Here is a 204,480-nt window from a genome sequence, read left to right as displayed (position 1 = left end):
GCACTGCTGACAGCTTCTGTTTTAAACTGAATTTTGTCTTTCCTGCCATAAAAATGCCCCCTAAAAGTGTCCAACTTTTAGGGGGCATTTCATAGTTATTCGCTTTGATCATTCGCTATAATAGCTTTATGCTTTATGCCTTCTGCTTTCGGTGTTTATATTTTTTTTTAAACAGAGTAGGGGACAATGGTATTTACTGCGTCTTATTAGCGAAAGAGATCACCAAGCGGTGATTTCGATCATTGGACAGTTATAATTAAAAGTGTGACAGTTATAGGGATATGCCACTATGTATCTACATAATGGCATTATTTTTTTATATGAAAGAGAAAAACGAAAAAAAGGGAAAGACTTCTGTCCTTCCCTTCTTTTATGATGCAATTATCTCTTACACAATAGCGGCTACTGCTTCACGAATTACCTTCGGTTTGCCAAGTGTATAGTAATGTAATACCGGTACGCCAAATGCCTTTAACTCTTTGGATTGTGCAATTAACCATTCAGTTCCCACCTGCTCTACTTCTTTGTCTGTTTTGCATTTCATGATCTCGGAAGAGAGGTCAGTAGGAATATCTACATGGAAAATACGTGGCAGCATTGTCATTTGTTTCCTTGATGTCAGCGGTTTCAGTCCCGGAATAATAGGCACAGTGATACCCGCTTCCCGGCATTTGTTTACAAAGTCGAAGAACTTTTGGTTATCAAAAAACATCTGTGTAACAATATAATCAGCTCCATTTTCTACTTTTCTTTTCAGATGAGCCAAATCTGTTTGCATGTTCGGCGCCTCAAAATGTTTTTCAGGGTAGCCGGCAACCCCAATACAGAAGTTCGTTTTTACCCCGCTTTGCAAGTCGTCTTCCAGGTATACGCCGTTATTCATATGCGCCACCTGGTCCAGTAATTCTATCGCATAGCTGTGACCGTGAGGGTCTGGCTCAAAGAAAGTTTCGTTTTTAGGGGCATCTCCCCTTAAAACCAGGACATTGTCGATCCCCAGGAAGTTCAGGTCTATCAAGGCATTTTCCGTTTCTTCCCGGCTAAATCCGCCACAAATCAGGTGAGGAACAGCATCTACGTTGTAGTGGTTCATAATGGCAGCACAAATACCTACTGTGCCCGGACGTTTGCGGATTTCTACCTTTTCAAACGAGCCATCTGCCTTCTTCTTGAACATATGCTCGCTTCGGTGGTAAGTCACATTAATATATGCCGGCTTGAACTCCATCAGCGGGTCCAGGTGGTCATAAATAGAGTCAATGCTCTTTCCTTTCAAAGGAGGAAGGATTTCGAAAGAAATCAGGGTGTCTTTGGCCTGTGCAATATGTTCAGTTACTTTCATAAAGTTTATAAGCTTTGGAGAATGCGATGAAAACGGCGATTCCTGCTAAAATACGCCGGCAAAAATAAGATATCCCCTAATTATAATCAGATCATTTTTAATCTTATGACAACTATAACTAGGCTAACTGAATGAATTGTTTATTTTTGCTAAGTTTGATCATATGGCATTAAGAATACATACAGACCAGCTGGTAAAGCGTTACGGCAACAGAACGGTGGTAAACCATGTATCTGTGGAGGTGTCTCAGGGAGAGATAGTAGGGCTGCTGGGCCCTAATGGAGCAGGTAAAACTACCTCCTTCTACATGGTTGTAGGGCTTATTAAGCCGGATGAAGGGAATGTGTACCTGGATGGCCAGAACATTACCAAACTGCCCATGTATAAAAGAGCCCAGATGGGTATTGGCTATTTGCCACAGGAAGCTTCCGTATTCCGGAAACTGAGCGTGGAAGACAATATTGCGGCAGTACTGGAAATGACAAAGCTTAAAAAAGCAGAACAAAAAGACAAGCTCGAAAGCCTGTTAGCTGAATTTAGGCTAACCCACGTTCGTAAAAGCCCCGGAGATGTACTGAGCGGAGGCGAAAGACGCCGCACTGAAATAGCCCGGGCACTGGCTGTAGATCCCAAGTTCATCCTGCTCGACGAGCCGTTTGCTGGTATCGACCCCATTGCCGTGGAAGATATCCAGGGTATTGTAGCTAAACTCAAGTATAAGAATATAGGTATCCTCATTACTGACCATAATGTACAGGAAACACTGTCCATTACCGACCGGGCGTATTTATTGTTTGAAGGCAAAATCCTTAAATCAGGGTCAGCAGAAGAGCTGGCAGCCGACGAACAGGTAAGAAAAGTGTATCTTGGCCAGAATTTTATTTTGCGCCGGAAAGATTACCTGGACGAAGCAGCTAAACAATAAAAATAATTCTACAGCATCCTATATGAGAATTTTAAGTCCTGCAATATCACAACTGGCAAGATTACGCATGGGGCGTATTGCATATTTTATGCAGTATCCTGTGCAAGTGCAGCAGCAGGTATTCCAAAACCTTATCAGTGCCGCTCAATATACCGAATTCGGTAAGCAGTACGGCTTTTCGAAGATTTATAAGATAGACGAATATAAGCAGCGCGTTCCTATTCATACTTATGATACCATCAAGCCCTATATACAGCGCACGATGGAGGGACAGCAAAATGTACTCTGGAATACACCTATCAAATGGTTCGCTAAATCCAGCGGTACTACCGCCGATAAAAGCAAGTTTATACCGGTAACGGTAGAAAGTCTGGATGAATGCCATTACCGCTCCGGCCGCGATGTTATTTCTCTCTACTACAATAATTTCCCGGATTCAGATGTTTTTACCGGGAAGTCACTGGTCATAGGTGGTAGCCACCAGGTGAACAAACTGTCGGAAAACAGCGACTCCTACTTTGGAGACCTGAGCGCCGTAATGCTGCAGAACATGCCTTTTTATGGCAATATGATCCGCACGCCAGACCTGGAAATTGCACTCATGGACGAATGGGAGGAGAAGATAGAACGCATGGCCAACGCGGTGATCCACGAAAATGTGACCTCTATAGCTGGGGTACCTACCTGGACCATCGTACTGATCAAACGCATCTTTGAACTTACCGGTACAGACAACCTGGCTGATGTATGGCCTAATGTGGAATTATATATGCACGGCGGCGTAAGCTTCACCCCTTATCGCGAACAGTTCAGGAAATTGATCCGTAAGCCACTCATGCATTACCAGGAAACCTATAACGCTTCTGAGGGCTTCTTTGCTGCACAAGATGTGATAGGAGAAGAAGGACTGCTCCTGTTCCTGAACCATGGCATCTTCTATGAGTTCATGCCGATGGAGGAACTGGGCAAGGAAAACCCGGAAACACTGCAATTACAAGAGGTGGAACTGGGTAAAAACTATGCCCTCGTTATCAGCACCAACGGCGGATTATGGCGTTACCTGGTAGGAGATACCATACAATTTACATCCCTGCTTCCTTACCGGATTAAAGTAAGTGGCAGAACCAAATCGTTTATCAACGCCTTTGGTGAAGAAGTGATCGTAGAAAATTCTGATACCGCCATCGCCAAAGCTTCAGAGGCTACCGGCGCTGTGGTGAATGATTATACCGCTGCTCCTGTTTACTTCAGTGACCACGGAAATGGTGGACACGAATGGCTGATTGAGTTTGGGGTAGCACCAGATGATATCAATAAGTTTACTAACGTGCTCGATAGTACGTTAAAAACCATTAACTCGGACTATGAGGCGAAAAGATATAAGGATATCGCCTTACATATGCCGCAGATACATGTACTGCCGGAAGGAACTTTTTGCGAATTCCTGAAGAGTAAAGGTAAACTTGGTGGACAACATAAAGTTCCCCGATTGAATAACGACCGTAATTACCTCGAAGAAATTCTGAAATTTGCGGCCAACAACATGAACGCTTAAAACCTATCAACTATAACATGAAATTACTGGAGAACAAAGTAGCGATTGTAACTGGCGCCAGCCGTGGTATCGGCGAGGCAATTGCTTTGAAATTTGCAGCACAGGGAGCTGATGTAGCTTTTACTTATGTGAGTTCCGATGAAAAAGCCCAGGCACTGGAAGCTAAACTGACAGCGTTGGGTGTAAAAGCAAAGGCATATAAATCCAATGCCGGCGTGTATGAGGAAAGCGAAGCTCTGGTAGCTGATGTATTGAAAGAGTTCGGCAAAATTGATATCTGTGTAAATAACGCAGGTATTTCCAAAGATAACCTGTTGCTCCGCATGAGCCCAGAACAGTGGGATGACGTGATGAACGTTAACCTGAAGAGCGTATACAATATGACCAAACAGGTAATACGCCCTATGATGAAAGCAAAAAGCGGTAGCATTATCAATATGAGCTCCGTAATTGGTATTATGGGAAATGCTGGTCAAAGCAGCTATGCCGCGTCTAAAGCAGGTATTATTGGATTTACCAAATCCATTGCCCAGGAACTGGGTAGCCGCAATATCCGTTGCAACGCAGTAGCACCGGGTTTCGTAGAAACAGATATGACCAGCTACCTCAAAGAAGGAGAGGGCGCTGCTAATTATATTCAACAAATTCCTTTGGCCCGTTTCGGTTCACCGGAAGATATCGCCAACGTTTGTCTCTTCCTGGCTTCTGATATGAGCAGCTATGTAACAGGGCAAACTATCAGCACTTGTGGCGGTTTGTGTATGTAATTCAATAAGTTAAAGATGTTAAAACGCGGGCTTATAACCCGCGTTTTTTTATTGGGGCTACTTGTCGTACCTTTTGGCGAAGTGAACATAGCGCGGATGTCCGGAATATTTTGGAGGAAGTAAGTAAAAATATAGTCCAGCAACAACATCAAATGCCGACTTTTGAATCATTATTCAAAACGTATTACCCTGCGCTCTGCACCTTTGCTTATGACTTTGTGAACAGGCATGATCTCGCAGAAGAAATTGTACAGGACACCTTCATGAAGATATGGGAGAAATACGACGACCTCAATATACAGGTATCGGAAAAGGCCTACCTGTATAGAGCTGTTCAAAATAACTGCCTCAACTTTATTAAACAAAACAAGAATAGAACCCAATACAGCAGCGAGTTATTGCAACAGATGGAATCCCGCATCCAGCTTTTTAGTCTTCCTTCAGACTCACCTGCGGATATGCTGGAAACATCTGAACTCGAACAGCTGGCTGAAAAAGCTATCCGCAAACTACCTCCTCAGTGCCAGGATGTTTTCCGCCTCAGCAGGTTTGAACAACTCAGTTATCCCGAAATATCCCGCCATTTAGGGATCTCCGTTAATACCGTCAAAACACAGATGACCCGCGCCCTGCAACGGTTACGCGATGAATTACTCCCCTTGTTAAAGTAGCGTGTTAAATTAAAAAGAAATTTTTTTTCCTTCCTTGTCACCCGGTCCGATCTGAAATATTGTCTTAGTACTTGTTTTTAATATGATGGGGCCTAACTATACACAGGAGCAGGTAGATGACCTGATTGCACGCTTTTTATCCGGCAATATTACTGCCGAAGAACAGGAGATGCTGGAACAATGGATCAATGCTAACGCAGAGAACAGGTCTTATTTCCTGCAATTGCGGGATGTATGGCAGGCAACAGCAGCGGCAGGATCATATGATACCACGGCGGCCTGGGAGCATCTACAGGAGAATGCCGGTATAAGGCCACCATTAGTAGTAAACAGGTGGAAAAGTTATTTCCGCATAGCGGCATCTTATACACTGCCCTTTTTAATTGGTGGCGGCCTGGTATATGCCTGGTCATCGCTGAAGAAAGGAGATAGCAGCAACGGAATGGTAACAGTAACCAGCCCAAAAGGGGCCACCACCAAAATTGAATTGTCTGATGGTACAGAAGTATGGTTGAATGCAGGCAGTAAGCTGCAATATGCACAGTCGTATAATCTCCGCGGCCGCGAAGTAAAACTGGAAGGAGAGGCTTTCTTTAAAGTGCATACCAATGCACAGAAACCTTTCACCGTAAAGGCTTCTGACCTGAAAATACTCGCGCTGGGTACCTCTTTCAATGTAAAAGCATACCCGGAAGACAAAACGGTGGTAACTACCCTGGTGGATGGAGAAGTGAAGATAGACGGCAGCAAAACCACCACACCATTTGGTCTTATGATGAAACCACATCAGCATGTGGTATATAAGAAACCGCTGGCAAACAATAACAGTGAACACGGCACAATGCCGGTATCTGGCGGAGCCAGCACCACTGCTGCTCCGGTTGAAACCCGGGATGTGAACGATACGGAAATATATACCGCCTGGAAAGATGGTAACTGGATTGTAGCCGCTCAAACCATGGACGAACTGGCCATTACCATGGAGCGCCGGTTTAACGTAAAAGTGATCTTTAAAGAACCAGAACTGAAAGAGTATCGCTTTAGCGGCACCTTCCGACAGGAAACACTGGAGCAGGTACTGAATATTCTTAAATTAACAGCTCCGCTGAAATACTCCATAGATAAGGGAACAGTGACCCTTGAAGTGGACAATGAACTGAAAGAAAAATACATTAAAGCATTTAAAACAAAGTAATCACCAAAGTGTGTAGGAGTATCAACATTCATCACCTGTAAAACAAAACTTACATGCCCGATATGAGGAACTAAAAAAAATTGGGAGTGATGCGACTCACCCCCAATTCAACGAAAATCACTAGTTGGTGAATGGCCTTTGCGACGGGCCATATCACCGTAATTATTCGTTTAACTAAAATCTATACAAGTTTATGAAATCCACTGCAAACCTGGCGGCATTTTTTTGCCCCGGGCGAAAATTATTGCTTATGACGAAACTGACTGGTCTGCTGATTTTCGGAGGTTTTTTACAAGTATCCGCCAGCGTATCTGCCCAGGAGAAAATAAAAGAACTACATGCTGAAAACGCCAGCGTGAAAGAGGTATTCAAGCTGATCGAGAACAAAAGCAATTATCGTTTCTTCTACAACGAAAATTTTGCTGATCTCAATAAAGCGGTTACCATTGATGTGAAGGATAAGAAGATCAATGACATCATGAAGTTACTCTTCAATAGCTCCAATGTTACTTATCGTGTGCTGGAAAACAACCTGGTGGTGATTACCCCTACTGGCGTTGCGCAACAGAAAGTAACAGGCTATGTAACTGATGCCAATACCAAAGAGCCACTGCCAGGTGTAACCGTATCAGTAGAAGGCACCAGCACCGGTACCCTCACCGATGCAACCGGTAAATATACCATCCAGGTGCCTGCCGAAAGTGGTATCCTGGTATTCTCTTTTATCGGGTATACTACCCAGAAAGTGCCGGTAGGTGGCCGTCAGGAAATAAATGTAAAACTGGATCCGGACACCAAAAAACTGGAAGAAGTAGTAGTAATGGGGTATACCACCACTACCACTAAAAACCTCACCGGTGCAGCGCAGGTAGTAGGCGGCAACAAATTGAAAGATGTTACCGCCAGCAGCATGGATAAAATGTTGCAGGGTAAAGTGAGTGGTGTGTTCGTGGGTAACGCCTCCGGAGATCCGTCTGCAGCGCCGGTTATCCGTATCCGCGGTAACGGTACGCTCACCGCTGGTAACTCCCCGCTGATAGTAGTGGATGGTATCATTGGCGGTCTTCCCAATCCAAGCGACATTGAAAGCGTAACGGTATTGAAAGATGCCGCTGCTACCACCTTATATGGCGCCCGTGCCGCCAACGGTGTAATGGTTATCACTACCAAAAGAGGTAAAGCTGGTAAAACACAGGTTAATTTCCGCACCAACATCGGAACCGCTAAACTCAACACCGGACATTTTCACCTGATGAACGGCACCGATTTGTACGACCTGCAAACAGCCGCAGGAGCGAAGTTAGATCCATCTCTCCGGACTATTAATACTAACTGGCAGAAACTGGCCTTTCAGAATGCCACCAACCAGAACTACGAATTATCTACCAGTGGTGGTAATGAAAAAACAAAATTCTACCTGGGTGGCAACTATTATAAAGAAGATGGTATCCTGAAAGGTACTGGTGTAGAACGCTTCAGCGCACGCCTCAACCTGGATCATAACATTACCGATAAATTCCGTGTCAGCTTTAATGCTGCCGGTACGCAAACTACTGACCAGGATAACTCCAATGGTTCCCTGTACCAGTATTACACCAACCTGCCCTGGGATAAAGCGTATGATGCCAATGGCAACCCGGTAAATCCGCTCACCGCAGATACCTGGTATGGAAGGGATATGACCAACTTCGTGTATGACCAGCAATATAACTATATCAAGAATAAGAGACAGTCACTCGAAGCATTGGTAAAACTGGAATATGACATCACTAAATGGTTAACGTTCAGCTCTACCAACCGTGCACAATACTATCACTTCAACCAGGAAAGCAACGGAGATGTGAGAACATCATCCGGCTCCGATGATCGTGGTAACCTCTACAACTACTACCAGGATACGGCTGCGTATATTAGCTCCAACCTGTTGAAAGCAAGATATACCTTCAATAAAAAACATAACGTAGATGGATTATTAGGTGCAGAATTCCAGCAATCAAACATGAATGATATCAATGCAAAAGGTAAAGGTATTATTCAGGGTGTAGATGTACTGGATGGTACTTCGGCGCCTATGGCTATCGGAGGAACCAAGTTTGCCCGTGCGTTCAATTCTTACTTTGTACAGGCTAACTATAACTACGATTATAAGTACTACTTCACTTCTTCCTTCAGAAGAGATGGTTCTTCTAAGTTTGGTGTGAATCAACAATTCGGTAATTTCTATGCTTTTGGTGCTTCCTGGGCCATCTCTGAAGAGAGCTTTATTAAGCCCATTAAAGCCATTACCAATCTGAAGTTAAGAGCCAGTTACGGGACTACCGGTAATGCAGAAATTGGCGACTATAGCTCTATTGGTGCTTATGCCATCAATACCCAGTATAATGGATTCCCAGGCGCTTACCAAAGTATTTACAATGTGCCTAATCTTTCCTGGGAGAAAGCGTATAACACCAACATCGGTATCGATCTGGGATTGTTTAACCGGATTAACCTGACACTCGAGCTTTATCAGAAAGATAATAAAGACCTCCTGTTTAATGTGCCGCTGCCTGGAACTGCCGGCTATAGCTACATTTCACAGAACGTAGGGGCTGTACGCAATAAAGGTATTGAAATCAACCTCAGCACCGATAACCTGGTAGGTGAATTTAAGTGGAGTACCGATTTCAATATCGGCTTTAATAAAAACAGTGTAACTGATTTGTACGGTGGTAAAGATCAGATCATAGATCCGATCAGTGGGTATTTTGTATTGCGCCAGGGACAGGATATGCGCAGCTTCTATATGCGTAAATGGGCAGGTGTAGATCCGGCCAATGGTGATCCACTGTGGGAAAAACTGATTACAGATGCGAACGGTAAAGTAACCGGCAAAACCACCACCAACAATTACAACGATGCCTCTTTACAGATTGTAGGTTCTGCTACCCCAAAATTCTTTGGTGGTATGCGTAATACTTGGTCTTACAAAGGATTCCAGTTAAGCGCCTTCCTGTCTTTTGTGTCCGGCAACCAGGTGTATAACAGCACCCGTGAGTTGATGGATAATGACGGGGCTTATTATACTTACAACATGATGGAACTGGATAAGGGCTGGAACCGCTGGCAGAAACCCGGCGATAATGCTACTCATCCACTGTTCAAAATCAAGGGCAACAAAAATTCACATAAACCCTCTTCCCGTTTCCTGGAAGATGGCAGCTACCTGCGTTTAAGAAACGTGAACCTGAGCTATGCATTGCCTAAAGCCTGGCTGGACCGCGTTCATGTAGGAAATGCCAGAATTTCTATTGGCGGCGACAACCTGTGGACAGCAACCAAATTCTCTGGTCTGGATCCTGAAGTAGATGATCGTGGTATCAACTCTATTAAGTATCCATCCAGTACCAAATGGTTTGCAGGACTTGAAATTAATTTTTAACAGGAGCTAAAAGAGATTAATCATGAATCACATATCAAAATATATTGCAGGCCTGTTGTTATTATCTGTAGCCACTTCCTGCTCATTGAAGAAAGAACCGTATAGTGCACTGAAAGATGATGCCATCCTGAAAGATGAAACCAAATGGCCGGCAGCTACCGCAGGTAACTATGCATTATTAAAAGAAGAAAATTTTACACGTAACTATTTTCAGATGGGAGAATTCCCCAGTGATGATGTATCACTGAGTGGAGCTACTACTGATCCTTTATTTTACTCTTATACATACGGTCACTTGACTAACCAGGGTAACGCCCTGCAGATCTGGCGTATGGGGTATAAGGCTATCAATGGCGCCAACAAACTGCTGGCGGTAATGACGGAGGGTAAGTCTGCCGCTGTTGACCAGATGATCGGTGAAAACCTGTTTATCCGTGCATTCGTTCACTTTGGCCTGGTAAGAACATTCGGCCGTCCTTATACCCAAAGTCCCGAAACCAACCTGGGGATACCAGTTATTACCAAATTCGATATAACGGCATTGCCTAAACGTAATACCGTGAAAGAGGTATACGGACAAATTGTAGCCGATCTGAAAAAAGGGAAAGACCTGATGGACAACTCCAATAGCAACAGCTATGCTACCAAAGCAGCCGCACAGGCCCTGCTGGCAAGAGTGTACCTGTATATGGAGAGAAATGATTCTGCCCGTATTTATGCAGATTCTGTTATTAACGCCGGTAACTTTACCCTGACTTCAACTTCTGACATGCCGGGGTATTATACCAAGAGTAATGAGAACAACCGGGAAACTATTTTTGCTATTCACCACACCTTACAGGATGACCGCACCTGGAGCTCTATTGGCTCTATGTATTATATGTCTCCGGGTGGTATGGGATATGGTGAAATGTATGCTTCTCAGTCTTACCTCGATTTATTGCATAAACATCCTGAAGATATCAGGAACAAGTTTGTACAGGCGGTTTATACCACAGATGCCAATGGCAACAAGGTATTGGCTACACGTAATGGCGTGCCTAAATGGTACATCCTGAAATACTCTAACCAGGATAACGTGCCTACGCTCAGTTCTCCGGTAGTGCTGCGCCTGGCGGAAATGTACCTGATCCGTGCGGAAGCCAATGCTAAATTGGGAAATAACGATGCGGCTATTGCAGACGTGAACATCATTCGTAAACGGGCAGGCTTAAGCGGTAACGCATTATTTACGTTGCCAGATCTCCAGGGATATGCTTCCGTACTGGATATCGTGCTGGATGAACGCCGCCTGGAACTGGCATTTGAAACACACCGGGCATTTGATTTGTTCCGTAATAACAGGAACCTGTACCGGAATTATCCGGGGGTACAAACCAATCCACAAACGGTGAAGTACACGGATGCAAGTGTAGTACACTTTATTCCTCAGCAGGAAATTCTGCTGGATCCTAACCTGGTACAGAATCCACTTCAATAAAATATCCTGTAAAAGCCCCGTAAATGGGGCTTTTACTTTTATAAAATAATCCGGAAAAGACGGCACAACAATAGTAAATTTATAACCGGTGAACATTTAAAAACTTATTTTCCTTTCATGTATCAGATCAACCGTCATTCCTGCAACTTCAGGAAAGGCCTGCTGCTGGCAGGGCTTACATTTGGTGTATTGACTACGGCCGTAGCCCAGGAGCTGAAATATACCTCAGGCAATAATAGCTGGAATGCAGATTCCCTCGGTAACCACCGGGTGGTAGTGAGCTTTAATGGTGCCGCTAAAGTGGCCCGCGTAGTAATTCCATGGCGCCGCCGCGATGAACATCCGGAAGCAAAGCGCATCATTGTACAGGATGCTAAAACAAAGCAAAAAATTACCAACGTAAAAACGTTGGCGCTTACCCGTGAGCAGGGCGATATCTGCTTTGAGCCTATCTCCGGGAAAGGCGACTACTACATATATTACCTGCCGTCTAAAAATGAAGGCAGGGATAACTATCCTAAAGGCACTTACCTGGCGCCGGAGCAAACCGCTGATAATGCCTGGCTGCAGTCCATTCCTGCCGGAATGAAATCTAATGCCATCGTGAAAGAAATGGAAGCCATTGATGCTTTCAACAGCTTTTATCCGATGGAGGTAATTGCCACTGCTGCGGAAAAACAACAACTGTTGCTGAAGCATCCGGGCGCAGGATATCTCGTATTTCCGGAAGACAGGCAGTTCCCTATTAAAATGACGGAGGATCTGCCCCAGCGGTGGATAAAGAAGGGATCCTCGCAATCCTTTACTGGAGAGGCCGGCAGGGGAGAGTACTACGCTTTCCAGGTAGGTATTTATGCCCTGCATGATATGAAAGATGTGCAAATTACATTTGCTGATCTGACTGCACCAGGTGGTAAAACAATTCCCGCTTCGCAGTTAAACTGTATTAACACCACCGGTACCACCTATGATGCGCAACCATTTACCGCAAAGGTGAATATCCCCGCTAACCAGGTACAGGCGTTGTGGTGTGGTATTGATGTGCCAGAATCCACCACAGCAGGAGTTTATAAAGGAACTGCCACGCTTAGCGCTGACGGTATGCCCGCCATGCCGGTAAGAATTACGTTAACGGTAACGAATAAACCAGCCGTTAACAGTGGCTTCAATGAGCCCTGGAAACAAAGCCGGTTAAAATGGCTGAACTCCACGCTGGCACAGGACAATTCCGTGATTGCTCCCTACACACCACTGGAAGTAAAAGACAGCGTAATCAGTTTACTGGGACGTAAAGTAGGCATTAATAAAGATGGTTTCCCTGCACAGATACAAACGTTTTTCACACCAGAAATGACGGAGTTATCCACGCAGGCGAAGAATATTTTCACAGAACCGATACATTTTCACTTCATCTCTGCCGCCACCGGTAAGGATTTGACCTGGAAAAGCAATGGCTGGCAAATGACGGCCAAAGAGGCGGGTAAAGTAAGCTGGCAGGCGGTGAATACCACTACCGGCCTGCAAATGGATGTAAATGCTTCCCTGGAGTTTGATGGCTTCCTGGATTACACCGTAAAAGTGACAGCACTGGAAGACATATCTCTCAAAGAAATTACTATGCACCTGCCATTTGATAAAGGAGCTGCTAAGTATATGATGGGCCTGAATCAGAAAGGAGGAGTGCGTCCTGAAAAGATCGACTGGAAATGGGATGTAAAGAATAAAAACCAGGATGGCGCCTGGATCGGGGATGTGAATGCAGGGATACAATTCAATCTCCGCGACGAAAATTATGTACGCCCCCTTAATACCAACTTCTATCTCCAGAAGCCATTGCTGCTGCCCACTTCCTGGGGTAATGGCGATAAAGGTGGGATCACCATCGGGGAAAAAGGAAAGGCTATTTTGGTGAACAGCTATAGTGGCGAAAGAACGCTGCATAAAGGAGAGGTGTTGTATTATAATTTCCACCTGATCATTACGCCGTTTCACCCCATTAACACCGATTTCCAGTGGTCTACCCGGTTTTACCACCGGTACAACAACCTGGATAGCATCAAGGCTACCGGGGCCACAGTGGTGAATATTCATCATGGTAATGATATTAATCCCTGGATCAACTATCCGTTTATTGAGTGGAAAAAGATGAAGTCTTATATAGATGAAGCACACAGTAAGGGACTGAAGGTAAAGATCTATAACACAGTAAGAGAGTTGTCGAATCACGCCTGGGAAACCTTCCCGTTGCGTAGCCTGGGGCATGAAGTTTACAGCCCGGGTAAAGGTGGTGGCTTTTCCTGGCTACAGGAGCATATTGGGAAGGATTATATCGCTGCCTGGTTTGTACCGGAATTCAAAGACGCAGCCATCATCAACAGTGGCATGAACCGCTGGCATAACTATTACGTAGAGGGGATGAACTGGCTGGTACAGAACGTGGGTATAGATGGTATTTATCTTGATGACGTGGCCTTTGACCGGATAACGATGAAGCGTGTGAAAAGAGTGTTGACCAGGGATAACCATCCGGGTATTATTGATCTGCATTCTGCTAATCAGTATAATAAGTCAGATGGGTTCATTAACAGCGCCGTATTATATATGGAACACTTCCCATATCTGAACCGGCTTTGGTTCGGCGAATACTTCGATTACGAAAATAACAGCCCTGACTTTTTCCTCACAGAAGTGAGTGGTATTCCATTTGGCCTGATGGGCGAAATGTTGCAGGATGGCGGAAATCAGTGGCGCGGAATGGTATATGGTATGACTAACCGCATGCCATGGACGGAAAACTCAGACCCGCGTCCTATCTGGAAAGTATGGGATGATTTTGGTATGCAGGGTACAAAAATGATAGGATACTGGGTAGAAAACAACCCGGTTAAAACCGGCAATCCGTTGGTACCAGCTACTATCTATAAGAAAGACGGCGCGGTACTGGTGTCTATTGCCAGCTGGGCGGCAGAAGATACGAACGTCCAGTTAAGCATCGACTGGAAAGCACTGGGCATCAACCCTGCAAAAGCTGTAATAACGGCGCCGGACATACGTAATTTCCAGCAGGGACAGGTATTGGCAAAAGACGCCAGCATCCTGGTTCCAAAGAACAAGGGAAAAATACTGATTATAAAGAACTAAGCCCTTCTTTAAATAAAATACAACGGGGATATAAGTATGTGGCTTATATCCCCGTTGTATTTTATTTAAAAACAGTTTCTTTATTTACCTGGAATCGCCACCCTGAAGGTTTCCACACATTTTCTGTCCTGTAGGGTTACATACACGGTTTTCTTGTCTTTATCCCCAAAAACGAGGTTGCTGCATTGTTTTCCTTTCAGTGGTATTTCGCGGATCAATACGCCTTTTGGCGACATCACTGCAATCACACCTTTTCCCCAGCGGGCAATATAGAGGTTACCGGCTTTATCGCATTTCATACCATCAAATCCGAAGTCGGGGAAGCTGGCGAATAAGGTTTTATGGGAGATATTGCCCGCTTTGTCTACCGTGTATTTCCAAACTTTGCGTTGCACACTCTCGTTTACATACAGGGTTTTTTCGTCGGGGCTGAGGGTGATACCGTTGGTGGTACCCATATTGGCTTCCAGTAATACCGGAACACGGTTGGCATCAATGCGCCAGAGTTGCCCGGTATTGTTGGCCCATTTGGGATCAGATACAAAGATCTGGTCTTTGCTGTTCACGCAAAGATCATTCGGTTGATTGAACTGATCGGAATGGACATATACACTGACCTTTTTTGTTTTCATGTCTACGGCCAGTACATTGTGTTTGATGAAGTCTGGCAGGAGCATGGTGCCTTTGCTGTTGAAATGAACGCCGTTGGCTATGCTGCTATCGGGGAGGGTCACGAATACTTCGCCGGCGCCGGTATGTGTATTTATTTTACCGATGGTGCCATCCTGTTTAAAATTTACCACATAGAAATTGCCTGCTTTGTCAAAGTTGGGTCCTTCAATATTTGTAGAAAACAGGTTCTCAGCGGTGAGATCGCGGGCTTCATACAAGGGTCTGGAGGCAGAGGGTTGTTGGGCCATCATGGGCAAGCCCCAGCCAGAGAGGAAGGCCATCAGGCATATTTGTTTTCTCATGTGTGTTGTATTTTAAAACTTTAAATTAAGTAACTGTTTGGGATTTTTCTGTGTATTAAGAATAGGGAAGTCCTTATGTAATGAAATTATCAAGAATTAATTACCCGTTGGGCTGGTTCTTTTGGCTGTCAACTAATTTATTAATTTTGCGCCCATGATCCATGTTTCGGAGTTTAAAGATTTGGCGCAACTAACTATTCACAAAGTAGGGAACTCTTCGAATGACGAGGCCTTACTCTGTTCCAAAGCGCCTTTGCAGCTGGAAGATGAAACGATCAGCCAGTTATTGCTAACATATTTTATTCAGCCTTTTTCCAATGCTGCAGAGTATTTCCGGTTCCGGCACGACGCAGATATACAATTGAATGAAATTTTTCAATATTGTCGACGTATATTTACTGACCAAAGCGAATTTCAGGAGCAGTCAGTTAATATTGCCAGGCATCTGTATAAACATTCCACCCATCCCAAAATAAAAGGCGGAGAGTTATATATAGCCTACTTTAGCAAGTGTCAGGTGGATGGTGAAGAAGTGGAGGCCATTGGCATTTTTAAGTCAGAGAACCGCGATACCTATTTAAAAGTCTTTCTGGCAGACGAAAATTACCAGGTGAACTATGAAGATGGTATAAACATCAATAAGCTGGATAAAGGTTGTCTTGTTTTTAATACAGAGGAATCTGAAGGCTTTAAGGTGAGCATTATAGATAGTAACAGCAAACAATCGGAGGCTGTATACTGGAAGGATGCATTTCTGCAGGTGCAGCGGCGCGAGGATAGTTACCATCAGACAGAAACAGCAGTAGACATGTGTAAGCTGTTTATACATAATAAACTGCCAACGGAGTATGAGATGGATAGGGTGGATCAGGTGGATCTGTTAAATAAATCAGCCGCTTATTTTAAAGAAAAAGAACAATTCCAGTTAGACGATTTTGCCAAAGAAGTACTGGGGCATCCTGATGCAATAGCTTCTTTTAAAGAATATAGAAACGAGTACGCGAGTCATTTTCAACAAGATATCCCTGACGAATTTGAAATATCCGCACCTGCTGTTAAGAAACAGCAGAAAGTATTTAAGAGCATTTTGAAATTGGATAAGAACTTTCATGTGTATATTCACGGCAACCGCGAAATGATAGAGCGTGGGTTTGATGAAGCTACGAACATGAATTATTATAAGCTACTGTTTGAAAATGAAGCGTAGGTCCGTGTAAGAAACAGTAGAGGCAGCTGTGTGGTTGATTTTGTGAAGAGAGATAAACGAGTGTATTTAAAATTTTCTCATAAGCAAAAACCAATTGTTAACAAAGGCTGCCTCGTCTGGGCGGCCTTTTATTTTTAGCAGAAAGCGTAAAGCAGAAAGCAAAAAGCTATTAAAGCGAATGACCAGAGCGAGTATTTAAATTACTCATATGCTCTGGTCATTCGCTTTAATAGCTTTTTGCTTTCTGCTTTACGCTTTCTGCTCTATACTATTTGTTATCCTTTTCAGGATTGTTATGCTTATTTGGATTACCTGGGCGGTGTTTATGCCGCGGTGGGCGCCTGTCTTGTCTTGGTGCCTGTCCGGGTTGTTGTCCGCCACCTTGTTCAGGTTGTTGCCCTCCGGATGGCTTAGGACCTTGCTGCTGTCTGGGGCCTTGCTGCCGTTGTCCCTGTTCAGGACGTTCTGCACGTTCGGGGCGGGGTTGTTGATCACGCCCTTGTTTAGGCTGATTGCCAGCTTGCTGCCGTTGTTGTTGCGGACGGTTTTCCTGTTTGGGTTTACGATCCTGTTGTTGGCGATTATCTGGTCTCTGTGCACCTTTTGGAGCTTGTTCTGGTCTTTGTTGACCAGCACCCTGACCTTGTTTCTGTTCGCCGGATTTTTGTTGTTTTTGCTTGTCTTTGTCTTTCTGTTTCCGCTTCTGAGCAGTTTTTTCGAGAGATTTCAGACTGATTAACCCTACCACATCTGCGTATCCGAGGTCCGCTTCTTTTGGTTTGGCGGTAACCACTTCTACTGGTTTAAGGTCATCTGGTTTGATACCTTGCCTGTTGAGCTGGCGTATTTCCTTTGCCCGGGCAATAGTAAGCGGATATTGTTTGTTACTGCCTTCGTAGGAGTACCACATGAGGCTTTTGAAGATATCCCTTTTCTGCAGGTGAGCTACGCCGCCGGCAGTTTCAATGTTATCCGCATCTTCAGGGAAGTCTTTCAGGGCATCGAGGTAAGTGTCCAGTTCGTAGTTCAGGCAGCATTTCAAACGACCACATTGTCCGGATAACTTCGCCTGGTTGATAGACAGGTTCTGATAACGGGCAGCGGTTGTATTCACGCTTTTGAAATCAGACAACCACGTGGAGCAACATAACTCCCTGCCGCAGCTGCCGATACCTCCTACTTTTCCGGCTTCCTGGCGGGCACCTATCTGGCGCATTTCCACCTTGGCCCTGAATTCAGAGGCATATACTTTAATTAATTCTCTAAAATCAACGCGATCATCTGCGGTGTAGAAGAAGGTGGCTTTCCGGCCATCAGCCTGGATTTCCACTTCAGCGAGTTTCATTTCAAGTCCGAGATTACGGGCTAATGCTCTGGATTTAATGAGCGCCTCTTTCTCGCGTGACTTGTTGTCACTCATTCGTTGCAGGTCGTCGTTAGTTGAACGGCGTAGGACTTTTTTTACTTCGGGTGTATCTTCCGCGCGTCGCTTCTTCATTTGTAGTTTTACCAGTTCGCCTGTCAGGCTTACCGTACCAACGTCAAACCCGCTTACTCCTTCCACGGTAACCATTTCACCCTTATCAAAGAGTTGTTTGGTCACATTCCGGAAAAAGTCTTTGCGGCTGCCGTTGTTAAAACTTACTTCTATAATGTCAAATGGTGCTAAGCTATCACCAAGGGGAATATTGGACAGCCAGTCAAATACATTCAGTCTGTTACAACCTCCTGTGCTGCATCCTCCATTACTCTTGCATCCTGACGGCTTCCCATCCACACCCGTACCACATCCGGCACAAGCCATATTATTAATTAGTTTAAATTTTATAAATAAGCATTTCAGGTTATTCCAGTTCTTCAAAATACGTTTTTCCTTTCAGAAAAACAAAAGGCCGGAAGCAACAAAGATAGGGAAAAGCAGCTGATAAGCCCTTCAGGATATCCCGGTAGTTACATAACAGGTAAAGGTTTCTTTTTAAATATATATTGCAGCTTGATGGACAGGGCATGAAATAGCATCTTTCCATTCGCGTTCCGTTCAATATAGTAGCTGGCATTGTTCAGCGCCTCGGTAATTTCCTGCATTTGCTCCAGGTTGGCCAATTTAGCCAGCTTGGCAGCAAAGTCCATTTCTTCAGGGGAAAAAGCTAATTGGCTTTTATCCAGGTACTGTAAGCGGAGCGTGTGTTCCATCAGGTTTATAAAGTACCGCAGGAACTGCTTTTGATTTTCCCGCCCGGTTTTAGCGCTGGAAATACCTTCTATCCACTCCTGCAGGGCTACCCGGTTACCGGTAAATAAGTGATTAAGCCAGTTCCGGAGCAGCTCATGATAGTCATCTTCCGAGTGCTGCAGCAGGTACAACGCCTCCCGGTAATTACCCGCCGTGAGGGTAGCAATTTGTTCTGCTTTGGCCATGGGTACATTGCTCCTTTCCTGGAGCGCAGTCACCATATCCGTTTTTGCCAGCGGATTTATTTTAATAAGATGTGTTCTTGATAAGATAGTAGCTAATATTTGCTCCTGGTTTTCTGCAATAAGAATAAAAAGCGTGTTTTTAGGAGGCTCTTCAATCAGTTTTAACAGGCGGTTACCTTCATTGCCCAGGTATTCAGGCATCCACATCACGAGGATTTTATACCCACTTTCAAAACTCTTCAGGTTCAATTTATGAATAATATCCTGGCACTCGGTAGCAGTAATGTTTCCCTGCTTGTTTTCAGCTCCTATAAACTGTAACCAGTCGTACGCATTGCCATATGGCTGCGCCACCACAAATTCCCGCCACTCACTGATATAATCGGTACTGATGGGTTTATCGCCCGCTTTGCGGGGAATAACCGGGTAGGAGTAATGAATATCAGGGTGTATAAACTGGGCTGCTTTGATACAGGCCGCGCATTGACCACAGGCATCCTGTTCCTGTTTGTTTTCGCAAACAAGATACTGGGTAAATGCCAGGCCCAGTGGCAGACCACCCGCCCCTTCCGGGGCGAGTAGTATCATGGCATGACTTAGCCGGTTATGCTGAACAGATTGAATGAGCTGTTGCTTTATCTCTGCCTGTCCTATAATATCTGAAAATAGCATGGGCGCAAGATAATGAAAAGGGGGTAATCCCGGTTATTACAACGATACATAGCAGGCATTTTCAAACGTGCCCCGACCCGTAACAGTTCCACTGTTGGCCATAAAAGAGAAGCTCCCGGAAATCGTTTTTGCCCTGGTATTTACCTTATCAATAATAATCTGTGAAGTATCGGTAGTCAGTAAATCAAAGTTGCCATTGTTATTGGCAACGGATACCACCACCAGTCCTTTTCCCGGTGCTCCCCGATGAGGGAAGTAGAAAGTGTCCCGGTGAAGGCTGTCGTTCTTCATCGCACTTTCATCATACATACCGTCTGTAAGATTGAACACTATTTTAACCGAGTCCGAAGCTGTTTCTATATTCAACAGCTTCAACCCACCACTGTCTGTTCTGGAGCGAAATATAATGCCACTGGAAAAATGCATGATATTAACCTTAGTACCAATGGTAGCCGTCATTTTCAACGCGGGACAGGAAAGAGGAGGATCGTCAATAACGTTTTGACAAGCGGCAAGGGACAGGAAAATGCTGGCAAAGGCTGTCAACAGCCAGGTGTTTTTAGCAGGGGTAAATTGGTGCTTCATGAAATACAGTTGCGCAATTGTGAACAAAAAATAGCAGCCTACCTACGTTAACGTATATACGCTAACGCAGGTAGCTGTAAAAGCTCGTAATACACAAAGTTGGCAACAGAACGATAAAAGATTGCGGCTATTACTTTTCTATAGCAGCAATGACTTCTGGTGACTCTGGTTGTGTTTTAGGTGAAAAAACAGCCACAAGGTTGCCTTTTTCATCCAGCAAATATTTCTGAAAATTCCAGGTAACTTCAGCTGGTTCAAAATGTTTGGCTTTACTTTCTTCCAGCAGCCATTTATACAGTGGGTGTATATCAGTTCCCTTTACAGAAACTTTAGCGGCCATCGGAAATGTTACTGCATATTTTTTTGTGCAGAACTCTTGTATTTCCTTGTTGCTGCCGGGTTCCTGTGAACCGAAGTTGTTTGCCGGAAAACCAACAATCACCAGTTTATTCTGGTATTTCTTGTAGAGTTTTTCGAGTCCTTCATATTGCGGCGTATTTCCACAGAGAGAGGCTGTATTAACGATTAAGACTTTCTTTCCTTTGTATTTGGAGAAGTCTATTTTTCCACCATCAACAGCTTCTACTTTGAAGTCGTAGAGATGAGAAGAGGCAAAAAGCATCACCATTGATAGTATTGCTAGCTTGAACATAGAGACGTTTTTTTAAAGACTGATTAAAATTATCAGCGGTTGGCTGGTATTTGTAAAGTTAACATTCCGTTTCAAAAAAAGGGAAGTTTTTCTGAGAAGCTGAAAGCATAAGGCGGAAAGCGAAAAACTGTTGACCCGGGTAAGAGATTTAAAAATCATTATCCCGCTAATGGCTTTTTGCTTTCCACCTTATGCTTTTGGCTCATTTCCAGGCGAATGCAACACAGCACACACTCACCCGGGCACCTGCCTGTTGAAGGGTCGTACAGCAGGCTTCGGTGGTGGCCCCGGTTGTAATCACATCGTCGATAAGCAGTACATGCGTATCTGCGGCGAGATGGCCATTTACTTTAAAGGCAGATGATACATTTTGCCAGCGGTCTGTTCTTCCCTTCCTGGTTTGTGTGGAGGTAAACTGTAGCCTGGAAAGCATAGTTGGTTGTACCGGTAAAGGAATGACCTGTGCAATACCATTAGCCAGCACAGTTGCCTGGTTGTATCCCCTCATTTTTTCTTTGCGGGGAAACAACGGTACGGGTACCAGCATATCAATGTCGCCGATCCAGGAGCTTTCCCGGAGTTGATAGCCGGTTTGCCTGCCTAACCAGGCAGCAATGTCGCGGCGTTGCCGGTACTTAAAAAGATGGATGAGTTGTTGTATTCCGGACGACTGGCTGTAATAATACGTTGCGGTAGCCTGTTGTATGGCTACCCGGCCGTTGAATACCTTCGCTACCGGATTTTGGAGGTAGCGGTGAAAATGGGTGAGGGGTAATGCCTGGATACAACGCAGGCATAAAAGTTCATCTGTTTCGGGCAAATCCGTACCGCATAGTTCACAGCAATGCGGATAAAACAGGTGAACCAGTGGGGATAACAAACTGGTTAACATGAAATGGTTTTTTAAAGTAGAATATAGCTGTTGTTAAAATAATCGCTGGTATACTTCTTCCACTCTGCCTACAGCAATTACTTCAATATGGAATTTACTGAAATCAATGCCTTTCTTGTTGTACCGGGAAATAAATATTTTTTCGAAGCCTAGTTTTTCTGCTTCTGCGATCCTTTGCTCAATGCGGTTTACAGCCCTTATTTCACCGCTCAGTCCTACTTCTCCCGAAAAACAAATCTTCGGTGGAATGGCATTATCCTCATAAGAGGAGAGCAGGGCACATAACACGGCCAGGTCAATGGCCGGATCTTCTACGCGGATGCCTCCGGCAATATTGAGGAACACATCTTTTACGCCGAAATGGAATCCTCCCCGTTTTTCCAGTACGGCCAGCAGTAGTTGTAACCGGCGAAGGTCAAATCCGGTTGCGGTACGTTGCGGGGTTCCATAAACGGATTGGGTAACGAGCGCCTGTACTTCCACCAGGAGTGGGCGCATCCCTTCCATGGTGGCAGATATTGCTACGCCGCTGAGCAGATCTTCCCGTTGTGAGATAAGAATTTCAGAAGGGTTGGTCACCTGACGGAGGCCGGTGCCGGTCATTTCGTAGATGCCCAGTTCGGCAGTAGAGCCAAAGCGGTTTTTGATGGTACGCAGGATACGATAGGCATAATGTTGATCTCCTTCAAACTGCAATACTGTATCCACCATATGTTCCAGCACTTTTGGACCGGCAATGGAGCCATCTTTGGTAATGTGTCCGATCAGGAATACGGGGATATTACTTTCTTTGGCGAAGCGCTGTAATTCTGCAGTCGTTTCCCTGATTTGTGATACACTGCCGGGTGCTGATTCTATGAAAGGAGAGTGTAGCGTTTGAATAGAATCTACAATGACCAGCTGTGGCTGTAATTTTTTTATTTCCTGGAAGATTGTCTGGGTAGAAGTTTCTGTAAGCAGATAAAATTGCTCATTGGAATTTTGTATGCGGTCGGCACGCATTTTTATCTGTTGTTCACTTTCTTCACCGCTGATGTAAAGTGTTTTAACGTGCTTCAGTTGAAGTGCGTTTTGCAGGAAGAGGGTGGATTTTCCGATGCCGGGTTCTCCGCCTACCAATACAAGGGAACCGGCCACTATACCGCCTCCCAGCACACGGTTAAGTTCATTGTCGGGGGTTAATATTCTTTCTTCGTCCCTGGTAACTACTTCAGCGAGATTGATGATTTTATGTGTGCGGGCAGTGGTAATATCATTGTTTTTCCATTCTTGTTGCTTCAGTGGAATATCTTTTTGTACTCTCTCTTCAACAAACGTATTCCATTCTCCGCAACTCGGACATTTTCCATTCCATTTTGCTGATTCGTATCCACAATTCTGACAGAAAAAAGCGGTTCTTATTTTACTCATAATTTTTTTAAAACAGGATGCATACAAAGTAAATGGTTTTATACTTATTGCATCAAAATCATAAAAAGAGAAGCGATAAAAAGAGGGGAAAAAGGTATAAAAAGAGAAAAGAGCCAAACGGAAGATTCCGCTGACTCTTTCTACTTACTAACCCATTAAATTCAGGTCTAAATTACAAAATGGCTTCAGAATAAAAAAGTTTATTTAATTGATGTGAATAACTTTTGAGGGATCTGTCATATCTAACAAAGTGGCTGCCATCGCTTGTTTCAGCGCTTGTTTTTATCTAATATTACTTTCATTGGGGGCTCGTAAAATGTTGATAAATAGGGTTGATGTTGATGATTTTTGCATATGAAAAAGTAATAATAAGAGATAATTTTTTAAATGACAAACAGACGCCTTTTAGGCTAAAAAAATAATTTTTACGCCAAAATGACAGTGTTAAATTTATAATTTTTAGACAAAAGGAAGGGATGGCAGACAAGTGCTAAATAAAACTTAAAAGGGGGTATCTGGTGAGATATTTGTGCCCTTTTTTCCACCAAATTTAATCAGATATGACACCTGGAATCATGTTTTTATCACTGATTTTTGTGGGGATCAGTATGCTGGTAAGCTATGTACTCAAAAGTAAGTTCCAGGCTTACAGCCAAATACCCACTTCTTCCGGATTGACTGGTAAGCAGATTGCTGATAAGATGCTGAGAGACAATAAGATATATAATGTGCAGGTTCGGGAAACGGAAGGGTTTCTATCGGACCACTACAACCCGGCCGATAAAACGGTGAATTTGAGCCCGGACGTATATAATGGCGCCAACGTAGCTGCTGCAGCGGTAGCCGCCCATGAATGCGGGCATGCCGTTCAGCATGCGGCTGCTTATCCCTTCCTGGGCCTACGCTCCAAGCTGGTGCCTGCGGTACAGGTCAGCTCCAGTATCGTTTCATGGGTATTGCTGGGCGGTATCCTGCTCATAAACGTCTTCCCGCAGCTACTCCTTGGGGGTATTATCCTTTTTGGGATTACCACCTTATTTGCGCTCGTAACGCTGCCGGTAGAGTTTGATGCGTCCCGTCGTGCCCTGGCCTGGTTAGACAACAGCCAGGTGATGAGAACAGCTGAACATGATAAAGCAAAGAATGCACTGTGGTGGGCTGCTATGACCTATGTGGTGGCTGCACTGGCTTCTGTAGCTACTTTGTTTCAGTATATTCTTATTTACATGGGTGCCCGTAACAGAGATTAAACTTATATAATATATTTATTAATCGATAGCCTGCCCCCGCTTTTAGCGGAGGCAGGCTATCTTTTTTTATCAAGTGGAAAACTATCCGTTAACATTTTGTTAAGAGAATCAAAAAATTTTATATTTTTATTGTCTGAATGTGAGTTCAGCCAATTTTTTAGTGATCCGCTGCTTGTGTAATGCGCTTGTTGTTCACTGCCGGTGTTTTTGCTTATTGATAAGGCCCAAAGTACCCTGTCAACCAAATGTTTATTAAACCGCTGTCTTATAACTTCAAATCTAAACTAAGAGCCATGTTGCGATTCTACTCGATGGTGGGCATGTTGTTGTTCCTATGCACCTTGACATTTGCCCAGTCAAGACAAATTGCTGGAAGGGTAACCGACCAGAAAGATGGCACCGGCCTTCCCGGTGTTACTGTGAAAGTAAAAGGTACAAATACAGGAACCTTAACCTCAGGAGACGGTACCTATAAGCTGGAGGTGGCTGACAAAGGCGCCGCCCTGGTATTTTCTTTTGTGGGTTATACTGACCAGGAAATAGTGATAGGTAACCAGAAAACAATTAATGTAAGCTTATCAGCAGGCAATAAAGACCTCTCAGAAGTGGTGGTAGTGGGTTATGGTACCCAAAACAAAAAAGATCTGACAGGTGCAGTAAGTAAAATTGCGGCCAAGGAAATAGAAAATCAGCCGGTAGCCAGCCTCGAATCAGCTATCCAGGGTAAAACACCTGGTGTGGTAATTGAATCCGGAAGTGGTAAAGTTGGACAAGGTATTAAAGTACGTATCCGTGGTACCTCTTCCATTTCTGCAAACAGCCAGCCCCTCTATGTGGTAGATGGAATGCCCGTAAACTCCACCAGTAAAACAGACGTAAACAACGATCCTACCAACCCGATGGCAGATATCAATCCTAATGATATTGAGTCTATCGAGGTGTTGAAGGATGCGGCAGCTACTGCTATCTATGGTGCGCGTGGTTCCAATGGGGTAATTCTGATTACTACTAAAAAAGGTAAAACAGGTGAAAGAACCAAAGTGGAACTCAATGCCAATACTACCTGGGGAAGACCAACGACCAAAAGAGGTTTCCTGAACGCGAAAGATTATGTAATGCTGTTAGAAGAAAGAGCTGCCAATGATGCTAAAACTGCTTTTGATACACAGGACCCAAATATTACAGGTACACCGTTTCCTACAGAAGCGGCTGCACTTGCATTTATGAAAGGAAGAGTGGAGCGCAGAATGAGAGCATTAGCACTGGGTAAAGATTTTAATAACCTTGGTTATAGCACAGACTGGGAAAATGCACAGTTCAGAAATCCGGCACATTCACAGCAGTTGGATTTATCAGCATCTGGCGGTACCGAGAAAACCAAATTTTATGTTTCCGGTTTCTACACCGGCCAGGAAGCAGTAGTGATTAACAACAAATTTGTTCGCTACGGTGGCCGTTTGAACCTGGAACACGCTGTTTCCGATCAGGTATCATTTGGCATGAACCTGAATGTAAGCCGTTCACAATTGGATCGTGTAAGCAATGATAACGTATTCTCTACACCAAGCCAGTTGGTTGCACAGTCTCCACTGTCTCCATTACGTGATTCTACCGGTGCAATTAATAACGCAACACTTTATCCAAACGGTTTGTTTGACGCACAGTTCAACTCTAACAGACAAGTGACCTTCCGTACTTTAGGTAATGTGTTCCTGAACTATAAAATACTGCCAACGCTGTCGTTCCGCTCAGAATTAGGAGCAGATATTTCCAACCTTACAGAAGATCAATACATTGGTATCAGGTCATCTGATGCGCTTGGTAAGGGTGGTGCGTCTTCCAACTATATCCAGAACGTATCATTGAATACGAATAACTATTTTACATTCACGCCTAAGCTGGGAGAAGATCACAACTTGAGTGTAACAGCTGGTATGAGCTATCTGCAAAACGATTTCTCAACTACTGAAGTGAATGGAGAATTGTTCCCATCAGATATCATCAAAAAACTGGTAGCAGCAGCCTCTATTACTTATGGAAACTCTACTGCACAGCGTTATACCTTCCTTTCCTATTTTGGACGAGCTACCTATGCTTATAAAGAAAAATATCTTGCCTCTGTAAGTTTACGTTCAGATGGATCTTCCCGTTTTGGGCCTAATAGCCGTTATGGTTGGTTCCCAGCTGCATCATTGGGCTGGGTAGCTTCCCAGGAAGACTTCCTGAAAGATAACAAAACACTGAACTTCCTGAAACTGCGCGTAAGTTATGGAACAACAGGTAACGCGGAAATTGGTGAAAACAGGTATTTAACATTGTTGCAACCAACTTCTTATCCTCAGTTACCAGGGTACCGTCCATATCAAATGGGTAACCCAAATCTGAAATGGGAAAAAACAAAACAATTCGACGTAGGTGTTGAATTCGGTTTGTTTGATAATCGTCTGAGTGGTGAGATTGATTATTATAATAAACAAACTTCTGATTTGTTGCTGCAGGCTAACCTTCCATATACTTCTGGTTATGATTTCCAATACCTGAACATTGGTAATATGGAGAATAAAGGGGTGGAAATTTTACTGAACAGTATTAATATCAATAGCCGCAACTTTAAATGGAATACTTCACTGAACGTATCTTATAATAAGAACCGTGTAAAAGACATCAAAGGACAGATTATTGAATCTTCTGGCGGTGAACAAAGAGCAGTAGAAGGACAACCTATTGGTGTTTTCTACATGGCTAAGTTTGCAGGAGTAGATCCACAAACGGGTGATGCATTATATCTCGATGCAGCAGGTAAAACCACTTCAGATTTTTCAAAAGCAGAAAGAATGGTTGTTGGTAAATCTAATCCTGACTGGACTGGTGGTTTAACGAATACATTCTCTGCTTATGGATTTGACCTGAGTGCCTTCTTCTCTTTTGTACAAGGTAACAGCATTTACAATCGTGCAGGTGTATACCAGGACAACGGGTTTGCAGGTGGTTACGATAACCAGTTAACGAATGTATTGAAAAGATGGCAGAAACCTGGTGATATCACCAATGTTCCACGTCTGTCTTATTTTTATGCTGATGGTGGTGCATCTACTGCCAACAGTCGTTGGATATTTGATGGCTCATATATTCGTTTGAAATCACTCACGCTGGGCTATACATTGCCTAAGAGCGCAATTAACGCGTTAAAGATTTCAAGTTTACGTGTATATGTGGCAGGTTACAACCTGTGGACAAAAACCAAATATTTTGGTGATCCGGAAATTAACTCAGACGTACTGGGTAATATTGCTGGTGGTATCGACTATTACACTATTCCACAGGCTAAACAGATTACTCTGGGAGTGAATGTTAAATTTTAATCTTAAACGTGTGCATAATGAAATCATATAAAAAATATGTTATTCCTTTCCTGTTGGCGGTTTCCGTTGCAGGACTACCAGCTTGTAACAAAAAACTGGATGTGGAACCCGGATCGTATATCGTTCCTGGTCAGGTACAAAACGAAAGTGATGTTTCTGCGGAGTTAATGGGGGCATACGCCAATTTACAGCACTACAACCTTTATGGTGAGCGCGCTGTGTTAATTCCTGATCTGTTAGCCGCAGAAAATGAATTATCATTTGAAGGAACCTTCCTGCCTTATCGTCAATTTCAGGATAAATCGCAATTAAAAACAAGTGGCATTGCTGAAGGAATCTGGCAGCGTGGCTACAAAACAATTAATAACGTCAATATCGTTATTGCAAATATCGGCCTGGTATCTGCTGACAACAAAAAGCAGATAGAAGGGGAAGCCCGGTTTATACGTGGGTTGTTATACTTCCAACTTTGTAATTTGTATGGGCTGCCTTATTCAGCAGGAGCTGTTGCCACAAATCCTGCTGTTCCATTAATTCTTGATCCTATTATAGCACAGGAAGATCTTCCTAAAGCAAATCAGGCAAGAGCTAGTGTAGATGCAATACATAAACAAGTGTTACTGGATTTACAATTTGCTGCTGCAAATTTACCGGAGGCAGCAGATAATGGCCGGGCTACTAAATATGCTGCGTCTGCTATTCTTTCCAGGGTATATATGGCAGAAGGATTATACAAAGAGGCTGCGGAAGCCGCAAACGACGTAATCGAAAGCGGAGCGTACACATTGGCATCTTCATTTGATAAAGCGTTTAATAACGCGACTAATTCTACTGAAGATGTGTTTGCAATCCAGCAAACCAACCAAAGCAATGCAGGTACTGTTGATAATGGATTGCAGACCTTTTATGCTTCCCGTGACTTTGGCGGTAGAGGAGACATAAATGTAGACCTGAGTGTATTGCCTTATGCTGCTGGTGATGATCGTAAAACCTTCTCTTATGAAGGAGATGGGATTGCAGGTAATTCCGGTGACTATAGCGCGAAATGGAAACAACAATATAAAGTATACACTGTAGTGCGTTTGGGAGAATTGTTACTTACCCGTGCAGAATCCAACTTGCGTGCAGGTACAACAGTGGGGGCAGATCCGCTGGATGACGTAAATGCAGTAAGAAAAAGATCTCATGCCAGTGTATTGACTGCTGTAACGCCGGACATCGTCGTGCAGGAGCGCATCAGGGAATTGGCCTTTGAGGGAGATAAGCTCTGGACATATAAACGCCTGAAGAAAAGCATCGGCACTTATACATATACAGATAATATGCTGGTGCTGCCTGTTCCTCAGCGTGAAACAGATGCCAACACCAAACTCACCCAGAATCCTGGATACTAATATTTCTTAATATAATGAGTCTTTTGCGGGCTTCCCATCACCGGGAGGCCCGCTTTCATTAGTGAAATATTATAATATTAACAGCTTTTCGTTTGCTGTTAATAACTTTTATACAAATTTTTTATTGAAAATCAATTAATTACAAAGGTGCTTTGTAAAAAAGTGTCCAAATTGTATGGTTATTAAGATTGTGCAATGTACCTTTGCACTCCTCATAATGGGGAATTGTTTACAAGACGTAATTTTTTATCGTATACAACAATGAATACATTAAGTTTCAGAACTAAATCGGCTAACGACGCTTACGTAAAGCGTGACTGGCATATAGTAGATGCTACCAACCTGACACTGGGTAGAGTAGCAGCTAAAATGGCGGCTATCTTAAGAGGTAAAAACAAGCCTTATTATACGCCTCACACTGATTGTGGTGATTATATCATCGTAATCAACGCTGAAAAAATTGCTTTAACCGGCAATAAAATGGCAGAAAAAGAATACATGCACTACACTGGTTTCCCAGGTGGTCAGAGAATCGAATTGGCTAAGGACCTGGTTCGTCGCCGTCCGGAAGTACTGATCGAAAAGGCTGTTAAAGGCATGCTGCCTAAAAACCGTCTGGGTCGTGCGATGTACAAAAAATTATTTGTATATGCTGGTGCTGAACATCCGCATGCTGCGCAGAAACCACAACCTTTAACTTTCTAATTTTTCTCTGATACATGGAAAAGCAAAAAAATACAATAGGTCGTCGTAAGGAAGCTGTTGCCCGCGTTTATATCAACAAGGGTACCGGTAACATTACAGTTAACGACAAAGATTATAAAAACTACTTTTCTTTGATCTACCTGCAGAACCAGGTGGAACTGCCTTTCAAAACTATCGATGCACTCGATAAATTTGATGTAAAAATCAATGCGCAAGGTGGTGGTATCAAAGGTCAGGCAGAAGCTATTAAGCTGGGTATTGCCCGTGCACTGTGCGAAGTGAACATCGAGTTCCGTCCCGCACTGAAAGCAGCAGGCCTCCTGAAACGTGATCCACGTGGAGTTGAACGTAAGAAACCAGGTAAAGCGAAAGCAAGAAGAAGCTTCCAGTTCTCTAAACGCTAATATTTTTGAGCTATTGGCCGTTAGCTACTGGCTAATTCGCCAGCTGCTAAAAGCTAAACATTATTTGATCCTTTTAATTGAGCAATATAAACATGGAAAATAATACCTCATTGCAGCAGCAGTTACTGGAGGCAGGTGTTCACTTCGGTCACCTGAAGAAAAAGTGGAATCCCAAGATGCTGCCTTATATTTTCGCAGAAAAGAAAGGTATTCATATCATTGATCTGAACAAAACCGTAGAAGGATTACAGGAAGCAGCAGCTGCCCTGAAATCTATCGCTAAAAGCGGTAAAAAGATCATGTTCGTTGCTACTAAAAAGCAAGCGAAAGAAATCGTAGCAGATGCTGCGCGTAACATCAACATGCCTTTCGTTACTGAAAGATGGTTAGGTGGTATGCTCACCAACTTCTCTACTATCCGTAAGAGTGTTAAGAAAATGCAGAGCATTGAAAAAATGCTGCAGGACGGTACATTCGACAACATTACCAAGAAAGAACGTCTGACTTTAAGCCGCGATAAAGAGAAAATGGAGAAAGTGCTGGGTGGTATCGCTCAACTGGCACGTGTACCAGCTGCACTGTTCATGGTAGATATCAGCCACGAACACATCGCACTGGCAGAAGCTAAACGTCTGGGCATCTCTACTTTCGGTATGGTAGATACTAACTCTGACCCTACTAAAGTTGACTTCGCAATCCCTGCGAACGATGACGCTACTAAATCTATCGCTATCGTTACCAGCTACATCTGCGCAGCAATCGCTGAAGGTCTGTCTGAAAGAGCTACAGAGAAATCTGAAGAAGTAGAGGAAGAAGAAGAAGCAGACGATAAGGCACGTAAATTCGACGTTGAAGGCGGTGAAGATCGCGAAAGAGGTCGTAAACCAGGTGCTCAAGGTGGTGGACGTGGTCAAGGCGGCCCAGGTGGCGCTAACCGCGGTCAAGGCGGTCGTGGTCCAGGTGGCCAGGGCGGCGGAGCTAACCGTGGTGGTGGAGCTAACCGTGGCGGCGGTGCTGCAGGTGGACAACGTCGTCCGTCTGGCGCTGGCAACAACAACGGTCCTAGAAAACCAGGCGGCGGAAGATAATTATTACGCTTTAAGCTATTAGCCTTTAGCTTTTAGTAAATGCAACAGGAATTATTTTGCTGCATTTATTAAGACCTAAAGGCTAATAGGTAAAGGCTGATCATAAATTTTTACAACAATTAAACTATTTATAGCTCATGGCAACAATTACAGCAGCTGATGTAAATAAACTGCGTCAGCAAACTGGTGCTGGTATGATGGATTGCAGAAAGGCACTGGTAGAAAGTGATGGTGATTTTGAACAAGCAGTAGACTACCTGCGTAAAAAAGGTCAGAAAGTGGCCGCTTTACGTTCCGATCGTGAAACCAAAGAAGGCGTTATCATCGCTAAAACAGCAGCTGATGGTAAATCCGGTGTTATCGTAGGTCTGGGTTGTGAAACTGACTTCGTTGCTAAAAACGAAGATTTCGTAAAATTTGCTCAGTCTATCGTTGATCTGGCGCTGGCTAACGGTATCAAAACCGTAGAAGACCTGAACGCAGCTTCTCTGGATGGCGCTACCGTTGCTGATAAAGTAAACGATCAGGTAGCTAAAATCGGTGAAAAAATCACCCTGAATAAATTTGAATTCGTTGAAGCTGGTGCAGTAACTTCTTACATCCATGGTAACTACCGTATGGGCGTTCTGGTTGCTTTCTCTAAGCCTGTTTCTGAAGAAGTAGGTAAAGATGTAGCTATGCAAATCGCAGCGATGAATCCTATCGCCGTTGATGCTGATGGCGTTCCTGCTGACGTAATTGCACGCGAAAAAGAAATCGCTGTTGAACAAGTGAAAGCAGAAGGTAAACCTGCTGAAATGGCGGAAAAAATCGCTGCCGGTAAAGTGAACAAATTCTTCAAAGAAAGCACCCTGCTGCAACAGGCTTTCGTTAAGGACAACAACAAGTCCGTAGCGGATTACCTGAAGTCTGTAGATGCTGATCTGAAAGTGACTGGCTTTAAGCGAATCGCTTTAGGGTAATATCATCATATTGAAAAAAAGGAGAGAATTTCATTTCTCTCCTTTTTTTTGTGCATATCTAATCATACACTTCAATCCACCAAAAAACAGGAAGTCCGCAAGGCATTTTTTCCTTCCTTTCCTCCTTTCTGCATTTAAGTTGTATATTAGAATACCGTAAACCGGATTAGGAATCACAATCTTACAATATTTATAGCGTCATGTTGCCAAAGTATAAGCGTATTTTGCTCAAATTGAGCGGTGAGGCCCTCATGGGGGATGCAAATTATGGTATTGATCCGAAGGTGATAACACAGTACGCCTATGATATTAAGGCGGTTACCGACCTTGGAGTACAGGTAGCCATTGTCATAGGTGGAGGAAATATCTACCGCGGAATGAATGAAGCCGAAACAGGTATTGAAAGAGCACAGGGCGATTATATGGGAATGCTCGCCACAGTTATCAACGGCATGGCCCTGCAAAGCGGATTGGAAAAAGTAGGACTCTACACCCGCCTCCAGTCTGCTATCAAAATGGAACAAATTGCTGAACCTTATATCCGCCGCCGCGCTATCCGCCACGTGGAAAAAGGTCGTGTTGTAATATTTGGTGGAGGTACCGGTAACCCGTACTTTACTACGGATACTGCTGCTTCCCTGCGTGCTATCGAAATTCAGGCGGATGTTATCCTGAAAGGAACCCGCGTAGACGGTATCTATACCGCCGATCCTGAAAAAGATAAAACAGCTACCCGCTTCGAAACCATTACCTTCTCTGAAGTATACCAGAAATCCCTCAACGTGATGGATATGACAGCATTTACCCTTTGCCAGGAAAATAAGCTGCCTATTATCGTGTTTGATATGAACCGCCAGGGTAACCTCCTGAACGTGATCATGGGTAAAAATGTAGGTACTTTAGTGAAAGGATAATATCGCTTTTAGCAGTTAGCCATTAGCTTTTAACAAAAATGCAGCGAGAAACATATCATATGTTTCTCGCTGCATTTTTGTTAAAAGCTAATGGCTAACTGCTAAAAGCTACTTCAACACTCCCTTCAACGCCTGCATTGGAATAAACAACGTTACCTGCCCTAAAGCATAAGGCCCTATCTCATAAGGCACATAACTGAAGGCTACACCCTTATCAGTGACAATCATATTATTATTGGGCGGGATACTCTTTACTAACAGGTTCTGATCCAATGCTTCTTCTTCACTCATATGGAACCTGTCTTTGAAAGCCTTATCCAGCAACGCACTCACGGCTTCTTTATAACCAGGCTTGAAAATATCATCCGGTGTAAGCACCTTCCGCTTAGATAAATCCAGGGTTTTATAAGTAGCCCCCCAGTTGCCATGAGCCCCGCCGGTAAAATCATACGCATACTTCTCCACCACCAGCAACGGCCAGGTATTGTACACCACTTTCATATCGTTGTCTGTAGTCCAGTTCCACGACATGGCTGCGGAAGCATCGCTGAATTCACTACTATCAGCATCTTTGGCCGAGATGCGGTAACCGAGAATAAAGGAGTCGATTCCCCTTTTTAAATATTGCTGTGGTGTTTTGAAATAATTGCTGCCTGTTATCTGCTGCACAATGAAGTGAGCAATAGTAGAATCTACTGTGGAATCAGGCCATATCATACTGTTGGAAACAGTGCCTATAGGCGACTTGGGGAAGGATGGTATCAGCTTCGCGGAATCAATCAGGTAAAACACCTTCAGGGGTATGGCTTTCTGCAGATCCGTATGAAATTCAAAATGATAGGACGTGCCGTTACCATGCCATACACCTTTAAATTTACCATCATCAGAAAGATAACCGCTGAATAACCGGTCTTCCGAGCTGTTGTTGGTTTCTTCATAGATGTTTACCAGGTTGGAATCCAGGGTGCCCCATAAGGCAACAGGGCGGCCGGTGCTATCATCGCTATAGTAACCACGAAAGAGGTTAGGAGCGGTTTTTAGCAATTGCATGGTAATTTCTTTATCGCCTAATTTTCCTTTGAGTTGTGTATAAAACAGGGGAGTAGACACCAGTGGCACAATGGTGTTGGCAGTATTACCGGCGGCAGCGCCGTCTTTCTCGCTGCGCGTATGGCACGACAATAAAACCATCGCCAGCAGTAATACCAATAATGAAGCTCTTTTCATAGTATGATTTATATCAGATCCGTCAAAATTACTATTATCCTTCCATACCTTTGAGGACCCATTTGAACCAATAAAATTAACAGACCATGTTGAACCAGAAAATAGCGGATTTACGGAAAGATTATAAGCTGGCTTCCCTGGATGAAAGTGATATTGCACCTTATCCCCTGGCGCAATTCGGGAAATGGTGGCAAGAGGCAATTGATAGCGAAATAGATGAAAGCAATGCCATGACCCTGGCTACCAGTACTCCCGACGGCCGACCCTCAGCGCGCATTGTACTGCTGAAAAGCTTCGACGAAGAAGGATTTTTATTTTTCACCAACTATGAAAGCCGCAAAGGTCAGGAGTTGGCGCAGAACCCACATGTTACCCTGTTGTTTTTCTGGCGGGAGCTGGAAAGACAGGTACGTATAGAAGGTACGGTGAGTAAGGCACCAGCAAGCATCAGCAACGAATATTATAATACTCGTCCTTTAGGTAGCAGGATAGGCGCCATCGCGTCGCCTCAAAGCAAGGTGATTCCCGGCCGTTCTTTCCTGGATGAACAGGTAGATCAGGTAGCCGCAAAATATGCACATACGGCGCCTCAAAGACCTGATTACTGGGGTGGATATATAGTAAAGCCTCAGGCAATAGAATTCTGGCAGGGTAGAAGCAGCCGCCTGCACGATCGTATTTTGTATTCGCTGGCACCAGATGGTAGCTGGACAACAGCACGGCTGGCACCGTGAGAGAGCATAAAGCATAAAGCAGAAAGTATAAAGCTATTATAGCGAATGACATAAGCGAATATTGGTTACTTTATCGCTTATGTCATTCGCTATAATAGCTTTATACTTTCTGCTTTATGCTTTATGCTTATGCTTTAGGCGCTGTTGCTTTAGCGGCTGTATTTTTTCTTGTCTTAGCGGATCTTGATTTACCGAAAGATTTGCTGAAGATTTTACCTTTTTTGGTTTTAATATCTCCTCTACCCATAACGAATAATTTGAAGTTTGTTGTTTATTAAATATGATGTTATCAGGCTGCAAATTACTGTAATTCGATGAAATAGTGTAGTGCCGGCCGTTTGATATAAAAAAAAAGCAAGAAACATAATTGTTCCTTGCTTGAATAAGTTGTGCTAACTGATTAGAGCTTGTCAGATAAAGCTTTACCAGCTTTGAATTTAGCAACTTTCTTAGCTTTGATCTTGATGATCTGACCGGTTTGTGGGTTTCTACCGTTACGTGCTGCACGTTTAGAAACGGAGAAAGTACCGAAACCAACCAAAGTTACTTTACCACCTTTTTTCAGGGTATCAGCAACAGCTTTGGTGAAAGAATCCAGAGCTTCGTTAGCTTGGGTTTTGGTAATAGCTGCATCTTTAGCAAGCTTGTCGATTAATTCGGCTTTGTTCATAGTTAGTAAGATTTAACTAGTGAAAAAATGTTTGATGTGAGCAAATATAGCGCGTTTTATCAGATTACCAAATTTTTTACAACTTTTTTATAGAAAATTTTATCGGCTGAAAAACGCTACTGGTAACGGTTACAGCTGATTAGTGGTAACCATGCTAAAGTGACGACCTTTAGCAGAATTACATAAAACCCTGTGCTGTAGCATGTTTGCTAGCTTTTTTACCATTAACAAGGCCTGAAACCAAGTATTATACCAAAGTCCGGATGCCTTGAAAATAGTGGATTTCCTGTGGATAAGTTTAGTCAAGACCCCTTACTTAAATCACCTCCATAACGGTATTAAAGGCGATAAAACGGTCTCCGAAAATGGCATACGCGCGCTCCCGAAGGCCTTGTTGGTACCGCTCTGAGAAGGTATTGTACTGTTCCAGGCTATCCGCAAAATATTGTACTACATAGGTCGGCCCTTCACTATCATCCTGTTCCAATAACCGGCTCATACGGTAGTCGCTGAATAACCCGGTATCCATAACAGCCGGAATCTGTGATTCCTTCATCCACTGAAGCCATTGGAACACCGTATCTGTGGCCACTTTGGTGGTTACATTGTATATAATCATATTACTTTTTGCTTATACAGTCAGCTCTACAAATACCGGACAATGATCTGAGTGCTTCACCTGTTGGTAAATAGTAGCGTGTTTTAATTGCTCTTTTAACGGGGTTGTGACGTTGATATAGTCTATACGCCAGCCCTTGTTATTGTTTCTGGCATTAGCCCGGAAGCTCCACCAGCTGTACTGATGAGGGTCTGTATTAAAATGACGGAAGCTGTCCACAAAGCCGCTTTCAAAGAAACGGTCCATCCAGGCTCGTTCTTCAGGTAAAAAGCCGGTTGAATTTTTATTGCTCACCGGGTCATGGATATCTATCGGCTTGTGACAAATGTTATAATCCCCACATACCACCAGCTTTGGACGGGCTTTCTTTAACACATCCAGGTAGGTGAAAAACTCCTCCAGCCACTGGTATTTATAGGTTTGCCTGATATCTCCACTGGTGCCGGAAGGGAAGTAGGTATTGATCAGGGTAATATCGCCGAAATCCAGGCGGATAAAGCGCCCCTCTGTATCACTTTGTTCATGCCCATTACCGTATTGTACAAAGTCTGGTTTAATACGGGTCAGCACCGCTACGCCACTGTAGCCTTTTTTCTGGGCCGGAAACCAGTAATGTTCGTATCCCAGTTTTTCAAACTGTTGAAAGTCGATGTTTTCCTGGTGAGCTTTAATTTCCTGGAGGCAGATAACGTCTGCGGGGTCGGATTGTAACCATTCGGTGAATCCTTTGGTCATAGCAGACCTCAGGCCATTTACATTGTAAGATATGATACGCATATGTAGCTTTTAGCGGTTAGCCATCAGCTTTTAGCGAGATGAAACTAAATTGTCTTCATCCAGCTAAAAACCAATGGCCATTCTATCTGAAATATTAAGGGTTAACTTTTTAACCATCCGCTTTGGTTTAACGGCTAATGGTAAAAGCTAACTGCTAAAGATCGTATTCAAGATTGGGGCGAAGCCACTGTTCTGCTTCTTCTATAGTCCAGCCTTTACGGGTGGCATATTCCGCTACCTGATCTTTTTCAATTTTACCTAATCCGAAATACTTGCTTTCAGGATTGGCGAAATACCATCCACTCACGCTGGAAGCGGGATACATGGCCAGGGATTCTGTGAGCGTAATGCCGGTGTTTTCGGTAGCGTTCAACAAATCAAATAATTTATATTTCTCGGTATGGTCAGGGCAGGCGGGATAGCCTGGCGCCGGACGAATACCAGCATATTCTTCCTTAATCAGCTGCTCGTTGCTAAGATGCTCTTCTGTGGCGTAACCCCAGAATTCCTTCCGCACACGCTCGTGCATTAATTCCGCGAAAGCCTCCGCCAGCCTGTCGGCCAGGGCTTTCAGCATAATGCTGTTGTAGTCGTCGTGCTCCGCTTTGAATTTATCCAGCCATTTTTCAATACCGATTCCTGTAGTCACTGCAAACCCGCCAATGTAGTCGGTCTTGCCACTTTCAACAGGGGCGATGAAATCAGCCAGGGAGAAATTAGGTTGTCCCGGCGCCTTCTTCACCTGCTGACGCAGGAATTCCAATTGTACCGGGGTGATGTTGGATTGCTCCGGAGTTACCTTTACGGAGTCTGCCGCCACGCGGTTAGCAGGATAAAGGCCTATCACTGCGTTGGCGCCCAGCCATTTTTCCTCAATTATTTTTTTCAGCAATTCCTGCGCATCGTTGAACAAACGGGTGGCTTCCACCCCTACAATTTCATCGCTGAGGATTTGAGGGAATTTACCATGTAGCTCCCAGGCAATGAAAAACGGCTGCCAGTCTATATATGCTGCAATTTCCTTCAGATCGTAGTTCTCAAATTTTATCACCCCGGTTTTTTTCGGTTTTACCGGCGTAAAGCTATTCCAGTCGATGGCAGCTTTGTTCTCCTGCGCCTGTGCGATAGGAAGGAATTGTTTGGTTTGTTTTTTATTCTTAAAAGCCTCGTTCAGCTTATGATATTCTTCCTGGATACCCGCCAGGAAATCAGGCTTCAGGGCTTTGTTCAGCAGGCTGCCGGTAACGGTTACGCTACGGGAAGCGTCCAGTACGTGTACTACGCCATGGCCATATTCCTGGGCTATTTTAACCGCTGTATGGGTACGGCTGGTAGTGGCGCCACCAATGATCAGCGGAATATCAAAATCCTGCCTTTTCAGTTCACGGGCTACGTGCACCATTTCGTCGAGGCTGGGGGTAATCAAGCCGCTTAACCCGATGATATCTACCTTTTCCTGGCGTGCGGTCTGCAAAATCTTTTCTGCAGGCACCATTACGCCCAGGTCAATAATTTCATAGCCGTTACATGCCAGTACTACACCCACGATGTTTTTACCGATATCGTGTACATCTCCTTTTACGGTGGCAAGCAAAATTTTACCAGCGGCTTTAATTTCCCCTCCAAACTGCTCCTGTAAACGGAGTTTCTCTTCTTCTATATAAGGAGTCAGGATAGCCACTGATTTTTTCATCACACGGGCACTTTTTACCACCTGGGGTAAAAACATTTTGCCACTGCCAAACAGGTCACCTACGATGTTCATACCAGCCATCAGTGGACCTTCAATCACATCCAGCGGACGTGGGTATTTTACGCGGGCTTCTTCAGTATCTTCATCAATATAATCAGTAATACCGTTTACCAGGGCATGACTTAACCGTTCTTCTACTGTTCCCTGCCTCCAGGTTTCGTCTTTTTCTACAACTTTTCCTTTGGCCTTAACGGTTTCTGCAAATTGTATGAGTCTTTCGGTAGCGTCTTCCCGCCTATTTAGTATGGCATCCTCACAAAGTTCCCGCAGTTGTGGTTCAATGTCGTCATAGATCTGGAGCATACCGGCATTCACAATTCCCATATCCATGCCTGCTTTGATGGCGTGGAACAGGAATACGGAGTGCATGGCTTCACGCACAGTTTCATTACCCCGGAAGGAGAACGACACGTTACTCACCCCACCGCTTACTTTAGCCAGTGGCATCAGTTCTTTAATACGACGGGTGGCATTAATGAATTCAACTGCGTAGTTATTGTGTTCTTCAATACCAGTGGCAATCGCAAATATATTCGGATCGAAGATGATGTCTTGCGGTGCAAAACCCACTACTTCGGTTAATATTTTATAGGCGCGGTGGCTGAAGCTGACACGTTTTTCTTCGGTATCTGCCTGTCCGTGTTCATCGAAGGCCATTACTACTACGGCAGCGCCATAGCTTTTGCAGATATGTGCCTGTTCAATAAATTTGGTTTCGCCTTCTTTTAAGCTGATAGAGTTGACAATACATTTACCTTGTACGCATTTCAACCCGGCTTCAATAACAGAAAACTTACTGGAGTCAATCATCACCGGGATACGGGAGATGTCTGGTTCTGCTGCAAGGAGGTTTAGGAAGGTGGACATGGCCACTTCTCCATCGAGGAGGGCATCGTCCATGTTTACGTCCAGGATCTGGGCGCCGCTTTCTACCTGTTGACGGGCAACAGACAGCGCTTCTTCGTAATGGCCTTCCCTGATCAGGCGGGCAAATTTCTTGGATCCGGTTACGTTGGTACGTTCCCCAACGTTGATGAAATTGGTTTCAGGCCTTACTACCAGTGGTTCCAGTCCGCTCAAACGCATAAAGGGCCTGATGATCCGGCGTTCTTCATTCATGATTGGTTCACTGACAATATCTGTGTTATGTATAATAGTTTCGCTCATTGTTGCTGTTACTGGGTGTTAAATAAACCTGCTGTGATAGATTAGGCCAGTGTATCGGCTAATACTGGTTTCAGTCGTGGTTTGATATGTCTCACATGGTCTGCAATATGGCGTATATGATCTGGTGTGGTGCCACAGCAACCGCCTACTATGTTCACAAAGCCGGAGTTGGCGAAGTCTTCGATGGTGCATGCGGTATCTTCCGGTTCTTCATCATATTCACCAAAGGCATTGGGTAAGCCGGCGTTAGGGTAGCAGCTTACATAGCAACTGGCGATATTGGATAATTCTTCCACATAAGGACGCATCTGTTGTCCGCCCAGGGCGCAGTTGAGGCCAATAGAAAACGGGTTGGCGTGCATCACAGAAATATAAAACGCTTCCAGGGTTTGACCACTGAGGGTTCTGCCGGAGGCATCGGTGATGGTACCGGAAATCATGATAGGAATTTCTGGTTTGCCGGATTCACGGAAGTATTTTTTGATCGCATAAATAGCAGCTTTGCAGTTCAGCGTATCAAAAATGGTTTCTATGAGGAGTATATCCACGCCGCCATCGGAGAGGCCACGCACCTGTTCTTCATAGGCTGCGGCTACTTCATCGAAGTATACAGAGCGGAAGCCGGGATTGTTTACATCTGGTGATAATGACAATGTTTTATTCATGGGACCAATAGCACCAGCTACGAAGCGGGGCTTATCCGGTGTTAAGGCATTGTAGGCTGCTGTTGCTTTCTTGGCAATAGTAGCAGCGGCCACATTCAGCTCATAGGCCAGGTCCTGCATGTCATAGTCGGCCATGGCAATAGAGGTGCTGCTGAAAGTATTGGTTTCAATAATATCAGCACCAGCTTCCAGGTATTCCCGGTGAATGGCTTCAATGATTTGTGGCTGGGTGAGGTTCAGGAGGTCGTTATTGCCTTTAAGATCACTGTGATAGTCGGCAAAGCGGGTGCCTCTGTAGTCAGATTCCTGGAGTTGATAGCGTTGTATCATGGTGCCCATTGCACCATCAATGATAAGTATACGCTCGTTGGCGCAGTCTTGCAAAGATTTCATAATTGTCAAGGCGTTTATTAGTTACCGTTGAGAAATGAAAACAGGGTCGAACAATAAACAAATCCACCCTGAAAAATCCTCACAAATATAACCTTTTCCCAGCTAATATTTTGTTTTGTGAATTTGCGTTTACCAAGATGTGACCGGAGTTTTAGCCACCTTTTGCTTTGGTCTATATCGAATGTAGTGCATATAGATTTTGTTTATATTTAGAAAATTAATTTGGCAGTAGTCTATAAAGTCTACTATATTTGTAGGGTAATAGAAAGACACCATGCAACAAAATGATAGAAATATAGTGATTTACCCGGCCATGGCCACCCACCAGCCCTCCGCCCACACTCCCTATAATTGCTGTTGCAATTAACAGATTCATCATTCGTGTTTCTTAATATTTATTACAACAAAACTAGTGTCAGTCATGACTATATCAGAACATATCCATACCCTGCATAAACACCTGGCCAGCCTGGGGTTACAGCCAGTGCCACAGTCGACAGACGACCGGCAACCGGAAGTGTTTAAGGTATGCTTCTTAAATAAGTATGAAATGCAGCGGTGGAAAGAGCTGCAGGCTACAAAAGAATCAGAAACCAATCATACCATATTTCAGAACGATTCCTTAAAGGACGCGGTCTGACAAACTTTTCATAACGTGGAATTACAGGTTAAACGAAGACGGGTGCTATTGAGCACCCGTATTTTTTTATAGCTATTAGCCATTAGCTTTTAGCAAAAATGCAGCGAAGAACATATGATATGTTTCCGCTGCATTTTTGCTAAAAGCTAAAAGCTAATGGCTAAAAGCTAATAGCTATTTATTCTGTACATAGCTTTCCAGCGGTAACCGGTTGCTGATAGACCTTGCGAGCGTCATCTCATCAGCATACTCTAACTCGCCCCCAAAGGCAATACCACGGGCAATAGTGGTGATTTTTACCGGGAATTCTTTTAGTTTTTTAGAGAGATAATAAATGGTAGTGTCCCCCTCAATAGTAGGACTTACCGCCATAATTACTTCTTCCACACCCTGAAACTGTACTCTTTCCACCAGGGAATGCACATTCAGTTGATCCGGACCAATGCCGTCAATAGGAGAGATAATACCCCCCAACACATGGTATAAGCCATTGAATTGCTGGGTGTTTTCAATGGCCATCACATCCCGGATGCTTTCTACCACACATACTACCTGCCTTTGCCTGGAATGGCTGCTGCAAATACTACATATTTCTGCATCAGATACATTGTGACACACATTGCAAAACCGGATCTGCTGCCGCATACGGGCAATCACATCTCCAAACTGTTCCACCTGGGCCGTTTCCTGCTTCAGCAGATGCAATACCAGGCGGAGAGCGGTTTTTTTACCAATCCCCGGCAGTTTTGCAAATTCATTTACCGCGTTTTCTATCAGAGCAGACGAAAATATCATAGTGCAAAGTTAGGAATATTGCAGCGGCGGGAGCTCACCTGCTCCCGCCGCATTTTTTAAATACTTATTTTCTTAGGTAGGGTCCAGTTGGCTTTGAGGTTGATTTTTTCAATAACAATCACCCGTTCCGGCTGCTTCCTCGGCTTGGTATAATATTTACCCCGATCCCATTTGCCATTACCATTGGTATCCAGCAATAGTCTTACCTCGTACTCTCCTGGCGTAATAAAGCGCTGGCTCCATTTTCCGTTTACTACAGTACCGGAATATTTAACCGTTTTGTCCTGTACCAACTGCACTACATAATGCATGGAGCTATCGTTGATGGCGGATTTGGTGCTATCGCTGATATTCAGTTCCGTCAGGGCAAAAATGGAATAGTCGGATACTTTCTTGGTCCTGAACCGGATCGTATCTGCCCGGGCCAGGTGTTGCCCTGCGGTATCTGTAGGGCCATCGTTGGGAATAATCAGCCGGTACGGAGTGCCCTCTTTCCAGGGATAACCAATGGTCCACTGGGTTTTAGTGGAATCCATGGTATTGGTAAAGGTCACCGGGTTGTACGCGCTGTCTTCTCCCAAAATCACCCGGTTGCTGTCCAGGTTTCTGAGGGGCAGCGAAAACGTGATTTTCAATGGTTTGGGTAACTCCTGCATGCCACCTTCCAGGGAAGCGGTGGCTGTTAACTTAGGCAATTTCTTCTTTTTCTTTTCCTCGTCTTCCTGTTGAAGGTCAGTAGAATCAATTGGCTCTGGTGGCGGTTTTATGGTGCTATCTGTTTCCATAAACAGCAGCATGTTTACACCTGCCACATTGCTTTCTTTCAATACCAGCGGCGCTTCCACGAAGGCTATCTGTTCGGTAGGCTGGTTATATTGAAGGTCACGGTCTTCTTCTTTCAGGGCAAATATTTTATAGGCACCCGGCGCAATATTTTTAAAACGGAAAGATCCGTCTGCCCTGGTTTTGGCGTAGTATACCGGTTTCTCCTTGGAAACAATAGAATCTGTGAGGTCGCGATACAACATCACCGCCACGTTACTATCTACCTTACCATTCTCCGCATCTATCAGGTGGCCGGTTACCTGTAAGCTATCCAGGTAGTCGCCGGTAGACACTACGTATTGAAAGTCCTGCACAATATTCCGTTCATTAATATCCCGGATGGCATCCGCAAAGTTGAAGGTATACGTAGTATTGGCTACCAGGGTATCCTTGATTTCCAACGTAACGGTATGCAGCTTTGCAGTAACGATAGGTGGGCGTTTCAAGGTGGGAGACACAATCAGCTTGTCGTTCACATTGTCCAGTTCCACATATTCATCAAATATGAAGTATACCTTTTTACTATGAAAGTGAAGGGTAGAGTCGCGGGGCGTTACCTGGAGCAATACCGGAGGTAAACTATCCCTTGGTCCGCCACTGGGCGGTACAATGTTGGCGCATCGCGTAAATGAAATAGAAACGATAATAAACATCAGCCAGAAAACCCAGCTCCGGAAGAATTGATTCATATAACGAAGATAAAGCAGAAAGCAGAAAGCAAAAAGCTTAAAGCTACCGAAGCGAAGATAGGCGCATTTCTGCTATTTATATTTTATCCGCTTGTATCTTCGCTTCGGTAGTTTATGCTTTTAATCTTTTCTATGGCCACTATTTATTCACTACGGCACACGCAGATCATTCCCGCCTCTCCGGAAGATGTATGGAATTATTTTTCATCTCCCGCTAACCTGTCTCATATTACGCCTGCCAGCATGCGTTTTCGGGAAACCTCCGCTCCCCATACCGGCCAGGTATACCCCGGCCAGGTGATTACTTATACCGTGGCGCCCATAGCGGGTATTCCACTGGAGTGGATGACAGAGATTACCCATGTAGCCTATCTTGATTATTTTGTAGATGAACAACGGGTAGGGCCCTACCGCCTGTGGCATCATGAGCATCATTTTCAACCGACGCCGGGTGGCGTTAAAATGACAGACATCGTGCATTACAAACTCCCTTTCGGCTGGCTGGGGAGGCTTGCCCACTGGCTGTTTGTGAAAAAACAACTGGATGATCTGTTTGCCTACAGGCACCAGGTAATTGAGAAAATCTTTGGGCAGCCTACTGTTGCTCCGTAATAGTGCTGGTTAAATTATCTCCGGTAAATAATTTAAAAGTGCTTTTACCTGTTTTCGGTACTGCACCGAGCCACAAAGGCATAATAGAAGAGGAGCCTTTATCAGGGTTACTCACTGCCACAAAGTGCAGGGAAGCATTGTTGTTGGTATTATCGGAAGTGGCAGCGGCCAGCTGTATTTGGGTGCCATAATAAGTAGGTGGCATGGTAGCGGCTACCACTACCTGGGTGCCGAAGTCGGGCTGGTCAATGGTATTATTCATGGTTTTGGCCACACCGAAAAGGCTGTCGAAAGATGCCTGGTTATCAATCACCCAAAACGTAAGACTGTCTTTTACCTTGATCGTATTTTTCACGAAGTAACCAGATAATGGTTTCACATCCAGCGGGCTTTCCGCCGAAGCCTGTACATCCAGCGTTGTATCATTGTCCGTAGAATCGGTGCTTGTTTTTTTTCCGTTGTTTACGCAGGAAACAACAGCCAGGGTACAAATAGAAAGTACAAATAATTTGATGTGCATGGGAATATTATTTGGGTAAATAACGCTATTTGTCAATAATAGTTTTACGGGAGATAGGAATCAGCAGGGTAATGTTACCTACCGAATGTTTGCCCGTACCGCTCATCCACTCTGTACGTGTTTTCTGGGTATAAAGAAGACTCATACGGTTAATTACGATGCCAATGCCATAGTCCATACCGATAGACCAGCGCCGCATATGTGTTTGCCGGTTACCATCCAGTTGCTCAAAGTTAGTATCTTCCGACTTAAATATACCTCCCTGTAATAGCGCATTATAGGCCGTGAAGGTAAATTGCGGCCGCGCCATCACATATAGTTGAAACCTTCGGCGCACGGCAGTAGTCAGATCACGATTGCCGAAATAAGGATTAAAAAGACCATAACGGATATAAGACCAGGCGCCCACAGCGGTAGTCATAGTACCTGTTTTTGCGTTCAGGCCACCCAGTATTTCCAGGCTTTTTATGGGATTCCACAACATGGCTTCAAAGGTAAAATTGTAGTTGAGCAACGGCGCATTGGGTACCTGGTATTCCCAGCCACGCGGCGGCTGATATCCGATTAAATGATGAAAAAAGGTCTGTGATTCTTTGGCCAGCGCCCAGGGACCTAATACGCCAAATACCAGTTCTGAATGAAAGCTGTATTTCTTTTCGGGGTTGTAGGAGGTAAGTCCATGTGTGGCAAACAAGGCACCGGCGTAGTAAAAGTCGGCCGGAATGAAGCTACTGTCGGCGATCTGGTTAGGCGTAATCATCACCTGCATTAAATCCCATTCAAACACGTTGATGGCCTGCGGGCCGGCAGTGGGAAGTATCCATTTATCCAGGAAAGCTGATGATTTTTTTTTCATGTAAAGATAACCCACCTGGGAGCCGTTACTATAGCCTCGATCAGTACCCCGTCCCCACACATTGAAGAAGTCATCATCTTCGTATACCCTTAATTGTTTGGTAGCATCCTGGGTAATTTGCCCGGATGCTACCGCTATAGTGGCACAAAAGAATAGAAAGAGTAATAATTTCTTCACGCAGCAGATATTTAAGCATGCCGGAATCAGAAAACTTTGAATATCTCAAAAGCATCTTTTTCTAATTGTTCACGGTGATCCGGGTGTGCGATATTGATCAGGGCCTGCGCACGCTGTTTAAGATTTTTCCCCAGCAAATGAGCAATGCCATATTCAGTGACCACATAATGAACATGCGCCCGGGTAGTTACCACGCTGGCGCCGGGTTGCAGCCTGGATACAATACGGGAAATTCCTTTGCCGGTAACAGACGGGATCGCTATAATAGGTTTACCTCCTTGTGAAAGTGCTGCTCCCCGCATAAAGTCCATTTGCCCGCCTACACCACTGTATTGTCTGAACCCAATAGAGTCTGCACATACCTGCCCGAAGATATCTATTTCGATGGCACTGTTGATAGCAGTCACTTTGGGGTTTTTCCGGATAGTGGTAGGATTATTTACGTATTCCACGTCCATCAGCCGCATGATCAGGTTAGTATCCATAAAATCGTATAGCCGTTGACTGCCGATGGCAAAGCTGGAAATCAGCAATCCGGGGTGTACGGTTTTGTATTTGCCGGTAATAACGCCCCGTTCCACCAGGTCGATAATGCCATCAGAAAACATTTCGGTGTGGATGCCCAGGTCTTTATGGTCAGATAAACACTGTAATACGGCGTTGGGAATACCGCCGATGCCCATTTGCAGCGTGGCGCGGTCGTCTATCAGTGAGGCCACATGGCGGCCTATGGATAGTTCGATATGACTGGGAGGGTTAATCTGTTGGGCATAAATAGGGTAGTCCACATCTACAGCCGCGGTGATACGGGATATATGAATAACGCCATCGCCCAATACTCTTGGCATTTGTGGATTTACTTCTGCAATAATAATCCTGGCAACATCTACGGCAGCTTTGCTGATATCACAGGATACACCCAGTGTGCAGTAGCCATTTTTATCCGGGGGAGATACAGAGATAAGCGCTACATCGATGGGTTGTTCGCAGGTACGGAAATAGCGGGGTATTTCGCTGAGAAACATGGGAACGTAGTTAGCTCTTCCTTCATTCACTGCTTTCCGGATATTTTTACCAACGAAGAACGCGTCTATCTGAAAAGCATGGGCATGCTCCGGTTCGGCGTAGGGAGCCTCCCACTCGGTATGGATGCTAACGAGGCGTACCTGTTTTAGTTCGTGGCTGCGGGCGCTCATAGCGCGTACCAACTCTTTCGGCGTGGCGGCGGCAGTATGTATGAATACGGTTTGGCCTGACTGGATTAATGATACGGCTGCTTCTATTGATGTGTAGGACATGTTGGTAGTTTTCTCAAAATTATCGTGCAGTAGAAAAACTAACTATGAGCAAAGTCATATCGTAAATTTAACTTTATTATCTACCTATTGTCAACAACCGTGGGTGGGGAATTGTTGGACCTCAAAAGTAAAATAACGGTGATGAATACACTGAATTACAGGCTGGCGGAGGCTGCAGATATAGCGGCTATCCGGGAGGTTTCTATGCTGAGTTACGGACAGTTTGAAACCATGCTGGAGCCGGAGCATTGGGAAAAAATGAAACAAAATTTAAGCAATTTATCTGCATTGGAGGCGTTGATAAGTACAGCCACCACATTTGTATGTGAGGCTGGAGAGGAGTTGGTAGGCGTGGTATTCCTGGTGTATTCCGGCAAGGAAGATCCGCCATATCCGGCCGATTGGGCCAGTGTGCGCCGTTTGGGGGTACATCCTGCTTACAGGGGAAAGGGAATAGCCCGGCAGTTAACCCAAATGTGCATAGAACAGGCCACCACTAAAGGGGAGAAGATCCTTGGGCTGCATACCAGTACTATTATGCCGGATGCCCGGCATTTGTACAGTGATCTTGGATTTTCTATTGTGTGTGAGCTGGAACCCAGGCTGGGACAGCAATACTGGTTGTACCGGATGGATTTGCCCAAAAGTTGTCCATTTTAGTTTTATATGTTGATAAATTCATATTAGCTGTTGTGACGTCTACATGCTTTTATTTATTATTTTAGCATTCTTAAAACTTAGTACACAACTTCTTTGCGGCGTGATTTGGCACATATAAGTGAACAAGTGCTCATTGAGCGTTTAGTGATAGGGGATCCTGCGGCAAAAGAATTGTTGTACGATCGCTACGCAGGAGCACTCTATGCAGTAGTGCTGCAATTGGTACCAGTAAAAGAAAGAGCGGATGATGTAATGGTAAGAGTATTTACCTGGGTTTTTCAACATATCGGAACCTTTCATACATCCGGCTATAGAACCTTATTTGCATGGCTAATGCGTAAAACCAGAGAATTAGCCATTAGAGAAGCGCTCCCGGAAACTGCATTAACCGGATCTGCCCTGATGAAGCTGGAAGAGGGAGTATTACAACGATTTTATTTGATGCTGCCGGCTGATCAACAACAAGTGTTCCGGCTTAGTTACTTTAAAGGATTATCAATCACAACGATAGCACGCTTACTGGCATTGCCGGAAGAGCAAGTAAATGACATCCTGGGAGACGCTATGAAGTCTTTCAGACAATTCCTAAAAGATACGTGGAACTAAAATTCTACATAGAAAGCGGTATTATCGAGTCCTTCGTACTCGGCCTTGCTTCTGAAGCAGAAGTAGAAGAGCTGCAGCACATGAGACGACTGTATCCGGAACTGGATACCGAAGTGGAATTTGTGGAACGTCGCCTGGAAAGAGCCGCGTTCGACGAGCCAGCTATGCCTCCCATGGAAATACGCGATCGCGTATTGCAAAAGATCCGCTGGGAACAAGGACATGCCTACTCGGATCCTTCGTCCAACTATACTTTTATTAACATTCAGCCGAAAGACGGTAGCCATATCACCGTTCACCGTTGGTGGAAGATATTTTTCATTATCTTCTTTATCATGTCTAAAGTATTCCTCTTCCTGGCTATTTTTTATTATCTCAAATACCGTATGTCACAGGAGCAGCACAGCTTTAACCTCCACCAACCGGTTAAGCAGGAGCAAACATCTCCCAGCCAGGTGTAATTTTTGCAGTTGAAAAGCGTTATTTAAAAATATTTTCTCAATTTGAAATCCATGCATTCCGGATTTCACGTATCTATTGATATGGCATTTATTACTTATATTTTGTATCTGCCGATTTTGTAAAGGACTATTTTGAACATCAGTGATTATATAGAGAGTGGCATCATTGAGCGTTACCTGCTCGGCCTCACTTCACCTGAACAGGAGGAAGAATTATTCCGCTTACGGGAAATTTACCCACTGCTGGAACTGGAAGTAAACGCCGCCGAACTGCGGTTTGAAAGCAAATTGCTTGAAGAGGCAGTAATGCCGCCGTTGGTGCTGAGACATAACCTGCTACAACGCATTAAGGAAGAAAAGGGACAGCAACAGCGGAGCTGGGGTAACTATAATGAACACACGAATCCGGGCCCTACCTATATACACCTGGAACCTTTCTGGAACAGAAGAATTACCGTGAGCATGTGGTGGCGCTGTGCTTTTATTGCCATGGTGGTATTAACGATGGCCCTGGCAGCCAGTACCTGGTATTTTTTTCGCCGCACTGAACAACTGGAAAATGTACTCTTGAGGCTGACCATTCCCCAGCCAGCCCAAACACTTGCCCCTGTTACTCATTAAATACTACTTTCATTTGGTACGTTTCTTGTAAATGCTGAACTTGCCGCAGTATTCTTGCTGTTATAAAACCTTATTTGATAACTGCGTGTTGAATACTATGGCATTTAAACACACAAACTAATTTCCCATGAAAAAATTTTCATTTGCAGCATTATTGATGGCGATTGTAGCCGTTTTTGCAACTTCCTGCTCCCCGAAACAAGGCGTTACAACAGACATTAATAAGGCCGCCGTAAAAGGTAACTGGGTTTTAACCGATATTAAATACGAAGGCATTCCCGATAACGCTAAAGTAACTGTATTCGATGAAGCCAATGCAAAATGCTTTATTGGTAGCCAGTGGATATTCCCGGATAACTGGGCAGGTGCTTCTTACACCATTTCTTCTACAGAAAATGGTTGCAATGCAGTAACCCAGAATATTGCATGGACCCTCACCAAATCAGGTGGCGTTACCCAGCTGGGCTTCAAAAAGCTGTACAGCGGCGATAAAGCTAAAAATGTTACTACAGGCTACAGAGTAGACGTAGTAGGCGCTGGTAGCACCATGACCTGGAGAGCCAACGTAAACTTCGAAAATAAAAATGCAGCTATCATTTATACACTGCAGCGTAAATAAAAGACATAAACAACAAACGAATAAGGCGAATGACCAGCGCGGATATGTAATGATGCATCCGCCCTGGTCATTCGCTTTATTAGCTTTTCCTGTTGCGCTTTCTGCTTTAATTAATAGTATATTTAAACAGTTAATCATAAACTATGAGCGCGCACTCCCATTCCCAGATTCAGTTCCTGGCGCACGCCAGTTTTCAGATCACTACACCGGAAGGACATGTTATCCTGTTGGACCCCTGGTACACCAATAATCCGTTTCTTCCGGCCAATGTACAAGTGCCGGAGAAAATAGACCTGATATTGATTACACATGGGCATAGCGATCACCTGGATAGTAAGATTGTGGATATCATACGTACCAGGTCCCCTAAAGTGATTGCCAATCCTATTGTACGGTTTTACCTGTTAGAGCAGGGGATACCGGATCATGTGTTTGAGAAAATGAATGCCGGCGGAACTATCAATATCCTGGATGTAAAAATAACCATGACCAACGCTTTCCATTTTGCACATATCAATCTGCCAGATGGGAAAATCGGATATCCACATGCCACCAATGGGTTTATTGTGTGGACCAGTGATGATGTGTCTGTATACTATTCCGGCGATACCTCTGTATTTGGTGATATGGCGCTGATAGGAGAAATCTACGAACCAGATATCGCTATTCTGCCTATCGGTGACCGCTTTACCATGGGGCCACTGGAAGCCGCTTTTGCTATTCGCCTGTTGAAAGTAAAGCATGTAATCCCTTGTCATTATGGATCTATGGCTACACTCACAGGTACCCCGGAAAAGCTGGCAGCGCTGACAGAAGACATCAGTAAACTGGATATTCATGTGCTGAAACCAGGAGAGACATTGGATACCAGTATCATTAAATCACGATATCGGTAGCGAAGATTATAGTTGACGTCAAATTCCGTTTTATGTTACCCCTTAATACTGCACGCTTGTTGATGTATCCTTGCCGTTTGCCCTTGCTAACGGAAATATATTTGCGCCACCCGCATGCCGGAGAAGTGCTACAGGCTGCCATTCCGGATGAATGGCCACAGGACGATCTGAAGGAACAGTTGCCACATTTCATTGAGTTGTTGCAACATGATCCCAAATCATTTCCCTGGATGTTATGGATTATTGTATCCAAAGAAGAAAAAACCGTGATAGGACACACCGGCTTTAAAGGCCGCCCGGATAAAAATGGTGTTATCGAAATCGGCTATGCCATGTTACCTGCTTACCGCCGCAGAGGTTATATGCGGGAAGCCACTACCGCTTTGGTAGCATGGGCCTTTCAACAACCACATGTTAAAAAACTGATAGCGGAATGTGATGTTACTAATACCGCTTCCATGAAAGTATTACAGCACCTGGGGATGAAGGAAACTGCTTCGGCGGGCGAAATGCTGCACTGGCACCTGTTAAATAATTAGCGTTACCCTTACTCGGTCATATTTTGCTTCGCAAAACGGATAAATAGCTGGCAAAGCTTGTCCTGCAGCCCTTGTAAATACGTAAAATGCAGCTTTCGTACCAGTTTAAAATTCTTTATCGGTAAAATGGTAAACTCTCCCAGCTCCAATTCGCGCTGTACTGCCTGTAAAGAAATAAAAGCAGCACAGGGCGAATGGTGCAGGTATGATTTGATACTTTCCGTACTACCCATATACATGGCAATGTTCAGGTCAGTGATCTTTAGTTTGAGCCGTTTCAGTTCTTCTGTAATCACTTCCAACGTACCGGAGCCATGCTCCCGCATCAGCAGCGGAATGGTTTTCAGATCGGCAGCCGATAAGGGTTCGCCGTTACCGTAGCGGTGTTTTACATTGCCTATCAGTACAATTTCATCTTTGGCAAACTCCACATACTTCAGCAATGGATTTTTAGAACTGCCTTCTATGATACCCAGCTGAATACTTTTTTCAAACAGGGCCTGTTCTATTTGCTCGGTATTACCGTTGGTGAGCGATGTTTTTACATCGGGATACCGCTGGTTAAATTTAGCCAGCAGGGGAGGAATCAGGTATTGCGCAATGGTAGTACTGGCACCTATAGGCAATAGCCCGCCCTGCATATGTTTCAGCTGATTAACGTCGTATTCCAGGTTGCGGTAATCAGTGAAAATAATTTCCGCATGGTGCATCACCAGTGTACCGGCGCGGGTTAGTTTTATTTTGTTGCCGATTCTTTCAAACATCGCCATTCCCAGTTGCTGTTCCAGTTCATGTATATGTTTGGTAACAGCAGGTTGCGAAATATACAACTCCTCTGCAGCTTTAGTGAAGCTAAGACGTTTGGCGACGGTATGAAATACCTTGAGTCTGAAATCGAACATGCAATAAAAATACAAAATAACCTTACATCTCTGGTGGCGTAAAACCAAAGTGTTTATAAATACCTTGTCCGGATGGTCCCAGCAGGAAGTTCATGAAATCCTTTGCGGCTTCCGGATGTGGGGCACTTTTCAGCACACCAGCCCAATAAGACGCCTGTATGTTTTCCGTTGCCGGTACGCTGATCAGCTCCACCGGATGCCCGATCATTTGCTGATAATAAGCTTCTGTAAACCACACAGGGCCTGCATCTGATTGTTGATAAAGGATGCGTAAAGGTGTTTCCCGATGATGTATTTTAGTGAGATAAGTACCACCGCTGTTCACCTTTGCCTGCATAATAGCCTGTTGCAATGCGGTACCTCCCGCCTTTACATAAGCCTCTTCTATGCGCTTGCCAATGCCTTCCCAGGCGGGATTGGGCATGCTAACCCTTACATCCTTACGAGCCAGGTCAGAGAGGCGGTTTACTTTTTTGGGATTGCCTTTATGTACCATAATGGCCAGCGTGTTTCCTGCATAATTTTTCACCAGGGAGAAGCTATCTTTTAACTGATCTATACGGCTTTTGCCAGCGGTGTAGATGTCGGGTTGCACGGCTATCCGCAGGTTCCCGAGCACCAATGAACCGGTGAGGATTTGTTGAGCCAGGATGCCCGGTGGCAGCGTCTCTGCAAATACCCGCTGATATTGCGGATAAGCTTTCTTAAAGTCGTGGATCAGGGAGTCAATGACCATAAACTGGTTGCCGGCAAAAAAGATGACCAGTTGCGGATTAATAATGTCGCCGTATAAGTCTGGTACGTTATCAATGCCCGGTACCGTAAACGATACACCGGCTGCCGGCGGCGTGTTCCAGGGTGGGTCAAAGCGATGATCCTGGGCATGCAGCGCCCCCGCCAATAGCACGGTGACCATCAGCGCAATTGCAAAATATTTCATGATGTTTTCGTTTATGGGTGTACGTAAGACCAGCCTTCGGCTTGTTTCATAATTAGTTCGCCGTTACCACTGGGGGTATATTGAATGAAGGGAAACAATTCTTCTTTGCTGATATTTCTCTCCCGCATAGTGTTTTCACATTCTACCAGTAATACGCCTTTGGTCCGCAGTTCCTGTAGCAACGACTCGTAAGGATGATCCTTTTTATAAGCGGTAACGCCGCCACCATGGGCCACCAGCTCAATGGTCACTTTGCCTTGCAGGCGCGGATCTTCCACGGCGTTCTTTATGTTTCGGAGGGTGTTGCGGATGGTTTTATCATCATCGCTGTTGAGCTGGTAAATGGCTTTGTACTTCGTTTTGCGCTGGCTCATGGCGTATTGCGTGCCAAGAATACTAAAGAGACAGAGCAGGAGCATTACTTTCTTCATGGTTCTTCTATTGTTTAGCGATTAATGTGGTTGGTTTTAAAGGGTCCGTATTTATGCTGTTGTTCTGATAAGGCATCGGCGTAAGGCCCAAACGGGAAGTCGATTGGTTTTTGATCAACGTTGTGCCAGTCGGCCGACTGATCTTTATGCGGCCTTGGCTGTGAATTGATAAAGGCGGCTACATCCCAGGCCTGTTCATCCGTGAGTAGCGGGTTGTTATAGTCTACGCCGAAGGGCATATTGTATTTCACATAGCCGGCAAAGTTAGACAAACGATATAGTCCTGCTCCATCATTGTAACTATGTGGCCCCCATAATGGCGGATAGGTGTAGGAGATATCATCTGCTGCTTTTATGCCTTCCCCGTTGCCTCCATGGCAGGTCTGGCATTGCTGCTGATATACCAGGGCGCCTTTCGCCGGGTCTGCTGCACGGGCAAGATAATCGGGCTTACGGATACCGTTGCCGTCGGGTGTGGTATGAGGAGGCACTTCGCTGCCCAGCCATTCAATATAGGCTTTTATGGCCAGCATTTCTTTGCTGTTGCTGTCTGGTGCCACGCCATTCAGGCTGCGCTCAAAACAGTCGCTGATGCGCTTGTTGAGCGTTTCTGTGCTGTTGGACCTGGCCCTGAATTTCGGGTAGGAGGCGGCTGTACTGCTGTAGTTGTTACCAAAGGGTTTAGTGCCTGCCTGCAGGTGACAGTTTTGGCAATTCATGCCATTGGTCATGGGTTGTACGCTGCCTTTAGGCCCCAGGTACCGGGCGGTTTCACTGATAAGTGATCGTCCGTAAAGAATAGCAGCGCCCTTTTCCCCGGGGGGAATGGTGGAGATAGCCGGCGGACTCCATACAGGAGTTGGTGCAGCTGCAGCAGTGGCGGTTGGCGCACTTAATTTGTCAAAAGAGGTCAGGTGGCGCGTGCAAAGCATAAACGTTTCGATACCGACCAGCATCACTAACATAAGCAAACAAGCAAAAGATCCGGATAGGATCCGCTTATAACGTTGAATCGTGTTGGGTTCCATTTAAATTACAGGTTGGTGGATTACGACACAAATGTAGTCCGCCACCAGAGCGAAGTCAAATAACTAATAACTATTAGTAATAACCAGAAGTTATTGACAACAGGTTAAAAAAAGCATCCGGTTAAAAGTAGAAAAAATGCTTTTAAATAGAAATATCCGTGTTATCAGCGGTCAAATAAGGGTATAAGCAGGAAGGTATCTGCATAAAAAAGGAGGTATCCTGTGATACCTCCTTTTCAGAATGAGTTATTTAGTGCAGTTGAAGGTCAGCTTATGCTTTCTTATGTTTTCCTGCATTTTTGTTATTGGCTTTGTAGCGCATGTCAGGAGTGCCATCTTTCTTGGTAGGTCCTGCTGCTGGAGCGGCTGCGGCAGTTTTGTTTTCTTTAAAACGTCTGTCCGGAGTACCGTCTTTTTTTGTTTTAGACGCAGCGGTAGCCGGAGCGGTTTCTGCTTTCTTTTCTGCTACGGCAGCTTTCTTTTCAGCAGCAACTGTTTTTGCTTCTGCTTTCTTTTCAGCGTTAGCTTTCTTTACTTCTGCTTTCTTTTCGGCAGTAGCAGCTTTCTTCTCTGTTTTAGCCTTTACATCTTTAGTTGCAGTGGCAGGTGTTTGCGCCATTGCTACGGTTAAACCCATAAACATGGCCAACAATCCGGTGAGGAGCTTTTTCATATCAAATATGTTTTATGAAAATTTAAGCCTTTTTTCTCATTGATGTATCCGCTACCAGCCATTTTAAGCAATATTTAATAATTAATTTTTCTCTACCCACATGCCATTTTCACGGATCAGATTAATCAGTTCATTCACGGCAACGTCGCTGTTAAGGCCACGTTTCACGATTTCCTTGCCTCTGTAAAGGGTGATTTTACCCACGCCACTGCCTACATAGCCGAAGTCCGCGTCGGCCATTTCGCCGGGTCCGTTTACGATACAGCCCATGATGGCGATTTTCACGCCTTTCAGGTGATGAGTCACTGCCCGGATCCTGGCGGTAGTTTCCTGCAAATCAAATAGGGTACGGCCACAGGACGGACAGGAGATATATTCTGTTTTGGAAATACGGGTACGGGTAGCCTGCAAGATGCCGAAAGCAATGTTGTTTAACGTAAGCGGGGCAGGTGTTCCCACCGTATTGCTTAACCATAAGCCATCCCCGAAACCATCTAAGAGCAGGGCCCCGGCTTCAGTGGCATGATGGATCAGGTGTTCATCTGCCGAAGGCTGATTACTGATACTATGGATGATGACAGGAACTTTAATATCGTTTTCCAGCAACGTGATGAATAGGCGCCGGATAGCAGCCATGGCATTACTGCCGGTAGCAGTGGCTACCAGCACCGTGTTGGCGGCTACTTCGGGCCGCGACAGGTAGCGCAACAGCTCCATATGCGGCAGAGCATCCTGCTCCTGGTAATTACAGTTGTATGCTACAAAGTTTAAGGGGGCTCTTTTGTCAACCTCACATGCCTGTATATATTCCCGTGGGGTGAAATAAGGCACCAGTTCTGGTTTGTTTTCAAGACCATTCCAGTACGCGGCATCTACCACCACCCGCAGGGTACCTGGTAATCCAAAGGCAGGTACCTGTTTGCCGGTGTAGATATAATCTGCTGCAGCATCTCCGATGTTCCATTTATCACTTGGTTCGTCATATTGGTAGCCGATGGCGGTCAGGTCAGTTGGTTGCAATGCCGTTGTATGGCTGTAATCTGCCACCACCACAGGCACATGTTTTTCTCCAATATTCTCTACCGGCGTGGTTTCCCGGCGTTGATAAGAGAAAGGAGAGTAGGGGACATTTGCTACCGCCGGAATCTTCGTATAGTCGACCCGGTTAGTATAGCGCTTCACAATATCTTTACATACCGGCAGTTCAAATTCAGGATCTTCTGTGAGTGATACGCGAATAGTATCACCTACACCGTCTTCCAGCAATGTACCAATACCGATAGCTGATTTAATACGGCCATCTTCACCGTCGCCGGCTTCCGTTACGCCCAGGTGCAGCGGGTAGCAGTGGCCCAGTTCCTGTTGCATGGTTTGTACCAGCAAGCGGTAAGCCTGCACCATCACCTGTGGGTTGCTGGCTTTCATGCTCAGCACAATATTGCGGTAGTCCAGGTGTTCTGCAATACGCAGAAACTCCATGGCGCTTTCCACCATACCCATGGGCGTATCGCCATAGCGGCTCATGATACGGTCGCTCAGGGAGCCGTGGTTAGTACCAATGCGCATGGCAGTACCGTATTCCTTACAGATTTTTACCAGGGGAGAAAAGCGTTCGCGGATGCGATCAATTTCTTCCTGGTATTCGCTGTCGGTATAATCTATTTGTTCAAATTTCTTTTTATCTACATAGTTCCCAGGGTTCACACGTACCTTTTCTACGATGCGGGCCGCTATTTCGGCTGCATTAGGGGTAAAATGGATATCTGCCACCAATGGAACCTGGTAGCCTTGTTTGCGTAGTTCGTTTTTGATCACCAGCAGGTTATCCGCTTCTTTCTTACTGGGGGCAGTAATACGCACCAGTTCTGCACCAGCTTCAATACAACGGATGGTCTGCGCCACAGTGGCGGCAGTATCCATGGTGTCGGTAGTAGTCATGGTTTGAATGCGGATCGGGTTAAAATTTCCGATAATAAGATCTCCCACCTTTACTTCCAGTGTGGCCAATCGCTTGTATTCTGTCAGAGAGTCGCAATAAAGTTGCATACGTTTTTTTGTTTTCCTGCGGAAGCAAAGTTAGTAAACATGGCCAGCAAATAGGCCATATGGCATGTCATATGCCAGAAAATTTTGCTACAGCTTAAAGCTACATTAAATTCCACGAACGGCAGGTACAGGGGAGGGATAAAAACGTAAATTTGAACTCCTTATGTTACTGAATAAGCCTGTAGATATACCGTACCAGCACCTGCCATTCAAAGGGCAGTTTAATGTAGCTCCATTGGGTGCGTTCCGCAATGAACTTACCGATCAGCCGCACCGGCACGATCATTTCCAGATTCTTTGGTTTGTTAAAGGAAAAGGCAGGCATATGGTGGATTTTGTCTGGTATGATGTGGAAGATAATATGATTTTCCTGCTCAGACCCGGACAGGTACACCAGCTGGATTGTGAGCGGGAAGGGCATTTCCTCACGTTCACGGAGCAGTTTTATTTCACTAACAAACATGATAAGGAAACCCTTTACGATTTTACCACACTTTTCGATAACTGGCATGGATACAGTCCCATCAGGATCAGCGATAGCACTACTTCCTCACTGCATGGATTAGTGGAGTTGATGAGCCGGGAAAAAAGTTGTGCACCTCATTGCAGCCGGGGTATTGTAAAACATTACCTGAATGCCTTCATGCTGCTGGCTGAACGGGAAAAGAAACGCAATGCTGCTGAAACCATGATGCCGTTAACCCACGATGCCCGCGTAGTACAGCTTCGGCGCCTGCTGGAGCAGCATTATCACAGCGAACACCAGGTGACGTTTTATGCCAATGCTTTCGCCCTTACACCAAAAAGACTGAATGAAATTACCAAAGGTTCGGTAGGTCGTACCGTTACCGAATTATTACACGACCGGATTGTACTCGAGTCCAAACGCAACCTGGCGTTTAGTCACAAAAGTGTCAAGGAAATCTGCTATGAGCTTGGATTTGAGGACCCTGCCTACTTTAGCCGTTTTTTCAAAAATAATACAGGTATCTCTCCACAGGATTTCCGGGACATGATGTTCAAATAGTACAAGTCAATAGCTGAATTGTCCTAACACCTGCCCCTCACCCCGGTTTATATTTGCATACTTATTTGCCAAGGCCCATATCAAACGGCTTTTTTTAGACGCTATAGATTATTATATGAACATCTGGAAACCGCTTTGCCTGCTGGTAATGGCCGCAGGCTGCAGTTCAGCGGCTTTGATGGGACAAACCCGCCCGCTCACCTTGCAGGAAGCACTACAAACAGGACTGAAGAATTATCAATCCATTAAGGCAAAAGAAAACTATGCTAAAGCAGCTACAGAAAATATCAGTGCAGTAAAGAGAGAGTATTTACCCGACCTGAATCTTTCCGCGCAAAATAGTTACGGTACTGTAAATGGAGAAAATGGCCCCCAGTGGGGATATAAAGGCTGGAGTACCGGCGCCTCCGGTCCGGCTCTGCCCACCCAAAACTGGAACTCCGCTTTTGGAGGACTTTACCTCGCCAACATCAGCTGGGACGTGGTAACCTTTGGACGGCAACATGCCAAAGTATTGGCTGCCAAAGAACAGTTGAATACCAACCGCGCCGACCTGGAACAGGAAACATTTGAACAACAGGTACGTATTGCCGGCGCCTATCTCAACCTGCTGGCAGCACAGCGTTTGAGAGGTTCTATGGAATCCAACCTGAAACGTGCACAAGACCTGCAGCACATCATTGTAACCAGGGCATTGAACGGGCTCACCGCCGGAGTAGACAGCTCCATTGCCAATGCAGAAGTATCCAAGGCGAAATTAACCCTGGTAGATGCACTGAATTATGAAAACGCACAAAGCAATAAGCTGGCGGAAATGATGGATGTACCGCCGCAGGACTTTATACTTGACACCACCTTCGTTACCAAAATACCGAATCAATTGCTGGAAACCGTATCCGCAAAGGATTCTGTGTCGCTGAAAGAACAGCCGCTGCTGAAATTATTTGGTTCCCGCGTAACACTCAGCGAAGCTAATCAGCAATTACTCAGCAAAAATGCGATGCCCCGCCTGTCGTTTATGGGCGTGTTGCAGACCCGCGGATCCGGCTTCGATTACGACTATAATGCCGCCAACCTGAGTCATTACAGCCAGGGATATTGGACGGGTGTAAAACCGCAGGTAGGCAACTACCTCGTTGGATTGAATCTTTCATGGACGGTAACAGACCTCTGGCGCACCCATGCACAGGTAGCGCGTCAGCATTATACCACAGAAGGATTAAAAAATGAATATAATCAAACGTATAGCCGACTGCAACATCAACTGCAGTTATCTGAACAGCAAATAGATAATGCAGTGAAGAAATACCGGGAAGCACCCGTTGGCCTGAAAGCCGCCAGCGATGCCTTTCTCCAGAAAAGTACCCTATACGAAAACGGATTATCCAATATCGCTGACCTGGCGCAAGCCCTGTATAATATTAACCGGGCAGAAACAGACAGGGATATTGCTTACAACGGCGTATGGCAGGCAATACTTTATAAATCAGCTACTGTAGGGGATTTGCAGCTGTTCCTGGGCCAATTATAGCATTGAGCTATTAGTTACTAAAAGCTAGAAGCTAATAGCTAACGGCTATTTAAACTTTCATTTTCTGAACGAACTTATATGAATCTGATTAAAACCGCATTACAAAAACCAATAGCCATCATCGTAGTGGTGATGGGCCTCTTGTTTTTTGGTATCAAAGCTACGCGGGATATTAAAATAGATATCTTTCCAGACCTCAATCTGCCGGCCATATACGTATCTCAACCCTATGGCGGAATGTCGCCACAACAGATGGAAGGTTTTATTGCCACTAACTATCAGGCGCTGTTCCTTTATGTAACAGGCGTAAAAGATATTGAAGCCAAGAATATTCAGGGTCTCACCATGATCAAGATCTCTTTTTATGAAGGGACCAACATGGCGCAAGCAGCGGCGGAAGTGACAGCCATGGCCAATCGTGCATTTTCCGCGATGCCGGCCGGTACGCAACCGCCTTTTATCATTCGCTTCGATGCCAGTACACTCCCCATCGGGCAGCTGGCGCTTAGCAGTCCCACTCGTTCCAACAACGAATTGCAGGATTTGGCAATGACGGTAGTACGCCCTTCCTTCAGCCGTGTGGCCGGTTTGACTTCGCCGGCACCTTTCGGTGGAAACTCCCGTACCATCGTGATCCATGTGGATCCGGAACAAATGCGCAGTCATAACCTGACCGCCGACCAGGTAGTGGCCGCCATCAAAGACAATAACCAGATTTCTCCTGCAGGTAACGTACGTATTGGAGATGTTACTTATCTCACTCCCGCTAATACCGTCATACGCACGGTAAAGGAATTTGAAAATATTCCACTGGTAATGGGAGATGGACCTACGGTATTTGTAAAAGATGTGGCCAAAGTAGAAGATGCTGCAGATATCACCAGCAGCTACGCGGTGATCAACGGCAAACGTTCTGTTTATCTGCCTATCATCAAAACAGCAGATGCGTCTACGTGGACGGTGGTGAACAACCTGAAAGCCGCGCTCCCCAATATCCAGAAACTGTTACCGGAAGATGTAAAAATTGACTTCGTATTTGACCAGAGCGTGTATGTGATCAACGCGGTGAAAAGTTTGATCAGTGAAGGCGTAATTGGTGCAGTACTCACGGCATTGATGGTACTGCTGTTTCTTGGCGACCGGCGCAGCGCCTACATCGTGATCATCACTATTCCCGTGTCTATTATCATCGGAGTGATGTTACTGAAACTCTTTGGGCAAACGATTAATATCATGACGCTGAGTGGACTGGCACTGGCCATCGGTATCCTGGTAGATGAATCTACTGTAACCATTGAAAATATTCACCAGCACCTGGAAATGGGTAAAACCAAAGCCCAGGCGGTGTGGCATGCCTGCCAGGAAATAGCATTCCCGAAATTGCTGATCCTGTCGTGTATTCTCGCCGTATTTGCGCCTTCTTTTACCATGGCTGGTGTACCTCGTGCGATGTTCATGCCTTTGTCGCTGGCCATTGGATTCTCCATGATTGCATCTTACCTGTTATCTCAAACACTGGTGCCTATTCTGGCCAACTGGATGTTGAAAACGGAGAAGTTTCAACACCATACACGCCCACATGTTCACAGCGAGGATGTGCATAAAACAGCTGGCTATATAGAAACAGAAATTGCAGATGAAAAACAACATAAGCAAACTATTTCCCGGTTCGACCGGTTTAAACTCCGGTTTATCGGGTGGCTGGAAACATTATTAAAGAGACGGAAACTGGTGATAGGCGCTTATTTCCTGGGTGTTCTCGCCATCGTAGCCTTTAGCATTAGTATTATAGGCCGTGATATTTTACCTAAACTGAATAACGGGCAATTTCAATTACGCCTGAAAGAACCTACCGGTACCAGATTGGAACGGACGGAAACCATGCTTATTAAGTCAACGGAGATTTTGAGGGAGATGGTCGGTGCTAAAAACATCGACATCACCTCCTCCTTTGTAGGTACGCATCCGTCTTCCTATTCTACCAATCCTATTTACCTGTTCATGGCTACCCCTAATGAAGCCGTATTGCAGGTAAATCTGAAAGAAGATTACAAAGTGAATATGGACGAGTTCAAGGAGAAACTACGTAAGCGTATCCATGAGCAAATGCCGGAAGTGAAGATGAGTTTTGAGCCTATTGATCTCACCGACAAAGTGATGAGCCAGGGCGCCGCTACGCCGATTGAAATTGCAGTAATGGGTAAAAATCTGAAAGAAAGTATACCATTTGCCAACAAGGTAATGGCAGAAATGAAGAAGATCCCTTACCTGCGGGATGTGCAGATTAATCAACCGATGAATTATCCTGCCATCCGTGTTAATATAGACCGGGAAAGAGCCGGACAGTTGGGCGTAAGCATTACAGACATCGCTAAATCATTAACCGCATCTACTTCATCCAGTCGTTTTACAGAGAAAAATAACTGGCTGGATGAACGCAATGCCACTTCCTATTTCGTACAGATTGCAGTACCGGAAAATGAAATGAGTAGCCTGAATGATATGGCGGCTATCCCGGTAAGTAAAGGGAAAGCCCGTCCATCACTGGGCGATGTGGCAACATTATCTGTAGATACCGTAGTAGGTGAATATGACCGTATTGGCGCGGTAAGAATCGTTTCTATTGGTGCGAATATTTATAAGAAAGACCTGGGTAATGCCTCTGCTGCGGTAGCCGCAGCTATTAAGCGGGCAGGAGAGCCTCCACGTGGGATCACCGTTGAAAAGCGGGGGTTGATGAACCTCCTGGGCGAAACACTGGATAGTTTGCAATCCGGGTTAGCAGTAGCGATTGTAGTAATCCTGTTATTGCTGGCTGCCAACTTCCAATCGTTCAAAGTAGCGTTGGTAGTGGTGTCTACTATTCCTGCGGTATTGGCCGGTTCGCTTGTAATGTTACTGATCACCGGATCTACGTTGAACCTGCAATCATATATGGGCATTATTATGTCGGTTGGGGTATCGGTAGCGAATGCCATTCTGCTGATTACCAATGCAGAGAAATTGCGGCTCGAAAATCATGATGCTACGAGGTCTGCATTGGAAGGGACTTCCATCAGGTTACGGCCTATTCTGATGACTACTATCGCCATGGTGGCAGGTATGATACCGATGGCCTCCGGCCTGGGTGAAGCAGGGGATCAAACAGCCCCACTGGGTCGTGCCGTAATCGGGGGACTGATTGCCAGCACGTTTGCTTCCTTGTTTATTTTGCCATTGATTTTCTCCTGGGTACAACAGAAAACCAGCGTGAAATCAGTATCACTGGATCCGGAAGATGAAAACAGCCAGTTCTATGTACCAGGTGCAGAACGTGTTTAACCAATTTCAGGTGTATAACTATAATGACTAAACGACATATCAATATCATGAATATAAATAAATACAGCGGGTCGTATCGGGTTATTGCGGCAGCTGCGTTGTTACCCATAGGCTTGTTTTTTGCTTCCTGCCACATTTCCCGGGCAGATGATGAAAACACATCAGAGAACCAAAGCGTACAGGTGAAAATTATTCATCTGAAGAAAAGCTCGCTGGATGGATCTCTTCGCCTGCCGGGAGAAATAAAACCTTTCCAGTTTGCTGATCTGTATGCTAAAGTAAACAGCTATGTGAAAAGTGTGAGCGTAGACCTGGGTAGCCAGGTGGTGGCCGGCCAGGTGCTGGCTACGCTGGAAGCGCCCGAAATGAATACGCAATTGCTGGAAGCGCAATCGCGGCTTCATACCAAAGAAGCGATGTTCCGTGCCAGTCGCGCTACTTACGAACGCTTGCTCAAAACAAGTAAAGTACCGGGTACCATTTCTCCGAACGACCTGGACATGGCTTTCGAGAAAATGAGTGCAGATAGCGCAGAATTATTATCTGCCCGGTCATCTTACCATGAAGTACAACAAATGCTGGGCTACCTGGTGATCCGCGCTCCTTTTAGTGGTGTAATCAGCCAGCGTAATGTGCATCCCGGTACATATGTAGGACCGGCGGGTAAAGGTTCTGATAAGCCTTTATTCAGACTGGAAGAACAACAGAAACTTCGTTTATCCATTGCCGTACCTGAAGTATATACCGACGAAGCTGCTCATGCAGGTGATGTTCGCTTTACCGTGAAATCCTTACCAGGTGATACTTTTACCGCTAAAGTAAATCGTGTTGCCGGTAGCCTGGATGTAAAGCTGCGCTCCGAAATACTGGAAATGGATGTGGCTAACAAGAACGCCAAACTCCTGCCAGGCATGTATGCAGAAGTACATATGCCGATCCCTGGTAAGAAGGATGTATATGTGGTCCCTAAATCTGCAATCATTTCCAACTCAGAAAAAGTTTTTGTAATCAAATCCGTGAATAACAAAGCCTTATGGGTACCGGTAAAAACGGGTAACGAAGCCAACGGCCAGGTAGAAATTTTCGGCGACTTGTCTGATAATGATCAGCTGGTACAGAATGGAAGCGATGAAATCAAAGAAGGCACTGCTTTACAGGCGGCCACAAAATAATGTGTGTTTAAAAGAGGGGAATAGTTTGCGGAAGAAGAATCAACTGGCAAAGGAATCAAAAAAAGGTTAAATGAATCGAGTGATGAAGAATCAATTAATCCGGCCTATATGCAGTAGTGGAAGCAACGATCAACAGCTGGCAAATTATTCCTGATGATGAGCATTACAGCGCTTCTGTAAAAGGAGGCGCTGTTGCTTTAAAACACGAAAGAGAATTGTTGCCATCGTGTAACAGTTGTAGGTTTAGGTAAAACGGCCGGAATACTCTTATTCCGGTTTTTTTATGCCCGCTCCCGCCGGGATTGCGCGCTACTATGATCAGCATTATTTTATCAACGCAGATAAGAAGTATAAGGGCAGTGTTCCGTCTGCCGTAAAATAAAACATCCAAAAGCAAGCCGTCTTACTTTTGGATGTAAATGTATAATGAGGGATGAAATGCTTACCAGTCTTTCTCTGCAGATACCGGTTGTCCCTTCACTTTCTTCGCTTTATCCTGCAACTTCTTTTCTTCCTGGGATAGTGCCTGCAGTAAACGTTCTGCCTCTTGTTTGCTCATTTTGCTGGGCTGAGGCTGAGGCTTTTCCTGGTCTTCTTTGTCTTTATCCTTATCTTTTTGGTCTTTGTTCTGATCTTTATTCTGGTCTTGATTTTTATCTTTGTCCTTGTTCTGCTGGTCTTTGTTTTGATCTTTGTTTTTATCCTGGTCTTTGTTCTTATCGTTTTTATTCTTGTCTTTGTTTTTATCCTTGTTATCTTTTTTATCGTTACCGCCGCCGCCTTGCTGTTGCTTTTTCAGCATGGCCTGCGCATAAGCGAGGTTGTAGCGGGCATCTTCATCGGAAGGGTTTATTTTTAATGCCTGCTTGTAGGATTTAATACTTTCTTCCCACTTTTTATCTTCCATGTAAGTATTCCCAATGTTGTAGTCTGCATCAGATTTTATGCCTGATTTATCGCCCAGTTTGAGGGTGTTGGCATATTGTTTACGGGCGTCATCATAGCGTTTTTGCTGATACAGGGAGTTGCCGAGGTTGTAATTACCGATGGCCGACTGGGCATTTTGTTCCAGTGCTTTTTTATAATTGGCTTCAGCATCAGAGAACTGTTGTTTTTTGTACAGCTCATTTCCTTTGCGGATGTACTTATTGGTGCCGTTTTGTGCAAAGAGGTAGTTGCTGGTGAGCAAGGCTACCATGGTAATAAAACAATATTTTATAAAAATAATTTTCATGCGCCGTTGTGTTAAGCTGCGGGTGTTGCCTTCGGACGTTTAAAACGTACTTCAGGAATAAAAAATTCGATCAGCAGCAATGCCAGGCATATGCCCAGGAAATATTGAAAATAACTGTTGTAATCAGTGAATACATTTTCTCCGAACTCTTTCTGCTCCATGCTATCAATTTTATTCACGAGGGTATTCACTACATCATCGGTATTGTTATCGAGGTGCTGATAAATCCCTCTGCCAGCGGCAGCGATGGATTTGAGCTCGTTTTCATTCAGTTTGGAAATAACGGTATTGCCTTCCCTGTCTTTTTTATAACCACCGGTTTCGGGGTCTGGCAGGGGAGAGCCGGCTACAGAGCCGATACCAATAGTATTGGTGACAGCACCATTGTCGAATGCAGCTTTGGTGTGTTGTATCGCTGTTTCGTCGTGATCTTCTCCGTCGGAGATGATGATCAGGGCTTTATGTTTACGTTCTTTTTTATTGAAAGCATCATCAGACACCTGGATGGCCTGGCCAATAGCGGTACCCTGTGAAGGGATCATATCAGGAGATACCGTGCTGAGATACATTTTAGCGGCGGAATAATCTACTGTAAGCGGCATTTGCAGATATGCATTGCCGGCAAATACAACGAGTCCAACACGGTCATTGTCCAGCTTATCCATTAATTTGCTGATCAACTGGCGGGCACGGGTGAGACGATCTGGTTGCACATCAGTGGCCAGCATACTTTTGCTGACGTCCAGTGCTATCATAACATCCACTCCTTTGCGGGTAATTTTTTCCATGCGGCTTCCCTTTTGTAAGTTGGCCAAACCCACTACACCAAAGAAAAAGGCGAGGAAAATGAGCAGGAACTTTAATACAAACAGTTTGCGGGAATAACCGGTGAAGAGTTTTTCCACCAGCGCCTGATCTCCAATACGGCGTATAGAACGGCGTTTCCACCAGGATACACCCAGGAAGGCCACCTGCAACACCAACAGGAGCACCAGCGCCCATAAATATTCACTATGCTGAAATCGTAACATATTCGACTTTAAGATATCCGTTACCGGTAGTAAACCAGGTAAGATATCAAAAATAATTTTTTTGTTACGTATTGCAAGCCGGGGGAACGGGGTTTTATCGTTTTTTTAACGTTGGTTGGGAGCAGAAGGCGCAAAGCAGAAAGCAAAAAGCTATTATAGCGCATGATCAAAGCAAGTATAACCGCAATGATCATTCGCTATAATAGCTTTTTGCTTTCTGCTTTTTGCTTTCTGCTTACTACATTTCTCCTTTGAAATATCCTGCGTCTGTCAGGATATTGCGGAGTATTTCCATGCGTGCTTTCGGAATGTCCACTTTGGGATCTTCTGTTTCAATATTCAGTACAAAGAAGCAGGGGTGGCGGTTTTCTTCTATCCAGCCTACTATCCAGCCTATTGCATTGTTGGCACCCAATCCTGTTTTGTATGACAGCTCATACTTCGGTGTTTTTTCCATCAGCATCACATCACGAACGCTTTTCATGGTAGTTTTAGCAAAAGGGAGCTGGTCGAAATACAGTTTTTTCACAAAGCCCAGTTCTTCATCTGGTGATATCTGCAGGGAGTTATCCAGCCAGAAAGTGTCTATACGACTGATTTTCATGTTGCCATACTTGATGGAGTCGAGCCAGAGCTGCATGGTAGGTTGGCCAATACGGCGGGCCACTTCCTGGAAGTAAGGCACGGCGGATGCTCTGAAAGCCTCGCCCATGGTCAGATCTTTATTCCATGCAGGGATTTCACGGGTTACGCCGTCCCAGGGAATCACCATGCCGGTATCTTTGATAGCGCCGGTGTGCAGGCCCACCAAGGCATTGAATATTTTAAAGGTGGATGCGGGCGAAAAACGTTTTTTTGCCCTTTCCAGGTTATATACTTTGAACTCGCCCTGGCTGTTATTGAATAACATAAAAGTGCCCTCTACTTTGTATTGGGCAAAATATTTTTCCCAGCTCTTTTCTTCTTTTACATTATTCGGCGCGCAGGCAGCAAGGAACAAACCTATCGCTAATAACATCCAGCCAAATCGTTTCATCAGCATAAAGATTAAATTGTAAGATGCAAAAGTAGCTAAAAGCACAAAGCTAAAAGCAAAAAGCTATTGTGGCGGATGATTATTGCGATATTAATACGCTTTGATCATTCGTCACAATAGCTTTTTGCTTTCTGCTTTTTGCTACTAGGAAATAACGCCCAGTTCTTTACCCACCTTCGTAAAGGCTGCAATAGCCCTGTCGAGGTGTGCTTGTTCGTGGCCGGCACTTAATTGTACACGGATACGGGCCTGCCCTTTAGGAACTACGGGGAAGAAGAATCCGATTACATAAATGCCTTCCTGCAGCAATTTATCTGCAAATTGGGCCGCCAGTACTGCGTCATACAGCATTACGGGTACAATAGGGTGATCACCAGGTTTAATATCGAAACCAGCTTCCGTCATTTTGGTACGGAAGTATTTGGTATTGTATTCCAGTTTGTCGCGCAGGGCGGTTGTTTCGCTAAGCATGTCCAGTACGGCGATAGACGCACCTACAATGCTCGGAGCCACAGAGTTGGAGAACAGGTAAGGACGGCTGCGTTGACGCAGGATGTCAATCACCTCTTTAGGACCACTGGTGAAACCGCCGGAAGCACCGCCCAGGGCTTTACCCAGGGTTCCGGTGATAATGTCTACCCGGCCCATTACGCCACGGTATTCATGCGTACCGCGACCTGTTTTACCCAGGAAACCGGAAGAATGGCTCTCATCTGACATTACGATGGCGTCGTATTTATCCGCCAGATCACAGATTTTATCCAGTTGAGCAATGGTTCCATCCATGCTGAAAGAGCCATCTGTTACAATGATACGGCTGCGGCAGCCTTTCGCCTCCTGGAGCTTCGCTTCCAGGTCGGCCATGTTGTTATGCTCGTAACGGAAACGTTGTGCTTTACAAAGACGCACCCCGTCAATGATGGATGCGTGATTCAGGGCGTCGGAAATAATGGCATCCTGCTCATTGAATAATGGCTCAAATACGCCACCATTAGCGTCAAACGCCGCTACATATAAGATGGTATCTTCAGTACCCAGGAATTTGGAGATTTTTTCTTCCAGCTCACGGTGAATATCCTGTGTTCCACAAATAAAGCGAACACTGCTCATACCATATCCATGCGTATCAATAGCATCTTTGGCAGCTTTCACTACCGCAGGATGTGAAGAAAGTCCGAGGTAGTTATTAGCACAGAAATTCAGTACGGTATTGCCACCAACCTGTATTTCAGCTCCCTGCTCAGATGTAATAATGCGCTCCCTCTTATACAAGCCGGCTTTGTTAATCTCGCCTAATTCTTCCTGCAAGCGGGTGATAAACGGTTTATTCATAAAAATTGTAATATTTAGATTACATGCACCAAAGTTATAGGCAATAAATGTATTACGATTATTTATCGCCCAAATGGGTAACGACAGGATATGCAAAAAGTTTGACCCACGTGTAACATTTAACCGTTGTCCTCCGTCATAGTACTATCATGATTATAAATGCCATGAAATGAAAAGCTGGTTAATCAATCTTAAAAAAAAGATACTAAAAGAGTATACTAGGTAAAGGATTGATCATCAGTTTGAAAGAAACTGTTACTACAACTGTGGGTATGATTTGTACTGACTTTAGAGATGGTGTGGGTAACAAGAATGGAGTTTGTCAATGATGGGTATTAAAGTATTTGTCGGAACTTAGCACTAAAATCCCGCACCACCGGAATGACGGAAAAGGAGTACAATAAATGCGTGGATCTGTATTCGGACAATTTATTCCGCTTTATCGTTAAAAATCTGGAACATGCGGAAGATGCCAGAGACGTAGTACAGAATTCATTCGAAATATTGTGGAAACACTGCCAGGATGTGCCTTTTGAAAAGGCTAAGTCATACCTGTTTACAGTGGGCTACCACAATATGATCGATCATGTACGTAAGGTAAAGCGGATCACCCTGGTGGAACAGTTTAAAGAAGAAGAAAAAGTATCAGAACATAAGATTCATAACGCAAAGGAAGTCATTGAAAAAGCATTGTCGAAACTAAGTGAAGTACAACGGTCGCTGATAATGCTGAAGGATTACGAAGGATACTCCTACGAAGAAATAGGAGAGATGATGAACCTGAATCCCTCACAGGTAAAGGTTTATCTCCATCGGGCCAGGATACATCTGAAAAATTATCTGGTGAAAATGGAGAATGTTATATAGATTTTTTATACTTTTTAAGACGTTAATAATAAATTAGATTTTTGTCAGTAGAGATTAACATATCAAACTACGAATCCTATCTCCTCAGCTACATCGATGGTGAGCTGAATGAGGTAGAACAGGCTGCACTGGAGCTTTTCCTGCAAAAACACCCCCAATTCAAACAGGAACTGGAGCTGCTGGAAGGGGTAAAGATAGTGCCGGACGAAACCATCGTATTTGATAATAAAGCAGCCTTATACAAAACAACAACTGCCGACACAGTTGATTATGAGGAGCTAATGCTGGGTTATATTGACGGGGAACTATCTGTGGAAGAAGCAAGAACACTACAGGTATATCTTGCTAAACACCCTGCCGCCCAACAAGACTTATTACTCCTGCAGGCCACTAAATTAACACCGGATACCAAACTGGTATTTAAAGATAAAGCCTCCTTATACCGGAGTACCGCACGTAAAACTTCACCAATTTATCGCCGTATTGGATGGAGCGCGGCTGTAGCCGCTGCAGTGGCTGGCCTGATCATCTGGCTGTTGCCTGCTGGTCATCATACCCAACAACCTCCGGCTATGGCAGTGAACACACCCACTACCGTAAATACACCTTCGGTAACTAATACACCGTCGCCTGCTACGCATCAGGTTGCGGCCGAGCCAGTAGCAGTACCGGATGTTGCTAACAAACCTAAAGAGGCATCACAAGTTGCGAAAAGTAATAAAACGGTTATCACCCGTGAAAAAGAACCAGCTGTAGCATCAGTACCAGACAAAGACCTGGCTACAACCAATACCCCAAAAGCAGATGTACCAGTCATGTCCCAGTTACCACCACAGCGTAATGCAGTGGATGAATTGGTAGAACAACACCTGCAACAGGCAGAAAATGCCCATATCGCAGCAGTAAAGCCGGAAGCAACCAAAGAACCATTGCTGGCTTCCAACACTAAAATGAATGATAACGCAAGTCAAATAGCTGCAGCCACTACAGCAACCCCAGGTGTACAGGGTGAACTGATTATGTCAGTAAGTGGCAGCGACAGCAAAATTCTCGATAAAGTAACCAATGTAGCGAAGCTTTTTTCCCGTAAGCGGAATAAATAAATTATGGTCACAGCATATGAAGCATAAAATTTTACTCATCTTGTTATTGGTATTATGTGGCGGATGGGCTCATGCGCAAAAGGCAGATACACAAAATACACCAACCCCTCCTGATACAATTCAGATAAAGGGGCTGATCATTATAAAAGGAAAAAACGATAAAGGCCGCACCAGCTATAAGTTTTATAGCGATACAGCCTATGCCCGCCAAAAACTCAAAAAGAACCTGCAAACCAAATGGTTTGTATTTGACCTTGGGTTCAATAACTATATTGACCGGAGCGATTACAGCGGTGCCAGCTTCATCAGCTACTACCCTAATAGTACACAATATTTTAATGGCGCCATGGCGCAGCCGGTGGGAAGACAATATGACTATTCCGCTGCAGGACTGGCAACCTTTGCACCCAGGGAGGCAAGTGAGCCGTTAACACCATCCGAATTCAAGTTAATTACCGGAAAATCAATCAATTTTAATATTTGGATCTTTGAGCAACGACTTAATATAACAAAACACAAACTTAACTTGTTATATGCTCTGGGATTAGAGATGAATAACTATAGGTATGCCCGCAGTATTACATATCTGCCAGGCTATCCTACACAAATAATCAGAGATTCAATAGAATTTTCAAAGAATAAGCTGTTTGCTGAATACATCTCCGTACCAGTAATGCTTAATTTTAATTCTAACCCCGCTCGCCCGAATCGCGCATTCCAGGCGAGTATTGGTGTCTCCGGTGGTTATCTGCTCAAATCCAGAACAAAACAAGTAAGTGCCGAAAGAGGTAAGGTGAGAAAAACCGACGACTTTAACCTGAATAAGTGGCGTTTTGGGTTGACAAGTGAATTAGGCTATGGTCCTGTGAAGTTGTATGCAAATTTCGCCCTGACGGCATTACATGATTATGGGTTACAACAATATCCGTTTTCAATCGGTATCCGGTTGAATGGATTCTAACTTTATTAGCCAGTCCTAAATTGTGTTTATGCGTTCTTTAGTTGCTCTGATGACATGTATTGGTTGTATTGCATGGATTCATTCCTGTGAAAAACGTTTGTTAGGCGTTCGGATCGAGAAAAATAACATACCCCGGTATGATCAGCCACAACAGTTGCCTGTGGCTAGTTTACCCCATAATTTGCCACCTCATTATATCTCAGGGGTAGTGGGCAATGCCGTCACATCGGTTGCTTATGTATCACATAACCGGGCTAAACGACCTAAAAAACAAACCAGTAGAAAGGCAGAACCATCGCTGCTGAACCTGGCATGGGCAAAAAATCCTTATACAATTTATAATACCTATCCCTGATCCATTTTCTTTGATCTCGCTAAGATTATCACCGGTTGAACAATCGGTTGTTTCCCCTTTGCATCTACCGCTCATACAATTCTCTGTTTTTTTCGCGGTATTTATTTTTCACTTCCGGTATATTTGAATACTAATTTTCAAAAAACCAACTATTGTATGAGTCTTAAAAGAGTCGTGTTACTATGCCTGTTTGCCTGCTCATTGAAAACAGCAGGAGCACAGGGGAAATACCAATGGAAGGAAGCTACGTCAGGAGGCTATACCTACCGCTATATTTCCAATGATCCCATGAAGGCGCGTTTTTACACACTCAAAAACGGTCTGACAGTTATCCTGAGTGTTAATAAAAAAGATCCGCGTATCCAGACACTGATCGGCACCCGGGCCGGCAGCGATAACGACCCAAAAGATCACACCGGTCTGGCTCACTACCTGGAACACCTTCTCTTTAAAGGTACCCAGCAATACGGTTCCCTCGACTGGGCAAAGGAAAAACCCCTGCTGGACCAGATTTCTGACCTGTATGACAAATACAATAAAACTACTGACCCGGCTGCCCGTAAAGCCGTTTATCATGTAATCGACAGCGTTTCCGGTGTTGCTGCCAAATATGCCATCGCCAACGAATACGATAAAATGATGTCCGGTATGGGCGCACAAGGTACCAACGCCCACACCTGGGTAGAGGAAACCGTGTACGAAGAAGATATCCCTTCCAACGCTATCGATAAATACCTCACCGTACAGGCCGAACGTTTCCGTGATCCTGTTTTCCGTTTGTTCCATACAGAGCTGGAGGCAGTATATGAAGAAAAGAACCGCGGATTGGACAATGATGGTCGCAAAGTATATGAAACCATGCTGGCGGCCCTGTTTCCAACACATAACTACGGTCAGCAATCTACCATCGGTACTGTCGAGCACCTGAAAAATCCAAACCTGAAAGCCATCCGCCAATTCTATAATGAATACTATGTGCCTAATAACATGGCCGTAATTATGGCGGGCGACTTCGACCCGGATTACGTAGTGAAAGCAATTGATGAGAAATTCAGCTACATGAAGCCTAAGCCGGTAAAGGAATACAAACCAGCTCCGGAAGCTCCTATCAAAGCTCCTATCGTAAAAGAGGTGTTTGGACCTGATGCAGAAAGCGTGGATATCGTTTTCAGAATGCCTGGCGCTCTCGATACCAAATCCAATGTGGTACTGGGTGTACTGTCTTCTATCCTGGAAAATGGTAAAGCCGGCCTGCTGGATCTCAATATCAACAAACAACAGAAAGTGCTCAACGCCAGTGCAGGTGTAATGGGACTGAAAGACTATTCCATTTTCTCCATGAGTGGTAAAGCCAAGCAAGGCCAAACCCTGGAGGAAGTGAAAGCCTTGCTGCTGGGGCAACTCGATATCCTGAAGAAAGGCAACTTCGACGAATCCCTCGTTAAAGCGATTGTTAATAACAGCAAACTGAGCGAATTAGAAGGCCTGGAAAGCAATAACAACCGCGCTAAATCCCTGATGGATGGCTTTATTAAAAGTAAAGGTCAGAACTGGGCATATGATGTGGCTTATGTAGATGATATGGGCACTGTTACCAAAAAGCAACTCGTAGACTACGCCAATAAATACCTCAATGACAACTATGTTATTGTTTACAAACGTAAGGGCGAAGACAAAAACATCCAGAAAGTAGAAAAACCTGCTATCACACCGGTAGAAGTAAACAGAGAAGCACAATCTGCTTTCCTGCAGAATATTGCCGCTATGCCCGCGACTCCTGTGAAGCCACAGTGGCTGGATTACGAGAAGGATATCCAGAAAACTTCTTTAGGCAATACGGATATGATGTACGTACAGAATAAAGACAATGGTCTTTTCCGTTTGTACTACCGCTTTGATATCGGTGCATGGAGCAATAAAAAACTCCCGTTGGCAGCGCAATACCTGCAATTCCTGAGCACAGATAAATATACGTCTGAGCAAATCAGTAAAGAATTCTACAACATCGCCTGTAGCTTTAACGTAGCCACCAGCACTGAAAATACGACTGTAGCCATCAGCGGTTTACAGGAAAACTTCGACAAAGCAGTAGCTTTATTTGAACACATCATTGCTAACTGCCAACCGAACGAAGAAGCCCTGGCTGCCCTCAAAGGCCGTATCCAGAAAGCCCGTGCAGACAATAAACTGAACAAAGGCGCTATCATGAAAGGTGTGATGAACTACGCCATGTATGGTGCTAAAAATCCATTCAACAACCAGTTAAGCCAGGCAGATCTGAATAGCATTACCGCTAAAGAACTGACTGACATCCTGCATGAACTGCCAACTTATAAGCATACTGTCATCTACTGGGGACCGCAAACCTTGACTGCTGCGGCCGCTGATGTGAAGAAATTACACACTTTATCTGCTACATTGAAAGATGTACCTGCAGCTGTGAAGTTTGTAAAAACCAACCAGGACAAGAACCAGGTGCTGTTTGCAGACTACGATATGGTACAAACAGAAGTAAACTGGCTGAGAAACGATGATGTTTATGATCCTGCTCAAACAGGGTTGGTCACCTTATTCAACAGCTACTTCGGTGGCGGTATGGGTTCTGTGGTGTTCCAAACCATCCGTGAGTCTAAAGCACTGGCTTATTCTACCTATGCATTCTATGCTCCGCCAGACAAACAGGGAGAGCGCTACTCAACATATGCTTACGTAGGAAGCCAGGCTGATAAAATGAATGACGCTATCACCGGTATGAACGAGTTGCTGAATGATCTCCCCCGTGCCGACAAACTGCTGGAAACAGCGAAAGAAGGCATGAAACAGGATATTGAAACAGAACGTATCACCAATGATGGTATCATTTTCAGCTACCTCGCCGCACGGAAGCTGGGTTTGAACACAGATATCCGCAAGCAGGTGTATGAGTCGATCGACAAAATGACTTTCGATGACGTGAAGAAATTCCATGAACAGAACCTTGCTCACAAACCATATACTTATTGCATTGTAGCTTCTGAGAAGAAGATTCCTGCAGATGAGTTAAAGAAATATGGAGATGTGAAGAAGCTGTCGCTGGATGAAATTTTCGGTTACTAATTATCGTATCTGAAGTATGAAAAAAGTAAAGGCACTACGCATCTTGCGTAGTGCCTTCGCTTTTTAGAAGAAAGGGTTAAACAATAAACAGTGATTCTCCTACGTTTCTTTATCTGCATATTTATTTAATACTCCTATGAAGAAGTGCTGTCATTATTGGCTGTTGGCGATCCTGTTGCTACTGCCACTTAGTGGATTTATCAACGAATCTGATTTATACAATGTACGGTTAAGTGCAGGCAGCATTGATCCGGACAAAATTTTCCTGCTGATCGATAAAAGTGATTACCGCCTGTACGTATACGAAGATGTGACGTTGAGAAAAATCTACAAAGTGGTATTTGGGAACCGCGATCAAACAGACAAACAAGTAGAAGGGGACCGGAGAACACCGGAAGGTACTTTTCATATTTTAAGTAAAAGAGTAGATAAAAGCTGGAGCCGGTTTATGCTGCTGGACTACCCCAACGAAGCGTCCTGGGAGAAGTTCCATCAGCGGCAATCGGAGGGGCTGGTGTCGTCCGAAGCCGCTATTGGCGGGGCTATTGGTATTCATGGCGTGGAGTATGGCTCCGGTATCCGGGATAATTATGTAGAGAGCAGAATTAACTGGACCCTGGGATGTATCAGTATGAAAAACGCAGATGTGAATGAATTGTATGATGTGATCAAAGTAGGTACACCCGTAGTAATACGCCGGTAAGATTTTTGCAGATAATTCAACAGGTGACTCCCGGCGGCAGCCTGGCGTTGTAATTTAGTAACAGGAAAGGGCAACGGCATCTAGTGGCGCAGTAACACTGCACCATGACTCAAATATACAATCGGCGGGTCAGATCCTGTGAAGAGCGCGCTCCACTCGTATGGTGCGCGCTTTTTTATTGGAGAAATGTGGTGACTTCCTTCATCCATACTGCTGCATCTTTTCCACAGAACGACTGGTGCCCGGCATTAGGGAATATATGTAGTGTTTTTTGCCGCGTGTCTAAATTTGAAAATACAGCCTGTGTTTCTGCCGGCATAACACGAATATCCTGTTGACCGTAGAAATAGAGCACCGGTACTTTTATGTCTTTAGCATAACTTTCCGGCTTAAATCCAGCACCCCAGAAGCCTTGCTCCACTCCACCCCAGAATGCGAGTAGCTGCGATAGTGGCGTAACCGGCAGGTGTACAGCGCGCATCCTGCTTTTTACGGCGTCTGTAAGTGTGGCAAAAGGACATTGAAGAATTATCTTCTGAGGATGTAAACCATACTCTGGTACAGCCTTTAGGATGGCTGCGGCGCCCATACTTACACCCCATAGGATAATTGGCTGTGTAGTTTTCTGATGTACATAGTCCCAGGCCAGCTTTACATCTTCTGCTTCCTTATAGCCTACGCTGCAGGTATGTCCTTCGCTATTGCCATGTGCGCGGAAATCCAGCAGGAACGTATTATAGCCCAATGCCCTGAAACGGTCTGCTTCGGGAAAGAGGGAGCCTTTATTGCCATTGTAGCCATGGAAAAGGATGACTGTGCCCCTGGAATTTTTTACCGGAATCCACCAGCCTTCAAGTTGTAAGCCGTTTTGAGTACGCAGATGCACTATTTCAAAAGGAACAGCCGGGGATTGTGTAGTCACGGATTTAGCGATACGTACGCCAAAAAAGATAATGCCGAGCTTTTCACGGGTGGTCATTTGCTCCGGTTGCTTGTTCCGGCGGCCGTTTTCATCATAAAAGTGGGTGAATTTCCAGGCATGGAAAGCCGCAATGATATTGAGTAAGAGAAACAGCGAAAGACAGACCCAGCCTGTTCTTTTGAGGAAACGTTTCATGCCGCGTTGACATTTATAAAGAAAGGGATGCAGTGGTTCATTCCTGCATCCCTTCACGAAAAACATAAAATACTTTAGAGCTTACCGGTCTTGATTTCTTCTACTACAGAAGGATCGAGTAAGGTAGAAGTATCGCCCAGGTTATCCAGGTCGTTTTCAGCGATTTTGCGCAGGATACGACGCATAATTTTACCGGAGCGGGTTTTGGGTAAACCGCTTACAATCTGGATTTTATCTGGCTTAGCAATAGGTCCGATGATACGGGCTACTGTTTGTGCAATATCTTTTTTAGTCAGTTCCGGATCATGTGTCAGGCGTTCCATGATCACATAAGCGTAGATACCCTGACCTTTGATGTCATGAGGATAGCCTACCACAGCGCTTTCTACTACGCCGGAGTGCATGTTGATAGCATTTTCAACTTCAGCGGTACCAATACGGTGACCACTTACATTGAGTACATCATCTACACGGCCGGTAATTCTATAGTAGCCATCTTCATCCCGCAAACAGCCGTCACCGGTGAAATAGAGGTTGGCGTAAGTAGAGAAATAAGTTTTGCGGAAGCGCTCATGATCGCCGTAAGTGCTGCGCAGCATACCTGGCCATGGGAATTTGATGCAAAGGTTACCGCTAACGCCGTTGCCTTTCAGCTCGTTCCCGTTTTCATCTACCAGTATTGGTTGTACCCCCGGCAGTGGCAGGGTGGCGTAACCTGGCTTTTCTTTGGTGATACCGGCAATAGGGGTGATCATGATACCACCGGTTTCTGTTTGCCACCAGGTATCTACAATTGGGCATTTGCCTTTACCGATATTGTCTTTAAACCAATGCCAGGCCTCTTCGTTGATTGGTTCACCAACACTACCCAGTTTTTTGAGTGAGCTAAGGTCTTTATGATTAACCGGGCCCAGGCCATAGCTCATCAGGCTGCGGATGGCGGTAGGCGCAGTATATAAGGTGTTTACTCTGAATTTATCTACAATTTCCCACAGTCTGCCTGCATCAGGATAGGTAGGTACACCTTCAAACATGAGGGTAGTAGCGCCTGCACTTAGCGGTCCATAGGCAATGTAGCTATGACCGGTGATCCAGCCGATATCTGCGGTACAGAAGTATACTTCGCCGGGTTGATATTGGAAGGTATTCACGAAGGTGTAGTTGGCATATACCATGTAGCCGGCGCAGGTATGTACTACACCTTTAGGTTTGCCGGTAGAGCCGGAGGTATAGAGGATGAAGAGTAAGTCTTCTGCATCCATTTCTTCAGCCGGGCAAGGCGGGTTGCCCATTGTTTCTACCTGTTTAATTTCATCTTCCCACCAGAGGTCTCTGCCTTTCAGCATGCTAACCGGTGTGCGGGTACGGGTACAAACAATTACTTTTTTTACAGAAGGACAGGCCATCAGGGCATCATCCATTACTGATTTTAACGGAATGTCCTTGGCGCCACGATAAGCACCATCGCAGGTAATAACAAGGCTGCATTGTGCGTCCTGTATCCTGTCAGCAATCGACTGCGCACTGAAACCACCAAACACTACGGAGTGAACGGCACCGATACGGGCACAAGCCAGTATAGCGATGGCCAGTTCAGGGATCATACCCATGTATATACACACGCGATCGCCTTTCTGTACACCATTATTCTTCAGTACATTGGCAAACTGGCAAACCTTATTATAGAGGTCGCGGTAAGTGATAATGCGATGATGTTCTTCCGGATCATTGGGCTCCCAGATAATAGCGGGTCTGTTACCCAGTGTACCTAAATGACGATCCAGACAGTTTTCTGTGATGTTCAGTTTTGCACCGGTAAACCATTTGATTTCCGGATCCTTAAAATTCCAATCTAATACTTTATCCCACTTGCGGCGCCAGTAAAAATGGTCTGCAACGTTGGCCCAGAAGCCTTCCGGGTCAATCACACTTTGTTGATAAGCCTGCTGATAATCTTCAATACTCTTGATCTGGTATGGGTACGACATAGCACCGTAATTGTTTATTGGTTAAGTACAAGCATTTTCCTAACGGGGTTTAAATTTAAGAAAAACCAGATGTTTTAGTAGAGATAATCTAAAAAATCATGTTAAAAGCAGATTATTTTTCAACATATGATTGCAGGTATTTGTAAATCTCTGCATCCTGTGGGTCACGTCTGTCGGCTGTTTTCATGAAGCGTTTATAGTGGATAATGGCCTGTGGTTTATTTTTTAGTTGTACATCATAAATACGGCCAATGCCGTATTGGCGCACGGGTTTATGAAAAAGATAGAAGGCAGTATCCAGGTTGGCAACTGCTGCTTTGTATTGATGCAGTCCTTCGTAATTAGCGGATTTACCACCGTAATAGCTATCAAGACTTTTAGAAGTAGCCATGTCAATGCAGGCACTTAATAATTCATTGCTGGCCTCATAATTTTTCAAAGCAGTATATGACAGTGCGGCGTAGTACATAATGTTTTCTGACTGCGCCCTGTTGGCCTGCATGTATTCGTAAACGTTAATACATGGCTGATATTTCTTCAGTGTATACCATGCGGCTGCTACAATGCTGAAGGTGTTGGGAGAAATCACTTTCATATCCATGAGTTGTGTGCCCAGGGCGGTGCAACGGAGATAATCTTTCAGGAACCATGCAGACCTTACAGCTGTCATTACTACGGAAGCCTGCGTGGAATCTTTTTGTAAAAAAGCCCGGAGGATGCTATCTGCCAGTGCATACTGTTCTTTGGCTATCCATTCTTCTCCCAGGCGGGCAGTTACTTTAGGATCAGCAGGATTAAGTAGCCAGGCTTTCTGCAACCATGCAAAGGCGCTATCCTGCTGTTGCGCAGCGAAGCCGGCAAAGCTGAGTTGCTTATACGCCGTGGCGTTGGTGGGCTGTAACCGGATGATTTCAAGATAATGTGGAATAGCAAGTTGTGGAGCGTCCATTTGCAGGCAGATGGTGGCGAGGTATTGATGAGCGGGAATATTGTTGCTATCGAGCTGCAGCACTTTTTCATATTGCGTAACTGCATCTTTTGTTCTACCGGAGAGATAATAAGTGTATCCAAGCAGTGATAACTGGGATACGTTGTTATCTGCCACCCTGGGTTGTAAATAACTGATGGCGCTTTCATATTGTTGGTTCTGCAGGTATTCCATTAACTGGGTGCGGTCTATGCTTTGCTGGCAGAATGCGGGTGGTGTGGCTGTGACCAGGAGTAATATATAAAGAAGGCGGGTTAGGCAATGATGCATAAAAAGAGTTTTATAATCTTAAAACTAAGAATTTAGTTTTAAAAAGAAAAACTTAGTTTTCAGTTTTATTGGTAGTTATTTAAAAAAGTAAAGCCTTGTATACCTGGGGTAGGTTACAAGGCTTTACTATTGCAAGCATACTTAAGGAATGCGTTTTTACAGAACAGGGGATGAAGGACTTCCGTAGTTATCAGGAGAGTTTTTTATATTTCTCAAAGTATTCATCGCCTGCTGCATACACTTCTTCCATAATCTCAATAATTTTTTGCTTCTCGGCATTGCTGAGTGCGGGAATAATTTTCCCTTTCTCGTTAGGATTGGGCTTATCTCTTCCGCGCATTTTGCGATAGAACGTGGGGGTGCTCCAATTGCATTCTTCACATACCCTTTCCCGGAAAATAATTGGGAGTGCAGAAAGCTTGGTGTGGATGTCCAGCAGAACATTGATTGGTTCTTTACTCATAGAAGGTAATATTTACTGTATGATTGGATATGGTTAACAACAGCATTTGTGTCAGAATGAGCATGTTTAAAACGTACGATTTTAGTGTAAGCAAATATATTTATAATCATGCAATTTATAATTATAAAATTTTACTTTCAAGAAAAAAAATGATAATTCATGTAATGTAGTGTGGCAGGCTGTTTGGGAGGATTTTGTTTCTGTTATTTTGAGCTGTTTAGCAGATAATTGATGTGTATATTTTACACAACAAATGTCATGTATTTTAATACTATTCTCAATGTGGTTTTTCGGTGTTCAAATTGAGAAATATTTATCATTGCTTTTTTGCGTATACACATCACAGTTAGATAGGCCGATGGTTAGCCAGGGCTGTTTACAGACTTATATTTTTTTCGTTAAATTGATATTTTTATTTACAAAATGAAATATTAATTGTTAAATTATACGATAATACGACAGGCATAACCTGTATGTAGCATCATAATTTAAAATGAAAAGGGATGCAGTCGAGCCTGATACACATGGGACACCGGTTGAAACAGATTTTGAAGCAGAAGAAAATTAAAATAGTGGACTTCGCTGCTATGGCTGGTTTCACCAACCAGATCGCACACTATCACCTGCGTAAAAGTGACATGAAAAGAGCCACCATGGAGCGCTTTTGTGCACTTATTGGCATTACTTCCGATGAATTTATGAGATGGAGCGGGGCTATGCAGATCACCAATGGGAAAAGTATCCATCACGGGGAGCGCCTTCAGCATATCATTGCGGAAAAGGGGCTCAATAAAAGTAAACTTGCTACCCGGCTGGATATGAGCCGGCGCACTATGTACAACCTCTTTGAAAAAGAAACCTTCTCGCCTGATGAATTGGACCGCGTGGCTAAAGGGCTGGATATGAGTGTGGATGCTTTTCTGAATCCCGGCATACTCCAGGAGTCCAGGAATACAGACAGTGAAGAAATGATGTTGTTAAGAGAGAAATATTATAAACAGCTGGAAGAATATAATCAGCTGTTGAAAAGTCATGCCGCACTGCGGGATGAACTGGTACAAACAAAAAAAGAGTTAACCGCCTGTCGCAAACAAAATCATTCAAAATAGGAAATGTGTAACGGTATGCCAGCAATGTTTAGCCCATTTCTACTATTAACAGGCTTACCCGGAGAACGCAGCAGGAAGCTGCAATAAGATGCAATATTCCCCAGGTAAGCGGTTACCTCACACTGCTTCCACATTATTTACTGCAAAAAAAGCAGCCACTTCTTCCCAGTTATTTACCCGTTGGTAAGCCGTCAGAGGTAAGTTATGCGGAGCGGTAAACAGGAGAGGAGTGCCCTTAAAAGAAGCCAGGTTTTTGTCGTGGTCATCAATCATGTAATCAGCTTCCACAATAGTTTTGGAGCCGCAGAATACGATATTGCGCCAACTGATAAAAGGAAAGTGCTCATTCAGCCATTCCAGCTTTTCTGCTAATGACAATGGAAACTCCATTGCAGCAGATACTATAAATACTTCATGTTTTTCTGTCAGGGCTTTTACCACTTCCTGACTACCGGCCATTACAGGAATGTTCCGGAAAAATCCTGGTTGTCTCAATAAATAATGAGCCACCCCTTCCGGTAAGGCACTACCTTCTGGTACGTTATTCATACGTTCCGGGTCTATCACCTCACCATACTCTTTGGCATATACATCCAGCAGGTGCTGTGTAAGGTCTGCCATTACATTGTCCATATCAATTGCTATTCGTGCCATATTTTGCTGTTTCTTGCAAACTTATGCCATATTTCGCAAATTATTGCAAAATATTTCATAATATTGCAGAAAATAGCATGAGTATGTTGAAAGAGGAAAGGTTGGATTACATCCTGAAAAAGCTGCAAACAGATCATAAAGTGTTGCAGGCGGAGCTGAGCAGCGATCTGCAGGTATCTGAAGACACCGTGCGCAGAGACCTCGAATCCTTAGCGCAGAACGGGCAGCTGATCAAAGTAAGAGGGGGTGCTATCCCGCATTCGCCGAATCCTTACTCTTTTATGGAACGTATCCAGTATCATGAAGATGATAAGAAACAGATGGCGCTCAAAGCGTTGACTTTCTTGCACAATGGACAAACCATTATGCTGGATGGTGGTACTTCCACCTTAATGCTCGCTAAATTATTTCCTCCTAACCTGCATATCCGGGTGATCACGAACAGCGTACCTATTTTGGCGCAGTTGATAGAACACCCTGCCATTGAATTAATTTTTACCGGTGGATTAATTGGTAAAGAGGCCAGAACTGCCGGTGGCATGGATACCATCCGCATGCTCGAAAAATTACGGGCAGATATTTGCTTCCTCGGTATTTGCAGTTTGCACCCGGATGCGGGCGTAACCGGGCTGGATCTGGGCGAAGCAGATGTGAAAAGTGTGATGATGGCATCGTCCAACAAAAGAGTAGCGTTGGCAACCAGTGACAAAATGGGGACAGCAGAGCCTTTCAAGGTATGCGATATCACATTACTGGATACCATTATCACGGATAATCCGGACCTGCCTTCATTGAAACCTTATAGCGACCTGGGTATACAGGTAATTTAATCCGTTTAATTTTTATCTTACCGAAGATGTTACAGGATGTACCGATGGTGATGATTAATAAAAGAGCCACCCGTATTGCGGTAAGTGCTTTATTTTTTCTTACCGGTTTATGTTTTTCCAGCTGGGCTTCCCGGATCCCGGATATCCAGCAAAGTCTGCGCCTCAACGACGCAGGATTGGGTAGTTTATTACTGGCGCTGCCCGTAGGCTCTATGATTGCATTACCCTTAACAGGTGTGTTGATATCTAAATATGGCAGCCGTCAGATGTTACTGATTGCGGCAGCAGCCTACGCAGCGGTATTGCCTACATTGGGCCTGGCGCACACTGCCTGGGAATTGAGTATTCTCCTGGTGATTTTCGGTTTTTGCGGCAACATGGCTAATATTTCCGTGAACACGCAGGCGGTTGGCGTAGAAGCGATGTACGGTCGGTCTATCATGGCTTCCTTTCACGGTTTATGGAGCGTGGCAGGATTTACCGGTGCCGCCATTGGTACAGCCATGACAGGCTTCCATATGGCACCGGTGTACCATTTTTTAATCATTGCCGGCATCTCCTGGACGCTCCTGTTGTTGACTATGAATCACCTGGTATTGCGGGTACCTAACGAAAACAAGGTGCCGTCTTTGTTTGCAAAGCCGGATAATTTCCTGCTAACACTAGGCATTATTGCCATGTGTTCTATGATCTGTGAAGGAACAATGTTCGACTGGGGCGGAGTATATTTCAGAAGAGTATTATTAGTAAGAGAAGGGTTGTCTGGTGCCGGCTATGCCGCATTTATGAGTACCATGGCTTCCGGACGATTCATAGCAGATTACCTGACCACGAGATTTGGAGTTAAAAAAATGCTGTTGTTAAGTGGCTCACTTACCGCCACCGGCTTAATAGTTGCGGTTATTTTTCCTTATTTCTTCCCGGCGATGTTTGGATTTATGTTAGTAGGTGCCGGTGTTTCTGCAGTGGTGCCGCTGGTTTACAGTGCTGCCGGAAAGTCCACCACTATTGCACCTGGTATGGCACTGGCTACCGTATCTACCATTGGCTATATGGGCTTCCTGTTTGGCCCTCCATTGATCGGATTTGTGGCACAGGCTACCAGTCTCGGTGTGGCCTTTACCTTGATTGCCGTAATGGGAGCAGCTATTGCGGTCATGTCTTCCAGGATAAAAATATAATACTTACACAGCCACTGCGCCGTTTATACGGGGCAGTGTGCTGAATGATATTTCTTCTTCCCGATGATCTATCACCAGCCAGTAAGCATCTTTTTGCAGCACTATGGATGGTTGCTGCATGCTGGCGAGCGCAGTGAGCAAGACTTCCGGCGAATGATCAAAAGGTATAAATCTTACCAGCGGGTGTATGCCCTGCTCATTCAATGGTGCGTTCAGCAACGCTTCTCTTGGTAGAAAATTCAATTCATTAATGGCCAACTCCATGGCTACAATTTCCCGCAGATAAGGATTGATGAGGATTCCTGCATCTATTTGCTGTAGTAAGAATTCACCAAAGAGCGTGATTTCCCGCTTAAATTGTAAATCAGATTTTTGTTGTACCTGCCAAAATGTTTCTGCCTGCGAAACCAGCGCCGGGCCTAGCAAAAAGCAGGTATAGGGAAGCATCGTATAAATAGGTGTAATCCTGTTTACGCGATACAGCGTACAACTAACAGACATCCCAGGTTGATGTACGACTGCCTGCAGGCGGGCTTTTTCGCGATCCGTCAAATCGTATCGCGGTAGTATATCAGCCGGGTTGGTACGCATTTGCAGGCATAATTGCGGGGAAGCAATCAAATCTGTCAAAGCCTTCTGAAAAGATAAGAGTGACATATGTTTCAGGTATGATAAAGGTGCCAGGCTGCTTTCGCCCGGTTAAGTTCGCGTGTAATTCCGTCGAACTGCAACAGGTGAAAGTAAGATTCGTGAAACTCGAAAGTGATGCCGCATAAATTAGGAACTAACGGTAACGTATAATCGAGTAGGTCCCAAACTGCCGGTGGGCAAGGCCCTGCATGAGAATCAGTATACATGCCACCCAGTTCATTGCCGCCGGCAATATGAATTTCAATCACTTTGTCCAGTTGTAGTTGTGTGATAAATTCCTTTGGGTCAAAGTGATGATTCACGGCGTTGGTATATACGTTGTGAATATCAAGCAGTAGCCCGCAAGACGTATCATTTGACAGTTCATTCAGAAACGCCGTTTCGCTGAGTTCCTGGTCAGGCAGGTCAATGAAGTATACATTATTCTCCACCAGGAAAGGGGTAGGAATGGCGCGTTTAATGGCATTAATTCTGCCGCCGATCATGTCCAGTACTTCGTAATCGTAAGGTACAGGAACAGCCAGGCCAGCGTTGTGTTCTTCCTGCTGATCGTTATGTACTTTTACAAACGACAGGTGATCGCTATGCCATTTGAATCCATAGCGTTGATGCCATTCTTTCATTTTTTCCAGGTAGGCTTTATCGAAGATGCCGGCGCTGCCAAGAGAGTAGGAAATATTGTGCGATGTTAACGGGTAGTGGGCGGCTATTTTATCCAATACATTCATCCAGGATTCAATTTCTTCAAATCGTTCCGGTTGGCCATTGCCGCGGTCTGTCCAGAACATATCCGGGATGATTTCTACATAGTCGCAGCTATCCGGGCAAGCCTGCAGGTATAATTCAAGCGAAGGGTTGTAAAGCAATCCTACGCCCAGTTGTGGGATGGTTTGCTGATAAAGATGTCCTACCCTCGCAGATGATATGACTTGTGACATGGGAGAGAAGATTTAGTAACCGTCCCGGTATAAGCCGGGACGGTTGGACTACATTAATGTTGTGCTGCCACATTTTTAATGACGGCCATTTTATCCAGGTCTACTCTGATCACTTCTTCCAGTTTTTCCCGGATGTTGAAGTGTACGCCGGATAAGCAAGCCTGGCAACCACGGGGGTTAATTTGTTTGATCACCATAGATTGTAATTTGGTGATGTCTTCCAGTTTGGTGCCTTTAGGAACGGCAACATCTACGTGACCATTTTCACCGTAGTGAATTTCAGCTGTACGCATGACATGTGGTTTTTGGGGTGTGTAAAATATTTATTAAAAACAGATAGTAATACTCCCTGCATGTAGGGCTGTTGTAGTTATAGTGCCAGTCGTTTTTGGGGTGTCGTACGCAGTGCTTTACTGCGGATAATAAAGTTAAGGGAATCTGACGAGAACTAGATAAGTATTTATACGGGAAATGTGGTTAGCAGGAACTACCTGCTAACCGGTAAACTCATCAATAGGCGGCTACGGCACGCTCTATTGCTTGTTGTACAAATTGATTCAGGTTTAAATGCATTTGTTTTGAAGTGTGTATCGCTTTCCTGTGAAGCTCCGGAGATATTCTGACATTGAATGATCCTTTTGCTGGTTTAAAAGGTTCTTTATTGGCTTTTTTGCATAGCTCCAGATAGTCTTCCACTGCTTCTTCAAATGATATATGTAAGTCTTTTACGGTGCTGGCTTCAAAGCTGATCAGATCATCTATTTCTTCAATTTTCCCAAAGAAAACGTCGTCTTCTGCGCTGAAATGAACACTGCCCAGAAAGCCTTTGTATTGCAGCATGCCCTTTTTTTTCATAGTTGTTCGAGGTTTTTTAGTTCATTTATTAGTTGTGAAATCTGGTAACGTTTGAGAATGTTACCTGGGTGTGGTTTATGTAATCGTATAATCTGCTTTGTGCTGCTGTTTATAAATGCCACTCTTGACCCTGATGTTTTACCTGAAGTCTCTTCTTCAAAGCCTAAAGCTGCCATTAGTTTTATCAATTCGGCGTAAGTAAAGTCTACGGGTTTGCTTAATAGCCGTGCTATGAGTTTTTCTCTTTTAGACATGGGGCAATGGATGTTTATTGCAATTTACAGTATGCGTATTAATTTTGCAACTAAATTTTAGTTACATATTATGTAATATATTTTTCCCATATAAAACTTCGTGTATTTAATCCTTTCCCGAAAAAAACTTCGCTGCAAACAAATTTTTTTTCGCTTTATAAACTTCAAAACCCGTAACTTTGCACGATTTTTTTGTTCCCTCATACGGCAGGAAAATCAATTTGGTTTTTCATTTTCAATAGATTACACAAATGCCAAAAGACTCATCTATCAAATCTGTTCTCATTATCGGTTCTGGACCCATTATTATTGGTCAGGCTTGCGAATTTGACTATTCCGGTTCCCAGGCAGCACGTTCGCTGCGGGAAGAAGGAATTAAAGTGATATTGATTAATTCCAACCCGGCTACCATCATGACGGATCCTATGATGGCCGATAAGGTTTATTTGCTGCCACTGACCGTGGAAAGCATTGAGCAGATTCTGGAAGAAAACCAGATAGATGCCGTATTACCCACCATGGGAGGGCAAACTGCGCTGAACCTTTGTAAAGAAGTAGACGAACTGGGCATCTGGGAAAAGAATAATGTTCGCCTGATTGGGGTTGACATTAAAGCGATCGACAAAGCAGAAGACCGTGAACAGTTCCGTCAGTGGATGATCCAACTGGGTATCCCGGTGGCACCCGCCAGAACAGCTAACTCTTTCCTTGAAGGAAAAGAATTTGCGCAGGAAATAGGCTTCCCGCTGGTAATCCGTCCTTCTTTTACCCTGGGCGGTACCGGTGGTGGATTTGTACACAGCAAAGAAGACCTGGATGAAGCCCTGGACCGCGGTTTGAAAGCTTCTCCTATTCACGAAGTACTGGTTGAAAAAGCCGTACTCGGGTGGAAAGAATATGAACTTGAACTGTTGCGTGATAAAAATGATAACGTAGTTATCATCTGTACCGTAGAAAACCTGGACCCAATGGGTATTCACACCGGGGATTCTATCACTGTGGCACCTGCCATGACCCTGAGCGATACTGCTTTCCAGGACATGCGTAACAAAGCAATGATGATGATGCGCGACCTCGGTAACTTCGCCGGTGGTTGTAACGTACAGTTCTCTCTGAACCCGGAAAATGAAGAACTGATTGCGATCGAGATCAATCCTCGCGTGAGCCGCTCTTCTGCACTGGCTTCTAAAGCAACCGGTTACCCGATTGCAAAAATCGCTGCTAAACTGGCGATTGGTTATACCCTGGATGAACTGGAAAACCAGATCACCAGAACTACTTCAGCTTTCTTCGAACCAGCACTGGATTACGTTATCGTAAAAATGCCACGTTGGAACTTCGATAAATTTAAAGGAGCAGATGATACCCTGGGACTGCAAATGAAATCAGTTGGAGAGGTAATGTCTATCGGACGTACCTTCCCTGAAGCACTGCAGAAAGCCTGCCAGAGCCTTGAGAACGATGCACTCGGTCTCGGCTACTATGGTAAGTCACTCCTGAAGAGCGAGCAACTGATCGAGAAATTAAAACGTCCCACCTGGGATCGGATATTCCGTATTAAAGATGCTTTGATGGCGGGTGTATCTGTAAAACATATTCACCAGCTGACTTTCATTGATCGTTGGTTCCTGAACCAGATACAGGATATCGTGAACCTGGAAAAACAACTGCTGGAACATGACCTGCAAAGCGTACCAGTGGAAATGCTGAAAGATGCCAAGAAAATGGGCTTCTCAGATGCCCAACTGTCTGTGCTCTTCGGTGATTGTGACGAGGATGAAGTATACGCTAAACGTAAAGAACTGGGCATCACCCGTATTTTTAAAATGGTGGATACCTGCAGTGCCGAATTTGAAGCAAAAACACCTTACTTCTATTCTACCTTCGATACAGTAAACGAAAGCATCAAAACAGATAAGAAAAAAATCATTGTACTCGGTTCGGGTCCGAACAGGATTGGCCAGGGTATTGAGTTTGACTACTGCTGTACCCACGGCTTACAGGCTATCCAGGATTGTGGTTATGAAGCTATCATGGTAAACTGTAACCCTGAAACCGTATCTACTGATTTCGATATGGCAGATAAGCTGTACTTCGAGCCGGTGTACTGGGAGAACCTGTGGGAAATCATTGAGCTGGAAAAACCAGAAGGCGTGATTGTGCAACTCGGCGGACAAACAGCACTGAAACTTGCGAAAAGACTGGAAGAGAAAGGAGTGAAGATTATCGGAACTTCTTTCGATAACATGGATATCGCGGAGGATCGTGGCCGTTTCTCTGACATGTTGAAAGACCTGGGTATTCCTTATCCTAAGTATGGTACGGCATACAATACAGATGATGCCATTGATGTAGCGAAAGAAGTAGGTTATCCGGTACTGGTGCGTCCATCCTATGTATTAGGTGGTCAGCGTATGAGAATTGTGATCAACGAAGAAGAGCTGGAAGAATCTGTACTGAGCCTGCTGAGACATTTACCAGGCAACAAAATTTTGATTGATCACTTCCTGGATCGTTGCCAGGAGGCAGAAATAGATGGTATCTTTGATGGTACCGATTTCCATGTAATGGGTGTGATGGAACACATTGAACCAGCAGGTATTCACAGTGGTGATAGCCACGCGTTGCTGCCGGCTTTCAACCTGTCGCCGATCGAAGTAACCACCATGGAATACTATGCAGAGAAAATTGCACGTGCACTGAACATCAAAGGCCTGATCAACATCCAGTTTGCCATTAAAGATGGTAATGTGTTCGTGATTGAAGCCAATCCACGTGCATCCCGTACTACACCGTTTATCGCAAAAGCTTACCAGGTACCATATCTGAACATTGCTACCAAAGTGATGATTGGCGCCAATAAGCTGAAGGACTTTACCATTGAAAAGAAGCTCACCGGCTTTGCCATTAAAGAGCCAGTGTTCTCTTTCAATAAATTCCCTGGCGTAAACAAAGAACTGGGACCAGAAATGAAGTCGACCGGTGAAGCCATCCGCTTTATCAAAGACTTGCGTGATCCTTACTTCAGACAATTGTTCAAAGAAAAGAGCATGTACCTGAGCAAATAGCTTTTAGCAGTTAGCCATTAGCTTTTACCAGGAAAAATAAAAAAGCCATCGGAGCATTGCTTCGATGGCTTTCTGTTTTATGAAGATAAATACCTGCTTATTCGTGTTAATCTGACAGCTAATTGCTAAAAGCTTATAGCCATAAAAAAACAGAGCCTGATAAAAATCAGGCTCCTTCTTTTCCCTCAAAATAACCATTAAAGACACGACTATTGAATCTGGTAAGATTCAAATAGCGTGACCGGTAATGCAGTTTACAAATAATATTATATTTAAAAGAGATGTTAACTAATCAATAACAGATGAAAATTTCAATAATTCTTTATTAATTGATTATTAATATCTTAAATAGTTAGTATTAATTGCTAGTTACCTGCTGTTTTTTGCAGTGAGGAGAAAGTTTTCAAGATATCATATATACATACTATCTCATGCATTTAACATTTTTGAAACACTTTAATGCAAATTAAGGAGGAGGTTTGTGTATCATAAAAGTTAACCCCACATGCATTTTGAATCAACATTGTTTGTTACGATGTGTTGGAAACGCATTCCTTTTTTACGCATCATATTACCATTACTGGGAGGAATAAGCTGTCAGTTGTTATTGCCTTTATCACCTGTTTTCCTGTTATTATTAACTGGTATCCCTGTTTCAGGGCTACTCCTGTTTCGCTTATTGCCGCTGCAGTGGCGCTTTGCAATCGGTTGGTTGCCTGGCGTGTGGATATGCATGCTATTGTTTTGTTGTGGCAGCCTTTTATTGTATAAGGCTGATATCCGCCACCGGAAAGGGTTTTTCGGGCAATCAGCTACTGATTCTTCCTTACTTTTATTGCGGGTGAATGAAGCAGTACAGGAGAAGCCCCGTTCTTTTAAAACAACAGCCCGGGTAATTGCTGTTTATGAACATCATCAATGGATCCCTGTAAATGGTTATTTGCTGCTTTATTTTGCCCGGGATAGCTCGTTGGCTAATATTGTATACGGAGATGAAATCATTGTCAGGAAACGCCCGGAAATGATTAAAAACACGGGTAATCCCGGCGCGTTTGATTACCGGCAATACTGCGTTACCCAACAGCTTTATCATCAGTTGTACCTGCGTGCGGAAGACTGTTACCGGCTGTCCCGCAACAGGGGAAATATCATCCACCGGTTATTGCTGCAGGCCCAAGGCTATTGTCTGCATAACCTAAAGCAATATATTGGCAACGGTCCGGAAGCCGGTATGGCCGAAGCACTACTTATTGGCTATCGCCCGGACCTGGATAAAACGGTGGTACAGGCGTACAGCAACACCGGTATTGTACACGTTATCGCTATTTCGGGGATGCACCTGGCCCTGCTGTATGGCACGCTGCTATGGTGTTTGCAATGGTTGCCAGCACACAAATGGGCGAACCTCGGAAAGGCTGTAGTGATATTGGCAGTGCTATGGGGCTTTGCATTACTCACCGGTGCATCTGCCTCTGTATTGCGCTCTGCAGTGATGTTTACAGGCATTACGATCGGGCGTTTTGTGCTGGAGCGGCATAGCAGCATTTATAATACACTGGCGGCATCTGCTACCCTGTTGTTGTGTACAAATCCTTATCTGGCCATAGATGCAGGGTTCCAGTTATCGTACCTGGCGGTACTCAGCATTTTACTTTTTTATCAGCCATTGTATGAGCTTTGGGAGATGAGAAGAAGATGGGCTGATCTTATCTGGCAAATGATAGCCCTGTCTCTCGCTGCTCAATTAATGACTACACCGGTTAGCCTGTTTTATTTTCACCAGTTCCCTAATTACTTTCTTCCAGCCAACCTGGTAGCAGTTCCCTTGTCTACTGTGATTATTTATGGAGAAGCGATTTTGTTGTTCCTGGCTCCATTCCGGACACCAGCGGTATGGCTGGGAACCGCGTTGAAATATGCGATCAGGTACATGAATGTCAGTGTAAAATGGTTGGGAGAATTACCCTATGCATTGATTACAAATATTGATTGTTCTCTGCTGCAAACGGCTTGCTTGTACGGAATAATCGCCGCTTTAGCAGCCTGGTGGCTACTTCGCTGGAAAACAGGCCGCTGGTGGGCGCTCTTGGGTGTATGGGCGTTTTTGGCTGCCCAGGCTTACAGAACCACTCAAAGAAATATCCAGTGCAAAATAATTGTTTATAACGTAGCCGGCTATACGGCAATTGACTGCGTACAAGGCCGGCAGGTGCAATTTGCCGGAGATGACAGCATTTGGCAACTCCCGGCCGCCGCCTCACTTACAGCTGCCAGAAATGACTTGGGCGTGCATCCCGGCCGCCTCCCCGCTTTTCAGCAGTATAAACATTGTATCAGCTTCCAGGGTAAACGGTTACTAATGATAGATAGCGCACTGCCTGCCTATCTCCCCAAAACAAAATTAAAGGTGAACTATATACTTCTTACGCATAATGCATTACCCGATATCAAATCATTAAATGCATGGTATGAATTTGACACCCTTATTTTTGCAGCCTCCAATAGCCCGCGTCGGCTGGAAAAATGGCGGCAAGCCTGCGATACCCTGGGATGGAAATACTATTCAATTGAAAAGGAGGGAGCGTTTGTGCACAGTTTCCCGTAGTAGAAAAGAATGGCGAAATAAAAGACTATTTAATAACTGTTTACATCTTAAAAATGCTGTTTTTATTACCAAATATGGCTGATAAATGGAAAAATGATTGTTAGGTGTTAACTTTGCGCTTCTTTTCGGTTCCAGACCAGGGAGCCTATGTTATTAATTTCTAATGTTTTCCATTCATGCAAAAGCAAATTAAATCCGCTTTGATCTCCGTTTTCTATAAAGATAACCTGGAGAACATTGTTAAAAAGTTGGGTGAACAAGGTGTTACCATCTATTCTACCGGCGGTACGCAAAAATTTATCGAGGACCTGGGCGTGAAGTGTGTAGCAGTTGAAGACCTGACTGCTTACCCTTCAATTTTGGGTGGACGTGTTAAAACCCTGCATCCAAAAGTATTTGGTGGTATCCTCGCTCGTCGTGATAACCCGCAGGACCTGGAACAACTGAAAGAATACCAGATCCCTGAAATTGACCTGGTGATTGTAGACCTGTATCCATTTGAAGAAACAGTAAAGAGCACCACTGTAGAGCAAACTATCATCGAAAAAATTGATATTGGCGGTGTTTCCCTGATCCGTGCAGCCGGCAAAAACTATAAAGATGTAGTGATTGTGGCTTCTAAAAATCAGTATGCTGACCTTGAAAAAGTATTAACCGATAACAATGGTGCCACTACCATTGAAGACCGCAGAAGCTTTGCTGCTAAAGCATTTGAAATATGCGCTCACTATGATGTTGCCATTTCTCAATATTTCCTTAATAACGAACCTGGTGCTAACTTCCAGCTCTCTGTTCCACAGGGACAGGTAAACCGTTATGGAGAAAACCCTCACCAGCGTGGCGTTTTCTACGGCAACCTGGATGAAATATTCAACAAACTGCATGGTAAAGAATTATCCTTCAATAACCTGGTAGACGTAGATGCAGCCTGTCAGTTGATCCAGGAGTTTGAAGCCACTACCTTCGCTGTTATCAAGCATACCAATGTTTGCGGTATTGCCTCCCGCAATACCCTGAAAGAAGCCTGGGAAGCTGCTTTGGCTGGAGACAAGGAAAGCGCTTTCGGTGGCGTACTGGTCACTAACAAGATAATCGACAAAACTACTGCCGAGTCTATCAGCGAAATTTTCTTCGAAATCCTCATTGCACCAGGATTTGACGCTGACGCTCTCACTGTGCTGCAAGCGAAAAAGAACCGCATTTTGCTGGAACAAAAACAACCGGTGAAAAGCAAATACATGTTCAAAAACGTATTGAACGGCGTATTGCTGCAAGACAGCGACAACGGCAACTACAAAGAATGGAATGAAGTAGGCGCCCGTCCGGCTACACCAGCGGAGAAGTCTGACCTGGAGTTCGCCAATATTGTTTGCAAACACCTGAAATCTAATGCCATTGCCCTGGTAAAAGACAAACAACTGATCGGTAAAGGTTGCGGACAAACTTCCCGTATCGATGCTTTACGTCATGCTATTGAAAAAGCCGGACAGTTTAGCTTTGACCTGAAAGGCGCTGTGATGGCATCTGACGCTTTCTTCCCATTCAATGATTGCGTAAGCATTGCTCATGAAAACGGTATCAATGCTGTAATTCAGCCAGGTGGTTCTGTAAGAGACAATGACTCCGTAGAGTTCTGCAAAGAACATGATATGGTGATGGTGATGACTGGCATGAGACATTTCAGACACTAATGTTAGCTTTTAGCTGCTAGCAATAAAAACTGGAAAGCATCGGATTTTTCCGATGCTTTCCCATTTAAACTGCATAACATTCGAAAAAAAATAATAGTATTGTTGGCTTGTAAATCAATATAATTCTAAAAGCTAGCGGCAAAAAGCTAATAGCTGTTCCAGATGTCCTTTATTCAACAAAATATCATGCAGGATGCAGATGATGCAGATTTGATCCGGGAGTATAAAACCACCGGCAAACTGGATTTTCTTGCAGCACTTTACCAGCGTTATATGAACCTGGTATATGGAGTATGCCTGAAATATTTTGATGAAGAAGCCAGTAAGGACGCAGTAATGCAGATCTTTGAGGAACTGATCGGCAAACTGAAGCAGCATGAAGTCCAGAATTTTAAAAGCTGGCTCCACGTATTGACCCGCAACCACTGCTTGATGAAGCTGCGGGCCATGAAAAACAAGGAATCAAGACAAGTATCAATAGATGATCACCCTGTTGTGGAAAATGAAGAAATAGGGCATCATGAAAACGGAATGACGCTGGAAGACAACCTCCGGAGTATGGAGAAATGTCTGGAAACCTTACCGGAAGAACAAAAACGTAGCGTTGACCTGTTTTATTTACAGGAGAAAAGCTACCGGGAAGTAAGCGTCATCACCGGATATGACATGAACAAGGTTAAAAGCTACATCCAGAACGGAAAGCGGAACCTGAAAATATGTATGGAGAAACAAGATGTCTGATAAGCGACCACATATAAAACCGGAAGCCCTCGCCGGCCTCATCCGCCAGTACCTGGCCGGAGAGCTGGACGATAAGGCGATGCACGACCTGGAGCGCCAGGCCCTGGACGATCCGTTCCTGGCCGATGCGTTGGAAGGATATGCTTCGCACGCTCCGGAGCAGCAGTCACATCAGGCTGACCTGGTTTCCAGGCTGGAAGCACGTGTAGCACCGGAAAAAGGAAAGGTGCGGGCACTATACTATCGCTGGGTCGCCGCTGCCGCCATCTTGTTATTAATGTTTTCTGCTGGTTGGTTCCTGTGGGAGCAACAACAGCATGCGCCTATTGCCGGCGTAACACCTCCGGCTGCCTCCTCCGTGCCTGATTCCCAGCCACAAGGCGAAAGCAGCGCCATATCACCTGCAGTACCCGCGCCGCCAGCATTGGCCAGCGCCGATCAACCCGCTAAAAAGGTAACCCCTCCTGCTCCTGCAGCGGGAACGCTGGCAAAGGAAGATCGCGTTGCTGCTGCGGAAGAACCAGCTCCGGCTGCCATACCTGAAGCCAGAGCGTATAGCCCTGTACCGGCACCGGTTAATAAATCTGTAGAAACAGTGCCGGTAACTGCACCTGAAAAGAAACAGGAACCCGCACATGAGAATTATTTCAAGGTTCCCGCTGATGCCAAAAAGGAAAAAAATGGGTTGGATGGTAATGCAAATGCAGGCAATCTTGATACGCAGTCTAAAAATTTAAATGAGGTAGTGATTACCGGTTATGGCGTCCAGCGGAAGCGATATAGTACAGCGGCGTCTACCACTATTCGTGGAATGAGCGTCATTCAGAAAGATAGCGCCAGCAGTGTAGAAAGAGCTTTACAGGGAACAGTGGCAGGTGTAAGTGTCACCAATGAAGGTAATGCGGATGATGAAGTAGTTTATCATGCACCCGCTCCCATAGTAGGAGAAACGGCCTATGACAACTATCTCCGGACCAAAACAGTTAACCCGGATAATAAATACAATGGTACTGTACGTGTATCCTTTACCGTTATGCCGGATGGCTCTCTGCAGGACTTTAAGATCCTTCGCCACCTCAATGACGCCTGTGATGCGGAAGCGATCAGGGTTATCAAAGATGGACCTGCATGGGCACCTGCTTCAGACAGAAAGCCTGCCAAAGTAAAAGTAAGAGTGAAGTTTACAGTGGAAAAGGAGTAACGTTTACTTATTCCGTTCTTTCCATTGCTGGTTAAAGGATTTGGCGGCAAATACAGGTAATTCCCGGTTATCGCCCCAGCCCTTGGCAAAGAATCGTTTCAACAGGAAGTTTTTCATTTTACCGCTGGCCATGTTCATCATCTTGCGACTACTACAGCCCTGCTTCCATACAAACCAGGCAAATTTTTCACCACCGGAAGTATAGTTTTCTTCTACCGCTTTTTGCCGGTTATGCAATAACAGTTCATGCAGATTAATGCGTACGGGGCATACCTCGGTACAGTTGCCGCAGAGGGAAGAGGCAAAACTCAAATGCATATACGAATCCATGCCCTTCAGATGTGGCGTAATTACGGAGCCGATAGGACCACTGTAGGTGGCTGCATAAGTGTGGCCGCCTATGTTTTTGTAAACCGGGCAGGCATTGAGGCAGGAACCGCAGCGAATGCAGTACAGGCTTTCGCGGGCAGTAGTATCCTGGAGTATATTGGTACGGCCGTTGTCCATCAGGATCACATACATCTCTTCCGGACCATCTGTTTCTCCTTCCTGGCGTGGGCCGCTAAAAATGCTGTTGTAAGCAGTTACCTGCTGACCAGTACCGTAAGTAGCCAGTAATGGCCAAAACAGCCCCAGATCTGCAATAGAAGGCAATACTTTTTCTATTCCTACCAGTACAATATGCGTTTTGGGAAATGCGGTAGTTAAACGGGCATTACCTTCATTCTCCGTTACCGCTACAGATCCTGTATCGGCCAGGATGAAGTTGGCGCCGGTGATGCCTATTTCAGCTTCCAGGTATTTATGACGTAATTTCTCACGGGCTACGAGCGTGAGTTGCTCCGGTGTGAGACCCGGATCGGTGCCCAGTTTTTCCGCAAATAAGCGGGCTACATCTTCCTTGCTTTTGTGCATGGCGGGTGTAACAATATGATAGGGCGGTTCGCCATCCAGTTGTTGTATATATTCTCCCAGGTCAGTTTCCACACATTCAATGCCATTACTTTCCATAAAGGCATTGAGATGTACTTCTTCTGTGGCCATGGATTTACTTTTCACAATGCTTTTACATTGTTTGGCTTTGCAGATAGCGAGTATTTCCTGTTGTACCTGTTCTGCAGTTTCAGCCCAGATCACTTTACCACCGCGGCGGGTAAAGTTTTGTTCGAATTCTTCCAGGAGGTTATCGAGGTGCTCAATAGCTCTCCACTTAATATTTTTGGCGCGTTCTCTTGCACTGGCGAGATCGGAAAACTGCTGCTTTCCGGCTTTTACAGCCGTATTATATTTACCTATGTTGAAGTTGATGGTCTGGCGGTGTCCCAGATCAGCCGCCTTTTTTTCACTTTCTTCCAGAAAAGTAGATGCTATTTGATGCATAAGTAAGCAGTGTTCCTAATTAAAGATAGTTAAATCCAAAAACGATTTACTTGTATTCCCCTGCAATTTTATCCAGCACTTCATAAAATTCCGTGCCGTATTTTCTGATCAAAGCATCTTTGAGGAAACGATATACGGGTACTTGCAGGGTTTTACCGTTTTTACAGGCAGGCTTGCAAACGTCCCAGCGGTCGTAGTTTACCGCCTCAAATGTTTCGTACTTCTTAATCCGGATGGGGTAAAGATGACAGGAGATGGGCTTTTTGAAGTCCACAACACCATCGTTATAGGCTTTTTCTATGCCGCAGCCTACAATACCGTGGGCATCTATGGTGGCGTAGGCACAAATGCCTTTATTCACAATAGGCGTTACGTAGCCATATTCATCGTCTGTGGTATTGGTGCCGGTGCGTTCAATTTCCTGGATCCCCTCTTCCCGCAGGTATGATTTGATTTGCGGATAAATCTTTTTCAGGGTTTTTACTTCTGCTTTGTCGAGTGGAGCGCCGCAATCGCCTGCAACGCAACAGGCGCCTTTGCAGGCAGAGAGATTGCATACAAACTGCTCTTCAATTACTTCGTCACTTATGTATTTGTCGTCAATGATAATCATCGGGAAACGGTCTTATGCCTGATACAGACAATCTTGTTAAGACCACAAAGTTACAGCATTACCAGCTTATCTCCAGCGGAGGGTTTCCACCATATGCCACATATCCTGTTCCAGGAACTTGTATACGGGTGCAAGGGAGTCGGCATTGGGGGTAGCGTCAAAGTAAAGGGCGCCACGGAGGAAGTGCCGGACCGAGTCGGTAGCGAAGAATTGTTTGGAGGAGGCTGCATTACCGCCTACTTCGTAAAAAGTGCCATTTACGTTATTGGGTGTATGGATCACGTTTTCATCGATGTATTCGGCTTTATAGGTATGCTTATAGGTCATTTTGAAAGCGTCGTCCACCAGTTTACGGAAAGTATTGTTACCGGGGCCGATGATTTTATAGCTCATATAGATTTTCCCGTTCATGGTAGGGAAGTCTATGTTGATCCAGTAAGGATTTTCCGGTGCTGCACCAAAAAAAGAGGTATCCTTTACAATATTGGCATATGCCGGATATTCGAATGTATAAGGATAGTCCGGCATATCGAATTTTCGGTAAGCTCTTTCCGGGAATTTGATATTGAAATAGCCTCTGGGCTTGGGAGTAGGTACGTTTTCACAGGCTGCCAGCAACAACGTCAGCAGGGAAATGATGGCGAGGGCCTTTCCTTTTAAATGTGGCATTTTTCGGTTATTTAACAGGCGTTATACTTTGTCAGCGGCGTCCGGCCTGATGGTTACCTGTACTTTCTGGATGCGCATTTTATTGACTTCCAGTACAGTAAAATCATAGTTATTGTAGTTAATAACGCTGTTTTCTTCCGGAAATTTTCCGGCCAGCTCCAGGATGAGGCCACCGAGGGAGTCGCTTTCGCCTTTTACGGTTTCAAAGGCTTCGGGAGGGATGTTCATGATCCGGCAAACGTCATTCAGCATGGTTTTGCCTTCAAATACATAGGTGAAGTTGTCTACTTTATTATAGTTGAATTCTTCTTCATCAAATTCATCTTTGATATCGCCAATCACTTCTTCCATAATATCCTCCAGGGTAACGATACCGGAGGTACCGCCAAATTCGTCTACCACTACGGCAAAGTGCATGCGGCGGCTTTGGAATTCAGAGAGGAGGTCTTCAATGAGTTTATGGCCATGAACAAAGAAAGGTTGGCGCATTACCTCGTGCCAGTCGAAGGATTCACCTTTATCGAGGTGGGGCAGGAGGTCTTTGGTATGGATCACGCCTACGATATTATCCAGGTTGTCTTTGTATACCGGGAGGCGGGAATAGTGGAGATCGGCCACTCTTTTAACGATATCGCCAAAGGAGCTGTCGTATTCTACGCCGTTTACATCGAGGCGGCCGCGCATAATTTGTTTAACGGTGATGTTGCCAAATTTGAGGATGCCTTTGAGGATATTTTTTTCTTCCTGGGAGGCAGTAGGATCTACGCTCATTTCGATGGCTTCATCAATTTCCTGGTAGTTAACGGGGCCGGTGCCGCGGTGAAACAGGCGGGCTTCGATGCTGCCGCTGAGGCTTACGAAGAAGTCGCTCACCGGTTCCATGGTGGCGTGGATCAGGCTTACGAACCAGGCGAAATAGGTAGCAAAGCGAATATTGTTTTGTGCGGCCCATACACGGGGGAGTATCTGGCCGAAGAACAGTAAAATCAGGCAAATAGCGGAAATACGCACCACGAGGGATACTACCGGCAAGGTTTGCAGGTCTTCCATCTGGGTAACGAGGTAGTTGGTGATCATGATGAAGGCGATCGCCAACAGGATACCGGCTATTTGTAAGGAAGCCAGGAGTGATTTTGGCTTTTCCAGTAATTTGGTAATGAGTTTACCGGAGGCATTTTGCCGGGTTTTAAGCACATTCAGGTCCTTATAGTTTAAGGAAAAGAAAGCTACTTCTGCCCCGGATACGATGAAGGTAAGCAGCAGCAGCACAAATATAACAAGCAGGAACACCACCACGTTAGGGGTGCCAATGGGAGCGCTGGCTTGTAAAAAATAGGATACGTTGCTTGCCGAAAGGATGCCCAAGATGTTGAACTTTGATGTAAATAATCAAAAAATAAGGGGAAAGAAATTCATGGAATTGCTTTCCCTGCACGCAAATATAAGTAATGTCCCTATATGGGATTACGTGCGTACAAAACTTAATATTTTTTTGCAACTAGAATGGCAGATCGTCTGCTGGTTCATTCAATGAAGGAGGGATTTCCATTCCGGGGAAATTGTCTCCACTGCCTGAGCCTGTACTGCTGTGGTGAGGTATGGGGTGATCTTGGTTATTAAGGTCCATGCGTTTATCCAGCATAACCAGGTTGTCTCCTACAACTTCGGTGGCAAATTTCTTATTGCCTTCCTTGTCTTCCCAGCTGCGGGTGCGTAAACGGCCTTCAATATAAACAAGACTGCCTTTGTGCAGGTATTTCTGCGCGAGTTCGGCTAATCCCCGCCAAAGCACCACCGTATGCCACTCTGTTTGAGAAATGAGCTTGCCGGCCCTGTCTTTGAATGTTTCAGTAGTTGCCAGTGAAAATTTGGCTACTGCGATATTTCCTTCCAGAAACTGTACATCCGGATCTCTGCCCAAATTGCCTATCAGGATTACTTTATTAACACCTCTCATAGTTGTAGGTTTTTTTAGTCTATTGTTAAAAAGTTCTTCTTTTAATAAATAAACAACCTTCTTAAAGTTAATATTTTTTTCCAATCGATAGTGAAAAATTTCTTACTGGCAGCCGATTGAGACGGATTTTATCATTAGCAACTATTACTGAAGTGGGTTAGCGCTTAATGTATATTTTTTATCTCTATGCGTGTAGCCTAAAATAATTGTAAGTGATTGCTTTCCAGGAAAGTGGTAATAGTTTTCGGGAAAGCATAATTATTCAGGCTGTTTCTCGCCACCAGCGTGTATCCCGGCAGGTCAGGTTTTTTCTTTACAGTGATACTAATGAACTGGCTATGAATAGTTTGATGTGTGAGCTGTTGTTTAAAGGGAGCAGACACCCGGTCTATTTCAATAGCGATGTTGCCAAAGTGCTGCTGAAAAATTTCAGACGACTGAATTGCGGTGATATCGGATGGTGCAGGTGTTTCTATCAGCAGGAACTCGTGCAGGTTTTGCCAGATATCGCTATCGGTTCTTTTACGGATGAAGAGCTGGTCTTTGTAGTTGACCAGCAGGTAGTTGAAATACCGTTTTTTGATTTGCAGTTTTTTAGTTTTTACCGGGAGAAGAGGGATCAGTTGTTGGTGATAAGCCACGCATTTTTTCCGGAGAGGGCAGTCATCGCAGAGGGGTTGCTGTGGTTTGCAAACCACGGCGCCGAAGTCCATGATGCTCTGGTTGTATTCTGCAGAAGCGCCTGGTGGCAGGAGTTCCTGGGCGAGGGTATCGAATTGTTTCTTGCCGGCGGTGCTGTCTATTGGTGTGTCGATGCCGAAGAAGCGGGAGAGGACCCGGAATACGTTGCCATCGAGTACAGCATAGGGCAGGTTAAAGGCAAAGGAAGCGATGGCGGCGGCGGTGTAAGGGCCGATACCTTTCAGTGCTTTAATTTGTTCGTACTGGTCCGGGAACTTACCGTGATAGGCGTTGGTAATTTCGCGGGCGGCGGCCAGCATATTTTTACAGCGGGCGTAATAGCCGAGTCCCTGCCATAAGCGGAACACTTCTTCTTCGGGTGCGGCAGCCAGTTTGGTAACATCCGGGTAGTGTTGAATGAAGCGTTCGTAGTATGGCCAGCCTTGCTCCACGCGGGTTTGCTGGAGAATGATTTCTGATAGCCAGATGCGGTATGGATTTTTTTCACCCTTCCAGGGCATGTTGCGGGTATTCATCTCCCGGTTCCAGTCCAGTAATTTTTCGGTAAAAAAATGTCGGGGTGATATCATTTATATATTATTTTAATAAAATTATTTAGTATATTGATATGGCAAATGCTGTACAAAACCCTATAAGGTACAACAGATACCCATTTCCGGGTCTGCAAATAAATATAAATTATCGCCAATACCAGTTATAAGAAAAAATGATAAAATTTATTTGCTTAAAATTCAGCAATTAGAATTTTTAAATTAACTTTGAGAGTAAAGTAATCCTCTCGCTTTCATATGAGAAAAGCTGATTTAATTAACAACATTGCTGAAAAAACCGGCATCCCCAAAGTCGATGTGTTAGTCACACTCGAGGCTATGTTCAAAGAGGTGAAAGAAGCACTGGCAAACGGAGAACATATTTATATCCGTGGGTTTGGTAGTTTCATCACCAAGAAAAGGGCAGCCAAGATTGGGCGTAACATTAAGAAGAACGTAGCTGTGGAGATCCCTGAGCACTTTATTCCGGCATTTAAACCTTCGAAAGAATTTGTTGCTGAGGTAAAGAAGCTTAAAAGTTCTTAGTTTTGCAGCCTAATATTTTAGGCGATGCAAAAAACACAAGTTCTTCTGGTGGGTGCTGCGGTAGCACTATTGGTGATATTATTCGCCTTTGGCCGTACTGTGCCCCGGTCAGAAAAGAAACCTATGTCATCTGGCGCCCCAATGCAGGGCGGTCAGGAGGTGGAACCTATTGCCTTCTCTGAACTGCTCACCACAGCTAAAGGTAAAATTCCTGCTGAAAAACTTTTACAGGTTAATACAATTGAAACCAATGTTATTCGTGGAGATGTAAAGCTTCAGAAAATAGCTGCGTACCAGCAATTGTACAATACCTGGGACAGCCTCAACCAGCTGCCCGTAGCCGCATATTATCTTGGCGAAGCCGCTAAGTTGGAAAATTCCGAAAAAAGCCTCACCTTTGCAGCCAATTTATTTTTAGCCCACTTGCAACACGCAGAAGATCCGCGTATTGCGAAATGGGAAGCCCAGCAAGCAATTACCTTGTTTGACCAGGCAATACAATTGAACCCGGCTAACGACACACTGAAAATATCACAGGCCATGGTGTATATGAACACCGGCGAACCGATGACAGGTGTGGCCAAGCTGAGGGAAGTAGTGGCTGAACACCCTGATAATATAGATGCACAGGTTACTTTAGCGAACCTCGCTATTACATCAGGTCAGTACGATAAAGCTATCGAAAGACTGGAAGGCGTTGCGAAGAAGCACCCGGATAATGCGAAAGTATTATTTGTACTGGCAGAATCGTACCGGAGTAAAGGAGATAAAAAGAAAGCTATTGAACTGTTTGAAAAAAGCAAGCAACTCATGAGTGATCCGGAATTGAAGAAGGAAGTCGATAGTTACATTAAAAGTATTCAATAATATTATTTTTCAATCATTTAAAAACGTATCAGCGTATGCCTTGCGGTAAGAAAAGAAAAAGACATAAAATTGCCACTCACAAGCGTAAAAAAAGACTGAGAAAGAACCGGCATAAAAGTAAGAAGAAATAATTACTCCAGTTTCCCGCCATTTATACTAACATGGTATTCTCCCGGCGCGGTGGTCGGATAAAAATTTTCATATATCCTGCATGATTCTAGCATTTACTTCTTAAATTGCTATAGTCATGCAGGTTGTTTCCATAGATCCCGCAATAGAATTCTCCGGACATTACCTGCAGTGATCGCTGAACCCTTAAGCAATCCATTCGTCACACAACGTGAAGAAATACGCTAACTTTATGGTGAGCTATTGTTTTGGTATGCAGTAAGCTGTTCTTACTTAATAGCCGTGTGCATAGCATAAAGGTGAAGTTTTAAAGGTTAAAATTTTGGACGCTTGAATAAGGAACTTATTATAAATGCGGCTCCTACAGGGGTGGAAATTGCGTTACTGGAAGATAAGAAGCTGGTGGAATTGCATCACGAAAGTGGCAATCCTAACTTCTCAGTGGGCGATTTGTACCTGGGCAAGGTTAAAAAGCTGATACCCGGCTTAAATGCTGCATTTGTGGACGTAGGCTTCGAAAAAGATGCCTTCTTACATTACACGGATCTCAGCCCCTATATCCGCTCTATTCTTAAATTTACTGCAATGGCCATCAGCGATAAAACGCCCGAAGGCTTTGATTTCACTAAGTTTAAAAATGAACCGGAAATAGTTAAGACCGGTAAAATTACAGACGTACTCGGAGGAAAACCTAATATCCTCGTACAAATTCTCAAAGAACCTATTTCTTCTAAAGGCCCCCGCCTTAGCTGCGAAATTTCTTTACCCGGAAGGTTTATAGTGTTAACACCCTTTAATGATATTGTTGCGGTTTCTAAAAAAATCCACTCCTCCGAAGAAAGAAAAAGATTGCAGAAAATTGTGGAAGCTATCAAAACGCCCAACTTTGGCGTTATTGTTCGCACCGCCGCAGAAGGAAAGAAAACAGCAGAATTACACGAAGATCTGACTACCCTCGTTCAAACCTGGAAAAATATCCAGTCGAATCTCAGTGGAGGCGTTGCCCCTCAAAAGATCCTGAGCGAACAAACCAAAACAGCCAGCATTCTCCGCGACCTGCTCAATGAAAGCTTTAACCGTATAGTCGTTAACGATAAAAATATCTTTACAGACACCAAAACGTATATCCAAAAGATTGCTCCCGAAAAGTCTGATATCGTTAACTATTACAATAACGGATCTCCCATCTTCGATAACTTCGGCATCACCCGCCAGGTAAAGGCTTCTTTCGGTAAAACCGTGAACCTCGACAGCGGTGTATACCTCATTATTGAAGCTACTGAAGCGCTGCACGTTATTGACGTGAACAGCGGATATAAAAGCTCCAGCAACAACCAGGAACAAAATGCCCTCGCATCCAACCTGGAAGCTGCTGCTGAAATTGCCCGCCAGCTCCGCCTGCGCGATCTGGGTGGTATCATTATCATTGATTTCATTGATATGAAGCTGCCGGAAAATAAAAAGGCCATATTCGAAGCCATGGAGAAATTTATGGCCCAGGATAGAGCAAAACATACCATCTTACCAATATCGAAGTTCGGCCTCATGCAAATTACCCGTCAACGGGTAAAACCTGAGATCACCATCTCCGTTGCGGAAGATTGCCCTACCTGCCGGGGAACAGGCAAAATCGGCGCTTCCATGCTGATTCTCGAAGACATAGAAAAGAACCTGCAATACCTGCTGAATCACCAGCATAAAGGATTGACCATCCGCACACATCCTATACTGTATGCTTACCTTACCAAAGGATTCCTGGTATCCAAACAATGGAAGTGGTACTTCCAGTATAAAAAATGGATCAAATTAAGAGCTGACTCCAACTACCATCTTACTGAATATCGTTTCTTCGACGCCAATGATGAGGAAATTAAGTTATAAAAGAAAAGGTCCCCCGCTGTAAGCGAGGGACCTTTTCTTTTATAACTTAATTTCCAGCTTTTAGGCATTAGCTTTTAGCTTTTAGCAAAATGCAGCGGATGAAGACAAAATATGTTGTTATCTCCGCTGCATTTTTCTAAAAGCTAAAAGCTAATGCCTAAAAGCTGCTAAAACCGGTAGTCATCTCTCGCCGGACTGAAACTATCTATGATTTTGCAATCCGTTAGCGCCCGGCCACCATGCGGCGTATTAGGCGGAATCACCAGGGTATCAAATTGCTCCAGCACATATTTTCTTCCATCCAGGAACATTTCAAAGCGCCCCTCCGCCACATAAGTGATCTGCTCGTGCGGATGCTCATGAACAGGCGAATCCGAGCCAGCTGTAATCTCCCAGAAAGCCAGGGTACTTTTGCTGCCATGCACAAAACGACCATAAAAGCCGGCAATCGTATTTTTTACAGGAATTTCATCTAAAGAAGCAGGTTTGGTCATATGATAGCTTTTAAAGTTAAATATAGCGGATTTACCAATTGGGATGAAACTACATTTTACTAAAAGCTAATAGTTGCTAATGCTATATATTTCATACATTTACGGCCGTAAATACCCTTATAATCCCAATTGTAATTGTCATGTTTGTTTAAGCAAATAAATACCTCTATTACGCATATGACTATACGTTTTTATTCCTTACTCGCCTTATTGTCGCTGATCATCTTCGCTGCCTGCCAGCAGCAAAGTGGTTCCCGCAAGAAAACAAAGGCAAGAGATACCTCTCACTATACCAAACAGGCGTATATTGAACAGACGATCGACAGCAACTTTGTGAATCAATTCCTGCAATCTCACAAAAGTTATGATGCGTACGATGAATATATCCTCAACTTCTATCGCAAGCGTGACTTTCATTACGCCTGGATTAATAAAGATGGGCTTACCGAACAAGCCAGCAACTTTATTAACATGATGAAGAACGATGCTGCTTATGGCATTAAAGACAGCAGCCTGATGACCCCCGATCTGCAACAACTCACAGATACCCTGCTGGTAAGTGATGTAGGCCTCAAGCCAGGAGATCCCGTAATTCCCAAAGTGGAAATGCTGCTCACTTCCCAGTTCTTTGCATATGGTAACAAAGTTTGGGGTGGCTTAACCGCCGATTCCGCCAAAGACCTGGAATGGTTCATTCCCCGCAAAAAAATAGACATGGAAAGCCTGCTGGACTCCATGGTGAGTAAAAAAAGTAATGCTTTTGAAGACGACGAGCCTGTCAATCACCAGTACATCCTGCTGCGGCAACAGCTGAAAAAATTCGCCAAACTGGAAACCAGTGGCAAATGGGATTCTATCCGCACTACGCAGAAGAGCTTCAAAAAAGGGGACTCTTCTTCTGTGATCGCTGAAGTAAAATACCGCCTGGAAGCATTTGGAGATCTTCCCGGAACAGATAGCAGCAAACGCTTTACTGCCGCACTGGATACTGCTATCCGTAATTTTCAGAACAGGATGGGTATCAAAGAAGATGGGACTATCAACAAAAGTGTATTAGATGCACTCAATACCCCCCTGCAGGATCGTATCCAAAAAATATTGCTGAACATGGAACGTTTGCGCTGGGTTCCTATAGAACCTACCACAGACTATATTCTTGTGAATATCCCCCAGTTTAAAATGCACGTTTACGATAAAGGAAAGCTGGACTGGAGCTGCAATGTAGTGGTAGGAAAGCCCGGTGCCAATACGGTGATATTCACCAAGGAGCTGCGCTATATCGTATTCAGCCCTTATTGGAATGTACCTCCCGGCATATTGACAAAAGAAGTATTACCAGGTCTGAAACGTAGTGGTAGCGGCTATTTGGCCAGACAAAACATGGAAATTGTAGGCGCCAGTGGTAAGGCTATCTCTCCCGGATCTATTAATTTCAGCAAATATTCCGGCGGCAATTTCCCATATGTGGTAAGACAGAAACCTGGTGGCAAAAACTCATTGGGTAAGGTGAAATTCCTGTTCCCTAACGAGTACAATATTTATTTGCACGATACACCTGCCCGCTACCTGTTTGGCGAAAACAAACGCTCTTTCAGTCATGGCTGTATCAGGGTGGCTGAGCCGAAACATTTGGCGCAATGGCTGCTCCGCGATGATTCCAGCTGGACAGAACAGAAAATTGATGAGGCTATGAATGCCGGCAAGGAAAAGTATATCACGATAAAAGATAAAGTACCGGTATTTATCGTGTATTTCACTGCTTTTGTAGACAGCAATGGTAAGTTGAATTTCAGGGACGATGTGTATGGACACGATGCTAAACTGGCAACTTCCCTGTTTGGAAAGTAGTCGAAAGCCGAAAGCATAAAGCTATTGTAGCGGATAACATGACGGATAATACGCTCTGATCAGTTGCTACAATAGCTTTATGCTTTCGGCTTTATGCTTTCAGCTCCTTAATCAGGCGCCTACGGCAATCACGGAAATCTCCACATCTACGCCTTTTGGCAACGCTGCTACCTGAACGGTTTCCCTGGCCGGAAAATCGCTGGTAAAATAGCTACCATATACTTCATTTACCTGTGGGAATGTTTTCATATCTGTTAAAAAGATAGTGGTTTTTACAACGTTCTGAAAACCCATACCGGCTTCTTTCAAAACGGCCTGCAGGTTTTTCATGACCTGGTGTGTTTCATCCACAATACCGGATTTAATCAGTTCGCCGGAAGCGGGATCCAGCGGAATCTGACCGGACACATAGAGAGTATTGCCAGCTTTCACAGACTGGTTATAAGGCCCAATAGGAGCGGGCGCATTGGTAGTATTAATGATTTGCTTTTCCATATAAACGAAAGTAAATAATAATTAAGAACGCACCATCCTTTACAGGACCGGATGTGTTATAATTAATGATTCTTTATTAGGTTTGCCGAAATTTAACGCATGAATATCCTGGTAATAGCAGATGCGCAACGGTACGAAGAATTGCAGCAAAAGGGATTGGGAACGCATCACGATATACAGTGGAAAACAAGCCTGGAAGAGGTTTTGTCGCTTAAAGTATTTGATGTAGTGCTGGATCTTATTTTCGATGATCGGCCGGAACATGCTTTGGTATATGCAAAGAACCCTGGAATACCGGTGTTGGCGGGCATGGTGAAAACCTCCCTGTCAGACATCATGAACCAGTTTGCGTTTGAGCAGGGATTTAACATCATGGGTTGTAATTTTTTACCGGGCTTTGTGAATGTACCGGTAATGGAAGTAACGGTGATGGACGAAGGGCAGAAGGAAACATTGGACGAAGTGATGTATAAGCTCGGCTGGGAGTACGCGCTGGTAGCGGATGTGGTGGGTATGGTCACTCCGCGTGTGGTGTGCATGATTATCAATGAAGCGTATCTTACGGCAGAAGAAGGAACTGCTTCCCGGGAAGATATTGATACTTCTATGCGTTTAGGGACCAATTACCCATATGGTCCTTTTGAATGGAGTGAACGAATTGGCATTTTGCATGTATACGAAGTATTGAAGGCGGTACACGATGCAACCGGAGATGACCGTTACCAGGTAGCCGCCTCTTTGCAAACCGCCTACGAAGCAATTTAATTTTTGACATGGCATTAATACTGAATATAGATACCGCAACGACTACTGGCTCTGTGAGCCTTTCCCGCGATGGACAAGTGATTCAAACGTTGGTGAATGAAAAGCAGTCCGATCATGCTGCTACTATGACGCTGTTTGTGCAACAGATATTAAAAGAGCAGGGAATTTCGCACCAGGAGCTGGATGCTATTGCTGTGAGTGCAGGACCGGGTTCCTATACCGGGTTAAGAGTAGGAGTGGCTACGGCAAAGGGATTGTGTTATGCATGGCAAAAGCCGTTGCTGGCTATTTCCACCCTGCAGATGATGGCACAGGGATTAGTATCTGCTGTAAACGATGAAACAGCGTGGTATTGCCCAATGCTGGATGCACGCAGGCAGGAAGTGTTTATGGGTCTGTATGATGCCCGTTTAAAAGAGATAATGCCGCCACAGGCCATGATCCTGGAGCCTTCTTCCCTGGAAGCGCAGTTGGCAGAAAGGAAAATTTACTTCTTTGGTGATGGCAGTCCTAAATGGAAACTGATGCTATCTTCACCTAAAAATGCTATTTTCACAGAATATGTTATAAGTGCAGCGCATATGGCACCACTTTCAGCGCAGGCATTCGATCAAAAATTGTTTGTTGATCTGGCTTATTTCAGTCCATTTTACCTCAAGCCATTTTATTCTCCACAAAAGCCCTGATACATATCCTGTTTTTGTCATGTAATTGTCAAATTACATCTAATTTGCAAGTATCTGACGCATATATATGATAAAATAAGGTATGGAAATTTTTTTTATTGTGACAGATATTATATTTTTGTATAAATCGATTACCGCAATTGTTGTCTAACTGTTTGCGAGTACTGTCCGTTGATCCCTTTCATTTCATCATTTTTTTAAAACTATTATGCGATGGAAAAAACATTATTAACTACCTCTTCTAATACTCTTATTATTTCTAGAGGTACCAATGAAAAAGACCAGATCAAATTGGATTACATTGCCGTTAAGAAGGCTGCTATGGTTTTACGCGCTATCAACCATAAGCTGCGCCAGCAGATGATTAAGCTGTTGGAGGACCACAAAAAAATGACCGTGACAGAGATTTATGTGAAATTGCGTCTGGAACAATCGGTAGCATCGCAACACCTCGCCATTTTAAGGCGTGCAGGCATTGTAATTACAGAGCGAGATGGTAAATTTATTCATTACACCATCAACAAGCAACGTATTGCTGAAGTAGCAAAGTTTGTGGAAGAACTTGTTGGTTAAAAGTATTGATCCGTATATTACGGAAGAAATTATATAAGAAAGTAGCCTTTATGGCTACTTTTTTATTTTGGTATAGATTTTATCCATAGCTACAGCCCCTTAGAAGTTGTAAATTTGTAAAAATCAAAAACCATGTACGTAAAGCAATTGTACACCAACTGTTTGTCGGAAGCGGCTTACTTCATAGCATCTGAAGGAGTGGCAGTAGTGATAGACCCATTACGTGATATAGACGTTTATCTTGATCTGGCAAAAGAACAGAACGCGACCATTAAATACATTTTTGAAACGCACTTCCACGCGGATTTTGTTTCAGGACACCTCGAACTCGCAGCAGTTACCGGCGCCACCATCGTTTACGGCCCGGATGCTATTACCAACTTTGAAACGTATGTTGCCAAAGACAACGAAGTATTCCAGATTGGAGCAGTAACTATGAAAGTATTGCATACTCCTGGTCATACACTCGAATCGTCCTGCTACCTGCTGAATGATGAGAAGGGATTACCATATGCAGTATTTACCGGAGATACTTTATTCGTTGGAGACGTAGGCCGTCCGGATCTTTTCAGCGGTGACTTAACCAAAGAAGAGCTGGCAGGTTACCTGTTTGATTCTCTCAACAACAAAATTAAAACGCTGCCTGACCATGTGATCGTTTACCCAGCCCATGGCCCCGGATCTGCCTGCGGTAAAAACCTGGGTCCAAATACTTTCAGCACCATTGGTGATGAAAAAGCCACCAACTATGCATTGTTGGCTACTGAAAAAGAAAAATTCATCGAGGAAGTAACCAGTGGTTTGTCTACACCACCGTCTTATTTCCCGATCAACGCCAAAATAAACAAAGAAGGATATGATGCCCTCAAGGCTGTGATGGAAAAAGCCATGCAACCGCTTTCTCCGGCTGAATTTAAAGCCAAAGGAAAAGCAGGCGCGTTGATCCTGGATACCCGTCCGGCTACTGAGTTTGGCGATGGTTTCGTTCCCGGTTCCATCAGCATTGGCCTGGAAGGACGCTTTGCAGAATGGGCTGGTAGCTTGTTGCCGTTTGACCAGGATATCATCCTGGTAACACCTATCGGTAAAGAAGAAGAAACAGTAGTGAGAATGGCGCGTGTAGGATTTGATAACGTGGTCGGCTATCTGAACGGAGGCTACCCTGCATGGGAAGCTGCCGGCGAAGCCAAAGACATGATCATCACCGTAGAAGCTGATGAACTGGCCATGGATATTCCTCATGACCCCCACCTGGTGATTGTTGATGTACGCAAGCCTATTGAGTATGCAGATGGCCACATTAAAGACGCCATCAACCTGTCATTGGGCGACATGATGGATCCTGGTAAACTGGCTGACCTGGAAGAAAACTATAACCTCTACGTACACTGCCAGGGCGGTTATCGCAGCGTTATAGCCTGCTCAATTATGAAAAGAGAAGGTATTCACAACCTGCGTAATGTAGACGGTGGCTTCGCTAAAATGAAAGACCAGAAAGGATTACAGGTAGTACAAGAAAAGACAGTACTGAACTAATAAAGGTTTTAGCAGTTAGCTTTTAGCTATTAGAAGAATGCCGCGAAGATCATACACTATGATTTTCGTGGCATTCTTCTAATAGCTAAAAGCTAACTGCTAAAACCTGTTTTTTTGGCCATTCCCCCCGTATTTGTTAACTTCTTCCTACAAAATTGTAGGGCCATGACTACCAAATTAGCTTCCATAGTATCTATCAGTTTGTTGTTGATGTTCGGTTGCCAGCCATCTGATGCCTCTCTCAAAACGGAGGTAAATGAAAAATTAAGCCTGGTGCCAGGTATTACTGCAGATGTGAAAAATGGGGTAGTAATTCTCAGTGGAGAAGTAAGTGATGATGTAGCCAAATCTGCTGCGGAAGAGGCATTGAAAGGTGTAAAAGGAGTGAAGTCTGTACAGGATAATATTACCGTAAAAGCACCGTTGCCACCAGCGCCACCTAAGGTAGCTGTAGTGAATCCTGATGAGATACTAAAGAAAGCATTGGACTCTACTTATGCCGCCAACGGCTTTAGTGATATCACTGTAAATATTGCTAACGGGGAAGTAACGCTGGATGGTACCGTTAAGAAGAAGCAACTCCGGAAAGTGGTACAGTTGGCGCAGCAATCCGGTGCAAAGAAAGTGATTAACCAGGTAAAAGGTAAGTAGCCTCGGCGCATCACGCGTAGAAGGAGAAGCTGTCGTGTGCTCGCTTCTCCCTTAAATAGTCTTCCCATTTTTTTGCCCCTGGTAGGTATGTTTCCAACGGCGGTGACTCCATACCCATACTTCCGGCTGCTCATAAATATTTTGCTCGAGGTAGTGTACAAAGGCTTCGGTGATATTGCCATCCGGTTCCTGCTGCGGATGCTCAAAAGCCAGCTTTAAAGTGGCATTATAATACCCTCTTTTTACTTTACGGATATCCACAAATACTACCGGGATATCACTGCGTTTGGCGCCCATTTCAGGGCCTTTATAAAAGGGAGTCATTTTGTTGAGGAACGGGTACCAGTAGCAGCTACGGGGATTGCCCGGATTTTGATCAGCTACCAGCGCAATCAGGTATTGTTTATTGGTCCATGCTTTCATGCTGTTGCCCATGTCGTTGGCCGGAATGAGGATGGTACCAAATTTTTCCCGGAAGTGGCGGAACATACGGTCTGCCGGCTTACTGGTGAGCGGCATATATACCACGAGGAAAGGAAAATCTACGCCCTGCATGCAAAACAGGTTGGCCCATTCCCAATTGAAATTATGTCCCAGGTGCAGCTGACAGCTTTTTCCCTGTGCATATAATTCATGCAATACTGTCAGATCACAGCGGAAGCGTTTCTGGAGCTGCGCCTTGCTCATAGTGAGCAGCTTGATGGTTTCCACCATCATGTCTGTGAGGTTGCGGTAGTATTTTTTAGCAATAAGGGTAATTTCTTCTTTCGACTTATCCGGAAAGGCTTGTGTAAGGTTCTCCATCACCACCTTTCTGCGATACCCGATGATATGATACACCAGCACGTATAGCCCGTCGCTGATAAAATATAATACCGGAAATGGCAATATGGAAAGGCTATAGCAAAAAGCAAGCAGCAGATAATACATATTCCTGTTTGTTGTAAATCCAACGCAAAGGTAATGAAAGACGGCCGTTTCGCTTACAATACAATGTTTTGTATCAGCTCAGATTTAAATGGATAATCCGTATTGTAATGAAGTCCCCTGCTTTCTTTACGGAACGCGGCTCCTTTTACAATCAGGTAGCCTGCTGTGATCAGGTTGCGCAGTTCACACAATTGCGGCGATACCGTGGTTTTTTCGTAGAGAGCTTCTGTTTCTTCGTGTAAAATATCCAGCCGGCGGAGTGCACGTTGTAAACGCACATCTGTTCTTACAATTCCTACATAATCACTCATGATCTGTTTCAGCTCTTTCAGGCTTTGCGTGATCAGGATCATTTCTTTGGGAGCGGTAGTACCAGTGGCTACCCAGTCAGGTACATTTTCTTTAAACTCCAGCAGATCTATTTTGTTGGTAGCATCCATAAAACAGCGATGAGCAAATACCATGGCTTCCAACAGTGAGTTGGAGGCCAGGCGGTTAGCGCCATGAAGGCCGGTGCTGGCGCATTCGCCGCAGGCATATAAATTACGGATAGAGGTTTGTCCCCACTCATTGGTTTTGATACCACCGCAGCTATAATGTGCTGCAGGTGTTACCGGAATCATTTGTGTGGCTACGTCTATGCCCGCTGCTTTACAGGTTTCGTAGATGTTGGGGAAATGATGAATAAATTTCTCCTGGTCCATATGACGGCAATCGAGGTATACATACTCCGTACCGGTGATTTTCATTTCACTATCGATGGCACGGGCTACAATATCACGTGGTGCGAGCGACAGGCGGGGATCGTATTTATGCATGAAGTCTTCGCCATCAATATTGCGAAGAATACCACCATCACCTCTCACTGCTTCAGAGATGAGGAACGATGGGTTTACGCCCGGCTGGTACAGGGCGGTAGGATGAAACTGGATGAACTCCATGTTTTCAATCCGTCCTTTGGCACGATATACCATGGCGACACCATCGCCGGTAGCAATAACGGGATTGGTGGTACTCCGGTATACCTGTCCGTTGCCGCCGGTGGCCAGCAGCGTTATTTTGGAAAGTATTTTTTCTATTTTGTTGGTGGCCAGATTCAGCACATATACGCCGAAGCATTCAATATCCGGGGTGGATTTGGTGACCAGGTAGCCCAAATGGTGCTGGGTGATGAGGTCTACTACAAAGCAGTGTGTGACCAGCTCTATATTGGGACGGCGATGGATGGCATCCAGCAGTGCACGTTCTATTTCTTTGCCGGTAATATCTTTGTGATGAATAACCCGGAATACCGAGTGACCACCTTCACGACCGAGCGAAAAATCACCGTCAGGGTTTTTATCGAAGTTGGCACCCCATTCAATGATTTCGTTGACTCTTTCCGGACCTTCGGTGACTACTATTTTTACTATTTGCTCGTTACAGAGGCCGTCGCCGGCAATGAGCGTATCTTCAATATGTTTTTCGAAGCTATCATTTTCCAGGTCGTTTACCACGGCTACACCGCCCTGTGCGTACTTGGTATTGGTTTCATCTTCCCTGCTTTTGGTAATGATCGTAATTTTTCTATCCGGGTATTGTTGTGATACCTTGAGCGCATAGGTGAGCCCTGCAATTCCTGAACCGATGACAAGAAAATCTGTTTGCTGCATAGTACAACAAAAGTAATCATTACGGATTAAAAATTATGATTTCCATCAGCTCGTTGGGTGAGGTAAGCTGCCCGTTTACGGAAATACAAAAGGCTGCCATATACCAGCCCCCATTGCGCGATGCCGTATGTAAGCATTACCAGGATGCCATTGGCCGGAAAAGGATGGTAGAATTTGCCTATGGCAATCATGGAATCAGAGACGAGGAATAATACTGCGCCGATCATACAATACCAGGCCTCCGGCTGACGCCCGAAGTGAAAAGCATGTAACACGCTCTGTACCGTAATAGATAGCGCCAGCGAATATATCACTACGGGAACGAATAAACTGCCGAGGTAAGGTGTTAAGAATAAGATGAACAAAATAATAACGGCCGCGTTCAAAAATACAAAGGCATATTTACAGAGCGGAACCGGTGGATTACTATACCTTATTTTCAGGAAGAAAACGATATACATGACATGCGCCAGCAGGAAGCTTCCCAATCCCGGCAGAAAGAACCTGTCGAATAACAGGAGGTCATCGCCCAGGAAAGAAAAAAATAAGGCCAGCAACAGGAAGGTTCGGAAGCCGCGCGGCATTTTTGCATCAGCAGCCAGCACATATATCGCCAGTAGCACCATCAGCAACGGTTTGGTGACATACCGGTAACTATCCTTATTAAGCGCAATACACAATATGTCCGCTAATAATACCAGGAAGTATATGATAAGGATTACAGGACGTTTCATAACGAAGTGGTTGTCGTCCTAATGTAGGATTTTTTTTTAAGTATTCAACAGGATATAAAACGTAGTACCGTTCCCGTTAACACCCGGGCTGATCACTTTCAGTTGCCCGCCGTGCATTTGTATAATTTGTTGTGATAAGCTCAATCCAATACCAGAGCCTTTCTTTTTAGTAGTAAAGAAAGGAATGAATATTTTATTCATGGCGTCTGTATCAATACCAGGGCCGTTATCGGTAACTTCAACAGAGATCTGCTGTGCATTATTCAGGTATAGTTTCAGGTAAATAGTGGCATCGGTTGTTTGTTCCAGCGCATCCATCGCATTTTTAACGAGGTTAATTAACACCATTTGCAGTTGCGATACGTCGGCATGGATTTCCATATTTTCAGCATCTATTTCTACGATGAACCGGATACCTGCCTGTTTCATATCTGCCTGGAAAAGACTACTCACCGAGGTTACCAGTGTTTTAACATTTACGCTGGTAAATTGTGGCTGAGGGAGCGTAGTATAATCGCGATAGGCATTTACAAAGTTCATAATGCCTTTGCTGCGGCTTTCAACCGTCTGCAGGGCTTCGCGTAAGTCGGAAATGCCTTCCTGGTGTTGTGCGCCGGGGGCAATGTCCAGGTCTACAATTTCCTGCATGGTACCAATCAGCGATACAATAGGGGTAACAGAATTCATGATTTCATGGCGTAGAATTTTAGTCAGGTTCTGCCATGCTTCCAGCTCTTTTTTCTGTAGTTCGGAATGAATGTTTTGTATAGAGATGAGTTTGATGAGTCGCCCTTGTAAACGTACTGTAGCCGCATGTATCGACAACTGTTGTTCCTGCCGGGTGGCATACAGTGTTTTATTGCCGGAAGGCAATTCCATCAACAGCTCTGCCAGACCGGGGTGTACAGTTTTAAGTTCATGGATATTCCGCAGCCGGTAAATACCCATGAGACGGAAAGCAGCGGGGTTGATCAGTTCTATTTTTCCTTCAGTGTCAAAAGACAATACACCAATGCTGATGTGCTGTACAATGGTGTCGATATATTTCAGATTGGCTTCTTTCTCTGCCCTGGTTTGCCGGAATGCTTCCAGTACTTCGTTAAACTGGTGATTCAGCATACTAAAGCTCTTCCCAAGTTTATTATCCGCACTGAAGCGGATGGAGAAGTCTTCATACCGGATGGATTCCAGGAACAGCGTGAGTTTGCGGTTAATGCGATTCAGGTAGTGATAGATACCGTACAGTTGTACTAATACCAGTGGCGACAACAGGAATGCCAAAGGCTGCATGGTGTGCATGTACAGCCAGATGGTGGCGGTGAGTGTAAATGCCAGCAGGATTACCCGCAGACCGATATTGACGCTGAAACGGTTCATGATTAAAAAAAGCTGAAGCAAAAAGGGAAAGAAAAAACTATTGAAGCGAATGATAACAGCGGATACATGTTATAGCGATATAATCATTCCTTACTCGCTTATATGACTCGCTTCTACAGCTTTTTGCTTTCGCATTTCAGCTTTATGCTAGATATTATATTTTTCCAATCTTCTGTAAAGTGCGGCCCTGCTGAGTCCCAGCTCTTTCGCCGCTTCGGTAATGTTGCCATTACATTTTTTCATAGCCTGAGAAATGATATTTCGTTCCATTTCTTCCAGGTTATAACCGGTGTCCATAGCCTGATCAGTATTGTTGTTATTCTTTACAAACACATCTTTGGGTTGCAATGTTTTTCCTTGTGAAAGAATTACTGCCCTTTCAATAGCGTGTTGCAGTTCGCGGATGTTACCGGGCCAGTCGTACCGTTGCAGTTGCGTGATCAATGATTCATGCATACTATTGACCGGTCGTTTGTATTTATCGCGGTACAATTGCATGAAATGTTCGGCGAGTGGAATGATGTCTTCTACTCTGTCGCGCAGTGGCGGCAGTTGTATTTCGATGGTGTTGATGCGATAGAGTAAATCCTGCCTGAACAGGTGTTGTGCGGCCATGTGCTGGATATTCCTGTTGGTGGCGCAAATGAGCCTGACATCAATAGGAATGCTTTTATTGGAGCCTACTTTGGTTACTGACCTGTTTTGCAGTACGGTGAGTAGTTTGGCCTGGAAGGGGATGGAAATATTTCCTATTTCATCCAGGAAGATGGTACCGCCATTGGCTTCTTCAAAGCGACCAGCGCGGTCTTCGCGGGCATCGGTGAAGGCGCCTTTGACATGACCAAAGAGCTCACTTTCGAAGAGTGTTTCACTGATAGCGCCCAAATCTACGCTCACAAAAGGTTTATTACTACGATTTGATTGTGCATGTATTTGTCGTGCCAGCATATCTTTACCGGTACCGTTTTCACCGAGGATCAGGATATTGGCATCCGTAGCGGCTACCCGTGATACGGTATCAAATACGGCCAGCATACCGGGACTTTGACCAATAACCTGGCTGCCATGATGGGTAACGGCTGCGGGGGCTTTGTCCTGTTGAGCGGCCCGTTTGTTATAAGCCGTTTGTATGGTAGCCAGCAGTTTTTCATTTTCCCAGGGTTTGAGTACAAAGTCTACTGCACCTGCTTTGATGGCTCTTACGGCCATTTCCACATCGCCATAGGCGGTAAACAATACCACTGCGGTTTCCGGCTTAATATCGAGGATACGATCCAACCATTCAAATCCTTCTTTCCCGCTACTAAGGTCACGGGTAAAGTTCATGTCCAGCAGGATTACATCGTAATCAAAGTTGGATACGAGGTAAGGGATTTTTTGTGGATTCTTCTCAAAATCAACTTGTTCAAAATGACGCTTTAATAACAGGCGGGCTGCGCGTAAAACGTCCACATCATCATCAACAATTAAAATCTTGGCGGGTTGCATGTTAGTCATATGCGAAAGGGTGAATAGGCAACAATATTAAACAAAGATTCTTTCAATCCCACAGCTAAATTCAGGAACTTTTAAAAGTGTTCAGAATCGGACACCCCATGTCCGGCAAAGGACGTTTTTTTAGCCGTAAATTCAATGAAATCAACGCTGGTAAGGCGTTTTGCGCTTTGGCATGTGGATTGACTTTCTACCCGCAGCAAACTTTTCGCTAATACACATGGACAGAAAAATAGAAAAGAAGTTTTGGAATAAGAAACGCATCATGATGATAGGTGGTGGCGCAGCAGTTGCGATGCTGTTGCTATATACCCTGATCTTTGCGGACCACCGCGCTACCCTCAATGTAGAAAAAGATAAGATTACTATTTCTACCGTTAAGAAAGGTACATTCGATGTATACATTGCCGTTACTGCTGTTGTAATGCCCCTGAAAACAATTCGCCTGGACGCCATTGAAGGCGGTTATGTAAGCCGGAAATACCTGGAAGGCGGTAGTATGGTAAAAGCGGGCGATTCCATTCTCCGGCTGGATAACCAGCATATGATGATGGACTTCGTGAATCATGAAACAGAGATTTACCGGTTGCGCAACGAATTACAGAATACCCGCCTGAACATCCGTCAACAGGATTTCACCATGCAGCAAACCATTTCAGATATAGATGCTAAAATAGCGGCTGCGCAAGACTTGTACGATCGTAACAAGCAATTGGTAGAAGAAAAGATTGTAGCCCGCCAGGATTTTAATAAGAATAAATTTGAATTGGAAGGACTGCTACGTCAGAAAGATATCCAGTTACAATCACAGCGGTATCAACAGGAGAATGCCAAAACACAGATTACACAACTGGAGGGAACGCTGGCCCGCACCCAGCATAACCTGGAGCTGATGCGGGAAAACCTGAACAGCCTGATTGTACGGGCTCCTGTTTCCGGGCAGCTTTCATCTATAGATGTGGAAGTAGGTTCCAGCATTACCGCCGGACAAAATATTGGCCAGATCGATGACCTGAATGGATTTAAATTGCGTGCAGATATCGACGAACATTACGTTTCCCAGGTATTCGCCGGGTTGAAAGCATCTTTCGAATTTGATGGGAAAACCTATGATATGGTGGTGACCAAAGTGTACCCGGAAGTAAAAAGCGGTCGTTTTCAGGCCGACATGACCTTTGAGAAAAATACACCGGAAGGTATCCGTCGCGGACAATCTTCTCCTATCCGCCTGGTACTGGGTAAGTCGGCAGAAGCCATCCTTTTACCCCTGGGAGGCTTCTTCTCTGATACCGGTGGTAACTGGGTATATGTGGTAGACAAAAGCGGTAACCGTGCTGTAAAACGCAACATTTCGCTGGGCCGTAAAAATCCTTTATATTTTGAGGTGTTGGAAGGCTTACAGCCGGGAGACCAGGTGATTACTTCTTCCTATGAAAACTTCGGTAATAAAGATGTCTTATCCTTTTAGTATTCATCCATTTTTTTATATAAACTAGCATTAAAAATTATAAACACTTATGATACGCACCGTTAACTTACAGAAGCTGTTTACAACAGAAGAGGTGGAAACCACTGCTCTCAACGGTATTAACATGGAAGTGCAGGATGGTGAATTTGTGGCGATCATGGGACCCTCTGGTTGTGGCAAATCTACTTTGCTGAACATTTTAGGGCTGCTTGATAATCCAAGCGATGGGGAATATCACTTTTGGGATAAGGAAGTGGCGCGTATGAGTGAAAGGCAAAGAGCGCAGCTTCGTAAGGGCTCTATCGGATTTGTATTCCAGAGCTTTAACCTCATTGATGAGCTAACGGTTTTCGAAAATGTTGAATTGCCTTTGTTGTATCTGAAAGTACCGGCTGCTGAAAGAAAAGTAAAAGTGGAAGAAGTGCTGGAGCGCATGAATATCATGCACCGCCGGAATCACTTTCCTCAGCAGTTGTCCGGTGGTCAGCAACAAAGGGTGGCCATTGCCCGCGCTGTAGTAGCGAAGCCCAACCTGATACTGGCGGATGAGCCTACCGGTAACCTGGACTCTACCAATGGAGAAGAAGTAATGAAATTATTGCAGGAGCTGAACAATGCAGGTACCACGCTGATCATGGTAACGCACTCGCCATATGATGCCGGTTTCGCTCACCGCATTATTAACCTGTTCGATGGACGGGTAGTGACCGAGAATATCAAGGAGCAATTCCATGTGTGATTTTTTTTCGCCATTCTAAAACCACATCATTATGCTTCGGAATTATTTCAAGATTGCTATCCGTCATCTGCAGCGGCACAAATTTATTACGATCATCAATGTGGCTGGATTGGCAGTGGGCATGGCCTGCTGTATCCTGATTGTGCTGTATGTAAGTGATGAATTGAGTTTTGACAGATTCCACCGCAACGCAGATAATATTTATCGGATTACTACCACTTCCCGCAGACCTAACGGCGAAATAGAGTATGGTGCCAGCACACAGTTTGCCCTGGCACCCAACCTGAAGAAGGAAATCAGTGGCATCACGGACGCGGTACGTATTATGGCACCCGGCAGGACGCTGTTTAGCGCCGGGGAGAAAAGAATATGGGAAGATAATAGCGGATTTGTAGATGCGACTTTCTTCCAGTTTTTTAGTTTCCCGTTGTTAGAAGGAAATCCGGCAACGGTACTAAAAGAACCGTATTCCATTGTGCTAACGGAAAGCGCTGCCAGAAAATATTTTGGGAATGAACCGGCGATAGGGAAGCTGGTTAAAGTGGCCAATAGCTATACCTGCACTGTAACTGGTATCGCCAAAGATCTGCCCGCCAACACAGATCTGCCGATGAACATCATTGTTTCTTTTTCCACTGCAGTCAAAGAAGCCTTAAAGGTTGACTATAAGCTGGAACAGCAGTGGTTTATGTTTGATAACAATGTGACCTATGTACAGTTGGCAGATCATACCGATCCGCATAAACTTACCGGAGAGTTACAATCTTTTGTAAACACCCATATTGGAGGAATCCTAAAGAAACATAATATACAATTTGCATTATCCCTGCAGTCCATAGACAATGTACACCTGCATCCGGAAGGGGATAAAGGGGTAGACAATACGCCCATGATCTGGATGTACATTGCGATAGCAGTTTTCCTGATATTGATTGCCTGTATCAACTTCATGAACCTTACTACCGCCCGGGCGCATGAAAGAGCTAAAGAAGTAGGAATGCGTAAAGTGTTGGGAGCAGAAAGAAAGAGCCTGATACTTCAGTTCCTGACAGAATCGCTGTTGATCAGCATACTTTCGTTCGTGATGGCGTTTGTGCTGGCGATGGCATTATTGCCTTCCTTTAATTCGATTACCGGTAAAGAATTATCGTTGTTATCTACCGCCAGGTTGCCGCTATATGCCGGTTGTTTACTCCTGGTGGTGACAGTAGGAGTAATTGCAGGCAGCTATCCGGCACTATACCTGTCGGGACTGATACCAGTGAAGGTGTTAAAGGGCAATTTCATTGCATCCGGTACCCGGGTGTTGGTACGCCGCAGCCTGGTAGTGGCGCAGTTTGCAGTAGCCGTGGCGTTAATTATTGCCACAGTAGTGGTGTTTTCACAACTACGCTATTGGCAGCAAAAGAACATGGGTTTTGATAAAGAGCACCTGGTGAATATATACCTGTCGGGCATAGAGGGTAGCAATAAAGCAGCGTTGTTGAAATCATCTCTCCAGAATATATCAGGTGTGCAACAAGCCTCGCTGAATAACCTCTTAATGGGTAGCGGTGTATTAAACAACAATCCTATTGTACGGGAAGGAGAAGACGATAAAGACGGGTTTGTAGCAGGTATTATACAATCTGATTTTGATTTGCTTAAAACGACTGGCATCAGGCTGGTGGCTGGCCGCGACTTCAATCCGGCATTGTCTACCGATTCTACGGATGCATTTATCATCAATCAAACCGCCGCCAGGCAATTAGGATATAAAGACGATGCAATTGGGAAGCGTATTGAATGGCGTCCCGGATATATGAGCAGACATGGCACCATCATCGGTGTAGTAGAAGATTTTAACCTTCGTACGTTGCAGCAGCCTGTAACACCGGTAGTGTATTTTATAAAACTGGAGGATGCCGCGCTGCTTACACTGCGATTGGCCAGAGGAGATCAGAAATCCGCATTAAAGCGTGTAGAAGCGGCCTGGAACAGTATTGTGCCTGAAACACCCTTTAACTACACGTTTGTTGAAAGCGACATAAACGCGCGGTATGTTGCAGAACGTACCCTGGGCAAACTTTTTGGGATTTTTTCCGGACTGGCCATCTTTATTGCCTGTATTGGTTTGCTGGGATTATCCATGCTCATATGCCGGCAGCGGACAAAAGAAATCGGCATTAGGAAAGTGCTGGGAGCTTCTGTGGCGGGTATATCTTTGTTGTTATCCAAAGACTTCCTCAAACTGGTTTTGATAGGTATCTGCATCGCTTCACCCATAGCCTGGTATGGTATGGAGCGTTGGTTGCAGCATTTTGCATTCAGAATACACATTGAATGGTGGGTATTTGTACTTACCGCAGTGTTGGTGATATTAATTGCGTTGTGTACCATAAGTCTGCAGTCTGTAAGATCGGCATTAATGAACCCGGTTAAGTCACTTAGATCTGAATAGACATGATGAAAAATTATTTTCGCATTGCCTGGAGGAGTCTGCAAAGAAGCCGCTTCTTTGCTGCGCTGAACATTGCCGGCCTCGCCTTCGGCATGGCGGTATGCCTGTTTATTCTCTGTTGGGTGGCAGATGAATACAGCGTAGATAAATTTCATGCTAACGGGGCTAATATTTACCGGCTCAATGTGAATGTTGACTGGGGAGGTTTGCGTACCATGAATGTTACTCCGGTGATATTAGGAGACGAAGTGAAAAGAAGCTTTCCTGAAATCACCGCTAATGTGCAGGTGCTTCCTATGGAAGATAATATACTATTCAAGACGAATAGGAAAACATTCCTGGAAAAGAATGCGGTATATGTGTCACCTAATTTTCTCCAGGAAATGGATTTCCCATTATTGGCAGGTGATAAACGCACGGCGCTTACACAGCCCAATTCTATTGTATTAACAGAAGCATTGGCCAAAAAATATTATGGAAATAGCGATCCTATCGGGCAAATTGTGAAACTGGATAATGGAAACACCCTGCAGGTAACTGGTGTGGTAAAGCAGCCCCCTGCCAACTCCTCCATCTCTTTTAATTTTATTATTCCTATTGCGGTAAGCATAAAAGAGGCCCCATGGTTGCTGAAACCCGGTAGTTACAGCATATTTAACTACATGGTGATCCGGCCTGGCACAGACATAAAACAACTGACAGCCAGAATACAACAGCACTATCAGCGGTTAAACCCTGCGCAGAAGAGTGAATTATGGTTACAACCTCTTGAAAACACCTATCTGTATGGCAAATATGAGAATGGAAAAGTAGCCGGCGGAAGGATAGAGTATGTGCGTTTGTTTTTTATAACCGCATTGATTGTACTCGCCATTGCCTGTATCAACTTCATGAATCTCTCCACAGCACAGGCTTCCAGGCGTGCGCGGGAAGTTGGTGTGCGTAAATCTTTAGGCGCCACCCGCTCTTCCCTGATGCTCCAGTTTACTGGTGAAGCCATGTTGATGGCGGCTATCGCCGCTGTTGTAGCAGGTACGGTGGTATGGTTACTGATGCCGCTATTCAATAATTTTACAGGTAAGCACATTGTTTTCACGATGCCGGTTATCGGTAAATACGTTGTTGGTTTGCTGTTGGTTACTTTGTTAACAGGTTTGCTGGCGGGCAGCTACCCGGCTTTTGTATTGTCGCGTTTTCTACCGGTAAAGGTATTGAAAGGTGATCTCAGCAGCGGTGGTGGTACTCCTTTGTTGCGGAAAAATCTGGTAGTAATACAGTTTGTACTCTCTTTTGTGTTCATTGTAGGGAGTGTAGTGATCTATAGCCAGATGAAATATATCTATCACCGTAACCTGGGAGTAGATCGGGAAAATGTGATGTATATGGCACTGGACAAGGGCTTCCTGGAAAATCAAACAGCAATAGAACAATCGCTGGCACAGTTACCCCAGGTAAAATCATTTACCTATTCCAATTTCATTCCACTGTCTGTTGATGGCACCAGCGCCGATCTTTCCTGGGAAGGTAAGCCGGAGCAACTGACCCTTAACACGGCGCCATTAACTGTAGGATATGATTACATAAAAACATTGGGCATGACATTGAAGGAAGGACGTGAGTTTTCTCCCGACTTTGCCTCAGATACTAACGCGTATATGATCAATGAAACAGCAGCCCGTGTTATGGGGATGACAAATCCGGTAGGAAAGGAGATAGGCTTCTGGCGTGGCAAAGCAAAGATTATAGGTGTGGTGAAAGACTTTCACTTTGCTTCCATGCGTGAGAATATCAACCCGGTAGTAATGATGCTGCAACGCACTGATAACAACTATATGCTGCTGCGCCTGGCCAAAGGCGACGTAGCCAATGAAATAGCGGCCATAGAAAAAGTTTTCCGGAAGTTAAATCCCGAATACCCGTTGGAATATCATTTCCTGGACGAAACTTTTGATAGCATGTACCAATCGGAAACCATGCTTAAAAAACTGGCAGAAGTGTTCGCCGTCGTGGCGATATTGATTTCCTGTTTGGGCTTATTTGGCTTGTCGGTTTTTACGGCGGAACAACGAAAAAAGGAAATTGGTATCCGGAAGATATTGGGCGCATCGGTGCTGAATATTACCACACTGCTTTCCCGGGAGTTTTTGTTACTGGTGCTGGCAGGTATATTGGTAGCTACGCCATTGAGCTGGTACCTGATGCATAACTGGTTATCGGGTTTCATTTATCACGTGAATTTATCTGCCTGGATTTTTATAGTGGCCGGGTCATTGGCAATGCTGATTGCATTTACTACCGTGAGTTTTCAATCTATTAAAGCAGCGTTGGCAAACCCGGTACAATCTTTAAAATCAGAGTAAAATACTGCGTATATGTTTAAACGTTATATCATTATCACTGTCAGAAATCTGCGCCGGCAAAGGTTATTTACCTTTATCAATATTGCCGGTCTGGCAGTAAGTATGGCAGTGTGCCTGATAGTATTAATTTCTACCCGTACCAGTTTTACTTATGATAATTTTCATCCGGATATTGCACATACCTGGAGAGCTACATTGAAAGTACAAACACCCGATGGAAGGAAATACCATCTGGCCAGTACACCTGTTCCACTGGGAGAAATGCTGAAAAGCAATTATGCGGCTATTAAGGAGGAGGTTACGTTTTACGGTGCTTTGTCGGGTGAAGGAAAAATTAATAAGAAGAAAATAAATGTAAGTGGCGCCTTTACCACGCCTTCTTTCTTCGATGTGTTTGGATTTAAACTGGCAGCAGGAGATCCGAAAACAGCGTTAACGGCACCCAATAGTATTGTGTTAACTGATGAAACGGCTATACGATTTTTTGGTACCGTGGATCCCATGGGCAAAGTAATAGCATTTGACCGGCTGGGTAGCTTTGTGGTAACCGGTGTGCTAGCGCCTGCGCCATCTGAAACGCATATCAGCTATGAAGCATTTGGCTCCATATCGTCTGTACCAGCGTTGGAGCAAAGTGGCGCTTTGCCGCCCAGAAGCCAGAATTGGGACCTGAATCAGGATTCCTACACTTATGTGGTCTTGCGTCCGGGTGAAGGTAAAGCGGCATTTGCGGCGGCGCTGAATGATATTGCGCATCGCTATGATGACATGCCCAGGCAGGGAAAAGGCCACATTAGTTTTGAGCCGCAAGCCCTGAGTAAGATCACCCCATCGCAGCAATTGTATAATGATATTTCCGGCACACCGCCGTGGACAAAGATCTTCGTGGAAGTAGGCGTAGCCCTGGGCTTATTGATTTGTGCCTGCTTTAACTATACTAATTTATCTATTGTCCGCTCCATGCAACGCGCCAAAGAAGTAGGTGTACGTAAAGTCAACGGGGCGCAACGTTGGCAGGTATTTATGCAGTTTATTACGGAATCAGTATTTATGTGCATACTGTCGTTGATCATGGCAATGATGTTGTTACTGGTGGCCAGGTCAACACATTTCAATGCCTTGCCGATACCGGATGTCAACCTGTTTGAACCAAAAATACTGGCCATGTTCCTGCTGTTTAGCGTGGTTACTGGTATAGTAGCAGGCGCTATCCCTGCCTGGGCATTATCTTCTTTCCAACCTGCAAAAGTGTTAAAAAACCTGATCGATATAAAGCTATTTGGTGGAATGGGCTTGAGGAAAACGCTGATCGTGATTCAGTTTGCGCTTTCGCTGACCGCCATTATTTTCCTCGTCACTGTATACCGGCAATTTAGCTACAAGGCGGTGAAAGACATGGGCTTCTACCGTAAGGATATACTCAATGTACCGCTGGCAGACGTGGATTTTCGGTTGATGAAAGAACGAATGATGTCATTGAACGGCGTATCAGCAGTAACAGCCAGCTCTGGTACCCTGGGCATGCCGCGCGATGCCAGCTTTTGTATGATCAAGCCCGGTGAAGGAAAGGATCCGATGGAATTTGGATATTATGCGGGAGATGCAGATTTTATTAAGGTCATGCATCTCAAACTATTGGCAGGTAGCAGCTTTCCTGTGGCAGCTTCTAAAGAAAGAGAGCAGTATGTAATCGTGAATGAAAGGGCCCTGGATGTAATGGGTATTAAAACACCCGCCGACGCGATAGGTAAAACACTGTGGCTCGCATCCGATTCCTCCGCGTTGAATATCGTAGGTGTAGTGCAGGATTTCAACTATCAGCCTATTGAAGTAAACATTCGTCCCATGGCAATCCGGTATAAAACCGGCGAGTTCAGGCAACTGCAACTGGCTATGACCCATGGCGATAAAGACCAGCAAATTGCGGCAGTAAAGAAGGTCTGGATGGAATTGCATCCGGGTGAAATATTTTCTTCTGAATGGATGGATGAACAATTGCTAAGTCGCAGCGGTGGAGAGGTTATTTCCATGCTTGGATTCCTGGTATTTATCTCTACCATGATTGCGGCCCTGGGACTGCTGGGCATTGTAGCCTATACTTCCTTTACCCGCAGAAAGGAAATCAGCATTCGCAAAGTGCTGGGCGCAGGATCAGCAGGGTTGTTGTACCTGCTATCTAAAAACTACATACGCCTGATCATCATTGCAAGCTGTATCGCGCTGCCATTGGGTTACCTGGGAAGTATGCTCTTCCTGCAGATTTTTGCCTACAGGGTTGGTATTGGTGTTATTCCAATGCTGGGTAGTGTGTTGTTTTTGTTGTCGTTAGCCATGATAACTATTCTCTCACAAACATGGAGAGCTATTGAAGTGAATCCTGTTGACAACCTGAGAAACGATTAACGATGACATTATATCACGATATTAAAAAATGAATAACAAGTGAACAGCAAATCAGAGTGTGTGTCTACACGCCCTGCTTCTTTTTCGCTTTTAATTTATATCGCTATGTTTAGAAGTTACTTAAAAATTGCCTGGAGAAATTTGCGGAAGCAGAAAGTGTTTGCGGTAGTGAATATTGTGGGCATGAGCACTGCTTTGTGTGCGGCGTTACTGTTATCGCTTACCGCTTACCGTGAATGGACGTATGATAATTTCCATGAAAATGGAAAAGATATCTACCAGTTGCTGGGTAAGGAGAACGAGGGAACCCGCATCAAAACAGGTTCCAGCATGGCGCTACCGCTGGCAGATGCAATAAAGAAAGAAATACCCGGTGTTAAGTATACTACCTTCATTGCAGATGATCATTTACCGGTAAGATATGGAACCAATCACTACTACCTGGGCACCCAGATGGTAGATAAAGACTTCCTGCAAATGTTTACGTTTCCGCTGTTGAAAGGAAATAAACAGCTGGCCTTACAACAACTGAACCAGGTGGTGCTAACTCATGCATCTGCTATCAGCCTGTTTAAAGATGAGGAGCCAGTGGGCAAAACGATAGAAGTGAACCTGGGTGGCAAATGGCAGCCGTTTGTGGTAAGTGGGGTGGCTGCTGATATTCCGGATAACTCCACCCTGGCATTTCAACTGTTGATTCGTTTGGAAAATATGCCGGAATATGCCAGCACAAAAAACGAATGGAATGCGTCTAACTTTCCATTGTTTATACAATTGGAGGCCGGCGTTAGCCGGGTTGTATTTGAAAAAAATGCGGCGCTGCTGTTAAAGAAATATTATAAAGGAAAAATTGAGGACCTCGAAAAAGTAGCGGGCCCCGCAGGCAAAGGGAAAGACCTGTTCTGGCTGAAGACCTTACCGCTGAAAGATTTTCATCTCGATCCGGAAGGCCAGTATAACAGCGGGCTGAATAAATTTTATCCCTGGTTGATGCTCATTTTGGCTGCACTGATTACCAGCATTGCCTGCATTAATTTTATCAATCTTTCTATTGCCCGGTCTTTTGGTCGTAGTGGTGAAATAGGACTGAGAAAATCACTGGGAGCGCAGGACCGCCAGTTATTAATACAGTTTTGGGCAGAAGCTTTTCTCTTATGCTGCTGTGCACTTTTCCTCGCCGCTTTCGGGATGGTATTGCTCCTGCCTTATTACAACCAGGCATTTGGGCATAATGTGGGATTGAGTATACTGCGTAATGTAAAAGTGATAGCAGTGGGAGTGTCCGTATTTTTTGTGATTACCCTGCTGGCGGGTGGTTATCCAGCCTGGAAAGTAGCCCGGCTGAATATTGTGCAGGTATTAAAAGGGAAGTTGAAATTGAGTAAAAGCAGCGGTGTACGCAATAGCCTGATTATCGTACAATTTATAGTAGCTGTGGTATTGATTAGCTGCACCTTTATTATATGGCAACAACTTCGTTTTATTCAAATGGCGCCACTTGGCTACAATGCCACGCAGGTGATCAGCATACCATTGGATAATGCCCCGTCAACGGCGATTGCAGCCATGCGCAACCGGCTGGCTGAGTTCCCGGAAGTAAAGAATGTAACAGGGAGTATGCTCAACCTTGGATTGGGGAAAGATGGTTCATCGGGTAACTGGACACGTGGATTTAGCTATAAGGATGGACATATCACCACCCAATGCCTGGTAGTAGATTACGATTATGCTTCCACCCTGGATCTGAAGCTGGTGTCCGGCCGCGACTTCTCCCGGAACTATGGTACAGATAGCACTGCCGTAGTGATCAACGAAAGCATGGCTAAACAGCTGGGTGTAGCCGACCCCGTGGGTACCACATTTTCAATGGGCGATGATGGACCCGTACACGTTATCGGCGTAGTGAAAGATTACCATTATGAGTCGCTTCGGAAAAAAATTGAACCATTGGTAATGACCATGAAAGAGCCATCTGCCTTATACTATATTTTTGTAAAAGTAGAAACAAGGAACCCCATTGCCACCCTGCAACGCATTTCAACAGTATGGAAAGGATTGAATCCATTGGCCGAAAATGAAGCTTCCTTCCTGGATGAAAATACCCAGCGGTTATATGTACAGGAAAAGCGCTTTTCAAAAATATTTTTTACAGGCGCTATCCTTGCTGTAATCATTTCTGCCATGGGCTTATTTGCCATTGCAGTATTAGTAACAGCATACCGGGAGAAAGAGGTGGGTATCCGCAAGGTGTTGGGCGCCTCCACTGGCGGCCTGGTACTGCTGTTGTCCAAAGACTTTCTTCGCCTGGTACTGGCAGCCATTGTAATAGCCACCCCGGCGGCCTGGTATTTTATGCGCCGGTGGCTGCAAAATTTTGAATTTCACATAGCCATCCACTGGTGGGTATTTGTAATAACGGGGCTTTTGGCAGTAGTCATTGCTTTTGCAACAGTAAGTTTGCAATCCGTGAAAGCGGCTTTGGCGAACCCGGTCAATAGCCTCCGGTCCGAGTAATGAGGTAACGCATTAACGGTTGTGCCTAATCGCAGGCCGTTAGTTTTAATTATATTGCTATGCCGTTTTGCAGTAATAGCATAATTATCAAAAAACAAATTAACTGATCATGATACAATTGCAGAAAATTTCCAGGCACTTCCCCGTTGGATTCGGAAAAAACTATATCCTGAAAGATATTGACCTCACCATTAATGAAGGAGAATTCGTATCCATCATGGGGCCTTCCGGTTCTGGAAAATCTACATTACTGCACATTATGGGGTTGCTGGAAGAACCTTCCGAGGGACAGTACCTCTTTGAAGGAGAACGGGTAGATAAAATGAATGAAAAGAAACGTACCCAGTTACACCGGGGTTCTATCGGGTTTGTGTTTCAGGCCTATCACCTGATTGACGAATTAACGGTGTATGAAAATATTGAAACCCCTTTATTGTATAAGAATATACCTTCTTCGGAAAGAAAAAGCCGGGTAGCGGATGTATTGGACCGCTTTAATATGGTGGCTAAAAAAGACCTCTTCCCGAATCAGTTATCCGGGGGGCAGCAACAGCTGGTTGGTATTGCCCGTGCTATAGTGGCGGAACCACGCGTTATCCTGGCCGACGAGCCTACCGGTAACCTGCATTCTGATCAGGCTAAAGTTATCATGCAGCTATTCAAACACCTAAACGAGCAGGATAAGATCACCATTATCCAGGTAACTCACTCAGATGTGAATGCCACCTATGGTAACCGTGTTATCCAGATCCGCGATGGTCAGATACAACCATAAAGGCAGCTCACTTTTAGAATTTGTAAAAAAAAGATTATGTTGTACACTCAATTGATGAGGTATACTGCCATACCTGTTAAATTTTTGCCTTCTATCAAGAAAGGTGGAAAACAATCATCACAATTATTATATTTTTGGTATGTTATGAGAATATCCCGAATAACAGGAATACTCCTGATTTTATTGTTTGCTAACATCGCATCTGCTGTAGCCCAGGATACATGGAGTTTGCAGCGTTGCGTGGACTACGCCTTGCAGAATAGCCTGACCGTTAAACAACAAGTGGTGCAGAAACGCCTTGCCGATCTTACATTACAGCAAAGCAGGCTGCAAATGATTCCCAGCTTCAGTGGAAATGCCAATGCGGGATATTCTGATGGTAGGGCCCCCTCATTGGGAGATAACCAGTATGTTAATCAGTCTGTTTTTAGCTCCAGTGGTGCTATTAACATGCAGGCCAATCTCTTTAGCTGGTTTAATCAGCAAAGAACCATTGCTGCCAATAAGTATGATGCCCAGGCCAATAGCTTCCTGTTGGAAAAAGCAAGAAATGATCTTGCCTTCAACGTAGCTACTGCTTTTCTGCAAACATTATTGAATATCCAAACCGTTCGGGTAAACGAAGAAAATGTACGGCTCACCCATTCTAATTTAGAAAATACTAAAAAACTGGTGATTGCCGGTTCTGTGCCGGAAAGTAATCAGGCCGACCTGGAAGCCCAACTGGCGCAGGATAGCACTAACCTGGTAACCGCTCAGAATAATGTGATCCTTTCCATACTTCAGATTAAAGCGTACCTCAACCTTGGATTCGAAATTCCGTTTACACCAGAGGTACCGGAAAATATCAATAGCCTGCCATTGTCTCCTTTACAGGAAATGTCACCAGAAATGGTATATAGTGCTGCTTTAACTAATTATCCGTTGGTAAAATCGGATGAATTGAAGATTCGTAGTGCTACCAAATCCTGGCAGGCAGCCAAAGCACTGTTGTATCCGAGTTTGAGCCTGGGAGGCAACGTTAATACATATTACGCTAATAATTATTATGATCAGCAGGGTAAACTATTGTCCTTTCATGATCAGATCAATAATACTTACAAGAAATCAATTGGGTTAACCTTGAATGTGCCTATTTTCAATGGCTGGCAAACAAGGACCAACATAGCCAAAGCGAAAATAAATATCTATAGCCAGGAGCTCACCCGGGATCTGGACAACCAGAAATTGAAACAGGATATTTATACCGCACATGCCAATGCCGTTGCAGCACTACAAAAGTATAATGCTTCCTCCACCGGAGTAATGGCCGCACAAAAAGCGTATGATTTTGCCACCAAACGCTTTAACCTTGGATTAATGAATACCATTGACTATATCACCACGCAAAGTAAATTGTTCAGAGCCCAGGTGGATAAAGTCACTGCACAATACGATTACATATTTAAAATGAAATTACTGGAATTCTACAGGGATCAGAAAATATCGCTGTAGTGATGCCCGGAAACTAAATTGCTTTATGAAGAAAAAGACACTTTATTGGCTCATAGGCATACTTTGTTCACTCGTTATTTTGCTCCTCGTACTGAAAGCGTCTGGAGTCATCGGTAAGGAAGAAGGGATTAAAGTTGCTATAGATAAGGCTGCCAACAGGAATATCATAGAAGTAGTGACTGCCAGCGGGAAAATTTATCCCGAAATAGAAGTAAAAGTAAGTTCGGACGTATCCGGTGAAATTACCGACCTGTTGGTACAGGAAGGTGACTCCGTGAAAAAAGGCCAGATACTGGCACGCATATACGCTGATATTTATGGATCCATGGTAGACAAAGCTGCCGCCTCTGTAAGTCAGAGCCAGGCTCAGTTAGCCAATTCCGCCGCCGCGCTCAACTCTTTCAAGGCCCGCCTTGAACAGAACAAAGCTGCCTATAACAGGAACAAGGAACTCCTTGCCCAGAAAGTGATCTCCAAATCAGAATTCGAAACTGCAGAAGCAACTTATCTCGCCTCACTGGCAGATTATAACGCCGCTGTGCAACAAATCAACGGTAATAAATTCGCCGTACAAAGTGCACAGGCCAATCTGAACGAAGCCAATAAAAACCTGGGGCGTACTACCATCTCCGCACCTATGGGGGGCATCATTTCTCTCCTGTCTGTAAAGAAAGGGGAGCGCGTGGTAGGTACTGCACAAATGACCGGTACGGAAATGCTGCGCATCGCCGATATGAATACCATGGAAGTACAGGTAGATGTGGGCGAAAACGATATTCCAAAAGTTAAATATGGCGATACCGCTATTATTGAAATTGACGCTTACAATAACCGTCAGTTCAAAGGTACCGTAACACAGATTGCCAGCTCCAGCAAAGGTGCGGCTACTGCTACAGCAGTTACTGCTTCCTCCGCTGAACAGGTAACCAGCTATATTGTGCATATCCGCATATTGCCATCCAGTTATGAAGACCTGATCGGCAAATCCGGCAAAAGAACATTTCCGTTCCGCCCGGGTATGAGCGCCAGCGTTGATATTCAAACACGCTACGTTAATAACATCCTGTCTATTCCTATTAATGCAGTCACTACCCGTGATGCAGATTCCACCAAACATGGAGATAAGAAGAAGCCTGTACAGGACGATACTACCCCCGGTTCCTCTGCCAGTACAAAACCTACACTGAATGAAGTAGTATTTGTATTGCAGAAAGATGGTACCGTTAAAATGGTGCCCGTAAAAACAGGCGTACAGGATGATGCCTGGATCCAGGTTACTTCCGGTCTGAATGCTGGTGACCAGGTAGTGAGCGCACCATATACAGCGATATCCCGCCTGTTGGATAATGGTAAAAAAGTAAAAGTAGTCCCTAAAGCAGACCTGTTCGAAGGACAAGCGAAATAAAGCAGAAAGCTTAAAGCAGAAAGCAAAAAGCTATTAAAGCGAATGATAAGAGCGGGTATTAAATTACCTATACACTCTTATCATTCGCTTTAATAGCTTTTTGCTTTCTGCTTTAAGCTTTCTGCTTTTTAGTTACCTTGCGTAAAAAAGTAGCATCGTGAGTACGAGCATTGGAATAATTGGGAGTGGTAGCTGGGCTACTGCCCTGGCGAAAATTCTGACAGACAATGGTCATCATATACACTGGTGGATCAGAAATGAAGACACTATTCGTCATATGCAGCAGCGTCATCATAATAAGCATTATCTCACCTCTGTGTATTTTGATACCAGCCTTTTATCACTAAGCAGTGATGTAAAGGCAGTAGTAGCCGCTTGTGATGAGTTAGTGCTGGCAGTACCTTCTGCTTTTTTGGAAGATGTATTACGCCAACTGCCCGCCGATGCATTGAACAACAAAAAGATTATTTCTGCTATCAAAGGCCTGGTTCCCAGCAATAATACCCTGATCGGAGAATACCTGCATATGCAATTTGGTTTACCGGCCAGCCAGTATTTTACTATTACGGGTCCTTGTCATGCCGAGGAAGTTGCTAATGAAAAGTTGTCTTATCTCACTTTTTCCGGTACGCAAATGGCCGCTACCCAGGCTATTGCCGACAAGTTTACAGGCAGTTACCTGCAAACCATTGTTAATACAGATGTAGTGGGTGTACAGCTGGCAGCCGTTCTCAAAAATATTTATGCATTGGGGGCCGGTATTGCTCATGGCCAGGAATATGGCGACAATTTCATCAGTGTATTTATTGCAAATTGTTTCCGGGAAATGCAAACGTTCCTTGAAAAATATGAAGAGCAGAAGGCTGCCGTAGCCGGAACAGTGCCAATGGTGCATAATTACAGTGCCAGCGCTTATTTGGGTGATCTGCTCGTTACCTGTTACTCCTTACATAGCCGTAACCGTACTTTCGGTAATATGATCGGTAAAGGATATAGTGTAAAGGCTGCACAACTGGAATTGAATATGATTGCAGAAGGTTATTATGCCAGCAAGTGCATGCATGAAATGAACAGGAACATTGGTGCGTATATGCCGGTAGCACAGGCCGTATATACCATTTTATGGCAACAGGTACATCCTTCAGAAGCTTTCCTGGCACTGGAAAAGGGCTTTATATAAAGTTGTTTCCCGCAAAATCAAACAAAAAGAAATGGAATCGCCGGAGCGCAATGCCAAATGTTCTCCTTTGATTCCATGTTATTACCCTATAAGTTGAATGATTTTGCGGGAAAGTAAATTTTAGTAATCATCATAATCCTCGTAGTTATCCTCCCCAATCTTCATAATCGCCCTCACATTGGGAAAATATTGTTTTATCAGTGTAGCAATCCTGGTAAAAAGATAATCGCTTAAAACAGGTCCTTCATAGTACTCAATCTCATTGGTTTCATCGGAGATGATATACTCAGTGATGTTTCTGTCAATAATGGCCTGAAATCTTCTCTGACGTGGTAGCTTCCGCAGGTTGATTTTGGTAGGTACTCCATCCACATTGAAAGTACATGCAATGTTACGCATAACAACGATTTTGGGTTTAAATGAGAAAACGGAATGGTTAGTTGTGTTTCACATGGTAGCATTGGTGCTCTTGGTACAGCTAAAATAAGCTGAAATGGACAAGTGTGCAATATTGTAGCGATATTTTTATTAAATACTGTCATTTGTACCCGTTTTTGCCAGAACTACCCTCGAAATACAATACAATTATAATCTTTTATGTTTACATCAACCGTTAATAGAATATAAATGGAAAAAATAAAAATCTGTTCCGGCTGTGTAAATAGGGGAAAGGTAGTGTGGAAATTATTCTACGTTTTTTGCCGGACCAATCCGTTATAATCCCGCAGTATCCGCATTGGATTGAAATTTGAAACATTCAGAGTCCCTTCCCGGAATAAAAAGGAACAGGTGATGTGTTAAATAGAATTGCAAAAATTTTTTTGTCATGAAGATTAGAACCCTGCTTTTTGTTACTTCTTACCCCCCACGCGAATGTGGTATCGCTACTTTCGCTCAGGACCTGGTAAACGCGATGAATAAGAATTTTGCCGGCAATTTGAACATTGAAATAGCGGCATTGGAAGAAATGGGAAAACCAGCAAATCCTAAAGAGGCCCCGGTTACATACTCCGTTAATCCATTCGATATTGACAATTGTATTGAGTTTGCCCAGCAAATAAACGACAACGATAAAATAGACCTGGTTTGTTTTGAACACGAATTTGGCCTGTATGGCGGAGAATATGGATATAATTTGCTGGCCATGCTGTCCTTACTGGACAAACCATTTGTAGTGCGCTTTCATACGGTATTACCTTACCCGGATCTGAAATGCACCAAGGTAGTAAGCCTCATCAGCGCCCTGGCGGCAAAAGTGTTGGTGATGACCCGCTCCTCTGCAGAAATACTCCAGCAGGTGTATCATGTACCCGCCAGCAAAATTGTACATATCCCACACGGCACACACGCTCATATTGTAGAGGACCTGCTGGCACTTAAAAAACAATACAACCTGGAAGGAAAACAAGTGCTCAGCACCTTTGGCCTCCTCAGTGAAAATAAAGGCATAGAAACGGCTATCAGGGCCATGAAAGACATCGTAAAGCATTACCCTGATGCGGTGTATCTTATACTGGGAAAAACCCATCCCGTAGTATGTGCCAGGGAAGGGGAAAAATACAGGAATTCACTGGAAGAACTGGTGGCCAGCCTGGGATTGCAAAAACATGTCAGGTTTGTAAACAGCTATCTTTCACTTAACACGTTACTTGATTATCTGTCATTGACAGATATCTACCTCTTTACCTCCAAAGATCCGCATCAGGCGGTAAGCGGAACTTTTGTATACGCCATGAGCGCAGGTTGCGCGGTGATCTCTACTTCCTTTGTACAGGCACGCGAAATGCTGGAAGATGGCGCCGGCTGCCTCATCGATTTCAATAATGCGGATCAGCTGGCAGCCAATGCACTGAAACTATTGGGAGATCCCGGATTACGCCAGCAGATGAGCAGTGCTGCTATTGAAAAAACACGTAGCTCTATTTGGGAAAACGTAGCCCTGGCGCATATGGGAGTGGTCAGTGAAGTGCTGGCCGCAGATAAGCTACTGCCCAATTTACCCCCTCCATACCTCGATCATATTGACCGTATGACCGACGAATTCGGCATGCTGCAATTCTCAAAACACGATGTACCGGATCCTGAATTCGGCTACACATTAGACGATAATGCCCGCGCCCTGATTTCGATGTGCATGTACAGCAATGAGCTCAAGCCCAGTAGCTTTATTCATGCCTTATGTCGCAAATACATCAGTTTTATTGGCTATTGCCAGAAACCTTCCGGCAAATTCTTTAACTACGTGGATATCGATGGCGAGTTTTCTGCCATGAACGAGGAGGTGAACCTGGAAGATGCCAACGGCCGTGCTATATGGGCATTAGGCTACGCATTGTCTTCCCACAGGAATCTGCCGTTTGATGCCGTACAGGATTGTTTGTCGCTGTTCAGACAAAGCTTCCACTGGATGGAATCACTTTCCTCTCCAAGAGCAATTGCCTTCACCATAAAAGGGCTGTATTACTTCCTCCAATATAAACAAGGGGAAAGAGCAGCAGAGATTTTACAAATTCTGGCGGCAAAATTGTACACCTATTACGAAGAGGAGGCCGATGAAAACTGGCATTGGTATGAAGCCTATCTCACGTATGGTAATGCAGTGTTACCGGAATCTATGATGATCGCATACCTGGTAACCGGCAATGAAGCATACCGTAAAGTAGCAGAAGAGAGCCTGGCATTCCTTTGTAGCAAAACGTTTACAGACAGCCACATGAAGCTGATTAGCAACAAAACCTGGTATCACCGTGACACCGCTCAACCATCGGAAGATGGAGGCGAGCAATCTATTGAAGTGGCCTATACCATGTTAGCAATGAACACATTTTATAATATCACTAAAAATAAATCATACCTGGAGAAAATGCGCCTGGCATTTAGCTGGTACCTGGGGAATAATCACCTGAAACAACTGGTATATAACCCGCTCACTTACGGTTGCTACGATGGCCTTGAGAAAAATAATATTAACCAGAACCAGGGCGCCGAATCTACCGTGTGTTATCTGATAGCAAGACTTTTGATGGAACAATGGAACAAACATAAGTATGTTACAACGAAACAAAATAGCCTGGAGCCAATTAGGCTCGGCATCAACTGATAGTAAAATGAAATATCCCAACATTCTTATCATCGATGATGAACCGGATATTTGCAGATTATTGCAACTAACACTGGTTCGTCATGGATACACTGTGAAGTATGTACATGAACTGGGAGAGGGGATGCAAGCCATCTTCAAACATCAGCCTGACTTGCTTTTCCTGGACATCCACCTGCCAGATGGTTCTGGATTGGATGCCTTACCAATGATCAAAGAAAGATGTCCAACTTTGCCCGTCGTCACGATCAGTGCGTATGACACCGCAATGGAAAAACAAACCGCATTGAATGCAGGAGCCGCATTTTTTCTCGCTAAACCTTTTAGTGTCAAACATGTTGATGAACTAATGGGCACGATTAAAAGCTAAGCGTCTCTTATTTATAATTAGTAATTTTAACTAGCATTGTTGTTGCCAATTACCACATATTAAAGAAGTATGAAAAATATTCTGATCATAGACGATGAAATTAATATCTGTACACTCCTGAGTAAATTTCTCGGGAAACATGGATTTGAGGTAGATACTACCATGACAGGTAGTGCCGCGCTGAAAATGATGAAAGAGAAAACCTATGACCTGGTGCTTTGTGATTACCGGCTGAAAGATACAGATGGCGCGCAGTTGCTGCAGGATATCCATCAAATTAATCCCGGTACCATCGTAATCATTATCACGGGTTATACAGACGTGAGAGTAGCCGTGGAAATGGTGAAAAATGGCGCGTATGACTATCTTTCCAAACCACTGTATCCCGATGAAATACTTAGCCTGGTACATAAAGCTTTTGCACATAAGGAATCCGAACAGGAAAGAAAAGCAGTAAGACCCATAGAATCCGGTAGTGAACCAGAGGTCAGGGAAACCTTGCTGTCGCGCAGCCAGAACGATAAAAGCGATAAATATGTATACGGCGAAAGTGAGGGCGCCAGGGAATTAATCCGCCAGATTAAACTGGTAGCACCTACCGATTATAGTGTAATCATTTTTGGTGAAACTGGTACTGGTAAAGAATCTGTGGCCCATTTAATACATCATCACAGCAAAAGAAGCCAGCAACCTTTTGTGGCACTCGACTGTGGTAGCTTGTCGAAAGAACTGGCCGCCAGTGAATTATTTGGTCACGAGAAAGGATCCTTTACCGGCGCTATTAACACTAAAATAGGCGCCTTTGAACAGGCACAGGGCGGTACCCTGTTCCTCGATGAAATATCCAATTTATCGTACGATATACAGGTAGCCCTGTTAAGGGTGCTGCAGGAAAAGGTAATCCGTAAAGTAGGTAGCTTAAAAGAAGTACCAATTGATGTGCGCATCATTGTAGCTTCCAATGAAAAACTGTCGGAGTCTGTACAACGTGGAAAATTCAGAGAAGATCTCTTTCATCGCCTGAATGAATTTACCATCTATATTCCGCCACTGAGAGAACGCCGCGATGACTTGCCTCTGTTTACTACTGCCTTCGTAAACCAGGTAGAAAGAGAACTGGATAAATCCTGTGGGAAAATCTCTGCGGAGGTATGGGATTGCTTTAAACAATACAACTGGCCCGGTAATATCCGTGAACTGAAGAATGTGATCCGGAGAGCATGCTTACTCACACCGGAAATGGAAGATATCACCATGAGCGCCCTGCCGCTCGAAATGAAAGAGTCATTTACACAGGCGCCGGAAGAAGTATTTGTATCTGGTGAACTGGCAATGCTGTCTAACGATAATGACCTGAAAACAGTAGCCTTACAGGCGGAGTACAATAAAATTATTAATGTGCTGAAAGAAGTGAAGTACAATAAAACAAAAGCAGCACAGGTCTTGAACATTGACCGGAAAACGTTGTATAATAAGCTGCGGCTGCTGAATATTAATTATTAGCGCTGTTAGCCGTTAAAAAAAATGCAGCGGAGACCATGTGATCTCCGCTGCATTTTTTTTAACGGCTAACAGCTAGCTCCGGTAACGCAATAGTGAACGTACTCCCTTTGCCAGGCTCACTATCTACATGTATACTTCCTTTATGGTTTAGGAGAATATTCTGAGTACTGGTTAATCCAAGCCCTGTGCCTTTCGCCTTGCTGGTAAAAAAAGGATCAAACAATCTTGATAGCTTGTCTTCCGGAATACCTACCCCATTATCTGTAATCATTAGTTTAGCTTTATCATTACTACGTGTAGTGGTAATGGTTAGTACGCCTTTTCCCGGTACCATTGCCTCAATAGCGTTGATAATAATATTAAGAAATGCGATCACTACTTTTTCCTCATCGGCGCTTACCTGGATATCTGGCGCCACCAGGTGGCATTCCACCTGTATTTCGTTGAGTTGGATCCGATCCTGGGCCAGCGCTAACGATTTTTCAACTAAGGTATTGATACCGCAATTGTCCATATGCAGTTCTATCATGCGCGTGCTGTGTAAAAGTTCCGTGATTAGCTGGTTAATACGGGTACAATTGCGTTCTATGATATCTGTGTATAGTTGAGAATCTTCACTAATGGTTACGTCATCTGTATCTTTAAACTGGCTTACTGCCAGTAAGATATTGGTCAGGGGATTTCTTACTTCATGCGCAATCACCCTGGCAATACGACCGGTGATAACAAACTTCTCCTGGTGTTGCTTCTCCTGTTCTTCTCTTTTTTTATCAGTAATGTCCTGTATCACATACAGAAATATTTGTGCAGCTTCATCGAGGGTCACTGTATTGATCAGGACAACCAGTTTTTTATTTCCCGCTGTTTTAAATTCGTATTCCTGGCTTCCCGGCAGGTTGTTCCCCAGGAATTTGTCGTGCTGTTCTCCTGACACAAATAGGTCGCGGAGGTGTAATTGCAGTATTTGTTCCCGGGTATAATTCAGCGTACGAAGGGCCGCAGGATTGGCATCTACAATATGGTGTTCCTTATCGGCCAGGATAATGAGGTCGTGTGCTTTTTCGAAGATGCCGTAGTATTTTTTTTCACTTTCTTCAATAGACCGGCGGTGGTTATATTCGTCTACTGCATACCGGATGGATCTTTCCAACAGGTCGGCGGTCATTTCTCCTTTTACCAGGTAATCGTAGGCCCCTGCCAGCATGGCCTCCCGGTCAATATTGTAATCGCCTTTGCCGGTGAGCATAATTACCGGCGGCTGATTGGTCATCAGTTGAATACGGCGCAGGATATCAATACCGGTATTAGGCCCCAGGCGATAGTCTACCAGGAATACATCATGCGTATTGTTTTCAATGGCAGCAATACCTTTCTGGTACGTAGATGCCCATTCCAGTACATATTGCCCGGGTGATATATCTTCCAGTAGTGATGTTACAAGGAAAAAGTCATCTTCATCATCATCTATCATCAAAATGTGTATAGCACGATCGCTCATTGCTTCAATTAATTTGGCGATAAAAAGTAAGGCTCATCTACCGCAATAACAGTGCTAGGCTTAACCAGTCTCATGATCCTCTTTTTTATGCGGTTGTTTCAATGGTAATATAATTACGAAAGTAGCCCCTTTGCCCGGCTCTCCGTAAGCCTGTATGTAGCCGTTATGGCTATCCACAATTTTTTTGCAGATGGCCAGCCCTATGCCGGTACCGGTATATTCGCTAATGCCATGAAGCCGCTGGAAAATCAGGAAGATGCGCTCTGCATAGGCCTGATCAAATCCAATTCCATTGTCAACAACATTAATGCGACAGAAAATTTCTTTGGCACGACTCTCCTTCGGAACCCCTAATTCAATACCAGACATGATCTGATGGTGGATGTCTATTTGCAGCGGCCGCTCCGGGCTGGCAAACTTAATGGAGTTGGCCAGCAGGTTCTGAAACAGTTGGTGGAAAGAAGTATCACTTCCTTCAATCACAGGCAACTGATCGTATTTAATCTGTACATTTTTCTCTTCCAGGGTTACTTCCAGGTCGCTGAGCACTTCCTGTAAAAGTTTGTTCATATCTACCGGCGTAATAATTTCCGGCGTAATACGGCCAGCCCTGGAGAATATCAGCAGGTCGTTGATCAGCACCCGCATACGCGAAACGGCAGACACCATGCGATCTATCAGTTGTGAGGCATCCGGCGGAAGCTGCTCTTTGTACTTCATCTGCAGCCGGTCACTAAACGTGGAAATTTTCCGCAAGGGTTCCTGCAAATCGTGGGAAGCCACATAGGCAAACTGTTCCAGCTCCTGGTTGGTTTTATTTAACAGGGAAATGTTTTGTTGCAAATCACGCTGGTACGACTTCATCCGGCTTTCAATATGCAATTGTAATTTAAATTCCTTTGTAAGGGTAACATAAGAATAGATACCGATCAAAATAGCCACCAGCGAAGAGATGAAGATCATCGGCACCCACATCACCGCAAAGAAATGATATAACTCTGATTTTTCCTGTACCAGGCCTTCTTCAATACGAAGCATATCACGCACCTTATTATCAATGAGGTCCATCGATTTTTCACCTTCTTTTACGGACGACAACTGCTTTAACTGCGTAGAATTTTCACTCCCTACTTTCAACTGCTGATACTTGATAGCGAGCAATTGCCGCAAAGTGTCCAGGTGTTTTTGTTGCACGGGATTGTCCGCGGTGATTTTGCGCAGCAGCAAATATTCTTCTTCAATCCGCTTGGTGCGTTCCTGCATACTGGGATCCAGGAAAGAACTGTCCTGGGTGAGCGTATATCCTCTAATGGCGGCCTCTGCTTCCTTCAACTGCCGGGTAATCACCTCCAGCCTTTTGGAAACCTCTATAGCATGATTAAGCCTGCCGGCATTGTCTAACAGGTTTTTGGCCACGAGATAGGAAAACACGGAAGCGGCCACAATCACCGTAAAGGCGATGAAAAAACCGAGTCGTATTTTCTTGTGTATTGAAAAGTGCATCTGATTGTACGGGATATGTATAAGCATTTCAAGATACTACTTATGTGTGATATATAAGATTAAAAGTTATTGTTTCAGGAGCATTTTTGCTGAGCAACATATTCTACAGAATGCCAATTAATTCTACGTGGATCATGTCTGCTGCCGGATGAACCCGTAACGGGCGTGGCGGCAGAGGTTAGCGCCTGATGTAACCGTTGCCTGTATTGATTTTTAGAGAGATGACGCACGCACTGGACTCATTAATTTGCTGCGCTTGGAATGAACTTTGGATCACTAACTATAGTGTTCACCCATAAAAAATAAGTCATGGATAACCCGGATAAAAATAAAGAACCCACTCCTAATCCTGCCACACCAGATAAACAACAGCCCGGAAAAGAGAATCCCACGCCGGTGCAACCGCCACCCCTGCAGCCGCCCCCGGTGATGCCGGAAAATGAACCTATTCCGGAAGAATTGCCGGAAAGAGAAACGCCGAGGAAGCCCGCAGATCCACAGGCAGGAGAAGAGAGAGAAGAAGCATTTAAAAGAAAATCACCAGATCATCGCTGATGCTAAATGATTGGCGATGCGAGTTTCTATAATTGTTAAATGGAAAACTGCAAGGCCCCCTGTGAATACGGGGGGCCTTTTTAAATCCTTTGGTTATGCAAAAAACAAATCCGAAGAAACCCGTCAGGCCGGCCCGGCAACAAATGAGGCAACCTGGACTGGAAGAGGAAATGGAGCCATCTCCTATATTCGAAAAAGCTACATCCCGCAATGGAAAACTGCATAATAAGGTAGCCCTGATTACTGGTGGCGATAGTGGTATTGGCCGGGCAGTAGCCATTGCCTTTGCAAAGGAAGGGGCCAATGTCGCCATTGCTTATTTAGATGAGCACGCGGATGCTAAAACCACTTGTGAACATATTACGCTTTCTGGTAGGAAATGTATGCTTATCGCCGGCGATATCAGCCAGGAGAAGCATTGTGCAGATATTGTTAAGCAGGTAGTAAAACAGTTTAAGAAGATAGATATACTGGTAAATAATGCAGCAGTACAATATCCGCAAAAAGGGATTGAAGATATCTCTGCTGAACAGTTGCATAAAACATTTGAAACAAATATCTACCCGCACTTTTATTTAACACAGTCGGCGTTGCCACACATGGCTGCGGGAAGCTGCATCATTTGTACTACCTCCGTTACGGCCTACCGGGGAAGCGCCCACCTGATTGATTACAGTGCCACCAAAGGAGCAATTGTTGCCTTTGTGAGATCCTTATCGGCTTCGCTGTCGGCAAAGCATATCAGGGTAAATGGTGTAGCGCCGGGGCCTATCTGGACGCCATTAATACCAGCTACTTTTACACCGGATGAAGTGTCGAAGTTTGGAACAGATGTGCCGCTGCAACGTGTGGGGCAGCCATTCGAAGTAGCGCCGTGCTACGTATTCCTGGCCAGTGATGACGCCAGCTACATTACCGGGCAAATACTGCATCCCAATGGAGGGGAGATTGTAAATGGTTAGTCTTGACCAGATCACCGACCCCGTTGCCGTAGCAAAATCCGTGAAATTACGTTACGTGAAAGCCAATGCGCCCGGTTTTACCCGCCGGCGTAAAGGAAAAGATTTTGTTTACCTGGATACCAGCGGTGCCGTTATCAAAGATGAAGCGGTGCTGGCCCGTATCCGCGGACTGGTATTACCTCCTGCCTGGGAACAGGTATGGATCTGCACCTGGCCCAATGGCCACCTGCAGGCCACCGGTATTGATGCCAAAGGCCGCAAACAATACCGCTATCACAGCACCTGGGCCAAAGCCCGCAACGAAACAAAGTACTATCGCCTCCTGCAGTTTGCAGAAAATTTACCGAACATACGTAAACGGATAAACGAAGATCTGAAACGACCAACACTCGATAAGGAAAAAGTAATTGCCATTGCCTTATCTGTGATGGAGGAAACATTGATAAGGGTGGGAAATGCTTCTTATGAAAAATTATATGGCTCTCACGGACTCACCACCCTGCAGGACAGACACGTGAAAATAAACGGCAGTGAGGCTTTCTTTCAGTTTAAGGGCAAAAAGGGGGTACAGCATAAAATAACACTTCACAACGCTACACTGGCCAAACTATTGAAAAATGTGAGGGATATTCCCGGCCAGGTATTGTTTCAATACTACGATGCAAGCGGCGATCATAAAGGGCTGGATTCAGGAGAGGTAAATGAGTATATCAAAGCCTGCTGTAGCGAAAATGAGTTTACCTGCAAGGATTTCCGCACCTGGGCCGGAACTGTAAACGCCCTGAACTTACTGGCAGATCTTACCCCCTTCACTACAGTAACAGAGTGCCGCAGCAACATTGTAGCAATAATCGACGGTGTGGCGGGCAAATTGGGGAATACCCGCGCCGTATGCAGGAAATATTATATTCATCCTCAACTATTGGAAAGCTACGAAAAAGGCACACTGGAGCCCTGGCTGCAACAACTGCGCACTAAACGCAGCAACCCGTCCGGCAATGGGAGGGACGGGTTGCGTGCAGACGAAAAAGTGCTCCTTCACTTTCTTCAGGAAGAGCATAAAGCATAAAGCTGAAAGCAAAAAGCAAAAAGCTATTGAAGCGGTTGATATAAGCGGATATAAAAATTTGTCTATTCGCTTATATCAACCGCTTCAATAGCTTTTTGCTTTTTGCTTTCAGCTTTATGCTACTGAAACAGCAGCTGTTCTTCTCTGTCTTCTACTTTAATTTTCTGAATAAACTCATCAAATCCTGACCCCTCATGTGAACTGTAGGCGCCGTAAGCGTCCAGTACATAGCCTTTTTGCCCTTCGTGGTCTTCCAGCACATACAGTACAGAGGAATCTGAAGGGTCTGACTCACCTTCAAAACGATAGGTTTTAATGATAGTCAGGTCTTCCGGATTATAAATTTTTTGTGCATCCTTATTCTGCAATCTGCCATGATCACTCATTGTTAATTCATGATCAAAGCCTCTTTCATGCAGTTTTTCCAGTACTCTTGATAATGTGGTCATTTCACCTGGCTTTTCCATAAAAAAGGGTTTTTGTGTAAAGACGAAAAACCAAAAGTTATGCCGCGATGTTTTATCATAATGGTACTATTTATGTTAACTTTTTACTAAACCAAAACCCATTTCATCATGCGTGCAATATGGTCAGGGTCTATAGGATTTGGACTCGTAAATATTCCAGTGAAATTATTTAGCGCCACCCAGGACAGCCGGCTGGACCTGGATATGCTCGATAGCAAAGACCTGGCGCATATTAAATTCAAAAGGGTCAACGAAAACTCCGGCAAGGAAGTGCCCTGGGAACAGATCGTAAAAGGATACCTGTATAAAGATGAATATGTAGTATTGGAAGATGAAGATTTTGAAGCTGCCAGCCCGAAGAAAAGTAAGATTATAGAAATAGAATCTTTTGTGCAAGAGACCGATATAGATGACATCTATTTTGAATCTGCTTATTTTGTAGAGCCGGCTAAAGGAGGTGAAAAAGCCTATTCACTATTATTGCAGGCGCTTCAGAAAAGTGGCAAAGCAGGCCTCAGCCGTTTTGTACTGCGATCCCAGGAACACCTCTCCGTTATACGCCCCCGTGAAAACTACCTGTTATTACAGCAACTCCGTTTTGAAGAAGAGGTTAGATCTGCCGAAGATCTGGCGGTACCCAGGGACATTAAATTTGCAAAGAGAGAGCTGGACATGGCCATGGAGCTGATAAAACAATATACCACTGAATTTGACATTACACAATATAAAGATGAATACAAGGCTGAGTTGCTTAAAATCATCAAAGCTAAAGCCAGTGGCAAGAAAACCGTGGTGAAGAAAATGCGCGTGGTACATACCAAGAGCGATGAACTTTTTGATCAGCTAAAAGCCAGTCTCGGTAAGCCTGCCAATAAAAAACGTGCATCATGAGCCTGTCGCTGTACAAACAAAAAAGAAACTTTACCAAAACCACCGAACCCATAGCAGGCAAACCGGTGGCAGGGAAACATATTTTCGTGATTCAACGCCATCACGCCAGCCGCCTGCACTACGATTTCCGCCTGGAAATAGACGGCGTGCTGAAAAGCTGGGCGGTACCTAAAGGCCCTTCTATGAACCCTGCCGACAAACGGCTGGCCATGCAGGTAGAGGATCACCCGTATAATTACAAGGATTTTGAAGGCACCATTCCCGCCGGAAACTACGGCGCCGGCACCGTTTACATCTGGGATAAAGGCACCTTTGAGCTGATGAATCCCGACGGTAACAGCTTTGATAAAGAGGCGCTCAGGGAACTGAAATCCGGCGACCTGAAAATAGTTATGAAAGGAAAGAAGCTGAAGGGAGAATTTGCACTGGTGAAAATGAAGGGCGCTGAAGGCAATGCCTGGTTGCTCATTAAGCATAAAGATAAGTATGCCGTAACCGAATATAACAGTGAAGACTATACGCCGGAAAGTGTAAAGGCAAAAGGGATAAAAGAGAAAGCGGACGCAAAGAAAGGGACAAAGAAAAAAACGGTGGCCTCCCCGGAAACAGCTCCGTCTCCCCCTAAAAAAACAAAGAAAGACGCCATTAAAAAAGTATATAAACCTATGCTGGCAACATTGGTAAGCGAGCCCTTTGATGGAGCCGACTGGCTCTTTGAAACCAAATGGGATGGCTATCGTGCCATTGCTACGGTAAAAGATCATACCGTAGCGCTCTATTCCCGCAATGAACTATCATTCGTAGATGCATATCCTCCGGTAGTGGAAGCTTTAAAGAAAATAGATCACGATGTAGTGCTGGATGGAGAAATTGTGGTACTGGATACCAAGGGTGCCTCTAACTTCCAGGCGTTACAACAGTATAGAAACACCGGCAAAGGTCAGCTGATATATGCGCTGTTTGACCTGCTATACCTGGATGGGCATGACATCCGGCATTTGACGCTACTGGAGCGTAAAAGCCTGCTAAAGACATTGCTGGCGGGTGTAAAAGATAAGACGCTGCGTTTTTCCACACACGTATTAAAAAACGGGAAGCGCTTTTTTGAAAACGCAAAGCAAAAGCAGTGGGAAGGCATCATTGCCAAGAAAACCGACAGCATATACCAGGAAGGAAAAAGAGGAATGAACTGGCTTAAAGTCAAAAATATTAACGAACAGGAAGCGGTTATCTGCGGTTATACAGCCCCACGTGGCAGCAGGAAGAAACTCGGCGCATTGGTGCTGGGCATTTATGAAGGACAAAAGCTTCACTATATCGGGCATTGCGGCGGCGGACTCAATGACACTACCATCGGCGAACTCTATAATAAGTTGCAGCCTTTGATCACGGATGTAAATCCTTTCGGTGTAAAGATAGCCACCAATATGCCGGTCACCTGGGTAAAACCCCAGCTGGTATGCCAGGTGAAGTTCCAGGAATGGACCGGCGATGACCATCTCAGACAACCCATTTTCCTGGGATTACGGGAAGATAAACCTGCGAAAAAGGTATACCGCGAAATTGCAAAATAATGTACTATGGCAACTACCGACACAACACGTATACTCACATTAAACAGCAAAAAGGTAACCCTCAGTAACCAATCAAAGCTGTACTGGCCAAAGGAAAAGATTACCAAGGGCCAGTTGATCGATTATTACCTGTCTGTATCTGCGTTTATTTTGCCATACCTGAAAGACCGGCCATTGTCTTTACATCGTTTTCCCAATGGCATTAACGGACCGTCCTTTTATCAGAAAGACCTTGATCTCACCCAAACACCTGGCTGGATTAAGAGTGTGCCGCTGATAGCTGATTCCACCGGGAAAAATGTGGACTACCTCGTATGCAACAACGAAGCCACCCTGGCTTATATGGTAAACCTGGGCTGTATTGAAGTAAACCCCTGGCTGTCGAGGCTCAAAACGCTGGATACACCGGACTTTATAGTGCTGGACCTGGATCCGGAAAACATCGATTTCAAGTATGTAGTGGAAACGGCATTGCATATCAAAGCCCTGTTGGATAATTTCAATATTACCTCCTTCTGTAAAACGTCCGGGTCCACCGGCCTGCATATTTATATTCCAACCGGTACGGCTAAAATCAGCTACGACAGCAGCCGTTTATTTGCAGGGTACATTGCACAACAGGTAAATGAAGAACTTCCTGGCACTACCAGTGTGGTCAGAGCTAAAGCTGCCAGGAATAAGAAAGTGTATATCGATTTTCTGCAGAACAGCCGGGGACAAACGGTGGCCGCTCCGTATTCTGTTCGGCCAAAACCCGGTGCCACCGTGTCTATGCCTTTGTTATGGAAAGAAGTCACTCCCCAATTACGCATCAGCGATTTTGATATCTTTAACTCACTGAAACGGCTAAACGAAAATGGAGGTGTATGGGAAGATATCCGGAGTGTAAAAAATGATCTGCGAAAAGCGGTGCGTGAAATTGAACAACTTGTAAAAGCGTAGTCTTTTTATTTCTCTTAACGAGCCATTGGAACTCCTATCTTTGCAGGGCTATGTCTAAAGGCCATATTTTAATTATCGATGATGAAGACCAGCTCCGCAAGCTCCTGAGCCGCCTGCTGGCCCTGGAAGGATATACGCTTTATGAAGCGGCCAATATCAGGTCGGCCATGAGGATCCTGGAAAAGGAAGAAATACATATTATCCTGTCGGATGTGAAATTACCGGATGGTAACGGCGTGGAATTGGTGCGCGATATACGCGCCAAATATCCCGAAATTGAAACCATTGTACTCACGGCATATGGGAATATCGCCGATGGCGTACAAGCCATTAAAAACGGCGCTTTCGACTATATTACCAAAGGCGATGACAATAACCGTATCCTGCCACTGGTAAGCAAGGCTATGGACAAAGCCCGCCTGCAATTTCGTATCCGTGAGCTGGAACAGAAAATAGGCGGTAAATATAATTTTGGTAATATTTTGGGAGAATCTCCTGAAATACGTGCTGCAATCGCTTTGGCCGAAAAAGTAGCACCTTCAGACGTTACGGTATTGCTTTTAGGTGAAACCGGCGCCGGTAAAGAAGTATTTGCGCAGGCTATTCACCAGGGCAGTCAGCGCCGGCAGCAGCCCTTTGTAGCGGTCAACTGCAGCGCTTTTGGTAAGGAAATCCTGGAAAGCGAACTATTTGGACATGTGGCCGGTGCCTTTACCGGTGCAGTAAAAGATAAAAAAGGCTTCTTCGAGGAGGCCCGCGGCGGTACCATCTTCCTGGATGAAATAGGCGAGATGGCCATAGAGCTACAGGCCAAAATGCTGCGGGTACTGGAAACACAGGAATTCTATAAAGTAGGAGAATCCAGGCCCACTAAAACGGACGTACGAATTATTGCCGCTACCAACCGGCTCCTGGAGCAGGAAATAGCAACAGGGCATTTCCGCGCCGACCTGTACTACCGTCTCTCTGCCTTCCAGATATCACTGCCTTCCCTGAATGAACGCCGTAAGGATATCCCGTTGCTGGCCGCCTGGTTCCTGCAGCAGGTAGCGCCTAAAATGAATAAACGCACCAGCGGCATGACACCAGCCTTCCTCCGGGCTTTAGAACAGCATAGCTGGAAAGGAAATATCCGCGAACTGCGCAATGTGATTGAAAGAGCCGTTATTTTAACGGATACGGATATATTGGATACGCCTGTGTTACCATTGGATTTTCAACAGGGCAACACGGAAGAAGACCATTCATTGCGCCTGGCCGACATGGAAAAGAAGCATATTATACGGGTGCTGGCTCACGCCAAAGGCAATAAAACAAAGGCGGCAGAACTAATGGGAATAGGCCTGACCACTCTTTATAATAAAATCAAAGAGTATAATATCGCTACGTCATAACAGCCAGCCTAATAACAGGCACGCCAGTACGATAAAGGGAGACGGCACCCTGGTCAGGGAGAGTAATGCCAGCGTACCAGCCATGATCAACAGGTTGTACCAGGTAGGGGAGATCACAAAAAAGAGGATCAGGGTAGCTGCCCACATAATCCCTACCACTACGGCATTGATGCCTTCCAATGCCCGGTAAATCACCACGTACTTCTTCAGGTTACTCCAGATCGGAAAGAAAAACAGCACCAGCAATAAGCTGGGCAGGAAGATGGCAATAGGCGCCAGCATACAACCCAGGAACTGGTAGCCCATGCCCAGGTTGCGCATGGCCATACCTCCTACATAGGCAGATATAGAGAAAGTTGGTCCCGGTAGCGCCCGCATGATACCCGCACCGGTAAGCAGTTCCTCTGCTGTCAAATATTGCGATTTGGTGCGGGTAACATACTGTTCCAGCATCATGGCTATCAGGATATCTCCTCCGCCAAATACGAGGCTGCCGAAACGGTAAAAGTTTTCGAATAAGTTAAAAGGACGCCTGGTTATCCACTCGTGGGTACGGGCCAGCTCAGAGAGGATACCCGCCAGGATAAACAAAGAGGCAAATAACCAGATGTTCCCCCACTGTATCTTCCGTGGCTTTTCCGCCACATCAGGGATGCGCTTGTTACTAAAATTGGACACTATGCCCCCCAGGATGATTAACGCTGGAAAAGTCCAGGGGGATTTCAGGTAGAAGGCCGTAAACATAGACACCACCATGATGGCAAACGTAGCGATGTTATTAATGCTGATACGGAATGCCCGGATGCCGCCATAGGCCAAAAAGCCCACTGCCATTGGCTGTACGTATTTAAAGATATCTGTATTCAGCGCATTTCTGCCAAAGTATTGCAACAAAAAACTTAACGACCCCATGATCAGGCAGGCCGGCGTTATCCATATTAACAGGGTAATAATAGCCAGTATAACGCCTCCTCGCTTATAGCCAATCAGGGTAAGGGTTTGGGAAGAAGATGCTCCCGGTAGTAACTGACAAAACGCATTGTATTCCATCAGTTCCTGCTCGGTAACATCCTTACGTTGCTGCACAAACGTTTTCATCATCATCGCCAGATGACCTTGCGGCCCGCCGTATGCGGTGATGCTATGTAATAGCACAGCTTTTAAGAAAGGAATATGACGTAGAAGCACAGTGAATTTTAGTGAATGCCGATTGGACGAATTTATAAGGTACTCAAATATCCGGACAAAATACAACCATGTTGCTAATATTGGTAATCCTTCCAGCCAATAAAGGCACAATACTTGTAATATTGGATCGCATTATAACGAATATGGCCTTTTATCCGTTGTGATCAGTTAGTTACATGATAGGTTAATTACCCACCAACATCGAAGAATGTTCGGATCTAAAGAATAACCATATTGAGGGAACCATTAAAGATGACTTGCTTATACGCAGGATATTTACAAAGTCCCGGTAACGATAGTTGCCGGGACTTTGCTGTTTATCACCTTATTTCTTTAATCCTATTTCACGTAAGCGCTCATCCAGGTACTCACCAGCCGTGATTGGCTCGTAAGCCAATGGGTTAGCATCGGTAATGCAGCTTTCCAGGCTGTCCAGTTTCATATTGGATTTTGGATGCAGGAAGAAAGGAATAGAATAGCGGGAGGTATTCCACTTTTCGCGGGGAGGGTTTACCACGCGATGAGTGGTTGACTTCAGGCGGTTATTGGTTAAGCGTTGCAGCATATCCCCTACATTCACCACAATTTGTTCTGGCAGGGAAGTGACCGGTACCCAGTTATCCTGCTTGTCCAGGATCTGTAGTCCATCTGCAGAAGCGCCTACCAGCAAGGTAATTAAGTTGATGTCTTCGTGTTGTTCGGCCCTGATAGCAGACTTAGGCTCCTGTGTAATAGGAGGGTAGTGGATCGCTCTCAGGATGGAGTTGCCGTTATGTATTTTGTCGTCAAAATAATGCTCATCCAGGCCCAGGAACAGGGCAATAGCCTGCAACAGGTATTTCCCGGATTGTTCAAATCCACGATAGGCTTTGAAAAAAGTAGGTGTAAATGCAGGAACTTCGGCAACCTGTACATTATCCGGATACTCAGCGCCAATCGGATCATTGTCTTCCACGGTTTGTCCAAATTGGAAAAACTCTTTCAGATCCGGGGCTTCATAACCTTTCGCATGTTCTTTCCCGAAGGAGGTATAGCCACGCTGGCCGGCCAGTTCCGGGATTTCGTATAAATGTTTGGTATCAAAAGGCAGTTGGAAGAATTGTTGTACATAATTGTAGAGGTCCGCAATCAGCTCATCAGGAATCCCATGATTCTTTACCGCTACAAAACCAACTTCTTCGTAAGCCTTACCTAACTGCTGCACAAAGGCAGCTTTTCGTCCTGCATCTCCCGATGTGAAGTCTGCAAGATCTACAGAGGGGATAGAGTGGGTGGTTGCCATATCTTGAATTATTGTTTTGGAGCGATAAAGGTAGGGAAAAAAGAGCAGTTAGCTTTTAGCAGTTAGTCATTAGCAAATGCAGCGGAGACACGGGTATAAACCGTCCTCTCCGCTGCATTTGCCAACTGCTAAATGCTATCTGAAGTACTGTTCCTCTGCCGGCGTGATGTCTACCACAGCATACCGGTCTACCTGATTGATCAGCATTTCATCCATAATATCCACTACATTTTTATAGTTCGAATGCCTATCTGCTTTGATAAGTACCATTAGTTCATTTTTCTGAAAAGCTTGCTGTACCGTATTTTTTTTATCTATAATGACATCGCGTATGCCTGCATGGTTGGCGTAGCTGGTATAATGTATTTGTGGCGGCATTGCCGGATCAGTGCCGATGCCTTCATACCAGGCAATTTTGTTATCAGGTCCCAGTACTATGGTGAGTGCTTTTTTATCAGGTAATGGCATAGGAGGACCATCTTTAGGCATTACCAGGTCCATGGTTTTAGGCTGTGCCATGGTGGTAGTGAGCATAAAAAATGTGATCAGTAAAAAGCCAAGGTCCACCATAGGTGTCATATCAACACGGGTTGATTTTTTACTGCTGCGGGTGCCGCGGCCACCGCCTTTTTCGGAGGTATTTATTTCAGCCATTGTTAACGGTTTAGGATAAACGAAAAGTGGTTGAAAGCGCTTTCAGATATTAGATGCAGGGGCGGAGAGATTCCATACGTAATTGTTTATCCTGATCAGGATTATCCTGATTTCTATTTCTGATTTTGGAAGATAGATACCTGTAGGAGATAGCCTTTGATAAGGTTTGCCAGACAGGGTTTCATAAAAAAAAGAAGAGCGAAAACTGATGTTTTCGCTCTTCTTTTTTATCTTCTTAAATCAAAATTAAAAATCAGTTTAATCAGTACAATCCTGATCAGGATAAAGTTCGCTTAGAACTCTGCGCTCTTTGGTGTTCTTGGGAAAGGAATCACATCGCGGATGTTGCCCATACCTGTTACAAACAGCATCAGGCGCTCAAATCCAAGACCAAAGCCGGCGTGCGGAGCAGTACCAAAACGACGGGTATCCAGGTAGTAGCTCAGTTCATCTACCGGAACATGCATTTCGTTCATACGGCTTACCAGCTTATCGTAGTTTTCTTCACGTTGTGAACCACCTACCATTTCGCCGATGCCGGGGAACAGGATATCCATTGCCCGTACGGTTTTACCGTCGTCATTGAGCTTCATGTAGAACGACTTGATTTCTTTAGGATAATCGGTCAGGATCACCGGTTTCTTAAAGTGTTTTTCTACCAGGTAACGTTCGTGCTCACTCTGCAGATCAGCACCCCAGCCTTCAATCAGGTACTGGAACTTTTTGTTTTTATTATGCTTGCTGTTCTTCAGAATGTCGATGGCTTCTGTATAAGTGATACGTACAAACTCGTTATTCAGTACAAACTCCAGCTTTTCGATCAGGCCCATTTCCGCGCGTTCCTGCTGTGGCTTTTGCTTATCTTCTTCTACCAGGCGGCTGGCGAGGAAGTCGAGGTCGTCACGGTTGTTATCAAGTATGTATTGGATAACAGATTTGATGAATGCTTCTGCCAGGTCCATGTTATCTTCCAGCTCATAGAACGCCATTTCTGGTTCAATCATCCAGAACTCAGCGAGGTGGCGGGCGGTGTTGGAATTTTCTGCACGGAAAGTGGGTCCGAAGGTATAGATATCTCCAAATGCCATGGCGCCCAATTCACCTTCCAGTTGCCCGGAAACCGTGAGGTTGGTGGATTTACCGAAAAAGTCTTCTTTATAATCAATCTCTCCGTTTTCAGTACGTGGTGGATTCTTCATATCCAGTGTGGTAACACGGAACATTTCACCCGCGCCTTCTGCGTCAGAAGCCGTGATGATTGGTGTATGCAGGTACACAAATCCACGCTCGTTAAAGAAGCGGTGTACAGCAAATGCGAGGGCATGGCGAACGCGGAAGATAGCGCCAAACGTATTGGTACGGAACCGCAGATGCGCAATCTCACGCAGGTATTCCAGGCTAGGCTTGTTTTTCAACTGCAGCGGATATTTCTCCGGATCGCAATCGCCCAGTATTTCCAGGGTAGCAGCCTTCAGTTCTACTTTCTGACCTTTACCAAGGGACGGAATAATTTCACCGGTGGCGCTGATAGCTGCGCCCGTGGTAATGCGTTTTACCAACGCCTGATCCATGTTTTCGCTATTGATTACTACTTGTAAATTATTATTGGTAGAGCCATCGTTCAAAGCTATAAACTGGTTGTTGCGGAATGAACGCACCCAACCCTTAACTGTTACTTCATAATGCGCCTTGTCGTCTGACAAGATTTGCTTGACTTTTACCCTTTGGCTCATAATATATTGTATTTTTAGGAGTGCAAAAATAAGTGGAAAACTTCATAGTATATAACCCGGAACACTACCTTTTCCAACCAGCCTTTGCAAATAAAATGTTAAAAATGGCCGGAATTTTGCAGTAGAAGCCAATAGAAACGGGGTTTTAAGGGTCCCGCTGCCACTCCCTTTTAGCCCGGGAAAGGATTGTATTACAGGCCACTTAGGGGCAATTCAGGGGCAAATATTTTTGGATAATAGTAAAACTTGTTTTAATCTTGCGGTATATTCTGCCTGATTAAGTTCAAATTTCCATCTTCATCGGCAGTTCCTGAACTCAATCATTCCCTATCAAATTTAATAAGCTAATTAAATTTATTGACTCAAAAACAATTATTTGTAATTGGTGTATGTTGGTATGCAGTGGTACCCGCCTCACAACACTTCTAAAATTTGACAACACAGATGATGTACGACATCTTACAACTGAACGACATGCTCGTTCCTGAGCTGCTTGATATTGCAGAGAAACTGGACGTTCCCAACGCGAAAAAACTGAACAAACAGGACCTCATCTACAAAATTCTTGATAAACAAGCAGTATTAGCCTCAGAAGATAACCAAGCCAACGGTGACGAAAAGAAAGCACGTAAACGCAAACCTGTAAAGAAAGAAGACGGTAACCACGGTGCTGAAGAACCTGCTCACGCTGAAGAAAAACCAGCTGCTAAAAAAGCAGTTGCTAAAAAAACAACTGGTACGAAGACAAAAGAAAATGAAGCAGACAGCACACCGGTAAATTCCGCCAAGCCTAAGATTAAAGACTTTGAAATAGATCTTGATAGCATTCCTTCCCTTACTTTCGATGATGATGATGATATCATCATCCCTTCCTTCACAGAAGATGAAGAACCGGAAGAAGAAGAAATAGTGACTATTCCTGCTGCAGAAGAAGAGGAAGAAGAACAGGAAGATGATGACTTTGTGGTACCCGGAGAAATTCCGGTAGCACCCGCTGCACAGAAGAACCGCTTCCCTAACAAGAAAGAACCAGTTTTCAATATAGAATTTGATGGTGTAATAGTAAGTGAAGGCGTACTGGAAATGATGCCCGATGGTTACGGTTTCCTCCGCTCCTCCGACTATAACTACCTCAGTTCACCGGATGATATTTATGTATCTCCTTCGCAGATAAAACTCTTTGGTCTTAAAACCGGTGATACCGTGAAAGGCTCTGTACGCCCACCGAAAGAAGGGGAGAAGTACTTTGCTTTACTGAAGGTAGAAACCATTAATAACAAGTCACCGGAAGAAGTACGCGACCGTGTACCTTTCGATTACCTGACACCGTTGTTTCCTTTCGAGAAACTGAAATTAACTACTACTTCCAATAACTACTCTACGCGTATCATGGATATGTTTACGCCTATCGGTAAGGGCCAGCGCGGATTGATTGTAGCGCAGCCTAAGGTAGGTAAAACCATGTTGCTGAAAGAAGTAGCTAACGCTATTGCTACTAACCACCCGGAAATTTACCTGATGGTAGTGCTGATTGATGAGCGTCCGGAAGAGGTAACAGATATGGAACGTAGCGTAAAAGCAGAAGTAATTGCTTCTACGTTCGACGAACCTGCTGAAAAACACGTAAAAGTATCTGCTATTGCATTGCAGAAAGCAAAACGTCTTGTAGAGTGTGGCCACGATGTGGTAATCCTGCTGGATTCTATCACCCGTTTGGCAAGAGCACATAATACCGTAGCTCCGGCTTCTGGTAAAGTATTGAGCGGTGGTGTGGAAGCAAACGCCATGCAGAAACCTAAACAATTCTTCGGTGCGGCACGTAAAATAGAACATGGTGGTTCCTTAACCATCCTGGCTACTGCCCTGATTGATACCGGTTCTAAAATGGATGAGGTAATCTTTGAAGAGTTCAAAGGTACCGGTAACATGGAACTGTTGCTGGATCGTAAACTGGCTAACAAACGTATCTTCCCGGCTATCGATGTTTCTTCATCGTCTACCCGTCGTGATGATCTGTTGCTGGATAAAGATTCTCTGAAACGTATCCACATCCTGCGTAATCACCTCAGCGATATGAACACAGATGAGTCTATGCACTTCATGCTGCAACATATGCGTGGAACTAAGAACAACGAAGAGTTCCTGATCTCTATGAACAGCTAAGATCAGTTTACCTTATAAAACAAAAACCCGTTACGATATATCGTAACGGGTTTTTTTATGTTAATAGTTATTATACTTTTTCTGCTGGCCAGGTGCAAATGGTTTGGCCGATTTGGTACCATATATTTTTTTCTGCTGACCCGGTGGTAACCCGTGGGGATTGCCTCCCGCTGGCTGTGTAGTAACACAGCTACTATAAATGATGGCTACAGCGAACAACGACAGTAAGAATTTTAGCTTTTTCACGACAGGTTATTTTAGTTAGATAAATGTTAAAAGCAAAAATCCCGCCACAGTATTACTGAGGCGGGATTATCCAATCTATCTAACCTTATAACTATCTTACATAAAACATCATCAGATGCTTAGAATATCCAGTTAACTCCCAGAGAGAATTCTTTAGGGAAGTTAAAATCAAATTTGCTGGTGTTGGTTTTAGCACCGGTTGCTTCCAGTTTGGTTTGGTCGTAGCCATAGCTTAAACCACCGAATGCACCTTCTACCATGAAATGTTTGGTAACGAAGTAAGTGATACCAGGCAGTACATTCACACTGAAACCGTTAACAGTGCTAACTTTGTTATCATTCAGCTTAGTGTTACCGAAGTGGTATCCTGCGTTGGCTTCCGCGAAGAATGCAAATTTGCTCTGACCAATCATGTGGTAGTTACGAACAAATACACCTGGAGTGATGTCAAATGTTTTGGTTTTAGCATCCAAAATGGTTTTGTGGGAACCAAATTTAGTGTCTGCGAAAAGACCAACTACCCAATTTGAATTCAGGGCAACACCTACTTTAGGGCTGATACCAAATTTAGTTTCCGTATCCTTTTTATCAGCGTCTTTTGCTTTGTCCGTGCGGGTTGAAACATTCAGATTACCGCCTAAAATTACATCGCCTTTCGAAAACTGTGCCTTTGCTACTTGTGTGCCGAACAGTGCTACTGCGGCCAATACAATCAACTTTTTCATCTGTCGTTAAATTTAAATATTCATTAAAACTATTCCTGTGTTCTTGATTCTTCTACATACTTACTAGCAATCCTTGTTGATGTCTGGTCGATATCTTAATCCATTAAAGAAAATGGTCAATACGTGTTTTTCACGTGCCATAAAGCATTTCAGCGCTTCCCGGTCGTGAGGATCAAAACCTGCTGCCTGCCATTTGCACCATATTACCCATAAACCGAATAATACATTTACTAATAACTGCGCGGTAAGTTCCGTATCCGTATCCTTGTTTAATTCTCCACTCGCTATCCCTTTATTGATAGTGGTGGAAAGGAATGAAATTTCTACCTGCTGCAATAACTCAATGGTTTGCCGCATCAGGCTGGAGGGAACATCCTTTATCCATTCGTTTACACCAAACAGAAAATGGTATTCCAACAACATTTTTTCTTTCAATTCCAGGTAACGATCCATGATAGCCGTGGTAGATGGTGCCTTTTCCACATATGCCGACATGTCTATAAAACATTCCGCAATCATATTCTCCACTACCGCTACATAGATGGATTCTTTATCCGAAAAATAATAATACAAAGAGCCTTTCGAAATCTCCAGATCCCTGGCTATTTCCTCCATGGTAGTTTTAGACAAGCCAAATCGCTTGAAGCGCTTCAATGCCGCTTCCAGAATCATAGTTCGTTTCTGGTCCTGTTCTGCCATAGCGTATAAGTGAAAACAAAACCTGACTGTTTGACTATTTTGTTTTGCGGGTCAAATGTACAACCAAAAGTAATTCCACCAAATTTTTTTGTTAAGAAATTGTTACGTACTCTCCGCGCAGAAGATCAAAAAGCAGGAAATGACAGGGAAGTAGACATCTTACTAAAAACAAGGGGCAAACATTAAATAAATCAATAACAGTATCCCGGAAAAATTTGAAAATGTATAATTACCGGAAGGGATATACGCAGTTGCAGGTTTTATTTATGCGTCATTTTAAGTACTAAATCACGTTGCCTTCTTTCCGTAATATCCAGCACCACACCGCTTTTTAATACTACTTTCCCACCGGCATTATCAAGGTGACTGATATTAGACAACTGGATCATCTGGCTGTTGTTGATCTGGTAAAAGCGTAGCGTGCTGAAAAGATCTACATAATAGCGGAACGACTGTACCGCTGTAATCAGTACGCCGGTATTTAGGCGGAACAGGCAATTCTCTCCCAACGCCTCTATGTACTCAATGGCAGGGATGTTAATAGTATATTCTTCACCGTTAGTAGCAGGGATAAGCAGCATCCACAAAGCGGGCTTACTGTGATTGAAGTTTTCCAACAGCACGCGGTAACGCTCCTTGTTGTTACCGCCATCAATACGGGAGGATATTAAGGCTACCGCCTGTAACAGGCTTTCTTTGTCGATAGGTTTCAGTATTAATTCTACATCACTAAAACGAATCACATGCAGGAATTTCTTTTCAAAAGCCGTCACAAATACCGCTTCAAAAGGGATATCGGGCATAGTGCCGGCTAATACGTCAAACCCGGTACCGTCAGGCATTTCCAAATCAAGGAATACCAGTTGCGGCTGATGCATCTTTATTTTTTCAATGCCATCAGCACAATCTGAAGCGGTAGCCGCTATAGTAATTTGCGGGCAATACTTCTCCAGCATTAACGCAATAATATCCCGGCTGTTTCGCTCATCATCTATTATAATAGCCTTTATCATAAAGTAACATTAACGGATATACTAATTATAATTGGGGGATCAGTATTTTAACAACGGTACCGCTATCTGACTCATCTTCCGACGATCTGTCTATAATTTCTATATGAATTTCTGTGTTGTACATTTTGTTTAGCAGCTCTGCGCGGTTCTGACTAATTTCCATACCGGACGACTGGTGATGTTTTGGCAACATCCGCAGTGATTTGGAGCGCGCAATGCCGATTCCATTGTCTGCAATCACGCATTCCAGCATGTCTGCCGCCACCTGGTTGAAGAAGATGGAGAGCTGTCCTGTAGGCTGCTTAGGGTTGGTCATACCATGTTTTACCGCATTCTCAACATATGGTTGTAGCAACATGGCAGGGATTTCCAGCTCCGCTGTAGCAATCACGGGATCTACTATTATTTCATATTCCATCCTGTTTTCAAAGCGCATTTTTTCCAATCCCAGGTAAGTATTCAGGTAGGTAATTTCATCTGCCAATGATATAAAATTACGGCGGGAGAAATCCAGTGTTTTACGGATCAGGTAGGAGAAGTCAGATAAATACTTCTGCGCATACTCGTAATCCCGTTGCATTACAAACAACTGAATGGAATTAAGACAGTTGAAAATGAAGTGGGGGTTGATTTGCGCACGTATTGCTTTCAGTTCAATTTCAGTCAGTTTTTTATCGTATTCTGTTTCCAGCTGTATTTTTCGCTGTTCTTCCAGCTCCTGCTTTTTACGCAGGATTTCTGTGGTCTGTTCTTTTACCAGTTCCTCCAACTGCTCGTTCAGCTTGCGTTGCAGCTCTTTATTTTTATTGAGTTGTTTGATCAGCAGCTCCTGTGTCCTGGTTCTTTCCAGGTGCACCAGTTTATTACGGTAGCTTAATCCGGCCAGGAAAAACATGGCTTGCAGTAATACACCACCAATCAGCAACATAGTAGGGGCAGCCAGTTCCCCCAAAGCGCTGAGAAGCCCCAGTGGCCGTATATGCATTAGAAAGGAGCCAAAGCAGGCCAGGTACAAACACACAGATCCATAAAGGAAAAACCGGACCAGCGGATGATGCCTGGAACGTTTTGCCAGCGCAAAAAATACCGCCAGTAAAGGAACCAGCGTGATGAAATATACATAGCTGTATATAATGGTGGGTAGATGATATTGTTCTTCCGCAATACAATACATGCACAGGATAATCAGTCCGCCTACTACGGCCGCTACCCAGGTAAACACCCTTTCCATAAAGGGATAGCGCTCAGTGAGATTGAGGAAGGTATTACCAAACAACAGGTACATCAGGTAAAAGCAAAATAGCAGCCCCGGAATGTCCCAGTAGTATTTCAACATGGGCCACCGGTGAAAAAATGACAACTGATAGGGCTTGCTTTCCAGTCGTAGTGCAAAAAAGAGAATGAGTCCCAGCACATAGGCCGCGAAGTAGATGTAAGACCTGTCGGGCAACTGGATGTAGTTAATGACGGAGATGCTGAAAAACACCATCAGCATCCCCAGTAATACCTGTATGATCACGGCTTCTTTGCGATAGGTATCCAGTTGGGTATTACGGAAGGCGGCGTAGGTAGCACTATTGAACAACGTTGGCATCAGCGCATTTTCGTTGTAAGATTTATTAATGATATGGAGGTAAAACGTACGGAGCTCACCAGCCGGTACATTTACGTTGAAGGCATAGTGATTCCATCTTTCCACGCCGCCGGTATCCAGCATCAATCCTGTTTGCATCAGGAGTTGAGGTATATCTCCGGGAGCTTGTGAATACCAGTACATATAGTCGTGCCAGCCGGAAAACAGTTGACAGAGCAATGGTTTATTGGATTGATTTTTAATGGTCAGGCGTAGCCAGCAATCGTTTACCCGCCCGTTATTTTTAGGGTTGTTATGAAATATACCGGCCTGGTGTACAAAGGTTTGTTCGCTCACCTGTGCCGCCGTAAAAGATTGATGGTGGCTGATTAATGTGCTGATATAGGGGCGCAGGTCCATATTCGCCGCTGCGAAAGAACTGTCTGTTATCAGTGTATCTACTGGGGTCCGATCCGTGTTGGCAAAGGATTCTGCAGTGTAACAGTACAACAGCAGCATTAAAATAATGCGCTTCACAAAGTGTTTTATAAGTTTGGTTATAACAATTTGTCAATAGCTTTGGCCATTGCCTCATCCTTAGTGGTAACAATATCTCCGGCATCATGTGTGCTGAGAAATATTTCTACTTTGTTGTAAACATTTGTCCAGTAAGGGTGGTGATCCATTTTCTCCGCTATCAAAGCCACTTTGGTCATAAATGCGAAGGCCTCCCGAAAATCCTTGAACTCAAAAGCCCGGTAAAGCTTTTTATTTTTTTCTTCCCACATAAAACAGGGATTTTAAAAATGTAAAATAGGGGTCTGTCACGGAAAATGGTCAAAAATATTAAGTGTTGGAGCGTTGTGCCTGCCTTAGAAAATAAGGTTCATCTTATTTTTAATTTCTCTGATATCCAGTAAAGATACTAATTGTACCAGCGGAACGACGCGTAACTCCTCTAATAATTTTTTTACATCATTAGGTTGGTAGTAATCGCCTTTGATCATCCACAGGAAATCGATCTGTTTCAGCTCTGGCAGCAGGAATTCGGCCTGGCAATGATTGTTGTATATATAATGTGCTACTGAATTGGTAGGTTCATGGAACTCAAAAATGGGGAAATGAAAAGACCTGGTTCTTTTGGCGATCGTGATTTCAAGGTGATTATTCACCCGGAAATTGGTGTGGAGCTGACGGTTAATATGCCAGCACAACTGGTAATCACGCGAAGTGGAAGCGATGCCAATCAGGTGGGCGTTCTCAAAGAAATCCTCTACTAATTGGTCCTGGTCCAGCTTTAACTTGAGTATTGTCATATAGAAAAGTAACGCTACACCGCTAAAAAATAATTATGCTTTCTTTTTAATGCTCTTTTTGGGAGTAGGTTGTCCCGGGTCCCAAAATACGGCTTTAAAATTTGCTATTTTATCTTCTTTTACTACTACGCCTTCCTGTTCCAGTAATTCCTGCATCAGGGTAGGAGTGGCAAAATGATGGCGTCCACTCAGCTCGCCTTTGCTGTTTACCACGCGATGAGCAGGCACGGCAGGTTTGGCGTTCCCCGCTGCATTCATGGCCCAGCCTACCATACGGCCGGTTAGCTTTAGGCCGGAAGCGTCTGCAATAGCGCCATACGAAGTAACGCGGCCACGTGGTACGGTGCGTGCTATTTTAAATACCGTTTCGAAAAAGGAAACTTTTTCATTGGTTTCCTTTTTCGTTTTCCCTGCGCTGGGCAAGGAGGGCAGTTCTTTTGGGTTCAGGTACTTTTTCATAATCAAAAGGACAGTGTTTGCAGCCATTACCACAACAGAAGCCCCGGTCGAGGTGAAACTTTTCGGTAAATACCATATAGCCCTGGGCGTTATAGTAGAAATCAATCTTCTCCACCAACGGTTGCTTCATCTGAAGGCAATTTTATGCTTTGCCAGTTCAGGGGAGCGGCAGGCAATTGAAATTTGAGATAACGGATGGTTCTGCCATCAGCCAGGTGCATACCTTCATAGTAGGTCTGGATTTTTAATAATGGCGGAACTTCCGGTAACGCATATACGTCTGGAATATCTTCGATAAGTGTACATCCCGCAGCGGCAATCACTTCCTGAGTGAACGCATAGAGCTGTGGAGAGTCTGTTTTCAGGTTGATGGTGGCGCCCGGTGCCAGCAATGGCTGAAATAATTGCAGGAATTTCGGGTGGGTCAGCCTTTTCTTCGACTTGGAGTTACGCAGGAAAGGATCTGGAAAGGTAATCCAGATGTCTTTTATTTCTCCGGGTGCGAAGTAGTTGTTGAGTTTGTCTATTTGTGTACGTAAAAATGCAGCATTGGGCAGTGGCTCTTCCAGGGCGGTTTTAGCGCCTCTCCAGATGCGGTTGCCTTTCAGATCTACGCCTAAAAAGTTTTGGTCGGGGAATAGCCTGGCCATGCCCAGGGTATAATCTCCTTTACCACAAGCCAGCTCCAATGTAACTGGGTGGCTGTTTTTGAAGAATTCATTCCATTTTCCCTGCATACCTTCCGGGTATATCAATACGTTGGGGAAGGTTTCGATTTCAGCAAATCGTTCTAATTTTTTTTGTCCCATTTGCGGCAAAAATACTGGGAATTTTTGAATGAGCGAGGGATATGGGAAGATGGGGTGGGCGGTGGGGAGGCGAATGCGCCGGTTGCCGGCTCATTGGGAAGTAAAAGGCGACTGCCATCGGGATAAGCGGTGGCAGTCGCTTTTCTTTTTAACAGGGTGTTAGTAAGCGCCCTGTAAAGTGTTATAATAATTGTCCAACGGATTGCCATCCACTATTTTTTTAGCGATGCCACCTTCAATTGGGCAGGTGTAGATACCAGCGTCTTTTTCTTTGTAGTTGGGAGTGGTGCTAACAATCTCATACGCGCCAAACACTATGGTTTTACCGTCTGGGGTAAGAGATGCTTCTTCTCCGACCTTGATTTTGGCGGGCAATGTAATATTTACTTTGGTTTTGCCGGTGCCATCGAGTTTACATGTCCATACTTCTGAGGTAATCTCGTTGTTCGCGCCCTTTCCATAGTTCAGGAACAGCACCAGGTCCAGTTGTTTCAGTGCAGTGGTGCCGGGAGCAGGGGTATCCGCTTTTGCGTCTTTGTTACAGCTCATCTGTGTGATAATCACGGCTGCATTAAATGCCAGCAAAACAAGGGTTCCGAGTAATAATTTCTTCATGATAATAATATAGGTTTATTAATTAAAATATATAATATCATGATTTGAAATTATAACAGAACTATTAGCAAGATAATTAATCAAATGGGCTGTACATCCGTAGCATAGGAAAGCCGAGAGATAGGGGCATAAAAAAAGCCCGTAAGCATGATAACTTACGAGCTCTTTAAACCAATTAAGCTGTAGGAGGAGGAGTCGAACCTCCACGGGGCAGTTAGCCATAGCACAAGTAAGATTAGTGGTCAACCCAATTATACTACGTTTATCCTGTGATCCCCACCCCCGAGACAAGAGGGCATGTCTGCCAATTTCATCATCCCACAATAAGTGAAAACCGTTACCTGTTATTGCTTTTCGTTAACCTGTTTGGTAATGATTATAATGCAAATCTAAAGAGTCGGGTTGTTTCTTGCAAATTTTTTAAGGAAAATTTTGGAATTTTCGATATTTTTTAAATATTTGCATGTAACTTTAAAACATTCAAAAACAAATTGTAAAAATGAGCCACAATTTGAATATTGACAAACTCGATTTACAGATTATCAGTGAGATGATGTCTAATGCGGAGATCTCTTACGCCGATCTGGGGAAGAAATTGTTCGTTTCCGGGGGGACTATCCACGTGAGAATGAAGAAATTGCAAGAACTGGGTGTAGTTAAAGGTACTAAATTACATGTAGATTTAAAAATGATTGGCTACGATGTAATTGCTTTTATTGGTATTTACCTGGAAAAAAGCTCCATGTATGATACGGTAGCCAAAGAATTAAGAAAGATACCGGAAATGGTACGCCTAAACTATACAACTGGCAGCTATAGTATGTTTGCGGAAATTATCTGCAAGGATATTACCCAGCTGCGCCGTATTCTGCACGATGAGCTACAGAAAATTAAAGGTATTGAAAGGACCGAAACCCTGATCTCTCTCGAAGAAAGCTTTTACAGAACCATCAACGTAGTGGAATAACTGATTTTTAAGAAGGAGAAAGCCCTCCCGGTTGCTTTGTCGCTCTTAATGATTAAATTCCACTATGGTTACAACAGAAATTGCCGAAAAAATTCAACGGCTGGAAGAAAAGTACGCCGCTATGGGTCAGAACTTGTCGTCCTACCTGGATGGCCTTCTGTATGCGGACTACCTTACGTACTGGGACTATATTCAGTTGGATGTGTTGCTGAACCTGCAACACCCGCGCACGCCGATTCCTGATGAAAGAATATTCATCATTTATCACCAGATCACGGAACTGTACCTTAAATTGTCATTGCAGGCGGTTGAACAAATCAGCTTTGCGCCCGTACTGTCAGCAGAAACTTTTATTACCCAGCTAAAGAGAATCAACAATTATTTCCGCAGTCTCATTAACTCATTTGAAATAATGGTAGATGGGATGGATAAGGAACAGTTCCTGCAGTTCCGCATGGCACTGCTTCCTGCCAGCGGCTTCCAGAGCGGACAATTCCGGATGCTGGAAATTTGCTCTACCCGGTTAAATAACCTGGTATATGAATCCATGCGTCCGGATGTAGCCCACCTGGATTTAAAAGGTGTGCTCGATCATATTTATTGGAGAAGTGGCGCTACCGAACTGGCCAGTGGCAAAAAAACGCTGACCCTGCGCCAGTTTGAGCTCAAATATATGGATGCCTTCCTGGCCCTGGCTACCCGCTACGAACATTGTAACATACAAGCCTGCTACCTGCGTCTTTCGCCGGAAGATCAGGCGGTAGTGGCTCCGTTATTAAAGGAATACGACCTGAACATCAATGTGCGCTGGCCATTGATGCACTATAAATCTGCCGTGAGATACCTGCATAAAAGGCCGGAAGACATCGCTGCTACCGGTGGTACCAACTGGCAACAGTTTCTCCCACCAAAGAATAAACGAATCGTCTTCTTCCCGGAACTGTGGACAGAAGATGAACTGGCAAACTGGGGTAAGCTGGCCATGAGCGAGTAACACGCTAGATCTGCTGTGTAGTAAATCTTTTAATGTAATAAGCCAGCAACGGTACATCTGCTTTTTCCAGCGGATGTGAAGTGTCCGGCATCACCGTTAATTGCGCCAGGGGCAACGTTTTGTATACCTCAATGGTTTCCTGGAAAGATACCATATTGTCGTGGTCTCCCATCATGAGCATACAGGGGCTGGCTACCTGCGCATAATCCGGGTGTTTCAGTAACGACTGATGTCCCAGTTCTTCAATGAGCTGTGCAGTGCGGGTTACCACTGTTTTCCAGTCGTTGGCTGTATGCCGTGCTTCCAGTACCCGGGCAAATGCCGGTACTTTTTCTTCTATCAGTATAGGGTTTAATTGTCTTACTTCCTTGCCGGCGGTGGCCTCATTCCAGTTGTATTTGGTGGCAAGGGTAATCACGCGGCCGGTTTTTTCGGGGTAGTGCCGGGCCAGGTACATAGCTACATAGCCCCCCATGCTGTACCCGAAAATATGTACAAAATCCAGTTGTTTGCTTTCCAGGTAAGACAACACTTCGGCTGCAAATACCTGTATGCTGAATCCCTGTTCTGAAAAAGGAACATCGCCATGGCCGCTGAAATTAAGGGTATGCACATCGTAATGTTCGGCCAACGCGGCCGCCAGTGGCTGAAATTGAGAGGCTGCGCCTAAAGCGCCATGTAACAAAAGTATGGGGAGTTTATTAGTTTGCATTGATTAAATCTAGTACAAACATTTTGGAATAAAAAGCAGAAAGCGGAAAGCAGAAAGCAAAAAGCCATTGAAGCGGATGATTAGAGCGTATTTGATTCCTCTGCCAGCTCCATTTGGTTTAAAAAATTACATAAATCATCCGCTTCAATGGCTTTTTGCTTTCTGCTTTCCGCTTTCTGCTTTCTGCTCCATATCAAATTGTTCCCATATTTTTTTATTATGTTTGCATAGATGTTGCCGATTAATTTTCTTCACTAAGATGTCCCATCATCAAATAATGTTTTTTTAAATACTAATAATGGAATACAATACCACGCGTAATTACCTGATAATGAAGGAATATGGCAGGAATATCCAGAAAATGGTGGAATACCTGGTAACCATAGAAGACGACGATGAGCGTCAGCGTAATGCCATGGCAGTAATAGAGCTCATGGGTACGCTGAATCCGCATTTACGTAATGTGGAAGACTTCAGGCATAAATTATGGGACCATATTTTTAACATCTCCGGTTTTACCCTGAAAGTGGAATCACCTTATCCGATTCCCACCATCGAAAAATTAAGAGCAAAACCCGACAGACTTTCTTACCCTAAGAAATATCCCAGGAACCGTCACTTCGGTAAAAACCTGGAAATGATCATAGATAAAGCTGTACATGAAGAAAATCCGGAGAAAAAAGAAGGATTTACCCAGTGTATAGGAAATTATATGAAACTGGCTTATACCAACTGGCATAAAGAAAGTGTACACGATGATGCTATCAAAGCGGAATTGCTGGCTATTTCCGACAACCAGCTGGAATACCATCCGGGTCACACTTCCCACGTTGCCAGCAGCAACCCTACCAATTTCAATGCGGGTGGTGGTAATGTAGCCGGTGGAGGAGAACAGTTCCGTTCTACCAACAAACGCAAAAGCTTCCAGCAAAATAAATTCAAAAGCGGTAACAACAGCGGCGGCGGCAAAAACAATAACAACAAGCACAATAACAAATACAACAAAAACAGGAACAAGTGAGTAGTGCTTTTGAAGTAAGAGGCGGCAACCGCTTAAAGGGGGAAATTATACCCCAGGGTGCCAAAAACGAAGCTTTACAAATCATCAGTGCAGTGATGCTGACTCCTGAAAAGGTAAGCATCACCAATATTCCGGATATCGTAGATGTAAATCTGCTGATAGAGTTGTTAGGAGATGCAGGTGTAAAAATAAATCGTATAAGTCGCGATACATGCGAGTTCCAGGCAGACGCAGTAGATCTGAAATACCTGGAAAGTCCCGAGTTTAAAAAGAAATCCGGCCGTCTCCGTGGATCAGTTATGATTGCAGGACCGCTATTGGCCAGATTTGGCCGGGCATTCATTCCTAAACCTGGTGGTGATAAAATCGGCAGACGCAGACTGGATACCCATATCATCGGTTTCGAGAAACTGGGCGCCCGCTTTGTGTATGATGCCGATGATAACTATTTCCGCCTGGAAACAGTAGGAGGACTCAAAGGCACTTATATGCTGCTGGATGAACCCAGCGTAACAGGTACCGCCAACATTGTAATGGCAGCAGTACTGGCAGAAGGTATTACTACTATCTACAATGCGGCCTGTGAGCCTTATCTGCAGCAGCTTTGCAAAATGCTGAACCGCATGGGAGCCCGCATTAGTGGGGTAGGATCTAATTTACTTACCATTGAAGGTGTAAAGGAACTGGGTGGCTGCGAACACGCTATGTTGCCGGATATGATTGAAATCGGCTCCTTCATTGGTCTCGCGGCAATGACACAAAGCGAAATCACCATTAAAAATGCAGGCGTTGAAAACCTCGGTATTATCCCCGAAAAGTTCCGCCAGTTAGGTATACAGATGGAGATTCAGGGAAACGATATTTATATCCCTTCCCAGGACTCCTACGAAATACAAACATTCCTGGATGGTTCTATCCTGACTATTTCAGACCATCCATGGCCTGGCTTTACGCCGGATCTGTTGAGCATTGTGCTGGTAGTAGCCACACAGGCCAAGGGGAGTGTGATGATTCACCAGAAAATGTTTGAAAGCCGTTTGTTCTTCGTGGACAAACTGATAGATATGGGTGCCCAGATCGTTTTATGCGATCCACACCGCGCTGTGGTAATCGGTTTAGGCCGTCAGCACGCATTACGTGGCATTACTATGTCATCGCCGGATATCCGTGCCGGTGTATCCCTCCTGATTGCCGCCCTCAGCGCAGAAGGAAAGAGCACTATTCAGAATATCGACCAGATAGACCGTGGTTACCAGTACATCGATGAGAGGTTGAGAAAACTGGGAGCAGATATCAAGAGAGTATAAGCATATTGCAAAAATATAAGCACGTCATATTTTCTGAAATATGGTGGGCGAAAGGGCTAAAGCCAGTACAACCCAAAAACCGGTAAAACATTTTGCCCGTTTTTGGGTTGTGCATTTGAAGTTACCCGCAACATTGATTGTATTATTATAATAATGGAAAAAAAGATTATCATCGTTACTGCACCTTCGGGGGCAGGTAAGACCACTATCGTTAAAAAACTGTTGGCAAATATGCCGGTACTGGCTTTTTCTATTTCTGCCAGTACCCGTACACCGCGGGCTACAGAGGTACACGGAAAGGATTACTACTTCCTGTCTACCGATGAATTCCATCAGCAAATAGAGGAGAATGCTTTCGCAGAATACGAAATGGTATATGCCGGTAAATATTATGGTACGCTGAAAAGTGAACTGGAGCGAATCTGGAACAACGAGCAGATCCCTATGGTCGACATTGATGTGAAAGGAGCTTTATCTATCAAAGAAAAATATCACCAGAACGCGCTCACTATTTTCATACAGCCGCCATCGTTAGATGCTTTGCGGGTACGACTCAGCGAAAGAGGAACAGAAACCCAGGCTTCGCTGGATGAACGTTTGGCAAAAGCCCGCTATGAGCTTTCTTTCGCCCATGAATTTGATCAGATTGTTATCAACGATCAACTGGAAAAAGCGTATGAAGAAGTAAAAAAGCTGGTAACAGATTTTTTAAATATAAAGTAGCGGCGTGATCGTTGGTTTTCCTAATTCGTTATTTTTGTTAGGATGGACGGATACACAATCATTATTCTGATTTTCCTGGTATTGCTGGCAGGCTTCTTCGCTGGTATTGAAGCCGCCTTTGCCAATGTTAATAAACTTAGCATTGAGCTCAAAAAGAAGCAAGGCCGGGCTACCGGTAAAATTTTAGCCGGTTTGAATGAAAACCCCAGTCGTTTCCTGGCCACCAGCCTGGTAGGATTCACTATTACGGTAGTCATTTATGGCATCATGGTGGCAGGTGTATTCCAGCCGGCATGGGACGCTTTCATGGGGCAATCGGCCGCAGCTGGTATGCAGCCCTTTGTTATTTTCGTGGAAGTAATACTGGCTTCCTTCATAATGCTCTTCCTGGGCTTCTTTGTGCCAAGGGCGATTTTCAGATCCAGGCCCGAAGCATTGCTGGGCTTTTTCGCATTACCTATTTCATTACTCGCCAAACCACTGTATGTAATTGGTAATGTACTCGTATCAATATCCGAGTGGATGTTGAAATATCTCTTTAATGTACGTTTGGTCGAGAACGGAGAATCCTTTACCCGCGTGGATGTAGAGCATTTCGTTCGCCAGTCGCAACAGCACCTGGGAGAAAATAACCAGGAATTGAATACCGAGTTGTTTGAAAACGCTTTATCGCTGGCGCACGTAAAAATCCGTGGCTGTCTTATTCCGCGTAAAGAAATAGAAGCGCTGGAAATGCACCGCCCGATTGAAGATGCAAGGAAAAAATTCATGGATACCAAGCTCTCAAAAATTGTGATCTACGAAGGTACCATCGATAATATCCTGGGTTATATCCATCAGTTGGATATGTTCAAGGACCCGAAAGACATTAACAGCATCATTCATCCTATTCTGGCGGTTCCTGAAACCATGAGCGCCATAGACCTTCTCAGCAAGTTCAATAAGGAACGTAAAAGCATTGCATGGGTGGTGGATGAATTTGGTGGAACAGCGGGTATTGTTACCATTGAAGATGTATTGGAAGAAATTTTCGGCGAAATAAAAGATGAACATGATGAAGAAGAGTTTGTAGAAAAGCAGATCGCCGAAAAAGAATATATTTTTTCAGGAAGATTAGAGCTTGATTACTTGAATGAAAGGTATGGGCTGGATTTCCCGGAAGATGAAAGTGAAACATTATCAGGATACATAATCAACCACCACGAAACCATTCCAAAGATCAAGGAACGTATTATAATTGACGATTATGAGTTTGATATTCTGAATGTTACGGATACCAGGATCGAAATGGTGAAGATGAAGATGTTGGTATAGACGTACCCGTTAAATTAGTTGACTTATCCGATATTAATATGATATAAATTTTTTTATAATGTTCGGATTAACGAGACAATAACAAATTTGCTAAAACGTTTTTAAAAAAAGTAGTAGGAATTTAACACGGATTGTATACATTTGCTTCAGATGATGTAACACAATGATTTGATTTTTGTTAAAAGGTTGTAAAAAAAGTGTTCCAACATTGATAATAAAATAATTCTTGTTATTTTTGTATTACAAATAAAGCGCGACCAGGGATTCTTACTTATACTGAACGCTTGCCATCAATTAGGTAAGTAGTTTAACTGGAAGCTAAAGACATTCTCGAATTCAACTTTTTTGGGGTTAACAAACAATGGATGAAAGGCCGGCTCTTGATTCTTCTCGGGCTGGCTCTTTTTTTTACCCTCACTGATCTCTCTTCTTCCCCTTTCTACGCATTATCTTCTACTATCTACTTAAAGCAATATTAAAATAGGCTACTTTATGTGTGTGCTACTGTAATTTGTAGTATGCAACAGCTATATTTGTGATCCTTAAAGAGAAACTGTATTCACATCGTTCGACCGTATAAAGTATGTTTAAGAAATTATTTTCGAATAACGAGGATAAGGCAGAAATGTCTTTCTTTGACCACCTGGAGGATCTACGGTGGCACCTTGTCAGATCAGCCTTGGCAATTGTGGCGTTTAGTATATTTGGATTTGTATATACACAGGAAATTCTTGACTACGTCATCTTCGGACCTACTAACGCGTCTTTCCCATCTTATGTAGCACTGTGTAAAATTGGTCACTGGGTGGGATTAGGCGATCAGCTCTGTATTACGCCTGTAAAGGTTCAGTTTTTGAACTATAAAATGGTGGGGCAGATTATGCTGCAATTTAAACTGGCCTTCATGATTGGCTTCGTTTGTGCCTTTCCTTACATTTTCTGGGAGTTCTGGCGCTTCGTTAAGCCGGCCCTGAAAGAAAAAGAGCTGAAAGGTGCCAGAGGCGTTATTTTCTGGGTATCTTTTCAATTCTTCCTCGGAATCGGTTTCGCTTACTTCCTGATGGCGCCTTTTACCATCAACTTCCTCGCATCTTATACGGTTACTACTAAAGCCGTGAACCAGTTTTTCATAGATGATTACTTTGACCTGATGACCCAGATTGTACTGGGTATGGGCCTGTTGTTTGAATTGCCTATCCTGGTATTTTTCCTCACCAAACTAGGCATCCTTACACCGGATTTCCTCCGTTCCTACAGACGCCACGCCATTGTGGTGATCCTGATCCTGGCCGCCGTTATTACGCCGCCGGATATCATTGATCAGTTGATCGTATTCGTACCTTTATACTGTCTGTATGAAATCAGTATCTTTATATCAAAGAAAGCGCTGAAAGACCGTGAAGACAAAATGACCAAAACAGAAGTAGAAGAGTGGTCTTAATTATCTCTAACTGAAAACAAGTAACTGAAATGGAAAATACAATATTCAATCTTACGCTGCCTGTAGCTATTGGTTCAGATCACGCAGGGTTTGAGTATAAAGAAGAAGTCATTTCTTTCCTGGAATCAAAAGGCTTGCAGGTAAAGGATTACGGCACACATTCAAAAGATTCTGTAGACTATCCGGATTATGCACATCCGGTGTCTACGGCGGTAGAAAGAGAACAGGCTGCCTTTGGTATCCTGATTTGTGGCAGCGCCAATGGCGTGGCTATTACCGCCAACAAACACCAGGGCATCCGCGCTGCTATTTGCTGGGGCGCAGAGTTGTCGAGACTGGCACGTTCTCATAATAACGCCAACGTGCTGTGTATCCCGGCCCGCTTTGTAGATATTCCGGTAGCTACTGAAATGGTGGAAACATTTATCAGTACTCCTTTTGAAGGAGGACGCCACCAGGACAGAGTGCGTAAAATGGTTTGCCTGTAAAGGTTGGCAGCCATATATCACTTTTTACTGTAACGAATACACGAAAATGTAGTAATATTAAAGAGCCGGCTTTCAACCGGCTCTTTTTATTTATATCATCCGTCATTAAAAAAACACTCCATGAGGGTTGCGCTGGTTGCCATCTGTATGTTATTTATTTCTGTTGCACAAGCACAGCTCAATACTGCTGTGGATTACAACACAGTAGCTGCCAGGTATGGCGAAACCATTACCGCCGAAGGCCTGAGCCGCCAACTGCATATCATTGCAGGTCCCGCCATGGAAGGAAGAGAGACAGCCACACCAGGCCAGGCAAAAGCTGCCGCATATATTATCAGCCAGTTCCAGGCTGCCGGTCTGAAGCCAGGAGCTAACGGCAAATGGGAGCAGTTCTATCCGTTATATTCAGATAGCCTCCGCCAAAGCACTATTACTGTGCAAAACAAAACCTTTTTGTATGGACATGATTTCCTGGCAGACCTGCGCTCCGGACAGTCGCAGAATATCAATGCCACACATGTCATCTATGCCGACCGGGGAATTGTTAGCGGCGATTATGACGACTATGGTACGCTGGATGTAAAAGGCCAGGTAGTCATGATCAGAGATGTGATGAAGAAAGGACTGGCCAACGATAAAGGCACCCTGCAGGATAAAATTAGAATAGCCGGAGAAAAAGGCGCTGCCGCCATCCTGGTGATTTCCCCGTCTGCCGGTCGCTTCAGCGCATTAAATCAGCAAAAATTACGTACTACCGGGCTTTACTGGGAAAAAGATACCATCCATAAACCCAATACCTACTTCATTACGCCCACACTGGCAGCAGCTATAATGGGGATCAACCACAGTGAATCCCTGCTGGAAGACCTGGAAAAGGGGAAAAAGATACCTGCTACCGTTAAAACGCCTGTTCACATTTTGTTTGATAAAATAGCTACGGTACTGCATCCGTCTAACGTATTGGCTTACCTGGAAGGCACGGACAAAAAAGAGGAAGTGGTGTTTATTACCGCACATTATGATCACCTGGGAAAAAATGGAGATAAAATCTTTTATGGTGCCGATGATGATGGATCTGGTACCAGTGCTGTAATTGAGATTGCTGCCGCCTTCGCCCGCGCGAAAAAAGAGGGGCATGGCCCACGCCGAAGCATGGTATTTATGACCGTGTCCGGAGAAGAAAAAGGACTGCTGGGATCAGCCTATTATACAGACCACCCCATTTATCCCCTGGCCAATACGGTCACCGATCTGAATATTGACATGATTGGCCGCATAGATCCGGCGCATGAAAAAGATACGAACTACCTGTATATTATTGGTGACAATAAGCTCAGCTCAGAACTGCGGCCTATCAATGAAAAGGCCAATAATACCTATACCGGGCTTAAACTGGATTATAAATACAACGATCCCAATGATCCGGAAGCCTTCTATTACCGGTCAGACCATTACATGTTTGCACAGCACAACATTCCGATTATCTTCTATTTCAACGGCACACATGCGGATTACCACGAGCCTACAGATACCGTGGATAAGATCAGCTATGCACTGCTGGCAAAGCGGGCCCGCCTCGTTTTTTATACCGCCTGGGATATTGCTAACAGGGAACACAAATTGATTGTAGACCGGCACGAAAAGTAAATATCAAGCGTACTCTGTAGTAAGGAGACTTAAAATGCAGTACTTTCTATTGTTTTAGATAGTAAGGAAACCTATTTGTTTATTTTAACAAAATTTTTTAAATTGTGTAGAGCGTCTTTTGCGCTAAGAGTCAATACATACTTTCTTTCAGATTTATAGTATGGCGCATGTAGGAATCCGTTCGGTAAAATGTTATCAGGCCATTATTTTTTGTTGAGAATCTGGCTGCCACCAAACATTTTTAGCGAAGCAGTTGTTGTTCGTGAAAACTCCCGCCACCCTTTAAACTGAGAGTGAAGACTATCCCACAAGGAGAGCAACCTTGTGTCCTATTAATCGATATTGTGACGGAAGTACTGGTATTCATGCATTTTTTAAAACACCTAGTTATAGTAGTCCTGATTGTTCAGAATGACGGAAACGATTGTTGCACGCAATGGTATACCCTGCCATAACTTTGTTACGTTTTGTGAAACCTTAAATTGAGAATGCATGCTTAATTTTTATAGCGCTTACTGGTGGATCTTTTTGTTGAGAGGAATCTTTGCCCTGGCATTGGGTGTGCTGGCTGTTGGATGGCCTGGTATTACCTTTGCCACCTTCATTGTTTTTATTGGTGCTTATCTTTTTATTGCCGGCTTGTTTGCCATTATTGGCGCCATTGCAGCACGTAAAACCACTGAGAATTGGGGCCTTTTTCTTATCTCCGGATTACTGGGCGTTATATTCGGCATCCTCACGTTTTATAATCCGTTTGCTACAGGTGCAGCGCTGATTTATGTAATCGCGTTCTGGGCTATGATAGCCGGGTTATTTGAGCTGATTATAGCGATCAGGTTAAGGAAGGTAATTACGGGAGAAGGCTGGTATATAGCGGGTGGGCTGCTGACCATCATTTTCGGTCTGCTCCTGGTCACCAACCCGGTAGCCGCCGCCGTTACACTTACCTGGATGTTTGGAATTTATGCAATTGTTACTGGTATAATGCTGATATCTTTGTCTTTCAGACTTCGCAACAGGCATTCAACCAATAGCCGAAGATAAGATACAATACCCTGTTTACTATTTTTAAAAGTTCCCCACATGCAAGCTTATTCTTTAACTAAAACTAGTCCTGATGATGACAACACCTGACTAAGGCATCTGTATCTGCTGCTTCAGGGTGTTGATAGTCCCTGTTCGTTTACAGCACTGCAGGTGCCAATACAACCTTAACAGATGGAGCGCCGGCGGCTAACCATTACTATCTACGCTGTTCTCCCCTGGCCATTGAAAAGGCTGCTATTGAAATTGTGAATAATTTAAAGTTAACCGTTATGTCATCCACCGAATTTAACAACTTACTATTGGGTAATGCTGATTTTCTGCGCCCGTACGCAGTTACCCTAACCAAAGATTCAGAATCAGCAAAAGATCTCTACCAGGAAACACTCTTCAGGGCACTGTCTAACCGCGATAAGTACCTGGCAGGCACCAATATACGAGCCTGGCTGTACACTATCATGCGAAACATTTTCATTAATAACTATCGCCGTGGTAACCGTCAATACCGGCTACTTGACCATGCAGTGGGGGATTACCTGTTGAGCCATCAGCCCAGTGCAATCGGAAATTTTGCAGAATCGGACCTGCGCGTAAAAGATGTGCAAATGGTAGTATATAATCTGCCGGTCATCTTCAAACAACCGTTCCTGTTATATTTTGAAGGCTATAAGTATTATGAAATTGCCGCCATTTTAAACGAACCCCTGGGTACCGTGAAAAGCCGTATTCACTTTGCCCGTAAAATGTTGAAAACCCGTATTACCAGACATTGATATACTGTATAAATACTAAATTGATAACTTACTCAGACTTTTGAATAGCAGAAGTCCGCAAACCCTCATTAAACCATCGTCAGCTGCTGCTGTAATACTATGAAGACCCGGTAGTCAGCTTCAAATTGTTGTAAGTGAAACCTGTTGTATTATCTGTAAACTATTACGGATAAACAGCAAGCTCATTGTATGCGCGTTTGCGGACTTTCGCTTAATCCGGAAAATACCACGTATCTTCACCTCCTGTACTGCCTTTTAGCACAATTCTTTGTTAAATAATCACTTATTATTAAAGAAAAGGTACAATTACCGGTTTTAAACCGTTAATTAGCGTGCACACTATTCAAAATTTTCCTGGTGTCTTACAGGTGTCTGTATACCGGATATAACAATGCTATATGCCAAAAGTAACTTTCAACAACAAGAATGCGTTGTTTTTTCCGGCGCTGAAATCCGCCGTGGAAGAATATTTCAAGTCAAATAACATCAGAAAAACCGGCAACTGGAAGTTGTATCTTAAAACAGCGGTCCTCCTTCCGGTGGCAGTAGCCTTGTATGTATCGTTACTATTTATTACGATGCCAGTGGCACTCTCGGTAACTTTATGTGCTGCGCTGGGTTTCATTCTGGCCAGTATCGGGTTCAACGTAATGCACGATGCCTGCCATGGCAGCTATTCTACCAACAGCCGGGTAAATGATACCCTTGGCCTCACGCTGAATGCCCTGGGTGGTAATGCCTTTATCTGGAAACAGAAACATAATATCATCCATCACACTTACACTAATGTGGATGGGTTGGATGATGATATCGCCAAAAGCCCGCTGATGCGTCAATGTAGCTCACAGAAATGGGTGCCCATGCATCGTATTCAGCATATCTATGTAGTGTTGATATATGCCATCTCTTCTTTTGCCTGGGTGTTTATCATGGATTTTGTAAAATACCTCGGCCGTAAAGTTTATACTACGCCGTTGCAACCTATGAAACTAACTGATCATATGGTGTTCTGGGGCAGTAAAGTATTGTATGTAGCCTTTTACATGGTGCTGCCTATTGTGCTGTTGGGCTGGAAGTCCTGGGCCATTGGTTTTACAGTAATGCACCTGGTAATGGGTTTCACACTCGCCATTGTATTCCAGTTGGCACATGTGGTAGAAGAAACCACCTTTGAAGCCGCCGGAGAAGATGCTAAAGTAATTGAAAACGAATGGGCTATCCATCAAATAAAAACCACCGCTAATTTTGCCCCGGGTCATAAACTGATTTCCTGGTTTGTGGGAGGATTGAACTACCAGGTAGAACATCACCTGTTTCCCCGCATCAGCCACGTGCATTATCCTGCGCTCAGTAAAATTGTGGCCGCTAAATGTGCCGAACATAATCTGCCATACAACTGTATCCCTACTATGCAGGGAGCCGTGGTATCGCATTTCCGGTTCATGAAAGCATTGGGCGTTAAGCCATAAGGAATTACGAATTTCAAATTACGAATTACGGGATTTGTGAGAAGATAGTAAACGCGGATAATATCCGCTATCATCTTCTCACAAATCCCGTAATTCGTAATTCATAATTCGTAATTCTCTTCGTACTTTTACACCCTTCTGAAATACACATCTTACTATAAATAAAATATAAACAGCAGTCGTGATGAAGGCAAATTATTTAGACGAGCTTAACGAACAACAGCGGAAAGCAGTAACACATATTAACGGCCCTTTGATGATTGTAGCAGGCGCCGGTTCGGGAAAAACCAAGGTGCTGACCACCCGTATCGCACACCTGATGCGAAATGGCGTGGATGCGTTTAATATTTTGTCACTTACGTTTACTAATAAAGCCGCCCGTGAAATGAAGGAAAGGGTGGAGAAAATACTCGGTGGCAGCGAAGCCCGTAATCTTTACATCGGGACCTTCCACTCCGTATTTGCCCGCCTGCTCCGTGCGGAAGCCCATAAGCTCGGTTATCCGAACGACTTCACCATCTACGACTCTGACGACGCCAAAAGCGTGATCAAAACCATTATCAACGAGCTTAACCTCGATGATAAACACTATAAGCCCACCTTTGTATACAATCGTATCTCGGCTGCTAAAAACAGCCTGATGGGACCAGATGAATATCAGCTGGATCACCTGGTACAACAGGAAGATATGCGTGCCAACAGGCCGCTTATCGGCAAAATCTACGACATGTACGCCAAACGCACTTTTAAGAATGGCGCCATGGACTTCGATGACCTCCTGTTCAAGATGTATATTCTCCTGAAATCATTCCCCGAAGTACTGCATAAATACCAGCACAAGTTCAAATACATCATGATTGATGAGTACCAGGATACCAACCCTGCACAGTATGAAATCATCAAATTACTGGGTGCTGTCAACGAAAATATTTGTGTAGTGGGAGATGATGCACAAAGTATCTACTCTTTCCGCGGCGCTACGATAGAAAATATCCTCCAGTTTGAGAAAGATTATGATGATGTGAAAGTGGTAAAACTGGAACAAAACTATCGCAGTACCAAAACGATCCTTGGCGTGGCTAATGAAGTGATTGCTCACAACAAAGGTCAGATCGAAAAAAATCTCTGGACAGATAACACCGACGGTGATACCATTAAGCTGGTACGCACCATGACAGATAACGAAGAGGGGAAATTTGTAGCAGATACTATCGCAGAGCAGAAACTGCGGAATCACTACGACAACCGCGATTTCGTGATCCTGTACCGTACCAACGCACAAAGCCGTTCCTTTGAGGAAAGCCTGCGACGTAAGGCAATACCATACCGTATTTTCGGGGGCTTATCGTTCTATCAGCGTAAAGAGATCAAGGATTTTGTGGCTTATCTCCGTATTACCATGAATACCCGTGATGAAGAAAGCCTGAAGCGGATTATCAACTACCCGGTGCGGGGTATCGGAAAAACCACCATCGAAAAAACTATTGTACTCAGCAACGAACACAACATCACCATGTGGGAAGTGCTGGAAAGAGCCCGTGAGTTTGGTTTCAAAGGTGGTACTGTGGAGGCAATGGAAGCCTTTGTGATCATGATTAAGAGCTTCCAGGCGCTGCTGACCACCCACAACGCTTACGATGTAGCCGTAGCGGTAGGTAAATCCACTAACCTGGTAAAAGAATTATTCAACGATAAAACTACGGAGGGACTTGCCCGTTATGAGAACGTGCAGGAATTACTGAACTCCATCAAAGAGTTTACAGAAACCCCCGATGAAGAAGGCGAGTTGCTGGATAAAAGCATGGGCTCCTATCTGCAGCAAATCACCCTGCTTACAGATGCAGACCAGGGCAATGATGAAAACAGTGATGTGGTAAAACTGATGACCATCCACGCTGCAAAAGGACTGGAATTCCCGGTAGTGTTTACAGTAGGATTGGAGGAAACTTTGTTCCCCAGCGGCATGTCTATCAATACCCGCGAGGAGCTGGAAGAAGAAAGACGCCTGTTTTATGTAGCCATCACCCGTGCCAAAGCACGCCTCTGGCTTACGTATGCCAATAGCCGTTATCGCTTCGGTAACCTGGTACAAAATGAACCCAGCCGGTTCCTGGAGGAAATGCCGGAGAAGTTCATCGACCGCAGCTATGCTGGCGGCGGAAGTGTACGCAATGCCTTCGGCAGCGGTAACACTTCTGGCTGGAGCAACAGTAATAATATGTTTGACCGGATGCAGAAGAAGTCACCGGCGCAATCATCATCGCAGCCGGCGGCTCAGAAGCCGGCTCCCAAGCCTACTTTCAGTGCTGCTACCACACACGTGCCGTCTGAGAACTTTACCCCCGATGATCCGGCAGGTATGGAACCCGGTATGCAGGTAGAACACCAGAAATTTGGGTTTGGTACCATTGCCGGCGTGGAAGGTGCTCCCAACAACAGGATTGCTACAATTATATTCCCTAAAGGCGGCGGCGAAAAGAAAATTATGCTCAACTACGCCAAGTTGAGGATTGTGAGATAGGGATTAATTACTAAAAGCGAATAGCTCCATGCAAACCGCTATACTAAAGCTTCGCCAGTTTTGTGCGTACCAGGAACGGAGTCACCAGGAAACCCGGTATAAGTGCCTGGAACTGGGATTGAGAGGAGAGGAAGTAGAACAAGCCATCACGGAACTGATAGCAGAGAATTTCCTCAACGAAGAACGATTTGCCAAAGCCTATGCAGGCGGTAAATTCCGTATCAAACAATGGGGCCGGAAAAGAATAAAGATGGAATTGAAGCAGAAGCAGGTGTCTGATTACTGTATCAGGAAAGGACTGGAGGAGATTGATGAAGAAGACTATGAAGCGGTGCTGCTGAAACTCACTGAAAAGAAATATGAATCGCTGAAGGGAGAAACGGAGATAAAGCGCAAATATAAAACCATGCAATACCTGTTGCAAAGGGGCTTTGAATCGGAGTTGATTAGTGATGCGCTTGAACAAATCGCAAATAAAGCCGGATAAGCAGGCAATAATTTGAAAAGTTTCTAATCCGTCAGGTTGTAATTTTGTGATCACAATAACCGACAATGTCAGATCTGAAAGTAACACTCATACAGTCGCAATTGCACTGGGAAGATAAGGAAGCCAACCTCCGCATGTTTGATGAGAAAATCAACAGTATCAAGGAAAGGACAGAAGTAGTGATTTTACCGGAAATGTTCAGCACCGGTTTCAGCATGCAGTCTTCCAAACTGGCTGAAACAATGGATGGCAGCGCTGTACAATGGATGAAGAAAAAGGCGGCAGAGAAAAATATTATTATCACCGGTAGCCTGATCATCGAAGAGAATGGCCAATACCTGAACCGCCTCATATGGATGCTGCCAAATGGCACCTATGGTACGTATGATAAACGCCACCTGTTTGGTTATGCAGGAGAGCAGGATCATTATCAACCCGGCGATAAACGCCTGATTGCACAGGTGAAGGGCTGGAAGATCAATCTCAGTATTTGTTACGACCTGCGTTTCCCGGTATGGGCACGCAATAACATACAGCCAGATACCAACGAACCGGCTTACGATGTGCTGATCAACGTGGCTAACTGGCCGCAAAGACGCAAAACCGCCTGGATGACCTTATTACAAGCCAGAGCTATTGAAAATCAATGCTATGTAATAGGTGTGAACAGGGTAGGCAACGATGGCAATAACATCTATCACAGCGGAGAATCCAGCCTGATTGATGCGATGGGAGAAATCATCTATCGTAAATCTGATGACGAAGACATCTTTACGTATACCCTTCAACGTGATCCCCTTAACGAAATCAGGAAAAATATTCCTTTCCTGAAAGATGCGGATCCATTTACTATTTTACCGGAAGCATAAAAATTGACTGCTGATAGCTAAAGGCTAACAGCTAAAAATAATAACCATGTTCCTGCAAGCCGTCCACCACATCGCTATCATTTGTTCCGACTACCCACGTAGTAAAGCATTTTATACCGATGTGCTGGGCTTACAGGTAATACGGGAAGTATACCGGGAAGAACGGGATTCCTGGAAGCTGGACCTGGCTTTAGGAGAGCTGTACATCATTGAATTATTTTCTTTCCCCGACCCTCCGGCAAGAGTAAGCCGTCCGGAAGCTGCCGGACTACGTCACCTGGCTTTCTCTGTGAACGATATTGAAAGTGCGGTAGCACAACTACAGCAAAAAGGAGTTTCCACCGAGCCTATACGCATAGATCCTCATACTAATCAACGATTTACATTTTTTGCAGATCCCGATGGGCTGCCTTTAGAGTTATACGAAGTTCACTAACGTCTATAAAAATTCATGCTATGTCTGTAACCTATATTAACGCCAACATTTTTACTGGTGAGGAAATATTGGAAGATCATGTTGTGACTACCCACCAGGGTAAAATTACCGGCGTGATGCCTGCTTCAAAAGCAGCGCTGACCGGTAATGAAACAGACCTGAAAGGTGCTTTGCTGGCTCCGGCGTTTATTGACTTACAGATCTATGGCGGAAATGGACAGCTATTCTCGTTGTACCCCTCTGTGACTTCGTTAGCGGCTACCATGGCCTATAGTAAAGCAGGTGGCGCTGCCTGGATAATGCCTACCCTCGCTACCATTGGTCCGGATATTATGCTGGAAGCCATGAAAGCGGTAAGAGCCTATTGGGAACAAGGAGGACAGGGCGTATTAGGGCTGCACCTGGAAGGGCCTTTTATGAACCCGGCAAAGAAAGGTGCACATCTCGATAAATATATCCGTATCCCTACGCAGGAAGATATTAACTGGATCCTCGAAAATGGAAAGGATGTGGTAAAAATCATGACGCTGGCGCCGGAACGTTGTGACCCGGAGCTGGTACGACAACTGGCTGCTGCGGGGATCACCATATTTGCCGGCCACAGTAACGCTACTTACGCACAGGCGTATATGTCGTTTGATAATGGGATCCATCATGCCACGCACCTGTTTAATGCGATGTCGCCACTGGAAAGCCGGGCGCCGGGTATAGTAGGTGCTATTTACGACCATCCCCTGGTAAGCGCCAGCATTGTGGCCGATGGCATACATGTGGATTTTGCGGCTATCCGTATCAGTAAAAAAATGATGAAAGAGCGGCTGTTTCTTATAACAGATGCTGTAGAAGAGAATAAAGAAGGAGATTACATCTATCTCCGGGAAAAGGACCGTTATGTGAGCGCCACTGGTGTACTATCCGGTTCTTCTTTAACGATGATCAAAGCCGTTCGTAACTGCGTGGAAGAGGCAGGGATTCCACTGGAGGAGGCGTTGCGTATGGCATCGCTGTATCCTGCCCGCGCCATAGGCCGTGAGCAGGCATTGGGCCGCATTGCGGTAGGCTACGATGCGGCATTGGTGGCAATCGACTCCAACTGGAATACTACAGTATACTGTTAATAGCGCTATCTTCGCAGGATTAATCATACTGTATATCCACATGAGTGCATTAACTCGCTTCTTTAAAAAAGACCGGTATAGAAATCTGTTCCTCCTAAGCTGGCTGGTGCTGGGCCTGTTGCAGGCCTGCTTCTCTGAGCTGTGGGACGATGAGGCTTATTATTGGGTGTATTCACGTCACCTCGACTGGGGATATTTTGACCATCCACCAATGATAGCCCTGTTGATCAAAATTGGATATGGCATTTTTCATAACGAGTTGGGAGTGAGGTTGCTGATTGTATTGGTCAATACGCTCACATTGTGGGTTACGGCCCGCCTCATTGCTTCGAAAGATAATATCCTGTTTTACCTGATTGTAGGCGCTATGGGTGCCATGCAAATAGGTGGAATACTGGCTGTGCCGGATGTACCATTAATATTTTTTGCGGCCATTTATTTCTGGGTGTACCGCAACTTCCTCAACGAGCAAACCTGGAAAAACACCATTCTGCTTGGTGTTTCCATGGTATTGATGTTCTATAGCAAGTACCATGGCGTATTATTGGTTTTCTTCACGGTATTATCCAACATCAACCTATTGAAGGTGTTCAAGTTTTATGTGGCTTGTATCCTTACCACGCTGTTGTTTTTACCACATATTTACTGGCAGTATACCCATGGCTTCCCTTCTCTGCAATATCACCTGGTAGATAGAAATGCTTCTTCCTATGATATCAGTTACTCGCTGGATTACCTGGGTGGGCAGTTGTTATTATTCGGGCCTTTATTGGGCTGGCTGATATTATACTACGCTTTCCGTTCTCCTATTCAGAACTCTTTTGAGCGGGCACTTAAATTTTGTGTGATAGGGGTGTTGGCTTTTTTCCTGTTAAGTACCTTCAAAGGCAGGGTAGAGGCCAACTGGACGGTGATGTTGTTTACCCCTGTAGTAATATTGGCGCACCAGGCAATTATCCGTAAAGGCTGGTCGCAGAAATGGCTGTTATATACTTTGCCGGTAACGCTTTTGCTGGTGCTGGTGGTAAGAGTGTATATGATCTGGGATTTTATGCCAGGTGTGGAAATAAGACCGGAAATACATAACAACCGGGTATGGACATCGCAGGTGGCCGCGCGTGCGCAAGGCAAACCGGTAGTATTTGTGAATAGTTACCAACGGCCATCGAAATATATGTTTTATACCGGGCAGTTGTCTTATAGCCTCAACAGCCGCTATGCCCGCAGAAGTCAGTATAATTTCTGGAACACAGAAACCGAATTATGGGGAAAGGAGGTGATGATAGTATTTGATCCCGGTGCTGGGATTCCTATTACAGACAGCCTGAAAACAGCGCTTGGTACCCTGGATTATAACATCCAGACTGACTATTACTCTTACTCACTTATACAATTAAAGCCTGCGTTGAAATCCATTAAGGCGAAAAGAGGAGAGCATGTAAATGTAATCCTGCAGCCCAATAACGACTATCACCAGCCAATCCGCCTCGACAGGACCAATGAACCGGTATTGGGATATGCCTTTATGGCGAAAGAGGAATGGTTACCTCCGGTGAAATCAACCATGACGCTGGAAAGGGCTGTGCTACGGCGTTTAATCAACCTGGAAGTAGTGATGCCGGAGAAACCTGGTAAGTACCAGTTGAAGTTTTCTGTATTTGCCGGAGATCTGCCACCAACGCATAACAGCTCGGTAATACCAGTGGAAGTAGTGAAATAGCTTTTAGCAGTTAGCTTTTAGCTTTTAGCAAAATGCAGCGGAGATATAAGCGTAAGTGTATTCCTACTTGCTTATATCTCCGCTGCATTTTGCTAAAAGCTAACTGCTAAAAGCTATTGCTTGAACGCATTCCATCCTTGGGCAACCAGTTTAAACTTGTTGCCTCCTTTGGTATGAATATGTGCACCTTCGCTGATATCGGCCATATAACCGATAACGCTGATTTGTTCGTTGAGTACTATTTTATCGTAGTCCTGTTGTTTCATGGTAAATAGCAGCTCGTAATCTTCCCCGCCGCTTAATGCGCAGGCAGTAGGATCCAGGCCGAACTTCATAGCTATTTCTTTGCTTTCCTGTGCAATCGGGATTTTTTCTTCATACAGCACTACGCCAAGATTACTTTGTTTGGCGATATGGAGTATTTCGGAGCTGAGCCCGTCGCTTACGTCCATCATGGCGGTAGGCAGAATATCTTCCTGTTGGAGGAACTCGATAATATCTTTACGGGCTTCCGGCTTCAGCTGGCGGCCGATGATATAGGTTTGGTTTTCCAGGTCAGGCTTTACCGTAGGGCTTTCGAGGAAGATTTTTTTCTCTCTTTCCAGCAGGGTGAGGCCGAGGTAGGCGGCCCCGAGGTCGCCGGTAACGCAGAGCAGGTCGCCTTTTTGGGCGGTAGATCTTTTAACGAAAGTATCTGGTGTTACTTCGCCGATGGCGGTAACACTGATCACGAAGCCTTTTTGGGAGTTGCTGGTATCACCGCCCACCAGGTCTACGCCGTATTTTTCGCAGGCTGCATACACACCTTCGTAGAATTCGTTGAGGGCTTCCAGGGAGAAACGGTTGGAGAAGGCAATGCTCACGGTGATCTGGGTAGGGGTGGCATTCATCGCGTAGATGTCTGACAGGTTCACCACTACTGATTTATACCCCAGGTGTTTCAGTGGGGTATACATGAGGTCGAAGTGGATGCCTTCCACCAGCATATCCGTGCTGATCACGGTTTGTTTGCCGAAGTGATCGATCACGGCGGCATCATCGCCCACGCCTAAAACGGTGCTGGCATTTTGTATTTCAATGTTCCTGGTCAGGTATTCGATTAGTCCGAATTCGCCCAGGTCCTGTATTTCTGTTCTTTCCTCTTCCATCTTTATTTACCGTTAACAAGGTCTTGTAATGCACTATGGATATGGCCATTGGTAGCCAATATTTCTTTTTGATAAGGGGAATACCGGTTTCCGGAGAAGTCGGTCACTTTGCCTCCAGCTTCTTGTACGATGAGGTAGCCGGCGGCAGAGTCCCATGCCTGGAGGGAATGTTCATAAAACCCATCGAATCGTCCGCAGGCCACCCAGCAAAGGTCTATGGCGGCGGATCCCAGGCGGCGTACGGGAATACCCTGTTTAACGATATATTCCAGCACCTGTAGCGGGTTATTAGGCATATCCTGCCATTTATAGGCAAACCCGGTAACAAGGCAGGAGGTGGCTACATCGGCTTTGGTGGATACCTGGATGGATTTACCATTCAGGGTGGCACCTTTGCCTTTTTCGGCCACAAAAAGCTCGTTCATGAAAGGATTGTATACCGCACCCAATATCATTTCTCCGTCTTGTTCCACACCAATTGATACACAACAGATGGGAATCCCATTCGCATAATTGACAGTGCCGTCGATAGGATCAATGATCCATTTTACAGCTGAACTGGTTTTTATCTCCCCCACTTCCTCACTCAGGATAAAATGATCTGGATAAGTTTCCCTGATAATGTTGATGATAGCGGTTTCTGACCTTTTATCCACTTCTGTTACCAGGTCGTTAATGGAACTTTTACTGCTCACCTCGAAAGGGCCATTGAAATATTGTTGCAGTATTTTTCCGCTGGCTTCAGTAGCTTTGAGTAAAGTAGTTTTTAACATGCCGCAAAGGTAATTACGAATTACGAATTATGAATTGCGAATTATAGCCTACATCTTTGGATATTTTGTATGTATAGAAGACTTATAGATAACTTATAACCTGTAATTCCGAATTATCAGTCAACTTATATTCAATATTCCACTTATTTTTGTAGTTCAATTAAAGAGAGGGAAAGTTAATGGCCATTATAGGTAATCTTATTTCCAGGTCACTACGCATCAGGAAGAAGTTCACGTTTAAATTAGGAACGCCTCGCCAATACCAGTTGCAGGTGCTGCATCGTTTGCTGGAGAAGGCCAAGGAGACAGAATTTGGTAGGCACTATCAATTCCAGGAAATTTTGGATAGTCCCAACTTCATTGGGCAATACCGTGAAAAAATACCTGTGCATAACTATACAAAAATGCACAAGGAATGGTGGTATCGCTGCCTGGAGGGAGAAGCAAATGTGAGCTGGCCGGAAAAGATAAAATATTTTGCACTGAGCTCAGGTACATCGGAATCTGCGAGTAAGCACATCCCTGTAACCAAAGCCATGCTTAAAACCGTGAAGAAGGTAGGCGTGAAGCAGCTGTATTCCATGGCTAACTTCAACATACCTCCCCGTTCCTTTGAAAAAGGAATACTGATGCTGGGAGGTACCACTTCATTATATGAGAAAGGGGATTACTATGAGGGAGATATGAGCGGCATTCAGGCCAAAAATATCCCGAAATGGTTTCGCCGTTTCTATAAGCCCGGTGGTAAAATATCCCGGAAACCCAATTGGGAGCAGCGTATCAAGCTGATTGTACGCAAAGCCAGGGAATGGGACGTAGGTACTGTTTGTGGTGTACCAGCCTGGGTACAGATTGTGTTCGAAGAAATTATCAAGTACCATGGTGTGAAGAATATTCACGAAATATGGCCTAACCTGGCGGTATATATTCACGGGGGTGTATCCTTTGAGCCGTACCGCGATAGCTTCCAGAAGCTCCTCGGAAAGCCGATTGCGTTTATTGAAACGTATATGGCCTCTGAAGGTTCTTTCGGATTCCAGGCGCGTCCGGGCACCAGGGGTATTAAACTGGTGCTGAATGCAGGCATCTTCTTCGAATTTATTCCATTCAATGAAGAGAACTTTGATGCAGAGGGAGAAGTAAAGCCGAATCCTAAATCTTACATGATCAACGAGGTGGTGGAAGATGTGGAATATGCGGTGATGCTGTCTACCTGTGCGGGCGCATGGCGTTACCTGATTGGTGACGTAGTGAAGTTCACCTCAGTAAAAGAACATGAAATAGTGATTGTTGGTCGTACCAAACAGTTCCTCAGCCTTTGCGGAGAGCATATGAGTATCGACAACATGAACAAGGCGATAGATAATGTGCAGAAGAAACTGGGTATCACTGTCAGGGAGTTTACCGTAGCTGGTTTCCCTTATGAGAACCTGTTTGCACACCGTTGGTATTTGGGTACAGATACGCCTGGAGTAGATGCAGAAAAGGTTCGTGAAATCATTGATGAAACGCTCAGCGAGGTAAACGATGATTATGCTGTAGAACGTTCTGCTGCACTGAAAGAAGTATTTGTAGAAATATTGCCGAACGATGTATTTATTGACTATCTCCGTTGCAAAGGCAAGGAAGGCGCCATGAACAAGTTTCCACGTGTAATGAAAGGCGAGAAACTGAAGGACTGGGAGAAATTTCTTGTTGGAAAAACAGTTAAGAACTAACTAGCACCTGTGACACGGAAATTATAAGCATGATAGCAGCAATTGTAGCGGGATTAGGACTGGGGTTGGTTCTATCATTATCGGTAGGCCCGGTTATATTCGCAATTATAAAATACAGTGTGAATAATGGCTTTAAGGCAGGCATTAGTTTCGCATTGGGCGTGTCTTTCAGCGATATCATGTTTGTACTGATCGGTAATATCTCCACTGCTTTTATCAGTGGCCTGGAAGGATATAACCATACTATCGGAATAGTGGGCGGTATATTACTCATTTGTATGGGTATTTACGGGTTGCTTTTTAAGAAGGTAAAAATCAGTACCGGCGAAGAGAAGCCTGAAATGTTCGGAACGCATGATTACCTCAAAATATGGCTGGCCGGTTTTTTAATGAATACCCTGAATCCGGGTGTGGTGATCTTCTGGCTGCCGGTTTGTATAGGATATAGTGCTACTCCCATCAGCCACCGTGTGGTCACCTATGGTGTCTGTTTAAGTATGGTGTTATCTGCAGATATCCTCAAAGTATTTGTTGCTGATAAAATCCGTCATAAGCTCACACTGACCAATGTAGAATGGCTGAACCGTATTTCGGGCGTGAGTTTGATCATTTTTGGGGTGGTGTTACTGTATAAAGTATTGTTCGATGTAGGAACATTAGGACATTGATAAATAGAGCATAAAGCTGAAAGCATAAAGCAAAAAGCTATAAAAGCGAATGACCAGAGCGAGTATCAAATTACTCATACGCTCTGGTCATTCGCTTTTATAGCTTTTTGCTTTATGCTTTCAGCTTTATGCTATTGTCCATGTTTCATTACCTGCCAGCAATTTATCCAGGTCGCCGGGGCCCTTTTTCTCCAGGGCTTCGGTCAGTTGGTATTGCATGATGTCTTCATAAGTAGGACGGTTAGCCTGGTAGAAAACACCAAAAGGACGAGGCAGATGGCCTTCAATACGCACATCATCAAACATGCGGGTCAGTATCTGTGCTTTATAGAAATCGCTTTCATCGTGTATCCAGAGGTCACTTTCTGAGTATTCGCCACCCAGCTCTACTACTACCGGCTTCAAACCATCGAGGCGGATACCTTTATTTTTATTGGCGCCAAATACCAGTGGTTTGCCTGCTTCTACGAAAATTGTTTCGTCAGCTTTGCTGCCTTTTTCTGTAAACGCTTCGAAAGCGCCATCATTGAAGATGTTACAGTTCTGGTATATTTCCAGGAAAGACGCGCCTTTGTGGGCGTGACTGCGTTTCAGCATTTCCTGCAGGTGTTTCGGATCACGGTCCATACTACGGGCAATAAAAGTAGCATCTGCTCCCAGGGCCAGGGCCATTGGGTTAAACGGATGGTCAATACTACCCATCGGGGTAGACTTGGTCACCTTATTTTCTTCTGAAGTAGGAGAGTATTGTCCCTTTGTTAAGCCATAAATCTGGTTGTTGAACAGCATGATGTTCACATCAAAGTTACGGCGCAGCAGGTGGATGGTATGGTTACCACCAATGGAAAGACCATCACCATCACCGGTCACAATCCACACGCTCAGCTCAGGCCGGGTAGCCTTCAGGCCGGAAGCGATGGCGGTAGCACGACCGTGGATCGAGTGCATACCATAAGTGTTCATATAGTATGGAAAACGCGAAGAACAACCAATACCGGAAACAATCACAATATTTTCGCGGGGAATCCCCAGGCCAGGCATAATTGTTTGTACCTGTTTTAGTATAGAGTAGTCGCCGCAGCCAGGGCACCAGCGTACTTCCTGGTCCGTTGCAAAGTCTTTTGCCGTGAGGGCTGCCTGCGGAGCTATAGTTGCTGTTGACATTAGTATGAGTTAAAATATAATTTTAGAGTCTGTAAAGTTACGATAGATACCTGTAAATTAAGGTCACTGCGCCTGTAATTCTTCCCAATATTCTGCGGCCCGGCGGGTATGCGGAATCACAATAGTGCCCCCCACAATATTCGCCACCGCGAAAATTTCATACATCTCTTCGGTGGTTACGCCTTCGTCATATGCCTTGCCCAGGTGATATTTGATACAATCGTCGCAACGCAGTACCATAGAAGCTACTAATCCCAGCATCTCCTTGGTTTTGGTGCTCAGCGCCCCTTCTGCATAGGTATTAGTGTCCAGGTTAAAAAGACGGTTGATGACTTTGTTCTGTTTACCCAGTATAACTTCGTTCATTTTAGCCCGGTAGTCGTTAAACTCCTGAATCGCATTCGCCATATAACTGCTGTTTATGATGTTAACCTAATCGTTTCACACATTAAAGCTATGAAAGGATTTACAAATATAGAATAATCTACTGGTTAAGTAGACTGTTTGCCCTATAACCTGTATTTATGGATCATAACCAAAAGTTATTATGCCGAACCATTTGAATAAAATAGTCTATTGGTATAGTGGACTATTTGTATATTAGATCACTAAACCCTCTTTAACAACAAGATCAGCTTATGACATCAACCAACTGTTTCCGCCTGCTGGCCCTCCTGCTATGCGCCGGCAGCACCACTATGGCGCAGGAAAAGAAGCTCTTCGCGTATACCGACAGCGCCGCCAACCAACAATTACACCTGGAACGTGAATTTGATAAACAACTGAGCAGTAGCCACATTGGTGAAACCATCCAGGCATTATCATCTTACCCACATCCCCTCGGCTCCGCCAGAGGCAAAGCAGTGGCGGAAGACATCCGGCAGCGCTTTAAAAGCTACGGCTGGGACGCTGAAATAGTCACTTACCAGGTATTGTTTCCCACGCCCAAAGAGCGGGTGCTGGAATTAACCGCTCCCACTACCTATAAAGCTTTGCTGAAAGAACCCGCCCTGAAGGAAGATGCCACCTCCGGCCAGGAAGGGCAGCTACCTACCTACAATGCCTGGAGTGCCGATGGCGACGTATCAGGCTCGCTGGTATTCGTGAACTACGGCCTTCCGGAAGATTATGAATACCTGGATCGTCTCGGCATCAGCGTAAAAGGAAAAATAGTGATTGCAAAATACGGCCACTCCTGGCGGGGCAGCAAGCCCAAAGTTGCCCAGGAGCACGGCGCCGCTGGCTGCATTATTTACTCCGATCCGAAAGATGACGGCTATTATAACGGTGACGTATATCCCAAAGGAGCTTTTAAAAATGAATTCGGCGTACAACGCGGCTCTGTTATGGACATCGTGATACACCCCGGCGATCCGCTGACACCCAATGTGGGTGCCACCGCGAATGCCTCACGCCTGGAACGTTCACAAGCGGCCAACCTGCTCAAAATACCGGTGCTGCCTATCAGCTATCATGATGCCACTCCCTTGCTGAAAGCCCTGGAAGGCCCGGTAGCGCCGGAAGATTGGCGGGGCGCATTGCCATTCACCTATCATATTGGCGGCGGCACCGCTAAGGTGCATCTCAAACTGGCGTTCGACTGGCAGGTTCGCCCCTGCTATAATGTAGTGGCCAAAATCAAAGGCAGTGAACAACCCGACCAATGGGTGATTCGCGGTAACCACCACGACGCCTGGGTAAACGGTGCCGCTGACCCCATCAGCGGACTGGCCGCCCTGCTGGAAGAAGCCAAAGCCATTGGAGAGTTGCACAAACAAGGCTATCAGCCACGTAGAACCCTCGTGTATTGCGCCTGGGATGGAGAAGAGCCCGGCTTGCTGGGATCTACAGAATGGGTGGAAGATCATGCTGCCGAATTAAAAGAGAAAGCAGTGGCCTATATCAACTCTGATGGTAACGGTCGTGGTTTCCTTGGAGCCAGTGGCTCCCATGCGTTGGAAACGCTTGTCAACGAGGTTGCCCGCGATATCACCGATCCACAAACACAGGTAAGCATCCTGGCCCGTAGACAAGCTGCCGATGTACTGAGGGCAGGCACCGCAAAAGCAAAGAAAGAAAAGCTGGCTAAACAGGGCATCGCTATCGGCGCCATGGGCTCCGGCTCTGACTATTCATCTTTCCTGCAGCACCTGGGCATACCTTCCCTGGATCTTGGTTTTGGGGGAGAAGATGCAGGCGGTGAATACCACTCCATCTACGATTCTTACGACGACTACCGGCGCTTTAAAGATCCCGGCTTCCACTACGGTGTGGTACTTTCTCAAACAGCCGGACATACTGCATTGCGTTTAGCCGATGCCGTTAACCTGCCTTTTGATTTCCGTAAGCTCTATGAAACCGTTAACGGTTATGTTAACGAATTAACTGAGTTGACCAGCAACATGAGAGAAGCTACTGCCATCAACAATCAATTGATCCGGGAGCATAAGTATGAACTGGCTACTGACTCTGCAGCCCATTTATTGCCACCCGCAGCGAAATCCGAAGTGCCTTACCTGGACTTTTCTCCACTGCAAAACGCATTGATTGGATTGGATTCTACCACTGCTACACTGGCTAAAAGCCGTCCTGCGGGCGCTGCGGTGAATAAAGCGCTGTATCAGGCGGAGCAACAGTTACTCAACGATAAAGGATTGCCTGCCCGGACCTGGTATAAGCATACTTTATATGCACCTGGCTTCTATACCGGCTATGGCGTTAAAACTATTCCCGGCGTAAGAGAAGCCATCGAACAACGCAGATGGACAGAAGCACAGGAGCAAATTGGGATAGTGGCAGACGCGATTACAAGGCTGTCGGCATATCTGGGTAAAATTTCCAGCGGTTTATAATCTTATCCGGGGTTATACTGATTAAACTGATTTTTATTTTTTGATTAAAATAGATAAGGGAAGATAGATGCCATTACCTGCATTTATCTTCCCTTATTTTATCTACTAAAATCAAAAAATAAAAATCAGTTTAATCAAGTATAATCCTGAACGCGACTATAGTCGCGTTATCGCACTGTTGCTTGTTTGAGATAATCTTTCACCCCTTCCACGATCTTCTCTACCATGAGCTGTTGAAAGGCGGGCTGTAATATCTTTTCCTCATCACCAGGATTGCTGAGAAACAGGGTTTCTATCAGGGCATCCGGGAACTCTGTGGGGTTGTTCAGGATAAAGTTGAAGTCTGGATTATTCCCGAAATCACGCAGTCCGGTTTGTAGCAATCGTTCGTGAATAGCGGCGTTAAGTGGCTCACAGAAAGGATGCTTGTAATAAGTAGCGGTACCATATACCTCTACCGGGTTGACGGATGAATTCAGGTGGATACTGAGCAGCAGGTCAGGGTTGGCACGGCGGAAGAAAGACAGGCGATCTTCATTTGGTACAAACTTCTCCGTAGTGCGCGACATGATCACGGTGCCTCCCTCTTTTTCCAGTAAGGTTTTCAACTGTAGCGCCAGCGTGAGCGTCAGGTTTTTTTCCACTGCGCCGGTAAGACCGGTAGCGCCTGGATTGCTGCCACCATGGCCGGGATCAATGCCGATCACGATATCTTTCAGAGATAGTTTTTCAGGTACACGTTTAACCTTCACCGTTATACGGTTGTTGTCATAGTATACCTGGTAGCCCCAGGGCGCATGTTGCAAAGAAATCACCAGGCGACACACATCCGGCGTAGGTTGCCCCCAGGCAATAGATGTAATTTCTCTGGTGTTTTGCAGCACCGTGCTGAGCCCTTTTTCAGCATAGGCGCCGTGTATATCTAAAATGATTTTTTTGGAGGAAACAAGTTGTGTAGAAGTATAAGGCAGCTTATCCGACAGGGCTACGGAAACATAGTCGTAGCGGTCATCTCCCCATATCCTGGCATCGTCTGCAATGCTTACAGGTAGCTCTTCCTGTGGAATTTCTGTGTCAACCAGGGCCTCTGGAATATAGGCAGTAGTTTTTGAAGAGAGCCTTACTTTATAGTAGTCATTCTGTCTCCCTATTATATGTAATAACACATCTTTATCCAGGTAGCCGATCTTATCCGGGCCCAGGCGATCGCCGCTGGGGCTGGCGGTTAGATAGGTCATGTTATCGATGGTGCGGCCGGTGAAAGGTATTTCATTGTGCATTACGCTATAGCGGTAAGGACTACCTAATACAGCTGTTTCTCCATCGCGATTACGCAGTTTAACCATGATTTTTCCATTCAGCAGAGAGTCGGAGGGTTGAATAATATAGCTGCCACTGTACACACCCCGTACACCGCCAGTTTGAGAGGTAGGTAGTTCACGCAGTGGTACATTGTTGAACCAGCTGGCTTCCTGTCCTGGATACCCCTTCATTTTAATGCGAAGGGTGTCCCCTTCGGAGAGTTGAACATTACCACCGGGTGATATCTCTATATAGTCTATACGAAAAACGCTGGTAGCAGTGGGCGTTGGTGGCGGGTTATAATAAAAGGTAAGATTTCTCGTGTAGGTTTCTCCGTTAGGTGCATCTACCCGTACGGCAAAACTGCTTCTACCGGTGGGTAGGTCATATTTTGCAGCGAAGGTGCCGGTGGAATACACATGTACGGTATCGTCATTAATACGAACCAGGCAACCCACACAAGTGCGGCCCGCAATAAACTGTTTGGAATTACTTACATTGATCTGATCCCGGGAAGGCTGGCTAAGGCGGAGAGTTGCCTGGCTATGCGCTATAAAGGGGATACAAAGTACAACAACAATCTGTAGGAAACGCTTCACTGAAACCATAATAACCTGTCATCAATATCTTGAAAGGGTGTAAAGATAAGCAGGTGAGGGGAATAGGAGAAGAAAGCTTTTAGCCACTAGCTTTTAGCTTTTAGCAAAATGCAGCGAAGATGAATACATAATGGTCTTCGCTGCATTTTGCTAAAAGCTAATGGCTAACAGCTAGAAGCTGTATTTATTATCTGCAATCAGTTTATCTGCAATTCTTCTGCGGGCTTCTTTTGCATTAAAGGAAGCTGCTTTGGTAAAGCGTTTGAGGCCTAACAGCATCATACGTTGTTCATCACCTTCGGCAAAAGCATTGATGGCATCTTTACCAGATTTATTGATACGGTCGGCTGCATCGTAGATAAAGGTGCGTACAATATCAGCCTGGAAGGAAGCGGCGCTTTCTCCTTTGGCTTTGGTCAGTTTGATCAAACGCAGGAGGGCACTTTCTGCCACAAATGTTTCGATGGCCATATCGGCAATGTCCATAAGGATTTCCTGTTCACTTTCCAGTTTCATCATCAGTTTCTGTGCAGCGGCGCCGGCAGCCATCAGGATGGCTTTTTTGAAATTGGCGATCAGCTTTTTCTCTTCAGCAAACGGTGTTTCATCATCGTTGCCAAAGTCTGGAATACTCATCAGCTCCTTCATTACGTTCATGGCCGGTGTCATCAGGTCCAGCTTACCTTTCATGGCACGTTTCAGTGTCATGTCCAGGGTCAGCAAACGGTTAATTTCGTTGGTACCTTCAAAGATGCGGTTGATACGGGAATCGCGGTAAGCTTTGGAGATGATGTATTCGTCGCTGAAACCGTTACCACCGTGAATTTGTACACCTTCATCCACTACAAAGTCCAGCACTTCAGAGCCGTTTACTTTCAGGATGGCGCATTCTACGGCATATTCTTCAGCGGCACCCAACAGGGCTTCGTTGAATGGTTTGCCGGCGGCGAGTAATTCTCTTTCTTTGTCGTCTATCAGTTGGGCCGTGCGGAACAGTGCTGATTCAGCGGTCCAGGTACGGATGGCCATTTCCGCCAGTTTATGTTTGATAGCGCCGAAGTTGGCGATCGGTTGTTTAAACTGCGTACGGGTATTAGCGTATTGTACGGAGGTGTTGATACATTTCTTGGCAGCGCCCAGTGCAGCAGCACAAAGTTTCAGGCGGCCAATGTTCAGGATGTTGAAGGCGATCAGGTGGCCTTTACCAATTACGCCCAATACATTTTCCGCAGGGATTTTAGCATCCTGGAAATAGATCTGGCGGGTAGAGGAGCCTTTGATACCCATTTTATGTTCTTCCGCGCCCAGGGTAAATCCGGGAGTACCTTTTTCTACAATGAATGCGGTGAATTTATCGCCGTCGATTTTGGCAAACACGGTAAATACATCAGCAAAACCGGAATTGGTAATCCAGCTTTTCTGACCATTCAGGATGTAGTGTTTACCATCTTCCGTGAGCTTGGCGGTGGTTTTGGCACCCAGTGCATCAGAACCGGAGTCGGGCTCTGTGAGGGCATAAGCGCCTTTCATTTCACCGGTAGCCAGTTTAGGAATATATTTTTGTTTTTGTTCTTCCGTACCAAAGTAGAGAATGGGCAGGGAACCGATACCGGTATGTGCTGCCATGGCCACAGAAAAAGAGTGACCTGCGCCCAGGCCTTCGTTGATAATAGTAGCTGTTACAAAGTCTTTTCCCAGTCCTCCATATTCTTCCGGAAACGATGCGCCCAACAATCCCTGCTCACCCGCTTTCTCTAAAAGCGCCTGCATCAGTCCTTCTTCCTGCTTGTCAAGTCTTTCTACAATCGGCGTTACTTCTTTACTGATGAATTGATCTGCCATGTCTTTAATCATCAGTTGCTCTTCCGAAAAGTCTTCGGGGGTAAACACTTCCTCAGGAGCACTTTCCTTTACCAGGAATTCTGCGCCCTTCAGCGCAGTTTTATTTTCAACTGTTGCGTCCATGTTACTGAATTTTTGGTAGTTCTGTAATTTACTGAAAAAAGCAGATACACGAATTTGTCTTTCCCGGGATTATACTGATTTTGATGATTTTGGGATTTCTTTAAGATTTAGCGGTATGATTTGAAAGATTTTAAAAGATCGTTGCAGATATACTGCGGTTATCTTCCAACATCTTTTTAAATCATTCTCTCAAATCATCAAAATCAGTATAATCCCGGGAAAGACAAAAACTCGGACCTTTGCACATAATTCATTATCATTGCCCCCTTTATGCCCGATTTCTATCTGTCATATCTGAAAAGCCGTTTTCACGGTACCTGTGAAGGTGCAGGCAGCCAACTGCTGATTTGTTTGCACGGCTTTGGTGAAAGCGCAGCGCATTTTCATCCGCTGATGGCTACACTGGGAGACACCTTTACCATTGTAGCATTGGATATGCCACTGCATGGCGGTACCCGGTGGGAAGAAAACCGGGTATTTGAAAAAGAAGACCTGGTAGCCCTGATTCAAATGGTGCTGCAGCAGCAGGGGAAAGAAAGATTTTCTTTAATGGGCTATAGCATGGGTGGGCGTTTGTCGTTATGTGTGGTGGAAAAAATGGCGGATCGCATAGATCATCTCATCCTGGCAGCAGCCGATGGGCTGAAGAATAACCCCTGGCATATGTTTGTTACACAAACCACCTTGGGAAATAAAATCTTCAAGTATAATACCCTCCATCCCCAACTATTTTTCGCCCTGTTAAATACCTGGCGCAAAGTAGGGTTGCTGAATCAGAGCGTTTATAAATTTGCGTTGCACAGGATGAATAACCCGGAAAAGCGGGCCATGGTCTATAACATATGGACCAACCTGCGGCATATGATGCCGGATAAAAAACGTTGCAAACAATTATTAGCTCATTATAACGTTTTAACCCTCCTGATCTTTGGGAAATATGATCGTGTAATTCCCCCGGTGTTAGGGACCCGTTTTGTGGATGGATCTTTTCCCTGCAAAACATTGATACTGGAAAAAGGGCATCAGCTGATATCGTCGCAGTTGGGGCTCATCATCAAAACAAACCTTTAAAACCGGATGTACATTTTTGTAATCATAGTAATTGGATTAGCACTGGGGTATGGTATACTGATGCTCTGGTACAGCCTGGGCTGGAAACGGCTGAGAAAATTTGGACCTGAAGTGCATGCCACCGGGCGTACCAAGGTAACCGTCATTATACCTGCCAGAAATGAAGCTGTTAATCTTCCCCCGTTGCTGGAAGCATTGCACCGGCAAACCTACGATCCCCGTTTACTGGAAGTAATTATCATCGATGATTTTTCTACAGATGATACCGCTGCAGTGATCCGGGATTATCCGGCTGATAATATACACCTGCTGGAACTGAGCCAGCATCTTGATAAAACCGAACGGCTGAATTCCTACAAGAAAAAGGCGATTGAAATAGCGATCTCTAAAGCCAGCGGTGACCTGATTGTTACCACAGACGCTGATTGTGTGATGGGGCCGCGCTGGATCGAAATCATGGTACAATACTATGAGCATCATCAACCGAAATTCATTGCCGCTCCGGTCAGCTTCTATAAAGAGCATAACTTCTTTAAAAGACTGCAATCGCTCGACTTTATGACCATGCAGGGCATTACGGGCGCAGCGGCTGCCCTGGCTTCCGGTACCATGTGTAATGGTGCCAACCTCGCCTATGAGAAAAAAGCCTTTTACGAAGTAGGTGGCTTTAATGGTATCGATAATATCGCCTCAGGAGATGATATGTTGCTGATGTATAAAATTTACAGTGCCTATCCGGAAGGGGTGATGTACCTGAAATGTGAAGAGGCTATTGTACGTACATTGGCGGTTGATACGCTGAAAGACTTCATGAACCAGCGTATCCGCTGGTCATCCAAGGCTGATAAGTATGAAGATAAGCGACTTACCTGGGTATTGCTGTTGGTATATCTCTTCAATGTAGGCCTGTTAGCCATGGCGGTGATGGCGCTTTTTCTGCCGGTATGGTGGCCCTGGTTCCTGATCATTATGTTGTTTAAGGTAACGCTGGAGCTCTACTTCCTGCTGCCGGTAGCGCGTTTTTTTAATAAAACAGAGTTGCTGCTGTGGTTTATTCCGGGGCAGATATTTCATATTCCTTATATTGTAATTGCAGGCTGGCTGGGTAAGTTTGGTAGTTACCAATGGAAAGGCCGCCAGGTAAATTAAATACGCCTCCTTTGTCAGATATGCAATCTTCCTGGAAACGATTACGCCGTAATAAGGGCGCAGTGGCTGGTTTGCTGGTCATTGTGCTATCGGTATTTATCAGCGCCACGGCTTATCTGATTGCGCCGGACAATACGCCGGATGCCAACAGGATGGTATTGGAAATAGAAGGACAACATCCCGGGTTTAATATCACGATGCTGGCTATACGAAAGGAACTGACTGTAAAGTCGGCCCCTGTTTATGAAAGGGTGTTATCCGGGCAAAAGCCGGTTCAAACGTGGATCCCTATACGTTCCTGGCAGTTCAGAGACAGTGTATTGGTGGTACAACGTTATGTAGATGAATCTACAAGCCGGGAGGAAGTTTATCCGCTAACAGATATCTGGTATGGAAAAGGGATGGTGCCGGCTGAGCGCATCCCTGATGGGCAGCTACAGGCGCTTATTCAAAGGGAGCGACTGTTACATCGAACCTATTGGTTAGGTACCGATAAGTTTGGCCGGGATATTTTAAGTCGTTTAATTATTGGTACACGGGTAAGTTTAGGCGTGGGCTGCATTGCTGTAATTATTTCGTTGAGCATCGGCGTATTGCTGGGGGCGGTGGCCGGCTATTTCAAGGGGCGTACCGATGATATAGTAATGTGGCTGGTGAATGTAGTATGGTCTATGCCTACGCTACTGCTGGTGTTTGCACTGACCCTGGCACTGGGTAAGGGTTTCTGGCAGGTATTTATTGCGGTGGGCTTAACAATGTGGGTGGGTGTAGCGCGTATTATCCGGGGGCAGGTATTGGCTATCCGGGAGCTGGAATTTGTAGAAGCAGCGCGGGCATTGGGATACACGCATTTCCGGATTATCACGAAACATATTTTGCCCAACATCATGGGGCCGGTGATGGTGGTGGCAGCGGGGAATTTCGCTACTGCCATTGTAGTAGAGGCGGGATTGAGTTTCCTGGGGGTAGGGGTACAACCGCCGCAGCCTTCGTGGGGACTGATGATCAAGGAAAATTATAACTTCATTATCACGCATAATCCGTTGCTGGCGCTGGCGCCGGGAATTGCTATTATGTTGTTGGTATTGGCTTTCAATTTATTAGGCAATGGCCTCCGGGATGCCCTGGATGTACGAAGTAAAATTTGATTTGCATATAAAAAAAAGCTAATTTCATCTCCCATATACACTTGAAAAAATGTTATTGAAAACCTTTCTCCCTGCATTTTTTGCTATTGTCCTGGTTAGTTTTTCTTCTTGTAAGAAAAAGAATAAAGGCAGTGATCCTGCACCTGCTACGCAGGAGGAAACACTGGCATTTGAGCTGCCTGAGATCCAGGTAAGTAAGTACAACATGGCGCAGGACAGTACTTATGCCTTAAAGGTGAATATTACCTCCAAAATACCGGAGAAAGGAGTGAAAGTTACCTTGAACGTGGTAACAGAAACGGGCAATATCCCGTTGAACCAGGATGCGGTGGCGGATGTAAAAACTTCACCATTTATTATTACACTGAAGCACCTGAAGCCGCTGAAAACATACACTGTAACGGTTACGCTGGCCTCTTTGGGTAATACAGCCAACGTAACTACTCCCCAGGTGTTTTACCTGACCAACAAGTCGGCCGAATAAAAATCCATCAGTCTCCCGAATCTAAAATTGTGTAGGTTTGCAAGCTCGCAGACAAAGGAATCGTTTATGCAAATTGCTGTTAATGCCGCTTGTTTACGACAGGATATGCCTGCCGATACCGGGAGGGTGGCTACGGAGATAATATTGGCGATGTGCCGGCAACAGCCTGGCCATCAGTTTACGTTATTTTTTGATGGAGA

Annotated in this window: 181 protein-coding genes (1 of these 181 cut by a window edge); 102 read left to right on the top strand and 79 right to left on the bottom strand. The window is 44.7% G+C overall.

The genetic code is table 11. The annotated features are described in order from the left end of the window. Nucleotides 1–388: 388 nt before the first annotated feature. Nucleotides 389–1,342: a methylenetetrahydrofolate reductase [NAD(P)H] gene (gene metF / locus J7623_RS25145; protein WP_291925776.1), complete on the bottom strand. Its 954-nt coding sequence runs from the start codon at nt 1,340–1,342 to the stop codon at nt 389–391. A 163-nt stretch (nt 1,343–1,505) separates the two neighbouring features. Here metF and lptB point away from each other — a divergent pair, with 163 nt between their 5' ends. From lptB to J7623_RS25105, 8 genes are all read left to right on the top strand, one after another. Beyond that, nucleotides 1,506–2,267, top strand: coding sequence for an LPS export ABC transporter ATP-binding protein (lptB, locus tag J7623_RS25140; RefSeq protein ID WP_291925772.1), 762 nt, complete (start codon nt 1,506–1,508; stop codon nt 2,265–2,267). A 22-nt stretch (nt 2,268–2,289) separates the two neighbouring features. Continuing rightward, on the top strand, nt 2,290–3,822 hold the full coding sequence (locus J7623_RS25135; RefSeq protein WP_291925768.1) for a GH3 auxin-responsive promoter family protein: 1,533 nt from the start codon (nt 2,290–2,292) through the stop codon (nt 3,820–3,822). A gap of 17 nt (nt 3,823–3,839) precedes the next feature. Next, on the top strand, nt 3,840–4,589 hold the full coding sequence (gene fabG, locus J7623_RS25130) for a 3-oxoacyl-[acyl-carrier-protein] reductase (RefSeq protein ID WP_291925766.1): 750 nt from the start codon (nt 3,840–3,842) through the stop codon (nt 4,587–4,589). 152 nt (nt 4,590–4,741) lie between these two features. Beyond that, complete coding sequence (locus tag J7623_RS25125; RefSeq protein WP_291925763.1) at nt 4,742–5,260, top strand: RNA polymerase sigma-70 factor; 519 nt, start codon at nt 4,742–4,744, stop codon at nt 5,258–5,260. 82 nt (nt 5,261–5,342) lie between these two features. Continuing rightward, nucleotides 5,343–6,455: a FecR domain-containing protein gene (locus J7623_RS25120; RefSeq protein WP_291925760.1), complete on the top strand. Its 1,113-nt coding sequence runs from the start codon at nt 5,343–5,345 to the stop codon at nt 6,453–6,455. A 250-nt stretch (nt 6,456–6,705) separates the two neighbouring features. After that, a complete protein-coding gene (locus J7623_RS25115; RefSeq protein WP_291925759.1) occupies nt 6,706–9,876 on the top strand; it encodes a TonB-dependent receptor in 3,171 nt (1,056 codons plus the stop codon). A gap of 22 nt (nt 9,877–9,898) precedes the next feature. After that, nucleotides 9,899–11,356 (top strand): RagB/SusD family nutrient uptake outer membrane protein, encoded by a 1,458-nt coding sequence (locus J7623_RS25110; RefSeq protein WP_291925757.1) that lies wholly within the window; start codon nt 9,899–9,901, stop codon nt 11,354–11,356. Between the two features lie 117 nt (nt 11,357–11,473). Next, nucleotides 11,474–14,497: a glycoside hydrolase domain-containing protein gene (locus tag J7623_RS25105; protein WP_291925754.1), complete on the top strand. Its 3,024-nt coding sequence runs from the start codon at nt 11,474–11,476 to the stop codon at nt 14,495–14,497. Between the two features lie 80 nt (nt 14,498–14,577). Here the strand turns inward: J7623_RS25105 and J7623_RS25100 are convergent, their stop codons facing one another. After that, complete coding sequence (locus J7623_RS25100; RefSeq protein WP_291925751.1) at nt 14,578–15,471, bottom strand: SMP-30/gluconolactonase/LRE family protein; 894 nt, start codon at nt 15,469–15,471, stop codon at nt 14,578–14,580. 154 nt (nt 15,472–15,625) lie between these two features. Here J7623_RS25100 and J7623_RS25095 point away from each other — a divergent pair, with 154 nt between their 5' ends. Then, entirely contained in the window at nt 15,626–16,678 is a 1,053-nt protein-coding gene (locus tag J7623_RS25095; protein ID WP_291925748.1) for a nucleoid-associated protein, read from the top strand. Between the two features lie 268 nt (nt 16,679–16,946). Here J7623_RS25095 and ricT read toward each other — a convergent pair whose 3' ends face one another. The 6 genes from ricT to radA form a co-directional block, all read right to left on the bottom strand. Further along, nucleotides 16,947–18,482 carry a regulatory iron-sulfur-containing complex subunit RicT gene (ricT, locus tag J7623_RS25090; protein WP_291925743.1) on the bottom strand — a complete coding sequence of 512 codons (1,536 nt, stop codon included), beginning with the start codon at nt 18,480–18,482 and terminating at the stop codon, nt 16,947–16,949. Between the two features lie 146 nt (nt 18,483–18,628). Then, nucleotides 18,629–19,768 carry a hypothetical protein gene (locus tag J7623_RS25085; protein WP_291925740.1) on the bottom strand — a complete coding sequence of 380 codons (1,140 nt, stop codon included), beginning with the start codon at nt 19,766–19,768 and terminating at the stop codon, nt 18,629–18,631. A 36-nt stretch (nt 19,769–19,804) separates the two neighbouring features. Next, the gene (locus J7623_RS25080) at nt 19,805–20,353 is read right to left on the bottom strand and encodes a hypothetical protein (RefSeq protein ID WP_291925738.1); all 549 of its coding nucleotides are present in this window, start codon (nt 20,351–20,353) and stop codon (nt 19,805–19,807) included. A 130-nt stretch (nt 20,354–20,483) separates the two neighbouring features. Next, complete coding sequence (locus J7623_RS25075; protein WP_291925736.1) at nt 20,484–21,005, bottom strand: glutathione peroxidase; 522 nt, start codon at nt 21,003–21,005, stop codon at nt 20,484–20,486. A 202-nt stretch (nt 21,006–21,207) separates the two neighbouring features. After that, a complete protein-coding gene (locus J7623_RS25070; protein ID WP_291925734.1) occupies nt 21,208–21,897 on the bottom strand; it encodes a ComF family protein in 690 nt (229 codons plus the stop codon). A gap of 33 nt (nt 21,898–21,930) precedes the next feature. Then, nucleotides 21,931–23,307 (bottom strand): DNA repair protein RadA, encoded by a 1,377-nt coding sequence (gene radA, locus J7623_RS25065; protein WP_291925732.1) that lies wholly within the window; start codon nt 23,305–23,307, stop codon nt 21,931–21,933. A 560-nt stretch (nt 23,308–23,867) separates the two neighbouring features. Here radA and J7623_RS25060 point away from each other — a divergent pair. The 8 genes from J7623_RS25060 to pyrH all read left to right on the top strand — a co-directional run bounded on the left by J7623_RS25060 (nt 23,868) and on the right by pyrH (nt 33,386). Further along, nucleotides 23,868–24,557, top strand: a complete 690-nt coding sequence (locus tag J7623_RS25060; protein WP_291925730.1) for a zinc metallopeptidase — start codon at nt 23,868–23,870, stop codon at nt 24,555–24,557. Nucleotides 24,558–24,850: 293 nt separating this feature from the next. Then, nucleotides 24,851–27,919: a TonB-dependent receptor gene (locus J7623_RS25055; RefSeq protein ID WP_291925728.1), complete on the top strand. Its 3,069-nt coding sequence runs from the start codon at nt 24,851–24,853 to the stop codon at nt 27,917–27,919. Nucleotides 27,920–27,936: 17 nt separating this feature from the next. After that, on the top strand, nt 27,937–29,313 hold the full coding sequence (locus tag J7623_RS25050; RefSeq protein ID WP_291925725.1) for a RagB/SusD family nutrient uptake outer membrane protein: 1,377 nt from the start codon (nt 27,937–27,939) through the stop codon (nt 29,311–29,313). Between the two features lie 261 nt (nt 29,314–29,574). Next, the gene (gene rplM, locus J7623_RS25045; RefSeq protein ID WP_291925722.1) at nt 29,575–30,018 is read left to right on the top strand and encodes a 50S ribosomal protein L13; all 444 of its coding nucleotides are present in this window, start codon (nt 29,575–29,577) and stop codon (nt 30,016–30,018) included. A 14-nt stretch (nt 30,019–30,032) separates the two neighbouring features. Further along, the gene (gene rpsI, locus J7623_RS25040; RefSeq protein WP_145661599.1) at nt 30,033–30,422 is read left to right on the top strand and encodes a 30S ribosomal protein S9; all 390 of its coding nucleotides are present in this window, start codon (nt 30,033–30,035) and stop codon (nt 30,420–30,422) included. Between the two features lie 92 nt (nt 30,423–30,514). Further along, nucleotides 30,515–31,510 carry a 30S ribosomal protein S2 gene (rpsB, locus tag J7623_RS25035; protein ID WP_291925714.1) on the top strand — a complete coding sequence of 332 codons (996 nt, stop codon included), beginning with the start codon at nt 30,515–30,517 and terminating at the stop codon, nt 31,508–31,510. Between the two features lie 137 nt (nt 31,511–31,647). Then, on the top strand, nt 31,648–32,472 hold the full coding sequence (gene tsf, locus J7623_RS25030) for a translation elongation factor Ts (protein WP_291925711.1): 825 nt from the start codon (nt 31,648–31,650) through the stop codon (nt 32,470–32,472). Nucleotides 32,473–32,672: 200 nt separating this feature from the next. Continuing rightward, nucleotides 32,673–33,386 (top strand): UMP kinase, encoded by a 714-nt coding sequence (pyrH, locus tag J7623_RS25025; RefSeq protein WP_291925708.1) that lies wholly within the window; start codon nt 32,673–32,675, stop codon nt 33,384–33,386. A 108-nt stretch (nt 33,387–33,494) separates the two neighbouring features. Here the strand turns inward: pyrH and J7623_RS25020 are convergent, their stop codons facing one another. Next, on the bottom strand, nt 33,495–34,613 hold the full coding sequence (locus J7623_RS25020) for a DUF3298 and DUF4163 domain-containing protein (protein WP_291925706.1): 1,119 nt from the start codon (nt 34,611–34,613) through the stop codon (nt 33,495–33,497). 86 nt (nt 34,614–34,699) lie between these two features. Here J7623_RS25020 and pdxH point away from each other — a divergent pair, with 86 nt between their 5' ends. Continuing rightward, nucleotides 34,700–35,347, top strand: coding sequence for a pyridoxamine 5'-phosphate oxidase (gene pdxH / locus J7623_RS25015; protein WP_291925703.1), 648 nt, complete (start codon nt 34,700–34,702; stop codon nt 35,345–35,347). Nucleotides 35,348–35,474: 127 nt separating this feature from the next. On the opposite strand, the gene J7623_RS25010 is transcribed toward pdxH, so the two are convergent. The 6 genes from J7623_RS25010 to J7623_RS24985 all read right to left on the bottom strand — a co-directional run bounded on the left by J7623_RS25010 (nt 35,475) and on the right by J7623_RS24985 (nt 41,391). Next, nucleotides 35,475–35,594, bottom strand: a complete 120-nt coding sequence (locus tag J7623_RS25010) for a 30S ribosomal protein THX (RefSeq protein ID WP_291925701.1) — start codon at nt 35,592–35,594, stop codon at nt 35,475–35,477. Nucleotides 35,595–35,747: 153 nt separating this feature from the next. Further along, nucleotides 35,748–36,017: an HU family DNA-binding protein gene (locus J7623_RS25005; protein ID WP_029465307.1), complete on the bottom strand. Its 270-nt coding sequence runs from the start codon at nt 36,015–36,017 to the stop codon at nt 35,748–35,750. A gap of 316 nt (nt 36,018–36,333) precedes the next feature. Next, complete coding sequence (locus J7623_RS25000) at nt 36,334–36,636, bottom strand: DUF4286 family protein (protein WP_291925695.1); 303 nt, start codon at nt 36,634–36,636, stop codon at nt 36,334–36,336. Between the two features lie 12 nt (nt 36,637–36,648). Continuing rightward, nucleotides 36,649–37,413, bottom strand: coding sequence for an exodeoxyribonuclease III (locus J7623_RS24995; protein WP_291925693.1), 765 nt, complete (start codon nt 37,411–37,413; stop codon nt 36,649–36,651). A gap of 154 nt (nt 37,414–37,567) precedes the next feature. Beyond that, nucleotides 37,568–40,333: a methionine synthase gene (metH, locus tag J7623_RS24990; protein ID WP_291925691.1), complete on the bottom strand. Its 2,766-nt coding sequence runs from the start codon at nt 40,331–40,333 to the stop codon at nt 37,568–37,570. A 41-nt stretch (nt 40,334–40,374) separates the two neighbouring features. After that, nucleotides 40,375–41,391, bottom strand: coding sequence for a homocysteine S-methyltransferase family protein (locus J7623_RS24985; RefSeq protein ID WP_291925689.1), 1,017 nt, complete (start codon nt 41,389–41,391; stop codon nt 40,375–40,377). A 421-nt stretch (nt 41,392–41,812) separates the two neighbouring features. Here J7623_RS24985 and J7623_RS24980 point away from each other — a divergent pair, with 421 nt between their 5' ends. Then, on the top strand, nt 41,813–42,031 hold the full coding sequence (locus J7623_RS24980; RefSeq protein ID WP_291925688.1) for a hypothetical protein: 219 nt from the start codon (nt 41,813–41,815) through the stop codon (nt 42,029–42,031). 174 nt (nt 42,032–42,205) lie between these two features. Here the strand turns inward: J7623_RS24980 and recR are convergent, their stop codons facing one another. Together recR and J7623_RS24970 are read right to left on the bottom strand one after the other, a co-directional pair. Then, nucleotides 42,206–42,826, bottom strand: coding sequence for a recombination mediator RecR (gene recR / locus J7623_RS24975; protein ID WP_291925686.1), 621 nt, complete (start codon nt 42,824–42,826; stop codon nt 42,206–42,208). Between the two features lie 56 nt (nt 42,827–42,882). After that, nucleotides 42,883–44,340 (bottom strand): Ig-like domain-containing protein, encoded by a 1,458-nt coding sequence (locus J7623_RS24970; protein WP_291925684.1) that lies wholly within the window; start codon nt 44,338–44,340, stop codon nt 42,883–42,885. 132 nt (nt 44,341–44,472) lie between these two features. On the opposite strand from J7623_RS24970, the gene J7623_RS24965 reads away from it, so the two are divergent. Next, nucleotides 44,473–44,952 (top strand): SRPBCC family protein, encoded by a 480-nt coding sequence (locus J7623_RS24965; protein ID WP_291925682.1) that lies wholly within the window; start codon nt 44,473–44,475, stop codon nt 44,950–44,952. Here the strand turns inward: J7623_RS24965 and J7623_RS24960 are convergent. Genes J7623_RS24960 through J7623_RS24950 form a run of 3 tightly spaced genes read right to left on the bottom strand, consistent with a single transcriptional unit; the run spans nt 44,936 to nt 47,803 of the window. After that, a complete protein-coding gene (locus J7623_RS24960) occupies nt 44,936–45,472 on the bottom strand; it encodes a hypothetical protein (protein WP_291925680.1) in 537 nt (178 codons plus the stop codon). The genes J7623_RS24965 and J7623_RS24960 overlap by 17 nt on opposite strands. Before the next feature lie 25 nt (nt 45,473–45,497). After that, the gene (locus J7623_RS24955; RefSeq protein ID WP_291925678.1) at nt 45,498–46,505 is read right to left on the bottom strand and encodes a lipid A deacylase LpxR family protein; all 1,008 of its coding nucleotides are present in this window, start codon (nt 46,503–46,505) and stop codon (nt 45,498–45,500) included. A gap of 26 nt (nt 46,506–46,531) precedes the next feature. Then, nucleotides 46,532–47,803, bottom strand: a complete 1,272-nt coding sequence (locus J7623_RS24950; RefSeq protein ID WP_291925677.1) for an acetyl-CoA hydrolase/transferase C-terminal domain-containing protein — start codon at nt 47,801–47,803, stop codon at nt 46,532–46,534. Between the two features lie 141 nt (nt 47,804–47,944). Between J7623_RS24950 and J7623_RS24945 the strand changes: the two genes are divergently transcribed. The 7 genes from J7623_RS24945 (at nt 47,945) to J7623_RS24915 (ending at nt 52,205) form a co-directional block, all read left to right on the top strand. Continuing rightward, nucleotides 47,945–48,463, top strand: a complete 519-nt coding sequence (locus J7623_RS24945; RefSeq protein WP_291925674.1) for a GNAT family N-acetyltransferase — start codon at nt 47,945–47,947, stop codon at nt 48,461–48,463. Nucleotides 48,464–48,568: 105 nt separating this feature from the next. Continuing rightward, nucleotides 48,569–49,069, top strand: a complete 501-nt coding sequence (locus J7623_RS24940) for a sigma factor-like helix-turn-helix DNA-binding protein (RefSeq protein WP_291925672.1) — start codon at nt 48,569–48,571, stop codon at nt 49,067–49,069. Continuing rightward, a complete protein-coding gene (locus J7623_RS24935) occupies nt 49,060–49,530 on the top strand; it encodes a hypothetical protein (protein WP_291925671.1) in 471 nt (156 codons plus the stop codon). The genes J7623_RS24940 and J7623_RS24935 overlap by 10 nt, the downstream gene beginning before the upstream one ends. A gap of 132 nt (nt 49,531–49,662) precedes the next feature. Then, complete coding sequence (locus J7623_RS24930; RefSeq protein ID WP_291925668.1) at nt 49,663–50,151, top strand: hypothetical protein; 489 nt, start codon at nt 49,663–49,665, stop codon at nt 50,149–50,151. Nucleotides 50,152–50,278: 127 nt separating this feature from the next. Then, a complete protein-coding gene (locus tag J7623_RS24925; RefSeq protein ID WP_291925665.1) occupies nt 50,279–50,770 on the top strand; it encodes a lipocalin family protein in 492 nt (163 codons plus the stop codon). 143 nt (nt 50,771–50,913) lie between these two features. After that, the gene (locus tag J7623_RS24920) at nt 50,914–51,666 is read left to right on the top strand and encodes a metal-dependent hydrolase (RefSeq protein ID WP_291925663.1); all 753 of its coding nucleotides are present in this window, start codon (nt 50,914–50,916) and stop codon (nt 51,664–51,666) included. Nucleotides 51,667–51,698: 32 nt separating this feature from the next. After that, the gene (locus J7623_RS24915) at nt 51,699–52,205 is read left to right on the top strand and encodes a GNAT family N-acetyltransferase (protein WP_291925660.1); all 507 of its coding nucleotides are present in this window, start codon (nt 51,699–51,701) and stop codon (nt 52,203–52,205) included. A gap of 8 nt (nt 52,206–52,213) precedes the next feature. Here J7623_RS24915 and J7623_RS24910 read toward each other — a convergent pair whose 3' ends face one another. The 6 genes from J7623_RS24910 to ispG all read right to left on the bottom strand — a co-directional run bounded on the left by J7623_RS24910 (nt 52,214) and on the right by ispG (nt 58,225). Beyond that, a complete protein-coding gene (locus J7623_RS24910) occupies nt 52,214–53,107 on the bottom strand; it encodes a LysR substrate-binding domain-containing protein (protein WP_291925658.1) in 894 nt (297 codons plus the stop codon). A 22-nt stretch (nt 53,108–53,129) separates the two neighbouring features. Further along, nucleotides 53,130–54,047, bottom strand: coding sequence for a substrate-binding domain-containing protein (locus J7623_RS24905; RefSeq protein WP_291925654.1), 918 nt, complete (start codon nt 54,045–54,047; stop codon nt 53,130–53,132). A gap of 11 nt (nt 54,048–54,058) precedes the next feature. Further along, nucleotides 54,059–54,478 (bottom strand): DsrE family protein, encoded by a 420-nt coding sequence (locus J7623_RS24900; RefSeq protein ID WP_291925651.1) that lies wholly within the window; start codon nt 54,476–54,478, stop codon nt 54,059–54,061. A 14-nt stretch (nt 54,479–54,492) separates the two neighbouring features. Next, a complete protein-coding gene (locus J7623_RS24895) occupies nt 54,493–55,410 on the bottom strand; it encodes a c-type cytochrome (protein ID WP_291925647.1) in 918 nt (305 codons plus the stop codon). Between the two features lie 367 nt (nt 55,411–55,777). After that, complete coding sequence (locus tag J7623_RS24890) at nt 55,778–56,179, bottom strand: hypothetical protein (protein WP_291925644.1); 402 nt, start codon at nt 56,177–56,179, stop codon at nt 55,778–55,780. Nucleotides 56,180–56,260: 81 nt separating this feature from the next. Further along, the gene (ispG, locus tag J7623_RS24885; RefSeq protein ID WP_291925641.1) at nt 56,261–58,225 is read right to left on the bottom strand and encodes a (E)-4-hydroxy-3-methylbut-2-enyl-diphosphate synthase; all 1,965 of its coding nucleotides are present in this window, start codon (nt 58,223–58,225) and stop codon (nt 56,261–56,263) included. Nucleotides 58,226–58,388: 163 nt separating this feature from the next. Here ispG and J7623_RS24880 point away from each other — a divergent pair, with 163 nt between their 5' ends. The 4 genes from J7623_RS24880 (at nt 58,389) to J7623_RS24865 (ending at nt 65,276) form a co-directional block, all read left to right on the top strand. Further along, a complete protein-coding gene (locus J7623_RS24880; RefSeq protein WP_291925638.1) occupies nt 58,389–59,252 on the top strand; it encodes a helix-turn-helix domain-containing protein in 864 nt (287 codons plus the stop codon). Nucleotides 59,253–59,367: 115 nt separating this feature from the next. After that, nucleotides 59,368–60,783, top strand: a complete 1,416-nt coding sequence (locus tag J7623_RS24875) for a TolC family protein (protein ID WP_291925635.1) — start codon at nt 59,368–59,370, stop codon at nt 60,781–60,783. 78 nt (nt 60,784–60,861) lie between these two features. After that, a complete protein-coding gene (locus J7623_RS24870) occupies nt 60,862–64,104 on the top strand; it encodes an efflux RND transporter permease subunit (protein ID WP_291925632.1) in 3,243 nt (1,080 codons plus the stop codon). Nucleotides 64,105–64,151: 47 nt separating this feature from the next. Beyond that, nucleotides 64,152–65,276: an efflux RND transporter periplasmic adaptor subunit gene (locus J7623_RS24865; protein WP_291925629.1), complete on the top strand. Its 1,125-nt coding sequence runs from the start codon at nt 64,152–64,154 to the stop codon at nt 65,274–65,276. A gap of 442 nt (nt 65,277–65,718) precedes the next feature. Here the strand turns inward: J7623_RS24865 and J7623_RS24860 are convergent, their stop codons facing one another. The 4 genes from J7623_RS24860 to kbl form a co-directional block, all read right to left on the bottom strand. Next, entirely contained in the window at nt 65,719–66,510 is a 792-nt protein-coding gene (locus J7623_RS24860; protein ID WP_291925626.1) for a tetratricopeptide repeat protein, read from the bottom strand. An 11-nt stretch (nt 66,511–66,521) separates the two neighbouring features. Next, a complete protein-coding gene (locus J7623_RS24855; RefSeq protein WP_291925596.1) occupies nt 66,522–67,541 on the bottom strand; it encodes a VWA domain-containing protein in 1,020 nt (339 codons plus the stop codon). 238 nt (nt 67,542–67,779) lie between these two features. After that, nucleotides 67,780–68,577 (bottom strand): class D beta-lactamase, encoded by a 798-nt coding sequence (blaOXA, locus tag J7623_RS24850; RefSeq protein ID WP_291925594.1) that lies wholly within the window; start codon nt 68,575–68,577, stop codon nt 67,780–67,782. A gap of 144 nt (nt 68,578–68,721) precedes the next feature. Continuing rightward, nucleotides 68,722–69,909, bottom strand: coding sequence for a glycine C-acetyltransferase (kbl, locus tag J7623_RS24845; RefSeq protein WP_291925591.1), 1,188 nt, complete (start codon nt 69,907–69,909; stop codon nt 68,722–68,724). Between the two features lie 381 nt (nt 69,910–70,290). Here kbl and J7623_RS24840 point away from each other — a divergent pair, with 381 nt between their 5' ends. The 6 genes from J7623_RS24840 (at nt 70,291) to J7623_RS24815 (ending at nt 76,994) form a co-directional block, all read left to right on the top strand. Beyond that, a complete protein-coding gene (locus J7623_RS24840) occupies nt 70,291–70,776 on the top strand; it encodes an RNA polymerase sigma factor (RefSeq protein WP_291925588.1) in 486 nt (161 codons plus the stop codon). A gap of 41 nt (nt 70,777–70,817) precedes the next feature. Further along, on the top strand, nt 70,818–71,879 hold the full coding sequence (locus tag J7623_RS24835) for a hypothetical protein (RefSeq protein ID WP_291925585.1): 1,062 nt from the start codon (nt 70,818–70,820) through the stop codon (nt 71,877–71,879). 16 nt (nt 71,880–71,895) lie between these two features. Then, complete coding sequence (locus J7623_RS24830) at nt 71,896–72,840, top strand: outer membrane beta-barrel protein (protein ID WP_291925582.1); 945 nt, start codon at nt 71,896–71,898, stop codon at nt 72,838–72,840. A gap of 28 nt (nt 72,841–72,868) precedes the next feature. Next, nucleotides 72,869–73,195, top strand: coding sequence for a hypothetical protein (locus J7623_RS24825; RefSeq protein WP_291925579.1), 327 nt, complete (start codon nt 72,869–72,871; stop codon nt 73,193–73,195). Nucleotides 73,196–73,351: 156 nt separating this feature from the next. Next, complete coding sequence (locus tag J7623_RS24820; RefSeq protein ID WP_291925576.1) at nt 73,352–76,291, top strand: insulinase family protein; 2,940 nt, start codon at nt 73,352–73,354, stop codon at nt 76,289–76,291. A gap of 136 nt (nt 76,292–76,427) precedes the next feature. Next, complete coding sequence (locus tag J7623_RS24815) at nt 76,428–76,994, top strand: L,D-transpeptidase (protein ID WP_291925573.1); 567 nt, start codon at nt 76,428–76,430, stop codon at nt 76,992–76,994. 175 nt (nt 76,995–77,169) lie between these two features. Here the strand turns inward: J7623_RS24815 and J7623_RS24810 are convergent, their stop codons facing one another. The 4 genes from J7623_RS24810 to J7623_RS24795 form a co-directional block, all read right to left on the bottom strand. Then, the gene (locus tag J7623_RS24810; RefSeq protein ID WP_291925569.1) at nt 77,170–78,111 is read right to left on the bottom strand and encodes an alpha/beta fold hydrolase; all 942 of its coding nucleotides are present in this window, start codon (nt 78,109–78,111) and stop codon (nt 77,170–77,172) included. A gap of 74 nt (nt 78,112–78,185) precedes the next feature. Then, nucleotides 78,186–80,099, bottom strand: coding sequence for an acetate--CoA ligase (gene acs / locus J7623_RS24805; RefSeq protein WP_291925565.1), 1,914 nt, complete (start codon nt 80,097–80,099; stop codon nt 78,186–78,188). A gap of 112 nt (nt 80,100–80,211) precedes the next feature. Continuing rightward, nucleotides 80,212–81,357 carry a hypothetical protein gene (locus J7623_RS24800; protein WP_291925561.1) on the bottom strand — a complete coding sequence of 382 codons (1,146 nt, stop codon included), beginning with the start codon at nt 81,355–81,357 and terminating at the stop codon, nt 80,212–80,214. Between the two features lie 190 nt (nt 81,358–81,547). Beyond that, nucleotides 81,548–81,820: a hypothetical protein gene (locus J7623_RS24795; RefSeq protein WP_291925559.1), complete on the bottom strand. Its 273-nt coding sequence runs from the start codon at nt 81,818–81,820 to the stop codon at nt 81,548–81,550. A 503-nt stretch (nt 81,821–82,323) separates the two neighbouring features. Between J7623_RS24795 and J7623_RS24790 the strand changes: the two genes are divergently transcribed. Beyond that, nucleotides 82,324–82,929: a helix-turn-helix transcriptional regulator gene (locus tag J7623_RS24790; RefSeq protein WP_291925555.1), complete on the top strand. Its 606-nt coding sequence runs from the start codon at nt 82,324–82,326 to the stop codon at nt 82,927–82,929. 117 nt (nt 82,930–83,046) lie between these two features. Here the strand turns inward: J7623_RS24790 and J7623_RS24785 are convergent, their stop codons facing one another. Then, the gene (locus J7623_RS24785; RefSeq protein WP_291925552.1) at nt 83,047–83,583 is read right to left on the bottom strand and encodes a 5'(3')-deoxyribonucleotidase; all 537 of its coding nucleotides are present in this window, start codon (nt 83,581–83,583) and stop codon (nt 83,047–83,049) included. 83 nt (nt 83,584–83,666) lie between these two features. Here J7623_RS24785 and J7623_RS24780 point away from each other — a divergent pair, with 83 nt between their 5' ends. Then, nucleotides 83,667–84,413 (top strand): DeoR/GlpR family DNA-binding transcription regulator, encoded by a 747-nt coding sequence (locus J7623_RS24780; RefSeq protein WP_291925550.1) that lies wholly within the window; start codon nt 83,667–83,669, stop codon nt 84,411–84,413. A gap of 26 nt (nt 84,414–84,439) precedes the next feature. Then, nucleotides 84,440–85,594, top strand: a complete 1,155-nt coding sequence (locus tag J7623_RS24775; protein ID WP_291925547.1) for an MFS transporter — start codon at nt 84,440–84,442, stop codon at nt 85,592–85,594. A gap of 3 nt (nt 85,595–85,597) precedes the next feature. Here J7623_RS24775 and J7623_RS24770 read toward each other — a convergent pair whose 3' ends face one another. From J7623_RS24770 to J7623_RS24750, 5 genes are all read right to left on the bottom strand, one after another. Further along, nucleotides 85,598–86,251, bottom strand: a complete 654-nt coding sequence (locus J7623_RS24770; RefSeq protein WP_291925544.1) for a hypothetical protein — start codon at nt 86,249–86,251, stop codon at nt 85,598–85,600. Between the two features lie 5 nt (nt 86,252–86,256). Beyond that, nucleotides 86,257–87,183 carry a DUF692 family multinuclear iron-containing protein gene (locus J7623_RS24765; RefSeq protein ID WP_291925541.1) on the bottom strand — a complete coding sequence of 309 codons (927 nt, stop codon included), beginning with the start codon at nt 87,181–87,183 and terminating at the stop codon, nt 86,257–86,259. 53 nt (nt 87,184–87,236) lie between these two features. Further along, on the bottom strand, nt 87,237–87,476 hold the full coding sequence (locus tag J7623_RS24760) for a hypothetical protein (RefSeq protein WP_291925538.1): 240 nt from the start codon (nt 87,474–87,476) through the stop codon (nt 87,237–87,239). A 217-nt stretch (nt 87,477–87,693) separates the two neighbouring features. After that, the gene (locus J7623_RS24755) at nt 87,694–88,038 is read right to left on the bottom strand and encodes a type II toxin-antitoxin system HicB family antitoxin (protein ID WP_291925535.1); all 345 of its coding nucleotides are present in this window, start codon (nt 88,036–88,038) and stop codon (nt 87,694–87,696) included. Next, nucleotides 88,035–88,292 (bottom strand): type II toxin-antitoxin system HicA family toxin, encoded by a 258-nt coding sequence (locus J7623_RS24750; RefSeq protein ID WP_291925532.1) that lies wholly within the window; start codon nt 88,290–88,292, stop codon nt 88,035–88,037. The genes J7623_RS24755 and J7623_RS24750 overlap by 4 nt, the downstream gene beginning before the upstream one ends. Before the next feature lie 251 nt (nt 88,293–88,543). On the opposite strand from J7623_RS24750, the gene carB reads away from it, so the two are divergent. From carB to J7623_RS24725, 5 genes are all read left to right on the top strand, one after another. Beyond that, nucleotides 88,544–91,360, top strand: a complete 2,817-nt coding sequence (carB, locus tag J7623_RS24745) for a carbamoyl-phosphate synthase large subunit (RefSeq protein WP_291925530.1) — start codon at nt 88,544–88,546, stop codon at nt 91,358–91,360. A gap of 505 nt (nt 91,361–91,865) precedes the next feature. Next, nucleotides 91,866–93,965: a ComEC/Rec2 family competence protein gene (locus J7623_RS24740; protein WP_291925528.1), complete on the top strand. Its 2,100-nt coding sequence runs from the start codon at nt 91,866–91,868 to the stop codon at nt 93,963–93,965. A 176-nt stretch (nt 93,966–94,141) separates the two neighbouring features. Then, a complete protein-coding gene (gene purH / locus J7623_RS24735) occupies nt 94,142–95,656 on the top strand; it encodes a bifunctional phosphoribosylaminoimidazolecarboxamide formyltransferase/IMP cyclohydrolase (protein ID WP_291925525.1) in 1,515 nt (504 codons plus the stop codon). 162 nt (nt 95,657–95,818) lie between these two features. Beyond that, complete coding sequence (locus J7623_RS24730) at nt 95,819–96,397, top strand: sigma-70 family RNA polymerase sigma factor (RefSeq protein ID WP_291925523.1); 579 nt, start codon at nt 95,819–95,821, stop codon at nt 96,395–96,397. Then, nucleotides 96,390–97,598, top strand: coding sequence for a TonB family protein (locus J7623_RS24725; RefSeq protein ID WP_291925521.1), 1,209 nt, complete (start codon nt 96,390–96,392; stop codon nt 97,596–97,598). The genes J7623_RS24730 and J7623_RS24725 overlap by 8 nt, the downstream gene beginning before the upstream one ends. A gap of 3 nt (nt 97,599–97,601) precedes the next feature. On the opposite strand, the gene J7623_RS24720 is transcribed toward J7623_RS24725, so the two are convergent. The 6 genes from J7623_RS24720 to mutY form a co-directional block, all read right to left on the bottom strand. Further along, nucleotides 97,602–98,978 (bottom strand): LutB/LldF family L-lactate oxidation iron-sulfur protein, encoded by a 1,377-nt coding sequence (locus tag J7623_RS24720; protein WP_291925517.1) that lies wholly within the window; start codon nt 98,976–98,978, stop codon nt 97,602–97,604. 46 nt (nt 98,979–99,024) lie between these two features. Further along, nucleotides 99,025–99,591, bottom strand: coding sequence for a DUF3109 family protein (locus tag J7623_RS24715; RefSeq protein WP_291925514.1), 567 nt, complete (start codon nt 99,589–99,591; stop codon nt 99,025–99,027). 66 nt (nt 99,592–99,657) lie between these two features. Next, entirely contained in the window at nt 99,658–100,260 is a 603-nt protein-coding gene (locus J7623_RS24710; protein WP_291925512.1) for a hypothetical protein, read from the bottom strand. A 21-nt stretch (nt 100,261–100,281) separates the two neighbouring features. After that, nucleotides 100,282–101,625 (bottom strand): gliding motility-associated protein GldE, encoded by a 1,344-nt coding sequence (gldE, locus tag J7623_RS24705; RefSeq protein WP_291925509.1) that lies wholly within the window; start codon nt 101,623–101,625, stop codon nt 100,282–100,284. 133 nt (nt 101,626–101,758) lie between these two features. Next, nucleotides 101,759–102,217, bottom strand: a complete 459-nt coding sequence (locus J7623_RS24700; protein ID WP_211973520.1) for a single-stranded DNA-binding protein — start codon at nt 102,215–102,217, stop codon at nt 101,759–101,761. Nucleotides 102,218–102,414: 197 nt separating this feature from the next. After that, nucleotides 102,415–103,488 carry an A/G-specific adenine glycosylase gene (gene mutY / locus J7623_RS24695; RefSeq protein ID WP_291925499.1) on the bottom strand — a complete coding sequence of 358 codons (1,074 nt, stop codon included), beginning with the start codon at nt 103,486–103,488 and terminating at the stop codon, nt 102,415–102,417. Between the two features lie 219 nt (nt 103,489–103,707). Here mutY and J7623_RS24690 point away from each other — a divergent pair, with 219 nt between their 5' ends. The 4 genes from J7623_RS24690 to J7623_RS24680 all read left to right on the top strand — a co-directional run bounded on the left by J7623_RS24690 (nt 103,708) and on the right by J7623_RS24680 (nt 106,872). Beyond that, nucleotides 103,708–103,995, top strand: a complete 288-nt coding sequence (locus tag J7623_RS24690) for an HU family DNA-binding protein (RefSeq protein ID WP_073084475.1) — start codon at nt 103,708–103,710, stop codon at nt 103,993–103,995. A gap of 24 nt (nt 103,996–104,019) precedes the next feature. Then, nucleotides 104,020–104,862, top strand: a complete 843-nt coding sequence (locus J7623_RS24685) for a tetratricopeptide repeat protein (RefSeq protein WP_291925496.1) — start codon at nt 104,020–104,022, stop codon at nt 104,860–104,862. 35 nt (nt 104,863–104,897) lie between these two features. Next, on the top strand, nt 104,898–104,993 hold the full coding sequence (locus J7623_RS31790; RefSeq protein WP_225889701.1) for an AURKAIP1/COX24 domain-containing protein: 96 nt from the start codon (nt 104,898–104,900) through the stop codon (nt 104,991–104,993). Between the two features lie 328 nt (nt 104,994–105,321). Continuing rightward, nucleotides 105,322–106,872, top strand: coding sequence for an Rne/Rng family ribonuclease (locus tag J7623_RS24680; RefSeq protein ID WP_291925494.1), 1,551 nt, complete (start codon nt 105,322–105,324; stop codon nt 106,870–106,872). Nucleotides 106,873–107,039: 167 nt separating this feature from the next. Here the strand turns inward: J7623_RS24680 and J7623_RS24675 are convergent, their stop codons facing one another. Continuing rightward, complete coding sequence (locus J7623_RS24675; protein ID WP_291925491.1) at nt 107,040–107,366, bottom strand: cupin domain-containing protein; 327 nt, start codon at nt 107,364–107,366, stop codon at nt 107,040–107,042. Nucleotides 107,367–107,543: 177 nt separating this feature from the next. Between J7623_RS24675 and J7623_RS24670 the strand changes: the two genes are divergently transcribed. Beyond that, a complete protein-coding gene (locus J7623_RS24670; protein WP_291925488.1) occupies nt 107,544–109,214 on the top strand; it encodes a L,D-transpeptidase family protein in 1,671 nt (556 codons plus the stop codon). Nucleotides 109,215–109,325: 111 nt separating this feature from the next. Here the strand turns inward: J7623_RS24670 and J7623_RS24665 are convergent, their stop codons facing one another. After that, a complete protein-coding gene (locus J7623_RS24665) occupies nt 109,326–109,709 on the bottom strand; it encodes a RidA family protein (protein ID WP_291925485.1) in 384 nt (127 codons plus the stop codon). A 99-nt stretch (nt 109,710–109,808) separates the two neighbouring features. Here J7623_RS24665 and J7623_RS24660 point away from each other — a divergent pair, with 99 nt between their 5' ends. The 5 genes from J7623_RS24660 (at nt 109,809) to J7623_RS24640 (ending at nt 113,920) form a co-directional block, all read left to right on the top strand. After that, nucleotides 109,809–110,474, top strand: a complete 666-nt coding sequence (locus J7623_RS24660; RefSeq protein WP_291925482.1) for a 3-hydroxyacyl-CoA dehydrogenase family protein — start codon at nt 109,809–109,811, stop codon at nt 110,472–110,474. An 8-nt stretch (nt 110,475–110,482) separates the two neighbouring features. Further along, the gene (gene tsaB, locus J7623_RS24655; protein WP_291925480.1) at nt 110,483–111,160 is read left to right on the top strand and encodes a tRNA (adenosine(37)-N6)-threonylcarbamoyltransferase complex dimerization subunit type 1 TsaB; all 678 of its coding nucleotides are present in this window, start codon (nt 110,483–110,485) and stop codon (nt 111,158–111,160) included. A gap of 213 nt (nt 111,161–111,373) precedes the next feature. Then, nucleotides 111,374–111,733 (top strand): metalloregulator ArsR/SmtB family transcription factor, encoded by a 360-nt coding sequence (locus J7623_RS24650; protein WP_012788619.1) that lies wholly within the window; start codon nt 111,374–111,376, stop codon nt 111,731–111,733. A gap of 132 nt (nt 111,734–111,865) precedes the next feature. Next, nucleotides 111,866–113,269, top strand: coding sequence for an MBL fold metallo-hydrolase (locus J7623_RS24645; protein ID WP_291925470.1), 1,404 nt, complete (start codon nt 111,866–111,868; stop codon nt 113,267–113,269). A gap of 165 nt (nt 113,270–113,434) precedes the next feature. Continuing rightward, nucleotides 113,435–113,920, top strand: coding sequence for a BON domain-containing protein (locus tag J7623_RS24640; RefSeq protein ID WP_291925467.1), 486 nt, complete (start codon nt 113,435–113,437; stop codon nt 113,918–113,920). Nucleotides 113,921–113,971: 51 nt separating this feature from the next. Here the strand turns inward: J7623_RS24640 and J7623_RS24635 are convergent, their stop codons facing one another. From J7623_RS24635 to J7623_RS24615, 5 genes are all read right to left on the bottom strand, one after another. Next, entirely contained in the window at nt 113,972–114,850 is an 879-nt protein-coding gene (locus tag J7623_RS24635; protein ID WP_291925464.1) for a lysophospholipid acyltransferase family protein, read from the bottom strand. 53 nt (nt 114,851–114,903) lie between these two features. Beyond that, a complete protein-coding gene (nadB, locus tag J7623_RS24630; protein ID WP_291925461.1) occupies nt 114,904–116,502 on the bottom strand; it encodes an L-aspartate oxidase in 1,599 nt (532 codons plus the stop codon). 26 nt (nt 116,503–116,528) lie between these two features. Further along, nucleotides 116,529–117,236 (bottom strand): lysoplasmalogenase, encoded by a 708-nt coding sequence (locus J7623_RS24625; RefSeq protein ID WP_291925457.1) that lies wholly within the window; start codon nt 117,234–117,236, stop codon nt 116,529–116,531. Between the two features lie 36 nt (nt 117,237–117,272). Further along, nucleotides 117,273–118,613: an ATP-binding protein gene (locus tag J7623_RS24620; RefSeq protein WP_291925455.1), complete on the bottom strand. Its 1,341-nt coding sequence runs from the start codon at nt 118,611–118,613 to the stop codon at nt 117,273–117,275. 147 nt (nt 118,614–118,760) lie between these two features. Continuing rightward, nucleotides 118,761–120,110, bottom strand: a complete 1,350-nt coding sequence (locus J7623_RS24615) for a sigma-54 dependent transcriptional regulator (RefSeq protein WP_291925451.1) — start codon at nt 120,108–120,110, stop codon at nt 118,761–118,763. A gap of 217 nt (nt 120,111–120,327) precedes the next feature. Between J7623_RS24615 and J7623_RS24610 the strand changes: the two genes are divergently transcribed. The 10 genes from J7623_RS24610 (at nt 120,328) to J7623_RS24565 (ending at nt 136,885) form a co-directional block, all read left to right on the top strand. Continuing rightward, nucleotides 120,328–121,575: an efflux RND transporter periplasmic adaptor subunit gene (locus J7623_RS24610; RefSeq protein WP_291925449.1), complete on the top strand. Its 1,248-nt coding sequence runs from the start codon at nt 120,328–120,330 to the stop codon at nt 121,573–121,575. Between the two features lie 49 nt (nt 121,576–121,624). Next, on the top strand, nt 121,625–122,314 hold the full coding sequence (locus J7623_RS24605; RefSeq protein ID WP_209856524.1) for an ABC transporter ATP-binding protein: 690 nt from the start codon (nt 121,625–121,627) through the stop codon (nt 122,312–122,314). A 31-nt stretch (nt 122,315–122,345) separates the two neighbouring features. After that, nucleotides 122,346–124,754: an ABC transporter permease gene (locus tag J7623_RS24600; protein WP_291925439.1), complete on the top strand. Its 2,409-nt coding sequence runs from the start codon at nt 122,346–122,348 to the stop codon at nt 124,752–124,754. A 2-nt stretch (nt 124,755–124,756) separates the two neighbouring features. Further along, a complete protein-coding gene (locus J7623_RS24595; protein ID WP_291925436.1) occupies nt 124,757–127,114 on the top strand; it encodes an ABC transporter permease in 2,358 nt (785 codons plus the stop codon). A 12-nt stretch (nt 127,115–127,126) separates the two neighbouring features. Further along, nucleotides 127,127–129,517, top strand: a complete 2,391-nt coding sequence (locus J7623_RS24590; RefSeq protein WP_291925433.1) for an ABC transporter permease — start codon at nt 127,127–127,129, stop codon at nt 129,515–129,517. Nucleotides 129,518–129,622: 105 nt separating this feature from the next. After that, entirely contained in the window at nt 129,623–132,031 is a 2,409-nt protein-coding gene (locus J7623_RS24585; protein ID WP_291925431.1) for an ABC transporter permease, read from the top strand. A gap of 109 nt (nt 132,032–132,140) precedes the next feature. Beyond that, nucleotides 132,141–132,806: an ABC transporter ATP-binding protein gene (locus J7623_RS24580; protein WP_291925428.1), complete on the top strand. Its 666-nt coding sequence runs from the start codon at nt 132,141–132,143 to the stop codon at nt 132,804–132,806. Nucleotides 132,807–132,950: 144 nt separating this feature from the next. Next, entirely contained in the window at nt 132,951–134,300 is a 1,350-nt protein-coding gene (locus J7623_RS24575; RefSeq protein ID WP_291925426.1) for a TolC family protein, read from the top strand. A gap of 25 nt (nt 134,301–134,325) precedes the next feature. Continuing rightward, a complete protein-coding gene (locus J7623_RS24570; RefSeq protein WP_291925424.1) occupies nt 134,326–135,705 on the top strand; it encodes an efflux RND transporter periplasmic adaptor subunit in 1,380 nt (459 codons plus the stop codon). A 157-nt stretch (nt 135,706–135,862) separates the two neighbouring features. After that, nucleotides 135,863–136,885, top strand: a complete 1,023-nt coding sequence (locus J7623_RS24565; RefSeq protein WP_291925421.1) for an NAD(P)H-dependent glycerol-3-phosphate dehydrogenase — start codon at nt 135,863–135,865, stop codon at nt 136,883–136,885. 120 nt (nt 136,886–137,005) lie between these two features. On the opposite strand, the gene J7623_RS24560 is transcribed toward J7623_RS24565, so the two are convergent. Beyond that, nucleotides 137,006–137,284 (bottom strand): hypothetical protein, encoded by a 279-nt coding sequence (locus J7623_RS24560; protein ID WP_291925417.1) that lies wholly within the window; start codon nt 137,282–137,284, stop codon nt 137,006–137,008. Between the two features lie 427 nt (nt 137,285–137,711). Between J7623_RS24560 and J7623_RS24555 the strand changes: the two genes are divergently transcribed. The 3 genes from J7623_RS24555 to J7623_RS24545 all read left to right on the top strand — a co-directional run bounded on the left by J7623_RS24555 (nt 137,712) and on the right by J7623_RS24545 (nt 141,858). Next, nucleotides 137,712–139,985 (top strand): glycosyltransferase, encoded by a 2,274-nt coding sequence (locus tag J7623_RS24555; protein WP_291925415.1) that lies wholly within the window; start codon nt 137,712–137,714, stop codon nt 139,983–139,985. 7 nt (nt 139,986–139,992) lie between these two features. Continuing rightward, on the top strand, nt 139,993–140,355 hold the full coding sequence (locus tag J7623_RS24550) for a response regulator (RefSeq protein ID WP_291925413.1): 363 nt from the start codon (nt 139,993–139,995) through the stop codon (nt 140,353–140,355). 69 nt (nt 140,356–140,424) lie between these two features. Then, nucleotides 140,425–141,858 carry a sigma-54 dependent transcriptional regulator gene (locus J7623_RS24545; protein ID WP_291925411.1) on the top strand — a complete coding sequence of 478 codons (1,434 nt, stop codon included), beginning with the start codon at nt 140,425–140,427 and terminating at the stop codon, nt 141,856–141,858. A gap of 58 nt (nt 141,859–141,916) precedes the next feature. On the opposite strand, the gene J7623_RS24540 is transcribed toward J7623_RS24545, so the two are convergent. Next, nucleotides 141,917–143,356 carry a hybrid sensor histidine kinase/response regulator gene (locus tag J7623_RS24540; RefSeq protein WP_291925410.1) on the bottom strand — a complete coding sequence of 480 codons (1,440 nt, stop codon included), beginning with the start codon at nt 143,354–143,356 and terminating at the stop codon, nt 141,917–141,919. Nucleotides 143,357–143,416: 60 nt separating this feature from the next. Next, on the bottom strand, nt 143,417–144,859 hold the full coding sequence (locus J7623_RS24535; RefSeq protein ID WP_291925408.1) for an ATP-binding protein: 1,443 nt from the start codon (nt 144,857–144,859) through the stop codon (nt 143,417–143,419). 309 nt (nt 144,860–145,168) lie between these two features. On the opposite strand from J7623_RS24535, the gene J7623_RS24530 reads away from it, so the two are divergent. The 3 genes from J7623_RS24530 (at nt 145,169) to J7623_RS24520 (ending at nt 147,445) form a co-directional block, all read left to right on the top strand. Next, a complete protein-coding gene (locus tag J7623_RS24530) occupies nt 145,169–145,414 on the top strand; it encodes a hypothetical protein (protein ID WP_291925405.1) in 246 nt (81 codons plus the stop codon). Nucleotides 145,415–145,509: 95 nt separating this feature from the next. After that, the gene (locus J7623_RS24525) at nt 145,510–146,376 is read left to right on the top strand and encodes an SDR family oxidoreductase (RefSeq protein WP_291925403.1); all 867 of its coding nucleotides are present in this window, start codon (nt 145,510–145,512) and stop codon (nt 146,374–146,376) included. Continuing rightward, entirely contained in the window at nt 146,369–147,445 is a 1,077-nt protein-coding gene (locus J7623_RS24520; protein WP_291925401.1) for a DNA topoisomerase IB, read from the top strand. Before J7623_RS24525 ends, J7623_RS24520 begins: the two co-directional genes overlap by 8 nt. Nucleotides 147,446–147,564: 119 nt before the next feature. Here J7623_RS24520 and J7623_RS24515 read toward each other — a convergent pair whose 3' ends face one another. Then, the gene (locus tag J7623_RS24515) at nt 147,565–147,912 is read right to left on the bottom strand and encodes a hypothetical protein (protein WP_291925399.1); all 348 of its coding nucleotides are present in this window, start codon (nt 147,910–147,912) and stop codon (nt 147,565–147,567) included. Nucleotides 147,913–148,020: 108 nt separating this feature from the next. Here J7623_RS24515 and J7623_RS24510 point away from each other — a divergent pair, with 108 nt between their 5' ends. The 4 genes from J7623_RS24510 to J7623_RS24495 are packed head-to-tail and all read left to right on the top strand — an operon-like array spanning nt 148,021 to nt 152,713. Continuing rightward, complete coding sequence (locus tag J7623_RS24510) at nt 148,021–148,803, top strand: Ku protein (RefSeq protein ID WP_291925396.1); 783 nt, start codon at nt 148,021–148,023, stop codon at nt 148,801–148,803. Next, nucleotides 148,800–150,377, top strand: a complete 1,578-nt coding sequence (gene ligD / locus J7623_RS24505; protein ID WP_291925393.1) for a non-homologous end-joining DNA ligase — start codon at nt 148,800–148,802, stop codon at nt 150,375–150,377. Before J7623_RS24510 ends, ligD (J7623_RS24505) begins: the two co-directional genes overlap by 4 nt. Nucleotides 150,378–150,383: 6 nt before the next feature. Continuing rightward, entirely contained in the window at nt 150,384–151,319 is a 936-nt protein-coding gene (gene ligD / locus J7623_RS24500) for a non-homologous end-joining DNA ligase (protein WP_291925391.1), read from the top strand. 50 nt (nt 151,320–151,369) lie between these two features. After that, complete coding sequence (locus J7623_RS24495) at nt 151,370–152,713, top strand: sigma-54 dependent transcriptional regulator (RefSeq protein WP_291925389.1); 1,344 nt, start codon at nt 151,370–151,372, stop codon at nt 152,711–152,713. Here the strand turns inward: J7623_RS24495 and chrA are convergent. The 4 genes from chrA to asnS form a co-directional block, all read right to left on the bottom strand. Next, entirely contained in the window at nt 152,708–153,868 is a 1,161-nt protein-coding gene (chrA, locus tag J7623_RS24490; RefSeq protein WP_291925793.1) for a chromate efflux transporter, read from the bottom strand. The two genes, J7623_RS24495 and chrA, sit on opposite strands and share 6 nt — an antisense overlap. A gap of 358 nt (nt 153,869–154,226) precedes the next feature. Then, complete coding sequence (locus tag J7623_RS24485; RefSeq protein WP_291925387.1) at nt 154,227–155,183, bottom strand: 2-oxoglutarate and iron-dependent oxygenase domain-containing protein; 957 nt, start codon at nt 155,181–155,183, stop codon at nt 154,227–154,229. A 135-nt stretch (nt 155,184–155,318) separates the two neighbouring features. Further along, nucleotides 155,319–155,837, bottom strand: coding sequence for a biopolymer transporter ExbD (locus J7623_RS24480; RefSeq protein WP_291925384.1), 519 nt, complete (start codon nt 155,835–155,837; stop codon nt 155,319–155,321). A gap of 293 nt (nt 155,838–156,130) precedes the next feature. After that, nucleotides 156,131–157,570 carry an asparagine--tRNA ligase gene (asnS, locus tag J7623_RS24475; protein WP_291925381.1) on the bottom strand — a complete coding sequence of 480 codons (1,440 nt, stop codon included), beginning with the start codon at nt 157,568–157,570 and terminating at the stop codon, nt 156,131–156,133. A 444-nt stretch (nt 157,571–158,014) separates the two neighbouring features. Between asnS and rho the strand changes: the two genes are divergently transcribed. Next, nucleotides 158,015–159,733: a transcription termination factor Rho gene (gene rho / locus J7623_RS24470; protein ID WP_366839717.1), complete on the top strand. Its 1,719-nt coding sequence runs from the start codon at nt 158,015–158,017 to the stop codon at nt 159,731–159,733. 60 nt (nt 159,734–159,793) lie between these two features. Here rho and J7623_RS24465 read toward each other — a convergent pair whose 3' ends face one another. From J7623_RS24465 to J7623_RS24415, 11 genes are all read right to left on the bottom strand, one after another. Next, nucleotides 159,794–159,979 (bottom strand): hypothetical protein, encoded by a 186-nt coding sequence (locus J7623_RS24465; protein WP_291925379.1) that lies wholly within the window; start codon nt 159,977–159,979, stop codon nt 159,794–159,796. Between the two features lie 119 nt (nt 159,980–160,098). Continuing rightward, entirely contained in the window at nt 160,099–160,704 is a 606-nt protein-coding gene (locus tag J7623_RS24460; protein ID WP_291925376.1) for an outer membrane beta-barrel protein, read from the bottom strand. Nucleotides 160,705–160,767: 63 nt separating this feature from the next. Further along, complete coding sequence (locus tag J7623_RS24455) at nt 160,768–161,403, bottom strand: TetR/AcrR family transcriptional regulator (protein ID WP_291925374.1); 636 nt, start codon at nt 161,401–161,403, stop codon at nt 160,768–160,770. A gap of 260 nt (nt 161,404–161,663) precedes the next feature. Beyond that, nucleotides 161,664–162,416, bottom strand: coding sequence for a response regulator (locus J7623_RS24450; RefSeq protein WP_291925371.1), 753 nt, complete (start codon nt 162,414–162,416; stop codon nt 161,664–161,666). Between the two features lie 25 nt (nt 162,417–162,441). Beyond that, nucleotides 162,442–164,526 carry a histidine kinase gene (locus J7623_RS24445; RefSeq protein WP_291925369.1) on the bottom strand — a complete coding sequence of 695 codons (2,085 nt, stop codon included), beginning with the start codon at nt 164,524–164,526 and terminating at the stop codon, nt 162,442–162,444. Between the two features lie 20 nt (nt 164,527–164,546). Next, nucleotides 164,547–164,777, bottom strand: coding sequence for a 4a-hydroxytetrahydrobiopterin dehydratase (locus J7623_RS24440; RefSeq protein WP_291925366.1), 231 nt, complete (start codon nt 164,775–164,777; stop codon nt 164,547–164,549). An 84-nt stretch (nt 164,778–164,861) separates the two neighbouring features. After that, entirely contained in the window at nt 164,862–165,305 is a 444-nt protein-coding gene (locus J7623_RS24435) for an IPExxxVDY family protein (protein ID WP_291925363.1), read from the bottom strand. Nucleotides 165,306–165,338: 33 nt separating this feature from the next. Continuing rightward, the gene (locus tag J7623_RS24430; protein ID WP_366839714.1) at nt 165,339–165,764 is read right to left on the bottom strand and encodes an MGMT family protein; all 426 of its coding nucleotides are present in this window, start codon (nt 165,762–165,764) and stop codon (nt 165,339–165,341) included. Further along, nucleotides 165,691–165,894 carry a DUF5522 domain-containing protein gene (locus tag J7623_RS24425; RefSeq protein ID WP_366839712.1) on the bottom strand — a complete coding sequence of 68 codons (204 nt, stop codon included), beginning with the start codon at nt 165,892–165,894 and terminating at the stop codon, nt 165,691–165,693. Before J7623_RS24425 ends, J7623_RS24430 begins: the two co-directional genes overlap by 74 nt. Then, nucleotides 165,866–166,573: a tRNA (guanosine(46)-N7)-methyltransferase TrmB gene (trmB, locus tag J7623_RS24420; RefSeq protein ID WP_291925359.1), complete on the bottom strand. Its 708-nt coding sequence runs from the start codon at nt 166,571–166,573 to the stop codon at nt 165,866–165,868. The genes J7623_RS24425 and trmB overlap by 29 nt, the downstream gene beginning before the upstream one ends. A 159-nt stretch (nt 166,574–166,732) precedes the next feature. Further along, on the bottom strand, nt 166,733–167,188 hold the full coding sequence (locus tag J7623_RS24415; protein WP_291925356.1) for a hypothetical protein: 456 nt from the start codon (nt 167,186–167,188) through the stop codon (nt 166,733–166,735). A gap of 499 nt (nt 167,189–167,687) precedes the next feature. Between J7623_RS24415 and J7623_RS24410 the strand changes: the two genes are divergently transcribed. Together J7623_RS24410 and J7623_RS24405 are read left to right on the top strand one after the other, a co-directional pair. Then, nucleotides 167,688–168,155, top strand: coding sequence for an Lrp/AsnC ligand binding domain-containing protein (locus J7623_RS24410; RefSeq protein ID WP_079471223.1), 468 nt, complete (start codon nt 167,688–167,690; stop codon nt 168,153–168,155). 64 nt (nt 168,156–168,219) lie between these two features. After that, nucleotides 168,220–169,149 (top strand): tryptophan 2,3-dioxygenase family protein, encoded by a 930-nt coding sequence (locus tag J7623_RS24405; RefSeq protein ID WP_291925346.1) that lies wholly within the window; start codon nt 168,220–168,222, stop codon nt 169,147–169,149. A 4-nt stretch (nt 169,150–169,153) separates the two neighbouring features. Here the strand turns inward: J7623_RS24405 and J7623_RS24400 are convergent, their stop codons facing one another. Next, nucleotides 169,154–169,861 (bottom strand): alpha/beta hydrolase, encoded by a 708-nt coding sequence (locus J7623_RS24400; RefSeq protein ID WP_291925344.1) that lies wholly within the window; start codon nt 169,859–169,861, stop codon nt 169,154–169,156. Between the two features lie 298 nt (nt 169,862–170,159). Here J7623_RS24400 and J7623_RS24395 point away from each other — a divergent pair, with 298 nt between their 5' ends. The 16 genes from J7623_RS24395 (at nt 170,160) to J7623_RS24320 (ending at nt 188,239) form a co-directional block, all read left to right on the top strand. Beyond that, nucleotides 170,160–170,882: a DUF4290 domain-containing protein gene (locus tag J7623_RS24395; RefSeq protein WP_291925340.1), complete on the top strand. Its 723-nt coding sequence runs from the start codon at nt 170,160–170,162 to the stop codon at nt 170,880–170,882. Beyond that, on the top strand, nt 170,879–172,189 hold the full coding sequence (murA, locus tag J7623_RS24390) for a UDP-N-acetylglucosamine 1-carboxyvinyltransferase (protein WP_291925337.1): 1,311 nt from the start codon (nt 170,879–170,881) through the stop codon (nt 172,187–172,189). The genes J7623_RS24395 and murA overlap by 4 nt, the downstream gene beginning before the upstream one ends. A 153-nt stretch (nt 172,190–172,342) precedes the next feature. Beyond that, a complete protein-coding gene (gene gmk / locus J7623_RS24385) occupies nt 172,343–172,912 on the top strand; it encodes a guanylate kinase (protein ID WP_291925334.1) in 570 nt (189 codons plus the stop codon). A gap of 42 nt (nt 172,913–172,954) precedes the next feature. Continuing rightward, a complete protein-coding gene (locus J7623_RS24380) occupies nt 172,955–174,226 on the top strand; it encodes a hemolysin family protein (RefSeq protein ID WP_291925331.1) in 1,272 nt (423 codons plus the stop codon). Nucleotides 174,227–174,809: 583 nt separating this feature from the next. Continuing rightward, nucleotides 174,810–175,667 carry a twin-arginine translocase subunit TatC gene (gene tatC / locus J7623_RS24375; RefSeq protein ID WP_291925328.1) on the top strand — a complete coding sequence of 286 codons (858 nt, stop codon included), beginning with the start codon at nt 174,810–174,812 and terminating at the stop codon, nt 175,665–175,667. 29 nt (nt 175,668–175,696) lie between these two features. Continuing rightward, a complete protein-coding gene (gene rpiB / locus J7623_RS24370; RefSeq protein ID WP_291925326.1) occupies nt 175,697–176,155 on the top strand; it encodes a ribose 5-phosphate isomerase B in 459 nt (152 codons plus the stop codon). Between the two features lie 120 nt (nt 176,156–176,275). Beyond that, nucleotides 176,276–177,802, top strand: coding sequence for a M28 family peptidase (locus tag J7623_RS24365; protein ID WP_291925323.1), 1,527 nt, complete (start codon nt 176,276–176,278; stop codon nt 177,800–177,802). A 492-nt stretch (nt 177,803–178,294) separates the two neighbouring features. Beyond that, nucleotides 178,295–178,846, top strand: coding sequence for an HdeD family acid-resistance protein (locus tag J7623_RS24360; protein WP_291925320.1), 552 nt, complete (start codon nt 178,295–178,297; stop codon nt 178,844–178,846). Between the two features lie 272 nt (nt 178,847–179,118). Further along, nucleotides 179,119–179,619: an RNA polymerase sigma factor gene (locus J7623_RS24355; RefSeq protein WP_291925317.1), complete on the top strand. Its 501-nt coding sequence runs from the start codon at nt 179,119–179,121 to the stop codon at nt 179,617–179,619. 398 nt (nt 179,620–180,017) lie between these two features. After that, complete coding sequence (locus J7623_RS24350; RefSeq protein WP_291925314.1) at nt 180,018–181,088, top strand: acyl-CoA desaturase; 1,071 nt, start codon at nt 180,018–180,020, stop codon at nt 181,086–181,088. 184 nt (nt 181,089–181,272) lie between these two features. Further along, a complete protein-coding gene (locus J7623_RS24345) occupies nt 181,273–183,609 on the top strand; it encodes an ATP-dependent helicase (RefSeq protein ID WP_291925311.1) in 2,337 nt (778 codons plus the stop codon). Nucleotides 183,610–183,637: 28 nt separating this feature from the next. Beyond that, complete coding sequence (locus J7623_RS24340; RefSeq protein ID WP_291925309.1) at nt 183,638–184,096, top strand: regulatory protein RecX; 459 nt, start codon at nt 183,638–183,640, stop codon at nt 184,094–184,096. 65 nt (nt 184,097–184,161) lie between these two features. Next, complete coding sequence (locus J7623_RS24335) at nt 184,162–184,965, top strand: amidohydrolase (RefSeq protein ID WP_291925306.1); 804 nt, start codon at nt 184,162–184,164, stop codon at nt 184,963–184,965. A 46-nt stretch (nt 184,966–185,011) separates the two neighbouring features. Then, nucleotides 185,012–185,401, top strand: a complete 390-nt coding sequence (locus J7623_RS24330; RefSeq protein WP_291925303.1) for a VOC family protein — start codon at nt 185,012–185,014, stop codon at nt 185,399–185,401. Between the two features lie 20 nt (nt 185,402–185,421). After that, a complete protein-coding gene (nagA, locus tag J7623_RS24325) occupies nt 185,422–186,519 on the top strand; it encodes an N-acetylglucosamine-6-phosphate deacetylase (protein ID WP_291925300.1) in 1,098 nt (365 codons plus the stop codon). A gap of 40 nt (nt 186,520–186,559) precedes the next feature. Next, a complete protein-coding gene (locus J7623_RS24320; RefSeq protein ID WP_291925295.1) occupies nt 186,560–188,239 on the top strand; it encodes a glycosyltransferase family 39 protein in 1,680 nt (559 codons plus the stop codon). 113 nt (nt 188,240–188,352) lie between these two features. Here J7623_RS24320 and thiL read toward each other — a convergent pair whose 3' ends face one another. Then, entirely contained in the window at nt 188,353–189,387 is a 1,035-nt protein-coding gene (gene thiL, locus J7623_RS24315) for a thiamine-phosphate kinase (protein WP_291925292.1), read from the bottom strand. A 2-nt stretch (nt 189,388–189,389) separates the two neighbouring features. Further along, nucleotides 189,390–190,160, bottom strand: a complete 771-nt coding sequence (locus tag J7623_RS24310; RefSeq protein WP_291925290.1) for an inositol monophosphatase family protein — start codon at nt 190,158–190,160, stop codon at nt 189,390–189,392. Between the two features lie 179 nt (nt 190,161–190,339). On the opposite strand from J7623_RS24310, the gene J7623_RS24305 reads away from it, so the two are divergent. Together J7623_RS24305 and J7623_RS24300 are read left to right on the top strand one after the other, a co-directional pair. After that, nucleotides 190,340–191,878 carry a GH3 auxin-responsive promoter family protein gene (locus tag J7623_RS24305; RefSeq protein WP_291925288.1) on the top strand — a complete coding sequence of 513 codons (1,539 nt, stop codon included), beginning with the start codon at nt 190,340–190,342 and terminating at the stop codon, nt 191,876–191,878. Between the two features lie 29 nt (nt 191,879–191,907). Beyond that, nucleotides 191,908–192,546 carry a LysE family transporter gene (locus J7623_RS24300; protein ID WP_291925286.1) on the top strand — a complete coding sequence of 213 codons (639 nt, stop codon included), beginning with the start codon at nt 191,908–191,910 and terminating at the stop codon, nt 192,544–192,546. A gap of 126 nt (nt 192,547–192,672) precedes the next feature. On the opposite strand, the gene J7623_RS24295 is transcribed toward J7623_RS24300, so the two are convergent. Then, a complete protein-coding gene (locus J7623_RS24295; protein ID WP_291925284.1) occupies nt 192,673–193,710 on the bottom strand; it encodes a 2-oxoacid:ferredoxin oxidoreductase subunit beta in 1,038 nt (345 codons plus the stop codon). Between the two features lie 63 nt (nt 193,711–193,773). After that, entirely contained in the window at nt 193,774–194,118 is a 345-nt protein-coding gene (locus tag J7623_RS24290) for a carboxymuconolactone decarboxylase family protein (protein ID WP_291925282.1), read from the bottom strand. A 230-nt stretch (nt 194,119–194,348) separates the two neighbouring features. Between J7623_RS24290 and J7623_RS24285 the strand changes: the two genes are divergently transcribed. Further along, on the top strand, nt 194,349–196,562 hold the full coding sequence (locus J7623_RS24285; RefSeq protein ID WP_291925280.1) for a transferrin receptor-like dimerization domain-containing protein: 2,214 nt from the start codon (nt 194,349–194,351) through the stop codon (nt 196,560–196,562). 167 nt (nt 196,563–196,729) lie between these two features. Here J7623_RS24285 and J7623_RS24280 read toward each other — a convergent pair whose 3' ends face one another. Together J7623_RS24280 and J7623_RS24275 are read right to left on the bottom strand one after the other, a co-directional pair. Next, on the bottom strand, nt 196,730–198,463 hold the full coding sequence (locus J7623_RS24280) for an N-acetylmuramoyl-L-alanine amidase (protein ID WP_291925279.1): 1,734 nt from the start codon (nt 198,461–198,463) through the stop codon (nt 196,730–196,732). A 171-nt stretch (nt 198,464–198,634) separates the two neighbouring features. Continuing rightward, on the bottom strand, nt 198,635–200,428 hold the full coding sequence (locus J7623_RS24275) for an acyl-CoA dehydrogenase family protein (RefSeq protein WP_291925278.1): 1,794 nt from the start codon (nt 200,426–200,428) through the stop codon (nt 198,635–198,637). 270 nt (nt 200,429–200,698) lie between these two features. Here J7623_RS24275 and J7623_RS24270 point away from each other — a divergent pair, with 270 nt between their 5' ends. The 5 genes from J7623_RS24270 to J7623_RS24250 all read left to right on the top strand — a co-directional run. After that, nucleotides 200,699–201,499, top strand: coding sequence for an alpha/beta hydrolase (locus tag J7623_RS24270; RefSeq protein ID WP_291925277.1), 801 nt, complete (start codon nt 200,699–200,701; stop codon nt 201,497–201,499). 6 nt (nt 201,500–201,505) lie between these two features. Beyond that, nucleotides 201,506–202,648: a glycosyltransferase gene (locus J7623_RS24265; RefSeq protein WP_291925276.1), complete on the top strand. Its 1,143-nt coding sequence runs from the start codon at nt 201,506–201,508 to the stop codon at nt 202,646–202,648. Between the two features lie 20 nt (nt 202,649–202,668). Further along, nucleotides 202,669–203,796 (top strand): ABC transporter permease, encoded by a 1,128-nt coding sequence (locus J7623_RS24260; protein WP_291925782.1) that lies wholly within the window; start codon nt 202,669–202,671, stop codon nt 203,794–203,796. 49 nt (nt 203,797–203,845) lie between these two features. Further along, nucleotides 203,846–204,280, top strand: coding sequence for a hypothetical protein (locus J7623_RS24255; RefSeq protein WP_291925274.1), 435 nt, complete (start codon nt 203,846–203,848; stop codon nt 204,278–204,280). 66 nt (nt 204,281–204,346) lie between these two features. Further along, nucleotides 204,347–204,480, top strand: the 5' end (the start) of a protein-coding gene (locus J7623_RS24250) for a glycosyltransferase family 1 protein (protein ID WP_291925273.1). It continues 982 nt past the right edge of the window; only the first 134 of its 1,116 coding nucleotides appear in the window; the start codon lies at nt 204,347–204,349; the stop codon falls past the right edge of the window.

The sequence above is a fragment of the Chitinophaga sp. genome (assembly GCF_017745275.1).
GTDB lineage: Bacteria > Bacteroidota > Bacteroidia > Chitinophagales > Chitinophagaceae > Chitinophaga.
The sequence above is the reverse complement of the archived record's forward strand: the minus strand, read 5'-3'. Positions and strand labels throughout refer to the sequence as shown.

Coding starts and splice junctions, on each gene's coding strand:
- J7623_RS24605 (WP_209856524.1), top strand. CDS start 121,625: ATGATACGCACCGTTAACTTACAGAAGCTGTTTACAACAGAAGAGGTG.
- J7623_RS24775 (WP_291925547.1), top strand. CDS start 84,440: ATGTTACAGGATGTACCGATGGTGATGATTAATAAAAGAGCCACCCGT.
- tatC (WP_291925328.1), top strand. CDS start 174,810: ATGTTTAAGAAATTATTTTCGAATAACGAGGATAAGGCAGAAATGTCT.
- rpiB (WP_291925326.1), top strand. CDS start 175,697: ATGGAAAATACAATATTCAATCTTACGCTGCCTGTAGCTATTGGTTCA.
- J7623_RS25050 (WP_291925725.1), top strand. CDS start 27,937: ATGAAATCATATAAAAAATATGTTATTCCTTTCCTGTTGGCGGTTTCC.
- J7623_RS24860 (WP_291925626.1), bottom strand. CDS start 66,510: ATGAAAATTATTTTTATAAAATATTGTTTTATTACCATGGTAGCCTTG.
- J7623_RS25105 (WP_291925754.1), top strand. CDS start 11,474: ATGTATCAGATCAACCGTCATTCCTGCAACTTCAGGAAAGGCCTGCTG.
- J7623_RS24620 (WP_291925455.1), bottom strand. CDS start 118,613: ATGAACCGTTTCAGCGTCAATATCGGTCTGCGGGTAATCCTGCTGGCA.
- J7623_RS24640 (WP_291925467.1), top strand. CDS start 113,435: ATGACTACCAAATTAGCTTCCATAGTATCTATCAGTTTGTTGTTGATG.
- J7623_RS24770 (WP_291925544.1), bottom strand. CDS start 86,251: ATGTCACTCTTATCTTTTCAGAAGGCTTTGACAGATTTGATTGCTTCC.
- J7623_RS24670 (WP_291925488.1), top strand. CDS start 107,544: ATGACTATACGTTTTTATTCCTTACTCGCCTTATTGTCGCTGATCATC.
- J7623_RS24560 (WP_291925417.1), bottom strand. CDS start 137,284: ATGCGTAACATTGCATGTACTTTCAATGTGGATGGAGTACCTACCAAA.
- rpsI (WP_145661599.1), top strand. CDS start 30,033: ATGGAAAAGCAAAAAAATACAATAGGTCGTCGTAAGGAAGCTGTTGCC.
- J7623_RS24320 (WP_291925295.1), top strand. CDS start 186,560: ATGAGTGCATTAACTCGCTTCTTTAAAAAAGACCGGTATAGAAATCTG.
- J7623_RS24890 (WP_291925644.1), bottom strand. CDS start 56,179: ATGAAAAAGCTCCTCACCGGATTGTTGGCCATGTTTATGGGTTTAACC.
- J7623_RS25055 (WP_291925728.1), top strand. CDS start 24,851: ATGTTGCGATTCTACTCGATGGTGGGCATGTTGTTGTTCCTATGCACC.
- J7623_RS24265 (WP_291925276.1), top strand. CDS start 201,506: ATGTACATTTTTGTAATCATAGTAATTGGATTAGCACTGGGGTATGGT.
- J7623_RS24520 (WP_291925401.1), top strand. CDS start 146,369: ATGGTTAGTCTTGACCAGATCACCGACCCCGTTGCCGTAGCAAAATCC.
- J7623_RS24570 (WP_291925424.1), top strand. CDS start 134,326: ATGAAGAAAAAGACACTTTATTGGCTCATAGGCATACTTTGTTCACTC.
- J7623_RS24355 (WP_291925317.1), top strand. CDS start 179,119: ATGTCATCCACCGAATTTAACAACTTACTATTGGGTAATGCTGATTTT.
- J7623_RS24865 (WP_291925629.1), top strand. CDS start 64,152: ATGAATATAAATAAATACAGCGGGTCGTATCGGGTTATTGCGGCAGCT.
- J7623_RS24395 (WP_291925340.1), top strand. CDS start 170,160: ATGGAATACAATACCACGCGTAATTACCTGATAATGAAGGAATATGGC.
- J7623_RS24985 (WP_291925689.1), bottom strand. CDS start 41,391: ATGAAATCTTTGCAAGACTGCGCCAACGAGCGTATACTTATCATTGAT.
- J7623_RS24690 (WP_073084475.1), top strand. CDS start 103,708: ATGAGAAAAGCTGATTTAATTAACAACATTGCTGAAAAAACCGGCATC.
- recR (WP_291925686.1), bottom strand. CDS start 42,826: ATGATATTTTCGTCTGCTCTGATAGAAAACGCGGTAAATGAATTTGCA.
- J7623_RS24715 (WP_291925514.1), bottom strand. CDS start 99,591: ATGATTATCATTGACGACAAATACATAAGTGACGAAGTAATTGAAGAG.
- J7623_RS24875 (WP_291925635.1), top strand. CDS start 59,368: ATGAACATCTGGAAACCGCTTTGCCTGCTGGTAATGGCCGCAGGCTGC.
- J7623_RS24595 (WP_291925436.1), top strand. CDS start 124,757: ATGATGAAAAATTATTTTCGCATTGCCTGGAGGAGTCTGCAAAGAAGC.
- radA (WP_291925732.1), bottom strand. CDS start 23,307: ATGAGTAAAATAAGAACCGCTTTTTTCTGTCAGAATTGTGGATACGAA.
- J7623_RS24305 (WP_291925288.1), top strand. CDS start 190,340: ATGGCCATTATAGGTAATCTTATTTCCAGGTCACTACGCATCAGGAAG.
- J7623_RS24270 (WP_291925277.1), top strand. CDS start 200,699: ATGCCCGATTTCTATCTGTCATATCTGAAAAGCCGTTTTCACGGTACC.
- J7623_RS25085 (WP_291925740.1), bottom strand. CDS start 19,768: ATGCTATTTTCAGATATTATAGGACAGGCAGAGATAAAGCAACAGCTC.
- gmk (WP_291925334.1), top strand. CDS start 172,343: ATGGAAAAAAAGATTATCATCGTTACTGCACCTTCGGGGGCAGGTAAG.
- J7623_RS24740 (WP_291925528.1), top strand. CDS start 91,866: ATGCATTTTGAATCAACATTGTTTGTTACGATGTGTTGGAAACGCATT.
- J7623_RS24590 (WP_291925433.1), top strand. CDS start 127,127: ATGTTTAAACGTTATATCATTATCACTGTCAGAAATCTGCGCCGGCAA.
- J7623_RS24855 (WP_291925596.1), bottom strand. CDS start 67,541: ATGTTACGATTTCAGCATAGTGAATATTTATGGGCGCTGGTGCTCCTG.
- J7623_RS24755 (WP_291925535.1), bottom strand. CDS start 88,038: ATGAAAAAAAAGGGCATGCTGCAATACAAAGGCTTTCTGGGCAGTGTT.
- acs (WP_291925565.1), bottom strand. CDS start 80,099: ATGTCGTACCCATACCAGATCAAGAGTATTGAAGATTATCAGCAGGCT.
- J7623_RS24725 (WP_291925521.1), top strand. CDS start 96,390: ATGTCTGATAAGCGACCACATATAAAACCGGAAGCCCTCGCCGGCCTC.
- carB (WP_291925530.1), top strand. CDS start 88,544: ATGCCAAAAGACTCATCTATCAAATCTGTTCTCATTATCGGTTCTGGA.
- J7623_RS24920 (WP_291925663.1), top strand. CDS start 50,914: ATGAGCGCGCACTCCCATTCCCAGATTCAGTTCCTGGCGCACGCCAGT.
- J7623_RS24440 (WP_291925366.1), bottom strand. CDS start 164,777: ATGTGGGAAGAAAAAAATAAAAAGCTTTACCGGGCTTTTGAGTTCAAG.
- rho (WP_366839717.1), top strand. CDS start 158,015: ATGATGTACGACATCTTACAACTGAACGACATGCTCGTTCCTGAGCTG.
- blaOXA (WP_291925594.1), bottom strand. CDS start 68,577: ATGAAACGATTTGGCTGGATGTTATTAGCGATAGGTTTGTTCCTTGCT.
- J7623_RS24400 (WP_291925344.1), bottom strand. CDS start 169,861: ATGCAAACTAATAAACTCCCCATACTTTTGTTACATGGCGCTTTAGGC.
- nadB (WP_291925461.1), bottom strand. CDS start 116,502: ATGCAGCAAACAGATTTTCTTGTCATCGGTTCAGGAATTGCAGGGCTC.
- tsaB (WP_291925480.1), top strand. CDS start 110,483: ATGGCATTAATACTGAATATAGATACCGCAACGACTACTGGCTCTGTG.
- J7623_RS24290 (WP_291925282.1), bottom strand. CDS start 194,118: ATGGCGAATGCGATTCAGGAGTTTAACGACTACCGGGCTAAAATGAAC.
- J7623_RS24450 (WP_291925371.1), bottom strand. CDS start 162,416: ATGATAAAGGCTATTATAATAGATGATGAGCGAAACAGCCGGGATATT.
- J7623_RS24310 (WP_291925290.1), bottom strand. CDS start 190,160: ATGTTAAAAACTACTTTACTCAAAGCTACTGAAGCCAGCGGAAAAATA.
- J7623_RS24895 (WP_291925647.1), bottom strand. CDS start 55,410: ATGCTTTGCACGCGCCACCTGACCTCTTTTGACAAATTAAGTGCGCCA.
- J7623_RS24260 (WP_291925782.1), top strand. CDS start 202,669: ATGCAATCTTCCTGGAAACGATTACGCCGTAATAAGGGCGCAGTGGCT.
- pyrH (WP_291925708.1), top strand. CDS start 32,673: ATGTTGCCAAAGTATAAGCGTATTTTGCTCAAATTGAGCGGTGAGGCC.
- J7623_RS25110 (WP_291925757.1), top strand. CDS start 9,899: ATGAATCACATATCAAAATATATTGCAGGCCTGTTGTTATTATCTGTA.
- J7623_RS24345 (WP_291925311.1), top strand. CDS start 181,273: ATGAAGGCAAATTATTTAGACGAGCTTAACGAACAACAGCGGAAAGCA.
- J7623_RS24970 (WP_291925684.1), bottom strand. CDS start 44,340: ATGAATCAATTCTTCCGGAGCTGGGTTTTCTGGCTGATGTTTATTATC.
- J7623_RS24650 (WP_012788619.1), top strand. CDS start 111,374: ATGGAAAAAACATTATTAACTACCTCTTCTAATACTCTTATTATTTCT.
- J7623_RS25000 (WP_291925695.1), bottom strand. CDS start 36,636: ATGATTATATACAATGTAACCACCAAAGTGGCCACAGATACGGTGTTC.
- J7623_RS24720 (WP_291925517.1), bottom strand. CDS start 98,978: ATGCATCAAATAGCATCTACTTTTCTGGAAGAAAGTGAAAAAAAGGCG.
- fabG (WP_291925766.1), top strand. CDS start 3,840: ATGAAATTACTGGAGAACAAAGTAGCGATTGTAACTGGCGCCAGCCGT.
- J7623_RS24255 (WP_291925274.1), top strand. CDS start 203,846: ATGTTATTGAAAACCTTTCTCCCTGCATTTTTTGCTATTGTCCTGGTT.
- J7623_RS25120 (WP_291925760.1), top strand. CDS start 5,343: ATGATGGGGCCTAACTATACACAGGAGCAGGTAGATGACCTGATTGCA.
- J7623_RS24785 (WP_291925552.1), bottom strand. CDS start 83,583: ATGGCACGAATAGCAATTGATATGGACAATGTAATGGCAGACCTTACA.
- J7623_RS24950 (WP_291925677.1), bottom strand. CDS start 47,803: ATGTCCTACACATCAATAGAAGCAGCCGTATCATTAATCCAGTCAGGC.
- J7623_RS25095 (WP_291925748.1), top strand. CDS start 15,626: ATGATCCATGTTTCGGAGTTTAAAGATTTGGCGCAACTAACTATTCAC.
- J7623_RS24380 (WP_291925331.1), top strand. CDS start 172,955: ATGGACGGATACACAATCATTATTCTGATTTTCCTGGTATTGCTGGCA.
- J7623_RS24365 (WP_291925323.1), top strand. CDS start 176,276: ATGAGGGTTGCGCTGGTTGCCATCTGTATGTTATTTATTTCTGTTGCA.
- J7623_RS25060 (WP_291925730.1), top strand. CDS start 23,868: ATGACACCTGGAATCATGTTTTTATCACTGATTTTTGTGGGGATCAGT.
- J7623_RS25080 (WP_291925738.1), bottom strand. CDS start 20,353: ATGAAGCACCAATTTACCCCTGCTAAAAACACCTGGCTGTTGACAGCC.
- J7623_RS24625 (WP_291925457.1), bottom strand. CDS start 117,236: ATGAAACGTCCTGTAATCCTTATCATATACTTCCTGGTATTATTAGCG.
- J7623_RS24730 (WP_291925523.1), top strand. CDS start 95,819: ATGTCCTTTATTCAACAAAATATCATGCAGGATGCAGATGATGCAGAT.
- J7623_RS24455 (WP_291925374.1), bottom strand. CDS start 161,403: ATGGCAGAACAGGACCAGAAACGAACTATGATTCTGGAAGCGGCATTG.
- J7623_RS24760 (WP_291925538.1), bottom strand. CDS start 87,476: ATGCGTACAGCTGAAATTCACTACGGTGAAAATGGTCACGTAGATGTT.
- J7623_RS24405 (WP_291925346.1), top strand. CDS start 168,220: ATGGTTACAACAGAAATTGCCGAAAAAATTCAACGGCTGGAAGAAAAG.
- J7623_RS24665 (WP_291925485.1), bottom strand. CDS start 109,709: ATGGAAAAGCAAATCATTAATACTACCAATGCGCCCGCTCCTATTGGG.
- J7623_RS24915 (WP_291925660.1), top strand. CDS start 51,699: ATGTTACCCCTTAATACTGCACGCTTGTTGATGTATCCTTGCCGTTTG.
- J7623_RS24525 (WP_291925403.1), top strand. CDS start 145,510: ATGCAAAAAACAAATCCGAAGAAACCCGTCAGGCCGGCCCGGCAACAA.
- J7623_RS24880 (WP_291925638.1), top strand. CDS start 58,389: ATGTTACTGAATAAGCCTGTAGATATACCGTACCAGCACCTGCCATTC.
- J7623_RS24480 (WP_291925384.1), bottom strand. CDS start 155,837: ATGGCTGAAATAAATACCTCCGAAAAAGGCGGTGGCCGCGGCACCCGC.
- J7623_RS31790 (WP_225889701.1), top strand. CDS start 104,898: ATGCCTTGCGGTAAGAAAAGAAAAAGACATAAAATTGCCACTCACAAG.
- J7623_RS24415 (WP_291925356.1), bottom strand. CDS start 167,188: ATGAAGAAATTATTACTCGGAACCCTTGTTTTGCTGGCATTTAATGCA.
- rplM (WP_291925722.1), top strand. CDS start 29,575: ATGAATACATTAAGTTTCAGAACTAAATCGGCTAACGACGCTTACGTA.
- kbl (WP_291925591.1), bottom strand. CDS start 69,909: ATGAATAAACCGTTTATCACCCGCTTGCAGGAAGAATTAGGCGAGATT.
- J7623_RS24300 (WP_291925286.1), top strand. CDS start 191,908: ATGATAGCAGCAATTGTAGCGGGATTAGGACTGGGGTTGGTTCTATCA.
- metH (WP_291925691.1), bottom strand. CDS start 40,333: ATGAGCGAAACTATTATACATAACACAGATATTGTCAGTGAACCAATC.
- J7623_RS24330 (WP_291925303.1), top strand. CDS start 185,012: ATGTTCCTGCAAGCCGTCCACCACATCGCTATCATTTGTTCCGACTAC.
- J7623_RS24425 (WP_366839712.1), bottom strand. CDS start 165,894: ATGAAGCAACCGTTGGTGGAGAAGATTGATTTCTACTATAACGCCCAG.
- J7623_RS24905 (WP_291925654.1), bottom strand. CDS start 54,047: ATGAAATATTTTGCAATTGCGCTGATGGTCACCGTGCTATTGGCGGGG.
- J7623_RS25075 (WP_291925736.1), bottom strand. CDS start 21,005: ATGTTCAAGCTAGCAATACTATCAATGGTGATGCTTTTTGCCTCTTCT.
- J7623_RS24430 (WP_366839714.1), bottom strand. CDS start 165,764: ATGAAAAAGTACCTGAACCCAAAAGAACTGCCCTCCTTGCCCAGCGCA.
- J7623_RS24965 (WP_291925682.1), top strand. CDS start 44,473: ATGGCCACTATTTATTCACTACGGCACACGCAGATCATTCCCGCCTCT.
- J7623_RS24660 (WP_291925482.1), top strand. CDS start 109,809: ATGAATATCCTGGTAATAGCAGATGCGCAACGGTACGAAGAATTGCAG.
- J7623_RS24275 (WP_291925278.1), bottom strand. CDS start 200,428: ATGGACGCAACAGTTGAAAATAAAACTGCGCTGAAGGGCGCAGAATTC.
- J7623_RS24610 (WP_291925449.1), top strand. CDS start 120,328: ATGGACAGAAAAATAGAAAAGAAGTTTTGGAATAAGAAACGCATCATG.
- J7623_RS24545 (WP_291925411.1), top strand. CDS start 140,425: ATGAAAAATATTCTGATCATAGACGATGAAATTAATATCTGTACACTC.
- J7623_RS24750 (WP_291925532.1), bottom strand. CDS start 88,292: ATGTCTAAAAGAGAAAAACTCATAGCACGGCTATTAAGCAAACCCGTA.
- J7623_RS24820 (WP_291925576.1), top strand. CDS start 73,352: ATGAGTCTTAAAAGAGTCGTGTTACTATGCCTGTTTGCCTGCTCATTG.
- thiL (WP_291925292.1), bottom strand. CDS start 189,387: ATGGAAGAGGAAAGAACAGAAATACAGGACCTGGGCGAATTCGGACTA.
- ricT (WP_291925743.1), bottom strand. CDS start 18,482: ATGGCTTGTGCCGGATGTGGTACGGGTGTGGATGGGAAGCCGTCAGGA.
- J7623_RS24790 (WP_291925555.1), top strand. CDS start 82,324: ATGCAGTCGAGCCTGATACACATGGGACACCGGTTGAAACAGATTTTG.
- ligD (WP_291925393.1), top strand. CDS start 148,800: ATGAGCCTGTCGCTGTACAAACAAAAAAGAAACTTTACCAAAACCACC.
- J7623_RS24945 (WP_291925674.1), top strand. CDS start 47,945: ATGAATACACTGAATTACAGGCTGGCGGAGGCTGCAGATATAGCGGCT.
- J7623_RS25010 (WP_291925701.1), bottom strand. CDS start 35,594: ATGGGTAGAGGAGATATTAAAACCAAAAAAGGTAAAATCTTCAGCAAA.
- J7623_RS24980 (WP_291925688.1), top strand. CDS start 41,813: ATGACTATATCAGAACATATCCATACCCTGCATAAACACCTGGCCAGC.
- J7623_RS24600 (WP_291925439.1), top strand. CDS start 122,346: ATGCTTCGGAATTATTTCAAGATTGCTATCCGTCATCTGCAGCGGCAC.
- J7623_RS24635 (WP_291925464.1), bottom strand. CDS start 114,850: ATGTATTATCTGCTGCTTGCTTTTTGCTATAGCCTTTCCATATTGCCA.
- mutY (WP_291925499.1), bottom strand. CDS start 103,488: ATGATATCACCCCGACATTTTTTTACCGAAAAATTACTGGACTGGAAC.
- J7623_RS24840 (WP_291925588.1), top strand. CDS start 70,291: ATGACGGAAAAGGAGTACAATAAATGCGTGGATCTGTATTCGGACAAT.
- J7623_RS24830 (WP_291925582.1), top strand. CDS start 71,896: ATGAAGCATAAAATTTTACTCATCTTGTTATTGGTATTATGTGGCGGA.
- J7623_RS24435 (WP_291925363.1), bottom strand. CDS start 165,305: ATGACAATACTCAAGTTAAAGCTGGACCAGGACCAATTAGTAGAGGAT.
- J7623_RS24540 (WP_291925410.1), bottom strand. CDS start 143,356: ATGAGCGATCGTGCTATACACATTTTGATGATAGATGATGATGAAGAT.
- J7623_RS25135 (WP_291925768.1), top strand. CDS start 2,290: ATGAGAATTTTAAGTCCTGCAATATCACAACTGGCAAGATTACGCATG.
- metF (WP_291925776.1), bottom strand. CDS start 1,342: ATGAAAGTAACTGAACATATTGCACAGGCCAAAGACACCCTGATTTCT.
- J7623_RS25005 (WP_029465307.1), bottom strand. CDS start 36,017: ATGAACAAAGCCGAATTAATCGACAAGCTTGCTAAAGATGCAGCTATT.
- J7623_RS25125 (WP_291925763.1), top strand. CDS start 4,742: ATGCCGACTTTTGAATCATTATTCAAAACGTATTACCCTGCGCTCTGC.
- J7623_RS24335 (WP_291925306.1), top strand. CDS start 184,162: ATGTCAGATCTGAAAGTAACACTCATACAGTCGCAATTGCACTGGGAA.
- J7623_RS25070 (WP_291925734.1), bottom strand. CDS start 21,897: ATGTTAACCAGTTTGTTATCCCCACTGGTTCACCTGTTTTATCCGCAT.
- J7623_RS24870 (WP_291925632.1), top strand. CDS start 60,862: ATGAATCTGATTAAAACCGCATTACAAAAACCAATAGCCATCATCGTA.
- J7623_RS24515 (WP_291925399.1), bottom strand. CDS start 147,912: ATGGAAAAGCCAGGTGAAATGACCACATTATCAAGAGTACTGGAAAAA.
- J7623_RS24575 (WP_291925426.1), top strand. CDS start 132,951: ATGAGAATATCCCGAATAACAGGAATACTCCTGATTTTATTGTTTGCT.
- J7623_RS24645 (WP_291925470.1), top strand. CDS start 111,866: ATGTACGTAAAGCAATTGTACACCAACTGTTTGTCGGAAGCGGCTTAC.
- J7623_RS24340 (WP_291925309.1), top strand. CDS start 183,638: ATGCAAACCGCTATACTAAAGCTTCGCCAGTTTTGTGCGTACCAGGAA.
- J7623_RS24675 (WP_291925491.1), bottom strand. CDS start 107,366: ATGACCAAACCTGCTTCTTTAGATGAAATTCCTGTAAAAAATACGATT.
- asnS (WP_291925381.1), bottom strand. CDS start 157,570: ATGAGCCAAAGGGTAAAAGTCAAGCAAATCTTGTCAGACGACAAGGCG.
- J7623_RS24460 (WP_291925376.1), bottom strand. CDS start 160,704: ATGAAAAAGTTGATTGTATTGGCCGCAGTAGCACTGTTCGGCACACAA.
- J7623_RS24585 (WP_291925431.1), top strand. CDS start 129,623: ATGTTTAGAAGTTACTTAAAAATTGCCTGGAGAAATTTGCGGAAGCAG.
- J7623_RS24580 (WP_291925428.1), top strand. CDS start 132,141: ATGATACAATTGCAGAAAATTTCCAGGCACTTCCCCGTTGGATTCGGA.
- J7623_RS24960 (WP_291925680.1), bottom strand. CDS start 45,472: ATGCACATCAAATTATTTGTACTTTCTATTTGTACCCTGGCTGTTGTT.
- J7623_RS24995 (WP_291925693.1), bottom strand. CDS start 37,413: ATGCGTATCATATCTTACAATGTAAATGGCCTGAGGTCTGCTATGACC.
- J7623_RS24810 (WP_291925569.1), bottom strand. CDS start 78,111: ATGAAACGTTTCCTCAAAAGAACAGGCTGGGTCTGTCTTTCGCTGTTT.
- J7623_RS25100 (WP_291925751.1), bottom strand. CDS start 15,471: ATGAGAAAACAAATATGCCTGATGGCCTTCCTCTCTGGCTGGGGCTTG.
- J7623_RS24350 (WP_291925314.1), top strand. CDS start 180,018: ATGCCAAAAGTAACTTTCAACAACAAGAATGCGTTGTTTTTTCCGGCG.
- J7623_RS24800 (WP_291925561.1), bottom strand. CDS start 81,357: ATGCATCATTGCCTAACCCGCCTTCTTTATATATTACTCCTGGTCACA.
- rpsB (WP_291925714.1), top strand. CDS start 30,515: ATGGAAAATAATACCTCATTGCAGCAGCAGTTACTGGAGGCAGGTGTT.
- tsf (WP_291925711.1), top strand. CDS start 31,648: ATGGCAACAATTACAGCAGCTGATGTAAATAAACTGCGTCAGCAAACT.
- J7623_RS24825 (WP_291925579.1), top strand. CDS start 72,869: ATGCGTTCTTTAGTTGCTCTGATGACATGTATTGGTTGTATTGCATGG.
- J7623_RS24555 (WP_291925415.1), top strand. CDS start 137,712: ATGAAGATTAGAACCCTGCTTTTTGTTACTTCTTACCCCCCACGCGAA.
- J7623_RS24360 (WP_291925320.1), top strand. CDS start 178,295: ATGCTTAATTTTTATAGCGCTTACTGGTGGATCTTTTTGTTGAGAGGA.
- J7623_RS24700 (WP_211973520.1), bottom strand. CDS start 102,217: ATGAGAGGTGTTAATAAAGTAATCCTGATAGGCAATTTGGGCAGAGAT.
- ispG (WP_291925641.1), bottom strand. CDS start 58,225: ATGCAACTTTATTGCGACTCTCTGACAGAATACAAGCGATTGGCCACA.
- J7623_RS24535 (WP_291925408.1), bottom strand. CDS start 144,859: ATGCACTTTTCAATACACAAGAAAATACGACTCGGTTTTTTCATCGCC.
- J7623_RS24530 (WP_291925405.1), top strand. CDS start 145,169: ATGGATAACCCGGATAAAAATAAAGAACCCACTCCTAATCCTGCCACA.
- J7623_RS24285 (WP_291925280.1), top strand. CDS start 194,349: ATGACATCAACCAACTGTTTCCGCCTGCTGGCCCTCCTGCTATGCGCC.
- lptB (WP_291925772.1), top strand. CDS start 1,506: ATGGCATTAAGAATACATACAGACCAGCTGGTAAAGCGTTACGGCAAC.
- nagA (WP_291925300.1), top strand. CDS start 185,422: ATGTCTGTAACCTATATTAACGCCAACATTTTTACTGGTGAGGAAATA.
- trmB (WP_291925359.1), bottom strand. CDS start 166,573: ATGGGACAAAAAAAATTAGAACGATTTGCTGAAATCGAAACCTTCCCC.
- J7623_RS24925 (WP_291925665.1), top strand. CDS start 50,279: ATGAAAAAATTTTCATTTGCAGCATTATTGATGGCGATTGTAGCCGTT.
- J7623_RS24550 (WP_291925413.1), top strand. CDS start 139,993: ATGAAATATCCCAACATTCTTATCATCGATGATGAACCGGATATTTGC.
- J7623_RS24295 (WP_291925284.1), bottom strand. CDS start 193,710: ATGTCAACAGCAACTATAGCTCCGCAGGCAGCCCTCACGGCAAAAGAC.
- J7623_RS25020 (WP_291925706.1), bottom strand. CDS start 34,613: ATGAAAAGAGCTTCATTATTGGTATTACTGCTGGCGATGGTTTTATTG.
- J7623_RS24815 (WP_291925573.1), top strand. CDS start 76,428: ATGAAGAAGTGCTGTCATTATTGGCTGTTGGCGATCCTGTTGCTACTG.
- purH (WP_291925525.1), top strand. CDS start 94,142: ATGCAAAAGCAAATTAAATCCGCTTTGATCTCCGTTTTCTATAAAGAT.
- J7623_RS24685 (WP_291925496.1), top strand. CDS start 104,020: ATGCAAAAAACACAAGTTCTTCTGGTGGGTGCTGCGGTAGCACTATTG.
- J7623_RS24910 (WP_291925658.1), bottom strand. CDS start 53,107: ATGTTCGATTTCAGACTCAAGGTATTTCATACCGTCGCCAAACGTCTT.
- J7623_RS25115 (WP_291925759.1), top strand. CDS start 6,706: ATGACGAAACTGACTGGTCTGCTGATTTTCGGAGGTTTTTTACAAGTA.
- J7623_RS24900 (WP_291925651.1), bottom strand. CDS start 54,478: ATGAAGAAAGTAATGCTCCTGCTCTGTCTCTTTAGTATTCTTGGCACG.
- J7623_RS24615 (WP_291925451.1), bottom strand. CDS start 120,110: ATGACTAACATGCAACCCGCCAAGATTTTAATTGTTGATGATGATGTG.
- J7623_RS24495 (WP_291925389.1), top strand. CDS start 151,370: ATGTCTAAAGGCCATATTTTAATTATCGATGATGAAGACCAGCTCCGC.
- J7623_RS24410 (WP_079471223.1), top strand. CDS start 167,688: ATGAGCCACAATTTGAATATTGACAAACTCGATTTACAGATTATCAGT.
- J7623_RS24485 (WP_291925387.1), bottom strand. CDS start 155,183: ATGGCAACCACCCACTCTATCCCCTCTGTAGATCTTGCAGACTTCACA.
- pdxH (WP_291925703.1), top strand. CDS start 34,700: ATGTTGAACCAGAAAATAGCGGATTTACGGAAAGATTATAAGCTGGCT.
- J7623_RS24780 (WP_291925550.1), top strand. CDS start 83,667: ATGTTGAAAGAGGAAAGGTTGGATTACATCCTGAAAAAGCTGCAAACA.
- J7623_RS24765 (WP_291925541.1), bottom strand. CDS start 87,183: ATGTCACAAGTCATATCATCTGCGAGGGTAGGACATCTTTATCAGCAA.
- ligD (WP_291925391.1), top strand. CDS start 150,384: ATGGCAACTACCGACACAACACGTATACTCACATTAAACAGCAAAAAG.
- J7623_RS24795 (WP_291925559.1), bottom strand. CDS start 81,820: ATGAGTAAAGAACCAATCAATGTTCTGCTGGACATCCACACCAAGCTT.
- J7623_RS24510 (WP_291925396.1), top strand. CDS start 148,021: ATGCGTGCAATATGGTCAGGGTCTATAGGATTTGGACTCGTAAATATT.
- J7623_RS24710 (WP_291925512.1), bottom strand. CDS start 100,260: ATGCCACATTTAAAAGGAAAGGCCCTCGCCATCATTTCCCTGCTGACG.